Consider the following 186,647-nt stretch of genomic DNA (forward strand, 5'->3'; position numbering starts at 1 on the left):
CTGGCACCCCGCGCCGCCGCCGGACCGCCACGGGGCCGGACCGCGGCAGGCGGTGTCACGCGATGTCTGCCTCACCTGGTCCCGGTCACGCGATGTCCTGCATCACCTGGTCCCGCAGTCGGTTGCAGCAGCGGCTGATCAGCCGGGAGACGTGCATCTGGGAGATGCCGAGCTGTTCGGCGATGCGGCTCTGGGTCATGTCACCGAAGAACCGCATGTAGAGGATGGCCCGTTCGCGTTCGGGCAGGGCCTCCAGACGGGGCTTGACCGCCTCGCGGTCGATCACCACGTCGAGGGCCGGGTCGGCCGAGCCCAGGGCGTCGCTCAGCGAGTATCCGTCCTGGCTGCCCGGCAGTTCGGCGTCGAGCGAGAGCGCCGTGAAGCTCTCCAGAGCCTCCAGACCGGCGCGTACGTCGTCCTCGCTCATCTGCGCGTGCTGGGCGATCTCGGCGATGGTGGGCTGGCGGCCGGGGATCGTCTGGGACAGGTCCTGGCGCGCGAAGCGGACACGGTTGCGCAGGTCCTGGACCCGGCGCGGTACGTGCAGGGTCCACATGTGGTCGCGGAAGTGACGCTTGATCTCGCCGGTGATGGTCGGAACGGCATAGCTCTCGAAGGCGTTGCCGAGCTCGGGGTCGTAGCGGTCGACGGCCTTGACCAGGCCGAGCGCCGCGACCTGCCGCAGGTCGTCGAAGCTCTCGCCCCGGCTCCGGAACCGGCCTGCCAGGCGTTCGGCCATGGGGAGCCAGGCCTCGATGATCTGGTCGCGCAGGGCGTCGCGCGGGCCGCCCGGAGGCAGCGAAGCGAGCTTGCGGAAGTCCTCGGCGGTGTCGGGGGCGTCGTCGTGGGGGTGGTGCCGGGCGCTCGCGTGAGTTCGCATGATGCGTGCAACTCCCTTGAGGGGTGCTTTGGTTGGACGGTCAACCGTGAGAGCGCACCCAAGAGCCGGACGGGCACACCCGTGGGCGGGCATTCACCACTCCCACGGACGTGCCTCCTGTCCGAAGCACTGCTTACGCGCCTGCCCCGCGTCATGCGGGGCAAACACGGGTGGGTTCGCCGGAGTTCGGAAGGTTTGGGCGTATGCCGTCCGTCGAGGCGTTCCGTGCGGGAGGTGTTCCGTCCGGTCAGTGGCTCAGCGCGGTGCCCTCCGCCTCCATGGGCTGCCGGACCGGGGGAACCGGGAGCAGCCAGTCCTCGGCCGGGAGCAGCCATTCCTCGTAGCGGCCGAGTGCCAGGACCACGCCCAGCATCACTATCGGGATGAGCACGGCGAGAACCGCCATGATCCTGTCCTTCCCCAGGGGGATCGCGGTGAGGAGCGAAGGCCGGGTCTCCCCGTCCCTGAGGGACAAACCCCTCGTGCGGCCCCTTCGCGAAGCCTCCTCGAACCACCCGCGAACCTCCTCGGACACAACCGGTCCGAACACTCCGTGTCGACGTCCGGGGCTCGGGTACACGGGCGGCCGGCCCCGAACATCTGGAGGGACACATGGAGCGAGGCAGCAACCGCCTCAGCGCCCACCGTGACGAGGAGATGAAGCACGAACTGCAGGGTCTGCTGCGGTCGGGCCATCCGACCCGGGCGGAGGAGTGGAACGACCCGGAACCCGTCGCCGACGACGATCCGCCGATCGCCGGAGGACCGGTGCGGCCGGGCACGGACCACGCGCCCGTGGCGGCCGTCCGTCTCGAACTGGCCCGGCATCTGGGCCGTACGTCGTTCCCCGCGGGCCCCGGCGAACTGGCCGACGTCCTGCGGAGCCAGTACGCGCCGGACGCGCTCGTGGAGCCACTGGAGCACCTGCCGGAGGAGGCGCGCTACGCCAACGCGCAGGAGCTGGCCGAGGCCGTCGTCCACAGCGGGTCCGGCGGTGCCGTCGCGCCCGGCGAACCGGCGCCGGACGCATAGCCCGCCGCCTCAGGGGTACTGCGGCGACGTGACGACAGGGCATCGGCGTATGTCCTGGTGGCCGGGGACGACGGCAGGACCGTCGGCGTTCCGACAGGCCCGGGACGACACCCCACGCGCCGTCGAGGGCGGCCACGCGGTCGGCGTGGCCGGCCCGGGCGCTCCTCGCCGTCTCCGAGAACCCGGGCTCGACCCGGTTGGCCGGAAGGGCATCGGGTGACGCCGCACGAAGCCGCGGAGAAAGGACTGGAAACCCACATGCGTATCGCGTTTCTGATGGCGCCGGAGGGCGTCGAGCAGATCGAACTCACCGACCCCTGGCACGCCGTCATCGAAGCGGGTGGCGAGCCCGTGCTGCTGTCGACGGAACCGGGGCAGATCCAGGCGTTCAACCATCTCGACAAGGCGGACGTGTTCCCCGTGCAGCAGCTCGTGGGTGAGGCCTCGGCCGACTCCTTCGACGGCCTGGTGCTCCCGGGCGGCGTGGCCAACCCGGACGCGCTGCGCACCGACGAGCAGGCCGTGGCGTTCGTCCGTGACTTCTTCGAGCAGGGGCGCCCGGTCGCCGCGATCTGTCACGCCCCGTGGACGCTCATCGAGGCCGACGTGGTCCGCGGCCGCACCCTGACCTCGTGGCCGAGCCTGTGCACGGACATCCGCAACGCGGGCGGCACCTGGGTCGACGAGCAGGTCTCGGTCTGCGACGCGGGACCCGCGACACTCGTCACCAGCCGCAAGCCGGACGACCTCAAGGCGTTCTGCGAGGCGTTCGTACCGGAGTTCCGGAAGCACAGCGGTTCCACGAAGCAGGGCTGACGCCCGGTCTCGTACGCCGGGACCCTGGCCGTCCGGCCACCGGACACTCCGGCGCCGGACATGCGACTCGACCCCGACGGCTCCCGCTCACAGAGCGGGGGCCGTTTCGCGTCCGGAGCACCGCCGCCTCGGAACGGGCGAGGCGCTGCGGCGGGCGTCGCCGGGGCCACCCCGTGCCGGCGGTGGGGCCGGGGAGGGGTCACACACCGGTGTCCGGTCGGCGCTCCCGTGCTCCCGTCCGGGTTCTGCCCGGGGTGACCGGGCGGCGGGGGTTTCGGCGCAGGTACTCGCCCTCCAGCTCGGCCATCCGGACGTTGTGCGTGCGCAGGGCGTCGTTCGAGCCGTGCAGCAGCGTGTCGTGACGGGTGCGGTGGATCGTCTCCAGCTCTCTCATCAGCTGCTGGTCGTCCAGAACGCCCGGGTCGACTCCGGTCATGGTGGTAACCCCGATCGTCTTGTCCGTCGGCACGGTCCGGGTACCCCCACCCGGTCGGCCATGCCCCGGGCGGCACCCGGGAGGGGAGGAGCTACGGATCGCGCCCGCCACTCCCACTTTACGAACACCTCGGGCCCGCACGCCCCCGCAGGGGCGCGGCGAACGGGGCTAGCGGGCCCGCTCCACCCGGCGCTCGTCCCACACCGGCTCCGGCGTCTCCCGCACCCGACCGTCGCTGCCGAACACCAGATACCGGTCGAACGAACGAGCGAACCACCGGTCGTGGGTGACGGCCAGCACCGTTCCCTGATAGGCCTCCAGGCCTTCCTGAAGGGCTTCGGCCGACTCCAGGTCGAGGTTGTCGGTGGGCTCGTCGAGGAGCAGGGCCGTGGAGCCCTCCAGTTCGAGCAGGAGGATCTGGAAGCGGGCCTGCTGACCGCCCGAGAGCCGGTCGAACCGCTGCTCCGCCTGAGCCGTCAGCTCGTACCGCCGCAGCCGGGACATCGCGGCCCCGCGGTCCTGGGCGTGCTCGGTCCACAGGATGTCGAGCAGCGGGCGCCCCTCAAGCTCGGGATGGGCGTGGGTCTGCGCGAAGTGACCGGGCACCACCCGCGCGCCGAGCTTCCACTCCCCCGCGTGCTGCACGTCGCCGCCCGCGAGCAGGCGCAGGAAGTGCGACTTGCCCGAGCCGTTCGAGCCGAGCACCGCGACCCGCTCGCCGTAGAAGACCTCCAGGTCGAAGGGTTTCATCAGCCCGGTGAGTTCGAGCCCCTCGCACGTCACGGCCCGTACGCCGGTGCGTCCGCCGTGCAGGCGCATCGTGATGTCCTGCTCGCGGGGCGGCTCCGGCGGCGGACCGGCCTCCTCGAACTTCCGCAGCCGGGTCTGGGCTGCCTGATAGCGCGAGGCCAGTTCATGGCTGATGGAGGCCGCCTGGCGCAGGCTGAGCACCAGCTTCTTCAGCTGGGCGTGCTTCTCGTCCCAGCGTCGCCGCAGTTCCTCGAAGCGCGCGAAGCGCTCGCGGCGGGCCTCGTGGTACGTGGCGAAGCCGCCGCCGTGCACCCAGGCGTCGGCGCCCGCGGGCCCCGGCTCCACGCTGACGATCTTCTCGGCGGACCGCGCGAGCAGCTCCCGGTCGTGGGAGACGAACAGGACCGTCTTGCGGGTCTCGCGCAGCCGCTCCTCCAGCCAGCGCTTGCCGGGGACGTCGAGGTAGTTGTCCGGCTCGTCGAGCAGGAGCACCTCGTCGGTGCCGCGCAGCAGCGCCTCCAGCACGAGCCGCTTCTGCTCACCGCCCGACAGGGTCCGCACCTCGCGGAACTGCGCCTTGTCGTACGGCACGCCGAGGGCGGCCGTGGTGCAGATGTCCCAGAGCGTCTCCGCCTCGTACCCCTGGACCTCCGCCCAGTCCGAGAGCGCCTGCGCGTAACTCATCTGCGCGGCCTCGTCGTCGACCGTCATGATGGCGTGCTCGGCGCGGTCGACGGCCCCGGCGGCCTCCCGGATCCGGGGCTGGGCGACCGACACGAGCAGATCGCGCACGGTCGTCTCGTCCCGGACCGATCCCACGAACTGGCGCATCACGCCGAGCCCGCCGCTCACCGTGACGGTGCCGCCATGCGGCTTCAGCTCCCCCGAGATCAGCCGGAGCAGCGTCGTCTTCCCGGCGCCGTTGGGCCCCACGAGCGCGACCGCCGCCCCTTCGCCCACCCGGAAGGACACGTCGCCGAGCAGCGCCCTCCCGTCGGGGAGGTAGTACTCAAGGTGCGCGGCTTCGAGATGTCCCATGGTCGCGCATTGTCCGGGGCGGACGGGGGACGGAGCAAACGGATATGCGAGGTACGGGGCCGCCGGGGTAGACGATGGAGCATGACCGCAGACGTAGACCTCACCGCCACCCGAGCCGGCCATGCCGTGCGCGACCGGCTGCTGGCCCTGGACTGTCGCCTCTTCCAGGCCGTCGCGGCCCGGCACTGGCCGGGTGCCGACCCGCTGCTGCCGAGGCTGAGCCGCAGCGCCAACCACGGGGTGCTGTGGTTCGGCGCGGCGGCGGCTCTGGCGGCGACACGCTCCCCGCGGGCGCGCCGTGCGGCCGCCCGCGGTGTCGCCTCGCTCGCCGTGGCCTCGGCCACGATCAACACCCTGGGCAAGCGCTCCGTACGCCGTCCGCGCCCCCTGCTGGACGGCGTGCCGGTGATGCGGCAGCTGAAGCGGCAGCCGATCACCACCTCCTTCCCCTCGGGGCACTCCGCGTCGGCGGCGGCCTTCGCGACGGGCGTCGCCCTGGAGTCCCGCCCGCTCGGCGCGGTCGTCGCCCCGGTGGCCGCGGCGGTGTGCCTGTCCCGTATCTACACGGGCGCGCACTACCCGAGCGACGTGCTCGCCGGGGCCGCCTTCGGCGCGGCCGCCGCGTTCGCCGTACGCGGTCTCGTGCCGACCCGTGACCAGCTGCCACCCCCCGGACGCCCCCGCGCGGACGCGCCCGCGCTGCCGGACGGGGAGGGGCTGGTGCTCGTGGCCAACAGGGCGGCGGGCACCTGGGAACGCATGCGTGCCATCGGTGACGCCCTGCCGCTCGCGGAGATCGTGGAGTGCGAGCCGGCCGATCTGCGGGCCGAGCTGGAGAAGGCGGCGAGTCGCGCCACGGTGCTGGGGGTGTGCGGCGGCGACGGCACGGTGAACACGGCGGCGACCGTGGCGCTGCGCCACGGCCTCCCGCTCGCGGTGCTGCCGGGCGGCACCCTCAACCACTTCGCGCAGGACCTAGGCGTGGAGGACGTGCGCAGCCTGAGCAGTGCGCTGACGGCGGGTGACGCCGTACGGGTGGACGTGGGCCGGTTCTCCGCCGGTGACCAGGAGGGCTTCTTCCTCAACACGTGCAGCCTGGGCGTCTATCCCGAGCTGGTCCGCGAGCGGGACCGCTGGTCCGGGCGGATCGGCGGCTGGCCGGCCGGAGTCGTCGCGGCCCTGCGCGTCCTGCGTCACGACCGTCACCCCCTGCGGGCCGAATTCGACGGCAGGGAAAGGCCGTTGTGGCTCCTGTTCGCCGGGAACGGCACCTATCACCGGATGGGTCCGCTGCCCGCCCGCCGTTACGACCTCGCGGACGGCCGGCTCGACGTGCGTGTGGTGCACGGCGGCCGCTTCCCGGCCTTGCGTCTCTTCGCCGCGGCCGCCGCCGGACCGCTGACCCGCTCCCCCGCGCACGCGGCGGTACGCGTCGGCGGCCTGCGCGTGCAGGGCGTCGAGCCGGGCACCCTGCTGGCCTTCGACGGCGAAGTCACCACGGTGGAGGGCGATGTGACGCTCCAGAAGCTCCCGGAGGCGCTGACGGTCTACCGGCCGGCCGGTAACCGCTGACCTCCGCCTCACCACCCGCCGACACCGTCCGCCGGCTCCGGTGCTGGCACTCACCTGTCCGAATGCCAAGACGCGGGTCTCACAATTCGACATGGCGGCGTAACGTGACACGTACCCTGCGGAGTCGCTCCGCGGGCTCGTACGAGGGAACGGGGACGCCGCCATGCCGAAGGAGACCGCCGTCTACACGCACGGCCACCACGAGTCCGTACTGCGCTCCCACACCTGGCGCACGGCCGAGAACTCGGCGGCGTATCTCCTCGGCTCGCTGAAGCCCCACATGCGGATCCTGGACATCGGCTGCGGGCCGGGCACCATCACCGCCGACCTGGCCGAACTGGTCCCGGACGGTCACGTCACCGGCGTCGACCACGCGCCGGGCATCCTGGACCTGGCCCGCGCCACCGCGGCCGAACGCGGCCTGCGGAACGTCGAGTTCGCGGTGGCGGACGTCCACGCGCTGGACCACCCGGACGACACCTTCTGCGTGGTCCACGCCCACCAGGTGCTGCAGCACGTCGGCGACCCGGTGCAGGCGCTGCGGGAGATGTACCGGGTCACGAAACCGGGTGGGTTCGTCGCCGTCCGCGATTCGGACTACGCGGCGATGACCTGGTACCCCCCGTCCCGCGGCATGGACGACTGGCTGGACCTGTACCGGCGGGTGGCCCGCGCCAACGGCGGTGAGCCGGACGCCGGGCGGCGCCTGAAGTCCTGGGCCCTTGCGGCCGGCTTCGAGGACGTCACCGCCTCCTCGAGCACCTGGTGCTACTCCACGGCCGAGGAGCGTGACTGGTGGAGCGGCCTGTGGGCGGACCGCACGGTCGCCTCCGCCTACGCGGACCGCGCCACGGAGGGCGGCCACGCCACCGCGGAGCAACTGCACGCGGTGGCGGACGCCTGGCGGGAGTGGGGCCGGCAGGAGGACGCATGGTTCTCCGTCCTGCACGGGGAGATTCTGTGCCGGAAACCGGCCTGACCTCCCTCGTCACGGGACCCCGTTACGGGGCCCAGGGGCACGCTGGTACCGCTGCTGGTAACGCTGTTAGCCCCCTGTCGGCAGCCCTACTCCCGGGGAAGCAGTGGCCCGAGTGGCCCGAGGTCCAGATTCAGGTCCTCGGGCCGCAGTCCGTAGCGGTCACGCAACTCGGCCATCCGGTCGTCCAGGAGCATCAGGGTGAGACCGATCCGCTCCTCCTGCTCCTCCGTCAACTCGCCCGTGTCGAAGCGGCGTACGGCCTGCCGCTCCATCAACTGCCGCAGCAGCTCGACCACGGTCAGCACGAGCTTGACCAGATCCCGCTCCACGGTGTCCGGTTCGAGGTCGAGACGGTTGCGTCGGGTCTTGCCGGCGGGGCCGGCCCCGGTTCCCCGGGACGGCCCCTCACCAGGCGTCCTCCCGGCGGCCGCGGCACCGGCCCCGCCGCCGACGGCCGGCTCGCCGCCGGCCCTCCCGGGAACCGCCCCGCCGCTCTCCGCGTAGGTCCGGCCGGTCGTCTCCCCGCTCACGGCAGGTCTCCCCAGGGTGCGGGGACCTGTTCGTTCACCGAGCTGATGAGCGCGTTCAGGTCGATACGTACGAGATCGACGTCGGCGATCCGCAGCGTGAGGTCACCGGTGATGACGACGCCGCCCGCGAGCAGCCGGTCGAGCAGGTCGACGAGGGCGATCTCCCGGCGTTCCACGACAGTCACGCGTCCTCCCCGCTGAACGAGTAGGCCGCCCAGGGACCGGTGAGCTCGACACGCAGGCCGGGAGCGTCGTCCTTGGTGCGGTCCACCAGCTCCACGAAGGCCTCGGACTCCGAACGCGGCACCAGATAGGCGGCGTTCAGGATGTTCTGGCCGGAGGCTCGGGAGAGCGTCGCGTTCTGCGGGGCGTGGATCCGGGTGTCCTCCGCGTACCCGGAAAGGGAGCCGTGCAGCCGCCGCGCGAACTCCTCGGCGTGCTCCCACTTCTCCTCGCTGGCCTTGCGCTGACTGCGCCGCTGCCTCAGATAGTCACGCCCCGACACGGACTTCCCACCCGACGCCGCGGAGGCACCGCTGCTCGCGGAGACACCCGAAGGTCCGCCGGCCTCCGCGTCCCCGGAGGTCTCCGCGGACTCGGCGTACACCTTCACGCCCCACTCGACCCGCCCGTCGAGCCGGTCGAGGGTCCGCAGGAAGGTCTCCTCCCGCTGCTCCATCATCGTCCGGACGCCGCTGTCGTCCCGGAACACGGTGGCGAGCCGGAGCGGCAGCGGCGAGGTGACGACGGTGAGCGCGTCGATCACGTTCTGGTGGGCCCGCGCGGTCGTGCCGAGCCAGTCCAGGTCCTCCAGATGGGCCCGCAGCGGCTGCTCGGCGAAGTCCTCCTCCGGCACCTGGCCGACGACGGCGACCAGGCCGTGGTGGACCAGCTGCTTGGGCGGCACACCGCCGACCCCCGTCAGCTGACGCGGCAGGGGCGTGTCGAACGGGCGGCAGACGGCGTAGACGTAGCGCAGACCACTCATCCTTGGGCTTCCTCCTCCGAGGGTTCACGCTCGCGCGCGGGCACCGCGGCGCGCGTGTTCTCCAGTTCTGCGACCTGCGCCCGCAACTCGGCGTTCTCACGGGCGAGTTCGTCGCGCCCGGCCCGGGAGGAGAGCTGTGGATCGGTCTCCCACCAGTCGATGCCCATCTCCTTGGCCTTGTCGACGGAGGCGACGATCAGGCGCAGCTTGATGGTGAGGAGTTCGATGTCGAGCAGGTTGATGCGGATGTCTCCCGCGATCACGATGCCCTTGTCCAGGACGCGTTCGAGGATGTCCGCGAGGTTGGCGCCGCCACCGCTCCCGTAGGGGTCGGGCAGGCGCTGCGCCGTGGTCATCGTCGGCTCCGGGCTCCGGCGGGCTCACGCTCGCGATCGTCCGTCTCCTCGTCGACGGCTTCCTCTTCCTCCGGCTCGTCCTCGTACTCGGACTCCGGGGCGTCCTCGTCCTCGTACGCCTCCTCGTCCTCTTCCTCGTACTCGGCCTCGGGCTGGTCCTCGTCCTCGGGAACCTCTTCGTCCTCGGGGACCTCTTCGTACTCGGCGGACTCCTCGTCCTCCGGGGCATCCTCGGCGTCTTCCGGGTCCTGCGAAGTCTCCTCGGACTCCTCCTCCTCGGCGACAGCGTCCTCGTGGCTCGTGACCACCTCGCCGTCGCGGATCTCACCGCGCCAGCCCTCGTCGGCCTCGCCCTTGATCGTGATGAACCGGGCGAAGTTCTTGAGGTCGAGGCGTGCCCTGCGGCCCTGCGCGCGCCAGATGTTGCCGGTCTTCTCGAACAGCCCCTTGGGGTAGTACTCGATGACCAGCAGGACGCGGGTGAGGTTCTCGGCGAGCGAGTGGAAGGTGACGACGCCCTTCGTGGTGCCCTTGGCGCCCTCCGACGTCCAGCTGATCCGCTGGTCCGCCACCTGCTCGGTGGTGTGCGCCTTCCAGCTGCGGCTGGACCAGAAGATCTTCATCTGCCAGTCGGACGTCGTGTCGTCGGCGCCGTTCGCGCTCTTGACACCCTTGGCGAAGGTGCTGAAGTCCTGGTACTGGGTCCACTGGTCGTACGCCGTGCGCAGCGGCACGCCGACATCGATGAACTCGATGATGACGGTCGGCTTCTGACCGGCGCCGCCCTTGCGTTTGCCCTTGCCGCCGGTCAGGTTCTTGAAGGCGCCGACCACGCCGTCCTTGGCGCGGCCCGCACCGAGCTCCAGCGCGGTCCTCATCGGCCCCTTGCCCTCGGACAGCTTGCGGCCGCCGTCGAGCGCGAGCTTGGCGAAGCCGGGGCTCTCGCCCGAGGCGATGTCGTTGAGCTTGCCCGTCGTCGCACCGAGCTTGTGCCCGAGACCGACCAGCAGCCGCTGGGTCTGGGCGGCCAGGTACGCCTGGGCCTCTTCCTTGAGCCGGTCGACCGCCTCGCTCTGGGCGACGGAGGTCAACGGGTTGCTCTTGGCCTGCTTGGTCGCGGACCCGAGGGTGTCACTCATCGTCGCCGCCTCCCCTCGTCGTACGGGCCCGGGTGGTGCGGCGCGCGGCCGTCTTCTTCGCCGGAGCCTTCTTCGCGGCCTTCGCCGCCGTCCTCTTCGCCGGAGCCTCCTTGGCGGGGCTCCGCTTCTCCGCGGCCTTCTTGGCGGTCTTCTTCGCCGGAGCCCGCTTGCGAGGCCGCGGACTTTCCTCGGCTTCGTCGTCGGACTCGTCGTAGGACCCGTCGTCGGCCGACCCGCGGTCCGCCGCCTCCTCGTCGTCCGCGTCGTCCCTGTTGCGGGGCGCGTCGTCCGAGTCGTCGTCCGGCTCGTCCTCGTACTCGTCCTCGTCGTACTCGTCTTCCGGCTCTTCGTCCTGGCGGCGCTTCTTCTTCCGCGCGCCGGGGACGTCGGGGACCGCGTCGGGGACCACGCCCGCGAGCTGGTCCTGCACCTGGCTGGTCCGTCCGTGCAGCCGGTCGGCGAGACCCGTGATCTGCCGCTCGACGAGTGCTCCGGAGGCGGCCTTGCCCACACCTCGCAGGTCCTGACGCAGCTGGTCCCCGATCTCCTTGAACTGCGGGTTGTTCTGCAGCTGCTGGGAGACCAGGTCCGCGAGCGCACGCGGGCTGAGCTGCATCCGCTTGCCGGCGACCATCGTGCCGACGGCGAACGCCAGTTTCATCTTCTTGGTACGTCCGAGGACGTATCCGGCCCCTACCGCGAGGCCAAGCCCTAGTCGGTTCATCGTGTCGTCCCGTTGTTGCCTGCTCCGGTGCCCCTGCTCATGGCTATCTCCAGCCTGTCGAGGAGCTCGTCCTCCATGCGGTCGAACTCCGCTTCGTCGATCTCGCCGGCCTCGAGGCGTTCCTCGAGCTTGCCGAGCTCGGCGCGGACCGCCGCCGGGTCGTAGTACTGGCGCTCGGCCTCGTTCACCACCTGTTCCATGGCCCAGAGGCTGCCGCGCACGGGGGCGAACGGCAGCATCAGGACCTCTCCGATCAGCCCCATGTCAATCAACTCCTGTGATCAGGCGTTCAGTTGCTCGCCTCGGCGGGCTGGGAGGGGCCCGGCTCGACGAAGCTGTAGGGGGGCAGCGGTCCGTGGACGCGCAGCTCCAGGTGCGGGTGGCCCTTGCGGACCTCCTCGACGGTCGCGACGAACGTCTCGGCCTCGTCCCGGTCCACGAGGAACGAGAGGTTGGCCAGCCATCCGGTGGACTCGGGGCCCGCGCTCACCGCGGCGGCGACCGGCTCCAGCAGCTGCTGGATCTGCGCGGCGTCCTCCACTTCGCGGTTCTTCACCGCGGCGACCACCATCTCGCCCAGCCGCAGCTTGTCGTCGTAACTGCCGCCGCCCGCACTCCGGTTGGCCTCCGTGAGCGCCCTGACCTCAGGGTTCTCGGACATCACCCGGTGCAGTACGGCCTCTTCGTCGTGCGTGGCCTTGACGTTGTACTCGACCTTGCCCGCCAGCGCCTGGAGGCGCTCCTTGAAGTGTTCGGCGCGCTCGGCCAGGACGCTGGTCACGGCCGCGTCGTCAGGCGAGACACTGCCGAACCGCATGGGCAGCACCGGACCGGCGGCGCCGGCCTCGGCCAGCACGTTCTGGTGGGCGAGCAGGTCCCTGCGCTTGGGCCGCAGCCCTTCGGGCGCGTCACTGACGACCGCGGCGAGGTCGCCCTCCTTGAGGACGCGCACCGGCAGGGGCGGCTCGCCGACGCCTTCCGTGCCGTCCGGGAGCGTGGACAGCGAACTGGACGTGATGCCGTAGACGTACGTGCTCACTCCTGCTCCTCCTTCCGGCGCGAGGCGGTCGACTTACGGGCGCGCGGCCGCGACTCGGTCTGGCTCTCCTCGCGCTGGCCGCCCTCACGGGACTGCTTGAACGCGTCCGAGATGGTCTCGGCCGCGCCCGACAGCGCTCCCTTGGACTTGCCGCGCGCACCGGACTCGGTGATGTCGCCGACCAGGTCGGGGAGCCCGGGACTGCGCTTGGACCCGGCCTCCAGGTCGAGCCGGTTGCAGGCCTCCGCGAAGCGCAGATAGGTGTCCACGCTGGCGATGACGACACGGATGTCGATCTTCAGGATCTCGATGCCGACGAGAGAGACCCGGATGAAGGCGTCGATGACGAGCCCCCGATCGAGAACGAGCTCGAGGACGTCGTAAAGGCCGCTGGAGCCGCCTCCGCCGCCGGATTGCTGTGCCGGAACAACGGTCATACCGACCGGACCTCCAAGTGAGTAGGGGTGTGTGAGCGGACGGGCGGTCTACCGACCGCCGGGCTTGCGCGCATCGGCCCTCCCGCGTTCGTAGCGGCGGACGCGGCGATAGCCGGTGAGCCCGCCCCGCGGATCGAGGCTCACCTCGTAGGTCGCGAGCAGGCTCATGGTGTCGGGGACCCGGACGAGTTCCAGGACCTCGATCTCCAGCGTCCAGCCGTCGTCGGTCCGCTCGAAGGACGACACCGACTCGGCCTCCATGCCGGTCAGCTCCGCGAGCTGGCCGCGCGCCTGGCGCAGCACCTCCATGGGCCCCAGCTCGTCGTCCTCCGCCGCGTCCTTCTGCTTGCTCTTGGACGAGTTCGATGAACTCTGTGAATCTGATGTGTTGGATGTGTTCGACATGGCCACCTCGTTCATCGAGTGGCCCGGCGATCGTTGGCCAAACATATGAGTGTCGGTGATCAGCCGCGCAGGGCGTTCAGCCGGCGCCGGGCGGGCCCGAGCGCCCGCCCGTTGCGCAGCAGGCCCGACCAGGGATTGGTGCGGGCCTGGTCGGCTGCGTCGGCGATGGTCCAGCGGCGTGCGCCGAGTTCCGGATCGTCGAGCTGATCCCAGGTGACGGGTACGGCGACGGGGGCGCCGGGTGTGGCGCGGACGGAGAACGGAGCGACCGCGGTCTGGGCGTAGGCGTTGCGCTGGATGTCCAGGTAGAGCCGGTCGCCGCGGTCCTTCTTGCGGGCCTCCGTGGTGAGCCGGTCGGGGTGGGCCTCGGTGAGTGCGTCGGCGGCGTCCTTCGCGAAGCGGCGCACCTCGTCGAAGTCGTGGCGCCCGTTGAGCGGTACGACGACGTGCAGGCCGCGTGAGCCAGTGGTCATCAGGGCGGAGGGCAGCCCGATCTCGTCGAGGAGTTCGCCGAGGAGCCGGGCGGTGTCGCGTACCGGCTCGAAGTCGTCGGTGGCGGGGTCCAGGTCGAAGACCAGCCGGTCCGGATGGTCGGCCGGGCCGTCGGCGGGGGCCCGGGCGAGCCACCGGTGCAGGGTCAGGGCGGCCTGGTCGGCGAGGTAGACGAGGGTCGCGGTGTCCTCGCAGACGGGGTGCAGGACCGTGCCGCCCTCCTTGGGCACCTCGACGCGGCTGATCCAGTCCGGATAGTGGTCCTGGACGTTCTTCTGCATGAACCTCGGCCCGTCGAGCCCGTCCGGGTACCGCTCCAGCATCAGCGGCCGTCCCCGCAGGTGGGGCAGCATGAACGGGGCGATCTCCCGGTAGTACTCGACGAGGTCCGCCTTCGTGTACTCCTTCGCCCCTGCGCCGCCGGGGAACAGCACCTTGTCCGGCCGGTGCACCTCGACGGTGCGCCGGCCCGCGCGTACGGTCCGCATGGCTGTTCCTTCCGGTCGTTCCTTCCGGTCCCCTCGCTCCTTCCGCGGGCGTCGCTGCGTCCGCGGGCCGTCTGCGGTCACCGCACGACCGCGTTCTCCACCAGCAGCGTCACCGCCGCGGTGATCGACTCGGCGTCGATGCCGGCCGCTCGCAGCTGTTCGGCGGGGGTGGCCGAGCCGGGCATGGCGCGTACGGCGAGACGGACCAGACGCGGAGTGGGGCGGCCGTCGAGGAACGCGTCGAGCACGGCGTCGCCGATGCCGCCCTCCTCGTGGTGGTCCTCCACGGTGACCAGGCAGCCGGTCTGCTCGGCGGCCTCGCGCAGGGTCTGCCGGTCGACCGGCTTGACGGAGTACAGGTCGATGACCCGCACGGGAATGCCGTTGTCGGCGAGCGCGTCCGCTGCCTTGAGTGCCTCGTGCACGGTCACCCCGGCGGCGACCACGGTCAGCCGGTCCTCCGGGGAGGCCCTCAGCACCTTGCTGCCGCCGACCGGGAACTCCTCGTCCGGGCCGTACACGACGGGCATCGCGCCGCGTGAGGTCCGCAGGTAGCGGATCCCCTCCAGGCCCGCCATCGTGGCGACGAGCGCGGCCGTCTGGTTGGCGTCGCACGGGTAGAGCACGGTCGAGCCGTACACCGCCCGGAACATCGCCAGGTCCTCGACGCCCATCTGGGAGGGCCCGTCCTCGCCGATCGCGACGCCGGCGTGCGAGCCGACGAGGTTGAGGCCGGTCCCGCTGATCGCCGCCATCCGGACGAAGTCGTGGGCGCGGGTGAGGAACGCGGCGAAGCTCGACGCGTACGGCACCCAGCCGCGCGAGGCGAGCCCCACGGCGGCCGCGACGAGCTGCTGCTCGGCGATGTAGCACTCGAAGAACCGGTCCGGGTGCTCCTTCGCGAAGGCCTCGGCGCGGGTCGAGTCGCTGACCTCGCCGTCGAGGGCGACGACGTTTCCGTGGGCGGTGCCGAGCGCGGCGAGGGCCTGGCCGTAGGCGTCGCGGGGGGCGACCTCGTCACCGACGTCCCAGCGTGGCAGCTCCAGGTGTCCGGCCCGGACGGCGTGCAGCATCCGCGCGGCGGGCGGCTGCTGTACCTCGACCCGCAGGTCGCGCACCCCGCCGAGTTCCCCGATCGCCTCGTCGGCGTCGGGCAGCGGTTTGCCGTGCAGTCCCTCGCGGTCCTCGACGGCCGCGACGCCCTTGCCCTTGAGGGTGCGGGCCAGGATCACGGTCGGCTGTCCGGCCGTGGAGGCCGCCTCGCCGTACGCCCGGTCGATGGCGTCGACGTCATGGCCGTCCACCTCGACGGTGTGCCAGCCGAAGGCCTGGAAGCGGCGGGCGTACGCGTCGAGGTCGTGGCCGTGGCGGGTCGGCCCGCGCTGGCCCAGCCGGTTGACGTCCACGATCGCGGTGAGGTTGTCGAGGTGCTCGTGTGCGGCGTGCTCGGCCGCCTCCCAGACGGATCCCTCGGCCAGCTCGCTGTCGCCGCACAGCACCCACACCCGGTAGCCGACCCGGTCGAGCCGCTTGCCCGACAGGGCGATGCCCACCCCGACCGGCAGGCCCTGGCCCAGCGATCCGGTGGCCGTCTCCACCCAGGGCAGCCGGCGGGGCGTCGGGTGCCCTTCGAGCCTGCTGCCCAGGGTGCGGAAGGTCAGGAGCTCGCTGTCGTCGATCGCCCCGGCGGCCTTGTAGGCGGCGTACAGCAGCGGCGAGGCGTGCCCCTTGGAGAGGACGAAGCGGTCGTTGCCCGGATGGGAGGGCCGGTCGAAGTCGTAGCGCAGTCGCCGGGCGAGCAGGACCGCCATGAGGTCGGCGGAGGACATCGAGGAGGTGGGGTGCCCGGAGCCCGCCGCGGCCGCCGCGCGCACACTGTCGACGCGCAGCTGCTGCCCCAGTTCGGTGAGTCGGGGGGTGCTCATGAGGTTCCTTCCACAGGGTGTTCGGGTCGGGGTGCGGCCGGCTCGTCGGGACGGGCGGATCCCGGCACGGCGGGCCCGGCCACCGTCGGCACGCTGGGCCGGTCGGCCCCCGGCCCGCCGGGTCGGCCGGCTTCCTCGTCGTCGGGGCCCGGGCCCGCCCGGCGACGCGGGCCGACGGCCACGGCCTCGTCGGACACGGGTGCCGGGCGGTCGCCGGAAAGGGGTGCGGCGGGAGACTGGGACTCGGGTGCGGGCCGGTCCCCGGGTTCGGAGTGAGGTCCGGATGCCGACGGCACCGCGGACGCGGACGCCGGGCCGTCTCCTCGACCGGGATCCGCGGATCCCCCGGCCGCGTAGGCCGGGCGTCCTCCGGGACCGGCTGCCGCGGAGGCCCCGGACACGGAGGCCGCAGTCACGGACGGCGCGCGTCCCGGCGTCGGCGGATGCTCGCCGTCCTTCGACGGGTGCTCGCCGTCCTTCGGCGGGTGCTCGCCGTCGGGGGCCGTTCCTCCGTGCGGCCCGCCCGGCATCCGGGGCAGCTCGGGGGAAGACGTGTCCAGCGGTACCGACCAGGAGCGGACGATGCCCAGCTGGACGCCCTGCCGTGGCAGTGCGGCGTCCAGGAGCCAGTCCGCGGCGACCCGGATGCGGTTGCCGGGCATCGCGGCCAGGTGGTAGCCGCGGGTGACGGCTCCGGCGAGGGGCCCGGAGAGCGGCACGCCGAGCAGGTTGGCCGCGGCCTGCACGCCGCCGAGGTCGACGACGAAGCCCAGGTCGCGGTGCCGGTAGGGAGCGGGGTCACCGACGCCGAGCGAGGCGGCGACGTTCCGCCCCGCCGTCCTCCCCTGCCGCCAGGCGTGCTGTGCGGTCATCGGCGTGTACTGGCCCGGCTTCTCCAGATCGGGCACGGCGGCCGCGTCACCGCAGGCGAACACCTCGGGCCTGCCCGGCACCCGCAGGCTCGGCTCGACGAGCAGCCGGCCGCGTTCCATGGGCAGCCCGAGCTGCTCGGCCAGCGGATCCGGGCGGACACCGACGCACCAGACCAGGGACCGTGTGCCGACGAAGTCGCCGTCGCTGAGCAGCACCCCGTCCCGGGTGGCCTCCTTCACGGACGTTCCGGTCCGGACGTCGACGCCTCGCTGCCGCAGCACGCGGTCGGCGGTCCGCGACAGCCGCTCGTCCATCTCCGGCAGCACCCGCGAGGCGATGTCGATCAGCATCCAGCGTGGCCGTACGCCTCCGCGAAGGGGCCGCCCGCGCACCAGCGCGTCGGTGAACAACTGCCCGTGCGCGGCCACCTCGGTGCCGGTGTAGCCGGCCCCCACGACGACGAAGGTGCACCGCGCGGCGCGGATCCCGGGATCGTCGGTGGCGGCCGCTAGTTCCACCTGCCGGATCACGTGGTCGCGCAGGTACAGCGCCTCGGGCAGTCCCCGGAAGCCGTGCGCGTGCTCGGCCACGCCCGGGACGGGCAGCAGCTTGTTGACGCTGCCGGCGGCGAGCACGAGCCGGTCGTAGGAGAGCGTGCCCTCGCCGCCCTCGGGGTCGGTGTAGTGGACGGTGCGCCGGTCGAGGTCGATACGGTCCGCCTCGCCGAGCACGAGACGCACTCCGGGCAGGGTGCCGGTCAGGGAGACGGTGACGCGGCGGGGCTCCAGGACCCCGGAGGCGACCTGGGGCAGCAGAGGCAGGTACAGGAAGTAGTCCGTCGGATTCAGCAGGACGATCTCGGCCTTGTTCCGGGTCGGCCGGGCCAGGGTCCGCGCCGTCCGGTACCCGGCGAATCCTGCTCCGACTATCACGACACGGGGTCGGCTCATGGGTCGCCTCCGGCGGGGTCGCTCGTTCGGGGCCTTCCGCGTCCCCCTGGCCCGGGCGCCCAAACGTCGCGGGCCCCGGCCCACGGCGTTTCGCGCCGGGCCCCGGGGTTACCCGCAGATCGGCCCCCACCAGGGTCGTCACGGAGGTGCACCATGCCCGAATACGGCTATTTCCTGTCCACCGAGGAGTTCGCTCCCCGGGACCTCGTCGAGCAGGCCAGAATGGCCGAGCAGGCCGGGTTCCAGTCGCTGTGGATCTCGGACCACTACCACCCGTGGAACGACGCGCAGGGCCAGAGCCCCTTCGTCTGGTCGGTGATCGGCGCCCTGTCGGAGGCCGTGTCCCTGCCGATCGCGACGGCGGTGACCTGTCCGACCGTCCGGATCCACCCGGCGGTGGTGGCGCAGGCGGCGGCCACGAGCGCGGTGATGACGGAGGGCCGCTTCCGGCTCGGTGTGGGTTCCGGTGAGGCCCTGAACGAGCACGTCCTCGGTGATGCCTGGCCGCCCGCGCACATCCGTCTGGAGATGCTGGAGGAGGCGGTCCAGGTGATGCGCAAGCTCTTCACCGGCGAGGAGGTCAACCACTCCGGGCCCCACTACACGGTCCACAACGCCCGGCTCTACACGGTCCCCGACGAGCCCGTACCCATCGACATCTCGGGCTTCGGCCCTCAGGCGACGGCCCTCGCGGCGCGCATCGGGGACGGCTTCGTCACCATGGCTCCGGACGAGCCCATGGTGGAGCAGTTCCGGCGGGGCGGCGGGGGCGCCAAACCCGTCAGCGGCGGCACGAAGGTCTGTTACGGCCAGGACCGCGACGAGGCCGTGCGTACGGTCCGCCGGCTCTGGTCCAACCAGCTGCTGCCCGGCGAGATGGGGCAGGTCCTCCCCTCGCCGAAGCACTTCGAGCAGCTGGAGCCGCTGGTGACGGAGGAGATGGTCAGCGAGAACACGGTGTGCGGGGACGACGTCGACGAGCATGTCGCCGCGCTCTCCGCTTTCGCCGACGCGGGCTTCGACCGTGTCTACGTCAACCAGATCGGCCCCGACCAGCGCGGCTTCTTCGACTTCTACCGCACGAAGGTGCTGCCGCAGCTCCAGGAGGGGACCCGCTGAGACACCCCGGACGGCCGAGAGCCGCCGACTCCGTCGGAATCAGCGGCTCTCCGGCAGGAAGGCGGGTCCGCCCGGTCCGGGCCGACCCGCCTCTTCGTGCACGCGGTTCACCTTGCGCGGTGGTGCGGGGCGGCGGGACCGGTGGCCCCGCCCGCGCCGGGCGCCGGGGGTGTGTCCGTGCCGGGCGCTCCCGCCGACCCGCTCACGGCGTCGGGCGCGACGGGCGGCATCGGCGGAACGGCGGGCCCGCCGGCCGGCATCCCGGGGGCCGCACGGTCGGTGACACCCTCGCCCGGCCGCTGAGCGGCCTGTTCCGGCGTGGGCCGGGAGGCCGACGGCCGCGCCGCGTTGCGCAGCACGTAGGCCAGCGCGCCCAGCACGGCGGCGGTGATCAGCGCGGCCGCCCAGTCGGGCAGACCGAGCGCGAGGGCGAGGCCGGCCGCGAGCGCGAGGGCCGCGCCCGCGTACAGGGCGAGGGCACCGGACGCGGCGTACAGAGCGGCCGTACGACGCTGCTTGCGGGTCTGCTCCCGCAGCTCCTCGCGTATGGCGTCACGGGCCACCTGTGCCAGCTCGTCGGCCAGATGCTTGTCCAGATGTTCGATTCGGTCCATGGCCGCCGGGTACCCGCGGCCCCGGGCCCGTAACGCCTGCCGGAGGGCGCCCAGGCCTCCACGCGCGGGATCCGTGCGAAACGATCTCGCCCGGGGCCGGCCCCAACTAGGCTCGTCCGCATGGACATTCTGGGAGCCACGCTGCGTATCTGCGTCGACGACCTGGAGACCGCGGTCCCCTTCTACGAGAAGCTGGCGGGCGGCCCGGCGCTCCGCTTCGAGCGCGGCGGCGTCTCGGTCGCCGCGGTCGGCTGCTTCCTGCTGATGAGCGGGCCGAAGTCGGAGCTGGACGTGCTCCGCAAGGTCTCGGCGACCATCGCCGTGCAGGACGTCGACGAAGCCCACCGGGTACTCACCGAGTCGGGGGCCCATGTCGTCGCGGGCCCGGTGGCGACACCGGCGGGCCGCAACCTGATCGCGATGCACCCGGACGGCTACGTGTACGAGTACGTGGACCGCCGCACCACGGAGTAGGTCCGCCCGTTCGCGGGCCGCGGCCGCTCCCGGTCAGGAACGCGCGAAGGCCGCGACGACGATGTCGGCGAGGAGGGCGCCCGCGGCCCCACCGGGGTCCAGGTCGGGGTCGTAGATGGTGACGTTGAAGCCGGCGCAGTGCGGGGAGCGCACCAACGGCCGCAGCAGCGCGACGAGTTCCTCGGGCAGCAGTCCGCCGGGGTCGGGGCTGTCCACGGCGGGCATCACGGACGGGTCGAGCACGTCGGCGTCGAGATGCACCCAGAAGCCGTCCAGGTCCGGCACGTCGAAGGCCTGCGCGGTGGCCGTGGCCAGGGCGTCGGCGCCCCACTCCCGGATGTCGCCGACCGTCACGGTGGGGATCTTCAGTGCGGCCAGTTCGGCCCGGTCGTCCTCGAAGGCGTCACGGATGCCGAAGAACCGTACGTCCTCGTCCCGCAGGTAGGGCTTGAGCCCCTCCAGGTCCGTCAGGTCGTCCTGGCCCCGGCCGGTCGCCAGGGCCACTTCCTCGCCGCCCGCCGCGCCGATCCGGTCGGAGTTGCCCGGGTGCCGGAAGTCGTGCGAGGCGTCCACCGCCGCGAGTCCGTAGCGTCCGACGCGGCGCAGCGCGAGTGAGGCGCCGAGCTGGATGGAGCAGTCGCCGCCGAGGACGACGGGCAGGTCACCGGCCCGCACATGTCCCTCGATGCGGTCGGCGAGCGTACGCGTGTACGCGGCGAGGGCCGCTGCGTTGAAGACGCCGTCGCCCTCCTGCCAGTCGCCCCGGTCGTAGCGCGGCGGTACGACCACTCCGCCCTCCAGTGCGTTCAGCCGCTGCACGATCCGCTGTTCGCGCAGGGCTCCGGCGAGCTTGTAGCAGCCGGGCACGGTGCCCGGGGCGGGCGGGCGGAGCCCCAGGTTCGACGGGGCGTCCAGAACGACGAGATTCCGAAGGGCACTCATGTTCGAACCCTATCGGCGGTGCGGGCCCAGCGCTCGTGGTCCCGCCAGGCCCCGTCGATGAAGAGGAACTCCGGCGAGAATCCCTCCAGCCGGAACCCGCAGCGCCGGGCGAGCGCGATCGAGGCCGCGTTGTCCGGCTGCACGTTGATCTCCAGCCGGTGCAAGCCGAGCCTGTCGAACGCGTACCGCACGACCAGGCCGAGTCCCTCGCTCATGAGCCCGCGTCCGGCGGCGTGCGCGAAGGCCCCGTATCCGAGCGCCCCGCACTGGAAGGCGCCCTCGACGATGTTGTTGATGTTGACGAACCCGGCGATCCCCCCGCCGTCCTTCTCGCAGACGAAGAACCCGGCCTTCGTCGGGTCGTCGATCAGCCGCCCCGCGTACGAGGTGTAGGCGGTGGGGGTGGCGGGCGGGAACAGCCACGGCTGGTGCAGGGCCTTGCTCTCCCGCACCCGGGCGGTGAACTCGGCGCCGTCCTCCAGGGTGAAGGGGCGTATGCCCACGCGGGGGCCTTCGGCGAGGTACGCGCTGGTGGCGGACATCCCGCAACGGTACGCCGGACGCTCCGCCCTGCGCAGGGCGCGACGCGGCGGGCCGGTGGGGCCGACGGGGGCCGGTCGCGAGGTCGTCCGCGCCGCCGAGGGGCGCCCTTCGAGGGGCCCCCGGCCGCCTATCTCCGGCGCCCCATGAAGTAGGCCCCGCACAGCGCGCCGATCAGCGCGGTGCCGAGCAGCGCCATCCACAGGGGCATGGTGACCTCGGGAACCAGCAGGCGGATTCTGGTGGCGCGGATGTTCTCGAAGATGAAGACCAGGGCGAGAACGGCCAGCACGACGACGGCCACCCGGCCGGGGGTCAGCAGGTTCCCGCCGCCGGCCCTCGCGCCGCCGCCGCTCTGCGAAGTCTTCGGGCTCATGTGGTCAGCATGGGCGCAGGAGCCGGGCCCACGCGCGGCGAGGGGTTCCTCCGGGTGAGAGGTCCGCGCCGCCCGGGCGTCAGGCGAGGGCGGGCGCGTCGAGGGTGAGGGTCCCCGCCCCCGCGTCCAGCTCGCCCCGCACCCCGAACGGAATCGTCAGCGCCCCTTCGCCGTGCCCGAACCCGAACTCCTCGGCGATCGGCACCCCCAGCCCGCCGAGCCGGTCGAGGACCAGGTCCCGCACCCGGTCGTACGGGTCGCACCGCGCCCAGGAGCCGAGGAGGATCCCGGCGACTCCGTCGAGCCAGCCGGCGCGCAGGAGCTGGGTGAGACAGCGGTCCAGACGGTACGTCTCCTCGCCCACGTCCTCCAGGCAGAGCAGCCCGCCGCGTGCGGAGGGCCGGGCGTGCGGTGTGCCGAGCTCGGCGGCCAGCAGACTCAGACAGCCGCCGAGGAGAACACCCTCCGCGTGTCCCGGTACCAGGGCCCGGCCCGCCGAGGCGATGGTCCGCACGGACTCCGGATCGAAGAGGGTCGCCCGGAGGTGTTCCTGAGCCCGCGCGTTCTTGACGAAGTCGATGCCCGCGACCATCGGCCCGTGCAGTGTCACGAGTCCGAGCCGGGTCGCGAAGGCCTCGTGGAGGGCCGTGATGTCGCTGAAGCCGAGGAACACCTTGGGCCCGGCGGCGCGCAGGGCCTCCCAGTCGAGCAGGTCGGCCATGCGCTGGGCGCCGTACCCGCCGCGGGCGCACAGCACCGCGTCCACGGAGGGGTCGCACCAGGCGGAGAGGAAGTCCGCGGCCCGGTCGGCGTCCGTGCCCGCCAGGTAGCCGAACCGTGCGTGCCGGTCGAGGACATGGGGCGCCACGTACGGGTCCAGGTCCCAGCCGCGCAGGATGTCGAGTCCCGCCTGGAGCCGCTCCTCGGGCACCGGCCCGCTGGGCGCGACGACGGCGACCCGGGCACCGGCGGTCAGCCGCGGTGGTCTGGTGAGGTCCTTCACTTGCCGAGCTCCAGGGTGGGAACGCCGGGCGGGTTCAGACCGAACACCTGGGCGTACAGGGAGAGTTCGGCCTCCAGGACCCGCACCATGGTGTCGGCGCGCCGGAAGCCGTGACCTTCGCCCTCGAAGGCGATGTAGGCGTGCGGCACGGGCCGCGCCCGCTCCTCCAGCCTGGCCAGGAAACGCTCGCACTGGGCCGGCGGACAGATGACGTCGTCCAGGCCCTGGAGGAGCAGGAAGGGCGCGGTGACCCGGTCGGCGTGCTCGGTGGGCGAGCGCTCCGCGTACCGGGCGGGGACCTCGGCGAGCGGTCCGACCAGGGTCTCCAGGTACTGCGACTCGAAGTCGTGGGTCTCTCCCGCGCCCCAGCCCACGAGGTCGAGGATGGGGTAGAGGATCGTCCCGCAGGCGTACACGTCGGTGCTCACCAGGGACGCGGCCGTCGTCCAGCCGCCCGCGCTGCCACCCCGGACCGCCAGTCTGTCGCGGTCGGCGGTGCCCTCCTCGGCGAGGGCGAGCGCGACGGCCGCGCAGTCCTCGACGTCCACGACACCCCACTGCTCGCGCAGCCGGTTGCGGTACTCGCGGCCGTACCCGGTGGAGCCGCCGTAGTTCACCTCGGCGACTCCGATGCCGCGCGAGGTGAAGTACGCGATCTGCAGGTCGAGGACGAGCGGGGCACGGCCGGTGGGGCCGCCGTGCGCCCAGACGACGTAGGGCGGGGGCCCGTCGCCGGGAGCGACGTGGCCGGGATGGTGGGGCGGGTAGATGTGCGCGTGGATCTCGCGTCCGGCGGGGCCGGTGAACGTACGGATCTGCGGTTCCGGGTAGTAGGCGGGGTCCACCGGGTCGTCGTGCGGGGCTCCCACGACGCGGGCGCGGCCCGTGCGGGCGTCCAGCTCGATGACCTCGTAGGCGCTGCGCGGGCTCGCGGCGACGGCGACGACGCGGCTGCCGTCGACGGCGAGGGTGGCCGCGTACTCGGTCCAGGGTCCGGCCGTGTCGACGACCTCTCCGGTCTCCGGGTCGAGGATGCCGAGCGCGGTGGCGCCCCGGCCGTGCACGACGGCGATCAGTCCGCTCTCCAGCGGCGCGAACCAGCGCCGGCCGATGGTCCACAGCGGTCCGCCGAACTCCTCCTCGCGGGTGCACACGGGTTCGGAGGACTCGCTGCCGGCGGCGCGCCGGTAGAGGTTCCACCAGCCGGTGCGGTCGCTGGAGTACAGGAGGGAGCCGTCGCGGCCCCAGTCGGCCTGGGCGATCGACTCGTCCGGTCCGCCCGCGGCCCTCCGGGCGGCCCGCAGCGTCCCGTCGGACGCCACCTCGGCGACCATGAGTTCGGACCCGTCCCACGGCATGCGCGGGTGGTCCCAGGCCAGCCAGGCGGCGTGCCGCCCGTCGGGTGAGAGGCGCGGCCCGGTGACGAACCGGTGCGGCCCGTCGGTGAGTTCACGTACGGCGCCCCGGTCCTGGGCGGCGGAGCCGTCCAGCGGGACCGCGGCGACGAGCCGGCGTACGTCGGCGGGCCCCTCCCCCGTGAACTCTTCGAGCACGCACCAGACTTCGCCGGACTCCAGGTGCATCTGGGGATCCACCCACCGCAGTCCGCCGCCCACCGGGGACTCGGGTGTCAGGGGGCGCGGCCCGCTCGCGGGGTCGGCGGGCTCGTACGCGTACAGCCGCTGGTCGGCGAAGTCGACGAAGACGACGAGCGGGCCCTCCTCGCGGACCGCGCCGGCCCACGGGTGTCCGCCGTACTCGATGACGCGGCTGCGGACGTTCCACGGGGCGGGCAGCACCGTCTCCTCGATGCCGTCGGCGCGGCGGCGCACCAGAGTGCGGCGGCCACCCTCGGTGGGCCGGGGTTCGGTCCACCATGCCTCGTCCCCGACGAAGCCGACGTGGTCGGGGTGCCCGTCGTGCGCGGCGGCGAGCGACGCGTCGATGGGCGAGGGCCAGGAACCGTAGGCCAGCGTCTGCACTGTGTCCCCCATTTTCCCTAGGCGGTGCGCAGGAAGCGGTCGAGTACCCGGACTCCGAAGTGCAGTGCCTCGACGGGCACACGTTCGTCGACCCCGTGGAAGAGGGCCTGGTAGTCGAAGCCCGGCGGAAGCTTCAGCGGCGCGAACCCGTAGCCGGTGATGCCGAGGCGCGAGAACTGCTTGGCGTCCGTGCCGCCCGACATGCAGTACGGCACGACGTGCCCCTCGGGTGCGAACTCCTCCACGGCGGACCGCATCCGGGCGTACGTCGTCGAGTCCAGCGGCGCCTGGAGGGCGACCTCGTGGTGGAGGAACTCCCAGTCCACGTCCGGTCCGGTGAGCTCGTCGAGGGTGGCACGGAACTCTTCCTCCGTGCCGGCCAGATAGCGTCCGTCGACGTGGGCGACGGCCTCTCCGGGGATCACGTTGACCTTGTAACCGGCGTTCAGCATGGTCGGGTTGGCGCTGTTGCGCACGGTCGCCTCGACGAGGGAGGCGGCGGTACCGAGCTTCTCCATCAGCCGGTCGACACCGTCGGGGTCCCCGAGATCGGGCTCGACCCCGTACAGGGCGGCGAGTTCAATGAGCGCCGCGCGGACCGTCGGGGTGAGCCGTACGGGCCACTGGTGGGCGCCGATCCGCGCGACGGCGGCGGCGAGCCTGGTCACCGCGTTGGACCGGTTGACCTTGGAGCCGTGGCCCGCCCGGCCGCGGGCGGTGAGCTTCATCCAGCCGGTGCCGCGCTCGCCGGCCGCGACCGGATACAGCTCGCGGCCGCCGTCGTCGTGGAAGGTGAACGCGCCGGACTCGCTGATGCCCTCGGTACACCCCTCGAAGAGCCCCGGGTGCTGGTCCGCGAGGAAGCCCGAGCCGTCCTCGGCGCTGGCCTCCTCGTCCGCGGTGAACGCGATCACGAGGTCACGGCGGGGGCGTACGCCGGCGCGCGCCCACTGCCTGACGACCGCGAGGATCATCGCGTCCATGTTCTTCATGTCGACGGCGCCCCGGCCCCAGACGACGCCGTCGCGGATCTCGCCGGAGAACGGGTGGACACTCCAGTCCTCCGCCTGGGCCGGTACGACGTCCAGGTGTCCGTGGACGAGCAGGGCGTCGGCGGACGGGTCGGTGCCCTCCAGGCGCGCGACCACGTTCGTGCGCCCCTTGGTGCGCTCCAGGAGCGTCGGTTCCAGGCCTGCTTCGGCGAGCCGAGCGGCGGCGTACTCGGCGGCCGGCCGCTCCTGGCAGTCGCCGCCGCCGCGGTTCGTCGTGTCGATCCGGATGAGGTCGGAGGTGAACCGAACGACCTCGTCCAGGGACAGCTCGTCGACCGCGCGCTCGCCGGTCGTGCTCTTCTCAGCCATAGGTCTCCTCCACGGCAGCCGAGACGATCGTGGTGACCGCCTTGAAGGTCCGGATGCCCTCGTACATGGTCGCGCTGGTGTACGCGACCTTCCGTTCCCCGGTCCGCTCGACGCCCGGGACGACCGTGGCCGCCATCGAGAGGTGCTCGGCGTCGAACTCCAGTTCCACGGCGTGGGGGCCGGCCTGGGCGGCCTCGTGCCGCACCGCGAGGCGCGTCGCCTCCTTGGCCGCCGAGCGGATGTCGGACGCCGTGCGCGCCGGTGTACGGCACACCGCCGCGTACCGCGAGACATGGTCCTTGACGGCGACCTTCAGGGCCTCAGGCGCATAGCCGAGGGCGTCCTCGCAGGCCACGTCGTCACCGGTGACCAGGACGACGGGCACTCCGTACTCGGCGACGACGAGCGCGTTGAGCAGCCCCTCACTGGCCCGCTCGCCGTCCACCCACACGCCGGTGATCGAGTTGGCGAGATAGGTGTGGGCGAGGACGCCCTCCATGCCGGCGCCCGCGTGGTAGCCGACGAAGGCGATGCCGTCGACATCCCCGTGCTGCACGCCCTCCACCATGGACAGCGACTTGTGCCGCCCGGTGAGCATCTGCGCGCGTTCGTCCAGCTGCTCCAGGAGCAGGTTGCGCATCGTCCAGTGGGCCTCGTTGACGAGGACCTCGTCGGCGCCGCCGTCGAGGAAGCCGAGGACCGCGGCGTTCACGTCCGAGGTGAACATCGACCGGCACCGCTCCCACTGCGGTGTGCCGGGCAGTACGTCGGCCGGCCAGGTCACCCCGGTGGCGCCCTCCATGTCGGCGCTGATGAGGATCTTTACCATGCTCCAGTTGTATCGCAGTCGTGCGGCGCCCCACAGGTCCGGGCGGTCAGCTGGACGAACCCACCGAAACCTTCACTCGGCCGTCGGTGTGTTCCTGGTCCACGGTGACGGTGGTGCCGGAGTCGGCGTCGCGTCCCGGACCGTGGGCGGCGGCGTCGCGGTGGACGCCGTCGAGGTCGTCGAGGTCGTCGAAGACGGGGACCGCCGGACGGGACGGGACGACCGTCCGCACTCCGCCGAGGTGGAGGACCAGCGCGGTGGTGGGCCGCAGTCCGAAGGGCGAGTCGTAGGTCTGGAGACGGTTGCGGAGCACCGCTCCGGAGGCGGACCTGGCCGGCTCGGGGTGGGCGTCGACGGGCAGGATCCGGCCGTGCCCGCCGTTCGTCCCGGTCCTGTTGTCGCGGTACTTGGTGTTCCAGTACCAGATGAGGATGCCGTTCTCGTAGTGCAGCCGCTCCTTGAGCTTGGGCCGTTGCGGTGTCCAACCCAGATGGAAGGGGCCCGACTTGAGGTACGCGTCCTCGCCGACGTACTGCCTGTTCTCGACGACGTAGTGGCGGGCGTTGCCGTCCGCGTCGGCGGGCAGGTTCACCAGGAGTGCTTCCCTGCCGGCGGTCGAGGCGGGTACGGACAGCGGGTTGAGGGTGACCGTGGCGGCGGTGCCCGACCTGACGGACGCGTAGTCGAGCCAGCCCAGCTGGAGCCGCGCCCAGGCGCCCAGGTCCGCCGGGTGGGCGGCCAGTTCGTTCTCGTCCGAGAGGAGGGAGCCCTGCGCCATGACCGACCAGAATCCGGTGGAGTTCTCGCCGCCCGAGGTGTCGTACAGGTCGGGCAGGCCCAGGTCGTGGCCGTACTCGTGGGCGAGGGTGCCGAGCCCTCTGTTCTCGTTGGTCATGGTGTAGTCGTTGACCCAGACACCGGAGTCGCCGACCCTGCTGCCGCCGTCCCGGGCGCCGCCCGCCGGGCCCAGCCGGCCGGCGCCGCTCTGCAGGTGGCTGACGGTGCCGCGGTGCGAACCGATGGCGTTCTTTCCGCCCGCGCCACCGCCGTTAGCCTGCGACTCCCCCGCGAACATCAGCATCACGCGGTCGAGGTAGCCGTCGGGTTCGTTGAAGATCCCGTCCCGGTCGTGGTCGTTGCGGTCCCAGATGTCGTACGTGGCAAGGTACTTGGCCAGTGAGGCGGCACTCCGGCCGGTGGCGCGCTGGTCCTCGTACCACTGGTCGAGGCCGTCGGTGACGAGCTGCTTGTTGCAGTAGTACGTCGAGACCGGCACGCCGTCCTTCTTGCAGGCGTCGGTGCCGTAGTGCGCCAGTGGGCGGTGCACGCGCGTCCAGTCGTGGACGCTGCCGGTGATCGAGTAGGCACCGCTGGACTGCCGTTGGAAGTACGACCTGAGCGTGTCGCCGGTACCGGGACCGGAGCCGCCCGCGCTGTCGGCCGTGCCGAAGATCTGCCGCTGGTAGTAGGCCCGGCTGTAGTCGGCGGTCCACACCGTGGCGTTGTCGGTGGCGCGGTCGGGCCGGGGAATCCGGTTGTGCCCGTAATCGGCGAACTCCACCGGCAGCACGAAGATCCGGTCCGTGGTGCGGGCCGTCTCCGCGTACCTGTCCTCGCGGTACTCGATGCGCTGCGAGGAGCCGCGGGTCTCGGGGACCGCGGCGCCGGTGACGACCTTGGCGACGGCCACGGTGCGGGCCCGTTCGGTGCGCGCCCCGGCCGCGCTCCGCAGATCGTGGCCGGGGGCACCCCTGGTCGGTTGCGGGCCCGCCGTGGCCGCTCGCGCGAGTCCCGGCGCCCCCACGGGTTCGCGGGACTCCGCGACGGCGCCCGGGACGTGGAAGGCCAGGGCGTGTACGACGAGGGCGGCGACGGCAGCCATCGATCCGCGGATGCGCTTGCTCACCGTGCGTCCTCCTCGGGCTCCTGGGGCGCACTCAGGAGAGCATGCCGACGCGGAGGGCGCGGGCTGCCGGGCAGCGTGTCGCCCCCGGCGTCACTCGGCCGCCCACAGCCCCCGTACGTGCCCGAGATGCCGCGTCATGACGGCGCGTACCGCCTCCTCGTCGCGGGCGGCGAGGGCGTCCAGGATCTCCAGGTGCTCCTCGGCGGAGGCTTCCAGGCGGCCCGCCTCGACCAGGGCGTGCAGGCCGTAGAGGCGGGAGCGCCCCCGGAGACCGCCGACGACCTCGACCAGGTGGTCGTTGCCCGCGAGGGCGAGCAGACCGAGGTGGAAGCGGATGTCCGCCTCGACGTACGCGATGAGGTCACCGGCCGCCGCGGCCGTGACGATCTCCCGTGCGACGGGGCGCAGCGCCTCCAGCGCGGCGGGGTCGGCACGGGCGGCGAGGCCCACGGTGGTGGGGATCTCGATGAGCGAACGGATGTGCGTGTACTCGTCGAGCTGCTTCTCCGAGACCGCGGTGACCCGGAAACCCTTGTTGGGCACGGTGTCGACCAGGCCCTCCTTGGCGAGGTCGAGCATGGCCTCGCGGACCGGGGTGGCCGAGACACCGAAGCGGGCGGCGAGGGCCGGCGCGGAGTGCACCTCGCCGGGACGCAGTTCCCCCGCGATGAGGGCGGCCCGCAGAGCGTCCGCGACACGCTCGCGATAGCTGGGCTTCTTGCCGCCCAGCGTGGGCAGGGCGGGGGCGCCGGGGCGCTGGGCGGGCATCGGGCGGTCTCCTCGGAACGGGTGGTGGACGATGTGGACGATGTGGACGATGTGTGCGACGGCGCGGGACAGCAGGCTCTAGAGGACGAAGCCGGCCGGGAACGGGTCGTCAGGGTCGAGCAGGTACTGGGCGGTGCCGGTCACCCAGGCGCGCCCGGTGAAACTGGGCAGGACGGCGGGGATCCCGGCGACCTCGGTGGTGCCGAGGAGACGGCCGGTGAAGTGCGTGCCGATGAAGGACTCGTTCACGAACTCGGTGTGCAGGGGGAGTTCACCGCGCGCGTGCAGTTGTGCCATGCGCGCGCTGGTGCCCGTGCCGCAGGGCGAGCGGTCGAACCAGCCGGGGTGGATGGCCATCGCGTGCCGCGAATGCCGGGCCGTCGAGCCTGGAGCGGTCAGCTGCACGTGGTGGCAGCCGCTGATGGAGGGGTCCTCGGGGTGGACGGGCTCCCCCTCGGCGTTGATGGCGTCCATCAGGGAGAGCCCGGCGGCGAGGATGTCGTCCTTGCGGGCCCGGTCGAAAGGCAGCCCGAACTGGTCGAGCGGCAGGATCGCGTAGAAGTTGCCGCCGTACGCGAGGTCGTAGGTCACCGTCCGCCCGTCGGCGAGTTCGATCGTGCGGTCGCGGGCGACGGAGAAGGAGGGCACGTTCCGCAGGGTGACCGACTTCGCGGATCCGTCCTCCACGGAGACCTCGGCGACGACGGGTCCGGCGGGGGTGTCGAGACGGATGGTGGTCACCGGTTCGACGACCTCGACCATGCCCGTCTCGACGAGGACGGTCGCGACCCCGATGGTGCCGTGTCCGCACATGGGCAGGTAGCCGGACACCTCGATGTAGATGACGCCGTAGTCGCAGTCGGGACGGGTGGACGGCTGGAGGACCGCGCCGCTCATCGCCGCGTGGCCTCGCGGCTCGTTCATCAGCAACTGCTTGATGTCGTCGCGGTGTTCGCGGAAGTGGAGCCGCCGCTCGTTCATGGTCGCGCCGGGGACCGTGCCGATGCCGCCGGTGATCACGCGGGTCGGCATGCCCTCGGTGTGCGAGTCGACGGCGTGCAGGACGAGTGTGCTGCGCATGGTCCTGTTCTCCCTCAGACGAGCCCTGCCGCCACGGCCTTCTCCGTGGCGGCCCGGACGGCGGCCTCCTGGTCGGACCGCAGCGCCACGCGGGGCGGGCGTACCGGACCGCCGGGCCTGCCGACGATGTCCATCGACAGCTTGATGGCCTGGACGAACTCCACCTGGGAGTCCCAGCGCAGCAGCGGGTGCAGCTGCCGGTAGAGCGGCAGCGCGGTGTCGAGGTCGCCCCGGACGGCGGCGCGGTACAGCTCCACGGACGCGGCGGGCAGCGCGTTCGGGTAGCCGGCGACCCAGCCCTTGGCGCCCGCCACGGCCAGCTCCAGCAGGACGTCGTCGGCGCCGATCAACAGGTCCAGTTCCGGGGCGAGTTCGGCAAGGCGATAGGCCCGGCGTACGTCACCGGAGAACTCCTTGACGCCGTGGATGTGTCCCTCGGCGTGCAGTTCGGCGAGGAGTTCGGGCACCAGGTCGACCTTGGTGTCGATCGGGTTGTTGTAGGCCACGATCGGCAGGCCCGCCCCCGCGACCTCCGCGTAGTGGGCGAGGACCGAGCGCTCGTCGGCCCGGTAGGCGTTCGGGGGCAGCAGCATCACGGCGGCGCAGCCCGCGTCGCGCGCCTGCTCGGCCCAGCGCCGGGCCTCGGCGGAGCCGTACGCGGCGACGCCGGGCATGACGCGGGCGCCGCCGATCGCCGCCACGGCCGTCTCCACCACCCTGGCGCGCTCCTCGGGCGTCAGCACCTGGTACTCGCCGAGCGAGCCGTTGGGCACGACGCCGTCGCAGCCGTTCTCGACGAGCCACGCGCAGTGGTCGGCGTAGGCGTCGAAGTCGACGGACAGGTCGTCCTTGAGCGGGAGGGCGGTGGCGACGAGGACGCCGCGCCAGGGTCGGTTGTCGGTCATGGGGATTCCCGTCCGGTTCGTGGGGTCTGGCATGTCAGGGGGATTCGCCGGGCTCGCGCGCGAGCACACCGAGGGGTACGGGCCGGGCGAACGGCCGTCGCGAGGGGGCCGGCGCACATCCGGCGAGCCCCGCCACCGCGGGAGCGCACATCCGGCCCTGGCACCAGCCCATCCCGGCGCGGGTCAGCAGTTTCACGGTGCGTACGTCCGCGGCTCCCAGCTCGTCGACGGCCTCCCGCACCGCGGAGGCGGGCACGTCCTCGCAGCGGCACACAAGGGTGTCGTCACCGATCCGTTCGGCCCAGCGGGCGGGCGGTGCGCAGACGCTGTCGACGACGGCGAAGAACTCCCGCAGCCCGGCACGGGTCTTGGCCGCCCGTGCGTAGGAACTCGGCGCGGGTGTCCGGGAGTCGAGCCGGGCCGCGACGGACAGGCCGGCGATACGGCCCTCGGCCAGCGAGAGTGCCGCGCCGCCGATCCCGGTGGTCTCGCCGGCGGCCCAGACGCCCGGCACGTCGGTGCGCTGCTCGTCGTCCACGGCGACGCCCAGCCCGTCGAGACGGCAGCCGAGCGTCTCGGCGAGGTCGGTGTGCGGCAGCATGCCGTGGCCGACGGCGAGGCTGTCGCAGGGAACGCGCCGTTCGCTGCCGGTCTCGACCCGTCCGTCGGCGGAGAGCGCGGCCACGGTCACCGCTTCGAGGCGGCCGGTGCCGTGCGCCTCGACGACGGTGTGACGGACGTGGACCGGGACCCGGTGCCGCGCCAGCCCGGCGGCGTACCGGGCGCCTTCGGCGAGCTTGTCCGGATGGGCGGCGAGGACCCGGGCGTGCCGTACGAAGGCTCTGGGGTCGGCGGACTCCACCAGGGCGGCCACCTTCGCCCCGGCCGCCGCCAGAGCGACGGCCACAGGCATCAGCAGCGGCCCGGTCCCGGCGACCACGGCGGTACGGCCCGGCAGTACGAGTCCGCTCTTGAGCATGGCCTGGGCCCCTCCCGCGGTGACGACCCCGGGCAGGGTCCAGCCGGGAAAGGGCAGCACCTTCTCGTAGCCGCCGGTCGCGAGGAGTACGGCGTCGGCGCGGACCGTGACGGGCTCCTCCTGCTCCGGCCCACGCAGGGCGTGCACGGCGAAGGCGCCGGACGCCCCCTCGACGCACCAGACATGATGGTCCGTCAGGTGGCTGACGCGCCCCGCCGCGACATGTGCCGCGAGTCCGTCGCGGAGTCGTTCCCAGGTACGCCACTGGTGGTGCAGGGCCTGCGGGTGGCGGGCGCCGAGGTCTGCGGCGGGCTGCCGGTAGAACTGCCCGCCCGCCTCCGCGCCGGCGTCCACGAGGGTCACCCGCACGCCCTGCGCGGCTGCGGCGAGGGCGGCGGCGAGCCCGGCGGGGCCCGCGCCGATCACCGCGAGACGGGGTCGGTCAGTCATCGTGCCCGGTCCCTTCCTGGGTGCGGATCACGTCACCGGGCTGCGCACGCACCAGGCAAGCCCGTTGGTTGGGGCGCCCGTTGACGGTCACCAGACAGTCGAAGCACACCCCGATCCCGCAGAAGACACCGCGCGGCTCGCCGCTCCCCCGGGTCGTGCGCCAGGACAGGACGCCCGCCGACCACAGGGCGGCCGCGATCGTCCGGCCGGGGAGGACGGCGATCTCGCGGTCGTCGAACGCGACGGTGAAGGGAGGTTCCGTCCGGGCCCGGACCAGCCTCGTGGGAGTACGCGGCATCACAGGGCCCCCTCGGTTGACGGCTCGGCCGACGGCTCGGGAAAGCGGTCGGGGCGGAACGGCGCGAGATCCAGGTCGGGCGACCGGTCCGTCAGTACCTGCGCGATCAAGTGCCCTGTCCCCGTGGCGAGTCCGATCCCCGCGCCCTCGTGCCCGCACGCGTGGAAGAGGCCGGGTACCCGCGCGTCGGGCCCTACGGCGGGGAGGTGGTCGGGCATGTACGGCCGGAAGCCGAGGTAGGAGCGCATGGCCCGCACGCCCGCCAGGAAGGGGAACAGCCGGGTCGCCCCCGCCGCCAGCGACCGGGCGACGGGCAGCGAGAAGGAGCGGTCGAAGCCGACCCGCTCCCGGCTGGCCCCGATCAGTACCGGTCCCGCCGCCGTGCCCTCGACCACCGGGGAGGTCTGCAGCGCCGCCGAGTCGCTGGCCACGTCGGCCACGTAGTCCGCGGCGTACACCTTGTGGCGCACCCTGCGCGGCAGCGGCTCGGTGACGAGGACGAAGCCGCGCCGGGGCAGCACCGGCAGGAACACCCCGGCCAGGGCGGCCAGTTCCCCGCCCCAGGTGCCGGCCGCGTTGACGACCGCGGGCGTGCTGATGTCGCCGTGCGAGGTGCGTACGCCCCGTACCGCCCCCGATCGCGTGCGCAGCACCTCCGTGACCGTCCAGCCGGTCCGCAGCGAGGCCCCGGCCGTTCGGGCGAGGCGTACCAGGCGGGCGGCCGCGAGCGTCGGCATCACCTGGGCGTCCTGCGGGTACAGCACGCCGCCCGCGAGCCCCTTCGCCAAGTACGGTTCGAGGTCGTGGAGTTGCTCCGGTGCGACGCTCGCGGTCCGCACCCCGGCCGCGCGCTGTGCGGCGGCGAGGTCCTCCAGCGCCGTGAGCCCCTCGGGCGCGGAGGCGACGACCAGGCCGCCCTTCGCCTCGTACTCGACCGACTCCGCCACGCCGGGCTCCGCCGCGAGTTCGGCCCACAGTCGTCCGGAGAGCAGCGCGAGGTCGAGCTCGGGTCCCGGCTCCTTGTCGGAGACGAGCAGGTTGCCCTCGCCCGCGCCGGTCGTGCCGCCGGCCACCGGGCCGCGGTCCACGAGGACGACCCTCAGCCCGGCCCGGGCCGCGTACAGGGCGCTCGCCGCCCCGACCATCCCGGCCCCGACGACCACAACATCGCAGGTCAGCGAGTTACTCACGCCAGTACTATGTCACATACCGCAGACCCGGCCAAGAGGGCGAACGGACCCGGCCCCGTCGGAAGCGGGCCGACCGGCACCCCGCCGAGGGGCGCGGGGAACTGCGCGACCAGCCCCCACGTACCCGCACCCACCCCTCGGCGCCCGGCGCCCGGCGCCCGGAACCGGCACCCCACTCTCAGTCGCGCCCCACAACCATCCACTTCGACGGGAGCTCGATCCGTGAGCCGTCGGCACGACACTCCGTGGTGACGAGCGGCAGCTCCCCGCTCGCCCGCACGGCGAGCCCCGCCGCGCTCAGGTACTCGGGGACGGCCGCGTCGGCCACCTCGCCGGGGGCGATCCCGTGCCGGAAGACGGGCGCGAGTTTCGCCGGCGGCCCGTCGGGACCCTGCGCGAGAGCGCGCAGCACGGCCCCGGCGGCCTCGGCGAGTTCGACGAGGAACGCACATCCCCGGTCCCCTACCAGCCTGGCCAACCCGTCGACGAGCGGCTGCCGGTCGGCCGGTTCGCACTGGTGCAGCACACCACGCATATAGACGTTGGCGTCACCGAGCTCGGCGTGCAGCGTCTCGGCCTCGGTCTTGTCCGCCGCGTCGAACAGCCGGTAGGAGGCCTGACCCGCGGGATCGGCGAGCCGGGCGTGGTCGAGGGCGGCGGCCGACAGGTCGGCGCCGACGACCCGCGGAAAGCGGTCGGCGAGGAACCGCGTCTGGGTGCCGTTGCCACAGCCGAGATCCACGAGTGGCAGCCCGGGGGCGGAGAGGTGCGGCTCGAACAGGGCGAGATGGATGCCCGCGGTCACCGCCGGCTCGGCGTCCCAGAAGACGGCTCCCGGCTCACCCGGAGCCTCGCTCCAAAAACCCTCCCAGGCCTGCCTGTACCGAGTAGTCACGCTCATGCCAGCTCCCCAGGATGCGACCGTGAACCGCCCAAAAGTGACGGACAGTCCGGTGTATCGCGCCGGGCGTGCGGCGACAAGAACGCGGCGCACACCTTCACGGCTCATTCGACAGCCGTACGCCGACGCGCGCCCCTTCGGACCTGGGCGGGGCGTTCAGCGGCGTGGCAGGGTCAGCTCGAACCACACCGTCTTGCCCGCGCCCGTCCGGCTGGTCCCCCACTCGCGCGCCAGGGTGCTCACCACGCGCATCCCGCGCCCGGCCTCGTCGAGCGGGCCCACGCTGAGCAGCGTCGGCAGGGTGTGGTCGTCGTCGCTCACCTCGCACAGCAGGGTGTCGCCCCGGACCAGTCTCAGTTCGATGGGCCGGCTGTGGGAGTGCCGTACGGCGTTGGTGACGAGTTCACTGACCAGCAACTCCGTCGTGCCCGCAAGGGAGTTCAGTTGCCACTCGTGGAGCTGTTCACGGACGGCGGCGCGGGCCCTGCGGACCTCCAGCCGGTCGTGCCCGATGCGCCACTGGGCGACGTCCTCGGGGTCGATGCCGTTGAGCCTGGCCATCAGGAGCGCCACGTCGTCCTTGCGGCCGCCGCGGGTGTTGAGGGCGCGGATGATGGTGTCGCAGGCGTCGTCCATGGACGCGGCGGGATGGGCGGCGGACTCGCAGAGGGTGGCGAGGCCGACACCGATGTCCTCGCCACGCACCTCGACCAGGCCGTCGGTGCACATCACGAGCCGGTCGCCGGGCGCCACCCGCACGCGTACGGACTCGAAGGGCACTCCGCCGACGCCGATGGGTGCGCCCGTCGGCAGGTCGAGCAGGTCGCTGCGGCCGTCCTCGGCGCGGACCACCACCGGTGGAATGTGGCCCGCGTTGGCGATCAGCAGCTCGCTCGCGATGGGGTCGTAGACCGCGTACAGGCAGGTCGCGAGGTAGTGCTCGCCGAGGCGCTGCGCCAAGTCGTCGAGGTTGCGCAGGAGTTGTTCGGGCGGCAGGTCGAGGGCCGCCATGGTCTGTACGGCGGTGCGCAACTGCCCCATCATCGCCGCCGAGTTGAGGCCGTGGCCCATCACGTCGCCGACGACGAGCGCGGTGCGCGACCCGGGCAGCTTCACCGAGTCGAACCAGTCGCCGCCGACCCGGCCGAGCAGCGTGCCCGGCAGATAGCGGGTCGCGATGTCGCAGCCGGACATCCTCGGGGCGATGTGCGGCAGCATGCTGTCCTGGAGGGTCTCGGCGACGCTCTCCTGGTACGTGTACATGCGCGCGTTGTCGAGCACGAGCCCTGCGCGGGCGGCGAGTTCGGCGCCGGTGACGCGGTCCATGTCGTTGAACTCGACGCGCTCCGGATGGCGGAGCAGGATCATGAAGCCGAGGACCACGTGCCGGGCCTTGAGGGGCACGACCAGCATGGAGCGGCCCGTGATGAGGGGCCGGATGTCGCGCTTCTCGAACTGCGCGGCGATCATGTGGCCCATCTGCTCGCTGATGCGCGGCACGAGGACGGGCTCACCGCTCGTCATGCACTGGAAGAAGGGGGTCTGTGCCGGGAAGGGCATGGCCTCGCCGACCGGTACGACGTCGTCCCAGCGGCCCGGCTCGTCGGTGTGCTCCAGCGCGACCCGGTGCCACATCGTGGTCGTGTCGGGTACGCCCTCGGGGAAGCCCTCACCCGCGACGACCTGTTCCCGCAGATAGGTCCCGGCCACGTCGGTGAAGCGCGGGACGACGGCCCGGCTGACCTCGACGATGGTCCGGGACAGATCGAGGGAGGTGCCGATGCGTCCGCTGACCTCGTTCAGGAACTCCAGCCGCTCCCGTACGGCCACGAATTCGAGGTCTTCCCGCTCGTCCTCCGCGTCCTGCGGCGCGGGCTCGCCGGTCGCGGCCGCCGCGGCTGCCCTCTCCTGGCGTGCCCTGCGCTCGGCGCGCCGGGGCACGCCCCAGTCGGGGGTGACCGGCACGCGGTCGTTCTGGCTGAACTCCAGGACGGGATAGCCCAGTTCGAGGACCTGGGCGACGATGCGGGCGCTCTCGCCGACGCTCATGCTCGGCAGGATCTCGGGCAGCCTGCGCGCCAGTTCCTCGGCGCCGGGGAAGTCGGTGTGCAGGGCGAACCCGGGCACGATGCGCTCCACGGCCGCGCCCGCCCCGACGCCCTCGCGCCCGAGCGCGCCCGCGTCGGCGGCGAGGACCAACAGCCGCTCCGGGCCCGGCCCGACCAGTGGGTACGCCCACCACAGGACGTCGATCCGGTCACTGCTCGCCGCCGTCAGCCGCGCCCGTCCCGCGGCGGGGTAGGACAGCCGACCGTCGAGGGAGGACTCCAGGCCGGGTCCCAGACCGTCGTACACGGCGTACGCCCCGAAGGGCACACTCTCGTCGTCCTCGGGCAGGGCTCCGGAAACGGGCAGCAGGTCGACGGCGGGACGGCCGACCGCCTCGCCCCTGTCCGCCCCGAACAGCCGCCGGGCGCCCCGGCTCCAGTGCGAGACCAGCCCCTCGCGGTCCACCACGACCACCGCCAGCGGAATCCGCCCCGCCGCGGCGACCGCGTCACCGGCCGCACGGCCGGGAGGTGCGCCCGTCCCGGTGCCACGTTCGGTGCCACGGTCAGTGCCACGGTCCATGGCCCAGGCCCTCTCTCCCACGGTCCGCAAGATCTATGCCGCCACGACAACCACGGTACGTCCACGCCCGGTAGCCATGTGTGGCAATCAGCGAAATCGCACCGGCGCACACCACACGGCGGCCCGCGCCCCGTCCGGGGACGCCCTTGCGGCACCCGCGCCCGGCCCGGGACCGCTGTCAGTCCTCGTGCCCCAGCTGGAGATCCCGCTCGGTCCTCCCGCCCCCGGCCACCTGCAGAACGCCGGCCACCGGCGGGTAGCCGGCCGCGATCACCGTGTACTCCCCCGACGACAGGTCGACGAACCGGAACGTTCCGTCGCCCCCGGTGGTCAGGGTGTCCACCACGTTCCCCGCGGCGTCGAGCAGGGTCACCCGCGCGTCCTCGACGGGCCGCCCGCCGGTGGCGTGCACGGTTCCCCGCAGCACCGCCCCGCCCGCGAGCTCCACGTCCTGGCGGGTCTCCCGGGCGGCCTGCACGCTCACGGGCAGGGCGGCCGGCCGGAAGGCCGGGGCGCTCGCGGCCAGGGTGTACTCCCCCGCCACCAACTCCGTGATGCCGTAGTCGCCTTCCCGTCCGCTGCGTGTCGTGGCGACCACCTCACCGTGCACGTCGGTGAGGGTGACGGTGGCGTCCCGGACCGGTGTTCCGTCCGCCGTCGTCACCCTGCCGGCCAGTCGCCCCGCACCGCCGAGCACCACGTCCAGTTCCACGGGCCGCTCCCCGACGGTGACGCCGACCGCCTGCGGCTGGTGTCCGCCGGCCGCGGCGATCAGGACGTACGACCCCGGTCCGGGCGTCGACAGGGCGTACCGTCCGTCCTCGCCGCTCGCACCCCGCCCGATCTGCCGCCCCACGACGTCGATGAGGGTGAGGGCGGCGCGGGGCACGCCGGTGCCGTCGGAGTGCCGCACGGTGCCGCAGACGGGGATCCCGGCGGCGTACGAGGAACGGGCCCCCGGGACCGTGGTGTTGGGGGCCGCGGTCTCGCCCGCGGCGGAGGCGTGGTGGGACACCGGTGGTTTCTCCTTGAGGAAGAAGGCGACGAGCAGGCCCAGGACGAGCACCGGCACGAGAGGGAGGAACATCCGCGGCATCGCTTCGGCGTACGCCGCGACGTAGTCCTCCCGCAGCCCGGCGGGCAGCGCGTGGACGAGTCGCGGGGTGACGGACTCGAAGCCGGGCGCACCGGACCCGGCGGGCACCTGTTCGGTGAGCGAGTTCGCGAGCCGTTCGGCGAGGAGCGCGCCGAGGACCGCCGCGCCGACGCAGCCGCCGATCTGCCGGAAGTAGTTGTTGGCGCCGGTCGCGGCGCCGGCATCGTGCGGTTGCACGGAGTTCTGCAGGGCGAGCACGAGCACGGGCATGACCAGGCCGATGCCCGCGCCGAGCAGGGCCGTCCAGGCACCGAAATGGAGCCGGGACGTCTCCGGTTCGAGCCGCGACAGAAGCCACATGCCGACGGCGGACAGGGCAAGGCCGAGGACCGGGTAGATCCTGTAGTGGCCGCTGCGGCTGACGAGTTGGCCCGAGACGACCGAGGCGCCGACGATCCCGGCCATCATCGGAACCATCAGCAGGCCGGACTCGGTGGCGGTGGCACCGCCGGCCATCTGCAGGAACGTCGGCAGGTAGCAGGCCGCGCCGAACAGGGCGGCCCCGAGGGCCACGCCCACGAGCCCGGTGACGTCGAAGACCCCGTCGCGGAACAGCCGCAGCGGGATGAGGGGTTGGGCCGCGAAGCGCTCGGCGAGCACGAAGAGGACGGTCGAGGCGACGGCCCCCGCGCCGAGCCCGAGGACGACGCGAGAACCCCAGGCGTACTCCGTGCCACCCCAACTGGTCAGCAGCACAAGGCAGGTCGAGGCGGCGGCGAGCAGCAGGGCGCCGAGGATGTCCGGGCGCGGCCTGACGGTGGGTTTGGGCAGTTCGAGGGCGAGGGCCACGACGGCCAGCGTGATGAGGCCGAGGGGCACGTTGACGTAGAAGCACCAGCGCCAGGAGAGGTGATCGGTGAAGTAGCCGCCGAGCAGCGGGCCGGCGATCGAGGCGAGGCCGAACACCGCGCCGATCACTCCCATGAAGCGACCGCGCGCCCGGGGCGGCACGATGTCCGCGATGATCGCCTGTACGCCGACCAGGAGACCGCCGGCGCCGACGCCCTGGAGTGCGCGGAAGGCGATCAACTGGTCCATGGTGTGCGACCGTCCGGCGAGCGCGGAGCCGGTGACGAAGACGACGGTCGCGAACTGGAAGACGCCCTTGCGGCCGTAGAGAGCACCGAGTTGGCCGTAGACCGGGAGTCCGACGGTCGCCGTGAGGAGATACGCGGTGATCGGCCAGGACATCCGGTCCAGGCCGTGCAGCTCTCCGACGATCTGCGGGAGTGCGGTGGCGACGATCATCTGCTCCAGCGCCGCGAGCAGCAGCGCCAGCATCAGTGCGAAGAACACCATGCGGACGCGGCCCGGGCTGAGCGTCTTCAACTGTGCGGCTTCTCTGGGCACTTGCGGCGTGTCCGGCGCCGGAGCCGAAACGTCCCGCCCGCTTTTCGCCAGCGTCGTGCCGCCCACGTGCCGCTCCCCTCGTCGCGCCTGCGCGGCCCATTTTTCGCATTACGCGACATCTGGGAGCAAGCGCGACGAGTCGCCCTCCGGCGGGCCCGGGCGGACGTATCCGCCGGTCGGAGCCCTACGAGGTACGGCCGGGCCGTACCGAGAACCACTCGAAACGGTGAGCCCGGCCACCGTGCGGGAGCGCCCGCGCGCGCTGCACGAAAGGAGCCGGAGGGATTGCCCCTCCGGCTCCGCGAGACGTGGGAGGAGCTACTTCTCCACCTCGGTGGCGAGCTTCGCCAGCACCTCGTCGTAGATCCGGCCGAGCCCCTTGGGTGCGAACGTCCTCTCGAAGAAGCCACCGATGCCACCGGCGCCGTTCCACACGGAGGTCACGACGACCCGGGCCTTGCCCTCGCCGGCCGGGGTGACCCGCCAGGTGGTCACCATCGAGGAGTTGCGGTCCTTCTCCACGAGTTCGCCGTCGGTGGGTTCGCTCACCTCGAGCAGGCAGTCGCGGACCCGCTTGCTGGTGGCCTGGAGCTTCCAGTGGACGAGGGTTCCCTCGCCGTCGCCGCCCTCGCGGACCTCGTACTCGCTGAAGTGCTCGGTCAGGAGCTTCGAACGCGTGCCGTTGTAGTCGGCCAGCGCATCGAACACGTCGTCCGGCTTACCCGCTACGACTCGCTCCGTGGTGGCCTCGACCTGCGCCATTGCGTTCCTCCAGCACTCGGGATCTCGGGCGTGCGCGCTCAGCCAACCATCAGGCGGCCGAGCCGCTCAAATCGGGGTCCCCCGAGGAAGCGCCGAGGGTCCGCGCACGACCGCGAGCACCTCGGCGGACCCGGCACTCGAAAACGAGTTCGCACGATCAAGGGAACATGTGTTCTATTCTGTGGCCAGTGCTATCGAGGAGGCGTCATGCGCTGGGAGAACCTCACAGTGGAGTCCGGCGGCAACCCGCCGCGGGACGCCGCGCTGTTCGGCGCGGACGCGGTGACCACCCGAACGTTCGACACGCCCGAGTTCCGCGGAATCACCTTCCACGAGATCCGGGCCCGGTCGATCGTCAACCGCGTGCCGGGGGCTTCGCGCATGCCCTTCGAGTGGACCGTCAACCCCTACCGGGGGTGCACGCACGCGTGTGTCTACTGTTTCGCCCGCAGGACCCACAGCTATCTGGACCTCGACACCGGTCTCGGCTTCGACAGCCAGATCGTGGTGAAGGTGAACGCCCCGGAGCTGCTGCGGCGGCATCTCGGCTCGCGGCGCTGGCTCGGCGAGCACATCGCGATGGGCACGAACGTGGACTGCTACCAGCGCGCCGAGGGCCGCTACCAGCTGATGCCCGGCATCATCGCGGCCCTGCGCGACCACGCGAACCCCTTCTCGATCCTCACGAAGGGCACGCTGATCCTGCGCGACCTCGACCTCCTGAAGCAGGCGGCGGCCGTCACCGAGGTCGGGATCTCCGTCTCCGTGGGCTTCACCGACCAGGAGCTGTGGCGGACCGTGGAGCCGGGGACACCGGCCCCCGAGCGCCGCCTCGACGTCGTGCGCACGCTGAGCGGGCACGGCATCGACTGCGGGGTCCTGATGGCCCCGGTGATCCCCTTCCTGAGCGACGACCCGTCCCAACTGCGCGCGACGGTACGGGCGATCGCCGCGTCCGGCGCGACCTCGGTGACCCCGCTCGTGCTGCATCTGCGGCCCGGGGCACGCGAGTGGTTCATGGCCTGGCTGGGGCACCACCACCCCCACCTCGTGCGCCGGTACGAGCGGCTGTACGCGGAGGGCGCGTACGCCCCGAAGTGGTACCAGCGCCGGATCACCCGGCAGGTGCACGAACTGGCCGAGGAGTACGGGATCGGCCCCACGCGCGCGGCGATGCCCCGCAGGATTCCGGCGCCCGCGCCGGCCGCTCCTGGACCGACCCAGCTCACCCTCCTGTGACGGGTGGTCCCGCGTGATTCGGCGGGTGTCCGCCTGCCCGGCATCCGGCCGCATCGCACGGCCCGATGGGGTCAACTCTCGGCGGAAGCGGTCGTTCGGGGCATCCGTCCCGGAACGATACGGCCAAGGCCGTGGCGTTCACGGTCCCCTGCCCTCCGGCCGAGGTCCGGTGCCGCGTCTCCCGAGGGACGACTCCCGGCCCCGGCCCGAGGAACAGGACTGAATCCCTGCCCCGTACAGCAATGTGAGGCGATTCATCGTGAACCGACGCGCAGCCGCCCTGTGCGGCGCCGCTGCCGTGGTGGCCGGACTGATCACCGCCCTCCCGGCCGGCGCGACCTCGGACCCCGCGGCCGCCCCGCGCGCCACCCCGACCATCGGCGCGGCGAAGCCCACCTGGAAGAAGTGCGGCACCCGGAAGTACCCGACGCTCCAGTGCGCGTCCCTGAAAGTGCCGCTCGACCACGCGAACCCGAAGAGCCGGCGCATCACGCTGGCGCTGTCACGGGTGCCGCACACCTCGAAGAAGACGTACCAGGGGCCCCTGCTGGTGAATCCGGGCGGCCCCGGCGGCAGCGGCCTCACCCTCGCCGGGTTCGTCGCGGCCTCCCTCCCGAAGAAGGTGGCGGCGCAGTACGACGTCATCGGCTTCGACCCGCGCGGGGTCGGCGCCAGCAGACCCGCCCTGAACTGCAGGCCGGGGCACTTCGCGCCGGTGCGCCCCGACTCGCTGCCGACAGGCGACGCGACCGAGAAGGCCAACCTCGACCGGGTCGAGGCCTTCGCGAAGGCCTGTGCGACCAAGCACGCGGACCTGCTGCCGTACATCGACACCGTGAGCGCGGTCCGCGACATGGACGCGATCCGCCACGCCCTCGGCGCCGAGCGGATCAACTACTTCGGGTACTCGTACGGGACCTACCTCGGTGCCGTCTACGCGAAGCTCCACCCCGGGCGGGTACGGCGCATGGTGCTCGACTCCGTCGTCGACCCCACCGGTGTCTGGTACGACGACAACATCACCCAGGACCGGGCGTTCAACGACCGTCACCGGGCCTTCATGGCCTGGGTCGCCGAGCACGACGCGACGTACGGGCTCGGCACCGATCCGGAGAGCATCGAGACCGCCTGGTACGCGATGCGGACGGCCCTGGCGAAGAAGCCCGCGGACAAGAAGGTCGGCGCCTCCGAACTGGAGGACGCCTTCTCCCCCGGCGCCTACTACGACGGCTACTGGCCGTATCTCGCCGCCGCGTTCGCGGCCTTCGTGAACGACGGGGACGACGACCCGCTGGTCGAGGCGTACGAGAACTTCGGCGCGGTCGACGCCGCGGGCGACAACAGCTACAGCGTCTACACCGCGGTGCAGTGCCGGGACGCGCGCTGGCCGCGCGACTGGGACGAGTGGCGCGACGACAACTGGGCGGTGAACCGGAAGGCGCCGTTCATGACCTGGAGCAACGCCTGGTACAACGCGCCGTGCGCGTTCTGGCCGACGGGTCCGGCGGAGCCCGTGGACGTCTCGAACGACGCGGTGCCGCCGGTGCTGCTGTTCCAGGCGACGGGCGACGCGGCCACTCCGTACGAGGGCGGCGTGACGCTCCACCACCTGCTGGGCGGCTCCAGCCTGGTGGTCGAGCAGGGCGGCGGCAACCACGGCATCACGCTGAGCGGGAACACCTGCCTGGACAAGCACCTCGCCGCCTATCTGACCGACGGCAGGGTGCCGCGCGGCGGCGGCGAGGCCGACGCGGTGTGCGAGGCGCTGCCCGGCCCGAAGCCCCTGAAGACGAAGGCGGTTCCGGGAACGCGCGGCGCGGCACTGCACGGGCTGCTCGGCTTCCGCGGCTGAGCCCCGGCAGGTGCACGGCGACCGCCCGCCGGGGGCGTTGTCGGTGCGGTGGTGCAGGATTGGTCCATGACCGGACCGATCCGTATCGCCGCCCCCGACGGGGTCGCCCCCGCCGCCGCGTACTCCCATGTCGTCGTGGGCACCGGCCGCTTCGTGGCGGTCTCGGGCCAGCTGCCGCTCGACGAGGACGGCGGGCTCGTCGGCGAGGGCGACCCGGCGGCACAGGCCCGCCAGGTCTTCGAGAACCTGCGGCGCTGTCTGGCCTCGGCAGGCGCCGGTTTCGACGACGTGGTCAAGATGACCTTCTTCGTCACGGACATGGCCCACATGCCGGCCGTCCGCGCGGCCCGGGACGAGCACATGGCGCCGGACCGCCTTCCGGCCGCCTCGGCCGTGCAGGTCGCCGCCCTCGTGCGCCCGGAGTTCCTGATGGAGATAGAGGCGTTCGCGGTACTCCCCGGCTGAGGCGGGGCCGCCGTAATTCCCCGGCTTCCTCGTCCGCGGCCGCCTAGGGTGCCGCCATGGACGACCACTCCCGCATCCCCCTCCGCGTCCGCGAGATGGCCCTGGCCGACTGCCCCCGCGTGGCGGAGATCCGGGTGCGCGGCTGGCAGAGCGCGTACCGGGGGCTGATGCCCCGGTCGTACCTCGACGGGCTCGACGTGGCGGCCGAGACGACCCGCAGGCGGACCCACTTCGAGCAGGCGGGCGAGGGCGTGGTGAACCTCGTCGCGGAGCGGGGCGGCGAGGTCGTCGGCTGGGCCTGCCACGGTCCGTACCGCGACGGCGGACAGCCCACCGGGGACGCCGAGTTGTACGCGATCTACGTGGCCCCCGACCGGATCGCGGGCGGGGTGGGCCGGGCCCTGCTGCGGGAGTCCACCGCGCGCTGCGCCGCCGCGGGGCACGGCCGGATGCTGCTCTGGGTGCTCCGGGAGAACGCGAGCGCGCGCCGCTTCTACGAGAGGTCCGGTTTCACCGCGGACGGCGCCGAGGAACCCTTCGAGGTGGAGGGCGTCGAGGTGCCCGAGGTGCGTTACGTCCGGGTGCTGGGCGGGGTCCGAGAGGAACGCCTCTCCGCCTGAGGAGGCATCGTCCCCCGGGGCGGGCTCACGCAGAAACACGGCCCGGGGCTGTGGCCGGTCGTACGGCTCGACGCGGCGGCCTTCCCGGCGGGCTCAGGGCCCGGGCGGGCGCTGTGCCGGCAGCCTCTTCAGCGCGCCGGCCGCGGCCTGGGCCAGTGCCGGGTGGGCGAGCGCCTCGTTCAGGACGGGCCTGGCCCGTTCGTCGCCCAGGGCTCCCAGGCCCTCCACGCAGGCGAGGGCGATCCGGCGGTACGGGTCGTGCGGGCGGAATCTGCGGGCCAGGGTGGTGATCAGGGCGGGGACGGACTCTGGCGCGCGGAGTTCGACGAGGAGCCGTACCGGATGCAGGGCGTAGGCGACGCGCAGCTCGTTGGTGGCGAGGGCCGCCGCCGCCCGGGCGGTGCGCGGGTCGCCGAGCCGGGCCAGGGCGTACGCGGCGGACGCGCAGCGCTGCGGATCACGGTGGTTGAGCAGCAGGACGAGGGCCTCGAAGGCCCGCCGGTCGCCGTCGAGCCCGAGCCGGAAGGCGGCCAGTTCCCGCGCCCAGAGCGGCTGTTCGGGAGCGATGAGCACGGCTGCCAGCTCGTCGGGATCCCCGGCCGAGGCCAGCCGCTCGTACGAGAACGAGGCCGCCGCGCCCGCCTCGTGCCGTAAGCGCTGGGTGAGCGATCGCAACTCTTCGTCCATGATGCAGAGACTATCGGCGACATACGTCACAGTGACCGGTCCGGACGACGGGCTGGCGCGCTCGTTACCCACCGGTTAAGCTCAATCGAGCGAGTTACCCACTCGTGGTCTTTCCCGTGGTGGCCTGGTGACGCAGCCGCCGCGGGTGCTGGTCGGTTCGGTACCTCAGGTACCTCAGTGCGACACGGCTCCGGGACAGAGCCGGTCGGATTCTTTTCACCGCTTCGCGGGTGCGTGCTCCACGACCCGTGTTCGGCACCGGGCGTGTGCGCCTCGCAGCCCGGCATCACCCGCACCTTCCTCCGCACTCCGTGCGCCCGTCGGCGTATCTGGGTGCGTCCCTCAGTCGTCACTCATTCCTGGAGTCCCGCGATGGCCACTCCCCAGTCCGACCCCTCCCCGTCCTCCGCGTCGCCCCTCAAGACCGTCGCCGTCGTCGGCCTCGGCACGATGGGCACCGGTATCGCCGAGATCCTCGCCCGGGCCGGCCGCGAGGTCGTCGGCATCGACGTCAGCGAGGCCGCCGCGGCCCAGGCCGTCACCGCGCTCGAATCCGCGACCGCCCGTGCCGTGCAGCGCGGGCGTCTCACGGAGCAGGAACGCGACGACACCCTCGCCCGCTTCCGTACGTTCACCGATCTGCGGGCCGCGGCCGACGCCGACCTGGTGATCGAGGTGGCTCCGGAGTCGTACGAGATCAAGCACCAGATCTTCCGCGAGCTGGACGGTGTCGTGCGCCCGGAGACGATCCTGGCGACCGGCACGAACGCCCTGTCCGTGACGCGGCTGGCCGCCGACTCGGCCCGCCCCGAGCGGGTTCTCGGCCTGCACTTCTTCAACCCGGCACCGGCGATGAAGCTCGTCGAGGTCGTCTCGTCGGTGCTGACCGCGCCGTCGGCCGTCGCCGCCGTCACCGACCTCGCCCTCGAACTGGGCAAGGAGCCCGTCGCGGTGGGCGACCGTCCCGGCTTCGTCGCCGACGGCCTGCTCTTCGGCTACCTCAACCAGGCCGCCGCGATGTACGAGGCGAAGTACGCCAGTCGCGAGGACATCGACGCCGCGATGCGGCTGGGCTGCGGTCTGCCCATGGGTCCGCTCGCCCTGCTCGACCTGATCGGCGTCGACACCGCGCGTACGGTCCTGGAGGCCATGTACGCGGAGTCGCACGACCGGCTGCACGCGCCGGCGCCCGTCCTCAAGCAGCTCAGCGAGGCGGGTCTGACCGGCCGCAAGACGGGCCGCGGCTTCTACACGTACGACGCCCCGGGCAGCGCGACCGTCGTCCGGGACGCGCTGACACCGCTCGACGAAGGGTCCGGGACGGCCGGCCGGCCCGTCCGCTCGGTGGGCGTCGCGGGGTCCGGGACGATGGCGTCCGGCATCGCCGAGGTCTTCGCCAAGGCCGGGTACGAGGTCGTCCTCGCCGCCCGCAGCGAGGAGAAGGCGCAGACCGCCAGGGCCCGTATCGGCAAGTCGCTCGCGCGTTCCGTCGACAAGGGGCGGATGACCGCCGAGGCGGCCGCCGAGACGCTGGAGCGGATCACCCCGGCGGGCTCGTACGACGCCTTCGCCGAGGTCGACCTGGCGCTGGAGGCCGTCGCCGAGGACCTGGAGATCAAGCAGCAGCTCTTCGCCGTGTTCGACAAGGTCTGCAAGCCGGGCGCGATCCTGGCCACCACGACCTCCTCGCTGCCCGTCGTCGCCTGTGCCCGCGCCACCTCGCGGCCGCAGGACGTGATCGGCATGCACTTCTTCAACCCGGCGCCCGCTATGAAGCTCGTCGAGGTCGTGCGTACGGTCCTGACGGCCGACGACGTGCACGCCACGGTCCGCGAGGTCTGCGCGAAGGTCCGCAAGCACCCGGTGGACTGCGGCGACCGGGCCGGCTTCATCGTGAACGCGCTGCTGTTCCCGTACCTCAACAACGCGATCAAGATGGTCGAGGAGCACTACGCGACGCTCGACGACATCGACGCCGCGATGAAGCTCGGCGGCGGCTACCCGATGGGCCCGTTCGAGCTCCTCGACGTGGTCGGCCTGGATGTCTCCCTGGCCATCGAGAAGGTGCTCCACCGCGAGTTCCGCGACCCGGGGCTCGCTCCCGCGCCGCTGCTGGAGCACCTGGTGGCCGCGGGCTGCCTCGGCCGCAAGACGGGCCGCGGCTTCCGCGAATATGCGCGGCGCTGAGGCACCCGAGGACGGGCCGCGGGGCCGGTCCGCCGGGCCCGCTCCGGGCCCCGGGGACCGGCCCCGGGGCGGGCCCGCGGACGGATCGGGTGCCGGGCCGGTCCTCCCGCCCGGCCCCGGGCCGGTGAACGGACCGGTGAACGAGCCGGTGAACGGCTCGGGAGGTCGGCCGGTGAACGGCTCGGGGGACGGGCCGGTGAACGGCTCCGGGGACGGGCCTGCGGGCGGAGTGGCCCACGTACCCGTCGACGGAGTGGGGCACGGGCCGGACGGCGGACCCGCGAACGGGTCCGGGGCGCGGCCGGAGGACCGGTCCGGTGACTGGTTCACCGAGCGCGCGGACTGGGGCGGCCTGCTCGGCCCGGTCGGCGCCCCTCCCCCGGCCCCGGCCGGCGAAAGACCCGGTCATGAGCGCTCCGCCGCGCACATGCAGTACGTTCGGGGCATGTCCCAGCCCGCCAAGTCCCCCCGTACACCGGCCACGTCCGACGCACCCGAAAGTGCCGTGGGCGGTCGCGCGGCCGCCCAGCGGCTCAAGATGCGCCGAGAACTGGCCGCCGCCGCGATGGAGCTGTTCGCGACGAAGGGGTACGAGGCGACGACGGTCGACGAGATCGCGGCCGCGGCCGGGGTCGCCCGGCGCACCTTCTTCCGCCACTTCCGCTCCAAGGAAGAGGCGATCTTCCCGGACCACGACGACACCCTGATCCGGGCCGAGGCGGTGCTCAACGCCGCGCCGGCGCACGAGCATCCACTGGACACGGTGTGCCGCGGGATCAAGGAAGTCATGAAGATGTACGCGGCCCGGCCGGAGATCTCGGTGTCGCGCTACAAACTCACCCGTGAGGTGCCGACGCTGCGGGAGGCGGAGATCGCGTCCGTGGCCCGGTACGAGCGGCTGTTCACCCGCTATCTGCTGGGGCACTTCGACGAGCACGCCCACGACGACGACGCCAACGACGACCCGCTGCTCGCGGAGGTCGCCGCGTCCGCCGTGGTCACCGCCCACAACCACGTACTGCGCAGGTGGCTGCGGGCGGGCGCCCAGGGGGACGTCGAGGCGCAGCTCGACCACGCCTTCGCGATCGTGCGGAAGACCTTCGGGACGGGGATCGGCGCCGGGCGGGAGACCGCCGCGCACGCGGCGCCCGCGTCCGCGGCCTCGGTGGAGGGAGAGGTGCTGGTGACCGTCGCCCGGGTCGACGCCCCGCTGCACCAGGTGATGCGCACCATCGAGCAGGCACTCAAGGAACGGTCGTAACCCCTGCGCGGAACCGCGGCTCCGCCGCTGGTCCCGCCCTCGCCGGACGAGCTCGACAAGAGCGCGTCCGGCTTCTTTTTGCCCGCATTCAGCCCTTTCGCGGCCCCGCCTGATCGATCATCGCTCACGTGTCGCGTAAAGATTTCACCTGAGCGTAATTTCTGGCACTCCGTGCCTTGCGAGGTGACACGGCGTGCCATACGTTGAAGGAGTCCGGGCGGCCGGCGTGCAGCGATCCTTCGTACGCCGGCTGTCCCCGCAAACCGATTGGTCTGCGCGCCCGGACGCCTGCGTCACAGGCAACCTTCCGCGCCACAAAGCGCTGCCGAGCACCACCCCCGCCGAACCGACGGCACGCCTCACACCAGCAGCAGCACCCACCCCGACGTAACCCTCAGCGTTCCCCTCAGACGCTCTCGCCGGAGGCAACACCGTGAAGGAAATCCTGGACGCGATTCAGTCGCGGACGGCCACGTCCGCCGACTTCGCCGCACTGCCGCTCCCCGAGTCCTACCGCGCGATCACCGTGCACAAGGACGAGGCGGAGATGTTCGCCGGGCTCAGCACCCGTGACAAGGACCCCCGCAAGTCGATCCACCTGGACGACGTGCCGGTGCCGGAGCTCGGCCCCGGCGAGGCCCTGGTGGCCGTCATGGCCTCCTCGGTCAACTACAACTCGGTGTGGACCTCGATCTTCGAGCCGGTGTCGACGTTCTCCTTCCTGGAGCGCTACGGCAGGCTCAGCGAGCTCACCAAGCGCCACGACCTGCCGTACCACGTCATCGGCTCCGACCTGGCGGGCGTCGTGCTGCGCACCGGTCCCGGCGTGAACGCCTGGCACCCGGGCGACGAGGTCGTCGCGCACTGTCTGTCCGTCGAGCTGGAGTCCAGCGACGGCCACAACGACACCATGCTCGACCCCGAGCAGCGCATCTGGGGCTTCGAGACGAACTTCGGCGGCCTCGCCGAGATCGCGCTCGTCAAGTCCAACCAGTTGATGCCCAAGCCCGACCACCTGAGCTGGGAGGAGGCCGCCGCTCCGGGGCTCGTGAACTCCACGGCCTACCGGCAGCTGGTCTCCCGCAACGGCGCCGGCATGAAGCAGGGCGACAACGTCCTCATCTGGGGCGCGAGCGGCGGTCTCGGCTCGTACGCCACCCAGTTCGCCCTCGCCGGCGGCGCCAACCCCATCTGCGTGGTGAGCAGCCCGCAGAAGGCGGACATCTGCCGCGCGATGGGCGCCGAGGCGATCATCGACCGCAACGCCGAGGACTACAAGTTCTGGAAGGACGAGCACAACCAGGACCCGCGCGAGTGGAAGCGCTTCGGCAAGCGCATCCGTGAGCTCACCGGTGGCGAGGACGTCGACATCGTCTTCGAGCACCCGGGCCGCGAGACCTTCGGCGCCTCCGTCTACGTCACGCGCAAGGGCGGCACGATCGTCACCTGCGCCTCGACGTCGGGCTACAACCACGAGTACGACAACCGCTACCTGTGGATGTCCCTGAAGCGGATCATCGGCTCGCACTTCGCCAACTACCGCGAGGCCTGGGAGGCCAACCGGCTCATCGCGAAGGGCAAGATCCACCCGACGCTGTCCAAGGTGTACTCACTGGAGGAGACCGGGCAGGCCGCGTACGACGTGCACCGCAACCTCCACCAGGGCAAGGTCGGCGTGCTCGCGCTGGCGCCCGCCGAGGGCCTCGGTGTGCGGGACGAGGAGAAGCGCGCCCAGCACATCGACGCCATCAACCGCTTCCGGAACATCTGAGGGCCATCCCATGACTGAGCGCCAGACGCCGCAGGCGAAAAGGGAAAAGGACCGGCCGTGGCTGATGCGGACGTACGCCGGTCACTCCACGGCCGAGGCGTCCAACGAGCTGTACCGGCGCAACCTCGCCAAGGGCCAGACGGGTCTGTCGGTCGCGTTCGACCTGCCGACCCAGACCGGGTACGACCCCGACCACATCCTCGCCCGCGGCGAGGTCGGCCGGGTCGGCGTGCCGGTCTCGCACCTCGGTGACATGCGCCGGCTGTTCCAGGACATCCCCCTGGAGCAGATGAACACCTCGATGACCATCAACGCCACCGCCATGTGGCTGCTGGCGCTCTACCAGGTCGTCGCCGAGGAGCAGGGCGCCGACATCACCCAGCTCCAGGGGACGACCCAGAACGACATCGTGAAGGAGTACCTGTCACGGGGGACGCACGTCTTCCCGCCGGTGCCCTCGCTCCGTCTGACGACGGACATGATCTGCTACACGGTCAACAACATCCCCAAGTGGAACCCGATCAACATCTGCAGTTACCACCTGCAGGAGGCGGGAGCCACTCCGGTCCAGGAGATCGCGTACGCGATGTCCACCGCGATCGCCGTCCTGGACGCGGTGTTCGCGTCCGGGCAGATCCGCGAGGACCAGAAGGGTGACGTGGTCGCGCGGATCTCGTTCTTCGTCAACGCGGGGGTCCGCTTCGTCGAGGAGATGTGCAAGATGCGCGCGTTCGGCCGCATCTGGGACAGGATCACGCGCGAGCGGTACGGGATCGAGAACCCCAAGCAGCGCCGCTTCCGGTACGGGGTCCAGGTCAACTCGCTCGGTCTGACCGAGGCCCAGCCGGAGAACAACATCCAGCGGATCGTGCTGGAGATGCTGGCCGTGACCCTCTCGAAGGACGCCCGCGCACGGGCCGTCCAACTCCCCGCCTGGAACGAGGCGTTGGGGCTGCCCCGGCCCTGGGACCAGCAGTGGTCGCTGCGCATGCAGCAGGTGCTCGCGTACGAGAGCGACCTGCTGGAGTACGCGGACATCTTCGAGGGCTCGCACGTCGTCGAGGCGAAGGTCGCGCAGCTGGTCGAGGACTCGTTCGCCGAGATCGACCGGATCCAGGAGATGGGCGGCGCGATGGCCGCCGTCGAGTCGGGCTACCTGAAGTCGCAGCTCGTCTCCTCGCACGCCGAGCGCCGGGCCCGTATCGAGTCCGGCGACGAGAAGATCGTCGGCGTCAACATCTTCGAGTCGACCGAGCCGAACCCGCTCACGGCCGACCTGGACGCCGCGATCCAGACGGTCGACCCCGCGGTCGAGGCCCGGGTGAGCGCCGCCCTCACGGACTGGCGCGACAGCCGCTACCAGCCTCCCTTCAACCACCCGCGCCCCTGCAAGGCGCTGGACAGGCTGAAGGAGGCCGCGAAGGGCACCGGCAACCTCATGGAGGCCACCCTGGAGTGCGCCCGTGCCGGGGTCACGACCGGCGAGTGGGCCGGTGCCCTGCGCGAGGTCTTCGGCGAGTTCCGCGCCCCCACCGGTGTCTCCTCCGCGCCCGTCGCGGTGACCGCCGAGGAGGGCTCGGCCATGTCGGAGGTCCGCCGCAAGGTGGAACTGACCGCGAAGGACATGGGCGTCGGCAAGCTCCGCTTCCTGGTGGGCAAGCCGGGCCTGGACGGGCACTCGAACGGCGCCGAGCAGATCGCCGTGCGGGCCCGCGACGCCGGCTTCGAGGTCGTCTACCAGGGCATCAGGCTCACGCCCGAGCAGATCGTGGACGCGGCCGTCGCCGAGGACGTCCACGCGGTGGGCCTTTCCATCCTCTCCGGCTCGCACGCCCAGCTGGTGCCGGACGTGCTGGAACGGCTCCGTGTGGCCGGTGCCACAGACATCCCGGTGATCGCCGGTGGCATCATCCCGAATGGCGACGCCGAAGACCTGCGGGCCGCGGGAGTGGCCGCGGTCTTCACTCCGAAGGATTTCGACATCACCGGAATCATCGGCCGGATCGTCGACGAGATCCGGAAAGCGAACAAGCTCGACCCACTGGAGGTCCCCGCATGACCAGCCCCGTCAACCGCCTTCGTCCGCGGCGTTCCTGCCTCGCCGTGCCGGGGAGCAACCCCCGCTTCCTGGAGAAGGCGCAGGGCCTCCCGGCCGACCAGGTCTTCCTGGACCTGGAGGACGCGTGCGCGCCGCTGGCCAAGCCCGAGGCCCGGCACACCATCGTCAAGTTCCTCAACGAGGGTGACTGGACGGGCAAGACGCGGGTCGTGCGCGTCAACGACTGGACGACGGAGTGGACGTACCGCGATGTCGTCACCGTCGTCGAGGGCGCGGGCCAGAACCTCGACTGCATCATGCTGCCGAAGGTGCAGACGGCCCAGCAGGTCGTCGCCCTCGATCTCCTCCTCACCCAGATCGAGAAGACGATGGGCTTCGAGGTCGGCAAGATCGGCATCGAGGCGCAGATCGAGAACGCCCAGGGTCTGAACAACGTCAACGAGATCGCGACGGCCTCCCAGCGCGTCGAGACGATCATCTTCGGCCCGGCCGACTTCATGGCGTCGATCAACATGAAGTCGCTGGTCGTGGGCGAGCAGCCGCCCGGCTACCCGGCGGACGCCTACCACTACATCCTGATGAAGATCCTGATGGCCGCCCGCGCCAACAACCTCCAGGCGATCGACGGCCCCTACCTGCAGATCCGCAACGTCGACGGCTACCGCGAGGTGGCCCGGCGCGCCGCTGCCCTCGGCTTCGACGGCAAGTGGGTGCTGCACCCGGGTCAGGTCGAGGCGTCCAACGAGATCTTCTCGCCCTCGCAGGAGGACTTCGACCACGCCGAGCTGATCCTGGACGCGTACGAGTACTACACGTCCGAGGCGGGCGGCAAGAAGGGCTCCGCGATGATCGGCGACGAGATGATCGACGAGGCCAGCCGCAAGATGGCGCTGGTCATCTCGGGCAAGGGCCGGGCCGCCGGCCTGCAGCGCACGTCCAAGTTCGAAGCGCCGGAGGCCTGAGCACATGCAGTTCGGACGCACCTACGAGGAGTTCGAGGTCGGCGCGGTCTACAAGCACTGGCCCGGCAAGACGGTCACCGAGTACGACGACCACCTCTTCTGTCTCCTGACCATGAACCACCACCCGCTCCACATGGACACCAACTATGCGGAGAACACGACCGACTTCGGCAAGAACGTCGTCGTGGGGAACTACATCTACTCCCTGCTGCTCGGCATGTCCGTGCCCGACGTGTCCGGCAAGGCGATCGCCAACCTGGAGATCGAGTCGCTGCGCCACGTCGCGCCGACCTTCCACGGCGACACGATCTACGGCGAGACGACGGTCCTCGACAAGACGCCCTCCCGGTCGAAGAACGACCGCGGGATCGTCTACGTCGAGACGAAGGGCTACAAGCAGGACGGCACCCTGGTCTGCGTGTTCCGCCGCAAGGTGATGGTCCCCACCGAGACGTACATCAAGGAGCGCGGCGGCGAGCAGCCCGGCCGGCCCCAGCTGAAGGAGCAGGAGAAGTAGCCATGGCGCGACTCGCCCAGACCGCAGGTCTGACCGACATCCAGCAGGAGATCCTGTCCACCGTCCGGGACTTCGTGGACAAGGAGATCATCCCGGTCGCGACCGGGCTGGAGCACCGCGACGAGTACCCGCAGCAGATCGTCGACGGGCTCAAGGAGTTGGGCCTCTTCGGCCTGATGATCCCCGAGGAGTACGGGGGCCTGGGTGAGTCGCTCCTCACCTACGCGCTGTGCGTGGAGGAGATCGCGCGCGGCTGGATGTCGGTGTCCGGCATCATCAACACCCACTTCATCGTGGCCTACATGCTCAAGCAGCACGGCACGCAGGAGCAGAAGGAGTACTTCCTGCCGCGCATGGCGGCGGGCGAGGTGCGCGGCGCGTTCTCCATGTCCGAGCCGGCGCTCGGCTCGGACGTGTCGGCCATCACCTCGAAGGCGGTGAAGGACGGCGACGACTACGTCCTGAACGGTCAGAAGATGTGGCTGACGAACGGCGGGACGTCGACGCTCGTGGCCGTCCTCGTGAAGAGTGACGAAGGCCACCCGGAGGGCACTCCGGCGCACAAGTCGATGACGACCTTCCTCGTGGAGAAGGAACCCGGCTTCGGTGAGGTCCGCCCCGGCCTGACCATCCCCGGGAAGATCGACAAGATGGGCTACAAGGGCGTCGACACCACCGAGCTGATCATGGATGGCCTGCGAATTCCGGCCAATCGTGTGCTCGGCGGCGTCACCGGACGAGGCTTCTATCACATGATGGACGGCGTCGAGGTGGGCCGGGTCAACGTGGCCGCCCGTGGCTGCGGTGTCGCTCAGCGTGCGTTTGAGCTGGGTGTTTCGTACGCCCAGCAGCGGCACACCTTCGGCAAGCCGATCGCCCAGCACCAGGCGATCCAGTTCAAGCTGGCCGAGATGGCTACCAAGGTCGAGGCCGCCCATGCGATGATGGTTAACGCGGCACGCAAAAAGGACTCCGGGGAGCGAAACGACCTCGAAGCAGGGATGGCGAAGTACCTCGCCTCCGAGTACTGCAAAGAGGTCGTCGAGGACGCCTTCCGGATCCACGGCGGCTACGGCTTCTCCAAGGAGTACGAGATCGAGCGCCTCTACCGCGAGGCCCCGATGCTGCTCATCGGTGAAGGTACCGCCGAAATCCAGAAAATGATCATCGGACGCAGGCTGCTCGAAGAGTATCGGTTCCAAGGCTAGATCTACCGATTCGGGGTGTTTTCATCGAGAAGAAGATCACACCCCGTCAACACTCTTCGGACGTCGACTCGGCTTCCTGGCTTGCCCAGTTGCTGCCCGCGACCGGTACGATTCCGGGAAAGCCGCCGTCCCCAGTCACAGCGCGGCATCATCCGCTACGAAGGTCATCCATGCCCGACAGCCAAACCTCCGCACCACGCGACAGCCTGGTCGGCGTACGTCTCGCGCGCGGAGCATCGCCGTGGCTCGTCCCGACCGTCGCCACCGCAGCCCTCAGCCTGGTACGCGCGCGCAAGTCCGGCGCCGCCAAGGCCGTGGCCGTTCCCGCCACCGCGCTCGCGGCGGGCATGCTGTGGTTCTTCCGCGACCCCGAGCGCGAGATCGCCCCGGGCCGGGTCATCTCGCCTGCCGATGGTGTGGTGCAGAGCATCATGCCGTGGAAGGACGGGCGTACCCGCGTCGCGATCTTCATGAGCCCGCTGAACGTCCACGTCAACCGCGCGCCCCTTTCCGGCACGGTGACATCGGTCGAGCACATCCCCGGTGGGTTCGTTCCGGCGTTCAACAAGGAGAGCGAGAACAACGAACGCGTTGTCTGGCACTTCGACACCGAGCTCGGCGACATCGAGATGATCCAGATCGCCGGTGCGGTCGCGCGGCGCATCGTGCCGTACATCCCGCAGGGCACGAAGGTCGAGCAGGGTGACCGCATCGGGCTGATCCGCTTCGGGTCGCGCGTCGACATCTACCTCCCCGAGGGCGTGGACGTCGACGTGGAGGTCGGTCAGAAGACCGTGGCGGGGGTGACTCGCATTGACCGTGACTGATCCTGAGACACAGGCCGGATGGGTCCCGGAGGCCGACGAGGTGGACGACGAGGAGGAGATGCCCCTCTCTCTCCGCCTCTCGATAGCGGACACGCTCACCCTCGGTAACGCCACGTGTGGCTTCATGGCGGTGTACTTCACCACCACCGGCATCCTGATCCCGGACCTCACGGGCAGCCAGGAGACCGGCATGACCCGCCACAGCGCGGCCACCGCGGTCATCCTGATGCTCTGCGCGGCGGTCTTCGACCTGTTCGACGGTCTGGTCGCCCGCAAGCTGCGCTCCTCCCCCATGGGCGCGGAGCTGGACAACCTCTCCGACCTCATCAGCTTCGGCCTGGCGCCGGCGTACTTCGTGCTCGTCTACGGCATGGTCGCCGACGACGCGCACCAGCGGGTGGCGGCGGTGGGGGCGATCGTGGTCCTGCTGGCGGTCGTGCTGCGGCTCGCGAGATTCTCGTGTGTCACGGTCAAGGACGGCACGTTCCAGGGCATGCCGTCGCCGTTCGGCGCGCTGACGGTCGTCTCGATCGTGCTGCTCGAGCTGCCGTTCGTCGCCACGCTCATGGCGATCCTCGGCACCGCGTGGCTGATGGTGAGCCGGGTCGAGTACCCGAAGCCGCGGGGCCGCCTCGCGGTGGCGATGCTCTCCTGGATCGTCCTCAGCATGGCCCTGCTGGCGGCCTGGGCCTTCGACGCCCCCGGCGGCCAGCTCCTGCTCCAGACCGGCTGTGCGCTGCAGCTGGTGATGGGGGCGGTGATCCCCCTCTTCGCCACCGCTCGGAGGGTGAACAACTTCCGGGGCAACCGGCGTGAGGCGCGGGCGGCGCAGCTGCCGTAGTTCTTGCCTCCTGATACAGGGGAAGGGCCCCGGACCTATTGGTCCGGGGCCCTTCTCTTGTGCGTCGCAGTGCGGGTGTGTGGGGCTGGTAGCGCAGTTCCCCGCGCCCCTGTCGGGGGCCCCTGGCGGTCCCGCAGGGCTCCTACTCGCTCGGTGTGTACGACTCCGCCACCGTTGAGGCCTCCGCCTCCTGGACCACCTTCATGCCGCCCGTGACGCTCTTGTCGGGCTGGAGGATGACGCTCTGCTTGGAGGAGGGGGACTTGGGGTCGGTGAAGTCCTGGGGGATGCCGAAGCCCGTGTCCAGGGCGTCGATGGTGAGGAGGGCCTTGTCCACGCCCTCCCGAGTGAGGTCCTTGGTCGCGCAGGCCTTCTTCAGGGCCTCGCCGAACGCGGAGGCGGCCGTCCAGCCGGCGACGACGCCGTTGTCCAGGGAGTCCTTCGGGTACGCCTTCTTGTAGTCGGCCACCAGCTTCTCGGCCTCCGGGGTGTCCGCGCCGATCGGGAGCGACGGCGAGGCCACGTAGTAGTTCTTCATCAGCGCCGGACCCGCCTGGGTGGCCAGGAGCTGCGGCGCGAAGGCCGAGTTGTTACCGATGATCGGGACGTCGAAGCCACCGGCCGCGGCGACGCCGACCAGGGAGGCGGCCTGGCGCGGGCCCGCGCTGATCACGACGGCCTTGACGCCGGCCTTCTTCAGGGCGGCGACCTGCGCGGTCATGTCGTTGTCGGTCGGCTTGATCTTCTGCTCGACGACGGTCAGCCCGGCTTCCTTCGCGATGTGCTTGGAGCCGGCCAGGGCGCTCTCGCCGTAGTCGCCCTCGAAGTAGACGTGCCCGATCTTGTCGCCCTTCTTGAGGCCCTTCTCCTTCATCAGGAAGTCGACGGCGTTGATCGTCTCGATGTCGTACGTGGACCCGATGACCCGGATGTAGGGGCTGCCGAGCAGGGAGGACGACCACGCCTGCGGCAGGACCAGGCCCTTGTCCTGTCCGTCGATGCGCTGCTTGACCGCGGCGACGAACGGGGAGCCGATGAACTGGGCGAACCCGAGCACCTTCGGCGCCAGTTCCGTGTAGCCGGAGACGGCCTTCTGCGGGTCGTAGCCGTGGTCGCGGATGGTGAGCTCGACCTTGTAGCCGCACACGCCCCCGTCGGCGTTCAGCTGCTTCACATAGAGCTGCTGGGCCTGGGTGACGCTCTTGCCGAGGGTCGCGTAGACGCCCGTCATGTCGGTGAGGACGCCCAGCGAGATGGTCTTGCCGGAGATGCCCTGGCCGGTCTTCACCCCTCCCGCGGCGGTGTCGCCCTTGCCGTTCCCGTCGTCGTTCTTGGCCTTGGAGCTGCACCCGGCCAGCACCAGCAGCGCTGCGAGTGCTCCGGCGGCCACCTTGGCCGTGTGGGTCGTACTCATCGTTCCTCCCCTTGGTCGGTCCTGAAGCGTCGTCCGGCGGCCACCCTGACCAGGCCGCCGGGCAGGAAGAGCACCACCGCGACGATGGCGGCGCCGTAGAGGTACCGGGATGCCTCGCCCGGTGCGATCCCGCCCGTACCGGGAGCGGAGACCAGGGGCAGCGCATCGCTGTAGCGGGTCAGCAGTTGCGGCAGCAGGGACACGAACACCGCCCCGACCACCGCCCCCGAGACCGACCCGAGCCCGCCGATGACGATCATGGCGAGGTATTCGAGCGACAGCGTGATGCCGAAGTAGTCCGGCACCGTCCGCTGGAAGACCAGGGCGAGCAGGACGCCCGCGAGGCCCGCGTACATCGAGGACAGGACGAAGACGGCGGCCCGGTAGCGGGCCACGGGCACGCCGATGACACCGGCCGCGATCCGGTGGTCGCGGATCGCGTTCATGGCACGTCCGGGCCGGCCGCGCAGCACCCCGCGGGCGAACAGCCCACAGCCGAGGAGCAGTACGAGCCCCGCGTACCAGAGCTTCTCCGCGGAGCCGAACGGGACGGAGGCGACGAGGAGTTCACTGTCGTCGAAGGTGAGCCCGAACAGACTCAGGGGCGGTACGTCCCGCCCGTTGAAGCCGCCGGTGAGGTCCCGGGCGTTGAACAGCACGTGCTGGCCGATGAAGATCAGCGCGAGGGTGGCGATGCCCAGGTAGGCGCCGCGCAGACGTCCCGCGATGGGGCTGAACAGGCCGCCCGCCAGACCCGAGACCAGGACGGCGAGGACCGCCGCGAGCCAGGTCGGCAGGCCGAGACCGGTCAGCCCGTCGCCGCCCTCCGCGGCGAACACGCAGTAGCCGTACGCCCCGACCGCGAGGAAGAAGGCGTGGCCCATGGAGAGCTGGCCGGTGGAGCCGGTGAGCAGGTTGAGCCCGATCGCGCCGATGGCGGCGGCCATCGCGAACAGCCCGGCCTGCAGCCAGAACCGGTCCAGGTAGAAGGGCAGCGCGAGCAGGAGCAGAGCGCCGGCGGCCCAGACGTACGTGCGCGTGCGGGCGGGGAACCGCAGATGTCCGGTGAGGGCTTCAGACACGGGCGAGCTCCTTCGTGCCGAACAGCCCGGCGGGCCGGATGAGCAGGATCACGGTCATCACGAGGTAGGGCGCGAGGTCGCCCAGTCCCCGGCCGAGGAAGGTCAGTTCGCTCTGGTAGCCGGTGGCGAGGGATTCCGTGACGCCCACCAGCAGACCGCCGACGAGCGCTCCGGTCGTCGAGTCGAGGCCGCCGAGGATCGCCGCCGGGAACGCCTTGAGAGCGGCGAGCGAGGTAGCTCTTTCCAGGCCCGGCGTGGGGAAGACCGTCAGGAACAGGGCCGCCACGGCGGCGAGTCCGCCCGCCACGGCCCAGGCGCCGAGGGACACCCGGCCGAGCCGTACGCCCATCAGCGCGGCCGTCTCCGCGCTCTCGGCGGCGGCCCGCATCGCGACGCCCCAGGAGGTGTACCGGAACGCGAGCAGGAAGACCGTGATGAGCAGGGCCGCGGCGACGAACGCGGCGATGCGCGTGTGGGCCAGCGAGATGGGGCCGAGGGTGAGCACCGCGTCGCCCCACGGGTCGCCGAGCGCCAGGACGTCCGTGCCGATCCGGCGGGTCAGTTCCGTGGTGAGCAGGATGTCCACACCGATCGTGACGATGGCGAGGACGCTGTGGTCGGAGCCCCGGTAGCGGCGCATCACCAGGAACTCGACGGCCGACCCGACCACCGCGGCTCCGGCGATCCCGACCAGCAGGGCGGGCCAGAAGCCGATGTCCTCGTGGAGGGTCGCGGTGACGTACCCGCCCGCCAGCAGCAGGGACGCGTGGGCGAAGTTGACGACCTCGGTGGCCCGGAAGATGACCACGAAGCCGAGGGCGATGAGGGCGTAGACCGACCCCATGGAGACGCCGTTGAGGAGGAGTTCGGCGAAGGTGCTCACGACGCGCTCTCCTCTCCCCCGGGCTGCCCGGGCCCGTCGGGTTCCTCGGGGCGCTCCCCCAGGTAGGCGCGGACGACGGCCGGGTCGTTCTGTACGTCGGCCGGGGCGCCGTCCGCGATCCGGCGCCCGAAGTCGAGTACGGTCACCGCGTCGGCGAGCCGCATCACCACCCCCATGTCGTGTTCCACCAGGACGATCGAGATGCCGAGGCTGTCGCGGACTCCCGCGATCACGGCGGCCGTTCGCCGCCGCTCGTCGGCGGTCATGCCCGCCACCGGTTCGTCCAGGAGCAGCAGGCGGGGCTCCATGCACAGGGCGCGGGCGAGTTCGGCGAGTTTCTGCTGCCCGTACGGGAGCGAGCCGGCCGGCCGGTCGAGGTAGGACGAGATGCCGACGAACTCGGCGATCTCACGGACGCGTTCGCGATGACGGTTCTCCTCACGGGCCGCTGCGGGGAGCCTCAGGCCGGCGGAGAGGAAGCCGGTGCGGGTCAGCCGGTGGCGGCCCAGCAGAAGGCTGTCCTCGACCGTGGCGAGCGGTGGCAGGGCGAGGTTCTGGAAGATGCGGGCGACGCCCAGATCGGCGATGCGGTGCGGAGGCATGCCGGTCAGTTCGTGCTCGCCGAAGCGGACGCTGCCGGCGGTGGCGCGGTAGACGCCGGACAGCACGTTGAAGCAGGTGGACTTTCCGGCGCCGTTGGGGCCGATGAGGGCGTGGACGGTGCCGGGACGCACTGTGAAGTCCACGGCGTCCAGGGCGGTCAGACCGGCGAAGCGCACGGTCAACTCCCTGACGTGGAGCGGTGGTACGTCGGGATCAGCATCGGAGTCGGGCGAAGTCGCCTGCTGCGGCGCGTCGTTCGTCATGGTGGTGCTCACCCCTTCCATCGGGTCAGCGCCGGGTGCGAGGCGCGCGCCCGCCCGGCGTCGGCCGCCGCGTCCTCGTCGACCACGCCCAGGTAGCGGCGGCGCACCTCGTCGGAGGCGGCCAGTTCGTCCGCCGGCCCCGACAGGGTGACTTCGCCGACCTCCAGGACGTACGCGCGGGAGGCGAGCCGCAGGGCCAGGGCGGCGTTCTGTTCGACGAGCAGGATCGAGGTGCCCTGGGTGTTGATCTCGCGGACCGTCTCGGCGATCCGCTCGGCCATCAGCGGGGCGAGTCCGAGCGAGGGTTCGTCGAGGAGGAGCATCCTCGGGGCGGCCATCAGGGCGCGGCCGACCGCGAGCATCTGCTGCTCTCCGCCCGACAGGAGGCCGGCGCGCTGCTGGGCGCGGTCGGCGAGGACGGGGAACAGTTCGTGGACGCGGCGCAGGGCGGTGGCCCGGTCCGCGCGTCCGCCGGTGGCGCCGAGCGCCCCGGCACGCAGGTTGTCGGCGACGGTCATCCGCGCGAACACCCGGCGCCCCTCCGGGATCTGCGAGATCCCGGCGGCGACCACGCGGTCCGGCGGGAGTCCGTCGATGCGGCGGCCGTCGAGGCTCACCGTGCCGCCGGTGACCGCGCCGCCGTGGAAGGACAGGGTCCGGCAGATGGCCCGCAACAGGGTCGACTTGCCCGCGCCGTTGCCGCCGAGGACCGTGACCACGGCTCCCTCCGGCACCTCCAGGGTCACCTGGCGCAGTGCTCGTACGGGACCGTATCCGACCGACACGTCCCGTACGGCCAGCCCGGAACCACCCATGGCATTCCCCCTGTCATCGCGCTGTCGATCACCTTGCACCCGGCGTGTTCACGGCCGGTGTGGCGCTCACGACAGCACCGGTGGGGACGTCCGTCCACGGGGCGCGGGCGAATCGCTGCGGGTGACCAGCGGGTGCGGGCGCGCGTTGTGCGCGCGCACAACACCGCGTGTCAGGGGCCTGTGCGCGGCCGTCCACCGGTGGCATCCTCCGGCCATGGGAGCCCGCAGAAGGCGTACCGGTCATGACTGGAAGCTGCTCACCGAGTCCTGCGCGGCGCTGCTGGAGCGCCTGCCGGAGCTGGTCGACGAGCACATGCGACAACTTGCCGAGCATTCCCCGGTGTACGGGGAGTTCCTGCCGTACGACCAGCAGTGGCGGGAGGCGCAGGAGGCGATGCGGATCGGGATCGAGACGATCTCCGCGCCCCGGGACTCGCCCCGCCGTGATCTGGAGTACGCGGAGGACGCGGGGCGGCGGCGGGCCCAGCAGGGGTTGCCGTTGGAGCTGCTGGTGCACGCCTACCGTGCCGCCGGGTATCTGGTGTGGGACGCCCTGATGGAGGGGGCGGCCGGGCGGGAGCCGGAGCGGCTGGGGGCGCTGATGCGGTCGGCGACCATGGTGTGGTCCGCCGTGGACGCGCAGGCCGCGGTGGCGACGGAGGCGTACCGGGCCACCGAGATGGAGCTCCGGCGGCGTACCGACGAGCGGCTTCAGGCGCTGCTCGACGCGCTTCTCGAAGGGCAGGAGGCGCCCGGGCTCGCGGCGCGGGCCGCCGCCGGGCTCGATCTTCCCGAGCGGGGGCCGTACGCCGTGGTCGTGCTGCGGTCCGAGCGGCGGGAGCCCTTCCGGCGGCCCGTGGAGGGTGAGGGGCTGCGGTTCGTCTGGCGGATGCGGGCGGACTGCGAGGTCGGGGTGGTGGCTCTCGCGGCCGGTCAGGGCCTCGACGGGGTCGCGCGGGCGCTCGACGGGCGCTGTTCCGGTCCCGGCGGGATCAGCCCCGTCGTCCCGGGCCTCGCCGAGCTGGGGCGGGCCCGGCGGCTGGCGGAGCTGGCGCTGCGTACGTGTCCGCCCGACGCGAGCGACGTCGTGCGGCTCGACCAGCGGATGCCGACGGCGCTCGTCGTCAGCCAGCCCGAGCTGGCCGGGCGGCTCGTGTCGGACGTGTTCGGGTCGCTGCTGGAGCTCGAACCGGCGGACCGGGCCGTCCTGCTGGAGACGCTCGACGTGTGGCTGTGCTGCGAGGGGTCCGCGGGGCGGGCCGCGGGGCGCCTGTACTGCCACCGGAACACGGTCTTCAACCGCCTGCGGCGGTTGGAACAGCTGACCTCACGGTCGCTGGCGAGGCCCCGGGATCTGATCGAGATGACGTTGGCGTTGGACGCGTACCGGTTGACGGGGGCGGCGGGGGGTGGGTGAGGGGTATTTCGCCCCCGCCGCCCCCTACCCGTTCCCGTCCCTTCTGGGGGCTGCGCCCCCAGACCTCCGTATCGCACCGGTGCGCTCGTCCTCAGACGCCGGACGGACTCAAAGATCAGGAGCGGGGGTTCGGGGGCCGTCCCCCGAGACGGGACGGGCAGGGGCGGCGGGGGCGGGGGCGGGAAAAGGCCTGTCAGGTGAGGAAGTCCTTGGCGATGCGCTCCGCGAGTTCCTCCAGGATCGGGCCCGCCTCGGCGATGCACCGGCTCACGTCAGGCTCGACGTCCGTGAGCGGATAGACCCGCCGGATCCCGGCCCGTCCGAGGGCCTCCGGAGGAAGCGCCAGCCGCCCGCAGACGGCGATGACCTCTTTCCCGGCGGCACGCGCGGCGGCGGCGACCCCGGCGGGCGCCTTCCCGTGCAGGGTCTGCTCGTCCAGCGAGCCCTCACCGGTGATGACCAGCGTCGCCCGTTCCAGCGCGGGCCCGAAGCCCAGTACGTCGAGCATCACCTCGATGCCGGGCCGGAAGGTCGCGCCGAGCCCCACGAGAGCCCCGTACCCGATGCCACCGGCAGCCCCCGCGCCGGGCGCGACGGCGTACTCCGCCGCCCTGCCCCCGATCGTCTTCTCCAGGACGGCGGCGAAGTGGGCGAGCGCCGCGTCGAGCACCGCCACGTCGTCGGGAGAGGCACCCTTCTGCGGTCCGTACACCGCCGGCGCGCCCTTCGGCCCGGTCAGTGGATTGTCCACGTCACTGGCGAGGACGACGTCGACGGAGGAGAGCCGGGGGTCGAGGCCGGTCAGGTCCGCCGTGGCGAGGTCCCCGAGGGAGCCGCCGCCGGGCGGCACCGGCTCGCCGTCCTCGTCGAGGAAGCGCGCCCCGAGCGCGGCCAGCATCCCGGCTCCGCCGTCGGTGGTCGCGCTGCCGCCGACGCCGAACACGATCGTGCGCGCCCCGGCGTCGAGCGCGGCCCGCAGTAGTTCCCCGGACCCGTACGTGGACGAGGTGAGCGGCGCGAGGACCCCGGCGGGCAGCCGCTGCAGTCCGCTGGCCTCGGCCATCTCCACGACCGCGGTCCCGTCGCGCAGCGCGAAGGCGGCGGTGACCTCGTCGCCGAGGGGCCCGGCGACCCGTACCTCACGGCGCTCGAAGCCGGCCGCGACCGCCGCGGCGACCGTGCCGTCGCCGCCGTCGGCCACCGGCAGCGCCTCGACCTCGACCAGCGGTGCGACCCGGTGCAGTCCTGCCGTCACCCGCTCGGCCACCTGCACGGCCGTGAGCGAGCCCTTGAACTTGTCCGCGGCGATGAGTACCCGCTGGGTCTGGTTCCGGGTCCGATTCACTGCAGCGTCCGCCACCTGTGTTCCCCTTGCTTATCGGGCCTTGCACACGTCAAGGCAGTCGCGCCGCTGCGACCCTAACCGCAGGAGGGGGCCGCTGCCCAGGGCGGTTCTCAGGTGCCGGACAGCTGCCGGACAGCGGCCCGACGGCGGTCGCGGGGCGGTCGGACCCCGGTAGCCGGTCAGCCGGCGTCGGTCCCCCGCGAGTCGTAGAGCTGGTGCGTCAGTGTGCCGCTGCCCCCGAACGGCACGCTGATGTGCTCCAGCACGTCCTCCAGGAGATCGAGGTCCCCCGTCCGCACACCGACGTCCCCGGTGGTGACCAGGGGCTCCGCGGGCGCGGCCTGGGCCGCACCGGTGGCGGACAGGACCGCGACGACTGCGGCGGCACCGACCGCCAGGACCCTCGTACGACTCGACGACTTCATGGGACTCCAAATCCGCAATACGAATAAAACCTGACGACCTTCTCATGTGGTGCGGCGCCGGATGTACGTAAAGCGGGCCGGACCAGCAGGAATTCGGCACACCGGGTGTATGACGGCTGCGGGCGTTGACGATCTTGCGGACCGTGGGGTCGATCTCGCTAGGCTGGCTATATGACGACTCCTGACTACGCCGCGTACATCGCGGGTCTCCCCCGTGTGCTCGTCGGTGCCGCCGCGCTCTTCCGTGACACCGAGGGCCGGGTGCTGCTCGTCGAGCCCAACTACCGCGAGGGCTGGGCGCTGCCGGGCGGAACCGTCGAGTCGGACGCCGGCGAGACCCCGAGGCAGGGGGCCCGCCGGGAGACCCTGGAGGAGATCGGCCTGGACCTCCCGGTCGGACGGCTGCTCGCGGTGGACTGGGTGCCCGGCGCCGCACGGCCTCCCGTCGTGGCGTACCTGTACGACGGAGGAGTGCTGGCGGAGGAGCAGTTCAAGTCGATCCGCCTGCAGGAGTCGGAGCTGCTGTCCTGGCAGCTGGTCCCCCGCGAGGAGCTCGACCAGTACGTGTCGGGCAACCTCGGCCGCCGTGTGCTCGCCGCGCTGGACGTGCTCGCTGAGAACGCGGGGACGGCCGAGTTGGAGGACGGCCGGCGAACCGACTGACGGGAGGGGCGGCGCTCAGCGCAGGACGCGGTGCCGGGCGGGCCTCCTGGCACCGTTCGTCGACGGCTGTGGCTGCGGCCTGTACTCCGGCTCGTCCTCGTCCTCGATACCGCGTGACGGTCCCCTGACGCTGTCCAGAACCTTCGCGCCCTGCTGATCGACGAGGCGGGTCACCGATTCCTGCGCGACACCGAACACGAGCGCCCAGCCGAGGACTTGTGCACTGCTGTCCAGGTTTGACAGCCCCGGCACGAAATCACCCTTGATGATCAGCATGCCGAACACGGCCGCCAGGGCGCCGATGGGCAGCCGCAGCAACAACAGGCAGATGGGCACCATGAACGGCGTGGCGGTGCCCTGCATGTGCCGCAGTGACACGGCTCCCGCCAGGGCCGCTCCGCACAGGCCGAAGAACTCCACGATGAGGACGTCCCCGCCCGCCGGGCTACCACTGATGGGGCAGAACGTCTTGGGCACGGCCGGAGGTGGGGCCGTCGGTGGCCCCTCGAAGCAAAGCTTGGCCGCTATGGCCGCGGGCTCGACGTATCCCCACACCACAAGGAGTGCCGCGATCAGGCTCGTCAGGAGAAACGACGTCAGGAGTATGTTGCGGAAGCTTCGCAGTCTCGACCTCTCCAGGTCCTGAGCGTCGTTCGCCGCACGCAGCGCCCTGACGGCCAGATCCCTGAACCGGGCGTTGAGCCTTCGGCCGTTCGATCCGACCTGCGCCTCCAGCTCGTTCCGCAGGGGATCCTCCGCGCCCAGGTGCTGCTTGGTTCTCGCGAGGACCTCGGTCCCCCACCAGGTGAGGTCGTTGTCGCCGGCGAGCTTCAGGACGCTCACTTCGGCCCGGTGGATGTTGGCCCAGGTCCGGTCCACCGCGGAACCGGAGATGGACGAGAAGGGTGTGTCCCTGCTGTTGAGGGCCTCACGAGCGGCTTCGAGCTGCACGTTCGTCTTCTTCAGCAGCCTCTTCTTGTCGTCCGACAGTTCGCAGCGGACTTCGATGATGTCCAACTCCGCCTGGAGTTCCGCGACATAGGCGGAGGCACGTTGATGCCATGAGGATTTGTTCCGTCCCGCGACATCTCCGACTTCGTCCGGGAAGGATTCTTCATGTGTTTCCGCCATGATGGGGTCCTCCGCCGACCTGCTCCTTCACACACGTGTGTCCGGATTCGGGCTTTGAGCGGCATCGAGCGACGTCGAGCGGCATTGCGCGGCATGGGGAACATCGGGAATTGTCTCCCCGTCCCGACCCCGATCCCGACCCCGTCCTTCGGTTCTCCCCTGCTTTCCAGTGTCCGCTCCGGTGACACGTTCGCAACCCGGGAGGGCTTCGTCGCCCGGCGTGTTGGCGTGTCCGAGGACAGCGGGCGCAGCGACGTCGAATGTGCGATTCCCAGCGGGTAGGGGGCCTCCGGAAACCGGTTCGCCCTCGCGCGGGCCGGCGTTCTACGCTCGGGACATGAGCAGGCCTCTCGTCGCCGTCCTCAGTGGCGCAGGTATTTCCACCGATTCCGGAATTCCCGACTATCGCGGTCCGAACGGTGTGTGGCGGCGGGATCCGGAAGCGCAGAAACTCGTGACGTACGAGTTCTACATGGGTGATCCGCAGATCCGGCGCAGGTCCTGGCAGATGCGGCGAAAGAACCGGACTCTCCAGGCGGAGCCGAACGCCGCGCATCGGGCGGTGGCCGAGCTGGAGCAGGCCGGGGTGCCGGTGCGGGTCATCACCCAGAACGTCGACGGACTGCACCAGCTCGCCGGAATGCCCGCCCGCAAGGTGCTGGAACTGCACGGCAGCGCACGCGGTGTGGTGTGTACGAAGTGCCACGCGCGCGGGCCGATGGAGGACGCGCTCGCCCGGGTCGAGGCCGGGGAGGCGGATCCGCCGTGTCTGACGTGCGGCGGGATTCTCAAGTCGGCGACGGTGATGTTCGGCGAGCGGCTCGACCCGGTCGTGTTGGGTGAGGCGCTCGCGATCACCAAGGCGTGCCAGGTGTTCATCGCCGTCGGTACCACCCTCCAGGTGCAGCCCGCCGCGGGGCTCGCCGGTGTGGCCGCCGAGCACGGGGCCCGGCTCGTCATCGTCAACGCCGAGCCGACCCCATACGACGACCGGGCGGACGAGGTGATCCGGGAGCCGATCGGCACGGCCCTGCCTGAGCTGCTGCGGGGCCTGGCCGGCTGAGCGGCGCGGGTTCGAGCCTGCCCCGGTGTCACACCTGTGTCCCGCCGGTGTCAGAAGAGGGCGGTGTCCTCCGCTCCCCGTTCGAAGTCCAGCAGGCGCTGTTTGCGCTGCAGGCCGCCGCCGTATCCCGTCAGGCTGCCGTCGGCGCCCACCACCCGGTGGCAGGGCACGATGATCCCGAGCGGGTTCTTGCCGTTGGCGAGGCCCACCGCGCGGGACGCCTTCGGATTGCCCAGGGCGTCCGCGAGTTGACCGTACGAGCGGGTCTCGCCGTACGGGATCTTCCGGAGCTGTTCCCAGACCTGGCGCTGGAACGGGGTGCCGTCCAGCCTGAGTCGTACGGAGAAGTCCTTCAACTCTCCCCCGAAATAGGCTCGCAGCTCCTCGGTCGCCTCGGCGAAGGGTGTGTCGTCCGGCCGGCCGAAGGTCTCCTCCGGCGGGCGGTGGCGTTGGTCCGTCATGTAGAGCCCGGAGAGGACGCCGTCGGTGGCGACCAGGGTGAGCGGGCCGTACGGACTGTCGATCACGGTGTGCTGTTTCACTGAACGTCCTTATGCGGGAAGGAAGTTGATCGGGTGGTTGTCCGTCGCCCACAGGTACTGGACGGCGTACGCGCGCCAGGGCCGCCAGTCCGTGGCGCGTGCCGTCAGCGCGGCGGGAGTGGACGGCAGGTCCAACTCCTGTGCGGCGCGCCTGACTCCGAGGTCCGTGGGCAGGAAGGCGTCGGGGTCACCGAGGGCACGCATGGCGATGATCTCCACGGTCCAGGGTCCGAACCCGGGCAGGGCGAGCAGCCGGGCCCGGGTCTGCGCCCAGTCGCCCTCGACGCCCAGGTTGAGGGTGCCGTCGGCGAGTTGGCGCACAAGTGTGGTGAGCGTGCCGCGGCGGGTGGCCGGCATGGCGAGGGCCTCGGGGTCGAGCGCGGCCAGTGACTCCGGCGACGGGAAGAGGTGTGTGAGACCGCCTCCGGGATCCTCGACCGCTTCTCCGTGGGCCGCGACCAGACGCGCCGCGTGTGTACGGGCCGCGGCCGTGGACACCTGCTGGCCCAGCACGGCCCGGACGGCGAACTCGGCCTCGTCGACCGTACGGGGCACTCGGCGGCCCGGCGCCTTGTCCACGAGGGGCGCGAGGACCGGGTCCGTACGCAGCTGGCCGTCGACCGCGACCGGGTCGGCGTCCAGGTCGAGCATGCGGCGGCAGCGGCTGATGGCGACGGCCAGATCGCGCAGGTCGCTGAGGGTGAGCCGGCAGCCGATGTGATCGGGTTCCGGAGTGAGCGCGACGACGGCGTGGCCGTACGGCAGACGCATCGTGCGCCGGTACGCGCCGTCGCGCCACTCCTCGACTCCGGGTACGGCGGTGGCGGCGAGGTGGCCGAAGAGGTTGTCGGGGTTGAGCGGGGCCCGGAAAGGCAGGCGGAGGGCCAGCACGCCCGGTGTGGGCGTGGAGCCGGCGCGGTTCCTGAGGGTTCTGGTGCGCAGTTCGCTCGGGGCGAGGGCGAAGACCTCGCGGACCGTGTCGTTGAAGGTGCGGATCGAGGAGAAGCCCGCCGCGAAGGCGATCTCGGCCATCGGGAGCGGGGTCGTCTCGATGAGCAGGCGTGCGGTCTGGGCGCGTTGGGCGCGGGCGAGGGCGAGTGGTCCCGCGCCCAGTTCGGCGAGGAGCTGGCGTTCGATCTGCCGGGTGCTGTAGCCGAGGCGGGTGGCGAGCCCCGGCACGCCCTCGCGGTCCACGGTCCCGTCGCCGATCAGCCGCATCGCGCGGGCCACCAGGTCGGCCCGCTGGTTCCACTCGGGAGAGCCGGGGCTGGTGTCGGGGCGGCAGCGCTTGCACGCCCGGAACCCGGCCTGCTGGCAGGCGGCGGCACTCGGGTAGAACGTCATGTTCTCCGGCTTCGGCGGCACCACGGGGCAGCTGGGCCGGCAGTAGATCCGCGTGGTCACGACCGCCGTGAAGAACCAGCCGTCGAAGCGCGCGTCCTTCGACCGGACGGCGCGCACGCAGCCCTCTGTATCGGTGTGCATCCCGTTCTGCATGCGTCCAGCATCGGCCATGGTCACGGCGATGGCTGGCGAGAATCCGACATCTACCTGCGGTGGCCGCCCCCGCCCCGCTGCCCCCGCCTGCGGGATTCACCGCGGACGGTGACGAGGCGACCTGCCCGTCCCGTCCCCACCGGCTCACTGACTACCCACGTACCGACTCACCGACTCACCGACTCACCGACTCACCGACTCACCGATCATGATCGGCCCGGCTCACCGGCCATGATCCGCCCGGCTCAGGGATTCGATCCAGGCACGGACCGCGGATGCCGTCGTGCGGGCGTGCTCCTGGAGCAGTGTCAGGTGGTCGCCCGGCACGTCCACGAGCTCGTGCGGCAGCGGCCAGGAGGTGCGCCAGTCGTCGGCGTCGGTGTCCGCCGCCATCCGAGGGGTGGGCTGTGTGGCACGTATCAGCAGGGTGGGGGTGTCGACCGGTTCCGGGTGCCAGTCCATGAAGATCCGGGTGTACGCCCCCATGGCCGCGACACCGGTGTCCTCGTACAGGCGGGGCGCGACGGCAGCGGGCAGGGCCAGCAGCCAGTCCTTGCGGCTGTTGGAGTCGTCGATCAGGTAGGTGTCCAGCAGGATCTGGCCCGCCGGTGGCCTCCCGAGCGCTTCGAGCTGCCGGGTCACCGCGTGGGCGAGGGCGCCGCCCGTGGACGCCCCGACGACCGCGAAGGGCCGATCGCCGACCTGCCGCAGCACGGTGTCGGCGTGCGTGCGGGCCAGTGCTTCCCGGTCGACCGGGACTGCTCCGCCCGCGCCGAGGCCCGGGTGCGGCAGCTCCAGGACGTCCAGCTCGCCGTCGAAACAGCGGTGGAACCCCGCGAACTCGCCGCCGGGGACCGGGAAGGGCGGATGGTGTCCGGCGAGGAAGACGACCACAGGCCGGTCGCGGGGGCCCTCGGCCCGGCGGACCGGGGGCAGGGCGTGGGCCCGGCTCTCCGCCGCCGTGAACGTCGGGAGGGCCAGGGAGGCGGTGACCAGCATGTGCATGCCGGCGGCCACCTCGCCCTTCGCGCAGAGCGCGCGGTAGAGCGCGGCGAGCGTCTGCGGGGGCCGCACGGAGGCCTCGGGGCGGCGTGGCGCGACGGCAGCGGTCTCGGCGACAGTGGCGGTACCTGCGCCACTGCCACTGCCACTGTCACTGCCGATACCAATGCCAATGCCAACGCCGTCGCCGTCGCCGTCGCCGTCGCCGTCGCTCTCGCGCTTGTCCTCGCCCTCGCGCGCGCCCTCGGCTACATCGGTGGTGAGCAGGTCGAGCAGATGCCGGGCGAGCGCGTGCGTCGTGGGGTGCTCGAACACCACCGACGCAGGCAGCCACAACCCCGTGGCCGTGGTCAGAGCGTTACGGAGCTGGACCGCCATCAGGGAGTCGAAGCCCAGGTCGGCGAGGGGCTTCCCGGCCGGGAGCGCGTCGCCGTCGGGGTATCCGAGGGCCACGGCCACCGATTCACGCACCAGCTTCGCGAGCGCTGACTCCCGTTCCTCGTCGGGCAGTTCGGCCATCTGGTCGCGCCAGGCGCCCTGTTCCGCCGCCTCCCGCGCTCGTGCCCGGGTTCCGGCTCCGGATCCGGCGGCCGGGCGGCCTCCGTGCACCAACTGCCGCAGCAGCGGGGGTACGAGCCCGTCGCCGGACCGGAGAGCGGCCCGGTCGAGGAGGAGCGGCGCCAACAAGGGCTCGCCGGTGCGCAGCGCCGCGTCGAACAGGGCCATGCCCTGCGCCGGGGAGAGCGCCCGCACCAGGTCTGAGGCCTGCGCACCCGGCCGTTTCGGTCCGGCCTCGCGGAGCTGCGCCGCCATCCCGTCGCCGTGCTCCCACAGCCCCCATGCCAGGGAGACCGCGGGCAGGCCGAGGGAGGTGCGGTGGTGGGCGAGCGCGTCCAGGAAGGTGTTCGCCGCCGCGTAGTTGCCCTGGCCGGGCCGGCCGAGCAGTCCCGACGCCGAGGAGAACAGGACGAACGCCGAAAGATCCAGCTCGCGGGTCAGTTCGTGAAGGTGCCAGGCCGCGTCCGCCTTGGGCCGTAGCACCGCCGCCATTCTGTCCGGGGTCAGCGAGTCGAGTACGCCGTCGTCGAGCACCCCTGCCGCGTGCACCACGGCGCTCAGCGGAGGCTCGCAGTGTGCGATCAGCGCGGCCAGCGCAGGTCGGTCCGCCGCGTCGCACGCGACAACACGCACATCGGCACCCAACTCTTCCAGCTGAGCGCGTAGTTGCTCGGCGCCCGGCGCCTGTGGGCCCCGGCGTCCGGTGAGCAGCAGGTGCCGTACGCCGTGCTCGGTGACCAGATGCCGGGCCAGTTCGGCGCCCAGCGCGCCCGTGCCTCCGGTGATGAGTACGGTTCCGTCCGGCCCGACCGTGCCGCCCCCGTGCGGATTCGCGATGGCCCTGGCCAGCCGGGGTACCGTCAACCGCCCCTTTCGGATGGCCACTTGGGGTTCGCCGGAGGCCGTCGCCGCGGGGAGCAGCCGCAGCGACTCCGGTCGGCCGTCCACGTCGGCGAGGACGACGCGGCCGGGCATCTCCGACTGGGCCGCGCGCACCAGTCCCCACACGGCGGCGCCGGCGAGGTCCGGGACCGGTGCGGTGGCCTCCCGCGTGACCACGAGCAGCCGTGACGGCGCCGCGCCCTGGTCGCGCTGCCAGTTCTGCAGTGCCCCCAGGACCCTGCCGGTCAGTCGGTGCGCGGCGGCCACCGGATCGGGTTCGTCCGCGGGGGTGATGGCCGTGAGGACCACGACGGCGGGCGTGGGCCGGTCGCTCACCGCCGGGATGTATGCGCGGAGGTCCAGTTCGTCTGGGCCGAGTACCGTCCAGCCCTCGCTGTCGGGATCGTCGGGCGGGTCGACGGGCACGGTGACCGGGGTCCAGTCGAGCCGGAACAGTGCGCGCCGCACCACTTCGTCGGCGGTGTCCGGCCTTCCGGCCGGGAGTTCCCGGGTGACCAGCGACTCGACCTCGGCCACCGGGCGCCCCGCCGTGTCGGCGAGCGTCACCGTGACGGCTCCTGGTCCCCTCGGCGTCAGCCGCACCCTCGCCGCGGTAGCCCCTCGGGTGTACAGCCGCACACCGCTCCACGCGAACGGCAACCGTACGGAACCGGCACCGGCACCGGAACCGGCACCGGGCTCGGGCGCGGACTCGGGCTCGGCGAGCAGCCCGATGTGCACCGCCGCGTCCAGCAGTGCCGGATGGATGCCGAAACGCGCGGCGCCCGGGGCCTGTTCCTCGGGGAGCGCGACCTCGGCGAAGAGTTCCGTTCCCCTCCGCCAGAGGGCACCGGCCCCCTGGAAGGCGGGCCCATAACTGATGTCGGCGTCGGCCAACGTCTCGTACGCGTCGGTCAGTTCGACCTCGACCGCCCCTTCGGGCGGCCACACGCTCAGGTCACTCCCCGGTGCGTCCGGCGCCGAGGGCGGCGCGCTGAGCGTTCCCGTCGCGTGCCGGGTCCAGCCCGTCCCCGACCCGCCCGTCCCCGACCCGCCCGGCTCCGCCGACGCTTCCGCCCCTTCCGTCCCCTCCTCCGTCGTCTGCTCTCCCGCCGTCCCGTCGGGTCGGGCGTAGATGTCGACGGACCGCCTGCCGGAGTCGCTCCCCGGCCCGACGACGACCTGGACCCGTACTCCGGTGCTGCCGGACAGCACGAGCGGTGCCACGACGACCAGTTCGTCCAGGAGGCCGCAGCCGGCCTCGTCACCGGCGTGGACGGCCATCTCGACGAAGGCCGTCGCGGGGACCAGGACCCTCCCGGCGATCACATGGTCGCCGAGCCAGGGCTGTGCATCCGTGGAGAGCCGCCCCGACAGCACCGTCCGGTCCGTGTCCGGCACCGTGAACGCCGGGCCGAGCAGCGGATGCCCCTGCACGTCGGCCGAGGCCCCGGTGTCCTTGCGGGTGGCGTCCAGCCAGTACCGCCGACGCTGGAATGCGTACGTGGGCAGATCGACGCGCCGTGCCCCGGTGTCCGCGAGCGCCGCGGCCCAGTCGACGGGGGCACCGCGTACATGCAGCCGGGCCACGGCTCGGATCAGTGACGCGGATTCCCGTGGGCCGGCCGTGGCGGACGACCGCTCGACGGCCGCGACGCACTCGGCGGGCCTGCCGTCGGCGCCGGGCGACAGCGACAGCACGTCCGCCGCCGCCGCGGTGAGTACGGGGCCGGGGCCGAGTTCCAGGAAGGCCCCGGTGTCCTCCTTCTCACGCAGCCACCGCACGGCGTCCGCGAAGCGCACCGGCTGCCGGGCGTGCCGTACCCAGTACTCGGCGGAGCAGAGTTCCCCGGCCGCCGGGTCGGCCGGTCGGCCCGACACCGTCGAGATCACCGGGATTTGCGGCGCCCGGTACGTCAACCCGCTTGCGACGCGGTGGAATTCGTCCAGCATCGGTTCGACCAGCGGCGAGTGGAAGGCATGGCTCACCCGCAGCCGTACGGGCCGCAGTCCGCGTGCCGCGAACGTGTCCGCGACGGCGAGGACGGCGTCCCGGGCGCCGGACACCACCACGGACCGCGGCCCGTTCACCGAGGCGAGGGCGACCCGGTCCAGGACACCCAGGTCGGCCAGCGCGGCAGCCGCCTCGGCTTCGGTCGCGGGCAGCGCGACCATCGCGCCGCCGTCCGGCAGGGCCTGCATCAACCGGCCGCGGGCAGCAACCAGTTCGGCAGCGTCGGGCAGGTCCAGCACCCCGGCGACGTGTGCCGCCGCCAGCTCCCCGACGGAGTGTCCGGCCAGGAGGTGGGGCCGTACGCCCCAGGATTCGAGCAGCCGGAACAGTGCGACCTCGAAGGCGAACAACGCGGCCTGTGTGAAGTCGGTGCGGTCGAGCAGCTCGGCGTCGGGTGAGCCGTCCCGCGCGAACACCACGGACCGCAGCGGACGTTCGAGGCGGCTGTCGAGCGCCCGGCACACGTCGTCGAAGGCGGCGGCGAATGCCGGGTGGGCGGCGGTCAAGTCCGCTCCCATGCCCAGGCGTTGGGCGCCCTGGCCCGCGAGCAGGAACGCCGTGCGGAGGCCGGTGTCGGCGAGGCCCGACGCGGTGTCCCGGGCGTGGTCGCCCCGGGCGAGCGCCCGGAGCGCGGGCAGTGCGTGTTCGCCGGTGGGCACCGAAGCACGGTGCGAGAGGGCCGGCCTCGTGACGGCGAGAGAGAAGGCGATGTCCGCCGAATCCGAGGGTGAGAGGCCGGGCCCTGCCGTGACCTGGGCCGCCAGCCGTCGGGCCTGGGCACGCAGGGCGGGCTCGTCGGCTCCGGAGAGCAGCCAGGGCAGGGCCGTGTCCACGGCCTGCCGGGGGTGCGTCGGGTGGGGATGTGCCGGGACGGCGGGAGCTTCTTCCAGGATCACGTGGGCGTTGGTCCCGCCGATGCCGAACGCCGACACGCCCGCCCGGCGGGGCCGGTCCGCCGACGGCCAGGGCCGGGCCTCGGTCAGCAGTTCCACCCGGCCGGAGGACCACTCAACGTGGGGTGACGGTGTGTCGGCGTGCAGCGTCGCGGGCAGCTGTCCGTGCCGCATGGCCTGCACCATCTTGATGACTCCGGCGACTCCCGCGGCCGCCTGGGTGTGCCCGAGGTTGGACTTCACCGAGCCCAGCCAGAGCGGCTGCCGCTCCGGGGACCGCCCCTGCCCGTACGTGGCCAGCAGGGCGGCCGCTTCGATCGGGTCGCCCAGCATGGTGCCGGTCCCGTGCCCCTCCACCGCGTCGACGTCGCTGCCGTGAAGGGCCGCATCCGCCAACGCCCCTTCGATAAGGCGCTGTTGAGCCTGGCCGTTGGGCGCGGTGAGTCCGTTGGAGGCCCCGTCGGAGTTGACCGCGGAACCGCGCAGGACCGCGAGCACCGGGTGGCCGTTGCGCCGGGCGTCGGACAGCCGTTCAAGGAGGACGAGCCCGGCTCCCTCTCCCCAGCCGGTGCCGTCCGCCGACGCCGAGAACGACTTGCAGCGGCCGTCGGGCGACAGACCGCGTTGCCTGCTGAACATGGTGAACGACCTTGGGGTCGCCATCACGGTCACGCCACCGGCGAGGGCCATCGAGCACTCGCCCGCGCGCAGCGCCCGCGCCGCCCAGTGCAACGACACCAGTGAGGACGAGCACGCGGTGTCGACGGTGATGGCCGGACCGCGCAGCCCGTACGTGTACGCGATCCGGCCGGACGCCACGCTGCCGGCCGAGCCGAGGCCGAGGTGCGCCTCCAACGCGTGGGGCCCCGTGCCGAACCGGTCCGCGTAGTCGGCGTACATCACCCCGACGAACACGCCGGTGTCGCTGTCGCGCAGGGACGCCGGGTCGATGCCGGCGCGCTCCCAGGCCTCCCAGGAGGTCTCCAGCAACAGGCGTTGCTGCGGGTCCATGGCCAGCGCCTCGCGCGGCGAGATGCCGAACAGGCCCGCGTCGAACTCGGCCGCCTCGTGCAGGAATCCACCACTGCGGGCGTACGACGTGCCCAGGTGGTCCGGATCCGGGTCGTACAGGGCGGCCAGGTCCCAGCCCCGGTCGACCGGGAAGTCGGAGACGGCGTCCCGGCCTTCGGAGACCAGCCGCCACAGGTCCTCGGGGGACTGGACGTCGCCGGGGTAGCGGCAGGCCATCGAGACCACGACCACCGGGTCGTCCTCCTCGTCGGCCCCTCCGGTCCCTGCTGTGCGTCCGGCCTCGGCACGCCGGCCGTCGAGAGCCGTCGGGCTTTCGGGGGCGGTCGGGCCTTCGGGGGCGGTCGGGCTTTCCGGTTCGACGGCGAGGAGTGCGCTCCGCAGGTGGCGGGCCACGTCGGCGGGAGTGGGGTGGTCGAAGACGAGGGTCGTCGGCAGCCTCAGTCCGGTGGCCTCGCTCAGCCGTTCGATCAACGTGACGGCACCGAGGGAGGTGAGTCCCAGGTCGGTGAAGGGGCGGTCCGCGTCACGCCGTTCGTACGGCCGGTCTCCGCCGGCCTCCGCCGTCACGGACAGGACGGTCTCGCGGAGCAGGCGCTCGCTCTCCTCCGGCGGGAGGGAGGCCAGCCGCTCGCGCAGCGCGTGGGCCCCCGCGGGACCGCGGCCCGCCCTGCCGGAGGCCGCCACGCCGGAGGCCGTCGCGCCGGAGGCCGTCGCGTCAGAAGCCGCCGCACCAGCGGGCATCGACGGCACGGCAGGGGTCACGGACGCCGTGGCGGGGTCGGCCGCGTCCGGCGCCCCGCGCGTGAAACGGAGGTCGGGCGCCGACCGGGCCAGGCCCGTCACGACGGCGCGCCGGACGATCTTCCCGGAGGGCGTACGGGGCACCGCGGCGATCTCGTGGATCTCCGCGGGGACCTTGTGGTCGGACAGGAGTGTGCGGCAGGTCCGCAGGACGCGGCGCGGGTCGAGTCCGCCGGGCCCGGGCACCACGAAGGCCACCGGGATCTCGCCGAGGATGTCGTGCGGGGCGCCCACCACGACGGCGTCGGCCACCCCGGGGCAGCTCAGCAGCGCCTGTTCGATCTCTGTGGGGTGGATGTTCTCCCCGCCCCTGATGATCAGTTCGCTGACCCGGCCGGTGAGGGTGAGCAGGCCGTGCTCGGCCCGCCGGGCCAGGTCTCCCGTGCGGTACCAGCCGTCCTTCAGCGCGGCCGCGGTCGCCTCGGGCTGGTTGTGGTAGCCGGTCATGAGCCCCGGCCCGCGGACCCAGACCTCGCCCTCGTCGCCGTCGGGGACGTCGTGCCCGGAGTGCGGGTCGACCAGCCGTACGTCCACGCCGGGCACGGGCGTTCCGCACGAACCGTCGGCCCGCGGCCCGTTCGGCCGGTTCACGGCGATCATGCCGCAGGTCTCGGTGGAGCCGTAGGCGTCCAGCAGGGGCGCCCCGAGCATCTCCTCGACGGCCCGGCGCAACGCGGGCGGACTCGGCGCGCCCGCGACCACGCACCGCCGCGGCCCGGACCGCGGGGAACGGGCGGTCTCGCCCGCCGCCACCAGCCGGTGGTAGGTGGCGGGGACACCGGCCAGCATCGTGAACGGCCCTTGCGGCTGTTCGTACGCCTCGTCCAGTACGCGGAACAGACCGCCGGGCGGCAGGAGTTCGCCGGTGATGTGTGCGCTCGCGCCGGTGGCGACGACGCCCAGCACGGCGAGCGAGTGCCCGAAACTGTGGAACAGCGGGAGCGGCCACAGCAGCCGGTCCTGCGCCGACAGCCCGAAGATCGGCGCGTAGCAGGCCTGTACCGACCAGAGCGCGGCGCGCTGCGTGGACACAACCCCTTTGGGCCGGTGGGTGGTTCCGGAGGTGTAGAGCAGCCAGGCCGGCTCGTCGAGTCCGAGGTCGTCGCGAGCCGGTCGCACGTCCACGCCCTCGACCGCGCCCTCTGCGGCGGCGTCGAAGAGTACGGTCCCGGCGGGGGCGTCCTCCGGTACCGGATCGGGCCCGGTGAGCATTACCCGCAGATGACCGAACTCGCTGTCGAGCCTGCTCAGTTGCTCGACATGGGACCGGTCCGTGATGACCGCCGAAGCGCCGCTGTCCGTGAGCAGGTGGGTGAGTTCGGCGTCGGACGAGCGGGGGTTCAGCAGTACACCTGTCCCGCTCGCCCGGGTGATCGCGAGGCAACTCTCCACCAGCTCGACGCAGTTGCCGAGGAGGACGGCGACCCGTTCACCCCGCAGGAGCCCCGCACCGGCCAGATGTCCGGCCAACCTGCCTGTGCGGCGCTCCAGTTCGGCGTAGGTCACGCCTCGCGCGGAGTCGGAGAACGCGATCCGGTCCGCCGCCGCTTCGGCATGTCGCTTCAGCAACTCCGGCAGCGGCCGGATCAGTTCGTCGTGCACCATGTCCCCCACCCGTACGGTCCCCGCACTGTCCTCCCCCGACTGGGGCGAGCCTACGTCGCACCGAACGCAAGATCGAAAGACGCGGGGCCCGGACGGTGGGCGTGTCGCCACCCGGCGGGCGTGCCCTAGCCGGTGAACTCCCCGGCGGTGGGCCGCCGGGAGGCCTCCATCGCCCTGTCGACGTCGGTCAGGGGACGCAGACGGTAGGTGTACGCGTAGTCCCTGTTGGCGAAGAGCTTGAACTCGTCGTGGGTGTGCGCGCCCCAGCTGTTGTCGCCGCCCACACCCATCTGCCGGTGGTTCAGGCGGAGTACGACCTCGTCCCGCGGGGTCAGCTGGTAGTCGTGGCGCGTCCCGACCGACAGGTCCTCGGGGGTGAAGTGCGAGGCGTTGACCTCCAGGAGGGGTTCGCCGGAGACGAGCAGCCCCGCACCGCCACGGTCGGTCAGGGCGGCCCAGCGGACATCGGTCTTGTTGCCGTTCTCCTGAGGGCGGATGTAGCGCGACCACTGCTCGGAGACGGTCCCGGAGTAGAGGCCCACGTCGGTGCCGTTGTTGCGGTCCCAGTGGTTCTCCTCGGGGCCGCGGCCGTAGTAGTGCAGGTGCTCCAGGCGGCCCGGCAGGAACAGGAGGGTGCCGACCTCCGGGATGTAGGGCAGGCCGGCCGCGCCCGGGTGCAGGGTGTTGTCGACCCTGATCTCCCCGTTGCCGAACACCGTGTAGGTGGTGGTGTACGTCGACTCGGTGGTGGTGGGCAGGGTCCCTCCGACCTTGATCTCGACGGCCCGGTCCCGCAGGGCTCGCACCCTCACGTCCGTGACCTTGCGCCGCGCCCCGGCGTCGCGCCAGGTCTGGTTGCGCAGGTGCTGGCCGTTGCCCCGGTCGTTGTCGGTCGGCGCACGCCAGAAGTTGGGCACGGGCCCGGAGGTGATCAGCCGGGTGCCCCGGGCCTCGTACGAGGTGATGACGCCGGTGCTCTTGTCGACGGTGACGGAGAAGCCCTTGCCCTTCACGGTGACGGACCGTTCACCGTCCTGATGGCGCAGCGCGGGCACGCGCTCCAGTGGCACCGGCCGTACGTCCGGACTGCCGGCGTCGACCGTGAGCTGCTGCCTGGCGACCTCGAAGCCCGCCTTCGCCCACTTGGTGCGTTCCTTGGTGGTGAAGGACAGGTGCAGGAAGTACTCCGTGCCGGGCGCCGGGCGGGCCGGCGGCCTGAAGGGCACGGTGATGTCCTTGCTGCTGAGCGGCGGGACGTCCAGTTGGGCGCGGCTCAGCTTTCCGCGCCGGACGATTTCACCGTCGGCGACGAGCGTCCAACTGCCGTCGAACTCGCGGAGGTTGGTGAACAGGTTTTCGTTGGTGAGGGTGATCGCGGCGCCGGCGGTGAGGGAGTCGCCGGACGCCGGTGCGGCGTGGATCGCCTGGTAGACCTGTTTGACCTCCGCGGCCTTGCCGGTGTGGCCGCGGTCGGCGGTGACGATGCCGTCCGCGACGAAGGCACCGTCGTTGGGGTGGTCGCCCCAGTCGCCGCCGTACGCGAAGAACGTGCGCTCCTTCGGGCGTTTCTCGGTGACCTTGACGGTGGCGGCGTCGAACCAGAACCGCACTCCGTCGTCGCCGGGGCCGCGCCCGCCCGCCGCGAGTTCGGCGGCGGTCAGTGCGCGGGCGTAGACGCGCGCCCGCCGGATCGTGCCGCTGAACTCCCGGGTCGGGTTGTCGACGTCGGTGGCGAGCGACAGTGGCGCGGTGTTGTTGTCCGGCCGCCGGGTGGTGGTCCGGGTGGCCCTGACCACGCCGTCGACGTGGAGGGTCAGCGTGCCCGCCTCCGCGTCGAAGACGCCCGCGATGTGGTGCTCCTTGCCGGTCCAGTCGTCGGGGAGCGTCCAGCTCGCGGTGATCCACTGGCCGCCGCCGTGGATGAAGAACTCCAGGGTCCTGTTCGTCTGCTTCAGGGCGTACTGGGTGTCGCCCTTGGCGATGAGCGGCTGGTGGTAGCCGGTCACGTGCGGGGTGACCCAGGCCTCCAGTGTCAGGGAGCCGGTGATGTCGAGACCGGGGTGGCGGGCGAAGACGGTGCTGCCGGACACGCCCTTCGACCGGTCGAAGGTCGCGCTGCCGGCCTGGATCTCCCCGCGCACCGAGCCGGGCCCTGCCTCGGTGAACACGTCGCGCCTCGGGGTCGGCCAGCTGAGGGACTGGTCGACGAAGTCCCAGATCCACCCGCCCTGCAGCACGTCGTGACGGCGGATGACGTCCCAGTACTTCTTGAAGTTGCCGGTCGAGTTCCCCATCGAGTGGGAGTACTCGATCATGACGTACGGCCGGGTGTCCGAGGTGTCCTTGGCGCGGGCCTCGACGCGCGCCGGGCTCTCGTACATCTCGGAGCGGATGTCGCTGATCTCCGGCCGGTCGTCGCCCTCGTACTGGATGACGCGGGTCGGGTCGTACGAGCGGATCCAGTCACGCATGGCGACGAACGTGCTGCCGCCGCCGGCTTCGTTGCCGAGCGACCAGATGACGACGGAGGCGTGGTTCTTGTCGCGGTGGACCATGTTCCGGGCCCTGGCCACGCACGCTCTGCTCCAGTCGGGGTGGTCGCCCGGGTACTCGTCGCGGATGCCGTGGGTTTCGAGGTTGGTCTCGTCCACGAGGTACAGGCCGTACTCGTCCGCGAGCTCGTACCAGAGCGTGTTGTTGGGGTAGTGCGAGGTGCGGACGGTGTTGATGTTCGTCCGTTTGACGATCTCGATGTCCCGGACCATGTCCGCGCGGGTGAGCGCGGTGCCTCGGTCGGGGTGCATCTCGTGGCGGTTGGTGCCGCGGAAGGACACGGGTCTGCCGTTGATGCGCATCAGCCCGTCCTTGAGCGCGAACTCGCGCAGGCCGACCCGGTGCGAGAGCGTCTCGACGACCTTGCCCGCCGGGTCCCGCAGCCGCAGCACGGCCGTGTAGAGGTACGGGTCCTCGGCCGACCACCGCTTCGGCGCGGGCACGGCGCGGGCGGCCCGTACGGTCACGTCCTCGCCGGCCGGGGCGGAGCCGAGGTCTACGGCCTGGTGCAGCGGCCGCGACCAGACGGCGTGCCCGCGCGCGTCGTAGAGCTGGGTCTCGACGGAGTACCTCCCGCCGCCCTTGCCGTCACCGGCCTTGCGGCCGTAGTCGCGCACGCTCGCGGTGACCGACAGCTCGGCGGCCTTGTAGCCGTCGCTCAGCGGGGTGTCCAGCTTGAAGTCGCGCAGGTGCACGGCCGGGGTGGAGTACAGGTGGACCGAGCGGAAGATGCCGCTCAGCCGGATCATGTCCTGGTCCTCCAGCCAGTCGCCGTCGGAGTAGCGGTACACCTCCACCGCGATCTGGTTGGTGCCACGCTTGAGGTGCGGGGTGATGTCGTACTCGGCGGGGACGTAGGAGTCCTCGCTGTAGCCCACCAGCTCGCCGTTGATCCACACGTAGTGGGCGGACTTGACTCCTTCGAAGTGCAGGAACGTCCGCCGCCCCGACCACCCCTCGGGGACGGTGAAGGTCCGTCTGTACTGGCCCACGGGGTTGTACCGGGTCGGGGCGGCCGGCGGCTGCGGCTCCTCCCCCAAGCCGTTGGGTCCCCAGTAGGGGTACGTGATGTTGATGTAGATCGGGAAGTCGTAGCCGTGCAGCTGCCAGGCGGAGGGGACGGGGACGGTGTCCCAGGAGCTGTCGTCGAGGTCGGTCCGGTGGAAGTCGGTGTCCCGGTCGTCGGGGCGGTCGACGTAGGCGAACTTCCACTTCCCGTCCAGGCTCATCCGGTACGGCGAGCGCGTGCGGTCTCCTGCCAGCGCCTGATCGACGTTCGCGTACGGCGTGAGCGTGGTGTGCGGGGGCTCGGTCCCCACCTCGAAGAGGTCGATGGCGCCGTTCCACTCCGGGGAGCCGTCCGCCGCGCCGGGCCGACCGGCCGCGTGGGTGGCGGAGGCCGCGTGGGTGACGGAGGCCGAGGCGGGCAGGGCGAGCACGCCGAGAGCGGCGGCCCCTCCCTCTAGAAGTCGACGGCGGCTGACAGGAGACATGTGCGGGTGCGGCATGGCTGTGGCCTTCCTCGGTACGACAGCGGGGTGCGAACTGAGGGAGCGTCAGGTCTTGTCGAGACTGGTCGAAGCAGTTGACATACGGGAGTTGATGTCAGGTCAGAATGCGACTGCTGAGGACAAAGGCACCTAGTGAGCCACAGAAAACCCTAAGACCCGAACACAATCGGAGCAAGATCCCTGTCGGACTTTGTGTGATCCTGAGGACCGGTGGGGTGGGGTACCAGACCGGTGGGGTGCGGGATACCAAGACCGGTGATGTGCGGGGGGGGTACCGGAACCGGTGGGGCGCGGGATATCCGGAGCGTGGGTGCAGGGCGTCCGGAGCGTGGGTGCGGGCCGTCCGGACCGGCAGGCACGGGGCACCCGCCCCGGGCCTCGCCCGCGGGGCTCTCCCGGTCCGGTCAGCGCACCTGCGCGGCGAACGCCTCGTACGCCTGCTCGTCGAAGAGGACGAACCTGACCTCGGCCACCGCCGTCTCCGTGTCCCGCACCGTCCGGACCGCGATACGGGCGGCGTCGTCCATCGGCCATCCGTAGATGCCCGCGGAGACGGCCGGGAACGCGACGGTCCGCGCGCCCAGTTCGCCGGCGACACGCAGCGACTCCCGGTAGCAGGAGGCCAGCAGCCCGGACCGGTCCTCGCTGCGGCTGAAGACGGGACCGACGGTGTGGATCACCCACCGCGCGTCCAGCTTTCCGGCGGTGGTGGCGACGGCCTGGCCGGTCCGGAGGCCCTTGCCGTACTGGGCGGCGCGGAGCCTGCGGCACTCGGCGAGGATCTCGGGGCCGCCGCGCCGGTGGATGGCTCCGTCCACGCCTCCACCGCCGAGCAGGGAGGAGTTCGCGGCGTTGACGATCGCGTCCACGCTCTGCCGCGTGATGTCACCCAGGACGAGCTCGACTGCGGTCATGTCTGGCGCAGCCTCTTCCACACGGCCTTGGCGGCGTTGTGCCCGGACATGCCGTGCACGCCCGGGCCCGGCGGCGTGGCCGAGGAGCAGATGTAGATCGCCGGGTGCGGGGTGCCGTACGGGAACAGCGACAGCTTGGGGCGCAGCAGCAGTTGCAGGCCGGAGGCGGCGCCGCAGCCGATGTCACCGCCCACGTAGTTCGCGTTGCGGGCGGCGAGTTCGGGTGGGCCCGCCGTGGCCCGGGCGAGGACGCGGTCGCGGAAGCCGGGCGCGAACCGCTCCAGTTGGCGCTCGATCGCGTCCGTGAGGTCGCCGTTCCAGCCGTTCGGGACATGGCCGTACGCCCAGAACACGTGCTTGCCGTCCGGCGCCCGGGACGGGTCGACGACACTGGGCTGCACGGTGATCAGGAACGGTGCGTCCGGGGCCCGGCCCTCGCGGGAGGCCGCGCGCAGGGCGCCCCGGATCTCGGCGCTGTCCGCGCCGACCTGCACCGTGCCGGCCGTGCGGGGCTCCTTCGCGGTCCACGGCACCGGCCCGTCGAGGGCGTAGTCGACCTTGAAGACGCCCGACCCGTACCGGTACCGCTCGTAGTAGCGCCCGAAGCCCGCGATCCGGCTCAGCGCGGTGGGCGAGGTGTCGAAGACGTACGCGCGCGCGGGAGGCAGGTCGTCGAGGCGCTTGACCTCGTAGTCGGTGTGGACGGTGCCGCCCAGGTCCTTGAGGTACGCGGCGAGCGCGTCGGAGATCGCCTGGGATCCGCCGCGGGCGACGGGCCAGCCCCGGGTGTGCGCGGCCAGTGCGAAGACGAGGCCGACGGCGCCGGTGGCGAGGCCGTCGAGCGGGGACATGACGTGCGCGACGAGCCCGGCGAACAGCGCCTTGGCCCGCTCGTCGCGGAACCTGCGCATCAGCCAGGTCGAGGGCGGCAGTCCGACCAGGCCGAAGCGGGCGAGGGTGACCGGATCGCGCGGCAGCGCGCTGAGCGGCAGGGACATGAAGTCCCGTACGAGCGTGTCCCACTGCGGGAGGAAGGGCTCGACGAGCCTGCGGTACGTGCCCGCGTCGCGTGGCCCGAACGAGGCCGCCGTCTCGGCCACGGACCGCGACAGCACGGCCGCCGTGCCGTCCAGGAAGGGGTGGGCCATGGGCAGTTCGGGCTGGAGCCACTCCAGGCCGTACCGCCCGAGGGGCATCGCCCGGAAGGCGGGTGAGCCGGCGCCCAGGGGATGCGCGGCCGAGCACGGGTCGTGCCGGAAGCCGGGCAGGGTCAGCTCCTCGGTGCGCGCGCCTCCGCCGACGGTGTCGCGCGCTTCGAAGACGGCCACGGAGAAGCCTCGGCGGGCCAGCTCCACGGCAGCCGTCAGTCCGTTCGGTCCCGCACCCACCACGACGGCATCGAGCATCGACGGCACCTTCGGACTCCTTTGTCAGCCGATGGCCACTGGGGGTCAGGATATGCCGGGCCTCCGGCGGCCCCGTCCCGGCCCCGCGCCGCCCCGGATCAGACGCCGTCCGACAGCAGTCCCACCACCCGGCGGGCCGTGGCCGCGTCCCGCGCCGCCGTGAAGGGAAGGGTGTTGCCGCCGGTTATGCGGAACGGCTCTCCCGCGAGCGTCAGGTGCGCGCCACCCGCCTCCTCGACGAGCAGGAGTCCCGCAGCGTGGTCCCAGGCGGCCTCCCAGGAGAACGCCGTCGCGTCCAGCTTGCCGCGGGCCACGGCGAGGTACTCCAGCCCGGCCGAACCGCAGGGCCGCGGGCTGACACCCTCCGTGCGCAGGCCCAGCAGCGCGCGCTTCTGGTCGTCCGTCGTGTAGTCGGGGTGGGACGTGGCGACTTCGAGGGCGCGGCCGGGGGTGGGTGCGCCGGCCCGGAGCGGTTCGCCGTCGAGCAGGGCGCCGCGGCCCCGGACGGCGACGGCGAGCTGGTCACGGACCGGGGCGTACGTCCAGGACGCCAGCAGGACCCCGCCCCGGGCGAGCGCGACCAGCGTGCAGAAGCCGGGGTCGCCGTGGACGAACTGGCGCGTGCCGTCGACCGGGTCGACGATCCAGACGGGCGCTTCGCCCTGGAGCGCCTCGTACGTCGCCGGGTTGGCGTGGACCGCTTCCTCCCCTACCACCACCGACCCGGGCAGCATCTTGACGAGCACCTCGGTGAGATACTCCTCGGCCTTTCGGTCGGCGTCCGTGACCAGGTCGTGCGGGCCGCTCTTCTGGTCCACCTCGTGCGCCGCGAGCTGCCGGAAGCGCGGCATGATCTCGGCGGCGGCCGCCCGGCGGACGGCCTCCTCGACGTCGGCGGTGCGGTGGGCGAGAAACTCGTCGATGGTTTCCATGTGCTCGATCATGCCTCCATGAGAGCACGCGCCACTGACAATCCCCGCCGGGAGGGTGCATCACGGGTGGAATCACCATGAACAACGGGAGTGCGCAGCCCAGCGGCGTTCGCCCGGTTCGGGGGGCCTTCGCGGGCGGGCCGCCCGCGGCTTCTGCGCGGTGGGTTGCGCCGGGCCGAGCCGGGCGCTGACTCACCGGGCCGGCCCGGCCCGGCAGGTCAGCGTCCGACGGCGTACCCCTGCATCCCGCGCGGATTCGCGGCCGCCGACAGCACACCGGTCCGCGGGTCCCTCGCCACCGCGCACAGCCGCCCCTCGGACCAGGCGTCGCCGACCTGGACGTCGTGACCGCGGCGGCGCAGCTCCCCGACGACCCCGGGGTCCGTGCGGGACTCGACGGTCACGCTGGCGGGGCCCATCCCGCGCGGGTGGAAGGAGCCGGGGAAGCTGTCGTTGTGCCAGTTCGGGGCGTCGATCGCGCCCTGGAGGTCCGGTCCGCCGCGTACCTCGGCGCGCAGGGCGACGGCCAGGAAGAAGTGCAGCTGCCACTGGTCCTGCTGGTCACCGCCGGGCGTGCCGAACGCCATGACGGGAACCCCGTCCCGCAGGGCGAGCGACGGCGTGAGCGTCGTACGGGGACGGCGGCCCGGCGTGAGGGAGTTGGGCAGGCCCTCCTCCAGCCAGGCCATCTGGAGGCGTGTGCCGAGCGGGAAGCCCAGCTCGGGAACGACCGGGTTGGACTGCAGCCAGCCGCCGCTGGGCGTGGCCGCGACCATGTTGCCCCAGCGGTCGACGATGTCGAGGTGGCAGGTGTCGCCCCGGGTGCCGCCGTCCGCCGAGACGTCCGGCTCACCGGGCACCGGAGGTGCCGTCCGCCCGGTGGCGGCCGGTCCTCCCTCGCCGACCGGTCCTCCCTCGCCGTCCCGGCCCCCGTCCACGGCCGCGCCCTCCGTACCTGTGCCGTGAGGCGTCCCGGGATACCCGTTCCCCGCCGCGCCGCCCGCCCGCGCCACCGTCGGCTCCCCCGACCCGGGCACCCCGGATTCCTCGGCGCCGGTCTCTCCCGAGGCCACCTTGCGCGCGTGCTCGCTGAGCCGCGGAGGCCGTCCGCCCGGGCTTCCCGGCCGTAGCTCGCGGGAGGCCTTCTCGCCGATCAGCGCCCGCCGCCCGGCGTTGTAGCGCGCCGACAGCAGCTCCTCCAGGGGCACCTCCCCCGCGTCGCCGTACCAGGCCTCCCGGTCGGCCATCGCGAGCTTGCAGCCCTCGACCAGCAGGTGCACGTACTCGGCGGAGCCGTACCGCGGCAGCTCCGGCGGCAGCAGGGCCAGCTGCTGGAGGAACACCGGGCCCTGGCTCCAGGGGCCCGCCTTGCACAGGGTCCAGCCCCGCCAGTCGTACCTGGCAGGGGCCTCGTACGACGCCGACCAGCCGGCCAGGTCGGCCGCCGTCAGCGTGCCCGTGTGCCGCTTCCCGCTGGTGTCCGTCGTGGGGCGCCCCGCCTGGCGCACCAGGGCCTCCGCGATGAAGCCCTCGCGCCAGATCCGCCGCGCCTCCTCGATCTGCGCGATCCGGTCGTCGCCCGCGTGTGCCGCCTCCGCGAGGAGCCGCCGCCAGGTCGCGGCCAGCGCGGGATTGCGGAACAGCTCTCCCGGTTGCGGGGGCCGGCCGCCCGGCAGGTACACCTCGGCCGAGGACGTCCACTCGGTCTCGAAGAGTGCCCGGACCGTCTCGACGGTCTCGGCGACGCGCTCCACGGGCGCGTGCCCGTCCTCGGCGTATCCGACGGCGTACTTCAGTACGTCCGCCAGGGACTTCGTGCCGTGGTCGCGCAGGAGCAGCATCCACGCGTCGAAGGCGCCGGGCACGGCGGCCGCGAGGGGCCCGGTGCCGGGGACGAGGTCCAGTCCCAGCGCCCGGTAGTGGGCGATCGTGGCGCCGGCCGGCGCCACACCCTGTCCGCACAGCACCCGTACCTCCCCGCCCGCCGGGGCGACGATGACCGGTACCTCACCGGCGGGCCCGTTGAGGTGCGGTTCGACGACGTGCAGGACGAAACCGGCGGCCACGGCGGCGTCGAACGCGTTGCCGCCGTCCTCCAGCACGGCCATCGCCGACTGCGAGGCGAGCCAGTGCGTGGAGGACACCATCCCGAAGGTGCCCTGGAGCGTGGGTCGGGTCGTGAACACGGGCGAACTCCTCGCTGCGGGGCGGGCCGTAGGACTACGGGGCGGGCCTGAGGACTGCTGGCCGGGCGTCCGGCGATGGTACGCAGGCCTGCGCTACCGGGACTCCGAGGGCCGCCAGGCCGTCGTCCCCAGGATGTTCTCCGGACCGATGTCGAGCGGGTACGGGGGCCGTACGGTCACGGTGTCGTCCCCCTTCTCCGGGGCGACGCGGAGGTACACGCCGTCCTGGTTGTGCATGCGCCAGTACAGGCTCGCGTGCGCCGACTCACCCGGTTCGAGGGTCAGCGGCCGGGGTCCGGGGTCCTCCGGTGCCATGGACACCTCGTCCGTGCCCTGGGCGGTCCGAACGCCGGCGATGGGCTCGCCCGTAGAGTCGAGGACGGTGACGGCCGGATAGCCGTTCAACTCGTAGGGCTTGCTGCCGCAGTTGGTGACGTCGAGGCCCATGGCACGCAGCCCCATGGCTCCGTCGCCCTGGTCGGCGTGGAAGCGCAGACCGGACGCCGGGCAGTCCTGCCCCTGCAGGCCGGAGACGGCCGGAGACGGCTCGGGGGCCGCGGACGGGGGCGCGGACGGGCGCGGAGGCGGCTCCACCGTCAGGGTCGGCGTCGGGGTGGGGTCCCGTTCGGGGTTGCTCTCACGGTCCAGTTCGGCGGAGAGCCCGCAGCCGCTCGCGGTCAGCGTCAGCAGGCAGACGAGGGCGGCGCTGCGCAACGGTCCAGGGCGTGTCGCGATCACGCGCCGATCATCACACGGAACCTCCGGGGTCGTCCCTCGCCCCTTCTCGGGTTCCTCGGGCCGTCGCCCGGCCCGGCCGCCTGCCGTCCCTCCGTCCGTCATTCCTCCGTCCGCCGTCCCTCCGTCTTCCGTCGTCCCGGATTCCGTCACTCCGCCTGCCCGCGCGCCGTGACCAGTCCCGACTCGTAGGCGAACACGACCAGTTGGGCACGGTCACGGGCGCCGAGCTTGGTCATCGCACGGCTGATGTGGGTCTTGGCGGTGAAGGGGCTGATGACCATGTGGGCGGCGATCTCCTCGTTGGTGAGGCCACGGGCGGCGAGCGCGGTGACCTCGCGCTCGCGGCGGGTCAGGCACTCAAGCCCCGGCGCCTTCGCCCGGTCCGGCGGCCGGGAGACGAACTCGCCGATCAGCGTGCGGGTGACGGACGGCGACAGCAGGGCCTCGCCGCGTGTGACGACCTCGATGGCCTGCAGCAGGTCGGCCGGCTCGGTGTCCTTGAGTAGGAAGCCGCTGGCACCGGCCCGCAGCGCCTCGAAGACGTACTCGTCGAGGCCGTAGTTGGTCAGCATCACCACGCGGACGCCGGACAGCCGCGGGTCGGCGGCGATGCGGCGGGTCGCCTCGATGCCCGTCATCACCGGCATCTGGACGTCGACCAGGGCGATGTCCGGCATCTGGGCGCGCACCAGCGCCACGCCCTGCTCACCGTCGGCGGCCTCACCGACCACCTCGATGCCGTCCTCGGCCTCCAGGAGGGCCCGGAACCCGGCCCGCATGAGGGCCTGGTCGTCGATGAGCGCGACCCGGATCACACGTGCTCCAGCGGCAGGCCGGCCCGTACCGAGAAGCCGCCTTCCGCGCGGGGCGCGGCGTGCAGGGTGCCGCCGAGCGCCGTGACCCGCTCGCGCATACCGGTGAGGCCGATGCCCTCGGCGGGCGGGCGGGACGGTTCGGCGGCGCCGTCGTCATCGACGCGAATCGTCAGCTCCCCTTCCCCGTACGCGAGTTCGACCGCGACCTTGGCCGACCCCGCGTGCCGTGCGGCGTTCGTGAGTGCTTCCTGGACGATGCGGTAGGCGGCGCGGTCCACGGTCGCCGCCAGCGGGCGCTCGCGGCCCGTCACGGTCAGGGCGACGGCGAGGCCCGCCGCCCGGGCCCGTTCCACGAGCAGGGCCGGGGTGCCGGTCGGCTCGTCGGTGCGCAACACCTCAAGGGTGGCGCGCAGTTCGCGCATGGCCTCCCCGCCGGCCTCCTGGATGGCGAGCAGGGCCGGGGGTATCTCCTCGCCGCGCTTGCGGGCGAGGTGGACGGCGACGCCCGCCTGGAGCTTGACGATGGAGATGCTGTGGGTCAGGGAATCGTGCAACTCGCGGGCGATGCGCAGGCGTTCCTCACCGGCCCGGCGCAGCGCCGCCTCCTCGCGGGTGCGCTCGGCCTCCAGGGCGCGCTGCTCCGTCTGGCGCAGGTACGCCTGCCAGTTCCGCCCGGCGAGACCGGTCACGACGGCGCACAGGAACCAGCCGGCCAGCAGTGCGGTCCGCTCGACGGTGCCCTGCGACAGGGGACCCGCCGCGAGGTACGCGCCCAGGAACACCGCACTCGCGGCCGCGCCCACGGCCCGGTGCCCCGCCTGCGCCGCGGTGTGGACGGCGGCCACCACGGGGAGGGCGGACACCGGGCCGGGGCCGGCGTGCAGCACATGGACGGTCAGGGCCGCCGTGGTGACGGCGAGCACCGCGCGGGGCGCCGCACGGTAGGCGCACAGCGCGAGCGAGCCGGTCACGATCAGCGCGACGTCGACCGCCGTGGTGTCGTCGTCGAAGGCCGCCGCGGACACCACGAGGGCGCCGATCACGACGGCCAGTGCCACGTCGGCGAGCCGCTTGAGAGTGACCTGGTCCGCGCTCATGTCCGTACCGTAGACCGCCGTGCCGACAAGGGCGTCAGCCCTGTGGACGGGCCCGGGACTACTCCCGCCGCAGTAGTGGGACGCACGGGCCGGTCGCGTCGGCGCACCCCCGACTGCCTCCGGCCGTACGACGCGTGACGGCGCCCCGGGAAGCCAGGGTTCTGCTCATGACGCCACCCATCCTGACCACGCCGTTCACGACCGCGCCGTTCCGCTACACCGAGCCCCTGCCGCCCAGGTCGGCCACGGGCCGCACCGCCGAGATCCACCGCCAGATCGCGGAGGACTTCGGCATCGACGGCGCCGCCACCTTCGTCGTCCTGTCCTCCGCGCCCGAACTGCTCGCCGCCGCCTGGGCCTTGATGCGGGAGTCGCTGCTCGCGGGCGACGGCAGCCGCACCGGCAAGGAGCTGGCCGCCCTCGGAGTGTCCCGAGCCAACAGGTGCCCGTTCTGCGTGGACGCGCACACCGTCCTGCTGCACGCCACCGGCGACCACGCGCTCGCGGAGCGCCTGGCCCGCGGCGAGAGCCCGGAGAAGGAGGTGCAGGCGCGCATGCTCGCCTGGGGCGAGGCGACCCGGGTCCCGGGCAGTGCGGACCTCACCCCGCTGCCGTTCTTCGCCGGTCACACCGCCGCGTACGTGGGGACCGCCCTGTCCTTCCATTTCATCAACCGGATCGTCTCGGCCCTGCTGACCGAGAACCTGCTGCCGGGCAACGTCCAGCGGTTCAGGCCGGTCCGCAGCCTCGTCGGCCGTTCCGTGGCGAAGACCCTGCGCAGGCGCCTCGTCCCGGGCACGAGCCTCGCCCTGCTCGAAGGTGACGCGGGTCCGGGCCCGTCCTGGGCGGCCGGGACGACGGTCGGGCCGGCCTACGCGGCCCTGCGGGCGGCGGCCACGGCCGGCGCCGGGCTGCTGACCGAGGCCGACCGGACCCTCGTACAGGACACCGTCGCGGCCTGGGACGGTACGCATCAGCCGCTGGTGTGGGACGCCCTGCCGGACCGGGCGGACCGGCCCGGGGCGCGGCTGGCGATGCTGGCCGCGCTGGCCCCGTACCGGATCACCGACGAGGACGTGGCCGCCTGGAAGCGGCCGCCGTACACGGACCACTGTCTGGTCCAGCTGGTCGCGTACGGCGCGTTCGCCGCCGTGGACCGCATCGAGCGGGCGCTGCCCCTGGACGCCGCCGTACCGCGGGGCGTCCCCGGCCGCCGGAAGTGAGTCCTTGGGACCGAGTCCCTGTCACCGCGCGGGCACGGAGCGAGTTCGCCCTTTCGCCCCACAGCCACGCATGTGACACTGGCGTCCCGTCCGCTGTGCGGACTCCTCCGCACCGTCCCCCACGAAATGTGCGCCGTGCGTTCTCTTCCTCTCGCTCTCACCGCGCGTCTGTCGCCGGTCGTCGTGCTCGCCGCGGCCGGCTGGGCGCTGTCGTCCGGGCCGCTCGCCGCGACTCCGGCCGCGGAGAACAAGGCGGCTCCCGACGGCGGGGTTTCACCGTCGGCGCCGTCGACCGCGGCGGCGAGCCGCACGTACCGCGCCTCTCCGGCGCCCTGCGAGGGCGTGACGAAGAAGACGGTGTCCTCGCTGGTGCCCGGCGCCAAGTCGGCAGGCAAGGAGATCCCCTCGACCGACGAGTCGCTGCGCCGCACCTGTTCCTGGAACGCGCTCAAGGGCTTCGACTACCGCTGGCTCGACATCTCGTACGAGATCAAGAAGTCCGACCAGACCGCCCTGGCCGCCTACAAGCAGCGCACGACGGAGAAGAGCGGCGGCGGTGTGGTCCCCGGGGTCGGGGACGAGGCCTATTCGGTGGTGAACCTCACCACCGCCGACAAGCAGCAGACGCGCGAGGGCATGGTGATCGTCCGCGCGTCCAACGCCCTGGTGGTCGTCACGTACAACGGCAGTGACTTCGAGTCGAAGAAGGCGCCCGCCACGGACGAGATCAACAAGGGCGCCATCAAGGCCGCCAAGGAGGGGATGGCCGCGCTGGAGGCCGCTCAGTAGAGCGGACCTCCGGCGCGGCCGGCGGCCGTCAGCCGGTCCTGCCCGCGGGCTCCTCCCGTTCGGCCCGTGCCAGTGGTGCCATCAGCGCGACGTACAGGACGAGCGACGAGGCGAGGCCGACCGCCCACCCGTAGTCCGCGAGCGGCTTGAGGAACGGGATGAGTCCGTCGACCGGGAACGGGCCGAGCTTCGCCCCCTCGGCGTCGACGTTCGAGTACGAGCCGCCGACGGCCAGGACACCGCCGACCGCGAAGGCCAGCACCGCCCGCCAGTTCCAGCCGTTCGTGTACCAGTAGCGTCCGCCGGGTGTGTACAGGTCGGCGAGGTGCAGGACCGTACGGCGGATGATCCAGTAGTCGGCGATCAGGATGCCCGCGACCGTGCCGAGCAGTCCTCCGACCACGCCGAGCCAGGTGAAGATGTAGAACTCGGGGGTGGAGATCAGCTTCCACGGGAAGATCAGGATGCCGATGACGCCCGTGATCAGCGCGCCCGTGCGGAAGTTGATGAACTTCGGCGCGAGGTTGGACAGGTCGTAGGCGGGTGAGACCACGTTCGCCGCGATGTTCACGGAGACCGTGGCGATCAGCACGATGAACAGCGCGAAGAGCAGACCGAAGGCGTTGTCCGTCTTGGCCGCGAGGGCGACCGGGTCCCAGACCGCCTCGCCGTAGACGACCTCGGAGCCGGAGGTGACCAGCACGGCGAGGATCGCGAAGAGGGTCATCGTGGTGGGCAGGCCGAGGGTCTGTCCCCAGGTCTGTGCCTTCTGGCTGGCGCCGAAGCGGGTGAAGTCGGGGATGTTGAGCGACAGGGTCGCCCAGAATCCGATCATGCCCATCAGGGAGGGGAAGAAGACCGGCCAGAAGTCCGCTCCCCAGCCGAGCTTCGAGGGCTGGGAGAGCAACGCGCCGAAGCCGTCGGCCTTGACCGCGATCCAGATCAGCAGCACGAACGCGCCGATGATCACGACGGGAGCGGCCCAGTTCTCGAAGTGCCGGAGGAAGTCCATACCGCGGTAGATGATGGCGATCTGCAGCGCCCAGAACAGCAGGAAGCAGAGCCACAGGGGCCATGGGTGACCCGCGATCCTCCCCGCGTTCTCCCATTCGCCGCCGGTCAGCTTGGAGCCCAGGACGAAGATGCCGCTGCCGCCGATCCAGGTCTGGATGCCGAACCAGCCGCAGGCCACGGCGGCGCGGATCAGCGCCGGGATGTTGGCTCCGCGAAGACCGAACGAGGCGCGGGCGAGGACGGGGAACGGGATGCCGTACTTGGGCCCCGCGTGACCGGTGGCCAGCATCGGCAGCAGCACGATGATGTTGGCCAGCGCGATGGTGAAGACGGCCTGCTTCCAGTCCATGCCGAGGGCCACCAGGCCCGAGGCGAGGGTCCAGCTGGGAATGCAGTGGGCCATGGAGATCCACAGCGCCGCGAAGTTGTACGTCGTCCACTTGCGCTCGGAGAGCGGGACGGGACGCAGGTCCTCGTTGGCGAAGGGACTGTCGGAGGGGAAGGCCCCGGGGCTGAGCTCGATCCGGCCGTCTGCGTCGGCGGACTGGGATATCGGCGGCCCCGTGGGGACGGTTTCGGTCATGGGCAGGCCAATCGATGAGGTGGGACGGGAAAGGCCGTGCGGGTGGCGCCGTGGGGGAGGTGGTGCGGTCCCCTTCCCGGGGAGGTGGGAAGGGGACGACTTGTGTGGAGGGAGCGGGTCGGCCGAAGGAAGCGGGGACCGTCACCGGTTGACGGACGGTCCGGCCGTCGAGGGCCGGACCGGTCGTCGACCGATGAGGTCGTCGAGCCCGTCGGGGCAGGCCGTCGGGGCAGGCCGTCAACCGTTGACGGCGGGAATGACCGTCGATCCGTACGCCTCGATGACCGCCTCTTGGGCGTCATGCATGTCGTACAGGGCGAACTGGTCGACGCCCAGCGCGCGAAGGGCGTTCAGTTTCGCGATGTGCTGCTCGGCCGTGCCGATCAGGCAGAACCGATCGACGATCTCGTCGGGCACGAACTGCGTGTCGGGGTTTCCGCTGCGTCCGTGGTGGGAGTAGTCGTAGCCCTCGCGGGACTTGATGTACTCGGTGAGTTCGTCGGGGACGGCGGCGGAGTGCTCGCCGTACTTGGAGACGAGGTCGGCCACGTGGTTGCCGACCATGCCGCCGAACCAGCGGCACTGCTCACGTGCGTGGGCGAGTGCCTCGGGCGAGTCGTCCTCGGTGACGTAGGCGGGGGCCGCGACACAGATCTTGACGTCGTCCGGGTCGCGTCCGGCCTCGGCCGCCGCGGTCTTCACGGCCTTGACCATGTACTCGGTGAGGTACAGGTCGGCCAGCTGGAGGATGAAGCCGTCGGCCTCCTCACCGGTCATCTTCAGGGCCTTCGGGCCGTACGCGGCCATCCACACCGGGAGTTCGGCGCCCGGCCTGATCCACGGGAACCTGACGACCGTGCCGCCGAGATCGGCCTCCTCACCCCGGCCGAGCGCACGGATCACCTTCATGGCCTCGCTGATCCGCGCGAGGGTGTTGGGTTTACGGCCGGCCACCCGCATCGCGGAGTCACCGCGTCCGATGCCGCAGACGGTGCGGTTGCCGAACATGTCGTTGAGCGTGGCGAAGGTCGAGGCGGTGACCTCCCAGGTGCGGGTGCCCGGGTTGGTGACCATCGGGCCGACCGTCAGCTTCGTGGTGTTGGAGAGGATCTGGCTGTAGATGACGAACGGCTCCTGCCAGAGCACGGCGGAGTCGAAGGTCCAGCCGTACGTGAAGCCGTTGCGCTCGGCCCGCTTCATCAGGCTGATGACGCGGGAGGCAGGGGGGTCGGTCTGCAGGACGAGTCCGAAGTCCATCTGCGCCACTCCTAGTTCAGGTACTGACAGGTGGAGCGGGGGGTGTAGACGCCGTGTCCGGCGCGTCCGGTGAACTCCCGCTCATTGATGACGAGTTCGCCCCGCGACAGAACCGTCTCGACGCGGCCGGTGGTGCGCCTGCCCTCGTACGCCGAGTAGTCGACGTTCATGTGGTGGGTCTCGGCGGACATGATCTGTTCGGCGTGCGGGTCGTAGATGACGACGTCCGCGTCGGCGCCCGGCGCGATCGTCCCCTTCTTCGGGTACAGGCCGAACATCCGGGCCGGGGTGGCGCAGGCGATCTCGATCCAGCGGCGGCGCGAGATGTGTCCGTCGACGACGGCCTGGTGGAGCAGGTCCATGCGGTTCTCGACGCCCGGCAGACCGTTGGGGATCTTCGAGAAGTCGCCCCGGCCGAGGTCCTTCTGGCCCACGAAGCAGAAGGGGCAGTGGTCGGTGGAGACCACCTGGAGGTCGTTCGTGCGCAGCCCTCGCCACAGGGCGGCCTGGTGCTCCCTGGGCCGCAGCGGTGTCGAGCACACGTACTTCGCGCCCTCGAAGTCCGGTTCCGCGAGGTTGTCCGTGGACAGGAACAGGTACTGCGGGCAGGTCTCGCCGAAGACGTTCAGGCCCTCGTCGCGTGCCCGGGCCAGCTCGGCGACGGCCTCCTGCGCCGAGACGTGGACGACGTACAGCGGCGCTCCGGCGACCTGCGCGAGCTTGATGGCGCGGTGGGTGGCCTCGGCTTCGAGGAGGGCCTTGCGGACTTCGCCGTGGTACCTGGGGTCGGTCTCGCCCCGGGCGAGCGCCTGTTCCACCAGGACGTCGATCGCGATGCCGTTCTCCGCGTGCATCATGATCAGGCCGCCGTTCTCGGCGGAGCGCTGCATGGCGCGCAAAATCTGGCCGTCGTCGCTGTAGAAGACGCCGGGGTAGGCCATGAACTGCTTGAAGGAGGTGACACCCTCCCCGACCAGCAGGTCCATCTCCTTGAGCGTGTCCTGGTTCACGTCGGAGACGATCATGTGGAAGCCGTAGTCGATGGCGCACTTGCCGTCGGCCTTGGCGTTCCAGGCGTCGAGGCCCTCGCGCAGCGAGCGGCCCACGCTCTGGACGGCGAAGTCGATGATCGTGGTGGTACCGCCCCAGGCCGCGGCCCTGGTGCCGGTCTCGAAGGAGTCGGAGGCGAAGGTGCCGCCGAACGGCAGCTCCATGTGGGTGTGTGCGTCGACGCCGCCCGGAATCACGTACTTCCCGGTGGCGTCGATGGTCCGCTCGGCCGTCCAGGACTCGGCGGCGGACGTGCCGGCTGCGGCGAGGGCGGCGATGCGGCCGTCCTCGACGAGGACGTCCGCGTGCAGTTCGTCGGACGCGGTGATGACGAGGCCACCGCGGATGACGGTTCGGCTGCTCATGTTCCCTCTCCTGTCGTGGGCACCCCGGTGGAGGGCGGTCGGAACGTACGGGTGGTTCGTGGCTGGTCGCGCCGTTCCCCGTGCCCCTGACGGGGCACGGGCACCGGTAACCCCGACAGGGCCCCGGTCAGGGGGCCGTCAGCGGCTCGTACGCGTCCGGGCGGCGGTCGCGGTAGAACTGCCAGCGGTCGCGCACGGTCCGCAGCTTGGCCATGTCCAGGTCGCGGACGACGAGTTCGGTCTCCTTGTCGCTCGCCACCTCTCCGGCGAACTGGGCTTCGGGGTCCACGAAGTACGAGGTCCCGTAGAAGTCGTTGGGGCCCAGCTCCTCGACGCCCACGCGGTTGATGGCACCCACGAAGTACTCGTTGGCGACCGCCGCCGCGGGCTGCTCCAACTGCCAGAGGTAGGAGGACAGTCCGCGCGAGGTGGCGGACGGGTTGAAGACGATCTCGGCTCCGGCGAGACCGAGGGCGCGCCAGCCCTCCGGGAAGTGCCGGTCGTAGCAGATGTAGACGCCGATTTTGCCGACGGCGGTGTCGAAGACCGGCCAGCCGGCGTTGCCGGGACGGAAGTAGAACTTCTCCCAGAAGCCCTCGACCTGCGGGATGTGGTGCTTGCGGTACTTGCCGAGGTACGAGCCGTCGGCGTCGATCACCGCCGCGGTGTTGTAGAGGACGCCGGGCTGCTCCTCCTCGTACATGGGCAGTACGAGGACGATGCCCAGCTCCTTCGCCAGCGCCTGGAAGCGCCGCACGATCGGGCCCTCGGGGATCTGCTCGGCGTACTCGTAGAACGCCTTGTCCTGGACCTGGCAGAAGTAGGGCCCGTAGAACAGTTCCTGGAAGCACAGGACCTGAGCACCCTGCGCGGCCGCGTCGCGGGCCGCCTGCTCGTGGACCTGGATCATCGATTCCTTGTCGCCCGTCCATGCGGTCTGGAAGACGGCGGCGCGGATCACTCTGCTCATCGGGACCTCCGGTCACTCGGTGTGCGGCGAGCTTAGGAAGGCCGGCGAGCCGGTTTGAGTTGCAGCGTGTCACGTCTGCGGGCGCATGGCGTTCCACGGTGTCACCCTTGCGCGGCCCCATGTTTCACCACCGTTTTCCCAGGTCTTCGGGTGTTGCGGTCCTGTTGCGCGCCTTCGGTCTCAGCTCTGTTGCGCGTCGTGCGCGAGGAGGGCGATGTGTACGGACGCGGCCTGTTCGAAGTCGTCGAGGTCGACGCTGAGCCGCGCCTCTATGGCCTCCAGCCGCCGGTAGAGGGCGGGCCGGGAGACATGGTGGAGCTGCGCGGTGCGCGACTTGTTGCGGCCCGTGGCGAGATACGTGCGCAGCACCGGCAGCAGCTCCGACTCGGCGTCGGCGCCGCACAGCAGCCCGTCCAGTTCACGTTCCGCGAAGGACTGGACGTGCGGGTCGTCCCGCAGCAGCCGGACCAGCCCGCGCAGGTGTACGTCCTTCAGCCGCACCACGGCCGGCAGGTCGAGGTCGGTCGGGCTCTCGGCGACGGCGTCGGCCACGTGCCGGGCCTCGCGCATCCCCACGGGCACGTCGTCCCAGTCGGTCCGGGCGTCCGCGGCGGCGACCACGGCCTGGCCCGCCTCCGTCCGGCCGTCCCCCGGTTCCGTACGCAGCCGGGCGGCGAAGTGCGCGGCGAGGGCTTCGGCGTCCTGGTCCCTGGCGAGGCTCAGCAGTACGGCGGTGACCCCGTCCGCCAGTTCGGCGACCAGTCCGGGCAGCCCCAACAGGCGCAGCACGCGGTCGAGTCGGGCCGCGTCGGCGCCTCGTACGGCCAGGGGTACGAACGTCCGGCGGTTGACGGGCAGTCCGGCCGCGCGGGCCCGGGGCAGCAGTTGCCGGGCCGGGACGACTCCGGAGACCAGGTCGGTGAGCAGGCTCTGCGCGGACTGCTCCTCCCAGGAGGGCGCGGGGCCGCCGAGCATGCGGTGCAGGACCAGGGCCTCGGCGGCGCGGTCGGCGAGCAGCCGCCCGGTGGCGGCGTCGCCGCGGTAGCCGCACAGCACGATGCGGCCCCAGCGCTCACCGCGCCCGCCCAGCTCGGCGCGGACCCAGCCGTCGCCCTCGCTCGCGCCGGCCTGCCGTGCGATGCGCTCCCAGTCGCGCAGGACGTCGTCGACAGCGGACCGCTCCCCCGCCGTGGCGAGGACGCGGTGGGCGAGGTTGGTGACCACCACCGGGCAGGCGCTGTGACCCGCGATCTCGTCGAGCATCCGCTGCAGCGGAGCGCCCGCCGTGATCAGTCCGGTCAGCGCCGTCCGTACGGCCTCCGAGAGGCTGACGGCCGCGAACTTTCGTCGGACAAGGCGCGATTGCACCTCTTCGGTGAGTTCGGCGAAGGGGAACGGGCGGTGCAGGACCACCATGGGCAGCCCGCAGCGCTCGGCCGCCCGGCGCATCACCTCGGGCGGCGCGGGGAAGGCCCGGCCGAGTCCGAGGACGACGGCCGCGGCCTCCGCGCGGTGCAGCGAGCGGATGTACTCGGCCTGGGCCTCCGGGTCGCCCGCGAGGAGCACGCCGGTGGTGAGGACCATCTCGCCGCCGCTGAGCATCACACCGACGTCGGCGGCCTCGGCGACGTGCACCCAGCGCACGGGCCGGTCGAGCTGGCCCGCGCCGGCCACCACCTCGGGCTCCCCGGCGAGCACCCGCTCCAGGGCGAGGACCTGCCGGACGGACAGGGCGGGTTCCAAGGCGGTGGTCATGGCGGCGAACCTTCAATCTTGCGTTGCTGAACGCTCCTCGGAGGGGACGCCCCGTCGGAGCCCGCGCTCCCTCAGAGCCTGCTCCGCAGAGCGCGCTCCAGGATCCCGGCGCCCTCCTCGGCCTCGGCGACGGTGAGCGACAGCGGCGGGGCGATGCGCAGGACGCTGGTGCTGTGACCGCCGCCCTTGCCGATCAACAGGCCTTCCTCACGGGCCGCTTCGAGTACGGCGGCGGCCGCGTCCGGGTCGGCCCGGTCCGTACCGGGCCGGACCAGTTCGACGCCGATCATGAGGCCCCGGCCCCGGACCTCCCGTACGCCCGGCAGTTGGGCGGTGATGGCCCGCAGCCGCTCGATGAGGAGTCCGCCGACCCTGCGGGCGTTGCCCTGGAGGTCGTGTTCGAGGAGGTACGTGAGGTTGGCGAGGCCCGCGGCCATCGTGACCTGGGTGCCGCCGAAGGTGGAGATGGAGTTGGAGTCCAGGCAGTTCATGATCTCGGCGCGGGCCACGACCCCGCCGATGGACATGCCGTTCCCGATGCCCTTCGCGAAGGTGAGGATGTCCGGCGGGCCGTTTTGGCCGTGTGCCTGCCAGCCCCAGAAGTTGTCGCCGGTCCTGCCCCAGCCGGTCTGCACCTCGTCGGCGATCCACAGGATGCCGTGCTCCTGGAGGACCTCACGGAACGCCGCGTACAGGCCGTCGGGCGGTGAGGTGAAGCCGCCGACGCCCTGCACGGGCTCGGCGATCAGGGCCGCGGGCGGGCGGACATGCCCGAGCAGGTCCTCCAGGTCGGCGACGCAGGCCGCGACGAAGCCGGCGTCGTCGAGGTCGGCGAACGGTCCTCGGGTGCGGACCCCGCCGTGCACGTACAGCGTCTGGAGGGGCGAGAGGCTGGTCGGGGACCAGCCCTTGTTGCCGGTGATGCCGACCGCGCTGAACGAGCGGCCGTGGTAGCTGTTGCGCATCGCCAGGATCTGGTTGCTGCGGCGGTACGCGGTGGCCAGCATCAGTGCGGTGTCGTTGGCCTCGGTGCCCGAGGTCGTGAAGAACACGCGCGCGTCCGGGATGCCCGACAGCTTGGCGATCCGCTCGGCCAGGTCGACCATCGGCCGGTTCAGGTAGAGCGTGGAGGAGTGGTTGATCCGGCCTGCCTGCTCACTGACGGCCTTCGTCACCTCGGGCAGGGCGTGCGCGGTCATCGTGGTGAGGATGCCGCCGAAGAAGTCGAGGTACTTGTTGCCCCCGGCGTCCCAGACGTGGCGGCCCTCGCCGTGGGTGAGCTCGACGGGGTCGGCGTAGTAGAGGGCCAGCCAGTCGGGCAGGACGGCCTGATGGCGCTGGTGGAGTTCGTTGCTCACGGCTGGACCAGTCCTTCGTACGCGTCGGGGCGGCGGTCCCGGTAGAAGGCCCACTGCCGGCGGACCTCCTCGATCAGGTCGAAGTCGAGGTCGCGGACGACGAGTTCCTCGCCCTTGTCGCTCGCCCGCTCGCCGACGAACTGACCTCGCGGGTCGACGAAGTACGACGTCCCGTAGAAGTCGTTGTCCCCGTACTCCTCCTCGCCGACACGGTTGATCGCGGCGACGAAGTACTCGTTGGCGACGGCGGCGGCCGGCTGCTCCAGCTGCCACAGGTGGGCGGACAGGCCGCGGGAGGTCGCCGACGGGTTGTAGACGATCTGCGCGCCGTTCAGGCCGAGCTGGCGCCAGCCCTCCGGGAAGTGGCGGTCGTAGCAGATGTAGACGCCGACCTTGCCGACCGCGGTGTCGAAGACGGGCCAGCCGAGGTTGCCCGGCTTGAAGTAGTACTTCTCCCAGAAGCCCTTGACCTGGGGGATGTGGTGCTTGCGGTACTTGCCGAGGTAGGTGCCGTCGGCGTCGATGACCGCGGCGGTGTTGTAGTAGAAGCCGGACTGTTCGACCTCGAACACCGGGACCACGACGACCATGCCGGTCTCGCGCGCGAGCTCCCGCATACGGGTGACGGTCGGGCCGTCCGGTACCGGCTCCGCCCAGCGGTAGTGCTCCGGCTCCTGGACCTGGCAGAAATAGGGGGCGTTGAAGACCTCCTGGAATCCGATGATCTTCGCGCCCTGACGGGCCGCCTCGCGGGCGTGCTCCTCGTGCTTGGCGACCATGGATGCGGTGTCGCCGGTCCAGGTGGCCTGGACCAGAGCGGCGCGTACGACGTTGGCCATGAGCTGCTCCTTCGACGTGACGTCAGAGAGCCTCTACGCCCGTAGACACGGGGCGTAGAGCCCTGAAAGTAAGCCGCGGCGCTGCGCTGGGCAAGACCATCGTCGTTAACCGGCGGAGTCGATCATGTTTCCTACCCCTGTGGGTGAGCCCCGACGCGTCGGCGGGGGCGCCCCGCGGTGCGTGGGGGCGGTTCGGCGGGGGCGCGCGAAACCGCCCCGCGCCCCTGGCTGGACAGGCGGGCCGGAGCGCCGGAGCGTCACACCGGCAGCGGCCTTCCCCGGTGTGGATCGCCTCAGGCCGTGTAGCCCGCCACCCGGAGGGCGTGGACCAGGTCCCAGTAGCGCTGCTCCGAGACATGGCGGGCCGCGTCCAGGAGGAGCGGGGCGAGGACCTGCGGGGCCGCCTCGACACTGCGGACGGCTTCTTCGGGGGTCCGGATGCGGACGTACGCGTCCAGCAGGGCGCGGACCTCGCGGTGCCGGTCCCCCTCGACGAGGCCCAGGACGGCGTCACCTATCTCGGGGGCGGGGCGCACGACGCCCTGGCGCAGCATCTGCTGACCGTCGTCCGTGCGCCCGGCCGCCGCGAGCGCGTCGGCCGCGGCGACCAGCCGGTCGGCGGGCAGGGAGGCCGCCTCCCACAGGAGGGTGGCCCAGTCGGCGCCCAGCCCGGCGCGGTGCAGTTCGGCGGCGAGGAGCGGGAAGCGGGCCGCGGGCCAGTACGCGGCCTCGACCAGCAGGGCGTGCGCCTCACCGCTGTGGCCCTCGCTCCGCAGCCGCACGAGCCGCCCGACCGTCTCGACCGTGGTCCGCCGCGCCTCGTCGTCGAGCGGCTCGCGCCGCGGCTTCGGCGGCTCGGCCTCCTCGGAGCCGCGCGCGAAGCGGGCTCCCCGCAGGGTGCGCTCGGCGGCGGGCGGCACGGGCATGGCGGGAGCGGCGCCGCCGGCCTCCTCCTCCGTCATGCCGGCGAAGCGGGCGCCTCCTCGCGCGCCGCCCCGGGCACCACCTCGGGCGCGGCGCTTGGAGCGTTGCTTGGGAGCGGGGGGCTCGGCGGCTTCGGCGGGTGCCGCCTCGGCCGGCGGGCGGCCGGGCGCGGGCACCGACGTCGCCGTGCCGTGCGAAGCGGCAGGGTCGTGGGTGGGGACGGTGCCGGGTGCGGGTCCGGCGCCCTGCCGGGCGGCCCGCTCGGCGGAGGCGTCGCGCCACAGGTCCGGCCAGTCGTCCTCGTCCGGCGCCGGCCGCTGCGCGCCTGCGCGCGGGGCGGTCGACCGGGCGGATCCGCCGCCGTCAGCCTCGCCGACGTCGTCCCGGATGCCGGCCACGCCGTGGGCCGTGCGTCCACCGAGGCCGCCGTACCCCTCGCCGTCGTGCCCGCCGGGACCGTCACGGCCACCGCGTGCGGCGTCGTCACGACCGCTGTGGCTGCCGGCGCCCCCACGCCCGTCACCGCCGCGCTCCCCGCCCGCACCGAAATCGCCGCGCCCGCCGGGGCCCTCGAAGCCGCTGCGGCGCCCGTCACGGTCACCGTGTCCGCCAAGACCGTCACGGCCGTCGTGTCCGGGACCTCCGCCCTCGCCGCTGGCGCTGCGCGCGCCGGGACCCTCGGAACCACCGCGGCGCGCGTCACCACCACCGTGTCCGTCGAGACCGTCACGGCGCCGGTCACGGCTGTCGCGCCCGCCCTGATCACCAGGGCCACCAGGACCGCCAGGGCTGTCGTGACCGCGACGCCCGTCCCTGGGCTCATCAACCCAGAAGACACCCTCGCCGGGCCCTGGACCCTGGCCGTCACCGCGGTTCTGGCCGTCACCGCGGTTCTGGCCTTCGCCACGGTCCTGTCCCTCGCCACCGCCGGATGAACCCGTACGGGCCCCCTGCGCGTACCCGTACTTGGTCCGCTGGTCCAACTCGCCCATGCGGGAGTGGAGTTCGGCGCAGCGGGCCGTCGCGCGGTCGTGGTCGTCACGGGCCCAGGCAAGATCGAGGCGCAGGGAGTCGGCCTCCGCCTGGGAGGTGGCCGCGTGGAGCGCCCGGCCGAGCTCCGAGAGCCGTTCGGCGGCGTAGCGCTGTTCGCGCAGCATGACATCGAGCCGGTCGCCGAGGGCGTCACGGCCGCCGGGCCGTCCGTCGTACGCGGCGAGGGAGGCGTCGTGCAGCGTCCGGGCCCGCTCGGCCTCCTGCTCGGCCGCCCGGTCACCGTACCGGGCGGCGAGGTCCTGGAGGACGGCCTGTACGACGTCCCAGGGCGGCACCTCCCAGCCGTCCAGGCAGGCCCGCATCCCCTCGGGGTCACGCTGCCAGAACACACCGCACCAGCCGCCGCCCTGGTCGAGCCGGGACAGCAGGCCACCGAAATACCTCGCGAACTCCCGCACCTGGCCCGGGAGTTGTTCCACCGCCATTGCCTTCACCCCACGCCAGACTGGAGTACTCCGGTCCGGTAGAAAACACCATTCGTGTTACGGAAGCGCTACAACGAGTTTTCGACCTGGACGCAGAGTGCGGTTACCCACCCGGAACGTGACGTGAGACGGCAGATGATGACGCGCCGTCACCTCGCGCGTCACACGGCGGCGAGAGCACAGCTGCCGGCGATCTCGTCCATCGAGAGCCCCAGTGCGCGCGCCAGCGCCGCGACCGTGAAGAAGGCCGGGGTCGGGGCGCGCCCGGTCTCGATCTTGCGGAGGGTCTCCGCCGAGAGGCCGGCGCTCATGGCGACCTCCGCCATGCTGCGACGGCCTCTGGCCTCGCGCAGCAGCCGCCCGAGCCGCTCGCCGCGTTCGTGCTCTTCGGGGGTCAGCGGGGTTCGCACCATGCCGTCACTCTAATACCGCCCACGGCCCCTCGAACAGGTACCGACGGCCCGCCGACCGGTATGTCAATTGGCACGCCCCGCTCAGGGGCGCGAGGAACCGCGCGACAAGCCCGAGCCGGCCGGCACGTACGAACAGTCCCCGCGCCCCACCCCCGGGGGCGCGGGGAACTGCGCGACGAACCGCCCACGGCTACGGCGCCGGCCGTACCACCATGGCCGAGCCGCCACCCCTGCGCACGGTCTCCGCGGCCGCCAGCCACTTGCCGTTCGGCAGGCGCTGGACGCCCGTCGCCGCTCCGATCTCCGGGTTCTGCCGGAATCCGTGCCCGAGCGCTTCCAGCCGGCTCCGCAACGGGCTGTTCCACAGGCCCGGTTCGAGCTCGGTGGTCGTCTGGTTCCGCTGACTGGCGCGCGGCGCGGCGATCGCGTCGACGAGCGGGAGGCCCCGGTCGAGGAAACCGGTCAGCGTCTGGAGGACCGTCGTGACGATGGTCGCGCCGCCGGGCGAGCCCAGCGCCACCACGGGCCGGGCGTGGCGGTCGAGCACGATCGTCGGCGAGATCGACGAGCGCGGACGCTTGCCGGGCCCGGGCAGGTTGGGGTCGTGCACGGCCGGGCTCGCCGGCGCGAAGGAGAAGTCGGTCAGCTCGTTGTTGAGGATGAACCCGCGGTTCGGGACGGTGATCCCGCTGCCGCCGGTCTGCTCGATGGTGAGGGTGTACGCGACGACGTTGCCCCACTTGTCGGCCGCCGTCAGATGGGTGGTGTTCTCGCCCTCGTACGTCGTCGGCGCGGCCTTGCCGCCGGCCGCGCAGGCCGCCGGGTTGCGGGGGTCGCCCGGCGCGAGCGGGCTCGTGAGCACCGCGTCGTCCTTGATCAGGCACTCGCGCGAGTCGGCGTACTTCTGCGAGAGCAGTTCCTTCGTCGGTACGTCCTCGAAGGCGGGGTCGCCCACCCAGCGCCCCCGGTCCGCGAAGGCGATCCGGCTGGCCTCGATGAAGCGGTGCAGGTACCGGTCGTCCGAGGCCTTCGAAAGGTCGGTGTTCTCAAGGATGTTGAGGGCTTCGCCGACGGTCGTGCCACCGGAGGAGGACGGCGCGATGGAGTAGACGCCCAGACCGCGGTACGAGGTCTTCGTGGGCGCCTGCCGCTTCGCCCGGTACTTCGCGAGGTCCTTCAGCGACAGGTCGCCCGGGCGGGCGTCGTATCCCGAAGCCGGGTCGACCGGCGGCTTGTTCACCGTGTCGACGATGTCCTCGGCGAGTTCGCCGCGGTACAGCGCGCCCGCGCCGCCCCGGCCCAACTCCTGGTACGTGCGGGCCAGATCGGGGTTCTTGAACGTCGAGCCGACCACCGGCAGCGCGCCGCCCGGCAGGAACAGCTCGGCCGTGTCGGGGAAGTTCCTGAACCGCGCCTCGTTGGACGCGGTCTGCGAGCGGAACGTGGCGTCGACGGTGAAGCCGTCCCGCGCGAGCCGCTCCGCGGGCTTCAGCAGCGACCCGAGCCGCTTGCTGCCCCAACTGTCCAGTGCCGTCTGCCAGGTGGCGGGCGTGCCGGGTGTGCCCACACCCAGGCCGCTGGTCACGGCGTCCGCGAACGGGATCGGTTGGCCGTTCTCGAGGAAGAGCCCCGAGTCGGCCGTCAGGGGCGCGGTCTCGCGTCCGTCGATCGTGTGCACCGTACGGGACTTGGCGTTGTAGTAGACGAAGTAGCCGCCTCCGCCGATGCCCGACGAATAGGGCTCGGTGACGCCGAGGGCCGCCGCGGTGGCGACGGCCGCGTCCACCGCGTTGCCGCCCTTGCGGAGGATCTCGATTCCGGCCGCCGAGGCGTCCGCGTCGACACTGGAGACGGCCCCGCCGTATCCGACGGCGACCGGGACCTTCTCCGCCGGTCCGGGGGTGCCCCCGGCGGCTCCCGACGGTGGCGGCGCCGCCCCCACCGACACCACAGCGGCCGAAACCGCCAGTACAGCAAGTCTGCGCGCGGCCGAGCGCCCCATCAGTACCTCCAGTCAGCGACCGTCCGCGCAGCGTAACCCCGTAGCCATGACCGCGTCAGGACCCTCTCGAACACCGGTGCGTGCTCCCGCTAGCATGCGCGCCCATGAATGACGACGTGCGCAACATCCTCCTCGGGGTGATCGCGGCGGGCCTCAGCGCCTCGCTGGGCTGGATCGCCCGGACCTACCTGTGGAAGCGCAAGCTCCGCCGCAAGCAGGCCTTCTTCGGGCTGCCCGAGCACTCCGAGTCGCTGCTCGTGGTCAACCGCGACGCCGGCAGCCCCGACCTGGCGGTGCACCGCTACGACGTGTTCGCGCTCCTGGAACTCGCGGCCCTGATCAAGGACTGCAACGCGCACGCCGACGTGATCACCCAGGACGCGGCCAGGCAGGGCTTCGGGGAACGCACGGAGTTCTGCGTCGGCGGCCCGGGTTCGAACCGCCGCATGGCCGCCCACATGCAGGCCATGCTGCCGGGCGTGCGGGTGAACATCGACCCGGAACCGGGTCCGGACCGCCTCGCGTTCCAGATAGGCACCGAGCGCCACCGCATGGAGGCCGGCCTGGCCGAGTACGTGCTGCTCGCGCGGCTCACGGCCGGCCAGCCCGGCCCGAGCAGGCCCGTGTTCCTCTTCTGCGGCCAGCGCGCGATCACCAACCAGGCGGCGACACGCTACCTGGCCCGCAACCACGAGCGGCTGTACCGCAAGCACGGCGACAGTTCCTTCGCCCTGCTCCTGAAGGTCGTGAACTCGCAGGCGTACGGGCCGGACGTCGTCGAGCTGGTCGCCGACGTCACACGCGCCGCCCAGACCCCGCTCCCGACGGCTCCCGCACGTAATTCCCACCGCGCCTCCTGATCTCCTCCACCCTTCAACGATCGTTACTCGCACGTAACTTACCGGCGGGTTACTTGCGGTAAGCGGGCGAGGTTACCGTCGGGTCACTTTTGCACTTACACGAGTGAGGAGTGACCTGTGGGACACCCGCGCAAGGCCCTGCGTACGACCGCCGTGGGCGCCGTCTCGGCCGCCCTGATCGCCGGCACGGCCCTGGGGCTCGCCCCCGCGGCCGAGGCGGCGCCGGCCGGCATCCGTTTCGTCGACATCGCCGGTGACGGCGGCACGGTCCTCAAGGCCAACGTCGTCACGCCCGCGAACGCCGACGGCTCACGCACGTACCCGCTCGTCGTGCTGCCCACGAGCTGGGGCCTGCCACAGGTCGAGTATCTCGCCCAGGCCAGGGAACTCGCCGACTCCGGCTACGTCGTGGTCACTTACAACGTCCGCGGCTTCTGGCAGTCCGGCGGGGAGATAGAAGTGGCCGGCCCGCCCGACGTGGCGGACGCCTCGAAGGTGATCGACTGGGCCCTGGCCCACACCCCGGCCGACGCCCGGCACATCGGCATGGCGGGCGTCTCCTACGGCGCCGGCATCAGCCTGCTGGCCGCCGCGCACGACAAGCGCGTCAAGGCCGTCGCCTCACTCAGCGGCTGGGCCGACCTCATCGGCTCTATCTACTCGGGACGCACCCAGCACTCCCAGGCGGCCGCCCTGCTGGACGGCGTCGGCCGGCTCACCGGCCGCCCCAGCGCCGAGGTCCGGCAGACCTTCGAGGACTTCTTCGCCTCGAACCTCGCCAGGGAACCGGAGCTCGTCGCCTGGGGGAAGAAACGTTCCCCCGCGACCTACACCGACCGGATCAACCAGAACGGCACGGCGGTCCTGCTCGCCAACACCTGGGGCGACACGGTCTTCTCCCCGAACCAGTACGCCGACTTCTACGAGCGGCTCACCGGCCCGAAGAGGCTCGAATACCGGCCCGGCGACCACGCCACCGCCGAGCTGACCGGCCTGTTCGGGCTCCCCAACGACGTGTGGACGGACACCCGGCGCTGGTTCGACCGATACCTCAAGGGCGAGGACAACGGCATCGACCGCGAGCCGCCCGTACGGCTCATGTCCCGTTCCACCGGCGGCTACGAGGGCTATCCGGACTGGAAGTCGGTCGGCGCGACACGGAAGAAGATCACGCTCTCCGGCTCCACCACGATCCGCGCGAACGTCAACTCGGGCGCGGACGGCGGGATCGTCCTCCTCTCCAGCGTCCTCGACCAGCTCACCCGGGTGCCCCCGATGGCGTCGATACCGCTGCTGCCGCGCCGGTACGCCGCCGTGTGGCAGTCGGAGAAGTACGCGAGCACCCAGCGCGTGCGTGGCACGGCGAAACTGCACACCACCCTCACCGGCACCAAGGAGAGCGGCACCCTCGTCGCCTACCTGTACGACGTGGGCCCGCTCGGCCTCGGCAAGCTGGTCAGCAACGCGCCGTTCACCTTCCACGGACAGACGCCCGGCAAGCCGTTCGGCGTCGACCTGGAGCTGTTCTCCACGGCCTACGACGTCCCGGCAGGGCATCGGCTCGCTCTGGTCGTCGACACGGTCGACCCGCTCTACATCGAGCACAACCCGACCGGCGCGCAGCTGACCTTCTCCTCGCCCGAGACCGACCCGTCGTACGTGTCGGTCCCGCTGCGCGAGCAGTGATCACCGGCTGCTGCCGGGCGGGCCATTGCCCCTTCGCCACCGCGTGCCCGGCAGCAGCGTCCCTGGTACGGCCGAGGCGTCGTCGACGGCCTCCGTCACCGCGGGGATGAACGGCACAGCGTAGTCGAGGTCCGGGGCGGCCGGCCGCCCGGCCTGGCGGATCTCCTCACGGGAGCCATGAGCAGACCTCGACTCCCCTTCCTGGAGGGCGAGTTGAGCTCGCCCCCACGCCCCGGGCGGCAGCCGCACGGGACGCCGGGGCAGGACGTACGCAGGCCGTACGGATCATGGTCGCGCTCCCCCTCTCAGTGCTTGAGGATCTTGGAGAGGAAGTCCTTGGCACGGTCGCTGCGCGGGTTGGTGAAGAACTCCTCGGGGGTGCGGTCCTCGACGATGCTGCCGTCGGCCATGAAGACGACCCGGTTCGCCGCCGAGCGCGCGAAGCCCATCTCGTGGGTGACGACGATCATCGTCATCCCGTCGCGCGCGAGTTGCTGCATGACCTCCAGAACCTCGTTGATCATCTCCGGGTCGAGCGCGGAGGTCGGCTCGTCGAAGAGGAGTGCCTTGGGGTCCATGGCGAGGGCGCGGGCGATGGCCACGCGCTGCTGCTGACCGCCGGAGAGCTGCGCCGGGTACTTGGGCGCCTGCGAGACGAGACCCACCCGGTCGAGGAGTTCGAGCGAGCGCTTGTCCGCCTGGTCCTTCTTCCGGCCGCGCACCTTCATCTGCGCCAGCGAGACGTTCTGGAGGACCGTCTTGTGCGCGAAGAGGTTGAAGGACTGGAAGACCATCCCGACCTCGGCGCGCAGTTTCGCGAGCTCCTTGCCCTCCTCCGGCAGCGGCTGTCCGTCCAGCTCGATCTCGCCGGACTGGATGGGCTCCAGACGGTTGACCGCCCTGCAGAGAGTCGACTTGCCCGACCCCGACGGGCCGATGACGACGACCACCTCCCCCTTGCCGACGGTGAGGTTGATGTCCCGCAGGACGTGCAACTCCCCGAAGTACTTGTTGACGTCACGCAGCTCGATCAACGGATCGACGGACATGCTCAGCCCTACCCACTCTCAGCTGTGTCGCGATGGCCGCAAACTATCCATCCAGGAGAGGAGCAAACACACGACACGCACTTTTCGGGCATTAGCCGTATTTACACCGTCAGTCCAGGCCACAGCCTCACGATTCGGCGACCTCGGCGTACAGCTGCGAGAGTTCGGGGACCCCGCTGGCCGCCCAGTCGTGGCCCGAGACGACCACGTCGATCTCCCGGCCCGACACGAGACGCACCATCGGCCGGCCGTTCGGCCAGACCTCCCAGACCGCGCCGGGAACCGTGCGGACGATGACCGTGCCCAGATAGAGGCCCGCGTCGTTGCCGAGCCACGGCAGGCTCTCCTCGTCGTCGCGCCAGCGGGGCAGCAGTTGGTCCAGCGCCTCCAACGAGGCCGCGGAGTCGTCGAGTTCGATCCCCGCCTGGTGTGCCTGGGAGCGCAGCAGTTCGCATTCGGAGAGCAGTTCCGCCACCCCCTCCTGGTCACCCTCGCTCTCCGAGAAGACCGCGACTCCTCTGGCGGGGCCCCGCTTCTTGCGCCAGTTGCCCAGGAAAGGGATGTTCATACACCCAGCCTTTCATCCGTATCGCCCCGGCGCACCACAGGGCGCGCGGAACACCTGTTCCCAGGGAGTTCGCACGCAGTTCGCCCTGCCTCATTGACGAGTCCCTGTCGTCTCCTTAGCTTCACGGTGCATCTGTCACCTCGTCAGTGATCCGTCCGTGAGTGGGAGGAGTCGGTGTGCGCCGACGTGTCTGGGGTTCCGCCGTCGCTCTGGCTCTGCTGCCGGCGGCGGTGACGGTTCCGGCGGCGGCCGCGTCGGGGGCGGCGGACAGACCGCTGCCACTGGAGCGGCTCTTCGACAACACGGCCGTCAGCGACGACACGCGGCCCGGCGGGGCGGACTTCGACGGCTCGGGCGGCTCCCTGTCGGCCCAGGACCTGACCGCCGCCGGGTGGACACCGGGGCGCTCGCTGACGGTTCAGGGCGCCCGCCTGACCTTGCCCCGCCGGGCGCCGGGCAGGGCCGACAACGTACGCGCCGACGGCCAGTCCGTACGGGTACGCGGTCACGGTGACGCGCTGGCCTTTCTCGTGGCGGGCACAGGCGGCGGCGACGAGAGCGGCACGGGCACGGTGCGCTACCGCGACGGCTCACGCTCCTCGTACCGGCTGACGGCGTCGGACTGGCGCGGCGGACCACTCGCCGCCAAGGCCGTTGCCCTCCCCCACATCAACACCCCCGGCGGCCAACTCGCGCAGAAGGCACGGCTGTACGTCGTGACCGTGCCGCTCGCCCGAGGGCGCTCGGTGGACTCGGTGGAGCTGCCGCGCAACAGCGACCTGCATGTGTTCGCCCTGTCGGTGCGCCCCGACACCCGTGGCTGGACCGGGAGTTGGGCAGCGTCGACCTCCGGGTACACGGCGGTCGGGCCGTGGACGGACCGGACCCTGCGTCTGGTGGTGCACACCTCGGCGGGCGGGCCGCGGGTCCGGATCCGGCTCGACAACACCTTCGCGGCCGCACCCGTACGGATCGGCAGCGCGAGTGTGGCGGTGCAGGCGTCCGGGGCGAGCCCGCGCAGCGCTCCCGTGCCGCTTTCCTTCCGGGGTTCCGAGGGCGCCGCGATCCCGGCAGGAGCACAGGTGTTCAGCGATCCGCTGGACTTCGACGTGCCCGCGGACAGCAATCTGCTGGTGAGCTTCCATCTGCCGGGGACGGTGACGGCGGCGCCCGTGCACAGCCTGGCCGTCCAGCAGTCCTACGTCAGCACACCGGGCGACCACGCGGCGGACGCCGCCCCGGACGCGTACACCTCGACGATCACCAACTGGCCGCTGCTGACGGGTGTCGACGTGGGTGGCGGGCCCGGGTCCGTCGTGCTGCTCGGCGACTCGATCACGGACGGCGAGAAGTCGACGCGGGACGCGAACCGGCGCTGGCCCAACGTGCTCGCCACGCGGCTGCTGAACCAGAGTGCGGTCCCGCGCTATGGAGTGCTCAACCATGGCATCTCGGCGAACCGTGTGGTCACGGACCGCTACCCCGGGGACGGTGTCTCCACCGACACGGGTGGGGTGAGCGCGCTGCACCGCCTCGACCGGGACGTCCTCGCCCAGACGTCGGCCCGTACGGCCGTCGTCTTCCAGGGGGTCAACGACGCCCGCTGGGGGGCGAGCGCGGAGCAGGTCGTGGCCGGGCTGCGGGAGATCACGGACCGGGCGCATGACCGCGGGCTGCGGGTGCTGGTCGCGACGATCGCGCCCTGCGAGGGCGAGGCACGGTGCACGGCGGCGGCTGACGCGCAGCGCGTCGCGGTGAACCGGTGGATCCGGTCCGGCTCCGGTGTCGACGGGGTGCTCGACTTCGACGCGGTGCTGCGGGATCCCGGGCATCCGGCGCGGATGCTGCCCGCCTATGACAGCGGGGATCATCTGCACCCGGGAGAGGCGGGGCTCGCCGCGCTGGCCGACTCGGTGGACCTGGGACTGCTGTAGGCGCCGCACGCTTCGGGGACGGGTCGGGTTCGGATTGTCCGTGGGACGCGGGGCCGTCCGCGGCCGGGCACGCGGACTCCCGCGCGTCTGAAGGGGTCTCGCTGTACCCGGCTGCGGGCGCGTCGCGGCCGATCACACCGATCCCACGCCCCTTACTGGCCGGGGCCGGTCACACGTCCAGGTCGACCACGACCGGGGCGTGGTCCGAGGCGCCCTTGCCCTTGCGCTCCTCGCGGTCGACATAGGCGTCGGTGACGGCCTTCGCGAAGGGCTCGTTGCCGTAGACGAGGTCGATGCGCATGCCGCGGTTCTTGGGGAAGCCGAGCTGGCGGTAGTCCCAGTACGTGTACGGGCGGTCGTACTTGAGGGGGCGCGGGACCACGTCCGAAAGGCCGGTGTCACGGAGGGCGGCGAGGGCGGCGCGCTCCGGCGGGGTGACGTGGGTGAGGCCCTCGAAGGCGGCCACGTCGAACACGTCGTCGTCCGTCGGCGCCACGTTGTAGTCGCCCATCACCGCGAACGGGCGGCTGCCGCCCGCGTCGCCCGCGACGGCCGCCTTCAGGGCCTCGAACCACTGGAGCTTGTACGCGTAGTGCGGGTGGTCCACCTCGCGGCCGTTCGGCACGTAGACCGACCAGACGCGGAGCGGGCCGCAGGTCGCGGAGACGGCGCGAGGCTCCTCGACGGCGTCGTAGCCGGGGTCGCCGGGCAGGCCCTTGACGATGTCTTCGAGGCCCACGCGGGACACCACCGCGACGCCGTTCCACCGTCCTGTCGCGTGCACCGCCGACTCGTAGCCCAGCTCCCGGAGCTGCTCGGACGGGAACTGCTCGGCGGTGGTCTTCGTCTCCTGGATGCACAGCACGTCCGTGCCGCTGCTCTCCAGCCAGGCCAGCAGCCTCGGGAGACGGGCGGTGATCGAGTTCACGTTCCAGGTGGCGATACGCATGCCCCACAACCTACCGGGCGCCTCGGACACTCAGAGTTCGGCGGTCTCGCCCGGTGCCAGCCGCAGGTGCTCGGAGCCGCCCAGGGCGCCGATCTGCCGGTCGTAGATGGGGCGCGCGAGGTCGGTGAGCAGAGCGTCGTGGATGTCGTACGCGCGCTGGGGCCGCACCTCCCGGACGTAGTCGATGACCTCGGAGATCTTGCTCCAGGGGGCCATGACGGGGAGCATCAGCGTCTCGACGGGCCGGTCGGGGACGGTGAGGGCGTCCCCGGGGTGGAACAGGCGCCCGCCGTCGACGAGATAGCCGACGTTCGTGACGCGCGGGATGTCCGGGTGGATCACCGCGTGCAGTTCGCCGTGGACCTGTACGTCGAAGCCCGCGGCGGTGAACGTGTCGCCGTGACCGACGGTGTGCACACGACCCGGGAACGCGGCCGAGAGCTGGTCGGCGACGGACTTCAGGGTCCAGATCTCCGCAGCGGGGTTGGCCTCCAGACCGGCCCGCAGATGTCCCTCGCTGAAGTGGTCGGGGTGCTCGTGCGTGACGAGGACCGCGTCCGCGCCGATCGCGGCGTCCTTCTCGCTGAAGGCCCCGGGGTCGATGACGAGCGTGCGCCCGTCCTTCTCCAGGCGGACACAGGCGTGCGACTTCTTCGTGAGCTTCATGATTCCCATCCTGCCTCCGGGCGTCCGCGAGGACGCACGCGCGGTGCGCGTCACCCGGCACTCACTCCTGGGGGGTGGTCTCCTCGCGGATGACCTGCTGAGCCACCTTGAAGGCGCTGTTCGCGGCCGGTATGCCGCAGTAGACGGCCGCCTGGAGGAGCACTTCCTTGATCTCCGCCGGGGTGAGGCCGTTACGGAGGGCGGCCCGGATGTGGGAGGGGAGCTCGTCGACATGCCCGCCCGCGACCAGCGCGGTGAGCGTGACACAGCTGCGCGAGCGCCGGTCCAGACCCGGCCGGTCCCAGATCTCGCCCCACGCGTAACGGGTGACGAACTCCTGGAAGTCCCCGGAGAACTCGTCGGCCTGGGCCAGCGCCTGGTCCACATGCGCGTCTCCGAGCACCTCACGGCGGACCTTGATACCGGCGTCGTACGGGTCGGGTCTGCCCAGCACCGCCTCGGGCTGGGGGGCGGGGGCGATCTCGGCGACGGGCGACATCATCTGCATCTGCTGCGGCACGGCCACCACCGGACTCGCCTGCGGGACCACGATCGCCATCTGACCGGTCGACGTGTCGTAGGCCGGCTGCTGCCAGGCGGTGGAGAAGTGCCGTACGAGGAGGTCCGTGACCGCGGCCGGCTGTTCGACGGGAACCAGGTGGGAGGCGCCCGGGACGACCGCGAGGCGGGCGTCCGGTATTCCGGCGACGAGATTGCGGGCCTCGGCGGGACCGGTCACCTGGTCGTCCGAGCCGACCAGGACGAGCGTCGGCACACCGATCCTGCCGAGCTCGGCACGGATGTCGAACGCGGCCAGTGCCTCGCACGCGGCGATGTAACAGCCGGGGTCCGTGGTGCGCACCATCTGCACGGCCCACTCGGTGATCGCGGGCTGCGCGGCGGCGAAACCGCCGGTGAACCAGCGCTCGGGGGACGTCCGCGCGATGGGGTCCAGCCCGTTCGTCCGCACGATCACGCCCCGCTGGCGGAACTCGTCCGCCGTACCGAAGCGCGGGGACGCCGCGATCAGCGTGAGCGACGCGAGGCGCTCCGGGTGGCGCAGCGCGAGCTCGGATCCGACGGCACCGCCGAGCGCGCAACCCGCGTACCCGAACCGCTGGACGCCGAGCCCGTCGAGGGTGGCGAGCAGCCGCTCGGCGAGCTCGGTCACCGAACCGGTCGGATGCGCGGGCGCGCCGCCGTGCCCCGGCAGGTCGTAGCGGAAGACGCGCCACTGCTTCACGAGCTCCGGGACCTGCCGGTCCCACATGTGCCATGTGGTACCCAGGGAGGGGCCCAAGATCAGGACAGGGGCGTCTTCTGGCCCGTCAAAGCGGTATTGCAGGGTGTTCGGTGGTGTCTCGCTCACCCGTCTGAGCCTCTCATCTGTCACGAGATGTCACATCGCCGGGGTGGACCGAGCGGGCCTTGCCCCGCTCCGGCGCTACCGGACCTACCGACGAGAACCCAGGTATACGTTCTCCGGCATGTACTCGTGGCCGTTCGGCAGCGGACCCTCCGGGCGCGTGCTCTCCTTCAGTCGCTACGAGCAACGCTTTCCTCTTTGATCACGGCCTCACAGGCGGTTCGGGTTACAGCATCGAGTGTGGTGGCACGGACAAGGCTCGGTGTGACTCACATGGAAATTTTCCGAATCCCGCCCAACAGCAGCTTGAACACCACACACGGTGAACGCTTGGTAGAAGGCTCGACCGTAGCCGGATGCTCTCAGTTACAGCCACCGGTCCAACCAGCAAGCGGACTCCGAAGCCACCTCGCCCCAATCCTGCAGGCCATGCGGCGCGCAAGTCGCTCGGCTCACAGTCCACGTGGCTCACTCGTGCCCCTCTGCCGCACCCCCGTGCAGGCCATCCCAAGTGGTGGCGGCTCCGCGAAGATCTTCTACATCCGGCTTGACGTACCACCGCTTGGTAGTCTTTACGTTCGTGTGTCCGGCCCATCGCGCGAGGATGTGGTCCGGGACGCCATTGTTGGCCAGGAAGGTGAAGCACGACGAGCGTGCGTCGTAGAGCCTGACGCGACGGAGCCCCAGAAGCTCCATGAGCCGGTACGCGCGTCGGCGAAGTTGCTTGATCGTGAAGGCGTCGCCCGCCTCGTGCACCAGCACGTAGCCCGACACCGTGTACGCCTCCCCCAGAGCGAGCCTCTCCTCGGCTTGGAGGGCCCGGAATGCCTTGAGGGCTCCCAGCACCAGCGCCGGCAGCGGCAGATCCCGCTCACCCGCAAGAGACTTGGTGTCCTTCTCCACCACGTACCGGTTGCCCATCATCGTGCGTGTGTTGGCAATGACGATCGTGGCGTTCTCCAAGTCAACGTCTTCCCACCGGAGGCCGCAGACTTCAGCTGGACGAAGCCCCATCAGCGAAAGAAGAAGCGCAGCATAGAGACGCTCACCCCTGATTCCATGGATGAATTTCTGAACCTCCTGGACGTTCCAGGGCGGCACTTCCTCTTTAGTCTTCCGCTCTTCCTTGCGCGCTCTCCGGGGAATGGTCACGTGCGCAGCGACATTGACGTACACCAACCGCCGGGTAACGGCTCTCCCCAGTGCTTCCTTCAGCCTAGCGAGGCTCATATCCACACTCGTGACACTGAGTGGCGTCCCGGCCCTTTTACCACGCACGCGGCCATGCGCCAGCGCCCAGTCCCTCCACTCTTCCACGTGCTCTTCAGTAAGGTCCTGGAGACGGATACTGCCGAGCCTCCCTCGAACTCGGTCCAGGGTAATCATGTAGTTGTAGATGGTGGTTTCTTCGAGGTCCTCCGATTTCATGGCCAGCCATCGGTCGAGCCACTCGTTCACGGTGATCTTATTGGGCGGCACAAGTGACCCATCATGCCGCCGGTTAGTTATGTTGGCGTACTCAGCCCTAGCTTCCTTCAACGAGTCGAGGGTGCGCCTCAACTGCTTACGCTTACCAGCTTCGGGGTCGATTCCTGCGTCGACAACAAACCGGTATCGAACCTTCCCCTTCGAGTTCGGCGGAAGTTTCTTGATGGGATCTGACAGAATACTCACTCTCCTCGAACAGGCGGACATAACTTCACAACGCGGGTCTACCGATCGAGGTGGGCAAACTAGCGGCACCATTCGCTACGGCTCCACCGCCAAGCACAGCCGGATGCGAACACCATTAATGCTCCGCACGATCCCCGGTTTCGGTAACCGGGGATCGTCTGCTATGTATCGCCCTGCATTAGGGGAGCCTGACCATCACCCGTTTCTTTCGCCTCAGTCAGGCGGCCAGGCGGTACCAGCGGAGAGCGAGGGTCGCGCGATCGATGAGAAGCACCAGTAGCCCGTCGCCGGTGACGCGGTCGAGGTTGCTGGCCACGAGATGCTCGAGGCGCCAAGCGCCATGAGGATGGGGGCGGTGAAGACGGGCAGATCGGATTGCGGGAATCTGCGGGTGGACCTCCTTGGGGGCTGCGCTCGTTCACGAGACCGGGTGGCGCGGGCTGCGGACTGAGGACGGGCGACCGTCTGCCAGTTCGGCTCAGAAGGCCCACATCCCTTTGCTGACCTGGCGTTTCCGGCTCGTTGTACGTTGACATGATCCCGGAGGGGGTTCCAGTCCGTTGGGGCCCTTTCCCGTCTGCCGTGAGCTGAAGGTTTCCGGCAGACACTTGCTCCCTGCTCGGGGCCCGACTGCGTGTGCATGGACGCCCTCGGTCACACCGCCGACCGGGTAGCGGCGGGCACGAGTTCGGCCGCATCCTGGCCTACCACCTCACCCACGGGAACGACCCGAGGGGCCCAAAGACAACTGGTCGCACTCGGCTCCGCACTGGACCAACCACCGGTCGATGCACCGGCCGTACTCAAGGCCGAACTCGAACAGGCCTCTGCAGTCGTCGCGCGCGCCACCCGCTCCCGCGTTGCTGCCGACCTCGGCAGCACCCGCGTCCTGCGTCGCAGCGTCCAGGCGATCTGGCGCGACCGTCCTCAGGACAGGGACGGGGCTGGATTCGTGAGGCCCGTGGACGCCCTGCTCACCGCTGTGGCGTCCACGAGGCACTGGCACCGCACCCGCCAGCACGCCCAGCAGGAGGCAGCAGCAGAACAAACCCTCCTCAACCTGCAGGTCGCGTACGAGAAGGCCGCCGATGCGGTCCTGGTCGGCCTCGCCAGCCGGGCACCCAGCCCGCAGACCAAGCACCGCTGCGCCCACCACCTCCAGGACGCGGTTCCGGAACACGCTGAGCGCCTCGTGGCCGACTCGGTCTGGGGCGCACTCGCCACCGCGCTCGCCAAGGCAGAGGCAGAGGCAGAGGCAGAGGCAGAGGCAGCAGGACACAACCTGCGATCGTCCTTGATCAGGCACTCGGCCAACGCACCCTGGACGACGCCACAGCCCCGCCCACGCACTGACCTGGCGCATCCGCCGCTTTGGCGAGCTCCATGCTCCCAGTCCACGAGCCGAGGAAGCGCGAGGGCTCGCAGCGTCACAAAAGGCTGGGCCACTCCCATACAACCGGCGACGCCCACCTCTCCGACACAGCCGCAGCCGACCCGGCAGCGCTGATCACGACCGCATGGGCATTCTGGGCGGTGTCGCCGATCACCGGGCCCGCGGCGTCCGTGCGTACCGCAGCCGCACAACGAGCCGCCAGCAGGCGGCCATCAGGCTCTCTTCAAAGAGGGTGTATGTCCTGGATCGAACGGCCGCGCGAGACTCGTCCGGATCACGCTGTCGCTGGCGCGCAAAGCCGATGCCAGTTCTCCATGCAGCTTGTCGGGGAGGGACCCTGCCGCGAGGGCGCAGACGCGGACCAGAGCGCGGCAGTCCTGCGCTTGCCGGTCCGTGGCAAGCGCGGTGAACAGAGAGTGCTGCAGATTCTCGCGGGCCGCGTATCCGTCCTCAGCCTGCGTCATCCTGCGGTGCAGCTGCTCGACAATGTTGTGCGCGCCGGGCGCCTCGGCGGAACCGATCGCGTCGAGGATGGTCAGGCCGAGCCGGATGTCGAAGACGGTCATCCCAGGTTCGGCCCTCCGCTCGGAGTAGGTCGTCACCAATTCCGCCAGGTGGCCGTCGACCGGCCGCCCGGCATCTCGGCGCCACAGGACGGTGAGGCAGGCCGTGACGGCTTGCTCCCACGGATCGCCGGGCACAGTGTCAGCGAGGAGGGCAGCGGCCCATGTCGTGTCACCCGCAACGAGGGTGGCGAGTACGGCGACTTGGCGCCCATCGAGCATCCGTTTGCCTACGCCGTGGTGAACTTCGATATGTGCTTTGGCCTCCGCCCAACGGCCCTTGGTGGTGAGGGTGCGGGTCCCATCGGCGAGGAGCACGCGCCACAGCCACGCGCGGACCTCGTGGCGGTCCTCGTCGGTCGCAGTGAGGTTCGCCGGTACGGCGACGCCCTCGAACCGGGCAGCTGTGCCTGCCTCGACGGCCTTGTACAGGTCGAGTAGGTGCTGACGTCCCTCGTCGGTGTGGCCGGCGCGGATCTGGAGCCGGGCGAGGTTGACGACCGGTTCCAGTCCCCGGATGGCGCTCATGGCGGGCAGGGGGCACGCGTCGAGGTAGGCGGCGGCCTGCTGGTGGCACATCTGGCGGGCCAGGTCGGGCAGGCCGAGATCGGAGGCGATGAGCGCGGCCTGGTTGTAGACGGCGGATGCGAGCCCTTGGTCACCCTTCTTCACCGCCGTCTCGGCGAGGTCGACAAGGCCACCCACGCGTTTGGGCAGGGGCAGACAGGCGGGCCGGAATCGGGCGACGAGCGGGAAGCGCTGGGCTATGGGGCCGTGCGGGTCCATGGGTTCCCCGGGCGTGAGTGAGAAGTGCTGGGGCGACGGTGCCCGCCAGCCGTACGCCGGTGGGCACCGTCCGCTACGCACGGGGCGTCACCGCCAGTCGACGACGATGCGGTTCAGCGGGGTGTCGAGAGCGAAGAGTCCGGGGCGCTGCTCGATGGCGGGGGCGTCGAGGGGCTGGATTTCGAACGTGGCCTCGCGGCCGCGGTATTCGCGGTCCCAGGTGCGGATGGCGTCGGCGACCTTCGTGGCAAGCTCGTCGCTGCCGGGGCCGTGGCCGATGACGCCGAACTCCCAGAGCTTGTCGCCCTCGGGGGTCTGCTTCTCCGACACGCGTCGCGCCAGGTAGGTGACGGCGCCCTTGTCGACGGCTGCGGTCGACGAGGGGTAGGGGTCCTCCGTGAGCACAGTGCCCTTGGCGTTCTGGGGGAAAAGCATGCGGATGAGGCCGGAGGGAAGGGAACAGGTGACGAACAGTTCCATCCACTCCGGCGACTCCATGGCGCGGACCGTCATGCCGGTCCACTCCTCGGTGCGCGGCTGGTCCAGGACTCCGGCGAGGGCATCGGCGTCGATGTTCTGCCCTGCGGGGGCCTGAAGCCGGACGGTGCCGTCTGCGCTGAGCGGGATGACGCGGCGGTCGTCGTCGGCGATGCCCCGACGAAGCGGCATGAACGTGTTCATCTCGCTGTCGAGAGACACCCATCGGCCGTCGCGCTGCTCGTAGGCGATGGACCGGGAGACGGTGCCCTTCAGGCGCTGGGGGACGAGGAGCCGGCCGCCGGGGGCGAGCTGTTGCATCCAGGCGTGCGGTACGCCGTGAGCGCCCACGGTGGCGATGATCCGGTCGTACGGTGCTCCTTCGGCGTGGCCGAGGGCCCCGTCGCGGGTCACGGCCTCGACGTTGGTGAGACCGGCTGCGGCCAGGTGTGCGCGGGTGCCCTCCACAAGGTCGTCGTCGACATCGAGGGTGGTCACGTGCCCGCTCTTCCCGACCAGGTGGGCGAGGAGAGCGGCGTTGTAGCCGGTGCCTGCGCCGAGTTCGAGGAGGTGCTCGCCGGTCTGGGCGTCGAGCTGGTCCAGCATGAGGGCGACGACGCCCGGCTGGGAAGCGCACGAGATCGATGTGCCGTGGGTGTCGTACTTGATGTGCACTGGTGCGTTGGCGTAGGCGTCTTCGAGGGACACATCCGGCACGAACACGTGACGGGGCACAGTCCGCAGCGCATTCTCGACTGCGGCCGTGCGGGCGTGCCCGTCCGCGCGAAGCTGGTCGACCATGGCGTTGCGGAGGCGTTCGGCGTCAGCCGTGGGGGTGGCGATCGTGTCGGTGTTCACCGCCCTGACGCTATCCCTCTCGGCCGTTGCCTCGTCGGTCGACGCGGTCGTGTCACTCGTTCCCATAATTACCTCTCGTGCGATGTTCGACATGGCGCTTTGGTCGACCCGGAGAAGACCGGCGCGGTTGGCGTGAAAGATCACGTGGTGGGCAATGACGGCTCGCAGACCGCGGGTGAGGGCGCCGCGGCCCGCGAGGTCGGCGAGCGCGGTGCCGGCCCTCTCGAAAGCGGCGACCCACTCGTTGTGCTCGGCGAGCGGGCCGTTCGCGCGGCACAGGCTATGGGCGTCGACCGTCATCAGCTTCCGCATCGCAGGCGCCAGTTCGGCGGCCCGCGCAGAGGGCGGAAGACCGGTGGCCGGTCGGAGGGCGGCGAACTTTACCCATACGTCGCCCTGCTCGAACCAGTCCAGGCCGGCCGCCCGCATCATCACGCTTGCCAGCAGCACGGCGGTTTCCCTGCGTCCCAGCTGCTCCGGGCCTGGTTGATAGGTGATCAGGTGGTGGCTGTCCTTGTGGAACAGGTTGTGGGCCACGCCCATGGCCTGGGTCCCGCCGAAGGCGTGGGCCTCGGGTTCGTAGATGTAGGGCAGCCATGACACGGCCGTGCCGTCCTGGACGAGGTCGCTCAGCAGCGCTTCGACGGCGGGTGAAGGCTCGTCCGCGCGGTACCGCAGCGGCCAGGGCTGCTTGTTCATGAACCACCAGCCGGTGAGTTGCCCGTCCCTTTCGGCGGCAAGCAGGACAGGGGCGATGCGTTCGACGATGGCGCGCTGGGCGCTCTCGCGGTCAGCGAAGGTGATGTTGTGTTGCTGCCAGCGGTCGGAGCCGTCAGGGGGCATGCGGGTGTCCTTCGGTCGATGGGATCAGGCGATGAGCAGGCAGGCATCCCAGGTGGATCGGGGCGATTTGGCGGTGCTGGGCGCGAGAAGGGCCAGTGCGATACCGGCTGCGCCGTCGAGGAAACCGGGGCCCCTCTCCTCGTCCTGCATGAGCGTCGTGGCGGCGTGGGCGGGGTCGGTGCCCGGCGGGTGGACTGCGGTAAGGAGTGCCGGGATCGTGGCGCGGAGCTGTCCGGCGGTCGAGGGGTGAGCGTCGTCGGCCGCGCGGGCGGCGACATGGGCGAGGCCAGAGAAGCCGTGGCACAGGGCGTTGTCCGTCGTGGCCTTGAGCTGAGCGGGGTCGGTGAGGGCGGCCACGAGCGCACTCTCGGCGTCCAGCTGGCGGCCGTCGTCGCCGCGGGCGAGTGCGGCGAGTTGCTGGGCGCGGGCGAGGCCTGCGGTGCCGTAGCACCATGACGGCCGCCTCGGCGTGGACGAGGTGAGGCGGCCGGTGCGCAGCTCGTCCCGGGTGACCCAGTACGGCCACGCCGGGCCTCGGCCGGTGTCCTCTCGGCATCGGTCCAACCACAGCAGGATCCGGCCCAGTGCGTCGTCGTGGCCATCGACGAACGTGCCCTGCGTGGCGGCGAGCGCCAGGAGCGCGAGCACGCCGCCGATACCGTGCGCCATGCCGTTGTTGGCGTGTCCGCCTCGGAAACGGTCGTCCGGGTGGCCCGAGGGCCCCGTGTCCGTCCACCAACCGGGCAAGATCTCGCCGTCGTGTGTGATCGGTTCGGTGAGGCGTACGCAGTAGTCGAGTACGGCACGAAGGGCGGCGCTGCCAGGGTTGCGGCGCAGGAGGTAGGAGCCGTATCCGCTCAGGCCTCGAATGGTGTCGAACTCCGCGAGCGTTGGGAGGAGTCCGGCGTCGATACGGCGGTGTGCGGCGTCGACGCGGCGGCTCACGTCGTCAGTCATTTGTCGGTCGAGAGTGTCAAGCGAGCGCTGGTAGGCGCCGGGCAGGTGATCAGCGGCGCAGGCCAGAGCGTGCGCGAAGGCGGGCGCCCCGTAGAAGGGGTGGCTGTCGGGGCCGCTGGTGAGCGGTTCACGGGAGGCGGCGGCAAGCCAGTCGTGGGCGCGCTGCCACGATCCCAGGCCGGCTGCTGCCCGCTCGATGTGCAGGACCGCGATGCCGGGCAAGCCGTAGGCAAGGTGCTGCCGATGAGAGACCGCTGGCCCAAGGTACGCCGTGTGGGGGTCGGCGAGCTCCCCGGCGACGGCGTCGGCCAGGTCGAACACGGCCTGTGCGGTCATGGTGTCCTCCCAGTGGTGCGGGCGGTCCAGGCCAGGGCGGCAGCGCGAGCCAGGTAAAAGCAGACCTCTTCCTCGGGGAAGTTCACCGCGATGTGCCGCACGAAGTGGACGTGCAGCAGCGAGGTCAGGACGTCATCGAGGGCAATGCCCTGCGTGTGGGGACCTGACAGGTGCTGGCGGTAGGCGGCGAGCGCCACGTCGCGATCAGCCCACGCCGACACGATCGCCACTCCTCCGGGGGCGCCGCGCAATGCCGCCCAGTCGTCGCCAGGGTCGGCCAGACGTACGGCATCGGTGAACTGCGGGCGCGGTACGGGCACGGGCGCTGTAGGCGGGATGTGGTCGATCAGCCAGCGCATCCCGGCTTGAGTGCTGCCGAGGAACGCGGAGGCGATAGAGACAGTGTGTGCGGCCACCAGCGTGCGCTCGTGTGGGCGCCGCGGCTGCGAGAGCTGGCCCAGGATGACGCGCGAGTCCGCCCGGAACACTTCCTCGGCCGCGTCCCAGGCAGGGCCGGATCCCCAACGCCCCATCTCCCGATAGGAGGTGGGATACCGCAAGTCCGCCAGCAGACCGGCGCCGCGCAGCTCGTCGGCCCACGCGCTCACGGTTCGAGCCGTCTCGGCGAACGCCTCCGGCGTGGGTAGCGCGATGCGCAGACGCAAGTGCTGCTCGGGGTCGCGGAAGCGGATGAACCACCACGACGGGCCACCGAGCCGTTCGAGTAGATCGGGCAAGTGGCAGGAGAGCAGGGTGTCCTGGCGTCGAGCGTCTCCATACAAGGTGGCCAGCAACACCGACGAAGCGGCCGGGGTCTGCATCTGGGCTGGGGAGAGGGCGCGCGCCGGGGTGGGGGCGGGAAGCGCCGGCCACGCCGGCGGCCGGATCGCCTTGAGCGGCACCACTACCTCGTGGACGCGCCCCTCGCACCAACCGAACGCCCCCGGTTCCGCCGCCTCGACGAGCACGGCGTGGCCCACTCGGTCGAGGTGCTGGCGCAGCAGCGTCCGGTGGCCGGCCTCGTCGAGGTCAAGGAAGAGACGCCGGTCGTCCTCCACGAGGTAGACCCGCCGAGGTAGCCGCCGCCGCGCCCGCCAGTCGGTGAGGGCGGAGTCCCATTCGGCCCAAGGGCGTGCGCGACCAGGCTGCTCAGTCGCCTCCAGCCGCCAGCGGGCCGGCGAAAGCACCGTGCGCCCGCACCGCAGGCGCGGTAGGAACGGCATCCCCGCCGCAGCGCCCCAGTCGAAGACAGTGACCTGCGCACATTGAGCACGCGACAACTCGGTGATAATTCGCACCAGCGGCGGAGTATGCGTGTGGAGGTTAAGCGCGTGCATCCCGACGGCCTCGATGCGCTGGCCGCGCTCGGGGGCGGCCAGGTACATGCGGCGGCCGTCGCACCCCACCGCCAGGTCCGCAGGTGTGAGGACATCGTCGGCGGGGGCTCGGTGTTCCTTGAGACTGATCACGGTGGGCAGGACTCGCGGGGCGCGTGTGATGTGGGCGCTCTCGGGCAGGAGCGGCGGAAAGGACAGCTGCGCGGGCACGGTGTTGATGTCGGCAGTCGGAAGGTCAGCCAGCTCGGCGGCCAGGGCCTCACGGTCGGCGGGGGCCAGGACGCTGAGGAACCGGCCTGTGGAGACGCCGACGCCGCGAGACACGCTCACGACCTCCAGACGGAACCGCCCGCGCTGCAGCTCGCCAACGCTTGCCGCATGGACGCGCACCCCCACCTCCAGGTGTGGCGGCACCCGGGGTTCGTCAGGCCCTACGTCCAGGGCGTCGATCAACTCGTCGGTGAGGACCACCTCGTCGCGGCCGTCGAGCGCGGCGGCCTGCGCCAGCCGTACGAGGGCGTCATCCCGACCGGAGACGCGAGGTCGACGGGCGCCGGGGGGCGCGCCTGGGTAGCCCTCGGGGTGGCCAGTGCCGCTGTCCGCGACGACTTCCTGGAGCGGCACCATCGTGCCGATGCCGTACCGCTCGTAGAACCGCTGGTGGTACGCGCCCCACGCCGCGGTGCCGTACGGGCGGGCGCTGACTCGGGTCAGGATCAGGGCCGCGCGCTCGATCTCGCGGGCGACCAAGTCCGGCAGTACGAGCTGCGCGTCCAGGCGCAGGTCGAGCGCGACGGGGTGGCGGCGCAGGCCGGGCACGACAGCCCTCATCCGCGCTGCGACGCCATCCCGCCCGCCCCGCGAAGTGCACTCGTTCAGACCGTTCCGGATCCCCCACAGCTCGCGCACGATCTCCGCGACCGGAGGGAGGACATCGGCATCGATGACATGGAGCTGATCGAGCAGGTACCCGAGGGCGTCGGTCTCGGTGCTCGGCGCGTGCAGACTCGTGATCAGCACACGGCGCTGGATCAGTTCCACCAGCAGCCGGCGCACCTTCTCCGGCCCGGCCTCGGGGAATTCTGCTTGGAGCTTGTCCGCGAGCGCACCGAACCGGACTGGCGCCCGTGTCGCGGCGCGCACCGCGCGTACCGGCTCGGTCAAAGGCAGGGACGCCTCAACCGCGCGAGTCCGATCGTCTTGGGCTTCGGATTGAAAAGGCACGATGAGCCGGTCCCCGCGGCTCGTCACGGTGTTGTTGACGACCACCGGCAGCCGTTCGAGGAGGTCGGGGCAAGACTCCAGCCTCTCGACGACGACGGCCAACCACTCTGCGCCCGCATGGCCGATGGGCATGTGCTCCACACCCCAGCGTGCGCCCGCCTGCGGACCGAATTCCGCGACGGTCACACCGGCGAAGAGCCCGAACGGCGTCGCCCGGTGCTGGGAGCGCAGCAGGTAGCGAGCCACGGACAGTGCCGCACGCCGGACGTCGCGCGTTGACGGCTCATCGGCCGTGCACACGGTTCGTACCTGCGCGGCCAGGACTGGGCTGGCGTGTTCCAGGGCTTCGACGAGATCGCCGTTCGCCCAGATCTCTCGCAGCCAGGCGACACAGGTGGCGGACCCGTTGGGAGAGTGATCGTTGAGGTCCGGAAGCGGAGGACACAGCAGGGTGGGCTGGGCAACGGCTCGTACGAGAGCGGTCGCGCCGGTTCGGAACGCTGGGCGCGGAGCAGCCACCACTACCTCCGTGGGTGAGGGACGGGGCGGCTGGTGGCGCCACGCCACAGGGCGCGGCGGCACCAGCCCGGAGCGACGAGAAGCCTCGGGTCAGGCGACGTTGGTGGTGCAGGCGCCGCAGGTGGTTCCGCAGTTGTCGTCGGTCAGGTTGACCAGACCCGCAGGGTCGGCGACCTCGACGAGGGATACGTCCAGGTCGAAGCCGTCCGACGTCCTCGGGGTCTGCTGGCTCACATGGGTGCTGCTCGGTACTACGGTGCTGCGTGTCATGCCAACTCCTCTGAGTGGTTGGGATGTTGTTGTGCGGTGGTGCCCGCCTCCGGCCGTACGGCACAGTCCGCACGGCCGGAGGCGGGAGTCTGGTCAGACGGCAGCCGGCCGCCGCTGCATGAAGTAGGCGAGCGCCTGAGCCTTGAGCCGGTCGAGGCACGGCTCGCAGGCGTGGACCGGGGCGTGCTGCCCGTCCCACTGCAATGGGCCGAGCCAGATCACGGGCACTCCGATGCGCTCGCACCCGAGCCAGCAGTCACCGGTGAGCCAGTGCTCAAGCGCGCGGGAGGTCATGTCTCAGCTCCCGTCCCCGGGCCAGGGGTGGGCGACCGGCAGGTGGGCCCGCACACCCAGAGCTGGAACAGCAGGCCCCGATGACGTACATCCCCCAAGATCTCGCCGCTCGCTCCCAGGTACCTGGCGCAGCGTGCGCACTCCATGGCCATCTGCTGGCGGGGACGTAGGCGAGTGACGTCCGGCACGGGCGGGGTAGCCACGGCCGGCTTCACTCGTCGCCCTTCATGAAGAGTTCGGCCCAGACCTCTTTGCACCGCGGGCGCTCGTCCGGGCCGTGCAAGTCATAGCCCCAGCGGTCGGCGATGCCGTCGATCAGGAGCAGGCCACGGCCTGACTCGCCGTCTTCCCCGACCTGCCCGAGCACCGGCTTGCGCGATGGCGCCCGGTCCACAACCCCAACGCGCACCCGTGTCGCGCTCGGCCGCCCAATAATCAGGCGGATCGAGTCGCACGGGGTGTGCCTGACGGCGTTCGCGATCAGTTCCGAGATGATCAGCGCGGCGACGTCGGCCAAATTGTCGAGGTGCCATACGCCGAGGACGTCACGGACGAGCTTGCGGCCGATTTTGGCCGTGGACGGCTCGCACGGGAAGGTCTGGCTGTAGGCGGGGTGGCCGGTGGGGGCGGCCTGAACTGGCTTCATGAGACTCGTCATTGGGGTTGAGCCTTCGCGTCGTCTCGGCGCCCGGCCCACCCCTGCGGGGGAACCTCAGGGGCGGGCCGGGCCGTCAACAGCCGCCCGCACGGTGGGCGTGGCGGGCGACCGACACCAAGACAACTCCCCTTCCGCGCAAGGTGATTAGGACGATCAGCCGTCCGCCCATCCGAAGAACCTAGGGCGATTTGACCTTCTCTTTACCTGGCGGGGTGGGGGAGGTGAGGGCTACCGTGCGGATATGGACACCACGCGCAACACCGTTCTTGAGGCGTGGATGGCCGAACACGGCTACAGCTCCAACAGCCTTGCTGACACTGTGAACAGGGCCTTAGAGGAACTGACCGGGAGACATGGCGGCCTCGACGGTTCATCGGTCCGGGACTGGAAGGCAGGCCGGGTCACGTGGCCCAAATCGGCTACCCGCAAGGCACTTGAGCACGTCAGCGGCCTGCCCGCCGTCGCTCTAGGGTTCGTACCACGGGGCCGGACTCCGTCCAGCCCAGCCCCACCGCAGCAGGAGGACCCCGACATGAAGCGCCGCACCCTCGTCGGAGGCATCGCGGCGGCTGCCGCCGCAGCCGCCGCACCCGGCACCGCATCACCGCGCCGTATCGGCATGAGCGATGTCAACCGCCTGAACAAGCGCTTCGCCGAGATCATCGCCAGCGACCACCGCCACGGCGGCCGACTCGGCATCGAGCAGCGGGCCGCCGCGCTCGCCGACGAGGCCCTGAACCTCCAGAACGCGGGCAGCGCCAGCCAGCGGGTACGCAGCAGCCTCTACGCCTCCGCAGCAGCGTTCCGTTCCTCAGCGATGTGGGCTGCCATTGACGGCCGGCGCTACGACATCGCCAAGGCGCACATGCGTGAGGCCCAGGCCCTCGCTGAGATGTCCGGCGATCAGACGATCAAGTTCCGCATCTGGAGCCACGCAGGCACCATGTACCGGCACATGGGCCGTCCCGCGGACGCGTTCGCCGCCAACGACGTCGCCCGCAACCTGCACCTCACCCGCCGAGACCCTCTGTTCGCCTCCCTCGGCCTGGCCCGCCAAGGCGCCATCCACGGCGCGGCCCAGGACCGCACCGGCACCCGCCGGGCGTTCGAGCAGGCGCAGGACGCCATGCTGCGCGCCGACCCCGCCGACTACCGGCCGGTGTGGATGCTCGCCTTCTACGACCAGGCCGAACTGGACTCCCTGGCCCTGTCAGCGCACTTGGCGCTCGGCGACTACTCCACCGCCGAGTACCACGCCCACCGCTGCCTGTCCGCCCTCCGACCCCACATGATCCGCTCCCGGGCCATCACCACGACCCGGCTCGCGCACGCCCAGCTCGCCCAGGGTGCCCCCGAAGCTGCCACGGTCACCGCGATGAAGGTCCCCGCCGAGGCCGCTACCCAGCACGCCCGGGTCACGCGCATGCTGCAGGAGTTCGGGGCCGCGCTGCGGGCCACGGCGCCGGGCAGCTCCAGCGTGCAGACCTGGACCGAACACGCCGCCACCTGGAGGATGGCCGCATGACCACGGCGCCCGCCATCGAACTGCGCACGTTCACCACCCTCGACACTGCCCGCGGCGACCTCCTCGACGTGTACGCCGAAGTGCGCGCCCCGCTCCTCCACCTGCCGAACTATGCGGTCACGGCGTTCGGCGAACGCCTGGACCGACACAGCACCGAGCCAGGGTTCGTGGCTGTCCTCGCATACGCGGGCAGGCATCCGGTCGGCTACGCCTACGGCAACACCATCGAGCACGGCGACAGGTACTGGCAACGCACCAGTCCAGCCCCGCCAGAGAAGTACACCCAGCGACCCGCCGTTGCCCTGAAGGAGATCGGCGTCCGGCCGGCTTGGCGGAAGACCGGAACCGCCCGGCGTATCCACGACGGCCTCCTCGCCACACGCGACGAGCCTTTCGTCACCCTCATGGTCAACCCGGCCGCTGGAGACGGAAAGGTCCACGCGCTCTACAAGTCGTGGGGATACGAGGACATCGGGCAGAGCCAGCCGTCACCTGCCTCGCCCGTCCTCACCGTGATGATCCGCGCAGCCCGCTGAACAGCAGCCGCGGCCCACCGGCAGCGCAGCATGCCCGTTGCGCAGCCGGCCACGCGAGCGGCCCATCCGGCCGAAGCTGTCTCTCTGTCAGGGCGGTTCCTCCCCACCGACAGCCTCTGCTTCACCCGTGATCACAAACCTCTTCGTAACCACGTACTCGTCGGTCGCCGACGTCTCGGCCCGTCTCCTCGCGGAAGTCTCACCTCGAATGACTTGCACCTGACACTAGCGTCAGGTCTTATCGTTGCGGCTGAAGTTGCAGACCAGCGCGGGGAGTTGGCTGGCGCTGGATCAGTGCCGCTGAGGCAGCGCCGACGGCGACCGCTCCCTCACCCCACAGAGGAGAATCGTGTCCTCCCATCACATCTGCGTCATGGTGAGCGATCTGGAGCGATCGCTGCCCTCCTATCAAGACCTCCTGGGATTCAAGAACGTGCTGTTCGAGAGCACCGAGCCCGGAAACTGATTCGACTCCTCGACGCTCGACGACATTCTTGGCGCGAAGAACGCGGCGACCCGGATCGTGATCGCCTCCGACGACTCCGGCGCGACGCTGGAACCGCAACAGGCGGCAAATCCGACCACCACCAAGGCTCCGGACGAGTACCTGCGCTACGGCGCGACCGGCATCACGGAGCTGGCACTCACCGTGCCCGAAATCGATGACCTCTTCCAGCGTGTCAAGGCCGCTGGTATCGAGGTTCAGACCGACTACATCTGGACCCCGATGCCCGGACTTCGATCATTCTTGTTCTGCGACCCCGACGGCGCGCTCATCCAGGCCATGGAAGTCTCGGACGACCAGTCCACATAAGCGAGGCAAGGCCGACTCGATCGCCCGTTGAACCGCTCCGGGGCTGGTGAGTGTGACAGAGACCGGGCCTGCCGACGCGGACCGAGGTACTGGACCCCCGGGATTCACGCCGAGGTGCGTCACCGCCTGGCCGTGGTGCTCGCACTCACCCCGTGTGCCGTACTGGCCGGGGCGACTTCGCAGTACATGCTCTGGAACCGGAAGGGCGGCCAGGGCGAAACCCGATACCCCCGCCACCGTCACCCGGCGGTGGCCGCGGGCGAGGGCCCCAACTCGCAGTGACCTGGCCTGCTTTGCAGGCCAGGCGGTACCTTGGCCTCGCCGACTACGGCGACGGTTCGAGCCCTCTGCTGTGCACGGCTTCGACAGTCACGCCGTAGTCCCGAACACCCCCCACAGCCGCAGATACGGACGGCAGCCGGATCCCTGGCGCCCGACGCTTTTGCGGCGCCCGATCGATATGGATCACACGTGACACGCGTACCCATACGTCCGAGAACGGCCGTCACCGCTCTCGCATCCCTCCTTGCCGGAGCCCTGACCCTCATGGCGGTCACCGCTCCCGGCTCCGCCGCCGACGCCAACTCCCCCGGGAGCGGCGGTCGTTACAGCGACGGCACCTACATCATCGAACTCGCCGACCCGCCCGTCGCCGCGTACGAGGGCGGGCTGCCCCGGCTGAAGCGAACGGCGTCCACGGCGGGCACGCGGCTCGACGCCGACTCCGCCCCGGTCGAGAAGTACGTGGCGCACCTGGACGACCGCCGGAAGCAGGTCCTCGACGCCGTGCCCGGCGTCGAGACGCTCTACGACTACTCCTACACGTTCAGCGGATTCGCCGCCGAACTGACCGGCCGACAGGCCGCGAAACTGGCCTCGACGCCTGGTGTCGTCTCGGTGACCCGCAACAGGGTCGTCCCGCTGCCGTCGACAGGTGCGAACGACGGGCCGGGGGTGAATGGCCGGGCGGAACCCCGTATCACTGCGCGATCGGCCTTCACCGGCCCCGCAGCCGCCCGAATACCGCACACCGCAGAATCCAAGGCGCCCCGAACAACTCGCCCCGCCCAGTTCCCCGACATCCCCCGCCTCCTCGGCCTCTCCGGCACCAAGGGTCTGTGGGCGAAGGCGGGCGGCGCCGCGCACGCCGGAGAAGGCGTGATCGTCGGGGTCGTGGACACCGGGTTCGACCCCACGAACCCGATGTTCGCCCCGCTGCCGGAGCCGCGCCCCGACGCCGGGGTCATCGCCACGAAGTGGCACGGCGACTGTGACCCGGGCGAGGACCCCACGCGCAAGGTGACCTGCAACAACAAGGTGATCGGCGCGCAGTGGTTCGGTGCGGGCGTCCCCGCGGACCGCGAAGACGCGCCCTCGCCGTTGGACACCAGCAGCCACGGCACGCACACCGGCAGCACGGCCGCCGGGAACCACGGCGTCGCCGCGTCGGTACCCGGCAGCAACGCCGAGGGCAAGCTCAGCGGTATCGCCCCGGCCGCCCGCCTCGCCTTCTACAAGGCATGCTGGCCGGGCTTCGGCTGCCCGACCGCGGACCTCACGGCCGCGATCGACAGGGCCGTGGCCGACGGCGTCGACGTCATCAACTTCTCCCTCAACGGCACCCTCACCGAGCAGCCCGACATGAAGGCCATGTTCAACGCGGCCAAGGCGGGCGTGTTCATCGCCGCGTCCGCCGACAACGCCGGCCCGGACTCGGTGCAGCACACCGGCCCGTGGGTCACAACGGTCGCCGCGGCGACGCACGACACCCGCTACACCACCTCCCTGGTCCTCGGCGACGGCCGCCGCTACACCCGCGTCGGCCTGAACCCGGGCGTCGGCACCGCCCCGCTGGTCGAGGCAGCCTCCGTGGCGAAGGCCGGTGCAGATGCCGGCAGGGCTGCGCTGTGCGCGCCGGGCACCCTCGATCCGGCACAGGCGAAGGGCAAGATCATCGTCTGCGACCGGGGCGGTGCCGGCCTCTGGGAGGACCCCAAGTCGGACGAGGTCCTGGCGGTCGGCGGCAAGGGGCTCGTGCTCACCGACACCCCGGCCTACGACGAGTTCCTGCCCCCGTACGTCTTTTCGGCGCCCCTGATCCACGTCGACGCGGAAGACGCGAAGGCGATCCACGCGTACGCCTCCCAGGCCGGCGCGACCGCCCGGTTCACGCCCTCGCAGAGCAGCCATGTGGCCACCCGGGAGATCACCGAATTCTCCTCCAGCGGCCCGGACCATTACAGTGACGGCGACCTGCTCAAGCCCGACATCGCCTCCTTCGGCCAGCTCATCCCGGCGGGCGTGGTGCCCGGCAGCGCCAGCTATTACCCCGGCCAGTTCAGCTTCGCCGACGGCACCTCGATGGCGTCCCCGCACATCGCCGGCCTCGCCGCGCTGCTGCGGCAGTTGCACCCCGACTGGTCGCCGATGGAAATCAAGTCGGCGCTGATGACGACGGCCACGCCCACCGACGAGAACGGCGACCCCATCGGCCGCAACCTGGCCGACTCCGCCTCACCCCTCGACTACGGCGCGGGCCTGCCCCGGGTCACCCGGGCGGCTGACCCCGGTCTGGTGTACGACTCCACCTCCGCCGACTGGACCGCCTACCTCTGCGCGATCGGCCAGAAGCCCGCCACCGAGGACGGCGCCGACGCCTGCGCCACGACCGCCAAGACCGACCCCAGCGACCTCAACTACCCCTCGATCGCGGTCGGTGACCTGCTGGGCAGTCAGACCGTGACGCGCACGGTCACCAACGTCTCGGCCCAGACAGGCACGTACAAGGCGAAGCTCCAGACCCCGCCGGGCTTCCGCGCCGAGGTCACCCCGAAGCGGCTGACGGTCGCGCCGGGCGCGTCGGCGTCGTACAAGGTGACCTTCGAGCGGACGAGCGCGGCCCATGACACGTGGTCCTTCGGCTCCCTGAGGCTCAGCGACGCGCACAGCCACCACGAGGTCACCAGCCCGATCGCCCTGCGCGCCGTGGCGTTCTCCGCCCCGGACGAGGTCACGGTCACCGGCACTGACTCCGCGACGCTGAAGACCGGCGTCGACTGGAACGGCGAACTGACCGCGAAGGCGTCGCTCTACACCGGCGAGAAGACCACCGGCACGCTCACCGGCACCGACCAGGCCGACTTCACCATAAGTCAGCGCACCAACGACGCCGTCGTCAAGCACCGCGTCCACGTCCCCGAGGGCGCCCCCTTCACCCGGTTCGCCATCACCTCCGCGGACCACGTCCCGGGCAGCAACCTCGACCTCTACGCCTTCGACACCGACGGCAACCACGTCGGCGACTGGGCCGGCCCCGGCTCCGACGAACACGTCGACCTGCCGCCCGGCGACTACGACGTCTACGTCCTCCAGTACGAACTGCCGGCCGGCACCACCAGCCAGCAGTACACCCTGTGGAGCTGGAAGGTCGGCCAGGGCACCCCGGCCGTGACACCCACGGTCACTCCTGCCGAGCAGAACGTCTCGGCGGGCGACCGTCCGGAGGTCACGGTGTCGTGGCCGGACGCGACACCCGGCCAACGCTACGTCGGGGCCGTCGAGTACGGCGACGGCTCGACAGCCCTCGGACACACGGCGTTGACCGTCACGCCGTAGCCGCGACCCGGTAAGCCGTTGGCGCGAACCGTCGGTGAGCGATCCGCCCGCGCACTGCCCCGAGTGCGCGGGCGGATCACGTCGGCCGAAGCCCGGCGACAACGCCGCCCCGCCGCAGCACGGGCAAGGTGCCACCGCCGATGGACAAGGTCAGCTTGGCCTGCGGGCCCGGCAGAAGGGGCTCTGTCCTCTCTGCAGGCAGGAGCTGATCGTCAGAGCCGTAAACGAACCGGACAGCCCACGCGAGTGGATCAACTGGTTCGCGGGGTCGAAGAAGATGCTTCACAAGCACCCCTTCGTCTACCGGCGCCACGGAGGAGCGATACATCCACCGCCTCGTTCATACCGCCTGCCATCGTCGGCATCACGTAGGCGATGGCAGGCGGTCCGTATAAGTCTGCTGAACTGCGAATCCCACGGGCTTACTTGGGCAGTGTGCGGTTCTGAGGGGCCGGGTCCAGCAAGGGGCTGCGGCTACCCGCCCACAGTTGTCTCACTCTCCGCTACGGTGCGGCCCCGGCCGGGGCCTCCGAGTGGGGCAGTCGACAAGAAATCCACTCCGGCCCTGCTGTGGGAGACCGATCCCCGGCACGAAGCCGACGAGATCAAGGCGCGGTTGCGGACATCCCTGAATGACGAGCTCAAACTCGAAGTGCCCGAGTCCAGGACCCTGACCACGCATGCCGCGCCCGTTTCCGGCTACAACATCAGGACGCTCCACGCTGACGACAAGATCGAGCGGCGAGGTCGCTGTGCCATCAACGGACGCATCGGCCTGTTCGTGCCCGGTTCCGCCGGGGTGTCACTCTTGCGGCACTGGCGCCCTCCCCAACAAGCAGCGTCAGGTGCGACGACGGCTGCAGCCATGTAGATGCACGCGCCTCGGCTTGTGAGGCGTAACCTCAGAAGGACCAGAAGGTCCCAAAACGGCTCATCTGATATGACAGATTTCCTCAGAGAGTGGACGACTCTGTATCTTGTCCCATGTGAGCGACGGGCGCAGGCAAGGACGAGACAATTCGGTCCATTCGGTAGACAGGGCGATCTCGATCCTCCAGGTACTTTCTCAGCGCCGTGTGGCCGGCATCACAGAAATCGCCAAAGAGATCTCCGTGCACAAGTCAACGGTGTCTCGGCTGATTGCGACTCTGGAAGCCAGAGGGATGGTGGAGCAAGCCTCCATGCGAGGTGGGTACCGGCTGGCCTACGGCATCCAGCGTTTGGCGGACGGAGTAGGCCAGCAGCACGATCTGACCGTGATCAGTCGCACCGTGTGCAACCGCCTTGCCGAGGAGCTGAAAGAGACCGTCATCGTCGCGGTACATGAAGGCCGCACAGTGGTCTCCATCGACCAGGTGAACGGCTCGGACTCCCTCACCATCGTGAACCGGGTCGGACAGGCCCACCCTCTTCACCCGACTGCTGCCGGCAAGGTGTTTCTCGCGTACATGCCCCGCACCGAACTGCAGTCCTACCTCGACGCTGAATTGGAACGCCTCACCCCGCACACGATTGTCGATCCGGGCGTCCTGGAGAGCGAGTTGGAGACGGTGCGCAAGCACGGCTATGCCCGAGTCGATGAGGAACAGGAGATCGGGCTCGCGGCCGTCGCGGCACCGATTCGAGCACACGACGGCCAAGTCGCCGCCGCCCTGGTGGTCTCCGGTCCCGCATTCCGTATCAACGATGACACGATTCCGGGAATAGTCGAACACCTGCTGGCGGCTGCCGCAGAGATCTCGGAGCGAAACGGCTATCCGAAAGCCGGCTGAGTCGCGCTATCGGCGGCCGAGGACAACTCCTTGGGGAGCACAGCGCACCGGCGCCGATCGCAGAGGACGCAACAGACTCGCCGACAGCAGAGGTGAAACATCTCTGCCGTCGGCTCAGCGGCCCGAATGCACGACGGCATCGACGCCAGCAGCGGACCCGCCACCGCATCGTGTGGGCCATCTGTGACCTGTCGCAACGGTGAGCCCGGCACCAGATCGTGGCCCGCCGACCGGACGCCTGGCCAGGAATCAATCAGAGGCGCCCGGCGGAGTACAACCGGACGCCTCTGCGTTCACGAAGGCCCGTCGTCACCCCGGAACTGGTGACGACGGGAGATCAGCGGCCGTGATAGTGCATGACGTGCTTCGTACGCGAGTAGTCGTCGAGCGCGTAGATCGACAGGTCGCGCCCGTACCCGGAGCCCTTGAAGCCTCCCCAGGGCACCTCGTTGGCGAGTACGAGGTGGGAGTTGACCCATACCGTGCCGGAGTCGAGCCGAGAGGCCACGTCGTGGCTGCGGCGGGCATCACTCGTCCAGACCGACGCGGACAGACCGAGCGGCACGTTGTTGGCGCGCAGGACCGCCTCGCCCTCCGCGGAGAACGTCTCGACCGTCACCACAGGCCCGAAGATCTCCTCCCGGGTACACGCGGCATCGACAGGGACATCGACAAGCACGGTCGGCTGGACAAAGTAGCCCGTGCCGTCGAAAGCGCCGCCACCGACGGCCGCGCGCGCTCCCTCCGCCAACGCACGGTCTAGGTGGGCGAGCACCCGGTCGTAGTGCGCCTTGGACACGAGCGGACCGACCTCGATGTCGTCGCCCGCGCCCGGCTCACCGACCTTCAACTCGCTCACCTGTGCCACCAGGCGGTCGACGAGTTCGGCGGCGACCGACTCGTGGACCAGCACGCGGCAGGCGGCACCGCACTCCTGGCCCCCGTTGTAGAAACTGGCGGCACGCAGCGAGGTCGCCACGAGATCCAGGTCCGCGTCCTCGAAGACCACGACCGGGGCCTTGCCGCCGAGTTCGAGGTGAACCCTCTTGAGGGTGTCCGCGGCGGCACGGGCGACGGCACGCCCGCTGCCGACCGACCCGGTCAGCGCGATCATGTCGATGTCGGCGTGCGAGGCGAGGGCGGCACCCACGACGGGACCGAGTCCCGTCACGACATTGAGCACGCCCGCGGGGAGCAGGTCTGCGACCAGCTCGGCGAACTTGAGCGTGGTCAGGGGCGTCTGCTCCGAGGGCTTGATCACGAGGGTGTTGCCCGCGGCCAGGATGGGCGCGATCTTCCACGCCGCCATCAGGAGGGGATAGTTCCACGGCGTGACGACGCCCACCACGCCGAGTGGTTCGCGCAAAATCACCGAGAGGTGGGATTCGGCGTAGTCGCCGGCCGCCATCGACGTGGTGGCACGCAGCGCTCCGGCCATGAACCGGAAGGTGTCGATGGTTCCGTCGACGTCGTCGCGTGCCACCGAGATCGGCTTGCCCGTATTGGCGGACTCCAGCCGGACCAGCACCTCGTGGTTGTCCGCGAGGCGGTCGGCAATGGCGTGCAGGATCTCCGAGCGCGCCTTGGGCACGAGACGCGCCCAGGATTCCTTCGCCTTGACCGCTGCGGCGACCGCGAGGTCGACGTCCGACTCGGTGCCCAGCGCGACCCGGGCGATCACCTCTTCCGAGGCGGGATCGACGATGTCGAGCAGCTCGGCGGTCGGGGTCTCGCGAAACGCGCCGTCGATGACGTGCCCGGCCGGCGGCAGGTCCGTCGGGTCGAACTTGGTGGCGTCCGGCGCACGCCGCACGCCGATGGTCGGGTCCTCGGTGGACATGTCCACTCCTTCGGTGGTTGTGGGGCTGTGAACGCGGCCGGCCGTGACAGTCGCGCGGGTGAGCAGATCAGACGGCTGCGGCGTCCTGACTCACCGGCAATGACGAAAGGGGCGCCGCCAGCTTCGAGATGGCCGCGGCCACCTCGGGGTCGAGCGGAGCCACAGGCGGCCGAGAGCCGCCGATCGCGAAGCCCGTCGCGCCGAGCGCCGTCTTGACCGCGGGGGCGAAGGGCGCCGCCATGATCGCGTCGATCAGCGGGTAGACCGACTCCCACTCACCGCGCGCCCGGTGCAGATCGCCCTCGCTCATGGCGGCGTGGATGGAGACCAGCTGGGCCGCCACGACATTGGCGGTGCCGGCCATCACACCGGCTGCTCCCTCGGAGAGCGCGGCGAGCAGCAGGGAGTCCCAGCCGACGAAGGTCGAGACGACGTCCCCGTGGTTGTGGATCAGCTGCCCGGCCTGGGCGATGTCGGCGGAGGTGTCCTTGATGTACTGGATGTTCTCGAACTCGCGGGCGAGTTCACCGACCAGGTCGGGCGTCATGTTGACGCCGGTGGCGACCGGGAGGTTGTAGAGCATGATCGGGATGCTCACCGACTCGGCCACGGTCGTGAGGTAGCGCTTGGTCTCCTCGATCGTGAGGGGCTCGTAGTACGGCGCCACCACCATCAGTACGGACGCCCCCGCCTGTTCCGCGTGGCGCGAGAGTTCGATGGCCTCCCTGGTGGACTGGGCACCTGTCTGCGCCACCACGGGCACCCGGCCCGCTGTCTGGTCGATCACGGTCTCCACGACGAGGCGGCGCTCGGCGTTGCTGAGCGTGGTGAACTCCCCGGTCGAGCCGCAGGCCACAACGCCGTGGACGCCGCCGTCGATGTTGCGGTCGACGACTCGTCGCAGAGTCGCCTCGTCGACCGAGTCGTTGTCGTCGAAGGGGGTGAGGAGGGCGGACAGGACGCCGCGCAGGGGTGAGGACATGGTGGAAGCACCTTCGGTGTGAAGTCTGAGATGTGGGAGGAAGGGGAAGGGAAGGAGAGCGGGGACCTACGTCAGCGTCAGGTCCGGCGGCATCTATGCGGCTCGACGCTGGGGCCGGTCGGCGGCGTCCAGGAGGTTCTCCGCGGCCTGGGCGGCCGCGAAGGCGGTGTGCACCGAGGTCTCCGTGTACTGGGTGCCGAGGTAGTCCCCCGCCAGCATCACTCGACCGTTGGGCCTGGTGAAGGTCGACTGGAGCCGGCCGCGGCCGGGGAAGCAGTAGGGCGAGGCCTCGGGCCACCGTGCCACCTCCGCCTCGGCGACGTGCGAGGCGAAGCCGGGCAGCACCTGGTCGAGATCGTCGATGTAGGTCCGGAGGATGGTCTCGTCGTCCTGCTCCAGCAGTTGGCGGGCGAGACCGGCCGGAGAGAAGGTCATGAAGCTGCCGCCCGGCTGTCGTTCCTGCGTGTGGCCGTGCACGTTGTTGGACATGTTGAGCACCACGTTGAACGACCGCTTGGGGGTGGCTATCGCATAGGTGCCGTCCCACTTCTGGCGTTCGGTTTCGTTGGTGAGGAAGGCCGCGCTCACGAACGGGCCGTACTTGACCTGGGCGAGTGCCTCGCGGAGGTCTTCGTCGAGGTCGACACCGATGCGGTGGCTCACGCTCGCGGTCGTGGCGAGGATGACGCTCTGGGCCTCGACTTCGTGTTCGACGCCGTTCTGGCGGTAGCGCACCACGACGGACTGGCCCTTGTTCACGACTTCCTCGGCGGCGGCGCCGAGTTGCACCCGGTCGCCCAGCGCGTCGGCGATGCCCTCGAGCAGGGTGGAGGGTCCCCCGTCGATGCTGTGCGACAGTCCCGCGCCGATGTTCCAGACGAGGTTGAAGTACCCGATGCCGGCCCCGGCGGAGATCTGGTGCATCTCCGCGGAGGATCTGGTCACCGTGGGCTTGAAGAGCGCCTCGGCGTCCTCGGGGAGCGTGCCGATGAAGTCGGCGAAGGAACGGTCGTTCATGAAGTCGTAGACCCGCTGTTGGCGGGTGGCCTCGTCCTCGCCCGGGCGGCGCTTGACGAGCCGGGCGTAGCGCGCCACGGCCAGCCGGACCTTCGCTCCCACCCGGATCAGACTCGCCCGGTCACCCCAGGACATGGGGACCCGGAAGGGGAAGGTCTCCACGCGACCGCTGAGCAGCAGTCGGCCGTTCATGCTGAGGCCTGTCAGGTTCCCCGGCACCGGCCTTGACGTGAACCCTGTGTCCTTCAGGAGCCGCTGGGTGGCCGACGCGGGACCGCCGTCGTAGACGTGGCCACCCCAGTTCAGCCAGTAGGGGCCACGGGCTTCCGAGCGGATCCTGCCGCCGACCCGGTCGTCGGCCTCGATCAACAGGATGTCGCGGTGGCGCAGTCTCCACCCCGCCGCCAGGCCGGCGATGCCGCCCCCGACGATCACCACGTCCTTCACTGTGCCCTCCATGTGCCTTTGCGTATGTGTTGCCTGGTGGTGTGCACCGGGGACGGCCTTCCCGACGACGGCTGTGCGGCCGCCGGATGGACGGGAGTCAGGCGGCTACCATCCCGTGCGGATCGATGACGTACTTCTTCGCCGCGCCCTGGTCGAATTCCTGGTAGCCCTGCGGCGCCTCGCCGAGTCCGATCGTGACGGCGTTGACCGCCTTGGCGATGTGCGCCTTGTCGGCGAGGATGAGGTTCATCAGCTGCCGGTTGTAGCGTTTGACCGGGCACTGGCCGGTGGTGAATACGTGCGACTTGGCCCAGCCGAGGCCCAGCCGTACGCCGATCTGCCCCACCTTGGCGGCGTCGTCGACGGCGCCGGGGTCGCCCGTGACGTAGAGCCCCGGGATGCCGAGCGACGCGCCGGCGCGAGCGACGGTCATCATGTCGTTGAGTACCGTCGCCGGAGCCTCGCCTGCCCCCGCCCCGTGCCCGCGTGCCTCGAAGCCGACCGCGTCGACGGCGGCGTCGACCTCCGGCTCGCCCAGGATGTCCGCGATCACGTCGGCGAGGTCGTTGCCGCTGCTGAGGTCGACGGTCTCGCAGCCGAAGCTCCGGGCCTGTGTGAGCCGGTCGGCGTTCATGTCACCGACGATGACGACCGAGGCCCCCAGCAACTGCGCGGAGTACGCCGCGGCGAGACCGACGGGTCCGGCGCCCGCGACGTACACGGTGGAGCCGGTGGTGACGCCGGCGGTGTAGGCGCCGTGGTAGCCGGTCGGGAAGATGTCGGACAGCATCGTCAGGTCGAGGATCTTGGCCAACGCGGCGTCGCGGTCGGGGAACTTCAGCAGGTTGAAGTCGGCGAACGGCACCATGACGTACTCCGCCTGGCCGCCCAGCCAGCCACCCATGTCGACGTAGCCGTACGCCGCGCCGGCGCGGGCCGGGTTGACGTTCAGGCAGATACCGGTCTTGCCCTCGTTGCACATCCGACAGCGCCCGCAGGCGATGTTGAACGGCACCGAGCAGATGTCGCCCTCCTTGACGAAGAGGACGTCGTCACCCACCTCGACGACTTCGCCGGTGATCTCGTGGCCCAGCGTCTGGCCGATCGGGGCCGTCGTACGGCCACGGACCATGTGCTGGTCGCTGCCGCATATGTTGGTGGTGACGAGTTTCAGTACGACGGCATGCGGCGCCGCCTTCTTGATGCCCAGACCATTCACCACGTCGTCGGGGAGTTCGAGCTTGGGATAGTCGATCTCCTCGATCCCGACCTTGCCGGGCCCCTGGTAGACGACGACCTTGTTGCCTGCCATGTGAGGTGACTCCGTCCTGCTCCTGGTTGGGGAGCGATTCACGGGTGTGTGTGGCGGGCTTCGTCATACGACTCCCGCCCGGTCGGTGGAACCGTCGGGCCCCGATACGGCGCTCTGCCTCATGGGGAGGAAGTGTCGAGGAAAGTGCCGTACCGGGGCGGCTGCGTCACTTCTTCAGGTACTTCTCCAGAGACGGCGCGTAGTCGGGGTTCTCCTTGAGCCACGCCTCAACGGCCTGCGGCTCCTTGCCCTGACCGAACTTGTTGACCACGGCGTCCTCCAAGCTGCCGTACTGCGCGTCGGTCAGCTTGAAGTTCTTGATCATGTCGGCGACGTCCGGGAAGTCCTTGGAGAATCCGTCGCGGGCGAGGCTGTGCAGGCCTTCCGGCTTGCCGAACGCTCCCTTCGGGTCCTCCAGGGGCCTGACCGGGAAGGCCTGGTTGGCCCAGAACGGCTTCCACAGCGTCACCACGATGGGTTCCTTCGCCGCCGTGGCCTTCTTCAGCTCCGTGAGCATCGCGGTCGTCGAGGAGGTCACCAGCTTGAACTTGCTGTCAAGCCCGTAGGCGGGGAAGACGTCGTCCTGCGTCGCCTTCGTCAGACCGGCGCCCGGCTCGATTCCGGTGACCTTGCCGTCGAACTCCTTCGCGTGACTGGGCAGGTCGGCGAGGGACTTGACGTCCGAGTACGTGGGCACCGCGAGAAAGAGCCCCGCGTTGTCGTAATAGGTGCCGATGTCCTCGATCTTGTCGCCGTACTTGTCCATGTAGGACTTGTGCGTACGCTCCGGCCAGGCGGAGGAAAGGAGGTCGATGTCCCCGTTCGAGAGCGCGGTGTACATCGGGGCGTTGTCACTGAGCTTCGTCACCTTGACGGTGTAGCCATTTTTTTCCAGGACGTTCTTGAGCAGGTACGCCGTGCTCGTTTCGTCGGTCCATCCCGGGATCACGCCCATCGTGATGGTCTTGTCGTCGCCGCTGGAGCCGCTGCTTTCCGCGCAGCCGGCCGCCGCCAGGGCGAGTACGGACACGGCGATACCCAGCCGCATCGAAACCGCTCTACATCGCTTCGCCATTGTTCTTGTTCCTCTCACGTACCGGACGGCCGCAGTGACCTATCCGCCGATCTTTGACGCCCCGATTTCCGCCACTGCGGGTGATTCCGTCTCACCTCCGTCGAGAGTGGAATCGTCTACTTCTGGAGCGGAGGGTCGTGGCTTGCGAAGCCGGAAACCGCGCCTCCCGCCACTCCTTCCCTGTCCGACGGAGGCCGTGACCCGGTCCAGATAGATGGCCAGGATCACCACCGAGAGCCCTGCCTCGAAGCCGAGACCGAGGTCCAGTGTCGAAATGGCGGTTGTCACCTGACCGCCCAGTCCTTCGGCTCCGACCAGGCCGGAGATCACAGCCATCGAGAGGGACAGCATGATGACCTGGTTGACCCCGGCCATGATCGTCGGGAGCGCCAGTGGCAGTTGCACGCCGAGCAGGGTCTGGCGGGGCGTGGACCCGAACGCGTTGGCCGCCTCGACGACCTCCGCGTCGACGTTGCGGATCCCCAGCTCCGTCAGTCGGACGCCCGGCGGCAGCGCGAAGATGATCGTCGCGACGACGCCCGGGACTACACCGATGCTGAAGAGTGTGACGACGGGCACCAGCCACACGAACGCGGGCATCGTCTGCATCAGATCCATGATCGGCCTGAGCGCCGCACTCGCCCACGGTTTCCTCGCTGCGAGCACTCCTGTGGGGATCGCGATCACAATCGCCACCAAAGTGGCGACCAGAACGAGCGCCAGTGTCTGCATCGCGGCTGCCCACTGATCCATGCTGATGATGAACAGCAATCCGAGGAAGGCGACGACGGCGAACTTCCATCCCTTGAATAGCATCCCGATCAAGGCGAAGATCAGCGCCAGAACAACGGGGTCCGGAGCTTCGAGGACACTGATGAACCCGTCGACAACAGAGCCGATGACGTTGCTCACCGTGTCGAAGAACCCACCCATATGTGTGGTGAGCCAGTCGAAGAAGTCCTGGAGCGCATCCCCGACGGGGATCTTGGGAACATCGAACAGCGACAGCGCGGTCATCACGCACTCACCTCCGCACGGACGTGATCGGAATGGAGCGCCTGCACCGCAGAGGCTTGGCCGTTGCCGGCCTGTTGTGCGCTGCCTCGCTGCGCCAGGGCGTGGAGCAGCGTGACTCGGGCCAGCACCCCCACCACTCGGCCCTCGTCGTCCACGACGGCCAGCGCCTTGGGGGTGTCGGCACTCAACGCCAGCAGTTCGGAGAGGTGGGCATGCTCGGACACGCTGACCACCTGGTCGTCGAGAACGCCGTCCAGGGAGTCTGCCCCCTCCCCCACAGCGCCCACGACCGCCTCTTCGTCGACGGCACCGCACAGTTTCTTGTTCCGGTCGACCACGAAGAGGCGCGCGGCCTGATGGTCACGCATCATCTTCTGGACGGCTCGGGGTCCCAGTTCGGACCCGACAAGAGCCACCGGTGGGGTCATGACGGCGCCGGCGGTCAGCACACGCGTCCGGTCGACGTCCAGGACGAACTGGGCGACGAAGTCGTCGGCCGGATCGTTGAGAATCTGCTCGGCCGTGCCGACCTGGACGACCCGCCCGTCGCGCATCATCGCGATTCTGTCCCCGAGGCGCATGGCCTCATTCAGATCGTGCGTGATGAAGAGGATGGTCTTGCCGAGCTTGTGCTGGAGCTCTATCAACTGGTCCTGCATCTCGCGCTTGATCAAGGGATCCAGCGCGCTGAAGGCCTCGTCCATCAGCAGAATGTTGGTGCCCGCGGCAAGTGCTCTCGCCAGGCCGACACGTTGCCGCATGCCCCCGGACAGCTGTCCCGGGAGTGAGTCCTCCCAGCCCTTGAGCCCCACCAGGCGCAGTGCTTCCTTGGCTCGGCGCTCGTGCTCGTCCTTGGGTATGCCCTGGACCTTCAGGCCGTACGCGGCGTTCTCACCCACCGTGCGGTGCGGAAACAACGCGAAGTGCTGGAAGACCATGCTGACCTTCTCGCGGCGCATGCGTCGCAACTGCTGTTGATTCATCGTGACGACGTCTTCGCCATGGACGAGCAACTCACCCGCGGTGGGCTCCCACAGCCCGTTCACCATGCGGATCAGGGTGGACTTGCCCGAGCCGGACAGTCCCATGACGACGAAGATCTCGCCTTCACGTACCTCGAAGGACGCGTCGATCACAGCCGCGGTGATGCCGTCCTTGCGCAGTTCCTCGCGCGTCGCGCCTTCGCGAAGACGTGCGACGCCACGCTCGGGACGTTTACCGAAGACCTTGTACGTCTCATGGGCCACAATCGCGTTCATGCCGGACTCCTGTCGCCGGTTGCGCTGCGAACTCGGCTCTCAGTCATGCGAAGGCCCCAGGGCCCGAGACTTCGAGTGCTTGGTGGACGATCACTGGCCGGAGGCGTGAGTGATCAGGGACAGGTGCGCGTCATTGAGACCGAGATGCTCGCGCAGGCGGTTTATGTACCAATTGTCGAACGCCTCGACGTCGCCCTCGATCCCCGCATAGGGGCCGGGCTCGTATCCAGGGTCACTCGCACCTCGCTGGCACTTCTCGACGAATGCCCGGTCCTGATCGTTGGTGGCGCTCCATACGGCGGTCAGGGAGTCGACGTCGTAGTCGACACCTTCTACAGCGTCGGCGTGCACGAGCCAGGTGGTGCGGACCAGGGTCTTGCCCGGTGCGACAGGCATGACACGGAAGACCACGGCGTGGTCGCTGAGCATGTGGAACCACGAGTTGGGCTGCAGATGCAGTGACATGTCGCCGAACTCAGGGATCGCGATCTCACCGATCAGCCTGCGGCTGACCTGCGCACCCGCCTCTCCGAAGGAGGCGCCTACGCCGTCGAGCGGCAGGTGGGTGATCTGGTACCCAGTGGGCCGATCGTCGAGCTCGCGATGCGTGCCGACGGGCATGCCGGTCGCCGCGCACGCATAGTGCAGACGAGCCTCGGCGGCCTGGTAACGCTCGAGAACGGCACGCATCCGTGGGGGATAGTCGCCCCCGGCGTAAAGCCCGAGGGGGAAGTAGGCGGTGAGCAACTCCGGGTGGCCGGCGTCGCAGTGCTGGCACTCGCGGTTGTTCTCCATCACCAGCTTCCAGTTGCCCTCCTCGATCAGGTCGATATGGTGCGCGACCTTCGCGTCCTTGAGCCGGTAGGGCGACAGGTAGGGCTCGATGACCGCGGCCACCTCGTCGATGTCCGTGGGAGGGTCATCGGAGAGACACACCAGGACCAGTCCGGCCACGGTGCGCACACTGACGGGCTTGAGACCGAACTGCTTACGGTCGAGCGCGGGGTCCTGGCCCTCGGCGTGGATCAGACTGCCGTCCGTGCGGTAGGTCCACTGGTGGTACGGGCAGACAAGGTTGCCCACAGAACCACACGGGTCCTCCAGGATCCGGGAGCCACGGTGCCGGCAGACGTTACGGAGGGCTCGGATGCTCTCGTCGTCATCCCGCACGATGATGATCGACTGCCGCCCGATGTCCAGGGTGACGTAGTCACCCGGCTCGGCCAGCTCCGCCTCTGCGCAGGCAAACAGCCAGTGCCTGCCGAATATGACCTCGAGGTCGAGGTCATAGACCTCTTGGCTGGTGTAGAAGGGCGCCTCAAGGCTGTAGCCGACCGCTCGGCGCGCGACCATTTCGGCGATATCAGGGGCCGATGCCGGATTGGCGGACGAGAAGTTCATGGGACATCTCCCACTCATGATCAAGGATTTACGACGAGTCCCTGTTTCGCACAGTGAGACAATCGCACTGTGCGAACCGAGGCTAGAAGTGACCCCATACCCTGTCAAGGGCTCCAGCCTGGCGGTTTCGATGAATTGGCACCCGCTTGGTAAATGCTTGATTGCCTGGCGGTTTCGCCTGCCGCCTCGACTCACGGACCACCGGTACATCGACGACCCGGTCACGGGCCGGACACGGCGGAGGCGACTCCGCGGCGAAGGCGTTCCCTGCGGCGGAGGCGACTCCGCGGCGAAGGCGTTCCCTGCGGCGGAGGCGATCCGCTTGACGAGCGAGCACTCCCGCCCTCCCTCAAGGGCCCCTTCGGCGACCTGACGAGGCCTGTTGACAACCGGGGATCGACGGACCCACCCTTGTCTCGCAGGACACGAACGTTGCGCTATACGGTACAAAATTGAGAGTCGACGCGACTCCGGGAACCCTCGGTGCGCTACTGACCGCCGAACGGGTTCACGAGCCCCCGGCTACGAGCCGGGACCGATCCAGGAGTGAGCACATCACTGCCTGAGTCCCGGCTGAGCAGAACTGCACGCTTCACACGACCGAGTCGCTGCCCACCCGACGCAGCGGATTCGGCTTCGAGTCATCAATCGGTGCCCACCGTGCCAATGGAGGTTCAAGTGGTGGTCGCAACAACTGGCCCGGACACCGTGGTCACCACAGGTGACCTCTTCGCGACCCAGGTGGATTCCGGCCCGATGCCCCCGTCCTGGGCTCCGGACTGCTGGGGCGAGGAGGACCAGGCGGTCCTGGTGTGCCGCAAGGTCCTCGACATCACCCATGACGTCAAAAGTTTCCACTTCGAGGCTGACAGCCATCGCACGTTCCGCTTCGACCCAGGTCAGTTCATCACGCTCCAGCTCGAGATCGACGGGGTGGCATTCACTCGCTGTTACACCATCTCGTCACCACCGACACGCCCGCACCTGATCTCGATCACGGTCAAGCGCGTCCCCGGTGGCCCGGTCTCGAACTGGCTGCACGACCACGTGGTCCCCGGCGCACGCATCACCGCCCAGGCACCATTGGGCGGCTTCACGCTGGCGAACCCGTCGGCGCCCAAGTACCTGTTCCTGTCCGCCGGCAGCGGCATCACTCCGCTCATGTCAATGATGCGGACCATGTACGACCTCGGTTCGGATGCGGACGTCGTCTTCGTACACAGCGCCCGCACGCCCGCGGATATCATCTTCCGCCGCGAGCTGGAAGCCATGGCCGCTGTCATGCCGAACATCCGGGTCGTCCATGTGTGTGAGGACGACTATCCGTCGGAACGATGGATGGGCCTGCGCGGCCGCCTGTCTGCGCCCATACTCCAGGCACTCGCACCCGATCTCGACGAACGCCAGACCTATACCTGCGGGCCCGCCGGCTACATGGCGTCGATCCGGAGCATCCTCGGGGACGTCGGCTACGACATGAGCGGGTACCACGAGGAGAGCTTCTCCTTCGAAAGCCTCCCCGTCTCCAGCGTTCCCGCTCCTGTCGACGGTGGCGGAGCCCCGCCGCTGCCCGACGCCCCCGAGGGTGACCACACCCCTGCACCGGACGAGGAAACCGGCGCACCCACCACCTACAGCGTCGAGTTCGTCCGCAGTGGCCGCACCGTCACCTGCGCAGCCGACGGAACCCTCCTCGACGCCGCCTACGCGGCCGGCCTCAGGCCTCCGGCCTCGTGCACCCAGGGGATGTGCGGGACCTGCAAAACGACCATGCTGTCCGGAGAAGTCGACATGCAACACAACGGGGGAATCCGTCCCCGCGAAATCGCCCAGAACAAGATCCTGATCTGCTGCTCCAAGCCCTTGGATGACGTCCGTATCGACGCATGACAAAGGGCTGTGACGCTATCCGCTCGTGCCGCCGGCGGTGTCGGACGCAGGGCGCCGGCGACCAGCTGTCGTGGCCGCTCGACCTGAGCGGACGAAGTTGAAAGGTAGCGAAAACTTGTTGCCGAAGACGATGGCAGCCGTCCTCCTCACCGGTCATGGCGGGCTGGAAAAACTCGAGTACCGGACGGACGTACCCGTTCCTCGCCCCAAGAAGGGCGAGGTGCTCATCCAGGTCGCCGCCGCCGGGATCAACAACACAGACGTGAACACCCGTATCGGCTGGTATTCAAAAGTGATCACGTCCGGAACAGGCGAAGGCGGGTCAGCGGGTTTCGACACCGTCGACGACGCGGACGCGACGTGGACGGGCAAAGCCCTCGAATTCCCCCGCATCCAGGGCGCGGACGCCTGCGGCCGCATCGCCGACGTGGGCGAGGGAGTGTCGCGCGATCGCATCGGCGAGCGAGTCCTCGTACGGAACATGCTGCGCACCCCCGTCGACTACCAGCCCTTCGCGTGCTGGACCTTCGGCAGCGAATGCGACGGCGGATTCGCACAGTTCACGGTGGCCCCCGCTGCGGAGACGTACGCGGTTCGCAGCGACTGGAGCGACGAGGAACTGGCGGCCGTGCCGTGTGCCTACTCCACTGCGGAGAACATGATGCACCGGGCCGCGGTCGGGGTGGAGCGGGTGCTCGTGACCGGCGCCTCGGGCGGAGTGGGACTCGCCGCCGTACAGCTGGCCAAGCGCCGGGGCGCGACCGTCATCGCGGTGTGCTCGGCCTCGAAGGCCGCCGATGTCATGGCGCAGGGCGCCGATCAGACCGTTGACCGCAGTGCGGATGTGATCAGCGCCCTGGGCGGTGGGTCCGTCGACGTCGTGATCGATCTCGTGGGTGGCCCTCAGGTTTCGCGCTTGCTGGACCTGCTGCGCCCCGGTGGCCGCTATGCCATCGCAGGCGCCATCGGAGGGCCGGTCGCGGAGATCGATCTGCGCACCCTGTACCTCAAGGACGTCTCGGTGTTCGGCTGCACGTTCCAAGAGGACGAAGTGTTCGAGAACGTGATCAAGTACGTCGAACGCCGGGAAGTGCGACCAGTTGTCTCCCGCACCTACCCCCTCAAAGCCATCGCTCGAGCGCAGGAAGACTTCCTCACAAAACGCCACCTCGGAAAGCTGGTGCTCATCCCACCGGCCCCGACCGCGTAAAAACGAACCTGCATCTGCCACCAAGAAGGTAAGAATGCGTATCGCCGAGATTCACGTGTATCAAATGGACCTGCCGTTGAGCGGCAAGGTCTACCGGATGTCCGAAGGCGCCTATACGGCCCTGGACTCGACGATTGTGGAAGTCGTGTCCGACACGGGAATCTCCGGCTGGGGGGAGGTGTGCCCGGTCGGCCCGACCTATGCGCAGGAGCATGCCCTGGGTGCCCGGGCCGCACTCAACCAGATGGCGCCGGGCCTGATCGGCAGAACGGTGACGGGCCCACGGGAGATACGCCGTGCAATGGCAACGCTCCTCTACGGCCACGACTACGCGAAAGCCGCGATCGACATCGCGATGCACGATCTGATCGGCAAGGCCCACGGCATACGAGTGTGCGACATGCTGGGCGGCGCGGCGAGCGAGCGCGTGAACTCCTATTACGCACTGCCCATCGGAGATCCGGATGAAGTTGCCCGGACCGCCGTGGAGCGGATCGCCGAGGGCTATCCGCGTCTTCAGATCAAGGTGGGTGGGCGACCGGTCGAAATCGATATCGAGACGATCCGCAAGGTGTGGGAAGCGACGGGTTGCACCCGCCTGTCCGTCGATGCCAACCGGTCGCTGAACACACGCGACGTGCTGCGCATCGGCCGGGAATGCGCCGACATCCCCTTCGTCTTCGAGCAGCCCTGCAACACGATGGAGGAGATCGCCGCGATTCGCGGGCAACTGCACCACGGGATCTACCTCGACGAGAACACCGAGGGTCTGAATGACGTGCTCCGGGCGATCTCGCTCGGAGTGTGCGACGGATTCGGACTCAAGGTCACGCGTTTCGGTGGTCTGGGAGGTATCGCGACCGTCAGAGACCTCTGCGAGTCACGTTCCATGCCTCATACGTGTGACGACTCATGGGGAGGGGACATCATCGCTGCCGCATGCGTGCACATCGGCGCGACGGTGCAGCCGCGGCTGCTCGAAGGTGTATGGCTCGCCGAACCTTTCATGGATGTCCACTACGACTCGGACAATCCGATCCGGGTCGAAGGCGGCCACATTCAGGTACCGACCGGCCCCGGTCTCGGCGTCGTTCCCGACGAGGGCGTCTTCGGCAAGCCTGTCGCGTCCTTCGCATAGCGGAGGGGCAGGTGGCCGGCGTGGCCGGGACCCCGCCCGGCTGACCACTCCACAGCCGTCGACCGACAGCACAAGCCTGGTACGTGACCCAGTGGTGGGGCACCGCTCGTCCGGACCGGCCTCAGGCCCAGATGTCCCCGACGGTGAAGCCGTCGACGAACGGGTCGTCAGGGTCGAGTACGAGGGTGTTGTAACCGGTGATCCACGCCTGGCCGCCGATGGTCGGGACAACGCCGGTGTAGGGCCCCACCTGCACCTCCCGGATGAGTTCGCCGGTGTAGACGGTGCCGAGGATCCCCTCGTGGCGGAAGGGTTCGTTGAGCTTGAGTGCGCCCTTGGCGTGCAGGGTGGCCATCCGCGCGCACGTACCGGTGCCGCACGGGCACCGGTCGATGGCACCGATCCACGTCGCGGGGTTGGAGAAGTCCACGGGGCCGCTCGCCATGGTCACCGCGTTCTTCATGTCGGCGGCCGGATTGCCGGTGGGGCCTGACAGCTGAGAGATCGTGATTCCGATGCCCGGGTAGTCGGGGTGCTCGACCGGCAGCTGATCCTGGGCAGCCCGGAGGACGAGGGAGGAAACGCGGGCGATCTCCCGTCCGTGGGACGGGACCAGCTGCAGTCCGTCGAACTGCCGCACGTCCGCGATCACGTAGAACATGCCGCCCCACCCGACGTCGACGGTCACCTGGCCGAGCTCGGGGACGTCGATCACGGTGTCGAGGTGAGCGGCGAAGGCGGGGACGTTCTCGAAGGTCACTTGCCCGACCTTGCCGTCACGGCACTCGGCCCTGATGCCGATAAGGCCGGCCGGGGCCTCCAACTTGAACTCGGTGAAGGGCGCCCGCATGGGGATCATGCCGGTTTCGAGCAGGACGGTCGCGACAGCGATGGTGTTGCCACCACTCATCACGGGGTACTCGACCTGCTCCATGATGATGTAGCCGGCCGCGGCGTCCGGGTGCTTGGGCGGAACGATCAGGTTGCAGCACATGGGCGGGTACCCACGGGGCTCACGCAGCATGAGCGACCGGAGCTGGTCGTCGTTCTGCTCGAGCCACTTCATCTGCTCATAGACGGACGCACCAGGGATGTGCGGGACGCCTCCGGTGATGACGCGCATCGGCTCGCCCGAATGCGTGTCCACTGCATGGATCATTCGCTTGTAAGACATGGTGACTGCTTTCCGTTGCTGTCTCTCGCCAGGACTCGGCATCGGGAATCCGCGGCCTCTGAGAACTCGATCCGGCGCCGACGTCCGCCAGGGCAAAAGTCTCCGACCACGCCCAGCCGGCAACAACGCCCCTGGCTCTCCACCCGGCGCATCGATGCAACTGAGGCATAACTTCACCTACGCTGGCCACACCATGGCCAGAAGCTCCCGCAGCACTGTCACGCTCACCGACACTGATCGCGCCACCTTGCTGAGTCGGACCCGTAGCCGTACCGGTTCGCGGGCGTTGGCGCAGCGCGCGCAGATCGTGCTGATGTGCGAGCAGGGCCTCACCGACACCGCCGTGGCCGAAGAGCTCGGAATCTCCCGGGACATGGTCGCCACCTGGCGCTCCCGATATCTGGCGGACGGCCTGGACGGCCTCCACGAGCGGCCTCGCCCGGGACGACCTCCCAAGAGCGACGACACCGTCGCGCAGGCCCTCGTGTGCCTGCTGGCCCCGCCGCCTTCCGAAGGGCGGGACTGGTCGACCCGCTCCATGGCGGCGGAGACCGGCCTCAGCCAGGCGACGATGAACCGGATCTGGCGCAGGTACCGGCTGCAGTCGCGACCGGGCCGCTGGCCGGCGGACGGTGGCCGGACCTCGCTGCGCACCGCCAGGGTCCGCGACGTGATCGGGCTGTTCCTCGGCCCTCCCACGCTCGTGCTCGCCGTCGTCGCCGACAGTCGCGCCGCGCCTCTCCAGCAGCGCGGGGCCAGGACTTCCACACCTGCGGCGCCCATGAGCCAGCGCGCCACCGAGGCGAGGAACATGCTCGCCGTGGCGAACGCATTCGCACTGGTCCGAGGCGGACCGGACACACACGACGCGGCCGGCCCGGGCGCGTCTGTGGGCGCTTTCCTGGAGAGTCTCGACGAGCGTGTGACCGCGGGCTCGGAAGTGCACCTTCTCGTCGGGGGCGAGCCCGACAGCCCCACCCGGGACACGGTCGAGACATGGGTTCGGCACCATCCGCGTTTCCACCAGCATCTCGTTCCCACCGACTCGTCATGGCTCGACGAGGTCGAGGTTCTCCTGGCGAACAATCCGCTGCTCACCCACGAGAACGTGCCCGGCTTCGCGACGTCGACGACCGCACTCCGCGACGGCCTCCGCGCCTGGTGCGGCACGTGGACGCCGCAATCACGTCCGTTCACATGGATGAGGCTTGATAAAGACTCAACCGTGTCCGGGAGCGCGCAGGAAGGTCGCCCGGACAACTCCGGCGATCACGAGTGGACCGGCGCAGCATCTGGCATCACGCCCGGACCGACCGACACCGCCGACCCGGTCGTCCATCTTGTGCGCGAGGCTCTCCTCGCCGGCCCGTTCCCACCCGGCGAACCCGTCAAGGAAGCACCCCTGGCATCCCGGCTCGGCGTCTCCCGAGGTGCCGTCCGCGAGGCACTGCGTGTGCTCGCCGAGGAAGGCATGCTCGACCGGCTGCCCCACCGCGGAGCCGCCGCTCCTCAGGTCGACGTCACTACCGTCCTTGACCTCTACGCGGCCCGGGCGGCACTGGGCACCGTGCTCATGCGCCGGGTCGCCATGCTGAACCGAGCCGAGCTTCGACCAGTCGACACAGCCCTGTCCGAGGTCCACGCAGCGGTCCGGCGCAGCGACCCCGTTCGGATCGGGGAGGCCGACCTACGCTTCCAGGATGCGATAGCCCGCACTGCGGGCCTGCCCCAGGCAAGCCTGTTCTTCCAGCGCCTCAGCATGCGGCTACGAATGTTCATCTCCATCCTGCAGCTGGACTTCACCGACGCGGCCGCCGACCTCATCGCCCGCGAGGACACCGCGATCTTCGAGGCCATCGTCGAAGGTGACGGCGACGAAACAGCACGCTTGTGGCGTGTCAAAGTCGAACGCAGCACCCGCTACATGGTCAACCTGCTGCCCCAAGCCCACTTCGACCCCGACCTCTGGGTCGCCATCGCCGGCAGACCCACGCCACGTCCCGGCGACACACGCACCACATCGACTTCAGCAACTCGGTGAGAACGCGTACCGCATGGCCGCGGGGCGCCTCGTCGCATCGCTGTATCGATCACGAGCGTTGGACATCCGCACACGTCCTCGAACATCCACGACGCCCTCATATGAGACGCCCACTCATGTACGTGCGGAGGGCCGACGGGAGAAACTCGCGCGGCCCGCTGAGGTGTTGGAGGCCGTGAAGATGCGGCTGGACCGGCGGATTGTCACGCGGGAGGAGTTGGCCGAGGATCCAGCTGCCTCCGCGGCTCGATGGTTACTGCGGTGACCGAAGCCCAGGTGGAGCTGCTGCCGGTGACAGTGTTGACGCCGGACTGCCGGCGAATTTCTGGCGTGCCGGACGAGCGGCACTCGGCGGGCAGGGGGCCGTTGGAGGCCAGGGAGATCGCGGTTCAGCGGGCCCTGGAGACGGCATCGGTGAACGTCGGGCCGACCACCGGGGCCCGCAAGGTCATGCAGAGCGTCGCCCAGCCGACCGCGCCGACCGAATGGCTTCAACGGGGCACAGCACGACTCCGCCCTGCCGTCCGGCCGTCAGCGCAGGACCACCGTGCGCCTGCCCTGGACGAAAACCCGGCCTTCGCAGTGCCACCGGACCGCTCGGGCCAGGGCCGCCGACTCCGCGTCGCGACCGATGGCGGCCAGGTCGTCGGGGGTGTGCCTGTGGTCGACGTCGATGACTTCCTGGGTGATGATCGGGCCCTCGTCGAGGTCGGCGGTGACGTAGTGGGCTGTCGCGCCGACCAGCTTGACGCCGCGCTCGTGTGCCTGGTGGTAGGGCTTGGCGCCCTTGAAGCTGGGCAGGAACGAGTGGTGGATGTTGATCATGCGGCCGGCCAGTCGGGCGCACAGGTCGTCGGAGAGCACCTGCATGTAGCGCGCCAGCACGACCAGGTCTGGGTCGCACGAGTCGATGATTTCCAGTAGCCGGGCTTCGGCTTCGGATTTGGTCGCGGCGGTGACCGGCACGTGGAAGAACGGGATGTCGTGCCAGGTGACGAGTGCCTCGTGGTCGCGGTGGTTGGAGACCACCGCGACCACGTCGATGGGCAGGTCGCCGCTGCGGGCGCGGAAGAGCAGGTCGTTGAGGCAATGGCCGTAGCGGGACACCATGATCAGCACGCGGCGACGGGTGCTGACCGGTTCGAGGTGCCACCGCATGGTGAAGGAAGAGGCCACGGCGGCGAAGTCACGGCGCAGGGTCTGCGGGGTGTTCTCGCTGCCGGCGGTGGCGAAGCGCACTCGCATGAAGAAGTGGCCGTCGCGGCGGTCTCCGAACTGCTGGTTGTCGATGATGTCGCTGCCGTGCTCGACCAGGAACCGGGAGACGGCGTGGACGATGCCGGGAGCCTCGGGGCAGTCGAGGGTGAGTACGTGCTCGACCGGCGCCGTGGCGGGGTCGGTCAGCGAGTCGGAGGGGGCGGGGGACGCGGCGGAAGCCGGGGAATCAGTCATGGTGTCAGCACTCGATTACGTTGACAGCGAGGCCGCCGCGGGCGGTTTCCTTGTACTTGGCCTTCATGTCCCCGCCGGTGTCACGCATGGTCTTGATGGCCCTGTCCAGGGTGACCTTGTGCGTGCCGTCACCGGCCAGGGCAAGCCGTGCCGCGTTGATGGCCTTGTTGGCGGCGATGGCGTTGCGCTCGATGCACGGGATCTGCACCAGGCCGCCGACCGGGTCGCAGGTGAGCCCCAGGTTGTGTTCGATACCGACCTCGGCGGCGTTCTCGACCTGCGCCGGAGTTCCGCCGAGGACCTCGCACAGTGCTCCGGCCGCCATGGAGCAGGCGGATCCGACCTCGCCCTGGCAACCGACCTCGGCGCCGGAGATGGAGGCGTTCTCCTTGAACCGGATGCCGATGGCGGCGGCGGTAAGCAGGAAGCGGACGATGCCGTCGTCGTCGGCGCCGGTGATGAACCGCGCGTAGTAGTGCAGTACGGCAGGCAGGATGCCGGCCGCTCCGTTGGTCGGGGCGGTCACGATGCGGCCGCCGGAGGCGTTCTCCTCGTTGACGGCCAGGGCGAACAGGTTCACCCAGTCCATGATGTGCAGCGGATCCTGGTCGGCGGTGCCCGAGTTCAGGGTCTGGAACAGCGCCGGTGCGCGGCGCGGCACCCGCAGGCCGCCCGGCAGCACTCCCTCGCGGTGGCATCCGCGTTCCACACACGCCTGCATGACCGACCACAGGTGCAGCAGTCCTGCGCGCACCTCGGCCTCGGGCCGCCATGCCTGCTCGTTGGCGAGCATGATGTCGCTGATGGCGAGGTCTTCCCGCGCGCAGTACGCGAGCAGTTCGGCGGCCGAGCCGAAGGGGAACCGTACTTGTGTGGTGTCCGCGACGACGCGGTCGGCGCCGGTGGCGTCCTCGTCGACGACGAAGCCGCCGCCCACGGAGTAGTAGATCCGTTTGGCGAGCACCCGGCCGTCGTCGGCGTAGGCGTGGATCATCATTCCGTTGGGGTGCGCGGGCAGGGACGTGCGCCGGTGCAGTACCAGGTCGGCATCGCTGTCGAAGCCGATCCGGTGCTTGCCGGCCAGGAGCAGGGTGTTGCTGTCGCGTATCTGCGCCACCCGGCCGTCGGCCCGGTCGGTGTCCACGGTGGCGGGATCCTCGTCCTCAAGGCCGAGCACAACGGCCTTGTCCGAGCCGTGACCGCGGCCGGTCAAGCCGAGTGAGCCGAACAGTTCGGCCCGCACCCGGCTGACCGAGGGCAGGAGGCCCTCCTCGTCCAGGAGCCCGACGAAGCGTCGGGCCGCGCGCATCGGCCCCACCGTGTGGGAGGAGGAAGGGCCGATGCCGACCGAGTACAGGTCGAACGCGCTCAACGCCATCAGGGAATCTCCGGTCCGCGGTACTCGCTCATCGCGTCGAGGAGCCAGCGCGCCAGATAGTCGGCGAACGAGGACCGCGGCAACAGCCGGTACGTCGGCGCCTCGTCGACCTGCCACAGGAGTACGGCGACGGGGCCCACCGTCGTCGACACCGCCCGCCCCGGACCGAAGACCCGGGGGTGCAGGTCCAGCGGGCAGCCCTTCTCCAGCACCTGCCGTGCGGCCGGGCCGCTCAACTCCAGCGTGGTGCGGTTCGCCGAGACGTCCACGACCGAGCCCGGGTCCGATCCGAGTGCCCCCTTCAACTCGGCGGTCACCACGGCGCTTTCGGCCTGGGACAGCACGAGCCACTCGTCGGGGCCGAGCCAGACGATCGTGTGGGGGCCCGACGCGGTGGTGTGGCCGCACTCGCGCGGGAGCGGCGCGCCCAGGGTCTTCCCGATGCGGTCGGCTGCTTCGGCGTCGGGGTCGACGCGCAGGTTCACCATGGTGACGAACGGCCACTCGGTCAGCGCGACGCCCCGGCCGCCGGTGACCGTGGCCGCGCGCATGCGCTCGTGCAGATGTGTCAACGGGCTCACCCGTGCGTCGATCGTCGGCTCAGCCATCTCGCCGGGTCCCTTCGGGGTCGTAGAGGACGAAGTCGGTCACCTCGACGGGCACCAGGCTCTCGCCCACCGGGGCGAGCAGGGTCTGGCCCTTCCTTGCCCGCCCGTCGGCGACGAGGGCGAGGGCGAAGGGACGGCCGAGGGCCGGGCTGTGATAGCTGGAGGTGACGTGCCCGAGCATCGGCACGGGCACCGTCTCCAAGTCGACGTCCGGCGCGACGAGTTGGGTGCCTTCGGGCAGCCGGGTCGTGCGGTCGCTCGGGAGCAGGCCGACCAGTTGCCTGCGGTCGGTGCGGAGCGTGTCGGCGCGCGCGTAGGACCGCTTGCCGACGAAGTCCTTCTGCTTCGACACCACCCAGGACATGCCCGCGTCCTGCGGGGTGACGGTCCCGTCGGTGTCCTGGCCGACGATGATGTAGCCCTTCTCGGCCCGCAGCACGTGCATGGTCTCGGTGCCGTACGGGGTGATGCCGTACGGCTGCCCGGCCGCGTACACCTGCTCCCAGACTGCGAGGCCGTACCAGCCGGAGACGTTGATCTCGTAGGCGAGTTCGCCGGAGAAGGAGATCCGGCAGATGCGGGCCGGGATTCCGGAGGCCAGGGTGGTCTCGCGGAAGGCCATGAAGGGGAACGCCTCGGCGGACAGGTCGATGTCCGGGGCGAGTTGGGCGACGACCTGGCGCGACTGCGGTCCTACGACGGCGATCGTCGCCCACTGCTCGGTCACCGAGGTGCAGTGGACGTCGAGTTCGGGCCACTCGGTCTGGAGCCACTCCTCCAGCCAGTCCAGGACCCCGGCGGCGCCGCCGGTCGTGGTGGTCAGGAAGTAGCGGTTGTCGTCGAGGCGCAGGGTCACACCGTCGTCGAAGATCATGCCGTCCGGCTTGCACATGACGCCGTAGCGGGCCGTGCCGGGCTTCAGCTTCTTGAAGGCGTTGGTGTAGATGCGGTTGAGGAACTCCCCCGCGTCCGCGCCCCATATCTCGATCTTGCCGAGGGTGCTCGCGTCCATGAACGCCACGCCCTCACGGGCCGCGCGGCACTCACGGATCACCGCCGTGTCCATGTCCTCCCCCGGCCGGGGGTAGTACCAGGGTCGCTTCCACTGCCCGACGTCCTCGAACTCCGCGCCGTGCGCGACATGCCAGCTGTGGATGGCGGTCGTGCGCTCCGGATCGAACAGGTCGCCGCGCTCCCGCCCGGCCAGGGCGGCGAACGCCACCGGCGCGTACGGCGCCCGGTAGGCCGTGGTACCGATCTCTCCCAGCGAACCGCCGAGCGCCTCGGCGATCACCCCGATCGCGTTCACCCCGGACGTCTTGCCCTGGTCGTTCGCCGTGCCGAGCGAGGTGTAGCGCTTGACGTGCTCCACACCGCGCATGCCGGCGCCGGTGGACCGCCAGACGTCGGCGACGGTGACATCGCGCTGGAAGTCGACGAAGTGGGTGTCCCAGGTGCCGGGTTCGCCCTCGGGGGCGGGCACCAGCCACAACGCGCGCACCGGGCCCGGGACTTGGGCATCACCGGCAGGCGGCACAGGAACCGGGAACCCGGCGTCCGTCGCGGCCAGCGCACCCGCCCGCGCCCCTTCGTTCAGGCAGCCGTCGAGGTCGTACGTCCCCCGGGCCGCACCGACGACCCGCTGGTCCCGTACGGTCCCGTCGGGGACGAACGCGACCAGGTCCTCGTCCCAGCGCAGCCTGCCCTGGCGCTGGCTGTGCAGATGCACCACCGGGCTCCAGCCGCCCGAGACGGCGAGCAGATCGCAGTCGAACGCCTCGGCTGCGCCCGTGAGTTGGCCCGCGTCATCGAGGCCCTGGACCGTGACGCCGGTGAGCCGCCCCTCCCCCGCGGTGTCGACCACCGCGCTGCCCGTCAACACCCGCACCCCGGTCGCCGCGGCGATCTCGCCGGCCCGCTCGGACAGTTCGGGGCGCGCGTCCACGACGACGGCGACGGCGATCCCGGCGGCGTGGAGATCGGCGACCGTGTCGTAGGCGCTGTCGTTGGTCGTGCTCACCACGGCCCGCGAACCCGGGGCCACGGCATACCGGTTGAGATAGGAGCGCACGGCCGCGGCGAGCATCACCCCGGGCCGGTCGTTGCCGGCGAAGACCAGCGGGCGCTCGTGCGCGCCGGTCGCGAGGACCACCTGCCGGGCCCGTATGTGCCACAGCCGCTGGCGCGAGACACCTTCGGGGGCATCGGCTCCGAGGTGGTCGGTGCGCCGCTGGAGGGCCAGCACGTAGTTGTCGTCGTACGACCCGAAGGCCGTGGTCCGTTGCAGTACGACGACCTCGGGAGCCGCGTCGAGCGCCGCGCGGACCTCGGCGACCCACGTGAGGTCGGTCCCGGTGCCGCAGAGCAGCGAACCGCCGGGCTCGGGCTGGTCGTCGACGAGGATCACGCGGGCGCCGGAGCCGGCGGCGGCCGCGGCGGCCGCGAGCCCGGCGGGTCCGGCGCCGACGACCAGGACGTCGGTGTGGACGTGCTTCTTGTCGTAGACGGCGGGGTCGGGGGTCGGGTCGAGCCGGCCCATCCCGGACAGCGTGGTGGCGGACAGGCCGTCGTACAGCTCCACGGCCGTGGCCGGGAGCATGCCCTCCGAGCACGAACCGCCGATCTGGAGCAGGGCGTTGGGCTCCTCGACCCCCGCGGCGACGATCCCGCGCGGGCGGCTGCGGTAGAGCGAGGGGGCGACCTCGACGAGCCCGTTCGCCAACATCGCGGAGGCGACGGTGTCACCCGGGTGCCCGGTCAACTCCCGCCCGTCGACGGTGAATCGCAGCACGGTGCCGCGGTCGACGCGGCCCCCTCGCGCGAGCCGGAAGTCCTGGTCGGTCATCGGGTCCCTCCGGCCTGGGGCAGTTGTGGGCGGGGCTCGTCGAGCCGGTAGACGGCGAGCACCTCGTTGGTGAAGGTGTCGCGCACGACGTTGAACCAGCGGCGGCAGCCGATGCTGTGCGACCACCGTTCGGCCATGGGGCCCTTGGGGTTGTCGCGGTAGAAGACGTACTCGGCCCACTGCTCGTCGGTGAGGTCGGCGGGGTTCTCGGGGTGGGGGACGTGGGCCTGTCCGCCGTAGTGATATTCGGTCTCGTCCCGCGGTCCGCACCATGGGCAGGTGATCAGCAGCACAGCGTCCTCCTCAGTGGGCCACGGCTGCCGCGCCGTGCTCGTCGATCAGTGCGCCCGTGCTGAAGCGTTCCAGGGCGAAGGGGGCGTTCAGGGGATGCGGTTCGCCCGTGGCGATGGTGTGCGCGAAGGTCCAGCCGGCGGCCGGGGTGGCCTTGAAACCGCCGGTGCCCCAGCCGCAGTTGACGTAGAGGTTCTCGACGGGGGTGGTGCCGATGATCGGGGAGGCGTCCGGGGTGACGTCCACGATGCCGCCCCAGGTGCGCAGCACATGGGCGCGGGCGAAGATCGGGAACAGCTCGACGGCGGCGGCCATCTGCTGCTCGATCACATGGAAGGAGCCGCGCTGCCCGTAGCCGTTGTACGAGTCGACGCCCGCGCCCATCACCAACTCGCCCTTGTGGGCCTGGGAGACGTAGACGTGCACGTGGTTCGACATGACGACGGTGGGGTGCACCGGCTCGTGCAGTTCGGAGACCAGCGCCTGGAGCGGGTGCGACTGCACCGGCAGCCGTACGCCCGCCCGCTCGGCCAGCACGCTGCTGTGCCCGGCGGCCGCGAGACCGACCCGGCCGGCGTGGATACGGCCGCGGTTGGTGTCGACGCCCACGACCCGGTCGCCGTCCTTGAGGAAGCCGGTGACCTCGCAGCCCTGGATGAGGTCCACGCCCAGCTCGTCGGCGCGGCGGGCCAGCGCCCAGGCGACGTGGTCGTGCTTGGCGATGCCGGCCCGTGGCTGGAAGGTGCCGCCGAGGACCGGGTACCGAGTGCGGGAGGAGACATTGAGGATGGGGCAGACCTTGGCGACCTCGTCCGGCTCCAGCCACTCGGCGTCGACCCCGTTGAGGCGGTTGGCGCCCACGCGGCGCTTGCCCTCGCGGACGTCCTGGAGGGTGTGCGCGAGGTTGAGGACACCGCGCTGGCTGAACAGGAAGTCGTAGTCCAGCTCCTCCGGGAGCCGCTCCCACAGCTTGAGCGCGTGCTCGTAGATCGCCGCGCTCTCGTCCCACAGGTAGTTCGAGCGGATGATCGTGGTGTTGCGCGCCATGTTGCCGCCGGCCAGCCAGCCCTTCTCCAGGACGGCGACGTTGGTGATGCCGTGGTTCTTGGCGAGGTAGTAGGCAGTGGCCAGGCCGTGGCCGCCCGCGCCGACGATGACGACGTCGTACGAGGAGCGCGGCTCGGGGTTGCGCCAGAGGAAGTCCGGGTGCTCCGGCAGGGGCTCGACGGTCATGCCGCGCCTCCGTTCAGGTGGGGGTAGAGGGGGAACGCGTCGGCGAGTTTCGTGACCCGGGCCCGCAGTTCGTCGTCGGCCTGTTCGCCCTTGAGCGCCTCGGCGATGATGTCGGCGACCTCCCGGAACTCCACCGCGCCGAAGCCCCGGGTGGCCAGGGCGGGGGTGCCGATCCGCAGGCCCGAGGAGATCATCGGCGGGCGCGGGTCGAACGGCACCGCGTTGCGGTTGACGGTGATGCCGACGCGGTGCAGCCGATCCTCGGCCTGCTTCCCGTCGAGCGTGGAGTTTCGCAGGTCGACGAGGACCAGGTGGACCTCGGTGCCGCCGGTCAGGACCGTGATCCCGGCCTCGGCGACGTCGTCGGACAGCAGCCGTCCGGCGAGGATGCGGGCGCCGTGCAGGGTGCGCTGCTGGCGCTCCTTGAACTCCTCGCTCGCGGCCACCTTGAAGGCCACCGCCTTCGCCGCGATCACGTGCTCCAGCGGGCCGCCCTGCTGTCCTGGGAAGACCGCGGAGTTGATCTTCTTGGCCAGTCCTGCCCGGCTGAGGATCACACCGCCGCGCGGTCCGCCGAGGGTCTTGTGGGTGGTGGTCGTGACGACGTCGGCGTACGGCACCGGGTTCGGGTGCAGGCCCGCGGCCACCAGACCGGCGAAGTGCGCCATGTCCACCATCAGATACGCGCCCACCTCGTCGGCGATCCGCCGGAACGCGGCGAAGTCCAGCCGCCGGGGGTACGCCGACCAGCCGGCGACGATCATCTTCGGCCGGTGCGCGAGGGCGAGCTGTTCGACCTCGTCCATGTCGACGCGCAGGTCGGACTCGCTCACGTGGTACGGCACGACGTTGTAGAGCCTGCCGGAGTAGTTGAGGCGCATGCCGTGGGTCAGGTGCCCGCCGTGCGCGAGGTCGAGGCCGAGGATGGTGTCGCCCGGCTCCAGCAGCGCGAACATCGCGGCCGCGTTGGCCTGGGCGCCCGAGTGGGGCTGGACGTTCGCGGCCTCGGCGCCGAACAGTTCCTTCACCCGGGCGATGGCCAACCGCTCGATGACGTCGACGTGTTCGCAGCCGCCGTAGTAGCGACGGCCCGGATAGCCCTCGGCGTACTTGTTGGTCAGCACCGAGCCCTGGGCCTCCATGACGGCGGCCGGGGCGAAGTTCTCCGAGGCGATCATCTCGAGGGTCGACCGCTGGCGGTGCAGTTCGGCGGCCACCGCGGTGGCGACGTCGGGGTCGAGCTCGCTGAGCGGGAGGGAGAGGGAGGAGGGGAACGTGCTGATCGACGAGTTCGCTGCCGTCTGAGCTGTCACCTGAGCACCATCCTGAGAGGCAACTAATGAGCATCTGATATATCAGCTTGTGCGGTAAGGTATGTGAGCTTCCCGGACAGGTCAAGGGGGTCTCATGCAGCAGGTGGCGACCGAGGGCGAGGAGCTCTCCCTCGCGGAACGCGCTTATCGCGCCATCCGCGACCGGCTCGTCATGCTCGAGATCCGTCCCGGTGCGCCGATCAACGAGGAGCAGCTGGCACAGTCCCTCGGTGTCGGGCGCACACCGGTGCGTGAGGCGCTCAAGCGGCTCCAGTACGAGCGCCTCATCGCGACGTATCCCCGGCGCGGCACCTTCGCCACCGACGTCAACATCACCGACTTGGCCCACATCTCCGAGGTGCGCCAGGAGCTGGAGCCCCTGGCCGCCGCCCAGGCGGCGCGGCGCGCCACGGCCACGGACCGTGCGACGCTGACGGCCCTACGGCGGGAACTGGAGAGCGCCGATCCCCGGCGGCACAGCGCCGCCGAGCTCATGCATCTGGACCTTCAGGTCCATCGCGCCATCTACACCGCCACACACAACCCATACCTGGTGGACACACTCGTCCACTACGACAACCTGGCCACCCGCATCTGGTGCCTGTTCGTCGACCGGCTCACCGACATGGCGGGGCACGTCTCTGAGCACGGACCGTTGATCGAGGCCATCGTCGCCGGTGACCCCGACAAGGCGGCACATCTGGCCGACCGTCACGTCGTGGGCTTCGAACAGGCCATTCGCGCGGCAATCTGAGAAGGCTCTCCGCTTCATCCGCGCGGCGCCCAGGGCATCCCGCGGTGTGGCGCGGGCGACTGGCTGCGGGGAACCGAAGCCGAATTTTTGACTCAGATGTACCTCGACGGTCGGTCCGGCAGCGAGGCATTGCTGGTCACCGCTGTCTTTTACATACTTCATCACCGGCGGCGCCGCGCTGCCAGCTCCCCAGGAAACCTCGAGCCCGTCGCCCTTCGGTAGCTGGCTCCGCGCCGCAGGTCGATACCTGTCCACAGGCTCACTCGACTTGAGGAGACTTTCGAAATGTCGTCATACCTGAGCGGTGACCGCAGCGCACTTGCCTCACCATTCGCGTCAGACGGGCTCCTGACCGCGATCCCGTGGGGCCCCTCCGGTGTCGCGGCCGCAGTCGTGATGTGCGATCCCCTCGCACCCCACCGTGCGTTGCGCGACGGCCAGCATGAACGTGCGCGAGCCCACTGGGCACGCTCGCTGTCGGCGTCACGGTGGCGAACGGTGCGGCAGCCATGAGATTCCTCGACGAGCAGGACGTCCGTTCCCTCCTCGACATCGACATGGCGATCGCCTCGCAGCGGACGGCCTTCATCGCTCTCGCGCGGGGAGAGGCGTGGCAACCCGAGAAGATCCTGGGCGGCCACGTAGCAGACGAGCCCGACACCGTCTTCTGCTATGCCTCCCGCCTCGACCGCCAAAGCGGCCCCGTCTGCAAGTTCGGGAGCATCAATCCCGGGAACGCGGTGGCGGGCCGACCAACAGTGAATGCCGTGGTCGCCGTGCTCGACCCCCTCACCGGCGTTCCTGTGGCCTTCATGGACGGCACGGCGATCACCACGCTGCGGACAGCCGCTGCCAGCGCGGTCGCGGTCGGGGCGCTGGCCAGGAAGGACGCGACCCGTCTCCTCGTACTGGGGTCCGGCGTGCAGGGGCAGGCGCACATCGCCGCACTGCAGCGGGACAGGGCCTACGCCTGGACTGGAATGTGGTCGCCGCGCCGGTCCTCGCTCGACGCGTCCGTCGGCCGCCTGCACGAGCAGGGGTTCGACGTCGAGCGGGTGGAGTCCCTGAGTGACGCGATCGCCGAGGCGGACGTCGTCGTCTGCGCCACCTTGGCCACGGAGCCGCTGTTTTCCGCGCGCGACCTCTCCCCCGGTGCCACCGTCGTCACGGTGGGATCCTTCGACCGGCACCGCCGCGAGATCGGACCCGACATCCTCCACGCCAGCCGCCACGTCGTCGTCGATCACGAACCGACGGCACGGCAGAACTGCGGTCCGATCGTCGCGGCTCTGGCCCAGGCCGACCCAGCTGAGCTGGAAGTCCTCGAACTCGGCCATGTTCTGACCGGTGACGCGACCGGTCGGGTCAGCGACGACGACATCATCACGTACATCAGCGCCGGCCTCGGTGTTCAGGACGCAGCAGCGGCCTGGAGCATCTACCAGCGGGCCGAAGCGCACGGCGTCGGCCAGAGCGTCGATTGGCCGCGCAACACCGGAGGTACGGAAGGAACGTCAACGACCCCCTGGTAAGTCCGTTCGTCTCAGGTGCCATTGCGCTGCCAGAGGCGCCCCGGCGGCATGCTGGTGGGCCCGGCAAGTCCGGGTGGCCCAAAGTCGATGACCTGCGGTGCCCGGAGGTCAGTGAGACGGTCCAGCTTGTGTCCGTCTCGGTTGCGTCCAGGCATCCGAGTTGCCGCTTGGGACCGCACCAGGGTGAGCCGGACCGTCACGTGAGCGACGGCCACCGCTGCCCCGTCCGTCATGTTCGCACAGGCCGGAAGAACGGGAGGCCCACCGACGAATACATTCCGGGCATAGCCGACGCTAACGGTCTGACAGGTAACCTAGTCAGCGATACAGCGTGTGCCGGAACCATCAGCTGCGGCTACGTCACGTCAGCGCCCAATCACGACGCCGTTGGAAGCGCGGTTCGCAGAGTCCTGGCGGCCGAGTGGGCGAACCCGCGCGCGGATGCGAGTCGCCCCTCCGCCCCTGTGCCGGTTCATGGTTCGGCGGCGGTCGGGGCTTGACCTTCGAGTGTCACCTCCTGCTCTGCTGGGCGCACGGAAACAGCTCAGTGCATGCCGGTTTTCAGGGTGAAGCCGCCGTCGACGGGGAGAATGACGCCGGTGATGAAGGCGGATTCGTCCGAGGCGAGGAAGAGGGCCGCGTCGGCGACGTCCTGGGCGGTGCCCTGGTGGCCCATGGGAACGAGGCTTGCGCGCTGGGTGGCGACATCGTCCCGCCGGGCGCCGGTTGACCGGGCGACGGAGTCCACGCCCATCGGGGTGTCCATCATGCCGGGAGCGATGGCGTTGATGCGGACGCCGTGCGGTGCGTATTCCAGTGCCAGGCTGCGGGTCATCGCGTGCACCGCCGACTTGGAGGTGGCGTAGGCGATGGCTCCGTCGCCCGCGAGCAGTCCTGCTATCGAAGAGATGTTGATGACGGCACCGTGTCCTCGTGCTCGCATGTGCGGCAGCACATACTTGCAGGTCATCCACATGCCGGTGAGGTTGACTTCGAAGCCACGGCGCCAGTCCGTCGGGGGGAGGTCCTCGGTGTGACCGGTCGGCACGATCCCGACATTGTTGTGGAGGACGTCGATGTGTCCGAAGACGCGCAGGGTGGTCTCCGCGATCGAGGCGCAGTCCTCCTCTGCGGTGATGTCGGCGCGGTGGGCGACGGCCTTGCCTCCGCTGTCGCGGATCAGGGCGGCGGTCTCCTCGGCAGACTTCTCGTCCCGGTCGATGACCAGGACGTGGGCGCCTTCTCGGGCGTAGGTCAGGGCTGCGGCGCGGCCGTTGCCCATGGTGGTCCCGGGAGTTTGTCCGCCGCCGACCACCACGGCGGCTTTTCCGTGCAGGCGTGCGCTCACGGCTGCTCCTTTGCTTGCGTGCGGGGTGCTTCGTTGGGTGCGAGCTGGGGCGTCAGGGGGTTCACCTGGTCGTAGCGGGAGCGGCTGCCTGTGGCCGAGTCGATGGCGGCGTCGAAGGAGGTGGCGAGCGGCCAGCCGGCGTAGTAGGCGATCTGGACGGCGCTCTCGCGTACTTCCGCCTCGGACAGGTCGCCGCTGTCAAGGGCGGCCTTGATGTGCATCGGTGCGTGCAGGTGGTTTTGGCCGAGGGCCGCCAGGACGGCCAGGGTGATCAGACGCCGCTCGCGGCGGGACAGGCCCGGACGCTGCCACAGGTCACCGAAAATGTGCTGGGCGGCCAGGCCGCCGATCGAGCCGGGCTCACCGATGTCCGGAGTCGGGCACTGCATGATCTCTGCCATGGCAGCCTGTCCGTGTGCGGCACGCCTGGCCGGTGTCTGACAGCCGCTCTCGTGTCCCGCCTCGGCGGGTTGCGGGGCGCTCACCAGGTCACCGGCAGTTCTTCGAGCCCGTAGGTGAGGGCGTCGTCGTGGAAGTGCAGTTCGCTCTCCGCCACCGCCAGCCGCAGCGTGGGAAAGCGGCGGAAAAGGCGGGGCCAGGCTTCCTGCATCTCGACCCGGGACAGGTTCTGGCCCAGGCACTGGTGGACGCCGAAGCCGAAGCCGATGTGCCTGCGTTCGGTGCGGGTGATGTCGAGCCGTTCGGGGTCGGCGAAGACCGCGGGGTCGCGGTTGGCGGCGGGCAGGTTACAGATGACACCCTCACCGGCCTTGATCAGGACGCCGCCGATCTCGGTGTCCTGCAGGCACAGCCGTCGCGGTTCGGTCTGCACCATGCTCCAGTAACGCATCATCTCCTCGACCGCCGTGGGCGCATACTTCTGCGGGTCCGACAGGAGGGTGTCGCGCTGCTCGGGCTCACGCAGGAAGGCGAGGATGCCCAGGCCGATCATGTTGGCGGTCGTCTCGTGGCCGGCGCCGATGACGAGGACCCCGAGATTGACGGCGTCCTCGAAGGTCAGGACGCACTTCTCGTCGACCCAGGTGTTGACCAGGCGAGAGAGCAGCCCGTCGTCGGGCTGGTCCCGCTTGGCGGCCATGGTGCGGTGGATGTTCTCCGCCAGTTCCTGGAAGGCAGCGAGCTTCTCCTCCGGGGGCAGGCTCAGCTGCACCACCTTCTTGGACGCCTCGTGCACGGCGTGCCGCTGATCGAGGGGCACGCCGAGCACCTCGCAGATGACCACGGTGGGCAGGGCGAGCGCGAACTCCTCGATGAGGTCGAGGGGCTGGCCCTTGGCCGGCAGCTCGTCCAGGAGCTGCTCGGTCAACTCGGCGATGCGCGGGCGCAGCGTTTCGGAGGCTTTGGCGGTGAAGTCCGGGTTGAGGATGCGGCGGATTGGCAGGTGCTCGTCGCCGTCCTTGCGGAAGAAGATGCCGCCTTCGACGTGTGGCTGGGCGCTGGAGGTGTTGGGGAAGCCGGGATGGGTGACGTCGGCGCCGAACCGGCCGCCGGGGCCGAGGACCTGCTGGATCTGGTCGTGCCGGGTGATCAGCCAGGGACGGCTGCCGTTCCAGATCGTCACCCGGCGCGGTGCGCCAGCGTCCCGGAAGGCGGTGGCGGTCTCCGGCGGGGCGAAGGGGCAGCCGCGGGACAGGGGGAACTCTGGTGCCTCGGTCGTGGTGTCGGCGGACATGAAGGTCTCCTAGTGGTTGTCAGGCGGCGGGAAGGCTGGTGCGGACCTGGTCCCAGGGCGCGCGGGCGGCGACCAGGGGCCGCAGGGCGCGCAGCGGGCGGATCATGCCAACGCCCAGGGCTGCGGTGACGTGACCGTCGCGGACGTACAGGACGGTGAACGAGCGCTGCTTCAGGCTGCCGTGGACGAGGTGCACCGCGTCGGCGCCTCGGGTGCGGCCGTATATCTGGACCTTGAGGTCGTACTGGTCGGACCAGACGTAGGGCACGGTGCGGAACGTGGTCGCGGACGGACCGGCGAGGATATTGCGAGCGACGGCCATGCCCTGTTCGGTGGCGTTGGTGCGGTGCTCGATGCGCAGGCGCTCCCCGGAGGCCGGGTCGGGCCAGGAGGCAACATCTCCCGCGGCCCACACGCCGTCGCCCGCCCTGAGCATGCTGTCGCAGTCGACGCCGTTGTGCAGCGACAGGCCGCTGCCGGTGAGCCAGCCGGTCTCCGGGTGCGCGCCGATGCCGACCAGGACGGCCTGGGCGTCGAGGATGCGGCCGTCGGCGAGACGCACACCGACGGCGGCTCCGTCCTTGGCGATCACCTCTTCGACAAACGAGCCGGTGACCATCCGGACTCCCCGCTCGCGGTGCACCTCGGCCAGCATGCTGCCGACCTCGGTGCCGACCGCGTCCGCGAGAGGCACGTGCTGGTCGGTAACAAGCGTCACCTCACAGCCAAGGCCGCGGGCCACGGCCGCGGCCTCGGCGCCGACGAACCCGCCGCCGACGATCACCAGATGCGGGCGGGTGGCCAACGCGGACCGTAGCGCCAGTGCGTCCTCCACGGTGCGCAGCGTGTGCACGCCGGCCAGCTGCTCCACACCGGGCAGCATGCGGGCGCGGGCACCGGTGCCGACGACCAGCTCGGTGTAGGCCAGTTCCTCACCATCAGCCAGCCGCACCCGGCGGGCGGCCATGTCCAGTGCTTTGGCCCGGACCCCGAGCCGGAGCTCAATGCCCAGTTCGGCGTATGTCTCGGGCGCGCGCAGCTGCAGCCGCTCCCGCTCCCAGACGCTGCTCAGTAGTTGTTTGGACAGCGGCGGCCGGTCGTAGGGCAGATGCGGCTCGCCGCCGACAAGCGTGATGGAGCTGTCGTAGCCGCCGCGGCGCAGCCCCTCGGCGGCGGCCAGGCCCGCCGCCGACGCGCCGACCACGACGAGCCCGCCCGAGGCAGTCACGCGTGGACCTCGATGACGGCTGCCGGGCAGACGGCCGCGGCCTCACGGGCAGCAGCATGCTGCTCGGTCGGCGGCTCGGCATCCAGCAGCACCACGACACCGTCCTCGTCCCGCTGGTCGAACACCTTCGGAGCGACCAGCACGCACTGGCCGGCACCGCAGCACTTGTCCTCTTCGATCGTGATGCGCATGAAAACTCCCCTCACGGACACGGCGCGGGCACACCTCAGTGGGACCGCCCCGTTCTAACTTTACATACGTATATTTACATGCGTTTAGTAAGCTGGCAACGTGCGAGCTTATGGGAAGCTGGAGGGCATGGCCGACGCTGACCGAAACCCGAAGTCACCGGCGGGCTCCGCCACCGAACGCAGACCCCGCAACGCCCGGGGCGAAGGAGACAAGCTCCGTGAGGAGATCCTTCAGGCGACGCTGCGGCTCATCGCCGACGAGAGCAGGATGCAGATCGCGCCGCTGTCCCTGCGGGAGGTGGCGCGCGAGGCAGGAGTCACCGCCCCGGCCATCTATCGACACTTCGCCGACAGGGAAGAACTCTCACGCGCCGCGGTGAGCGCGCTCCACGAACAACTCCTCGACGAGATGGGCCGAGCGGAGGAGACCTCGGCCGGTCACTCCCCGGCCCGCAGGCTGACCGAAATCGCCCACGCCTACTGCCGCTTCGCCCAGAACAACCCCGCCAGCTTCCGCGTGATGTTCGGCAACCGAAACCATCACCGGCACGAGAGACAACGCCTGGCGGACCACTGGCGCATCGCCGTCGCGCGCCTGGCCGAAACCGGCATCCGCATGACCCAGACCCCCGAGGCGGCCGCTGTATCGGTGTGGTCGGCCGTACACGGACGCCTCCTGCTCGAAGACAGCACGACAGACGAATGGGACCTCGGCGACGTGCACGACTTCGTCGACGAACTCATCCGGTCCATTGCCACAGCCGAAAGCCACGCCACTCCCCTCACTGAGACCGCCCCGTAGGGCTGGGGGCCGTACCGGACCGGGACACTCACAACACCCCGTAGCTCGCCGGACCACAGGCAGGCCGTGACGGCATCGCGGACGCGGGCGACCACGCGCCTGGCACTGAGACAACTTTCCGGGCCGACGCCTGCGGGTGTTCCACGACGACCGGGTGCTCTTCGGCCGTCGTGGTGGCGACCACATTGGAGGCCGCGCTGCACGGCGCGAGCCTGGTCAAGGTCGAGTACGACGCCGAACGGCCCTCGACCGGCCTGCACGGGCGGAGCGGAACGATCCGACGAACTACGCGCGCGGCGATCCGGAAGCGGGCCTGCGCTCCTCCGCCGTGCGGCTGGATGTGATGTACCGGCTGGCGCGTAGCCACCGCAATCCGATGGAGCCACCGACGAGGTCCCGGGCCTGTTGGTGCGGCTGGCCTGACCGCCGAGAGCCATCGCGGCCACGCTCGCCGCGCCCTCGCACTCCCCGGGTTCGGTTGATCACGATACGGACGTCACGCGCCTACGCCGAAGCCTTGGGATCAGCGACGCGGGAGACGGGCACTGCTGTCACTTGATATGTCCCTTCCCATCGTGCGGGTGGACGGATGCGACGGCCGGCTTCCTGGAACTCCCGGCCGGCCGCCGCTCGGTCTGGGAGGTCTGCCGTTCGAGTCGGAGGAGGTGCCGCTGCCGCCGGGCCGCCTGCCGGCGCTGTTATCCGACGCGACGGCCTGATTGAGACAGCGGAGCGGGACCTGGACGCGGGCGCCGGACGGTGGGTTGCGACATGGGACGCGGTGGCAGTGTCGCGGATGGACTCGGAGAGCGTACGCAGGCCGGTGTCCTGGGGCCTGGAAGAGGCCGCCTTCGTCACCGAACTGGTGGTGAGCGAGGTGGCGGCGCCGCACATGCGACGGGCGCGGGTGTTCGGCGGAGAGGCCGAGGTCTCCGGGTCCGTTGCACAGCTGACGCAGAGTCGGGGAACTCGGCAGAACTCCACAGGGAAGACGATCTGTGGCGAACGGGCCCGGTCGGCCACGGTGGGCCCTGACCAGCCCGACAAGCAGCAGTCGGCCGAGGCGGCATAGCCCCGGCCAGGGTGACCTGGCGGACCGAAGCGACGGGCGGGATCGGCCACGTCCGTCGTCGGCGAGCGCACCTGGTGCCGATTGTGAACGCTTCGATAAGCCCCCGCCGGACACCTTGACGGTCCTGCACCCCCGTTGTGCAATCAAGAAAGCATAGGTGACTACGCACATATGGGTGAGGCTGCTCGATGGAATATCCGCTGCTCGCGCTGCTGTCGTTCCGCCCGCTGAGCGGCTACGACCTGCGCAAGTTCGTCGAGACCGAGGGGCAGTTCCTGCGGTCGAGGTTGCATCACAGCCACATCTACCGGTTGTTGGGACGGATGGTGGCCAACGGCTGGGTGACCTTCGAGATCGATCCGCGCGAGGGCAAACCGGACGCGAAGGTGTACCGGCTCACCGAGGTAGGCCGGGAGGCGCTGATGGCCTGGGTGCGATCGCCCTACCAGCCACCCAGCCGTTTCCAGGACCCCGACTTCCTCACCCGGTTCGCCTTCGCCGCGCCCCTGGACCGGCAGGCCGCGATCGATCTGATCAGGACCGAACTGGACTATCGGCATGCCCAGATCGCCCGCAACCGTCACCGTGACCGCACCCTCGCCTTCATCGACCCGATGCCCGGGTTGGACCGGGAGTTGGCGGTCGAGATCTCCGAGGCGATGCACCTGTTCGGTGCCTCCTCGATGGACCGGTGGGTGGCCTGGCTGGAGGAGATGCTGCGGCGCCTGGAGAACTGGCAGCCCCGTGAGAGGCACGGGGCGCAGGGAGAGGAAACCGCCACATGAAGGCGATCATGGTGATGTTCGACAGTCTCAACCGGCGTCTGCTGCCGCCGTACGGGGATGACCGGACGCATGCCCCGAACTTCGCCCGGCTCGCCGAACGTACGGCCACCTTCGACAACGCCTACGCCGGTTCGATGCCGTGCATGCCCGCCCGGCGTGAGATCCACACAGGGCGGTACAACTTCCTGCACCGCAGTTGGGGGCCACTGGAACCGTTCGACGACTCCATGCCCGAACTGCTGAAGCGTGGTGGCGTGCACACCCACCTGTCCAGTGACCACCCGCACTACTGGGAGGACGGTGGCGCCACCTACCACGGCCGCTACAGCACCTGGGAGTTCTTCCGGGGACAGGAGGGCGACCCGTGGAAGGGGCAGGTCTCGGACCCGGTGATCCCGGAGGACCTGAAGAAGCTGCGCTGGCACGGCTACCGGCAGGACTGGGTGAACCGGCGGTATATGCCGACCGAGGACCGGCATCCGCAGACCCTCACCTTCGACGCGGGGCTGGAGTTCATCGAGACCAACCGGGACGCCGACCGGTGGTTCGTCCAGATCGAGACCTTCGACCCGCACGAGCCGTTCTTCAGCCACCAGCGCTACAAGAACCTCTACCCCCATACCTACGACGGTCCGCACTTCGACTGGCCCGACTACAAACGCGTGGTGGAGACGGACGACCAGGTCGCGCACGCCCGCCATGAGTATGCGGCGCTGCTGTCCATGTGCGACCACTCGCTGGGCCGCGTCCTGGACGCCATGGACGAGCACGGTCTGTGGGAAGACACCCTGCTGATCGTCAACACCGACCACGGGCTGCTGCTGGGCGAGAAGGGCTGGTGGGGCAAGAGCGTCCAGCCCTGGTACAACGAGCTGGTTCATCTGCCGTTGTTCGTCTGGGATCCACGGGTCCCCCAGGCCGCGGGGCAGCGACGGCAGGCACTCGTGCAAACCATCGACCTCGCCCCGACGATCCTGGAGTTCTTCGGCCTCGACAGGCCCGACGACATGCAGGGTGTACCGCTGCCCGTCGAGAGCGACGCACCTGTGCGTGAGGCCGGTCTGTTCGGCATGCACGGCGGCCACGTCAACGTCACCGACGGACGGCACGTGTACATGCGCGCACCCGTCTCCGCGGAGAACGCGCCACTGCTGGAGCACACCCTGATGCCGACTCATATGCGCGAGCGGTTCTCCCCCGCCGAGTTGGTGGACATGGAGCTGGCCGAGCCGTTCGGCTTCACCAAGGGCGTGCGAACACTGCGGATACCGGGGCGCACCTTCGTCAACGCCTACCACCACGGCACGCTGCTCTTCGACCTGCAGAGCGACCCCGAACAGCTGGAGCCGCTCGTGGACGACACGGTGGAACTGCGCATGGCCGGGCTGCTCGTAGAACTGATGCGCCGCAACGAAGCTCATGGGAGCCAGTACGAGCGACTCGGGCTGCCCGCCGAGGGGCCCGTCGGCGAGCACCACCTGCTGGTCCGGGCCCAGCGTGCCCAGGCCGAGAGCGCGGCGCGTCCGCTGCCGCGGCCAGAGAACTATCCCGAGGGGCGCTTCTCGCTGCGCTCGCCCGCCGTCCACCTGCTCGGTGATCCGGCGGCGGCCGAGGTCGTGAAACGGCACCTGCCCGCGATCGCCGATTCCGAGCTGCTGCAGTTCCTGGGATCGACGTCGCTGATCGATATCGCGGCGATGGTCGGCGCAACGATGCCAACCGACCGGCTCCGACTGGTCGCCGAGGAACTCGCCAAGCTCTGACGTACACCGTCCAAGGCCGGTGACGGGGTGGCCGCCCCGTCACCGGACCACGCTCCCACCCGATCCGCATCACTCCTGCAGAGAAACGACACAGAGAACGAGGTGGCGCATGCCCGAGCTTATCGAGGACCCGTCCACAACGACGAAGCCTCCGCCCACGACCGCGGTACCCGGCCGCTGGCGTCAGCTCTCCCTGGTCGGCGGCACCCTGCTCGTCGACAGCACCGAGGCCGGTCTGATCAACGGTCTCTTCCCCGTGATCAGGCAGGCACTCGGCATCTCGCTGAGCGGCCTCGGCGTCCTGACCGCCGCTGGAAAGATCGCCGGTGTGATCACCGGCCCGCTGTGGGTGTGGGCCGCCCGGCGGTACTCGCGCAAGAGCGTCCTGGCCGTGTCCTCGGGTTTCTGGGGGGTCTTCGGTATCGGGGCCGGCTTCGCCCAGAACTTCACCCAGCTCCTCGTCCTGTGCACACTCCTCAGCGCCGGCTACGCCGCAGCGGGACCACTCGCCAATGAGCTCATCGGCGATCTCTTCGACAGCAGATCCCGAGGCCGGGCCGTCGGCGTGCTCTACGGCACCCTGAATCTGACCTCGTCCCTGCTCGCCCCCTTGCTCGGGCAGTTGGCGGGAGTCGAGGACGGCTGGCGGTGGGGCCTGTGGGGAATCGGAACACTCAACGTGCTCGTCGGCATCGCCTTGTGCTTCTGGCTGCGCGATCCCGGCCCGGGAGCGTCCGAGGACCAGCTCGCCGGCCTCAACCAGGCCACCCGCACCGCCCAGGCCAAGGTGAACCGTGCTCAGGTGGCAGCCCTCTTCCGCATCCCCAGTCTCGTGGTCCTGCTGTGCTCCCGGCTGCTGTCAGGACACCTCCTGCTCCTCATCTTCGGTGTGGTCTTCCTGGTGGACGTGTACGGCTTCTCCACCCAGGTCGCCGCCGTCGTCATGCTCCCTATGGGGATCGGGTACTTCGCCGGCACCCTCCTCGGTGGCGTGCTGTCCGACTGGGCCGTACGCCGCAACCCTCGCAACGGTCTGGTCGTCGTCCTTCAGACAGCCCAGTTCGCCTTCGCCGTCGTCGCGTTCTTCGGCACCCAGATCGACTACGGCGGCATCGGACTGTTCGCCTTCTTCTTCGGGCTGATGGGCCTGGTCCAGGGCATCAACCCCGGCGTCAACCGCCCCATGCTGATGGCCGTGACCCTCCCCGAACTCCGCGGGGCCGCGTTCACCGTCTACCTCAACGTCTTCGAGGCCATCGCCTGGGCCATGTTCAGCCTCGGCGCCGGGTACCTGGGGGACGTCATCGGTCTGCGGCAGGTGTTCCTGTGGATCCTCGTCGTCCTGATGGTGCTCAACGGTCTCTTCCTGACGCTGCTCTACCCGGTGTATGCCCGCGATGTCGCCGCCGTAGAGGCGGAATTGGACCGACGCCGCGCCCAGGCACAGGACCCGGCAGGAACACCGCCTCCACCGTCCACCACCTGACCCCCCACCCACCGGAAGTCCGCCATGGAACATCGCCCATCCCCCAGCCCCTGCTGCGCCCTCTCACGCGGCACGGCCACCTCCACCGTGAACCCACGGATGCCCATACGGTCCGTGCGGGACGGCCGGTCGACAGAGGGCATGGCGATGCTGCCCGGTGGCGAGTTCCTGATGGGCGCCGAGGACAAGGAGGGCTTCGCCGACGACGGCGAGGGACCGGTGCGCCGCGTTCGCCTGGCACCGTTCCTCATCGACACCTGCGCGGTGACCAACACCGACTTCGCCGCCTTCGTCGACGCCACCGGCTATGTGACGGACGCCGAACGCCTGGGCTGGTCCTACGTGTTCGCGGGCTTTCTGCCAGCCGTGCTGCGCCGCGGGGCACCGCGTCCGGACCGCACGCCGTGGTGGTGCGCCGTGCGCGACGCTGCGTGGAGCCGGCCCGAAGGACCCGGCAGCACCGTGACCGAACGCCCCGACCACCCGGTGGTCCACGTCTCCTGGCACGACGCCCAGGCCTTCTGCCGGTGGACGGGCAAACGTCTGCCCACCGAAGCCGAATGGGAGTACGCCGCCCGTGGCGGACTCGTACAAAAGCGCTATCCATGGGGCGACGAACTCGACCCGGGAGGCACTTACCGGTGCAACATCTGGCGCGGGCGGTTCCCGTCGAGGAACACCGCCGAAGACGGTTACAGCGGCAGCGCTCCGGTGACAGCCTTCGAACCCAACGGCTTCGGCCTGTACAACATGTCGGGCAACGTCTGGGAATGGTGCGCCGACTGGTGGACCACTCACCACTGCGCCGGAGAGACCTTCACCGATCCGAAAGGCCCCGCCACGGGCAGCGCCAAAGTCATCCGCGGCGGCTCACACATGTGCCACCGCTCGTACTGCAACCGCTACCGAGTCGCCGCCCGCAGCGCCAACACACCGGACTCCTCCAGCGGCCACGCCGGCTTCCGCTGCGCCCGCGACCTCGACATCCGTCAGTGAGGTCACGGTCCTGCGCCGATCAGTCCAGCGGTGGCCGCGGGACAAGCGGCGTCCTACAGATCATGATCGTCGCGCTCGCACTGGACAACATGCGCCTCCCGGAGAGTGGAGCGCCGAACCGTCAGCCGGGAGGGCACCAGGAACGAAGGGAGCTGGTGCCCGGTCTCCAGCCGAGCGACCAAGGCATCGACGGCCAGACGTCCGCCGGTCGTGGCGCGATGGGACACGGTCGTGACCGGCGGATCGGTCGTGGCGTACGCCGGGTCCTCGGAGAAGCAGGCGATCAGGAGGTCGTCCGGGATACGCAGTCCATGCCGGCGGGCCGCGTCCAGCAGCAGGAAGCCGATCCACTCGTAGATCGCGTAGACGGCGTCGGGGCGCCCGGCCAGCGCGGCTTCGGCCGGGTCCTGGCCGGGCTCCCAGTCGACGATCCGCTCGGGGCGTCCGTTGGCGCGGCACCAGGCGCGGTAGGCGGCGACGCAGCTGCGGGTGTAGAGGTCGGTAGCCGAGGAGGCGATCAGAGTGATCCAGTGGGCGCCCTGTGTGGCGAGATGATCGAGGACAGCCCTGGTCGATACGTCGTGGTCGTTGTCGATCCAGCTGCCGCGCAGGGTGGGGGGACGCCCCAGGAAGGTGACCGGGATGCCGGCGTGGGCGGCCCCTTCGGTGAGGGGGTGGTCTTCGGATGGGTCGAGGATCAGCGCTCCGTCGGCGGCGACCGACTCCCAGCCGGTCGCTCCCGCGGGCAGTACCGTCAGACCGAAGCCGTGCTGGTGCGCCGCCGCCATCGCCGCGTTGACCGCGGCCCGGTAGTAGGCGATCTCCAGGAAGTTCCACGGCATGTCGGGGAAGGCCGTGACGGCCAGCGCCAGGGTCCTGGCCGGAGTCCGGTAACCGAGCTGGGTCGCGATGGCCCGGACTCGCACCCGGGTCGCGGCGCTCATCCGCCCGGTGCCGTTGAGCGCGTTGGTGACGGTGGCCCGTGACACCTCGGCGGCGGCCGCCACATCGATGATTCTCACCCGTCCCATGGCATACAGACTACGGATACACGTGTTTCACGCGGGTTTCTCCACCGATTTCGAAGACCTCACGGCCTTGTGGTTGCCAGGGCAACCACGAATCATCTGCGCTCTCGACCCCCGATCACAGGGAGAATCCCGTGGAGCACCGGCTCGCACGCCGTGCAGTCCTGGCCGCAATGGCCGCCATCCCCACGACCGCCGCGCTGCCGGCCACCGATGCGGCGGCGTCCTCCGCCGAGGCCGATCTGGTCCTGCGCAACGGCTACGTCTGGACGGTCGACGCCCGCGACAGCATCAGGAAGGCCGTCGCCGTCCGGGACGGAAAGATCATCTATGTCGGCACGGACAACGGCGCCGCGCACTACATCGGCAGGCGCACACAAGTGGTGGACCTGGGCGGCCGGATGGTCATGCCGGGCCTGCACGACGGTCACCTGCACAGCCTGGCCGGCGGCAGCGGACTGCTGAACCTGGACTTCGCCTACGCGTCGCTGACCGTTGCCGAGTTCCTGGACAGAATCTCCGCGTATCTCGCCGAGAGCGCCGACCAGGAGCCGCTCGGCTGGGTGATCGGCTCGCACTGGTACGTGCAGGCGATGAGGCCGACCGGGGTCACCGTGACGCGCAAGGACCTCGACGGCCTCACCACCGAGCGGCCCATCGCGATCTCCTCCAGCGACTTCCACACCATGCTCGTCAACAGCCGCGCTCTGGAGCTCGCCCAAATCACCAAGGACACCCCCGACCCGGCGGGCGGGATCATCGAGCGCGACGCGGCGGGTGAGCCCACCGGGATCCTCCAGGACAGCGCCACCGCCCTAATCGGCGCCGTCCTGCCGCCCCCGACCGACGCCGACAACCTCCGCTACGCCGAAGCGGCCCTCGCCGCGCTGCGTGCCCAGGGCGTCACGACCTTCATGGACGCGGCAGCCGACGAGAACATGCTCCGTGCCTACGCCACGCTGGCCGAGCAGGGCAAGCTCACCGCCCGCGCGCACTTCGCGCCGCTGGTCGACCTGTCCGATGAGAACCCGCTGCCCCGGCTGAAGAGGCTGCGCCGACGCTACGACACCGGCGCGCTCAGGGCCCGGCCGGATGTTCATGTCGGCAACGTCAAGGTGTTCCTCGACGGCGTGCTCCAGGCGCCCGCACAAACGGCCGCGGTCCTGGAGTCGTACCTCGTCGACGACGGTCACGGTCACATGGTCCCCGGCACCCGCAAAGGCACCGTGTACTGGCCGCAGGACAGACTCGACGCCTTCTTCACCGAGGTGGCCGCCGCCGGGTTCGACCCGCATACGCACGCCATCGGTGACCACGCCGTCCAGGTCGCCCTCAACGCCTTCGGGGCCGTCCGCCGCGCCGGACACAGGCGCAACCGCCTGACCATCGCCCACGCCGAACTCGTCTCCCCCGCCGACATCCCGCGCTTCCACCGCCTCGACGTCGTGGCTTCGATGGGCTTCCACTGGGCCAAGCCCGGCCCCGACTCCACAGACAGCGTCGAGCCCTACCTCGGCCCCGAGCGATACGAGAACTTCGAGCCCGAGGGCGCGATCTTCCGCGCCGGCGGCCGTGTCTCCCTCGGCAGCGACTGGCCCGTCGACCCCCTCAACGAATGGAACGCGCTGCGTACCGTCATCACCCGCACCGCTCTCCCCGGCACCGCGTACACCAAGTACGGCACGATGACCCCCAGCCAGCGTCTGCAGCGCCGCACCGCGATCCGCGCCGCCACCCTCCACGGCGCCTACCAACTCCGCCAGGAGCACCGCACCGGCTCCATCGAGGTGGGCAAGCTCGCCGACCTGATCGTCCTCGACCGCAACATCCTCAAGATCCCGGCCGACGACATCGGCAACACCCGGGTGCTGCTCACCCTGGTCGGCGGCAAGCCGGTCCACGGCTCGTACGAGACCCTTTCCTAACACGGGCATGCACTCACTGGGGGTCTCGTTGCAGGTCAGCAAGATCCGGCCGTCAGGTCCCGGCGCGTGGGCATCCTCATCGTTTAGGGAGGCACGCCCCGGGCCCACCCCGCCTACTGCAAGACGCAGACGCAGAGTTTGGCACTCGCCTCTGGCCTGGTGTAGAGCACCTACGAAGGCTGCGACATCGTGGCCGTTCCGAGTGCCTCTCCTCACACCTTCCCTGGGGCAACCCGTGTCGCGGCTGAGGCTTCGTCTCCGCCAGTCGTGGTGACGTCCCCTCGGAGAGCTGCTTCCACGCCCTTACCGTCACCGGCTACGGTGGACCCGTTTCCGCCGAGTGGAAGACGCGGAATGGACCACCGCGCTGGGTGCCCGAAGCCCTCCGGATCCTCAAACGGTTTCGGCCTCGCCCCCCGGCATACAGTCCTTCGACTCCGCATGCAGCAACCAGACCTGACCTCACGGTCCGTCCTCCCATGATGCTTTCGATGCCCCGGCGTGGCGGGCCGTTGGACAGAATGCGCCGGGCCGTTCGCAAGCCCGTGTGATCGGAGAGAGGCCAGCACCATGATTCCCTATCCCTACCGGGCGCGGCTCGCCGAGTTGCTCGACATTCTCATACCGGCGGATTCACAGCCCGATGCGACCGGGGCCGGGCTGCTGAGCTGGATGGACGGCCTCGCTGATCGCGACCACGCGACGTACTGGGGCCAGCTGTTCAGCCCCGGCCTGGATGCTCTGTCCGCCGAACTCGCATCGGGAGCCGTTCTGGGAGCTGAGCTGGTCGCCGAGTTGGAGGCGGCTCGGGCTCGGCCGGGGTGGACGGTCTCACCTGCCGATTTCGTTGAGACGATGGCCACCGTGGCCGCCCACGGATACTACGGGCGAAGGGAAAGCGAATCCTGGGAGGGGCTCGGATACGACCCGTCACCGAAACAGCGGACAGAACTGCCGGTCCATCATGCTCGCCCCATCGAGTCAGGTCCCGAAGCTCTCCACCGCACATGGGACGTCATCGTCGTCGGGGCGGGCGCGGGTGGCGGAGTGGCGGCCCGTGTCCTGACCGCGGCTGGGGCCCAGGTGCTGCTGTTGGAACGTGGACGTTTCCTCACGTACGAGGAGATCGGGCACGACCATCTCGCCAATCACCGATTCCCCGCCTACGGACACACCACCGGGCCTGACTACGTCGGCAATCCACGTGTGGTGGCTGAACCGGGCAGACCGGACCGCCGCGTCGAGGAGCCCTATCACGGGGATTGGCACAACAACGCGATGACGGTCGGCGGCGGCACCCGCGTCTATCAGGGCATGGCGTGGCGGTTCCAACCCGACGACTTCCGCATGGCGTCGCGATATGGCGTACCCGAAGGCAGTTCGCTCGCGGACTGGCCGCTGACCTATGACGATCTCGAGCGTCACTACACGCGCGCCGAGCAAGAGTTCGGTGTCTGCGGGGACGGACAGGCGCACCGGTGCCAGGGCTTTCGCAGCCGTGAGTACCCGATGCCTGCTCAGCCGTCGACGCGGGAGGCCGACGTGCTCCGCAAAGGTGCCGCGGCCCTCGGCCTCACCACCGGGCCGGTGCCGCTGCTGCTCAACTCCCGCCCACGTGACGGACGCGCCGCCTGTGTGCGCTGCGGTGAGTGCGTCGGCTTCGGCTGCCCGGTCGATGCCCGCGCCGGTGTCCACAACACCGTCATCCCGCTTGCCCTGAAGACGGGCCTGTGCCGCCTCGTCAGCGGGCAGCGGGCACAGCGAGTCCTGGTCGACGGCACCGGACGTGCCACCGGTGTGGTGGTGCGCGACATGGACACGGGTGCTCGGGTCGAAGTGCGCGCCGGGGCCGTGGTCCTGGCTGCCGGAGCGATCGAGACCGCTCGGCTGTTGCTGGCCAGCGCCACCGACAAGGCTCCCACGGGCTTGGGAAACCGTTCGGACCAGGTCGGACGGCACCTGCAAGGGCACAACTACACCGGGGTGTTCGGGTTGTTCGACGAACCGGTGCAGGATCTCCAAGGTCCGGGGGTGTCGATAGCGACCTGCGACTACATGCACAATCTGGGCGGCGACGTGGTGGGGGGCGGGGTACTGGCCAACGAAACGGTGAAGATACCCGTGTTGTTCCGTGCCTGGGCAATGCCACCAGAAGCACCGCGTTGGGGGCACGCGGCAAAGGGCTGGATGCGGGACTCCTACCTACGCACCTCGCACATCATGGGCCCGATCCAGGAGATCCCGAACCCGGAGGCGAGGGTGACCCTCGCCTCCGGAGTGCTCGACTCCGGCGGTGACACCGTGGTCCGGCTCTCTGGGGTGCAGCATCCGGAAAGTGTCCGGGCCGCGGAAGCGTTGCGCGAGCGGGCTCTGGCCTGGATGCACGCATCCGGTGCGCGCCGAGTGTGGACGACCCCCGTGGCAACAGGGCTGTCCGCGGGCCAGCACCAGGCGGGGACCGCCCGCATGGGTGCGGACCCGGCAACCTCGGTGACCGATCCCTTCGGGCGAGTGCACGGCCATCCCGGCCTATGGGTCATGGACGCGTCCCTGCATGTCACTAACGGCGGTGTGAACCCGGTACTGACCATCCTGGCGCTGGCCTACCGCTGCGCCGAGGAAATGGCAATAGCCGGCACATAACAGCGCGGGCCACCCGCCCGGAGCGTCGCACACCCGGGCCGGTGGGGCTGATAACGGCGGCGATCTGCCCCACCCGGGGACGCCGAGCGCCATAGCCTGGCGGACGAGGGTACGGGCTGCCAGTACGGTCTCGATCTCCGTGGGGCAGCCGTTCTCGCCGCCCAGGGTGATACATGGCAGCGCGGTGCCGACGATTGCTGGTCGAGCATGGCCAGGACCATGCCGCCCATGGCCCCGCGTCCGGATATGAACCCGCCAAGGTGTTCGACGACCCGGTCAACCACGTGGGGAGGCCAAGCACGGTCAGCTTCATCCTGAACCGGCCGAGACGAGACCGCACTGCGCGCCTTGCTGGTCTCCTTCCTCGAACCACGCCCAGCGGCCCCCTCACGCGTGCGGAGGCGGACCGGCACGGGCATCCGGCTGCGAGAACTGGAGAAGCTGCAGGCAACAGTGGCCGCTCACCAACCCCCGGGCGGCCCGTCCTTCGGGGCTACGCACTGGATCCGGGCCATCCGCACCGCCCGGATGATGCGGCAGTGGGCGCCTGACACCGCCGACGCCTAGAAGGGGCGCGGCACCGGCTGACTCGCTGTGCGGCGCAACGAGCTGCCCGAACGTCTGGTCGCCCGATCACGCCTGGGGATCGGGACGGCAGGCCAAGCCGACTTGCACCTGACGCTGGCGTCAGGTTTTAGCGTGGTGGCTGTTGGAGCTCCGCAGCCCCCTGCGGACCTCACTGCCCTGCCATCAACGATCTTCCGCGCCTGCCGTGAGCAGCCGCGACCGACAAAGGAGTACTCATGCGCGCAGCCGTCTACCGATCGCTCGGCGGCCCGGATGTGGTCGAGGTCGCCGAGGTCGACAAGCCGGTTCCGGGCCTGAGCGAGATTCGCATCAGGGTCCAGGCGGCCACGCTCAACCCGGCCGATGCGGCGGCTTGGAGCCGGGGCTACTTCCCCGCCCCCCCGGAGGGGACCGCGTACGGCCTCGGCTGGGACGTCGCGGGCGTGGTCGACGCGGTCGGCCCGGGCAGCCACTGGACGCCCGGACAGCCGGTCATCGCGTTCAGCCACGCCTTGCCCCTGGGCCTGAACCGGGGGCAGGCCGAGTACATCGTGGTTCCTCCCCAGGCGATCGCTGCGGCGCCCGCGGGCGTCGACCCGGTCCACGCCGCCACCATCCCGCTCAACGGCCTGACCGCGGCCCAGTCCGTCGAACTGCTCGGCATCCAGGCAGGCCAGACCGTCCTCATCACCGGCGCGGAGGGCGCGGTCGGCGGCTACGCGGTGCAACTGGCCAAGCGCCGGGGAGCCGTGGTCATCGCCACCGACCTCTCGCCCGACGGCGACTTCGCGACCAAGGTGGCGGGCGCCGACCTGTACGTGCCGGCCTCGCAGACGCCGGCCGAGGCCGTCCGCGCGGTGCGCCCCGAAGGAGTCGACGCCGTCCTGGACACCGCCATGCTGGGACAGGCCGTCATCGCAGCGGTGACCGACGGCGGCAGGTTCGTGACCACACGGATCGACGCCCTGCCCCAGAGCGAGCGGGGCATCCGGGTCCTGCTGACACAGGTCGGCCCGGACGGAGCCATGCTTTCGACGCTGTCCGATCTGGCCGCTGCGGGCGACCTGGCGTTGCGCGTGGCCGAGACCTACCCGCTACAGGAGGCCGCGCAGGCCTACGCGCGCATGATCAAGGGCGGGATCCAGGGACGTGTCGTCCTCACCATGGAGTGAGCACGACGCCCTCTCGTACGCCTGTGACGCGACCGACCGGGGCGCAGACTGCGCCCCGGTCGGTCGCACCATCTGCGGCGGGACCGTGCGGTTGCGGACGAGGCGCCGGCTCGTACGACCCTGCAGCCACGGTGAGGTCTGTCGCTGAATCGGCCTGCCGCACACTGCTTGTGAGCAGTGTGCGGCAGGCCGATTCAGCCGGTACTGGGTACCGATTCAGGCGGTGCTGGCGGCGACGCCGGCACGTACGGGGTGGCGGTGATGCGGGTGACTGGGGTCCGTCGCCACAGCGATGATCTCGTCGAGGCGGGCGCGCACTGCCGTCAGGTCGTTGATCTGGCGGTTGATGCGGGCCCGTTCGGTGATAAGGCTGTCGGTGAACCCATGGGGCGCAGCGCCTTCGTTCATGCACCGCGGCAGGATCTCGCGAACGAGCCTGCTCGACAGGCCGGCGGCGTACAACTGCTGGATCATCTTGACCCGCTCGACCGAGCCGTCCTGGTACTCCCGCTGCCCCCCGGCGGTACGCGTGGGGCCGAGCAGCCGCTGCTCTTCGTAGTAACGCAGCGCCCGAACGCTCACCCCCGCCTGTTCGGCGACCTCTCCGATCCGCATGGTTACTCCTAGCTGTTTGGTGCCCCACCAGAGCTATATCTGACGTCAGCGTGAGGTTTGAGTGTAACTGATGTCGACGCCCTGAGCCGGGAGAGGGAGGGTCAGTGGCCAGCCAGGAGGGTGCGCAGGCGTGCGGCGTGTTCGTCGATGGCATGGGGGCCGTTGCTGGTGAGCAGGCGAACGTCCTCCTCCCAGATGACCTTGACGGCGGCGGGGTTGGTGGTGGTCTGCACCTGGTAGCCGGCGTTTTTAAGGGCTTCGTCGATGAAGTAGCCCATGCGTACCTTCTTGCCGGGGATCTTGAGGTAGCCGTTGCTGAGGACGAAGAGTTCGGCGGACTTTGCGACCGTGGTCACACGCACGCCCTTGAAGGCGTGCTCGGGGTCGGTGACAACGGTGCCCTCGGGGCTCACCCGATACTTGGCCGAGGCCATGGCGATCGGGGCGTGGCAGATCAGCGAGATCAGCACCTGGTTCTCCCGCAGGGTGTGCAGGAGTTCGCCGAGCCAGGGGTTGTCGACGAAGTCGACCA

Annotated in this window: 150 protein-coding genes and 2 pseudogenes; 49 read left to right on the forward strand and 103 right to left on the reverse strand. The window is 70.6% G+C overall.

Annotation, left to right across the window (positions count from 1 at the left end; all coding sequences use genetic code 11):
* Window positions 1–85: 85 nt before the first annotated feature.
* Both KUF83_RS02730 and KUF83_RS02735 read right to left on the reverse strand, forming a co-directional pair.
* The gene (locus KUF83_RS02730) at window positions 86–880 is read right to left on the reverse strand and encodes an RNA polymerase sigma factor SigF (protein ID WP_217452885.1); all 795 of its coding nucleotides are present in this window, start codon (window positions 878–880) and stop codon (window positions 86–88) included.
* Between the two features lie 247 nt (window positions 881–1,127).
* Entirely contained in the window at window positions 1,128–1,286 is a 159-nt protein-coding gene (locus KUF83_RS02735; protein WP_217453033.1) for a hypothetical protein, read from the reverse strand.
* Window positions 1,287–1,492: 206 nt separating this feature from the next.
* Here KUF83_RS02735 and KUF83_RS02740 point away from each other — a divergent pair, with 206 nt between their 5' ends.
* Both KUF83_RS02740 and KUF83_RS02745 read left to right on the forward strand, forming a co-directional pair.
* Window positions 1,493–1,912 (forward strand): DUF2795 domain-containing protein, encoded by a 420-nt coding sequence (locus tag KUF83_RS02740; RefSeq protein WP_217452886.1) that lies wholly within the window; start codon window positions 1,493–1,495, stop codon window positions 1,910–1,912.
* A 258-nt stretch (window positions 1,913–2,170) separates the two neighbouring features.
* Window positions 2,171–2,728, forward strand: a complete 558-nt coding sequence (locus KUF83_RS02745) for a type 1 glutamine amidotransferase domain-containing protein (RefSeq protein ID WP_217452887.1) — start codon at window positions 2,171–2,173, stop codon at window positions 2,726–2,728.
* A 199-nt stretch (window positions 2,729–2,927) separates the two neighbouring features.
* On the opposite strand, the gene KUF83_RS02750 is transcribed toward KUF83_RS02745, so the two are convergent.
* Complete coding sequence (locus KUF83_RS02750; RefSeq protein ID WP_217452888.1) at window positions 2,928–3,164, reverse strand: DUF6158 family protein; 237 nt, start codon at window positions 3,162–3,164, stop codon at window positions 2,928–2,930.
* Window positions 3,165–3,332: 168 nt separating this feature from the next.
* Window positions 3,333–4,952, reverse strand: a complete 1,620-nt coding sequence (locus KUF83_RS02755; protein WP_217452889.1) for an ABC-F family ATP-binding cassette domain-containing protein — start codon at window positions 4,950–4,952, stop codon at window positions 3,333–3,335.
* Window positions 4,953–5,033: 81 nt separating this feature from the next.
* Between KUF83_RS02755 and KUF83_RS02760 the strand changes: the two genes are divergently transcribed.
* Window positions 5,034–6,524, forward strand: coding sequence for a bifunctional phosphatase PAP2/diacylglycerol kinase family protein (locus KUF83_RS02760; RefSeq protein WP_217452890.1), 1,491 nt, complete (start codon window positions 5,034–5,036; stop codon window positions 6,522–6,524).
* Between the two features lie 163 nt (window positions 6,525–6,687).
* Window positions 6,688–7,503, forward strand: coding sequence for a methyltransferase domain-containing protein (locus tag KUF83_RS02765; RefSeq protein ID WP_217452891.1), 816 nt, complete (start codon window positions 6,688–6,690; stop codon window positions 7,501–7,503).
* A gap of 86 nt (window positions 7,504–7,589) precedes the next feature.
* Here the strand turns inward: KUF83_RS02765 and KUF83_RS02770 are convergent, their stop codons facing one another.
* The 13 genes from KUF83_RS02770 to KUF83_RS02830 all read right to left on the reverse strand — a co-directional run bounded on the left by KUF83_RS02770 (window position 7,590) and on the right by KUF83_RS02830 (window position 17,849).
* Window positions 7,590–7,832: a gas vesicle protein K gene (locus KUF83_RS02770; RefSeq protein ID WP_217453017.1), complete on the reverse strand. Its 243-nt coding sequence runs from the start codon at window positions 7,830–7,832 to the stop codon at window positions 7,590–7,592.
* Between the two features lie 197 nt (window positions 7,833–8,029).
* The gene (locus KUF83_RS02775) at window positions 8,030–8,218 is read right to left on the reverse strand and encodes a gas vesicle protein (protein WP_217452892.1); all 189 of its coding nucleotides are present in this window, start codon (window positions 8,216–8,218) and stop codon (window positions 8,030–8,032) included.
* Window positions 8,215–9,021, reverse strand: coding sequence for a GvpL/GvpF family gas vesicle protein (locus KUF83_RS02780; protein ID WP_217452893.1), 807 nt, complete (start codon window positions 9,019–9,021; stop codon window positions 8,215–8,217). Before KUF83_RS02780 ends, KUF83_RS02775 begins: the two co-directional genes overlap by 4 nt.
* The gene (locus KUF83_RS02785; RefSeq protein WP_217452894.1) at window positions 9,018–9,377 is read right to left on the reverse strand and encodes a gas vesicle protein; all 360 of its coding nucleotides are present in this window, start codon (window positions 9,375–9,377) and stop codon (window positions 9,018–9,020) included. The genes KUF83_RS02780 and KUF83_RS02785 overlap by 4 nt, the downstream gene beginning before the upstream one ends.
* A complete protein-coding gene (locus tag KUF83_RS02790) occupies window positions 9,374–10,516 on the reverse strand; it encodes an SRPBCC family protein (protein ID WP_217452895.1) in 1,143 nt (380 codons plus the stop codon). The genes KUF83_RS02785 and KUF83_RS02790 overlap by 4 nt, the downstream gene beginning before the upstream one ends.
* On the reverse strand, window positions 10,509–11,240 hold the full coding sequence (locus KUF83_RS02795) for a DNA primase (protein ID WP_217452896.1): 732 nt from the start codon (window positions 11,238–11,240) through the stop codon (window positions 10,509–10,511). Before KUF83_RS02795 ends, KUF83_RS02790 begins: the two co-directional genes overlap by 8 nt.
* Window positions 11,237–11,503, reverse strand: coding sequence for a gas vesicle protein GvpG (locus tag KUF83_RS02800; RefSeq protein WP_217452897.1), 267 nt, complete (start codon window positions 11,501–11,503; stop codon window positions 11,237–11,239). Before KUF83_RS02800 ends, KUF83_RS02795 begins: the two co-directional genes overlap by 4 nt.
* A gap of 26 nt (window positions 11,504–11,529) precedes the next feature.
* Window positions 11,530–12,279, reverse strand: coding sequence for a GvpL/GvpF family gas vesicle protein (locus tag KUF83_RS02805; protein ID WP_217452898.1), 750 nt, complete (start codon window positions 12,277–12,279; stop codon window positions 11,530–11,532).
* Window positions 12,276–12,716, reverse strand: coding sequence for a gas vesicle structural protein GvpA (locus KUF83_RS02810; RefSeq protein ID WP_217452899.1), 441 nt, complete (start codon window positions 12,714–12,716; stop codon window positions 12,276–12,278). Before KUF83_RS02810 ends, KUF83_RS02805 begins: the two co-directional genes overlap by 4 nt.
* 48 nt (window positions 12,717–12,764) lie before the next feature.
* Window positions 12,765–13,121 carry a gas vesicle protein gene (locus tag KUF83_RS02815; RefSeq protein WP_217452900.1) on the reverse strand — a complete coding sequence of 119 codons (357 nt, stop codon included), beginning with the start codon at window positions 13,119–13,121 and terminating at the stop codon, window positions 12,765–12,767.
* 59 nt (window positions 13,122–13,180) lie between these two features.
* The gene (gene ligD, locus KUF83_RS02820; RefSeq protein WP_217452901.1) at window positions 13,181–14,101 is read right to left on the reverse strand and encodes a non-homologous end-joining DNA ligase; all 921 of its coding nucleotides are present in this window, start codon (window positions 14,099–14,101) and stop codon (window positions 13,181–13,183) included.
* A 77-nt stretch (window positions 14,102–14,178) separates the two neighbouring features.
* Complete coding sequence (locus KUF83_RS02825) at window positions 14,179–16,026, reverse strand: transketolase (protein ID WP_217452902.1); 1,848 nt, start codon at window positions 16,024–16,026, stop codon at window positions 14,179–14,181.
* A complete protein-coding gene (locus KUF83_RS02830) occupies window positions 16,023–17,849 on the reverse strand; it encodes an NAD(P)/FAD-dependent oxidoreductase (protein ID WP_217452903.1) in 1,827 nt (608 codons plus the stop codon). The genes KUF83_RS02825 and KUF83_RS02830 overlap by 4 nt, the downstream gene beginning before the upstream one ends.
* 153 nt (window positions 17,850–18,002) lie before the next feature.
* On the opposite strand from KUF83_RS02830, the gene KUF83_RS02835 reads away from it, so the two are divergent.
* Entirely contained in the window at window positions 18,003–18,968 is a 966-nt protein-coding gene (locus KUF83_RS02835; RefSeq protein ID WP_217452904.1) for an LLM class F420-dependent oxidoreductase, read from the forward strand.
* A 107-nt stretch (window positions 18,969–19,075) separates the two neighbouring features.
* Here the strand turns inward: KUF83_RS02835 and KUF83_RS02840 are convergent, their stop codons facing one another.
* Window positions 19,076–19,582: a phage holin family protein gene (locus tag KUF83_RS02840; protein ID WP_217452905.1), complete on the reverse strand. Its 507-nt coding sequence runs from the start codon at window positions 19,580–19,582 to the stop codon at window positions 19,076–19,078.
* A 120-nt stretch (window positions 19,583–19,702) separates the two neighbouring features.
* Between KUF83_RS02840 and KUF83_RS02845 the strand changes: the two genes are divergently transcribed.
* The gene (locus KUF83_RS02845; RefSeq protein WP_217452906.1) at window positions 19,703–20,056 is read left to right on the forward strand and encodes a VOC family protein; all 354 of its coding nucleotides are present in this window, start codon (window positions 19,703–19,705) and stop codon (window positions 20,054–20,056) included.
* 33 nt (window positions 20,057–20,089) lie between these two features.
* On the opposite strand, the gene KUF83_RS02850 is transcribed toward KUF83_RS02845, so the two are convergent.
* The 18 genes from KUF83_RS02850 to KUF83_RS02935 form a co-directional block, all read right to left on the reverse strand.
* The gene (locus KUF83_RS02850; protein ID WP_217452907.1) at window positions 20,090–20,998 is read right to left on the reverse strand and encodes an arginase family protein; all 909 of its coding nucleotides are present in this window, start codon (window positions 20,996–20,998) and stop codon (window positions 20,090–20,092) included.
* Window positions 20,995–21,540, reverse strand: a complete 546-nt coding sequence (locus KUF83_RS02855; protein ID WP_217452908.1) for a GNAT family N-acetyltransferase — start codon at window positions 21,538–21,540, stop codon at window positions 20,995–20,997. Before KUF83_RS02855 ends, KUF83_RS02850 begins: the two co-directional genes overlap by 4 nt.
* A 128-nt stretch (window positions 21,541–21,668) precedes the next feature.
* The gene (locus KUF83_RS02860) at window positions 21,669–21,914 is read right to left on the reverse strand and encodes a DUF1049 domain-containing protein (protein ID WP_217452909.1); all 246 of its coding nucleotides are present in this window, start codon (window positions 21,912–21,914) and stop codon (window positions 21,669–21,671) included.
* A gap of 79 nt (window positions 21,915–21,993) precedes the next feature.
* Entirely contained in the window at window positions 21,994–22,917 is a 924-nt protein-coding gene (locus KUF83_RS02865) for an LD-carboxypeptidase (RefSeq protein WP_217452910.1), read from the reverse strand.
* A complete protein-coding gene (locus KUF83_RS02870) occupies window positions 22,914–24,911 on the reverse strand; it encodes a prolyl oligopeptidase family serine peptidase (RefSeq protein WP_217452911.1) in 1,998 nt (665 codons plus the stop codon). The genes KUF83_RS02865 and KUF83_RS02870 overlap by 4 nt, the downstream gene beginning before the upstream one ends.
* Window positions 24,912–24,916: 5 nt before the next feature.
* Window positions 24,917–26,260: a M20/M25/M40 family metallo-hydrolase gene (locus KUF83_RS02875; protein WP_217452912.1), complete on the reverse strand. Its 1,344-nt coding sequence runs from the start codon at window positions 26,258–26,260 to the stop codon at window positions 24,917–24,919.
* On the reverse strand, window positions 26,253–27,089 hold the full coding sequence (locus KUF83_RS02880; protein ID WP_217452913.1) for a M55 family metallopeptidase: 837 nt from the start codon (window positions 27,087–27,089) through the stop codon (window positions 26,253–26,255). Before KUF83_RS02880 ends, KUF83_RS02875 begins: the two co-directional genes overlap by 8 nt.
* Window positions 27,090–27,135: 46 nt before the next feature.
* Window positions 27,136–28,995: an immune inhibitor A domain-containing protein gene (locus KUF83_RS02885; protein WP_217452914.1), complete on the reverse strand. Its 1,860-nt coding sequence runs from the start codon at window positions 28,993–28,995 to the stop codon at window positions 27,136–27,138.
* Window positions 28,996–29,085: 90 nt separating this feature from the next.
* Window positions 29,086–29,763 carry a GntR family transcriptional regulator gene (locus tag KUF83_RS02890; protein ID WP_217452915.1) on the reverse strand — a complete coding sequence of 226 codons (678 nt, stop codon included), beginning with the start codon at window positions 29,761–29,763 and terminating at the stop codon, window positions 29,086–29,088.
* 78 nt (window positions 29,764–29,841) lie between these two features.
* Complete coding sequence (locus KUF83_RS02895) at window positions 29,842–30,843, reverse strand: proline racemase family protein (RefSeq protein ID WP_217452916.1); 1,002 nt, start codon at window positions 30,841–30,843, stop codon at window positions 29,842–29,844.
* Between the two features lie 14 nt (window positions 30,844–30,857).
* On the reverse strand, window positions 30,858–31,754 hold the full coding sequence (locus tag KUF83_RS02900) for a dihydrodipicolinate synthase family protein (protein WP_217453018.1): 897 nt from the start codon (window positions 31,752–31,754) through the stop codon (window positions 30,858–30,860).
* Window positions 31,755–31,782: 28 nt separating this feature from the next.
* Entirely contained in the window at window positions 31,783–33,177 is a 1,395-nt protein-coding gene (locus KUF83_RS02905; RefSeq protein ID WP_217452917.1) for an NAD(P)/FAD-dependent oxidoreductase, read from the reverse strand.
* Window positions 33,170–33,475 carry a (2Fe-2S)-binding protein gene (locus KUF83_RS02910; RefSeq protein ID WP_217452918.1) on the reverse strand — a complete coding sequence of 102 codons (306 nt, stop codon included), beginning with the start codon at window positions 33,473–33,475 and terminating at the stop codon, window positions 33,170–33,172. The genes KUF83_RS02905 and KUF83_RS02910 overlap by 8 nt, the downstream gene beginning before the upstream one ends.
* On the reverse strand, window positions 33,475–34,665 hold the full coding sequence (locus KUF83_RS02915) for an FAD-binding oxidoreductase (RefSeq protein WP_217452919.1): 1,191 nt from the start codon (window positions 34,663–34,665) through the stop codon (window positions 33,475–33,477). The genes KUF83_RS02910 and KUF83_RS02915 overlap by 1 nt, the downstream gene beginning before the upstream one ends.
* 178 nt (window positions 34,666–34,843) lie before the next feature.
* Window positions 34,844–35,566 carry a class I SAM-dependent methyltransferase gene (locus KUF83_RS02920; protein ID WP_217452920.1) on the reverse strand — a complete coding sequence of 241 codons (723 nt, stop codon included), beginning with the start codon at window positions 35,564–35,566 and terminating at the stop codon, window positions 34,844–34,846.
* A gap of 156 nt (window positions 35,567–35,722) precedes the next feature.
* Window positions 35,723–38,197 carry a SpoIIE family protein phosphatase gene (locus KUF83_RS02925; protein WP_217452921.1) on the reverse strand — a complete coding sequence of 825 codons (2,475 nt, stop codon included), beginning with the start codon at window positions 38,195–38,197 and terminating at the stop codon, window positions 35,723–35,725.
* Window positions 38,198–38,375: 178 nt separating this feature from the next.
* Window positions 38,376–40,769, reverse strand: coding sequence for an MFS transporter (locus KUF83_RS02930; protein WP_374105963.1), 2,394 nt, complete (start codon window positions 40,767–40,769; stop codon window positions 38,376–38,378).
* A 252-nt stretch (window positions 40,770–41,021) separates the two neighbouring features.
* Entirely contained in the window at window positions 41,022–41,465 is a 444-nt protein-coding gene (locus tag KUF83_RS02935) for an SRPBCC family protein (protein ID WP_217452922.1), read from the reverse strand.
* A gap of 207 nt (window positions 41,466–41,672) precedes the next feature.
* On the opposite strand from KUF83_RS02935, the gene KUF83_RS02940 reads away from it, so the two are divergent.
* The 4 genes from KUF83_RS02940 (at window position 41,673) to KUF83_RS02955 (ending at window position 45,641) form a co-directional block, all read left to right on the forward strand.
* Entirely contained in the window at window positions 41,673–42,704 is a 1,032-nt protein-coding gene (locus KUF83_RS02940) for an Rv2578c family radical SAM protein (protein ID WP_217452923.1), read from the forward strand.
* Between the two features lie 259 nt (window positions 42,705–42,963).
* A complete protein-coding gene (locus tag KUF83_RS02945) occupies window positions 42,964–44,556 on the forward strand; it encodes an alpha/beta hydrolase (RefSeq protein ID WP_217452924.1) in 1,593 nt (530 codons plus the stop codon).
* Window positions 44,557–44,622: 66 nt separating this feature from the next.
* Window positions 44,623–45,021 (forward strand): RidA family protein, encoded by a 399-nt coding sequence (locus tag KUF83_RS02950; protein ID WP_217452925.1) that lies wholly within the window; start codon window positions 44,623–44,625, stop codon window positions 45,019–45,021.
* Between the two features lie 56 nt (window positions 45,022–45,077).
* On the forward strand, window positions 45,078–45,641 hold the full coding sequence (locus KUF83_RS02955) for a GNAT family N-acetyltransferase (RefSeq protein ID WP_217452926.1): 564 nt from the start codon (window positions 45,078–45,080) through the stop codon (window positions 45,639–45,641).
* 93 nt (window positions 45,642–45,734) lie between these two features.
* Here the strand turns inward: KUF83_RS02955 and KUF83_RS02960 are convergent, their stop codons facing one another.
* Window positions 45,735–46,328: an adenylosuccinate lyase gene (locus KUF83_RS02960; protein ID WP_217452927.1), complete on the reverse strand. Its 594-nt coding sequence runs from the start codon at window positions 46,326–46,328 to the stop codon at window positions 45,735–45,737.
* 372 nt (window positions 46,329–46,700) lie between these two features.
* Between KUF83_RS02960 and KUF83_RS02965 the strand changes: the two genes are divergently transcribed.
* The 9 genes from KUF83_RS02965 (at window position 46,701) to pssA (ending at window position 57,961) form a co-directional block, all read left to right on the forward strand.
* Window positions 46,701–48,515 carry a 3-hydroxyacyl-CoA dehydrogenase family protein gene (locus KUF83_RS02965; protein WP_217452928.1) on the forward strand — a complete coding sequence of 605 codons (1,815 nt, stop codon included), beginning with the start codon at window positions 46,701–46,703 and terminating at the stop codon, window positions 48,513–48,515.
* Window positions 48,516–48,960: 445 nt separating this feature from the next.
* On the forward strand, window positions 48,961–49,776 hold the full coding sequence (locus tag KUF83_RS02970; RefSeq protein ID WP_217453020.1) for a TetR family transcriptional regulator: 816 nt from the start codon (window positions 48,961–48,963) through the stop codon (window positions 49,774–49,776).
* Between the two features lie 433 nt (window positions 49,777–50,209).
* Window positions 50,210–51,547 (forward strand): crotonyl-CoA carboxylase/reductase, encoded by a 1,338-nt coding sequence (ccrA, locus tag KUF83_RS02975; protein WP_217452929.1) that lies wholly within the window; start codon window positions 50,210–50,212, stop codon window positions 51,545–51,547.
* Window positions 51,548–51,557: 10 nt separating this feature from the next.
* On the forward strand, window positions 51,558–53,606 hold the full coding sequence (locus tag KUF83_RS02980) for a protein meaA (protein ID WP_217452930.1): 2,049 nt from the start codon (window positions 51,558–51,560) through the stop codon (window positions 53,604–53,606).
* Window positions 53,603–54,568, forward strand: a complete 966-nt coding sequence (locus tag KUF83_RS02985; RefSeq protein WP_217452931.1) for a CoA ester lyase — start codon at window positions 53,603–53,605, stop codon at window positions 54,566–54,568. The genes KUF83_RS02980 and KUF83_RS02985 overlap by 4 nt, the downstream gene beginning before the upstream one ends.
* A 4-nt stretch (window positions 54,569–54,572) precedes the next feature.
* Complete coding sequence (locus tag KUF83_RS02990) at window positions 54,573–55,085, forward strand: MaoC family dehydratase (protein WP_217452932.1); 513 nt, start codon at window positions 54,573–54,575, stop codon at window positions 55,083–55,085.
* 2 nt (window positions 55,086–55,087) lie between these two features.
* On the forward strand, window positions 55,088–56,293 hold the full coding sequence (locus tag KUF83_RS02995) for an acyl-CoA dehydrogenase family protein (protein WP_217452933.1): 1,206 nt from the start codon (window positions 55,088–55,090) through the stop codon (window positions 56,291–56,293).
* 170 nt (window positions 56,294–56,463) lie between these two features.
* Window positions 56,464–57,120: a phosphatidylserine decarboxylase gene (locus tag KUF83_RS03000; RefSeq protein WP_217452934.1), complete on the forward strand. Its 657-nt coding sequence runs from the start codon at window positions 56,464–56,466 to the stop codon at window positions 57,118–57,120.
* Window positions 57,121–57,178: 58 nt separating this feature from the next.
* Window positions 57,179–57,961: a CDP-diacylglycerol--serine O-phosphatidyltransferase gene (gene pssA / locus KUF83_RS03005; protein WP_217453021.1), complete on the forward strand. Its 783-nt coding sequence runs from the start codon at window positions 57,179–57,181 to the stop codon at window positions 57,959–57,961.
* A 142-nt stretch (window positions 57,962–58,103) separates the two neighbouring features.
* Here pssA and KUF83_RS03010 read toward each other — a convergent pair whose 3' ends face one another.
* Genes KUF83_RS03010 through KUF83_RS03030 form a run of 5 tightly spaced genes read right to left on the reverse strand, consistent with a single transcriptional unit; the run spans window position 58,104 to window position 63,021 of the window.
* Window positions 58,104–59,375 (reverse strand): ABC transporter substrate-binding protein, encoded by a 1,272-nt coding sequence (locus KUF83_RS03010; RefSeq protein ID WP_217452935.1) that lies wholly within the window; start codon window positions 59,373–59,375, stop codon window positions 58,104–58,106.
* Window positions 59,372–60,457, reverse strand: a complete 1,086-nt coding sequence (locus KUF83_RS03015) for a branched-chain amino acid ABC transporter permease (RefSeq protein WP_374105965.1) — start codon at window positions 60,455–60,457, stop codon at window positions 59,372–59,374. Before KUF83_RS03015 ends, KUF83_RS03010 begins: the two co-directional genes overlap by 4 nt.
* Window positions 60,450–61,340, reverse strand: a complete 891-nt coding sequence (locus tag KUF83_RS03020) for a branched-chain amino acid ABC transporter permease (RefSeq protein ID WP_217452936.1) — start codon at window positions 61,338–61,340, stop codon at window positions 60,450–60,452. The genes KUF83_RS03015 and KUF83_RS03020 overlap by 8 nt, the downstream gene beginning before the upstream one ends.
* Window positions 61,337–62,206 (reverse strand): ABC transporter ATP-binding protein, encoded by an 870-nt coding sequence (locus KUF83_RS03025; protein ID WP_254643288.1) that lies wholly within the window; start codon window positions 62,204–62,206, stop codon window positions 61,337–61,339. Before KUF83_RS03025 ends, KUF83_RS03020 begins: the two co-directional genes overlap by 4 nt.
* A gap of 8 nt (window positions 62,207–62,214) precedes the next feature.
* Window positions 62,215–63,021 (reverse strand): ABC transporter ATP-binding protein, encoded by an 807-nt coding sequence (locus KUF83_RS03030; protein ID WP_217452937.1) that lies wholly within the window; start codon window positions 63,019–63,021, stop codon window positions 62,215–62,217.
* Window positions 63,022–63,235: 214 nt separating this feature from the next.
* Here KUF83_RS03030 and KUF83_RS03035 point away from each other — a divergent pair, with 214 nt between their 5' ends.
* Window positions 63,236–64,438 (forward strand): CdaR family transcriptional regulator, encoded by a 1,203-nt coding sequence (locus KUF83_RS03035; protein WP_217452938.1) that lies wholly within the window; start codon window positions 63,236–63,238, stop codon window positions 64,436–64,438.
* Window positions 64,439–64,631: 193 nt separating this feature from the next.
* Here KUF83_RS03035 and KUF83_RS03040 read toward each other — a convergent pair whose 3' ends face one another.
* Both KUF83_RS03040 and KUF83_RS03045 read right to left on the reverse strand, forming a co-directional pair.
* On the reverse strand, window positions 64,632–65,798 hold the full coding sequence (locus tag KUF83_RS03040; RefSeq protein ID WP_217452939.1) for a glycerate kinase: 1,167 nt from the start codon (window positions 65,796–65,798) through the stop codon (window positions 64,632–64,634).
* A 164-nt stretch (window positions 65,799–65,962) separates the two neighbouring features.
* The gene (locus tag KUF83_RS03045) at window positions 65,963–66,208 is read right to left on the reverse strand and encodes a hypothetical protein (protein ID WP_217452940.1); all 246 of its coding nucleotides are present in this window, start codon (window positions 66,206–66,208) and stop codon (window positions 65,963–65,965) included.
* Window positions 66,209–66,379: 171 nt separating this feature from the next.
* Here KUF83_RS03045 and KUF83_RS03050 point away from each other — a divergent pair, with 171 nt between their 5' ends.
* Window positions 66,380–66,871: an NUDIX hydrolase gene (locus tag KUF83_RS03050; RefSeq protein ID WP_217452941.1), complete on the forward strand. Its 492-nt coding sequence runs from the start codon at window positions 66,380–66,382 to the stop codon at window positions 66,869–66,871.
* Window positions 66,872–66,886: 15 nt separating this feature from the next.
* Here KUF83_RS03050 and KUF83_RS03055 read toward each other — a convergent pair whose 3' ends face one another.
* Window positions 66,887–68,002, reverse strand: coding sequence for a hypothetical protein (locus KUF83_RS03055; RefSeq protein WP_217452942.1), 1,116 nt, complete (start codon window positions 68,000–68,002; stop codon window positions 66,887–66,889).
* Between the two features lie 337 nt (window positions 68,003–68,339).
* On the opposite strand from KUF83_RS03055, the gene KUF83_RS03060 reads away from it, so the two are divergent.
* Window positions 68,340–69,065: a Sir2 family NAD-dependent protein deacetylase gene (locus KUF83_RS03060; protein ID WP_217452943.1), complete on the forward strand. Its 726-nt coding sequence runs from the start codon at window positions 68,340–68,342 to the stop codon at window positions 69,063–69,065.
* Between the two features lie 50 nt (window positions 69,066–69,115).
* On the opposite strand, the gene KUF83_RS03065 is transcribed toward KUF83_RS03060, so the two are convergent.
* From KUF83_RS03065 to KUF83_RS03115, 11 genes are all read right to left on the reverse strand, one after another.
* A complete protein-coding gene (locus KUF83_RS03065) occupies window positions 69,116–69,607 on the reverse strand; it encodes a methylated-DNA--[protein]-cysteine S-methyltransferase (RefSeq protein ID WP_217452944.1) in 492 nt (163 codons plus the stop codon).
* Between the two features lie 9 nt (window positions 69,608–69,616).
* Window positions 69,617–71,104, reverse strand: a complete 1,488-nt coding sequence (locus KUF83_RS03070; protein WP_302828479.1) for an AlkA N-terminal domain-containing protein — start codon at window positions 71,102–71,104, stop codon at window positions 69,617–69,619.
* 222 nt (window positions 71,105–71,326) lie between these two features.
* The gene (locus tag KUF83_RS03075) at window positions 71,327–79,891 is read right to left on the reverse strand and encodes a type I polyketide synthase (protein ID WP_217452945.1); all 8,565 of its coding nucleotides are present in this window, start codon (window positions 79,889–79,891) and stop codon (window positions 71,327–71,329) included.
* Between the two features lie 125 nt (window positions 79,892–80,016).
* Window positions 80,017–83,952, reverse strand: a complete 3,936-nt coding sequence (locus KUF83_RS03080) for a glycoside hydrolase family 2 TIM barrel-domain containing protein (protein ID WP_217452946.1) — start codon at window positions 83,950–83,952, stop codon at window positions 80,017–80,019.
* A gap of 407 nt (window positions 83,953–84,359) precedes the next feature.
* Window positions 84,360–84,869, reverse strand: a complete 510-nt coding sequence (locus KUF83_RS03085; RefSeq protein WP_217452947.1) for an O-acetyl-ADP-ribose deacetylase — start codon at window positions 84,867–84,869, stop codon at window positions 84,360–84,362.
* Window positions 84,866–86,284 carry an NAD(P)/FAD-dependent oxidoreductase gene (locus KUF83_RS03090; protein WP_217452948.1) on the reverse strand — a complete coding sequence of 473 codons (1,419 nt, stop codon included), beginning with the start codon at window positions 86,282–86,284 and terminating at the stop codon, window positions 84,866–84,868. Before KUF83_RS03090 ends, KUF83_RS03085 begins: the two co-directional genes overlap by 4 nt.
* 89 nt (window positions 86,285–86,373) lie before the next feature.
* Window positions 86,374–87,219 (reverse strand): inositol monophosphatase family protein, encoded by an 846-nt coding sequence (locus KUF83_RS03095; protein ID WP_217452949.1) that lies wholly within the window; start codon window positions 87,217–87,219, stop codon window positions 86,374–86,376.
* Between the two features lie 206 nt (window positions 87,220–87,425).
* Window positions 87,426–89,393 (reverse strand): gamma-glutamyltransferase, encoded by a 1,968-nt coding sequence (locus KUF83_RS03100; protein ID WP_308402895.1) that lies wholly within the window; start codon window positions 89,391–89,393, stop codon window positions 87,426–87,428.
* 93 nt (window positions 89,394–89,486) lie between these two features.
* Window positions 89,487–90,131: a DUF4232 domain-containing protein gene (locus KUF83_RS42520; protein ID WP_217452950.1), complete on the reverse strand. Its 645-nt coding sequence runs from the start codon at window positions 90,129–90,131 to the stop codon at window positions 89,487–89,489.
* A 146-nt stretch (window positions 90,132–90,277) separates the two neighbouring features.
* The gene (locus KUF83_RS03110) at window positions 90,278–90,946 is read right to left on the reverse strand and encodes a response regulator transcription factor (protein WP_217452951.1); all 669 of its coding nucleotides are present in this window, start codon (window positions 90,944–90,946) and stop codon (window positions 90,278–90,280) included.
* Window positions 90,943–92,043, reverse strand: coding sequence for a sensor histidine kinase (locus KUF83_RS03115; RefSeq protein ID WP_217452952.1), 1,101 nt, complete (start codon window positions 92,041–92,043; stop codon window positions 90,943–90,945). Before KUF83_RS03115 ends, KUF83_RS03110 begins: the two co-directional genes overlap by 4 nt.
* Window positions 92,044–92,210: 167 nt before the next feature.
* On the opposite strand from KUF83_RS03115, the gene KUF83_RS03120 reads away from it, so the two are divergent.
* Entirely contained in the window at window positions 92,211–93,266 is a 1,056-nt protein-coding gene (locus KUF83_RS03120) for a carboxymuconolactone decarboxylase family protein (RefSeq protein ID WP_217452953.1), read from the forward strand.
* 126 nt (window positions 93,267–93,392) lie between these two features.
* Window positions 93,393–94,055 (forward strand): hypothetical protein, encoded by a 663-nt coding sequence (locus tag KUF83_RS03125; protein ID WP_217453026.1) that lies wholly within the window; start codon window positions 93,393–93,395, stop codon window positions 94,053–94,055.
* A gap of 28 nt (window positions 94,056–94,083) precedes the next feature.
* Here KUF83_RS03125 and KUF83_RS03130 read toward each other — a convergent pair whose 3' ends face one another.
* From KUF83_RS03130 to ggt, 10 genes are all read right to left on the reverse strand, one after another.
* Window positions 94,084–95,652 (reverse strand): NCS1 family nucleobase:cation symporter-1, encoded by a 1,569-nt coding sequence (locus KUF83_RS03130; protein ID WP_217452954.1) that lies wholly within the window; start codon window positions 95,650–95,652, stop codon window positions 94,084–94,086.
* Window positions 95,653–95,889: 237 nt separating this feature from the next.
* Window positions 95,890–96,909, reverse strand: coding sequence for a TIGR03842 family LLM class F420-dependent oxidoreductase (locus KUF83_RS03135; protein ID WP_217452955.1), 1,020 nt, complete (start codon window positions 96,907–96,909; stop codon window positions 95,890–95,892).
* A gap of 11 nt (window positions 96,910–96,920) precedes the next feature.
* Entirely contained in the window at window positions 96,921–98,324 is a 1,404-nt protein-coding gene (hydA, locus tag KUF83_RS03140; protein WP_217452956.1) for a dihydropyrimidinase, read from the reverse strand.
* A 127-nt stretch (window positions 98,325–98,451) separates the two neighbouring features.
* On the reverse strand, window positions 98,452–99,294 hold the full coding sequence (locus KUF83_RS03145) for a nitrilase-related carbon-nitrogen hydrolase (RefSeq protein WP_217452957.1): 843 nt from the start codon (window positions 99,292–99,294) through the stop codon (window positions 98,452–98,454).
* Window positions 99,295–99,474: 180 nt separating this feature from the next.
* Window positions 99,475–101,049 carry a PucR family transcriptional regulator gene (locus KUF83_RS03150; RefSeq protein WP_217452958.1) on the reverse strand — a complete coding sequence of 525 codons (1,575 nt, stop codon included), beginning with the start codon at window positions 101,047–101,049 and terminating at the stop codon, window positions 99,475–99,477.
* Window positions 101,050–101,120: 71 nt separating this feature from the next.
* Window positions 101,121–102,407 (reverse strand): aspartate aminotransferase family protein, encoded by a 1,287-nt coding sequence (locus KUF83_RS03155; RefSeq protein WP_217452959.1) that lies wholly within the window; start codon window positions 102,405–102,407, stop codon window positions 101,121–101,123.
* A complete protein-coding gene (locus KUF83_RS03160) occupies window positions 102,404–103,246 on the reverse strand; it encodes a nitrilase-related carbon-nitrogen hydrolase (RefSeq protein ID WP_217452960.1) in 843 nt (280 codons plus the stop codon). The genes KUF83_RS03155 and KUF83_RS03160 overlap by 4 nt, the downstream gene beginning before the upstream one ends.
* 293 nt (window positions 103,247–103,539) lie before the next feature.
* Window positions 103,540–105,648, reverse strand: coding sequence for a hypothetical protein (locus KUF83_RS03165; protein ID WP_217452961.1), 2,109 nt, complete (start codon window positions 105,646–105,648; stop codon window positions 103,540–103,542).
* A 161-nt stretch (window positions 105,649–105,809) separates the two neighbouring features.
* Window positions 105,810–106,061: a helix-turn-helix domain-containing protein gene (locus KUF83_RS03170; RefSeq protein WP_217452962.1), complete on the reverse strand. Its 252-nt coding sequence runs from the start codon at window positions 106,059–106,061 to the stop codon at window positions 105,810–105,812.
* Between the two features lie 190 nt (window positions 106,062–106,251).
* The gene (gene ggt, locus KUF83_RS03175; protein ID WP_217452963.1) at window positions 106,252–108,063 is read right to left on the reverse strand and encodes a gamma-glutamyltransferase; all 1,812 of its coding nucleotides are present in this window, start codon (window positions 108,061–108,063) and stop codon (window positions 106,252–106,254) included.
* A 104-nt stretch (window positions 108,064–108,167) separates the two neighbouring features.
* Between ggt and KUF83_RS03180 the strand changes: the two genes are divergently transcribed.
* Together KUF83_RS03180 and KUF83_RS03185 are read left to right on the forward strand one after the other, a co-directional pair.
* Window positions 108,168–108,923: a hypothetical protein gene (locus KUF83_RS03180; protein WP_217452964.1), complete on the forward strand. Its 756-nt coding sequence runs from the start codon at window positions 108,168–108,170 to the stop codon at window positions 108,921–108,923.
* Window positions 108,924–109,040: 117 nt separating this feature from the next.
* Complete coding sequence (locus tag KUF83_RS03185; protein ID WP_217452965.1) at window positions 109,041–110,609, forward strand: alpha/beta fold hydrolase; 1,569 nt, start codon at window positions 109,041–109,043, stop codon at window positions 110,607–110,609.
* Between the two features lie 305 nt (window positions 110,610–110,914).
* Here KUF83_RS03185 and KUF83_RS03190 read toward each other — a convergent pair whose 3' ends face one another.
* Both KUF83_RS03190 and KUF83_RS03195 read right to left on the reverse strand, forming a co-directional pair.
* Entirely contained in the window at window positions 110,915–111,658 is a 744-nt protein-coding gene (locus tag KUF83_RS03190) for an amino acid ABC transporter ATP-binding protein (RefSeq protein WP_217452966.1), read from the reverse strand.
* Window positions 111,659–111,785: 127 nt separating this feature from the next.
* Window positions 111,786–112,226, reverse strand: coding sequence for a DUF6278 family protein (locus KUF83_RS03195; protein WP_217452967.1), 441 nt, complete (start codon window positions 112,224–112,226; stop codon window positions 111,786–111,788).
* A gap of 176 nt (window positions 112,227–112,402) precedes the next feature.
* On the opposite strand from KUF83_RS03195, the gene KUF83_RS03200 reads away from it, so the two are divergent.
* Window positions 112,403–114,160 carry an SGNH/GDSL hydrolase family protein gene (locus tag KUF83_RS03200; RefSeq protein ID WP_217452968.1) on the forward strand — a complete coding sequence of 586 codons (1,758 nt, stop codon included), beginning with the start codon at window positions 112,403–112,405 and terminating at the stop codon, window positions 114,158–114,160.
* Window positions 114,161–114,329: 169 nt separating this feature from the next.
* Here the strand turns inward: KUF83_RS03200 and KUF83_RS03205 are convergent, their stop codons facing one another.
* From KUF83_RS03205 to KUF83_RS03255, 11 genes are all read right to left on the reverse strand, one after another.
* Window positions 114,330–115,109: an exodeoxyribonuclease III gene (locus KUF83_RS03205; protein ID WP_217452969.1), complete on the reverse strand. Its 780-nt coding sequence runs from the start codon at window positions 115,107–115,109 to the stop codon at window positions 114,330–114,332.
* 30 nt (window positions 115,110–115,139) lie between these two features.
* Window positions 115,140–115,775 carry an MBL fold metallo-hydrolase gene (locus tag KUF83_RS03210; RefSeq protein WP_217452970.1) on the reverse strand — a complete coding sequence of 212 codons (636 nt, stop codon included), beginning with the start codon at window positions 115,773–115,775 and terminating at the stop codon, window positions 115,140–115,142.
* Window positions 115,776–115,836: 61 nt separating this feature from the next.
* Entirely contained in the window at window positions 115,837–117,144 is a 1,308-nt protein-coding gene (gene pcaC / locus KUF83_RS03215) for a 4-carboxymuconolactone decarboxylase (RefSeq protein WP_217452971.1), read from the reverse strand.
* Window positions 117,145–117,609: 465 nt separating this feature from the next.
* The gene (locus KUF83_RS03220; RefSeq protein ID WP_308402896.1) at window positions 117,610–118,815 is read right to left on the reverse strand and encodes a site-specific integrase; all 1,206 of its coding nucleotides are present in this window, start codon (window positions 118,813–118,815) and stop codon (window positions 117,610–117,612) included.
* A 1,605-nt stretch (window positions 118,816–120,420) separates the two neighbouring features.
* Entirely contained in the window at window positions 120,421–121,557 is a 1,137-nt protein-coding gene (locus tag KUF83_RS03225) for a hypothetical protein (protein ID WP_217452972.1), read from the reverse strand.
* A gap of 87 nt (window positions 121,558–121,644) precedes the next feature.
* Window positions 121,645–123,735, reverse strand: a complete 2,091-nt coding sequence (fxlM, locus tag KUF83_RS03230; RefSeq protein ID WP_217452973.1) for a methyltransferase, FxLD system — start codon at window positions 123,733–123,735, stop codon at window positions 121,645–121,647.
* A 24-nt stretch (window positions 123,736–123,759) separates the two neighbouring features.
* The gene (locus KUF83_RS03235) at window positions 123,760–125,028 is read right to left on the reverse strand and encodes a lanthionine synthetase C family protein (RefSeq protein ID WP_217452974.1); all 1,269 of its coding nucleotides are present in this window, start codon (window positions 125,026–125,028) and stop codon (window positions 123,760–123,762) included.
* Entirely contained in the window at window positions 125,025–127,961 is a 2,937-nt protein-coding gene (locus KUF83_RS03240) for a lantibiotic dehydratase (RefSeq protein ID WP_308402901.1), read from the reverse strand. Before KUF83_RS03240 ends, KUF83_RS03235 begins: the two co-directional genes overlap by 4 nt.
* 237 nt (window positions 127,962–128,198) lie before the next feature.
* On the reverse strand, window positions 128,199–128,378 hold the full coding sequence (locus KUF83_RS03245; protein ID WP_030661977.1) for an FxLD family lanthipeptide: 180 nt from the start codon (window positions 128,376–128,378) through the stop codon (window positions 128,199–128,201).
* Between the two features lie 93 nt (window positions 128,379–128,471).
* A complete protein-coding gene (locus KUF83_RS03250) occupies window positions 128,472–128,672 on the reverse strand; it encodes a hypothetical protein (protein ID WP_217452976.1) in 201 nt (66 codons plus the stop codon).
* 211 nt (window positions 128,673–128,883) lie between these two features.
* Window positions 128,884–129,330, reverse strand: coding sequence for an ATP-binding protein (locus KUF83_RS03255; RefSeq protein ID WP_217452977.1), 447 nt, complete (start codon window positions 129,328–129,330; stop codon window positions 128,884–128,886).
* A gap of 241 nt (window positions 129,331–129,571) precedes the next feature.
* On the opposite strand from KUF83_RS03255, the gene KUF83_RS03260 reads away from it, so the two are divergent.
* The 6 genes from KUF83_RS03260 to KUF83_RS03285 all read left to right on the forward strand — a co-directional run bounded on the left by KUF83_RS03260 (window position 129,572) and on the right by KUF83_RS03285 (window position 137,592).
* Window positions 129,572–130,855, forward strand: coding sequence for an XRE family transcriptional regulator (locus KUF83_RS03260; protein ID WP_217452978.1), 1,284 nt, complete (start codon window positions 129,572–129,574; stop codon window positions 130,853–130,855).
* Window positions 130,852–131,391, forward strand: coding sequence for a GNAT family N-acetyltransferase (locus KUF83_RS03265; protein ID WP_217452979.1), 540 nt, complete (start codon window positions 130,852–130,854; stop codon window positions 131,389–131,391). The genes KUF83_RS03260 and KUF83_RS03265 overlap by 4 nt, the downstream gene beginning before the upstream one ends.
* A gap of 349 nt (window positions 131,392–131,740) precedes the next feature.
* Window positions 131,741–131,857: a VOC family protein gene (locus tag KUF83_RS03270; protein WP_217452980.1), complete on the forward strand. Its 117-nt coding sequence runs from the start codon at window positions 131,741–131,743 to the stop codon at window positions 131,855–131,857.
* A 57-nt stretch (window positions 131,858–131,914) separates the two neighbouring features.
* Window positions 131,915–132,205, forward strand: coding sequence for a VOC family protein (locus KUF83_RS03275; protein ID WP_217452981.1), 291 nt, complete (start codon window positions 131,915–131,917; stop codon window positions 132,203–132,205).
* Between the two features lie 471 nt (window positions 132,206–132,676).
* Window positions 132,677–135,820, forward strand: a complete 3,144-nt coding sequence (locus KUF83_RS42525; protein WP_308402897.1) for a S8 family serine peptidase — start codon at window positions 132,677–132,679, stop codon at window positions 135,818–135,820.
* A gap of 986 nt (window positions 135,821–136,806) precedes the next feature.
* On the forward strand, window positions 136,807–137,592 hold the full coding sequence (locus KUF83_RS03285) for an IclR family transcriptional regulator (protein WP_217452982.1): 786 nt from the start codon (window positions 136,807–136,809) through the stop codon (window positions 137,590–137,592).
* A gap of 337 nt (window positions 137,593–137,929) precedes the next feature.
* Here the strand turns inward: KUF83_RS03285 and KUF83_RS03290 are convergent, their stop codons facing one another.
* The 8 genes from KUF83_RS03290 to KUF83_RS03325 all read right to left on the reverse strand — a co-directional run bounded on the left by KUF83_RS03290 (window position 137,930) and on the right by KUF83_RS03325 (window position 147,942).
* Window positions 137,930–139,432 carry an aldehyde dehydrogenase family protein gene (locus tag KUF83_RS03290; protein ID WP_217452983.1) on the reverse strand — a complete coding sequence of 501 codons (1,503 nt, stop codon included), beginning with the start codon at window positions 139,430–139,432 and terminating at the stop codon, window positions 137,930–137,932.
* Window positions 139,433–139,499: 67 nt separating this feature from the next.
* On the reverse strand, window positions 139,500–140,414 hold the full coding sequence (dapA, locus tag KUF83_RS03295; protein ID WP_217452984.1) for a 4-hydroxy-tetrahydrodipicolinate synthase: 915 nt from the start codon (window positions 140,412–140,414) through the stop codon (window positions 139,500–139,502).
* Between the two features lie 93 nt (window positions 140,415–140,507).
* On the reverse strand, window positions 140,508–141,890 hold the full coding sequence (locus tag KUF83_RS03300) for an FAD-dependent oxidoreductase (RefSeq protein ID WP_217452985.1): 1,383 nt from the start codon (window positions 141,888–141,890) through the stop codon (window positions 140,508–140,510).
* Between the two features lie 85 nt (window positions 141,891–141,975).
* Entirely contained in the window at window positions 141,976–143,190 is a 1,215-nt protein-coding gene (gene fdhA, locus KUF83_RS03305) for a formaldehyde dehydrogenase, glutathione-independent (RefSeq protein ID WP_217452986.1), read from the reverse strand.
* A gap of 166 nt (window positions 143,191–143,356) precedes the next feature.
* Window positions 143,357–144,238 (reverse strand): glycine betaine ABC transporter substrate-binding protein, encoded by an 882-nt coding sequence (locus KUF83_RS03310; protein WP_217452987.1) that lies wholly within the window; start codon window positions 144,236–144,238, stop codon window positions 143,357–143,359.
* A gap of 66 nt (window positions 144,239–144,304) precedes the next feature.
* Entirely contained in the window at window positions 144,305–145,282 is a 978-nt protein-coding gene (locus KUF83_RS03315; RefSeq protein ID WP_217452988.1) for a proline/glycine betaine ABC transporter permease, read from the reverse strand.
* Window positions 145,282–146,541 carry a glycine betaine/L-proline ABC transporter ATP-binding protein gene (locus tag KUF83_RS03320; RefSeq protein WP_217452989.1) on the reverse strand — a complete coding sequence of 420 codons (1,260 nt, stop codon included), beginning with the start codon at window positions 146,539–146,541 and terminating at the stop codon, window positions 145,282–145,284. The genes KUF83_RS03315 and KUF83_RS03320 overlap by 1 nt, the downstream gene beginning before the upstream one ends.
* Before the next feature lie 90 nt (window positions 146,542–146,631).
* Window positions 146,632–147,942: an aromatic ring-hydroxylating dioxygenase subunit alpha gene (locus KUF83_RS03325; protein WP_217452990.1), complete on the reverse strand. Its 1,311-nt coding sequence runs from the start codon at window positions 147,940–147,942 to the stop codon at window positions 146,632–146,634.
* A gap of 810 nt (window positions 147,943–148,752) precedes the next feature.
* On the opposite strand from KUF83_RS03325, the gene KUF83_RS03330 reads away from it, so the two are divergent.
* The 3 genes from KUF83_RS03330 to KUF83_RS03340 are packed head-to-tail and all read left to right on the forward strand — an operon-like array spanning window position 148,753 to window position 152,180.
* Window positions 148,753–149,832, forward strand: coding sequence for a hybrid-cluster NAD(P)-dependent oxidoreductase (locus KUF83_RS03330; protein WP_308402898.1), 1,080 nt, complete (start codon window positions 148,753–148,755; stop codon window positions 149,830–149,832).
* Between the two features lie 25 nt (window positions 149,833–149,857).
* A complete protein-coding gene (locus tag KUF83_RS03335) occupies window positions 149,858–151,042 on the forward strand; it encodes an alcohol dehydrogenase family protein (protein ID WP_308402899.1) in 1,185 nt (394 codons plus the stop codon).
* A 34-nt stretch (window positions 151,043–151,076) separates the two neighbouring features.
* On the forward strand, window positions 151,077–152,180 hold the full coding sequence (locus tag KUF83_RS03340) for a mandelate racemase/muconate lactonizing enzyme family protein (protein WP_217452991.1): 1,104 nt from the start codon (window positions 151,077–151,079) through the stop codon (window positions 152,178–152,180).
* Between the two features lie 121 nt (window positions 152,181–152,301).
* Here the strand turns inward: KUF83_RS03340 and KUF83_RS03345 are convergent, their stop codons facing one another.
* Window positions 152,302–153,327 carry a proline racemase family protein gene (locus KUF83_RS03345; RefSeq protein ID WP_217452992.1) on the reverse strand — a complete coding sequence of 342 codons (1,026 nt, stop codon included), beginning with the start codon at window positions 153,325–153,327 and terminating at the stop codon, window positions 152,302–152,304.
* A gap of 220 nt (window positions 153,328–153,547) precedes the next feature.
* On the opposite strand from KUF83_RS03345, the gene KUF83_RS03350 reads away from it, so the two are divergent.
* Entirely contained in the window at window positions 153,548–155,395 is a 1,848-nt protein-coding gene (locus KUF83_RS03350) for a helix-turn-helix domain-containing protein (protein ID WP_217452993.1), read from the forward strand.
* Window positions 155,396–155,926: 531 nt separating this feature from the next.
* On the opposite strand, the gene purU is transcribed toward KUF83_RS03350, so the two are convergent.
* From purU to glyA, 7 genes are read right to left on the reverse strand one after another with little or no spacing between them, the layout of a single operon-like run.
* Window positions 155,927–156,847, reverse strand: coding sequence for a formyltetrahydrofolate deformylase (purU, locus tag KUF83_RS03355; RefSeq protein WP_217452994.1), 921 nt, complete (start codon window positions 156,845–156,847; stop codon window positions 155,927–155,929).
* A 4-nt stretch (window positions 156,848–156,851) separates the two neighbouring features.
* Window positions 156,852–158,225 carry an L-serine ammonia-lyase gene (locus tag KUF83_RS03360; RefSeq protein ID WP_217452995.1) on the reverse strand — a complete coding sequence of 458 codons (1,374 nt, stop codon included), beginning with the start codon at window positions 158,223–158,225 and terminating at the stop codon, window positions 156,852–156,854.
* Entirely contained in the window at window positions 158,225–158,833 is a 609-nt protein-coding gene (locus KUF83_RS03365; RefSeq protein ID WP_217452996.1) for a sarcosine oxidase subunit gamma, read from the reverse strand. The genes KUF83_RS03360 and KUF83_RS03365 overlap by 1 nt, the downstream gene beginning before the upstream one ends.
* On the reverse strand, window positions 158,826–161,678 hold the full coding sequence (locus KUF83_RS03370) for a sarcosine oxidase subunit alpha family protein (protein ID WP_217452997.1): 2,853 nt from the start codon (window positions 161,676–161,678) through the stop codon (window positions 158,826–158,828). Before KUF83_RS03370 ends, KUF83_RS03365 begins: the two co-directional genes overlap by 8 nt.
* On the reverse strand, window positions 161,675–161,971 hold the full coding sequence (locus KUF83_RS03375; protein WP_217452998.1) for a sarcosine oxidase subunit delta: 297 nt from the start codon (window positions 161,969–161,971) through the stop codon (window positions 161,675–161,677). The genes KUF83_RS03370 and KUF83_RS03375 overlap by 4 nt, the downstream gene beginning before the upstream one ends.
* Before the next feature lie 10 nt (window positions 161,972–161,981).
* Window positions 161,982–163,202, reverse strand: a complete 1,221-nt coding sequence (locus KUF83_RS03380; protein ID WP_217452999.1) for a sarcosine oxidase subunit beta family protein — start codon at window positions 163,200–163,202, stop codon at window positions 161,982–161,984.
* Window positions 163,199–164,515: a serine hydroxymethyltransferase gene (glyA, locus tag KUF83_RS03385; protein WP_374105969.1), complete on the reverse strand. Its 1,317-nt coding sequence runs from the start codon at window positions 164,513–164,515 to the stop codon at window positions 163,199–163,201. The genes KUF83_RS03380 and glyA overlap by 4 nt, the downstream gene beginning before the upstream one ends.
* Before the next feature lie 94 nt (window positions 164,516–164,609).
* Between glyA and KUF83_RS03390 the strand changes: the two genes are divergently transcribed.
* Both KUF83_RS03390 and KUF83_RS03395 read left to right on the forward strand, forming a co-directional pair.
* Entirely contained in the window at window positions 164,610–165,269 is a 660-nt protein-coding gene (locus KUF83_RS03390) for a GntR family transcriptional regulator (RefSeq protein ID WP_217453000.1), read from the forward strand.
* 509 nt (window positions 165,270–165,778) lie between these two features.
* Window positions 165,779–166,801: an ornithine cyclodeaminase family protein gene (locus KUF83_RS03395; RefSeq protein WP_217453001.1), complete on the forward strand. Its 1,023-nt coding sequence runs from the start codon at window positions 165,779–165,781 to the stop codon at window positions 166,799–166,801.
* A gap of 544 nt (window positions 166,802–167,345) precedes the next feature.
* Here KUF83_RS03395 and KUF83_RS03400 read toward each other — a convergent pair.
* The 5 genes from KUF83_RS03400 to KUF83_RS03420 all read right to left on the reverse strand — a co-directional run bounded on the left by KUF83_RS03400 (window position 167,346) and on the right by KUF83_RS03420 (window position 171,261).
* Entirely contained in the window at window positions 167,346–168,149 is an 804-nt protein-coding gene (locus KUF83_RS03400) for an SDR family NAD(P)-dependent oxidoreductase (protein WP_217453002.1), read from the reverse strand.
* Window positions 168,146–168,550 (reverse strand): carboxymuconolactone decarboxylase family protein, encoded by a 405-nt coding sequence (locus tag KUF83_RS03405; RefSeq protein ID WP_217453003.1) that lies wholly within the window; start codon window positions 168,548–168,550, stop codon window positions 168,146–168,148. Before KUF83_RS03405 ends, KUF83_RS03400 begins: the two co-directional genes overlap by 4 nt.
* Window positions 168,551–168,630: 80 nt before the next feature.
* Entirely contained in the window at window positions 168,631–169,842 is a 1,212-nt protein-coding gene (locus tag KUF83_RS03410; RefSeq protein ID WP_217453004.1) for a cytochrome P450, read from the reverse strand.
* Between the two features lie 19 nt (window positions 169,843–169,861).
* A complete protein-coding gene (locus KUF83_RS03415; protein ID WP_308402900.1) occupies window positions 169,862–171,070 on the reverse strand; it encodes an FAD-dependent oxidoreductase in 1,209 nt (402 codons plus the stop codon).
* Window positions 171,067–171,261 (reverse strand): ferredoxin, encoded by a 195-nt coding sequence (locus KUF83_RS03420; protein ID WP_217453005.1) that lies wholly within the window; start codon window positions 171,259–171,261, stop codon window positions 171,067–171,069. The genes KUF83_RS03415 and KUF83_RS03420 overlap by 4 nt, the downstream gene beginning before the upstream one ends.
* Window positions 171,262–171,388: 127 nt before the next feature.
* Here KUF83_RS03420 and KUF83_RS03425 point away from each other — a divergent pair, with 127 nt between their 5' ends.
* The 7 genes and pseudogenes from KUF83_RS03425 to KUF83_RS03450 all read left to right on the forward strand — a co-directional run bounded on the left by KUF83_RS03425 (window position 171,389) and on the right by KUF83_RS03450 (window position 178,165).
* The gene (locus KUF83_RS03425) at window positions 171,389–172,063 is read left to right on the forward strand and encodes a TetR/AcrR family transcriptional regulator (protein WP_217453006.1); all 675 of its coding nucleotides are present in this window, start codon (window positions 171,389–171,391) and stop codon (window positions 172,061–172,063) included.
* 109 nt (window positions 172,064–172,172) lie between these two features.
* A pseudogene (locus KUF83_RS41775) lies at window positions 172,173–172,448 on the forward strand (xanthine dehydrogenase family protein molybdopterin-binding subunit); the annotation flags it as partial.
* Window positions 172,449–172,859: 411 nt separating this feature from the next.
* Window positions 172,860–173,135, forward strand: a complete 276-nt coding sequence (locus tag KUF83_RS03430; protein ID WP_217453007.1) for a hypothetical protein — start codon at window positions 172,860–172,862, stop codon at window positions 173,133–173,135.
* Between the two features lie 188 nt (window positions 173,136–173,323).
* The gene (locus tag KUF83_RS03435; protein ID WP_217453008.1) at window positions 173,324–173,920 is read left to right on the forward strand and encodes a PadR family transcriptional regulator; all 597 of its coding nucleotides are present in this window, start codon (window positions 173,324–173,326) and stop codon (window positions 173,918–173,920) included.
* Window positions 173,917–175,683 carry a sulfatase gene (locus KUF83_RS03440; protein ID WP_217453009.1) on the forward strand — a complete coding sequence of 589 codons (1,767 nt, stop codon included), beginning with the start codon at window positions 173,917–173,919 and terminating at the stop codon, window positions 175,681–175,683. The genes KUF83_RS03435 and KUF83_RS03440 overlap by 4 nt, the downstream gene beginning before the upstream one ends.
* A 109-nt stretch (window positions 175,684–175,792) precedes the next feature.
* Complete coding sequence (locus tag KUF83_RS03445) at window positions 175,793–177,169, forward strand: MFS transporter (protein WP_217453010.1); 1,377 nt, start codon at window positions 175,793–175,795, stop codon at window positions 177,167–177,169.
* 99 nt (window positions 177,170–177,268) lie between these two features.
* The gene (locus KUF83_RS03450) at window positions 177,269–178,165 is read left to right on the forward strand and encodes a formylglycine-generating enzyme family protein (protein WP_254643292.1); all 897 of its coding nucleotides are present in this window, start codon (window positions 177,269–177,271) and stop codon (window positions 178,163–178,165) included.
* 53 nt (window positions 178,166–178,218) lie between these two features.
* On the opposite strand, the gene KUF83_RS03455 is transcribed toward KUF83_RS03450, so the two are convergent.
* On the reverse strand, window positions 178,219–179,196 hold the full coding sequence (locus KUF83_RS03455) for a LacI family DNA-binding transcriptional regulator (RefSeq protein WP_217453012.1): 978 nt from the start codon (window positions 179,194–179,196) through the stop codon (window positions 178,219–178,221).
* Window positions 179,197–179,327: 131 nt separating this feature from the next.
* On the opposite strand from KUF83_RS03455, the gene KUF83_RS03460 reads away from it, so the two are divergent.
* From KUF83_RS03460 to KUF83_RS03470, 3 genes are all read left to right on the forward strand, one after another.
* Window positions 179,328–181,118 (forward strand): amidohydrolase, encoded by a 1,791-nt coding sequence (locus KUF83_RS03460; protein ID WP_217453013.1) that lies wholly within the window; start codon window positions 179,328–179,330, stop codon window positions 181,116–181,118.
* A 570-nt stretch (window positions 181,119–181,688) separates the two neighbouring features.
* Window positions 181,689–183,761, forward strand: a complete 2,073-nt coding sequence (locus KUF83_RS03465; protein ID WP_217453014.1) for a GMC oxidoreductase — start codon at window positions 181,689–181,691, stop codon at window positions 183,759–183,761.
* Window positions 183,762–184,564: 803 nt separating this feature from the next.
* The gene (locus KUF83_RS03470) at window positions 184,565–185,500 is read left to right on the forward strand and encodes an NADP-dependent oxidoreductase (RefSeq protein ID WP_217453015.1); all 936 of its coding nucleotides are present in this window, start codon (window positions 184,565–184,567) and stop codon (window positions 185,498–185,500) included.
* 216 nt (window positions 185,501–185,716) lie between these two features.
* On the opposite strand, the gene KUF83_RS03475 is transcribed toward KUF83_RS03470, so the two are convergent.
* Entirely contained in the window at window positions 185,717–186,115 is a 399-nt protein-coding gene (locus tag KUF83_RS03475; protein WP_217453016.1) for a MerR family transcriptional regulator, read from the reverse strand.
* Between the two features lie 101 nt (window positions 186,116–186,216).
* Window positions 186,217–186,647 (reverse strand): annotated as a pseudogene (locus KUF83_RS03480) (hypothetical protein); the annotation flags it as partial.

Source organism: Streptomyces sp. BV286, assembly GCF_019090165.1.
Taxonomy (GTDB): domain Bacteria; phylum Actinomycetota; class Actinomycetes; order Streptomycetales; family Streptomycetaceae; genus Streptomyces.

What these genes read in the sequence shown, in the direction of transcription:
- KUF83_RS02730 (WP_217452885.1), bottom strand. Translation starts at nt 880, where the DNA reads ATGCGAACTCACGCGAGCGCCCGGCACCACCCCCACGACGACGCCCCC.
- KUF83_RS02735 (WP_217453033.1), bottom strand. Translation starts at nt 1,286, where the DNA reads ATGGCGGTTCTCGCCGTGCTCATCCCGATAGTGATGCTGGGCGTGGTC.
- KUF83_RS02740 (WP_217452886.1), top strand. Translation starts at nt 1,493, where the DNA reads ATGGAGCGAGGCAGCAACCGCCTCAGCGCCCACCGTGACGAGGAGATG.
- KUF83_RS02745 (WP_217452887.1), top strand. Translation starts at nt 2,171, where the DNA reads ATGCGTATCGCGTTTCTGATGGCGCCGGAGGGCGTCGAGCAGATCGAA.
- KUF83_RS02750 (WP_217452888.1), bottom strand. Translation starts at nt 3,164, where the DNA reads ATGACCGGAGTCGACCCGGGCGTTCTGGACGACCAGCAGCTGATGAGA.
- KUF83_RS02755 (WP_217452889.1), bottom strand. Translation starts at nt 4,952, where the DNA reads ATGGGACATCTCGAAGCCGCGCACCTTGAGTACTACCTCCCCGACGGG.
- KUF83_RS02760 (WP_217452890.1), top strand. Translation starts at nt 5,034, where the DNA reads ATGACCGCAGACGTAGACCTCACCGCCACCCGAGCCGGCCATGCCGTG.
- KUF83_RS02765 (WP_217452891.1), top strand. Translation starts at nt 6,688, where the DNA reads ATGCCGAAGGAGACCGCCGTCTACACGCACGGCCACCACGAGTCCGTA.
- KUF83_RS02780 (WP_217452893.1), bottom strand. Translation starts at nt 9,021, where the DNA reads ATGAGTGGTCTGCGCTACGTCTACGCCGTCTGCCGCCCGTTCGACACG.
- KUF83_RS02785 (WP_217452894.1), bottom strand. Translation starts at nt 9,377, where the DNA reads ATGACCACGGCGCAGCGCCTGCCCGACCCCTACGGGAGCGGTGGCGGC.
- KUF83_RS02790 (WP_217452895.1), bottom strand. Translation starts at nt 10,516, where the DNA reads ATGAGTGACACCCTCGGGTCCGCGACCAAGCAGGCCAAGAGCAACCCG.
- KUF83_RS02795 (WP_217452896.1), bottom strand. Translation starts at nt 11,240, where the DNA reads ATGAACCGACTAGGGCTTGGCCTCGCGGTAGGGGCCGGATACGTCCTC.
- KUF83_RS02800 (WP_217452897.1), bottom strand. Translation starts at nt 11,503, where the DNA reads ATGGGGCTGATCGGAGAGGTCCTGATGCTGCCGTTCGCCCCCGTGCGC.
- KUF83_RS02810 (WP_217452899.1), bottom strand. Translation starts at nt 12,716, where the DNA reads ATGACCGTTGTTCCGGCACAGCAATCCGGCGGCGGAGGCGGCTCCAGC.
- KUF83_RS02815 (WP_217452900.1), bottom strand. Translation starts at nt 13,121, where the DNA reads ATGTCGAACACATCCAACACATCAGATTCACAGAGTTCATCGAACTCG.
- ligD (WP_217452901.1), bottom strand. Translation starts at nt 14,101, where the DNA reads ATGCGGACCGTACGCGCGGGCCGGCGCACCGTCGAGGTGCACCGGCCG.
- KUF83_RS02825 (WP_217452902.1), bottom strand. Translation starts at nt 16,026, where the DNA reads ATGAGCACCCCCCGACTCACCGAACTGGGGCAGCAGCTGCGCGTCGAC.
- KUF83_RS02830 (WP_217452903.1), bottom strand. Translation starts at nt 17,849, where the DNA reads ATGAGCCGACCCCGTGTCGTGATAGTCGGAGCAGGATTCGCCGGGTAC.
- KUF83_RS02835 (WP_217452904.1), top strand. Translation starts at nt 18,003, where the DNA reads ATGCCCGAATACGGCTATTTCCTGTCCACCGAGGAGTTCGCTCCCCGG.
- KUF83_RS02840 (WP_217452905.1), bottom strand. Translation starts at nt 19,582, where the DNA reads ATGGACCGAATCGAACATCTGGACAAGCATCTGGCCGACGAGCTGGCA.
- KUF83_RS02845 (WP_217452906.1), top strand. Translation starts at nt 19,703, where the DNA reads ATGGACATTCTGGGAGCCACGCTGCGTATCTGCGTCGACGACCTGGAG.
- KUF83_RS02850 (WP_217452907.1), bottom strand. Translation starts at nt 20,998, where the DNA reads ATGAGTGCCCTTCGGAATCTCGTCGTTCTGGACGCCCCGTCGAACCTG.
- KUF83_RS02855 (WP_217452908.1), bottom strand. Translation starts at nt 21,540, where the DNA reads ATGTCCGCCACCAGCGCGTACCTCGCCGAAGGCCCCCGCGTGGGCATA.
- KUF83_RS02860 (WP_217452909.1), bottom strand. Translation starts at nt 21,914, where the DNA reads ATGAGCCCGAAGACTTCGCAGAGCGGCGGCGGCGCGAGGGCCGGCGGC.
- KUF83_RS02870 (WP_217452911.1), bottom strand. Translation starts at nt 24,911, where the DNA reads ATGGGGGACACAGTGCAGACGCTGGCCTACGGTTCCTGGCCCTCGCCC.
- KUF83_RS02875 (WP_217452912.1), bottom strand. Translation starts at nt 26,260, where the DNA reads ATGGCTGAGAAGAGCACGACCGGCGAGCGCGCGGTCGACGAGCTGTCC.
- KUF83_RS02880 (WP_217452913.1), bottom strand. Translation starts at nt 27,089, where the DNA reads ATGGTAAAGATCCTCATCAGCGCCGACATGGAGGGCGCCACCGGGGTG.
- KUF83_RS02890 (WP_217452915.1), bottom strand. Translation starts at nt 29,763, where the DNA reads ATGCCCGCCCAGCGCCCCGGCGCCCCCGCCCTGCCCACGCTGGGCGGC.
- KUF83_RS02895 (WP_217452916.1), bottom strand. Translation starts at nt 30,843, where the DNA reads ATGCGCAGCACACTCGTCCTGCACGCCGTCGACTCGCACACCGAGGGC.
- KUF83_RS02905 (WP_217452917.1), bottom strand. Translation starts at nt 33,177, where the DNA reads ATGACTGACCGACCCCGTCTCGCGGTGATCGGCGCGGGCCCCGCCGGG.
- KUF83_RS02910 (WP_217452918.1), bottom strand. Translation starts at nt 33,475, where the DNA reads ATGCCGCGTACTCCCACGAGGCTGGTCCGGGCCCGGACGGAACCTCCC.
- KUF83_RS02920 (WP_217452920.1), bottom strand. Translation starts at nt 35,566, where the DNA reads ATGAGCGTGACTACTCGGTACAGGCAGGCCTGGGAGGGTTTTTGGAGC.
- KUF83_RS02925 (WP_217452921.1), bottom strand. Translation starts at nt 38,197, where the DNA reads ATGGACCGTGGCACTGACCGTGGCACCGAACGTGGCACCGGGACGGGC.
- KUF83_RS02935 (WP_217452922.1), bottom strand. Translation starts at nt 41,465, where the DNA reads ATGGCGCAGGTCGAGGCCACCACGGAGCGAGTCGTAGCGGGTAAGCCG.
- KUF83_RS02940 (WP_217452923.1), top strand. Translation starts at nt 41,673, where the DNA reads ATGCGCTGGGAGAACCTCACAGTGGAGTCCGGCGGCAACCCGCCGCGG.
- KUF83_RS02950 (WP_217452925.1), top strand. Translation starts at nt 44,623, where the DNA reads ATGACCGGACCGATCCGTATCGCCGCCCCCGACGGGGTCGCCCCCGCC.
- KUF83_RS02955 (WP_217452926.1), top strand. Translation starts at nt 45,078, where the DNA reads ATGGACGACCACTCCCGCATCCCCCTCCGCGTCCGCGAGATGGCCCTG.
- KUF83_RS02960 (WP_217452927.1), bottom strand. Translation starts at nt 46,328, where the DNA reads ATGGACGAAGAGTTGCGATCGCTCACCCAGCGCTTACGGCACGAGGCG.
- KUF83_RS02965 (WP_217452928.1), top strand. Translation starts at nt 46,701, where the DNA reads ATGGCCACTCCCCAGTCCGACCCCTCCCCGTCCTCCGCGTCGCCCCTC.
- KUF83_RS02970 (WP_217453020.1), top strand. Translation starts at nt 48,961, where the DNA reads ATGTCCCAGCCCGCCAAGTCCCCCCGTACACCGGCCACGTCCGACGCA.
- KUF83_RS02980 (WP_217452930.1), top strand. Translation starts at nt 51,558, where the DNA reads ATGACTGAGCGCCAGACGCCGCAGGCGAAAAGGGAAAAGGACCGGCCG.
- KUF83_RS02985 (WP_217452931.1), top strand. Translation starts at nt 53,603, where the DNA reads ATGACCAGCCCCGTCAACCGCCTTCGTCCGCGGCGTTCCTGCCTCGCC.
- KUF83_RS02990 (WP_217452932.1), top strand. Translation starts at nt 54,573, where the DNA reads ATGCAGTTCGGACGCACCTACGAGGAGTTCGAGGTCGGCGCGGTCTAC.
- KUF83_RS02995 (WP_217452933.1), top strand. Translation starts at nt 55,088, where the DNA reads ATGGCGCGACTCGCCCAGACCGCAGGTCTGACCGACATCCAGCAGGAG.
- KUF83_RS03000 (WP_217452934.1), top strand. Translation starts at nt 56,464, where the DNA reads ATGCCCGACAGCCAAACCTCCGCACCACGCGACAGCCTGGTCGGCGTA.
- pssA (WP_217453021.1), top strand. Translation starts at nt 57,179, where the DNA reads ATGCCCCTCTCTCTCCGCCTCTCGATAGCGGACACGCTCACCCTCGGT.
- KUF83_RS03010 (WP_217452935.1), bottom strand. Translation starts at nt 59,375, where the DNA reads ATGAGTACGACCCACACGGCCAAGGTGGCCGCCGGAGCACTCGCAGCG.
- KUF83_RS03025 (WP_254643288.1), bottom strand. Translation starts at nt 62,206, where the DNA reads ATGACGAACGACGCGCCGCAGCAGGCGACTTCGCCCGACTCCGATGCT.
- KUF83_RS03030 (WP_217452937.1), bottom strand. Translation starts at nt 63,021, where the DNA reads ATGGGTGGTTCCGGGCTGGCCGTACGGGACGTGTCGGTCGGATACGGT.
- KUF83_RS03035 (WP_217452938.1), top strand. Translation starts at nt 63,236, where the DNA reads ATGGGAGCCCGCAGAAGGCGTACCGGTCATGACTGGAAGCTGCTCACC.
- KUF83_RS03045 (WP_217452940.1), bottom strand. Translation starts at nt 66,208, where the DNA reads ATGAAGTCGTCGAGTCGTACGAGGGTCCTGGCGGTCGGTGCCGCCGCA.
- KUF83_RS03050 (WP_217452941.1), top strand. Translation starts at nt 66,380, where the DNA reads ATGACGACTCCTGACTACGCCGCGTACATCGCGGGTCTCCCCCGTGTG.
- KUF83_RS03055 (WP_217452942.1), bottom strand. Translation starts at nt 68,002, where the DNA reads ATGGCGGAAACACATGAAGAATCCTTCCCGGACGAAGTCGGAGATGTC.
- KUF83_RS03060 (WP_217452943.1), top strand. Translation starts at nt 68,340, where the DNA reads ATGAGCAGGCCTCTCGTCGCCGTCCTCAGTGGCGCAGGTATTTCCACC.
- KUF83_RS03070 (WP_302828479.1), bottom strand. Translation starts at nt 71,104, where the DNA reads ATGCAGAACGGGATGCACACCGATACAGAGGGCTGCGTGCGCGCCGTC.
- KUF83_RS03075 (WP_217452945.1), bottom strand. Translation starts at nt 79,891, where the DNA reads ATGGTGCACGACGAACTGATCCGGCCGCTGCCGGAGTTGCTGAAGCGA.
- KUF83_RS03080 (WP_217452946.1), bottom strand. Translation starts at nt 83,952, where the DNA reads ATGCCGCACCCGCACATGTCTCCTGTCAGCCGCCGTCGACTTCTAGAG.
- KUF83_RS03085 (WP_217452947.1), bottom strand. Translation starts at nt 84,869, where the DNA reads ATGACCGCAGTCGAGCTCGTCCTGGGTGACATCACGCGGCAGAGCGTG.
- KUF83_RS03095 (WP_217452949.1), bottom strand. Translation starts at nt 87,219, where the DNA reads ATGATCGAGCACATGGAAACCATCGACGAGTTTCTCGCCCACCGCACC.
- KUF83_RS03115 (WP_217452952.1), bottom strand. Translation starts at nt 92,043, where the DNA reads ATGAGCGCGGACCAGGTCACTCTCAAGCGGCTCGCCGACGTGGCACTG.
- KUF83_RS03120 (WP_217452953.1), top strand. Translation starts at nt 92,211, where the DNA reads ATGACGCCACCCATCCTGACCACGCCGTTCACGACCGCGCCGTTCCGC.
- KUF83_RS03125 (WP_217453026.1), top strand. Translation starts at nt 93,393, where the DNA reads ATGTGCGCCGTGCGTTCTCTTCCTCTCGCTCTCACCGCGCGTCTGTCG.
- KUF83_RS03130 (WP_217452954.1), bottom strand. Translation starts at nt 95,652, where the DNA reads ATGACCGAAACCGTCCCCACGGGGCCGCCGATATCCCAGTCCGCCGAC.
- KUF83_RS03135 (WP_217452955.1), bottom strand. Translation starts at nt 96,909, where the DNA reads ATGGACTTCGGACTCGTCCTGCAGACCGACCCCCCTGCCTCCCGCGTC.
- hydA (WP_217452956.1), bottom strand. Translation starts at nt 98,324, where the DNA reads ATGAGCAGCCGAACCGTCATCCGCGGTGGCCTCGTCATCACCGCGTCC.
- KUF83_RS03145 (WP_217452957.1), bottom strand. Translation starts at nt 99,294, where the DNA reads ATGAGCAGAGTGATCCGCGCCGCCGTCTTCCAGACCGCATGGACGGGC.
- KUF83_RS03150 (WP_217452958.1), bottom strand. Translation starts at nt 101,049, where the DNA reads ATGACCACCGCCTTGGAACCCGCCCTGTCCGTCCGGCAGGTCCTCGCC.
- KUF83_RS03160 (WP_217452960.1), bottom strand. Translation starts at nt 103,246, where the DNA reads ATGGCCAACGTCGTACGCGCCGCTCTGGTCCAGGCCACCTGGACCGGC.
- KUF83_RS03165 (WP_217452961.1), bottom strand. Translation starts at nt 105,648, where the DNA reads ATGGCGGTGGAACAACTCCCGGGCCAGGTGCGGGAGTTCGCGAGGTAT.
- KUF83_RS03170 (WP_217452962.1), bottom strand. Translation starts at nt 106,061, where the DNA reads ATGGTGCGAACCCCGCTGACCCCCGAAGAGCACGAACGCGGCGAGCGG.
- ggt (WP_217452963.1), bottom strand. Translation starts at nt 108,063, where the DNA reads ATGGGGCGCTCGGCCGCGCGCAGACTTGCTGTACTGGCGGTTTCGGCC.
- KUF83_RS03180 (WP_217452964.1), top strand. Translation starts at nt 108,168, where the DNA reads ATGAATGACGACGTGCGCAACATCCTCCTCGGGGTGATCGCGGCGGGC.
- KUF83_RS03190 (WP_217452966.1), bottom strand. Translation starts at nt 111,658, where the DNA reads ATGTCCGTCGATCCGTTGATCGAGCTGCGTGACGTCAACAAGTACTTC.
- KUF83_RS03195 (WP_217452967.1), bottom strand. Translation starts at nt 112,226, where the DNA reads ATGAACATCCCTTTCCTGGGCAACTGGCGCAAGAAGCGGGGCCCCGCC.
- KUF83_RS03205 (WP_217452969.1), bottom strand. Translation starts at nt 115,109, where the DNA reads ATGCGTATCGCCACCTGGAACGTGAACTCGATCACCGCCCGTCTCCCG.
- KUF83_RS03210 (WP_217452970.1), bottom strand. Translation starts at nt 115,775, where the DNA reads ATGAAGCTCACGAAGAAGTCGCACGCCTGTGTCCGCCTGGAGAAGGAC.
- KUF83_RS03225 (WP_217452972.1), bottom strand. Translation starts at nt 121,557, where the DNA reads ATGGACCCGCACGGCCCCATAGCCCAGCGCTTCCCGCTCGTCGCCCGA.
- fxlM (WP_217452973.1), bottom strand. Translation starts at nt 123,735, where the DNA reads ATGCCCCCTGACGGCTCCGACCGCTGGCAGCAACACAACATCACCTTC.
- KUF83_RS03235 (WP_217452974.1), bottom strand. Translation starts at nt 125,028, where the DNA reads ATGACCGCACAGGCCGTGTTCGACCTGGCCGACGCCGTCGCCGGGGAG.
- KUF83_RS03245 (WP_030661977.1), bottom strand. Translation starts at nt 128,378, where the DNA reads ATGACACGCAGCACCGTAGTACCGAGCAGCACCCATGTGAGCCAGCAG.
- KUF83_RS03250 (WP_217452976.1), bottom strand. Translation starts at nt 128,672, where the DNA reads ATGACCTCCCGCGCGCTTGAGCACTGGCTCACCGGTGACTGCTGGCTC.
- KUF83_RS03255 (WP_217452977.1), bottom strand. Translation starts at nt 129,330, where the DNA reads ATGACGAGTCTCATGAAGCCAGTTCAGGCCGCCCCCACCGGCCACCCC.
- KUF83_RS03260 (WP_217452978.1), top strand. Translation starts at nt 129,572, where the DNA reads ATGGACACCACGCGCAACACCGTTCTTGAGGCGTGGATGGCCGAACAC.
- KUF83_RS03265 (WP_217452979.1), top strand. Translation starts at nt 130,852, where the DNA reads ATGACCACGGCGCCCGCCATCGAACTGCGCACGTTCACCACCCTCGAC.
- KUF83_RS03290 (WP_217452983.1), bottom strand. Translation starts at nt 139,432, where the DNA reads ATGTCCACCGAGGACCCGACCATCGGCGTGCGGCGTGCGCCGGACGCC.
- dapA (WP_217452984.1), bottom strand. Translation starts at nt 140,414, where the DNA reads ATGTCCTCACCCCTGCGCGGCGTCCTGTCCGCCCTCCTCACCCCCTTC.
- KUF83_RS03300 (WP_217452985.1), bottom strand. Translation starts at nt 141,890, where the DNA reads ATGGAGGGCACAGTGAAGGACGTGGTGATCGTCGGGGGCGGCATCGCC.
- fdhA (WP_217452986.1), bottom strand. Translation starts at nt 143,190, where the DNA reads ATGGCAGGCAACAAGGTCGTCGTCTACCAGGGGCCCGGCAAGGTCGGG.
- KUF83_RS03310 (WP_217452987.1), bottom strand. Translation starts at nt 144,238, where the DNA reads ATGCGGCTGGGTATCGCCGTGTCCGTACTCGCCCTGGCGGCGGCCGGC.
- KUF83_RS03315 (WP_217452988.1), bottom strand. Translation starts at nt 145,282, where the DNA reads ATGACCGCGCTGTCGCTGTTCGATGTTCCCAAGATCCCCGTCGGGGAT.
- KUF83_RS03320 (WP_217452989.1), bottom strand. Translation starts at nt 146,541, where the DNA reads ATGAACGCGATTGTGGCCCATGAGACGTACAAGGTCTTCGGTAAACGT.
- KUF83_RS03325 (WP_217452990.1), bottom strand. Translation starts at nt 147,942, where the DNA reads ATGAACTTCTCGTCCGCCAATCCGGCATCGGCCCCTGATATCGCCGAA.
- KUF83_RS03340 (WP_217452991.1), top strand. Translation starts at nt 151,077, where the DNA reads ATGCGTATCGCCGAGATTCACGTGTATCAAATGGACCTGCCGTTGAGC.
- KUF83_RS03350 (WP_217452993.1), top strand. Translation starts at nt 153,548, where the DNA reads ATGGCCAGAAGCTCCCGCAGCACTGTCACGCTCACCGACACTGATCGC.
- purU (WP_217452994.1), bottom strand. Translation starts at nt 156,847, where the DNA reads ATGACTGATTCCCCGGCTTCCGCCGCGTCCCCCGCCCCCTCCGACTCG.
- KUF83_RS03360 (WP_217452995.1), bottom strand. Translation starts at nt 158,225, where the DNA reads ATGGCGTTGAGCGCGTTCGACCTGTACTCGGTCGGCATCGGCCCTTCC.
- KUF83_RS03365 (WP_217452996.1), bottom strand. Translation starts at nt 158,833, where the DNA reads ATGGCTGAGCCGACGATCGACGCACGGGTGAGCCCGTTGACACATCTG.
- KUF83_RS03370 (WP_217452997.1), bottom strand. Translation starts at nt 161,678, where the DNA reads ATGACCGACCAGGACTTCCGGCTCGCGCGAGGGGGCCGCGTCGACCGC.
- KUF83_RS03380 (WP_217452999.1), bottom strand. Translation starts at nt 163,202, where the DNA reads ATGACCGTCGAGCCCCTGCCGGAGCACCCGGACTTCCTCTGGCGCAAC.
- KUF83_RS03390 (WP_217453000.1), top strand. Translation starts at nt 164,610, where the DNA reads ATGCAGCAGGTGGCGACCGAGGGCGAGGAGCTCTCCCTCGCGGAACGC.
- KUF83_RS03395 (WP_217453001.1), top strand. Translation starts at nt 165,779, where the DNA reads ATGAGATTCCTCGACGAGCAGGACGTCCGTTCCCTCCTCGACATCGAC.
- KUF83_RS03405 (WP_217453003.1), bottom strand. Translation starts at nt 168,550, where the DNA reads ATGGCAGAGATCATGCAGTGCCCGACTCCGGACATCGGTGAGCCCGGC.
- KUF83_RS03410 (WP_217453004.1), bottom strand. Translation starts at nt 169,842, where the DNA reads ATGTCCGCCGACACCACGACCGAGGCACCAGAGTTCCCCCTGTCCCGC.
- KUF83_RS03420 (WP_217453005.1), bottom strand. Translation starts at nt 171,261, where the DNA reads ATGCGCATCACGATCGAAGAGGACAAGTGCTGCGGTGCCGGCCAGTGC.
- KUF83_RS03425 (WP_217453006.1), top strand. Translation starts at nt 171,389, where the DNA reads ATGGCCGACGCTGACCGAAACCCGAAGTCACCGGCGGGCTCCGCCACC.
- KUF83_RS03430 (WP_217453007.1), top strand. Translation starts at nt 172,860, where the DNA reads ATGGACTCGGAGAGCGTACGCAGGCCGGTGTCCTGGGGCCTGGAAGAG.
- KUF83_RS03435 (WP_217453008.1), top strand. Translation starts at nt 173,324, where the DNA reads ATGGAATATCCGCTGCTCGCGCTGCTGTCGTTCCGCCCGCTGAGCGGC.
- KUF83_RS03440 (WP_217453009.1), top strand. Translation starts at nt 173,917, where the DNA reads ATGAAGGCGATCATGGTGATGTTCGACAGTCTCAACCGGCGTCTGCTG.
- KUF83_RS03445 (WP_217453010.1), top strand. Translation starts at nt 175,793, where the DNA reads ATGCCCGAGCTTATCGAGGACCCGTCCACAACGACGAAGCCTCCGCCC.
- KUF83_RS03450 (WP_254643292.1), top strand. Translation starts at nt 177,269, where the DNA reads ATGCCCATACGGTCCGTGCGGGACGGCCGGTCGACAGAGGGCATGGCG.
- KUF83_RS03455 (WP_217453012.1), bottom strand. Translation starts at nt 179,196, where the DNA reads ATGGGACGGGTGAGAATCATCGATGTGGCGGCCGCCGCCGAGGTGTCA.
- KUF83_RS03465 (WP_217453014.1), top strand. Translation starts at nt 181,689, where the DNA reads ATGATTCCCTATCCCTACCGGGCGCGGCTCGCCGAGTTGCTCGACATT.
- KUF83_RS03470 (WP_217453015.1), top strand. Translation starts at nt 184,565, where the DNA reads ATGCGCGCAGCCGTCTACCGATCGCTCGGCGGCCCGGATGTGGTCGAG.
- KUF83_RS03475 (WP_217453016.1), bottom strand. Translation starts at nt 186,115, where the DNA reads ATGCGGATCGGAGAGGTCGCCGAACAGGCGGGGGTGAGCGTTCGGGCG.